Genomic DNA, 186,181 nt, shown 5'->3' on the forward strand with positions numbered 1-186,181 from the left:
AATCCCAATCTTCGTAAACACCCACTGCATACTGACTCCAACGATGACCCATAGAAGGATATAGAAAATGAACGTCTTTTTATGGATGTTAAACATGTCATAAAAGTAAATGAAGAAATAACTGAAAGGAGCAAAAATTAAGTAATAGCAAAAGTCGAACAACTCATAATGATTGGTATCATTCAACGTGAAAAAATCTATAAGGCCTCCACCAATGGTGAAGTCGAAGAAAACGCCGATCGTAAATCCGAGCAGCATCAATAGCCAGGTGATCTCCCGTTTGAATTTAAAAGGCAAAATGAAAAAAAGGGAGTAGGCAATAGTCAAAAGAATCAAAATGGAAATTTCATTTTTATCGAAGGATTCCCAAAGGAAGTTCACAAGTGTTTCACCTCATTACGCGTTGATTTCCTGAGTATTTTACATACACCGATGCTGAAAAAATGGAGGATTACATAGTAAACGACATCAAAACCCAGATTCCAATCTTTGTACGTAGAAACCTCGAGTGCTCTGGACAAAATGGTAAGCAAAAGTAAGCAAATCACAGAAGCGGTAAAAACCAAGCCTTTTTTCATCACTGATGTTGACGCGTTGTATAAATTCACTTGAACCATTAAAAGAGTAGGGATGATGAGGCTTCGAAAAATCAAAAAGCCAGCATAATTTGTAGGATCCTCCGTTATCTTCACATACTTTAATTCTTCGTTAATGATCCATGTCCAGTTGATACTGATGACGCTTGTGGTTAAGAATATGAATGTATTCTCTATGAGGGTTAAACGCTTGGGCATTATGATGAAGATACTGATGATCAACCAAGCGCTTACGAAAAATACGGTGAAAGCCATACGAATCCTCCTTATCATCTCCCCCTATTGTTTGTGTTCAGCACTGAAAATATTCCAATAGAGAATCAGACGGTATTCAACTAAATGGCAGGATTGTTGAAGACTCGGTTTCGATACTTTTATTGAATGGATGGGGCTACGGGGAATAGCTCGCTTTCCGCGGGAGCGCGGTGAGCCTCCTCGGACTGCGTCCTGTGGGGTCTCACCAAGCACTTTTTTCCCGCAGGAGTCTCGCCATTTCCCTCCGCCCCTTTGCCATGGAAGATTCTCCAAACCACTTCTCGGCAACTCCTTTAGTATGCTTAAGTGAGGGGAATAATATAAAGTCCTCTCCAGTGTTGATTCTCAGCGCGAAAGGCCTGACAGAGCACTTTATGTTTGTTTTTTGGTTGGGGTGGAAGACGTTCCCCATCTTGGTATAGGGGTTCGTTTCTCACATACATCGAATGGGTTGGTTGGGAAGCCACTCCCCCACAGGAAAGCGAGTGGCTTCCCAACCAACCCTAACGCTCAACCAGGCAACGAACCCCGGAAACATCTCGAAACAGAATAGGGAGCTATTCTGGGAAATGGAAAACTCAGAGCGGCGCTCTGAGTTTTTTTACGTGAAATATTCGAGACTTGCTTCAGGAAAGTATTGATTGATGTACCCACCTAATACGATCTTCATTTCTTCTTGTTCGTCTTTTTGATAAACGTACTTACCTATTCCATATTTGCCCCACTTGTATTTGCGTTTTTCTTCATCCATTTCAAGCTTTGTCATCGGATAATTCTTCTGAATGACACGCTTAGCTGGTTTGGTAAAGCGATGCTGGATTAACTCAAAGGTTAAATCCTTCGTTGCATAGTCCGGCAATTTGTCTTGAAGTTTTTCAAAAAGGATGCGATAACCTTCTTTCCAATCTTCATATAAATAGATTGGTGCAATGATAAATCCAAGTGGATAACCTGCCTTCGCAACTTTCGCGGCAGCCTCGATCCGTTCGTCTAAACGCGACGTGCCGGGTTCTAAGTATTTGATGACATAATCCGCATTCATGCTGAAGCGAAACCTTGTCCTACCGTTGTGTTTAGCATCCAGCAGGTGATCGACATGTGCGAATTTCGTTACGAAACGAAGTCTTCCGTGCTCCGATTCTCCAAAGTACTCAATGGCTCGCTTCAACGAGTGGGTCAAGTGGTCGACCCCAACGATATCTGATGTACAGGACGCTTCAAAGCGGGTCTCTTCCGGGGCACGCTCTTTCATGTATTGTTCAGCCGCATCGAACACTTCATCGATATTGACATAGGTACGGATATAAGGTTTGCTTCCCATTGTTGTCTGCAAATAACAATAATGGCAGTGCCCCATACACCCTGTTGCAAGGGGAATGGCATATTCCGCTGAAGGTTTCGATGTGTCGAACTTGAGCGTTTTTCTGACACCGACGACAAGTGTGGATTTCGCCATCCGGTATTTTTGAAAATCATTTTCCCCTGGAAGGTTACGAACCTGGTTGTGAGAGGTGGTTTCCCGAATTTCAATTCCCAAACCTTCGAACTTCTCCTTCAATTCACGTCCCAACGGGTATTCAAGAGCTCTTGGTTCTATATAGACAAGTTCTGGCATGAATGGTTTTACCACAGCTCACCCTCCGATTCTACTCCCCCACCAAAAGCATCATGATACGCACGTTCCGCTTCCCCTTCAGATGCATAAATCGCGATATTTTCATCCAGTGGAAAATAGGTTTCATATAAAAATAAGGCTAATTCCCCTGGTTGTTCGGGATTGTTCACCACAGCAGCTTCTTGCACATTGGCAACGTCATACGTGTGTGGATTCCTGTAAATCACGTAAACGATGTCCCCTGCTTTGTAGTTTTGTTGTAGATCCATCCAATCACCTGCTTCTCATATTTTTGGTTTCCACCTGTCAGTCCTATCTTTTATCTAATCGTGCTCATTTTTCCACAAATGTCGACTTTTATTACGACTTCGCTTGTAAAAAAGGATTATCCAGTATGGAACTAGAAGTAAAATCTATATCACAGGAGGAGGGTGGAACATGGAGCTGCATACAGAGCGACTTTGTTTGAGACCGTACACGAATGACTTAGCGGAACAGGTGGTTGAATTAGCAGGAGATGAAGCAGTGGCAGCAACCACATTTGTTCCCCATCCATATACGCTTGAAGTGGCTGAGGGTTGGATTGCCCTTCATAAGGATTGGATAGAAAAAGGGACTGCTTACCCATTAGCGATGATATTAAAAGAGTCCAATGAGCTTGTCGGCACAATGACTTTAAGGGTGGATGAAAAACACCACAAAGGGGAATTGGCTTACTGGGTAGGGAAACCTTATTGGAACCATGGATATGCAACAGAAGCGGCAATCCGGATGGTGGACTTTGGCTTTGGAGAATTACAGTTGAACAGGATCTGGTCTGCGGCGATCACTTCCAATCCAGGGTCGACAAAAGTTATGCAAAAAGCCGGTTTGAGCTATGAGGGAACATTAAAGCAGGACATCTATCATCGGGGTGAATACAAAGATATTGATGTCTATGGAAGAATTAAAAATGTTGGATAGGTTTCATGTGAAACAAAGCCCGCCCGATCGAATCGGACGGGCTTTGTTATTTTTCCAATCGTTATGTTGAAGTTTGACGAATAGGAATCAATGTTCCTATCAAAGCAATCCCTGCACAAACAACGAACATCGGCATAAAACCGAAGGGTGCGATTCCGCTTACGGTCGTAAAAATCACCAAATCAAAGACAGAATCCAGGATAGAAAGTAAAGAAATGGTCGTTGCTCTCACATGTGAAGGAATGATATCGTTGGCTAGCTGTGAATACACGGGATAGCGAATGGCACTCACAAGTTTCAAAAGGATCATCGCTAAAAGAACCGTCCAGAGATGAGTGTGTAGTATAGCGGCCCCTACAAGTGATAGGACGGCAAGGATCCCTGTAATGAACAGAAGCTGTACTCGTGTCACCCATTGTGTCATCCAACCAATCGATTGTGCTGCAACAAACCCGATGAAAGCGGTCACCGCGTAGACAACCCCGATTCCGTAAACCGGCAGTCCGGCATCTACCAACAATTTTTGGTCGAATTTTTCAAAAATAGCGACGGCTGGAATGAACACAAGGGAGATGTTAATGAACATCCATAACACTTGCGGCGTTTTGCGGATGGCCTGATAACCTTCCATCACCTGTTTCACCATTGGCGTCCGTACCCCACCTTGATTCGGAGGATTCTTAACGAACAAGAGAAAGATGAATTGAATTAACATAAAGAAAACACCGAACATAAGTAGAAGTCGGAATTGGCTTTCATTCAGATCTTTAGCTAAGAATGCCCCGATAACTACAACAAATATAGAAACGATAAAACGAGCGGATCCAATCTTCCCCATCGCCCGGTCCATGAGATTCTCTTCATTACTCTCTTTTAATGATTCATAGATGAGCGCTTCATCTGCCCCACTGAAAAACGTTGCAGCAAAGCCTGTCAGAAAGCTGCTTGCGAAAAACACCCATGGATCAAAGGCGAAAATTAATAGGCCGTGGGCAAGGATGCTGAGAACGGAACCGATAAGAAAGGCATGTTTGGCCCCAAACCGGTCGGCGATGACCCCAGTAGGAATTTCCCCGAAGAGCACTCCTATACTGAAGAAGGTCATGACGAGAAGGATCATCGTTTCATCAAGGCCCCTCGCAAAATAAAATAGCGTAAGGACAGGCTGGATGAAGCGGAAGTTGCCGAAAATTTCTGACCAGAATAAAAGTCGTATGTTATAGGATGCTAACGTATTCTTTTTCAAGATGTTTCCTCCTGCAATGTAAAATCAGATGCAAGCAGGAGATCAAGCGTAGGTGAAAATTAAGTAGCTCTCCCCCCTGCTGATTGAGTGAAACGTTCTGTGGAATTTTTTTGCATGTGTAGATCCTCCTAAAAATTAGTCCAATTCTATATATTATTCATCCCTGCCCTATATTCCTCCCTAACTTCTCACACTAAAGCTCCCTATTCTTGAAGACTCAGTTTCGAGACTTTTAATCCTGGTATGTTATTTAGAAAGTTTTAGGACTTAGAAAATCTATCGACTTGATTTGTCAGGAAAAGTCATGAAACAGAGACGGTCAAATGGCGGAAAAATACGTTTCTTAGTAGGATAATTCGCGTTTTCGACAAAGCTGACGAGCAATTATTCAATCTTGGAGATACTTTTCATAGATTAAATGTGATAAAATGAATAGAGAAATGAAAAACGGCATACGTACGCGCAGCAGCTCAGTAGCCTGCGGCGCTTTTTATGTTTCAAAATATAGGGTATATACAAATAAAACAGCGTATGCTCGATCGTATAAAGGTGGTGTCTGATCGTGTTACATCCTTTTGGTCGTTTGTTCGGGCTAGGGGACAAACCGGATTCGGATAATGACAACAATGAAGAAGAAGGCTACAACCCCGACGAGGTTGTACAAGTTCCAGTCGAACGCGTGCAGCCCAACCGTTACCAACCTCGAGCGATTTTCAACAACGAGAAGATTAGCGAACTCGCCCAGACGATACATACGCATGGGATGATTCAGCCGATCGTTCTCCGTCGGTTAAATGAAGAAGAATATGAGTTGATCGCCGGTGAACGTAGGTGGCGTGCCGTCCAGTCTCTGGGTTGGGAAACGGTCCCTGCGATTATCCGCGAGATGAATGATTCACAAACGGCCTCTGTCGCTCTTATTGAAAACTTACAGCGGGAAGAATTGACCGTTATTGAAGAAGCTGTCGCGTATGCGAAGCTTTTGGAACTGCATCAGATTACGCAGGAAGCCTTGGCGCAACGGCTGGGGAAAAGTCAATCGACCATTGCGAATAAATTGCGTCTTTTGAAATTACCGGAGTCTGTCCAACAGGCGGTTATGGATAAGAAGATTACGGAACGTCATGCAAGGGCTTTGATTGCTTTAAAAGATGAGGAGCAACAGGAAAAGATTTTAGCTGAAATCATTGAAAAGCAGTTGAACGTGAAACAGACAGAAGAGCGGATTGCTAAATTGAATGACCCGGCACCAAAGAAAAAGAAACCGAAGATGAAAGGCGTCAATAAGGATATGCGTATTGCGATGAATACGATACGCCAATCTTTGACAATGGTGACGGATACGGGAATCGATTTAGAAACGGACGAAGAAGATCACGACGATTATTACCAGATCACAATAAAGATTCCAAAAGGGAAGAAAAAATAGTAGCCTGAACGACCCATCTTGACTTATGTGGAGATGGGGCTTTTTTTAAGTCATTTTACCTAATGCTTTCAATAAAATGGTAGAATGATAAAAAAGATAGTGAGGCAGGTGACATCATGGGGAAAGTGATTTCAATCGCCAATCAAAAAGGCGGCGTCGGAAAGACAACGACGGCCGTCAATTTAAGTGCATGTCTTGCGCATTTGAATAATAAAGTCCTTTTGGTGGATATTGATCCTCAGGGGAATGCGACTAGTGGAATTGGTGTGGAAAAAGGAGATATGGATCGGTGTGTCTATGACGTACTCGTCGATGATGTGAAAGCGGATGATGTCAAGACGAATACGATTGTAACTAACCTTGATACCATCCCGGCAACTATTCAATTGGCTGGAGCGGAAATAGAATTGGTCCCGATTATTTCCCGGGAAGTAAAGTTGAAAAAAGCACTGGATGAAATTAAAAATGATTATGATTATATTATTATCGACTGCCCCCCTTCTCTCGGCCTTTTAACATTGAATGCTTTAACCGCCTCTGATTCCGTTTTAATCCCTGTACAATGTGAATATTACGCCCTTGAAGGCTTGAGCCAGCTTTTGAATACGGTACGCCTCGTTCAGAAGCATATGAACTATAATTTGATGATTGAAGGTGTACTTATGACGATGCTTGATGCCCGCACGAACCTCGGCATCCAAGTTGTAGATGAAGTGAAGAAATACTTTCGGGACCGTGTGTATCGATCGATTATCCCTCGGAATGTTCGTCTAAGCGAAGCGCCCAGTCACGGGAGACCAGCGATTCTTTATGATGCCAAATCACGTGGCGCAGAAGTATATTTAGATTTAGCAAAGGAAGTGATTGTGAATGCCGAAAGGGTTAGGTAGTAAAGGCCATGAGGCTTTAGGCGCTTTTTTCAACAACCAGACATCAACAGAAGAAATTCAACACGTAGCGATAAAAGACTGTCGTCCGAACCCTTATCAACCTCGCAAGCAGTTTGAACAAGAAGCTTTGGAAGAATTAAAACAATCCATTGCAGAACACGGCATCCTCCAACCTTTGATTGTCAGGAAGAGCATCAAAGGTTATGAAATTGTGGTCGGCGAGCGTCGTTTTCGCGCAGCGCAAAAAGCCGGTCTCACTCATGTACCTGCTATTGCCAGGGAAATGTCGGATGAACAAATGATGGAGATCGCTTTGCTTGAGAACTTACAGAGGGAAGATCTTTCTCCTATTGAAGAGGCAAAGTCGTACGAACAACTGATTGAAGAACTCGGTGTCACCCAGGATGAGCTATCTAAACGCTTGGGTAAAAGCCGCTCTCATATCGCCAACCTTATCCGTCTCTTGGCTTTGCCTAAAGCGGTGACAGATAAAATTAATAAAGGCACTCTATCCATGGGACATGGGCGTGCTCTATTGGGTGTGAAGGATCATGTTCTACAATTGGAGTTGGTGAAGAAAATTGAGGCCGAAGCTTTAAATGTGCGACAGGTGGAACGGTTGATCCATGACATGGCGAACCAGCCTTCGAAAAAGAAAGAGAAGAAACCTCGAGATATCTTTTTGCAGGAACGTGAGAAGAATTTGAAAGAACGCCTGGGGACAGGAGTGAAAATCCATAAAGGAAAACGTAAAGGGAAAATCGAAATCGAGTTCAAGAACAATGAAGATTTAGAACGAATTATCGATTTGTTTGCAGATAAAGAGTAAAAGCTGGAGATTTTAGAGATCTCTGGTTCTTTCTTTTTTATGGAACAATTCCTCTTTGCTCTCCTTGGAGAAATCAAGAAAAAGAAAAAGATAATGGAGAGATTGCAATGGTTTTATTTGGAGCGTTAGTTAACGGTTTGTGTATATTCGTCGGTACATTGCTAGGGCTTTTCTTCACAAAGATTCCGGAGCGGTACAAAGAAACGGTTATGAGCGGTGTGGGGCTTGTCGTCCTTTTAATTGGCCTGCAAATGGCGTTTGAAACAGAAAACATCGTCATCGTCCTGCTCAGCTTGCTTTCTGGTGCAATCATCGGTGAGGCGATCCATCTGGAAGATAAGCTTGAATACATCGGTCGCTGGATTGAAAGAAAATTTACAAAGCCCAATCAAACCTCAAGTGTTGCTCAAGGTTTTATTACCGCTTCGCTCATTTTTGTCATCGGTGCTCTCGCCGTGATCGGTGCGCTTGACAGTGGACTCCGTAATGATCATGAAGTGTTGATCACAAAAGCAATCATTGATGGTTTTGTCTCTCTTGTGCTGACGTCCACCCTTGGCATCGGCGTGATTTTTTCCATTATTCCCGTCGTCCTTTATGAAGGATCCATTGCCCTTTTAGCCACACAAATCAATAACTGGATCCCCCAGCATATGCTCGACCTGTTTATTATTGAAATGACGGCAACCGGTGGTTTGATGATTGTAGCCATCGGCCTGAATTTGTTGAAATTGACCAAAATCCGTGTGGCGAATTTATTACCAGCTTTACTTACGGTCGGCATCATTTTGACGATTGCCGAATGGTTTTAAGCGTCATTGAATGCTTTTTTTGAAGTTTGTGGAAGATGTTGTGAACGTGTGGAAAGGCTTCGTTTCCATATGAACCTGCTTCCTTTTCGCTTCAGTTAATTGGATAGCGGCCGCTACTTTTGCTGCCATCTGCATCACGACATGCAGTCTTGTATTCTGCAAGACCACATGCTCCATAAATCCACTGACATTGACCATTCCGCTAATGTGTAGTTGACCTACAGGCGGAAGGTCTTTTTTTAATGCCGATCCCGGGTTTAACGAACCTTTCCCAAGCACAACAGATCCGACTGATGATGATTTACCAAGGCATGCGTCAATCGCAAGAATATAAGGGCTCGGATGGTTTCTCCTGATTTCAGCTAATCGTTCCTTCAGATTCAATGCATGCAAAGGTTCCTCAAGTGTGCCATATATATGGAACGTTTCTAGTGCATGATCGTGGAGCATCGAACCCACCAAAGGCCCGAAGGAATCTCCTGTTGATCTGTCCGTGCCGATACAGGCGATTACGATATCTTTGGAAGGTGGAAGCCATTCTTGCAAGTAAGTGCTCAACAAATCGCTCATGGTTGGATCGTCGGTGTTTACGCGTTTCTCTTCTTTTGAAAACTTGTCCTTGAAATTCATAGCTTCTCCTCCAGACACATAGTAGTAACAGTATATAAGGTTGTCCGCGGTTCTATACGTGACAAATACATAGATGTGGAGGAACGGTCATGTTAAAAGCAGGGTTCAAGTGGATGTTCTTAATCATAGGGACAATGATTGGTGCCGGGTATGCTTCTGGAAGAGAGCTTTGGCAGTTTTTTGGACATGATAGCAGCTTGGCGATTCTCTTGTTCTCTCTCATGTTCATCTTTTCATGTAAAGCTATACTGGATATCAGTTTCAAGAAACAAACCGGGCACTATTTACCCGTTCTCCGGGCAGTTGTCGGTAAACACTTGACCGGTGTCTATGACTGGATGATCATCATTTATCTTTTTACAACGACCGTCATCATGCTGGCAGGAAGCGGCGCCACGTGGCAGGCTTTCAACTTTTCCTATCGAATTGGCGTTCTTGCTATTGTTATTCCTCTGATTCTTTTGTTCGTCTGGGATGTGAAAGGGATTGTCATCGTGAACAGCTTTGTGCTTCCCCTGCTCATATCAGGGCTTCTGTTCGTTTTGATTTTGTTTATCAGGGATCAACAGCTGTCTCTTTTTGGACATGTCCATGAGATGAGCAACTGGATGTCGGCTTTTCCGTTTACAGCGTTGAACATCCTTCCACTTATCGCTGTTCTAGGTGCCATCGGTAACCAAGTTCGAAACAAAGGGGAAATTTGGATTGCAAGTGTCGGCAGTGGGGTTATTCTTGGAGCGGTTTCTTATCTTTACAACAACAGCCTGATCCAAATATCGGAAGACATCATTTTGTATGAAATCCCCCTTTTCGCGATTTTAAAACATTACCCGTATGAAATGATGCTTTTCATGTCGCTCATGCTTTGGATCGCGATCTTTACAACGGCTGCCTCAGGGACGCTCGGACTTGTAACGAGATTCAGAGAATACGTGAGACAACCCCTTTGGATTCTGGCGATGGCGGTCATCGCTCTCATGCTTCCTTTTACATCATTCGGATTCTCGACACTCATTGAATATTTGTATCCGTTATACGGCATCCTGAACCTTTATGTTTTAGTTTCCCTTCTTTTATACCCCCTTCTTTCCCGATTCAAAATTCGCTAGAAACCTGTTAGAATAGATGTCATATTCATAGACGGAAACAGGGGGGAAAGCGGTGGCCGGGGCTACAAATGTAGTAGATGATGCGAAAACGGCGGTAGAGGATGCAAAAACGAAATGGGAGCAGGTGGTGGACTACGTTACGGGACCTGAGTTATGGTTTTCCGTAGCTTTCGGGGCGATTCGTATTGCTCTAATTTTATTGGTCTCCTTTTTAATCATTCGAATTGGAAGGAGAGTCATCACCCAGTTTTTTGCCAACAAAAGGCGCGGGCCTTTTCGGATTACTGAACGAAGAGAAGCCACGCTCAATAAATTGGTTTTGAACACAATGTCTTATGTTGTGTACTTTATGGCCTTCATCATGATTCTTGAAACGTTCAACTTTGAAGTCGGTGCTTTACTTGCCGGAGCTGGTGTGGCAGGTCTTGCCATCGGTTTCGGGGCGCAGAACCTTGTCCGTGATATTATTTCTGGTTTCTTCATCATTTTTGAAGATCAGTTCTCTGTCGGGGATTATATCCAGACTTCTGGCGTAGAGGGTTTTGTTGAGGAAGTCGGTCTCCGAACAACGAAAGTAAAGGCGTGGACAGGGGAAGTTCATATCCTTCCTAATGGGAATGTCACACAGGTGACGAACTTTTCTGTGCATAACAGCATTGCCGTCGTTGATGTAAGCATCGCTTACGAGGAGGACATTGAAGCCGCTGAAAAAGTGATTCAGGAATTATTGAAAGAAATGCCGCAACGATATGAATCGATGCTGAATGTCCCTGAACTGCTTGGCGTCCAAACACTTGGGGCATCGGATGTCGTCATGCGTATCATATGTGAAGTGAATCCAATGGAGCACTGGGCAATGGCCCGGGTGATCCGCAAAGAAGTGAAGAACAGACTCGATGCGGAAGGAATCGAGATTCCATTCCCTCGTATGGTGATGTATTCACGTGACGAAGAGCCGAACGAGCCTTTGGATCAAGGAGAAAAAGGAGGAGTTTCCTGATGGCTGATAAATCCTATGAGTTGAATGATATTGTTCAGATGAAAAAACCTCACCCCTGCGGCGAGAACCGTTGGAAGATCATCCGTATGGGTGCAGACATCCGAATTAAATGTGAGGGATGCGGCCACAGCGTGCTCGTACCTCGCAAGAAATTCGAAACGAAGATGAAAAAAGTTCTTGAGACAAGTGAGTGATCCCCTCCCCCTTCTGTAACTCGGAGGGGGATTTTCTTATGGGGATTTTTCATGTGAATTTATGAACAGAAAGTCTGGTCCATGTAGCTTGATTGTCGGTGCCTGGCACCCATACCCATACACCAATGTACCACACTCGGACGCCACTAACGTGCATTTGTGAGTATTTGAACAGGAAACCTGGTACTCATGGAACACTTGTGGGTACCAGGTACAGAACGAGAAAAATGCGTACCCGGTACCCTTCACCGGTTTTTCATACCGATACCAAAAAAGTTATTTGCAAACCAAATAAAAAGATCGTTCTTCTTCTCTTTCTCTATAAATATTGAATTGTTACTGTAGAAAAAGGAGTTATTTAGGAGAATTATCCGAAGCTTTCCCGTTTTTGCATAGGTTGTTATTTTCAAGTACAGAATCTATAATTAAGTGGACTAACATGCATGTATGTAAATCCTTAAGGAGTGAAAGTCTCATATGGCACTAACAGCAGGAATCGTAGGTTTACCGAACGTAGGGAAATCTACGTTATTTAACGCAATTACACAAGCAGGCGCTTTGTCTGCCAACTATCCGTTCGCCACAATTGATCCGAACGTCGGGATCGTGGAAGTCCCGGATAGTCGTCTGGATAAGTTGACCGAGCTTGTGAACCCTAAGAAAACTGTACCGACAGCTTTTGAATTCACAGATATCGCGGGAATCGTCAAAGGCGCGAGTAAAGGGGAAGGTCTAGGAAACCAGTTCTTATCCCATATTCGCCAGGTGGATGCGATTTGTCACGTGGTACGTGCATTTGAAGATGAAAACATCACCCACGTATCCGGTCAGGTCGACCCGATTACCGATATCGAAACCATCAACCTTGAGCTGATTTTGGCCGACCTTGAAACCGTGTCGAAGCGCATGGATCGTGTTGCTAAAATGGCACGTCAAAAGGATAAAGAAGCAGTTGCAGAGTATGCAGTGCTTGAAAAATTGAAAGAAGCATTGGAGGAGGAAACCCCTGCCCGTGCAGTCGAATTCAGCAGCGATCAAGAAAAGATCGTCAAAGGCCTTCATCTATTGACTTCAAAGCCTATCCTCTATGTGGCGAATGTAAGTGAAGATGAAATCGGTGAAGCAGATAACGATCGAGTGAAACAAATTCGCGAATTTGCAGCAAAAGAAAATGCAGAAGTCATCGTGGTTTGTGCCAAAATCGAATCTGAAATCGCTGAGCTTGATAGCGAAGAAAAAGAAGAGTTCCTTGAGGATCTTGGGATTGAAGAATCCGGCCTTGATCAACTGATCAAAGCTACTTACAACTTACTTGGGCTGGCCACGTACTTTACGGCTGGTGAGCAGGAAGTCCGTGCGTGGACATTTAAAGAAGGCATGACAGCCCCACAGGCAGCCGGTATCATTCACACAGACTTCGAACGTGGGTTCATCCGTGCAGAGACGGTCTCTTATGATGATCTCGTTGATGCAGGATCCATGGCTGTTGCCCGCGATCGTGGTCGTGTCCGTTTAGAAGGTAAAGAGTATTTAGTGAAAGATGGCGACGTTATCCATTTCCGTTTCAACGTATAAGCGAGGATCCTTCCGTTAAAAGGTTGTAAATCTTGGACAACTTTGATACAATACTAAATTGTGAGTAATTCAATGAAGATTACTCCTTGCTCCTTTGATAGAAAAGGAGCCGTCAAGTCCATAAGGAGGTGAAAACGGATGAGTAGAAAATACGAAATCATGTATATCATCCGCCCAGATATCGAGGAGGAAGCGAAAACATCTGTCAAAGATCGTTTCAGCAAAATCCTAACAGATAACGGAGCGGAGATTGAAGAAGTTAAAGAAGTTGGCAAGCGTCGTCTTGCTTACGAAATTAACGACTACCGTGATGGGATCTATGTAACAGTTGATTTCACAGGTACACGTGATGCAATCAACGAATTCGACCGTCAAGCGAAGTTCACGGATGATATTATCCGCCACATCGCTGTACGTGAAGATGACAAATAAGGAGTGGTTCTGATGTTAAATCGTGTCGTATTAGCCGGCAGATTGACGAAGGATCCTGATTTACGCTATACGCCAAACGGAGTAGCTGTCGCCAACTTTACTATCGCCGTAAACCGTCCATTTTCCAACAACTCAGGAGATCGCGATGCCGATTTCATTAACTGTGTCGTTTGGAGACGAGCGGCTGAGAACTTGGCTAACTTTATGAGTAAAGGTAGTCTTGTCGGTGTTGACGGACGCTTACAGTCCCGCAGCTTCGATAACCAAGAAGGTAAGCGTGTATTTGTAACAGAAGTTGTTGCAGATAGCGTGCAGTTCCTAGAATCCAAAGGTGCTTCCCAAGGTGGCGGTAACCGTGGAGGTTCAGGATTCCAACCAAATCAGAATCAACAACCATCAGGAAACAACTTCGGTTCTAATAACAACAATAATAACCAACGAAATGACGACCCATTCGCAGATAATGGGGAGCCAATCGATATATCAGATGATGATCTACCATTCTAAATAGAAAGGAGTGAATGCTACATGGCACGTCGTGGACGCGGAAAACGTAAAAAGGTGTGTTTCTTCACAGCTAACGGAATTACACACATCGACTTTAAAGATGTGGATTTGCTAAAACGTTTCGTCTCTGACCGTGGAAAAATTCTTCCTCGTCGAGTAACTGGAACGTCTGCAAAATATCAGCGTAAATTGACGAAAGCGATCAAACGCGCTCGTACAATGGCCCTACTTCCTTACACTACAGAGTAAGAGTAGCGTCGCAAACCCCTTGATAGCTCTCATGAGCCCTCAAGGGGTTTTTTATATGTTTATTTCTTATTAATGAATATGCAGGATTGTGGAAGATTTGATTTCGAGACTTTTGTTGGAGTTAAGGGCGGAGGGAAACAGTTCGCTTTCCGTGGGCGAGTGATGAGCCTCCTCGAGCTATTCCCCGCAGCCCCATCCACTCAAAAACATCTCGAAACTGAGTCTTCAAGAATAGGGAGCTATTACGCAACAAATAATTTTCCCCTGTTGAAAAAACACGGCTGCTTCTCCAAATTTGGAAAAGCAGCCGTGTTTTTTATATTATTTGAGTCCCATTAAGGCTCTCAGCTCTTGTCTGTTCGTCAGCAAGTCTTCCAGTGTATATTTATCTAGTACGCTTAGAAAAGCCCGTAAGGCTTCGTGAAGGACGCCTTTCAGCTTACATGCCGGGGTGATGACGCAATAGTTGGTGGCACAGTCAAAGCATTCGAGCAAGTGAAAATCGTCTTCCATAGCACGGACAACGCTTCCTATGTTGATGTCTGCTGGGTCTTTCGCCAGGCGGATGCCACCGGAGCGTCCCCGGAGGGTTTCAATCAACTCTAGTTTATTCAACTCGTGGATGATCTTCCCTAAATGATTTTCGGATATGTGAAATACCTCGGAAATCTCTTTTTTATTCGCAAGCTCGCCATCTCGTTTCGATGCAGTAAAAATCAGAACTCTCAGAGCATAATCGGTGTATTTCTTGAGACGCATCTATTCTAACCCTCATTTTTGTTTTTTTATTATCTTATCATAATCCGTCCTGGCTGTCTTACATGGGAATGTTTTGTATTCTGTCACAAAAGATGTATTTTAAATATTGCTTTTGCATGGGGGAACTTCTTATAATAAAGATGTATATAAAATACATCAATTAATAAAAGGGGTTTTTAAGTATGTCTACGAAGGCGACTGAAATTCTCGATCAACAGACGATAAAAACGATTAAATCAACCGTTCCTGTACTAGCAGAACATGGAGAAGCGATTACGAGTCACTTTTACAAGCGGATGTTTGAAGATCACCCAGAGTTGAAAAATATTTTTAACCAGACACACCAGCGTGCGGGGGATCAGCCAAAGGCGCTTGCCAATACGGTTTATGCAGCTGCTCAATACATTGATCAACTCGAGGTCATTTTGCCGCGTGTTAAACAGATTGCCGAAAAGCACCGTAGTCTAAACGTAAAACCGGAACATTACCCGATTGTAGGAGAATACTTATTAAAAGCCATTAAAGAGGTCCTTGGGGATGCGGCTAACGATGACATTATCGAAGCGTGGGGAAAAGCTTATGGTGTCATTGCGGATGCTTTTATTGGGGTGGAAAAAGAGTTGTACGAGGAAGCAGAACAGCAAAAAGGTGGCTGGACCGGCTACCGCTTATTCGATGTGGTAGATAAGGTTAAAGAGAGTGAGGAGATCACCTCTTTCTATTTGGAACCAAAAGACGGAAAAGCATTACCTACGTACAAACCTGGTCAGTATTTAACCATCAAGGCAGAAATCCCAGGGGAAACCTATACGCACCTTAGACAGTACAGCCTTTCTGATGCCCCGGGAAAATCATACTACAGAATTAGTGTTAAAAAAGAAAAAGGGCTCTTGAATCACCCTGATGGCATGGTTTCTTCCTGGTTACATGATCAAGTGAACCCTGGGGATTCGATCCCTGTTAGTGCCCCAGCAGGCGACTTTTATTTGGATAACCATAAGCGGCCACTTGTTTTAATTAGTGGTGGTGTAGGTCTCACTCCTTTGATGAGCATGTGGAAATATGCGGAGAAGGCCCAGCCGGATCGACCGGTTCATTTCATTCACGCTGCTAGAAACGGCCGTGTTCATGCGTTTAAAGAGGAAATTGAAAATTCGAAACCGGGGACGGCTCATCTCATTTACGAAAAGCCTGAGGAGAGAGATGTGTTGAAAGGACTGCACAAATCAGAAGGCTATATTACGCTTGATTGGCTGAAGACGGTTGTTCCTGAGGATGCGGAATTTTACTTCTGCGGACCAGAAGGGTTCATGAAGGCTGTTTATGGCATGCTGAATCGTTGGGGTGTTCCTGAAGATCGTGTTCATTATGAGTTTTTTGGACCTCAAGGAGAGTTATAAAAAAGAGGCGGAATCACATTGTGATTCCGCCTCTTTTTTTATCAGGACAAATTCCCATAAGCCCCTTAGTCTTTGTCTTTTATGAACAGGAAGGGGCCACGGGCTGCAGGCGCTGATCGAATTTGTTGATTTGCCCCATGAACCCTTGAATGACTGGACCACTGAACAGCGTAATCATTACAGTCCCTATGCCGATTGCCCCGCTGAAGATGAAAGCAAGAATTACAAGAAGGATACTGATGAGTGCCCTCGAGATAGATACGTTCCAACCTGTGAGTTTACTGACAACGAGCATCATCCGGTCGAATGGGTTCGGGGCGAAGTCTGCTTGAAGGTTAAGCGCAATACCGAAGCCTGCAATGATCATTCCAGCAACAAGGCAGATCATTTGCGTCCAGAATACATCCGGATGAATTGTATCGCGGATCGTGAAGACCCAAAAATCGATACCGATTCCTGTTAAAAGAGATGTGGCTAAAGCAAGGAGCTCTGGTCGTCTCTTTTCTGCAATGGCATTAAATACGATCATGCTGAAACCGACGACGATCTCCCAACTCCCGATCGTCAATCCGAACGTCCGGTGCAGACCGACGAGAAGAGCATCAAAAGGAGACGTACCTTGTGCAGACTGGATGGTCAACGCGATGCCAAGGGTCATAATCATAATGCCTACCGTATAATACATCGTCCTCATATAGATGCGCTTCATGTCCATCCACTCCTTTCTTTTTTTCATACCTTAGGAGACTATATCGTGAATAGACGGGAAATTTCAAGGCTATGAATGTAAAAAAACGGCAGGGAATATCCCTGCCGTTTGTGTGATTCGTTTATTCTTCTACATAAGCCCACTTAAATTCAAATTCTGGACCTGTGGCTGTTGTGAAGACACCTTTGATGGTTGGACGGAACAGTTGAGCTTTTGCATCCTGATAGATTGGAGCTACCGCTTGATCTTCTTCTAGAAGTAGTTTTTCAGCTTCCAAGAATGTTTCATAACGTTTTTCAGGCTCTTGAGCATACTCGCCGTTCGCCTTTTCGATCAACGCGTCATATTCTTCGCTGGAGTAGCCCATGTTGTTGTTCTGACCATCTGTAAGGTACATGTTCAAGTAAGTGTTCGGATCAACATAGTCTGGACCCCATGTAGCAGCTTCCATTTCGAATTCGCCTTCGTTGTCACGACGGACACGTTCTTTAAATGGTACTTCCATCAAGTTGATGGTCACGCCTTCAAGGTTTTCTTCCAATTGGTTCTTGTAGTAGGCAAGAACGTCTTTGGAAGTTCCTGTATCATCACCAAGAAGTTCGATTTCAACAGAATCGGTACCTAGAGCTTCCAGGCCTTTCTGCCAATGTTCTTTTGCTTTTTCAACGTTATATTCTACCAACGGACCTTGAGCTTCACGGAAGTCTTGGTCACTGTTCGGCATAGATACAAAGTTTGATGGAACATAGCCTTCTGCTGGTACAGATCCATCATTTAAAATGACGTCAACGAGAGACTGACGGTCGATTGCGTATGAAATTGCTTTACGAATGTCTGCATTCGCAAGAGCTTCATTATTCTCCTGGTTGAACTTGAAGAAGTATAAGTATGGTTTTTCCGCAACGTTGAAAGCGTCGCTCGTGCGGTACTGGTCGACGAATTCAGCGTTCAGTTCTGTCTGATCAATCTCACCAGTGTCATAAAGGTTGACCCCTGTAGAAACTTCTTTAATTACTTTTGCATTGATCGTCTCTAATTGAACAGTGTCTGCATCCCAGTACGTATCACTTTTCTCAACAGTCCAGCCTTCGCCGTGGTTCCACTCCGTCATTTGGAATGGGCCGTTGGAAATCGTGTATTCAGCTTCTGTAGCGAACTTGTCGCCCTGCTCTTCTACAAACTTCTGGTTCAAAGGCATGAACGTAATGAATACCGTCATGGATTTGAAGTATGGGACAGGTTTTTCAAGTTCGACAACAAGAGTTTTATCATCTTTTGCTGTAGCGCCAAGGTCTTCAAGTTCTGCTTCGCCATCACTGATCGCTTGGGCATTTTTAATGATGCCTCCAAGGAAGTAAGGACCGTACTCAGAGCCAACCTCTGGGTCGACAGCTCTTCTCCATGCATATACGAAGTCTTGTGCGGTAACAGGGTCGCCGTTGGACCATTCCGCATCACGCAATTTAAATGTCCATGTTAGTCCATCTTCACTCACTTCAGAGCTTTCTGCCATTCCGTCTACAAGCTGGCTGTTCTCATCCAGGCGATAGAGCCCTTCATAAGTCTCCCCAGCCCACTGGAATCCGACAGAATCTGTGATAAGAGATGGATCCATGCTAGGGATCTCACTTTTCGCTGTTACGGTAATTTCCTGATCTCCTGAAGCTTCTCCCTCGTCTGACTGTTCAGTTGTTTCTTCAGATGTTTCATCCGTGTTTTCTTCACCTGTGTCTGTTGATGTTTCGCTGTCTCCCCCGCTACAAGCTGCAAGGAACAGTGCGAACATCAGTGCCATTAACACCAATAGATGCTTTCTCAAAGTGAATTCCCCCTATTTTTAATTTTCTAAAAATAATTACTTTTTGAATTATACAGATAAAAAAGAAAAAAATCAAAGTCCTTTATTCGATAAAAATAAGAAAAAAACGTCGATAAACGGAATTTTCTAATTTAATTGACAATGGTTCTTTCTTTGATAGGATTAGAGAATATCATTGCTTTTCTAAAGCATAAAAGGATCTATGGAGAAAAGTGAATCACTGAATATAGAGGAGGTTGAAGGAAGTATGAAACGTGAATGGGATTTGTTGCACACCCCTGGTCCGACGCCGATTCCACCGAGTGTAGAGCGGAGCATGAATCAACCGATGATTGGTCACCGTGGAGGGAAGGCCAAAGATTTAATCGATGCTATTGCTCCTAAGTTGAAGCCGGTGTTCGGGACATCGGGTGAGGTGCTTGTCGTTACAGGGAGTGGTACATCTTCTTTGGAGGCATCTGTTGTAAACACGACCAAGCCCGGGGAAAAAGTGATCGTGGTGGTCGCTGGAGCATTCGGAGATCGTTTTGCCCAAATATGTGAGACGTATGAATTGGATGTGGTACGCGTTGAGGTTCCATGGGGGAAAGCAGTCGAGGTTGCCCAAGTGGAAGAAGCTCTTCAAGAACATCGCGATACGAAGGCCGTATTCCTTACCCACTGTGAAACATCGACAGGTGTCATGCATCCGGTGGAAAAAGTCGCTGAACGTGTGAAATCTATGAGTTCCGCACTTGTGATCGTCGATGGGGTTTCTTCTATCGGGGGCGCTGAAGTGAAAATGGATCAGTCTGGAATCGATATCTTAGTTTCAGGTTCACAAAAAGCGATGATGCTTCCTGCGGGACTTGCGTTTTTGGCTGTCGGAGCACAGGCCTGGTCTGTCATTGATGAAAATCCGCGTCCTCGTTTTTATTTAGATTTACGGAAATACCGTCAACAGCTTGAAGGAGGCCAGACCCCTTTCACACCTGCTCTTTCCCTTCTTTTCGGTCTCCAGCAGGTCCTTGAATTGTTGGAAGAGGAAGGCTTAGATCGGGTTTTTGAACGGCACCAAACAATGAAGGAAATGACACGGGACGCTTGTCGTGCTCTGAACCTGCCTTTGTTGGTCTCTGACGAAGATGCTTCAGCGACCGTAACATCGATCCGACCAGAATCCTTTGAGGCAGAACAACTCCGAAAAGTGGCGAATGAAGAGTTCGGGCTCATTTTAGCTGGCGGACAGAAGCATATGAAGGGTGAAATATTCAGGATTGGACACATGGGATTCTGCCGTCCTGCCAATGTTCTTCAATATATAGGAATTCTTGAAATCGTCTTGAAACGCTTAGGTCATGAATTCGAACCGGGAGCGGGTGTGGCAGCTGCACAAGCCGCTTATTTGGAACGTACAAGGGAGGAATAGAGATGCACCGCGTATTAATTAGTGATCCACTGAGTGAAGATGGAATCAGACCTCTATTAGAGGCGGAAGATATCGAAACCGTCATGAATCCGAACCTATCTCATGAGCAATTGTTGGAGGAAATCGGATCGGCAGAAGCGCTGATCGTAAGAAGCCAGACGCAAGTGACAAGAGAAGTCATTGAACATGCCCCTCATTTGAAGATTATCGGTCGTGCAGGGGTAGGGGTCGATAATATCGATCTTGATGCGGCAACGGAAAACGGCGTCATCGTCGTGAATGCTCCAGATGGGAATACGATCTCGACAGCCGAACACACGATGGCGATGCTCATGTCATTAGCTCGGAACATCCCGCAAGCTTATCATCAACTCCAGCAAAAGCGCTGGGAACGTAAAAAATTCGTCGGTGTTGAGTTGAAAGATAAAGTGCTCGGCATTGTCGGGTTCGGTCGGATCGGTCGAGAAGTCGCCCAGCGTGCTAAAGGTCACCGCATGAAAGTGATCGCGTTCGATCCGTTCCTAAATGAAGAAAAAGCTGAAAAAGCAGGAGTCACGCATGGGTCATTAGAGGAAGTCCTCAAACAGGCAGACTTCCTGACTGTTCATACCCCTCTGATTGAAAAGACGAAGCATCTGATCAATGAAGAGGCCATTGCCATGATGAAGACGGGAGCGCGTATATTGAATTGTGCCCGTGGAGGTATTGTTGAAGAAAATGCGCTTTATGAAGCAATCCAATCAGGGAAGATCGCTGGGGCTGCGCTTGATGTCTTTGAAGAGGAGCCTGCGACAGAGCATCCGCTGCTATCCTTGTCGGAAGTGATTGCCACCCCTCACCTCGGAGCAAGTACGATTGAAGCACAGGAAAACGTCGCGACGGACGTCAGCTTTGATGTGTTGGAACTATTGCGTGGAGGTACAGTGAAGAACCCGGTTAACCTGCCTTCCGTATCATCAGAAATGATGGAGAGGCTCTCTCCTTACTTTAAGCTCTCTGAACGTTTGGGCGCTTTTTTATCAAAAGTGGTTGAAGGCACACTTGAGCGTGTGAATGTCTACTATAGTGGCGATTTACTTGAAGTTGATACGATGCCACTCACACGAATCGCCGTCAAAGGGATATTGAAACGCCATATCGGTGAACGTGTGAATGATGTCAATGCGTTCAAAACAGCTTCTGATAAAGGGATCACGGTAAATGAGCAGAAGTCGACCCAAACGAAAGGTTTCACGAACTTGATTACCGTTGAAATCGAGACAGATCAGGAAAAACGCAGCCTTGCCGGTACGCTGTTGAACGGTTTAGGTGCACGTATCGTCCAGTTTGATCAGTATTCCATTGATGTTGTTCCAGAGGGTCATCTCGTCGTTATTCGCCACACCGACCAGCCAGGTGCGATCGGTCGCGTGGGGAGTTTACTTGCCGAACATGAAATCAATATTGCAACCATGCAGGTTGGCCGTACGAATGAAGGTGGAGAAGCTGTCATGGTGCTGACAGTAGACAAACCGGTTGAAGGGAATTGTAACGATAAGCTTGCTCAGATTGCAGATATCAAAAAAGTACAGTGTTTGACCATTTAATGATATCCAGACTTGAGTTGCTCATCCGAAAATCCGTGATTACTTAATAGATGGAAAAGACAAACCTCGACAGGTTTGTCTTTTTATTATGGAAAAAAGCGATGGCATTTTATTATTTTGTAATACCTAGAACAGAAGCTTTGACTTTGAGACTTTCTCTTGTTAAATTTAATCCCGACTAAACACATAGACTTTATGGGGAGGGTATATAATGAAGGAAAACAGAACAGAGATTTCATCTGGTCGTAGGTTTTTATTCCGTATTTTAGATGGCATCGAATGGCTGGGGAACAAGCTTCCGTCTCCATTGTTGCTGTTTGCTATATTAGCATTTATCGTAGTTATTATTTCGGGAATCTTTGCCGGTGTATCTGTCACGAATCCGACGACAGGAGAAGCCGTAGAGGTGAAAAACCTTTTCAGTTTGAGTGGACTGAATTATATATTCAACAGTGCGGTCGATAACTTTATCGGGTTTCCACCGCTTGGCGCTGTCCTTGTGACCATGCTCGGCATTGGTCTTGCTGAACAAACAGGTTTGATTAATGCTTCCTTGAAGGGAATTGTGTTTTCCTTTCCTCAAAAATTGTTGACAGCCGCTCTAGTTTTTGCCGGAGTCATGTCCAGTGTGGCGGTCAACGCCGGTTATGTGGTACTTCCACCACTTGGAGCTGTCCTTTTCTTAGGACTTGGGCGGCACCCACTTGCTGGATTAGCTGCCGCCTTTGCGGGTGTGTCTGGTGGGTTTGGTGCCAATTTAGCTCTCACGTCAACTGATGCCATCCTACAGGAGTTGACTGCTGAAGCGACACGTACGATTGACCCTGCTTATGCAGAAACGATTACGGTCACAATGAACTACTTCTTCGCAGCTGTTTCTGTCGTTCTAATTACGTTTATTGGTACGCTCGTAACTGAAAAAATCGTAGAACCGAGACTTGGTAAATATGAAGGTGAAGAGGAAGGGGAAATCGACGAACTGACCTCTCTTGAGAAGAAAGGGATGCGTTTAGCTGGAATAGGCTTTATCATTACATTTGCTCTCATGGCCTACTTATCTTTCGGTCCGTTGCGTGGAGACGGGGCTTATATTGAATCCCCGTTTTTTAGTGCCTTGGTATTCGTCATTTTCCTATTATTCCTGGTCCCAGGTTTGATCTATGGAATCGTTACAAAAGAGATTTCCAATGATAAGGACCTGACCAAGCTTCTTGGGAAAACAATGGCAAGTATGAGTGGCTATATCGCTCTTGCCTTTACGGCAGGTCAGTTTATCGCGTATTTCCGTGAAACGAATTTAGGGACTGTCATCGCATTTCGGGGTGCAGACTTTTTGAACTCCACAGGGTTTGATGGCATCGGGCTCATCTTAACGTTTATTGGACTGACGATGGTCGTCAACTTCTTTATTGGAAGTTCTTCAGCCAAATGGACGATTTTAGCTCCGGTATTCGTTCCCATCATGATGAATCTCGGCTATTCTCCTGAGTTTACGACATTGCTCTATCGAATCGCAGACTCTGTGACGAACATGATAACACCGTTGCTTCTCTATTTCCCGGTCATCATCGCGTTCGCTCAGCGCTACGATAAAAAGCTTGGGATTGGAACACTCATTTCCATGATGATTCCATATTCCGTTGCCTTCTTATTTGGCTGGTTGCTGCTGTTACTCGTTTGGGTTCTCCTAGGAATCCCTGTAGGACCTGGCGCGCCTATTCAATACTAATGGAAAAAGCTCAACGTCGGTGTGACGTTGAGCTTTTTTCTGTTTGTTTTGAACCCATCTTTTTTTCGGGGCCGAACCGTTTTTTGAAAACGAGGTCAGCCAATGGGGTGCAACTGACGCTTGCGGTTGGAGAAAGTATGAACTTCTGTATAACCGACGGATTTTGCAAGATCGATCGCTTCTTCATAGCGGTACCCGATGTGGTCCGGTTTGTGGGCATCCGAGCAGAGAACGATTCCAACACTTTCATCTTTACACATTTGCAGAAGCGTAGGATCTGGGTAGAGTTCTCCAACGGGCTTTCGCAAGCCTGCCGTACTGATTTCAATGCACGTGTCTGTTTTCGCGAGGGCTTTCGCTGCACGTTTGTATTGTTCCTGCAAGAACTCTTCATCACCTGGACGGTAGCCGAACACTTTGATGACATCGATATGTCCGACAAAATCAAAAAGGCCTGACTCTGCAAGGGTGACGACACGGTCAAAGTATTGTTGATAGACATGTTTTAAATCCCGTTTTTCATATTCATCCCGATAAATGGCAAGGTCAATGCCCCATTCATCGATCCAGTGGACGGAACCAATTACATAATCGAAAGGACGGGAAGAAATAAAGGCTTCCATCTCTTTTTCTTTTCCTGGCATGTAATCCATTTCAATGCCCATCTTGATCGGAAGTTCTGCTTTGGCTGCTTCATCAAACATCTTTTGATAGATTTCAAAGTCAAGCGTACGACGGTTCTCCACCCATGGGTTGGAGAGTATGTCGCGTGTTTCCTGAAAGAAATACGCATGTTCAGATATACCTAATTCTTCGATTCCTTCTTCTTTCGCCTTTGTTATGTAGGTTCGTAGGTAGTCGACATCAAGGTTTCCTGTCTCCGCCATATGGACATGGTAATCAGTTCGCATGTGCGCCCCTCCTCTATCGAATTTTATTCATCATAACAAACATCAGAAAAAATCACCAAGAAGAAGCGGATGGAAGCATTTGATACGAGAAGTATGAGGGGGTGATATGTTAAAATAGGGAGGTTAAGACAAGCGCGATAGAAATAGAGGTGCTTTATCAATCATGAATGACACAAAGAGGTTGACGGAAGGGGCTTTAATGACCGGCCTATATCTGCTATTGTTATTGGTAATCATTTTTGTGCCGGTTATGGGACCACTACTATTAATGATCCTGCCTGTTCCATTTGTTTATTATAGTTTTCGTTATGGTGGAAAAGCAGGGGGCCTCATGTTTGTGGCCGCCACCATTTTCACACTCTTATTTGCGACCTTATTTACAGTTTTTACCTTGCTGGCCGGAATTGGCGGGCTTTTCTTAGGAATCGCTTTGCATCACAAACGTTCTTCCTATGAAGCTCTTGCCATTGGGTCTGTTGGGTTTGTCATCGGTCTTCTAGGAATTCTCTTAATCACGCAACTCTTTCTTGGCGTCAATTTAATGGAAGAACTGCAAAGCGGGATGAACCAGGGGTACGGTACTTTTGAAAGGATTTTCTCCGGTCTTCTCGATGGAGAAGAAGTAGAAACGGACTTGGCTGAGATCGGGCAATTGATCGATTTCATCCCGGATATTGTCCCGAGTATATTGGCGATGAGTGCTATGATGATGGCTTTTGTCAGCCAATGGACGACCTATAAACTGATCAATCGCATCGAAAATCAGTCCATGGGATTCGCGGATTTTAAGAACTTCAAGCTGCCGACATCGATATTATGGTATTACTTTATTGCGATGATCTTGAATTATGTCACGATGGATGGCAATGATCTGATTTATTTAGCTGCCGTGAATGTATTTATTTTGACGGGAGCACTGATCGTCCTGCAGGGATTCTCTTTCGTCTTTTTCTATGCTTGGAAGAAAAAGTGGTCGAAAGCTATACCGATTCTTGTGGTTGTATTTTCCATACTTCTTCCACAAATCGTCATGTATCTTGTAAGAATAATCGGTATAATTGATATAGGATTTCCGATGAGGGACCGTGTGGAAGAAAAGAAAGAATGATCGCTCTCAAGAAGATGGTAGGAGCTGAATGCAATGCCGAATTTTTTTAAAAAACCAACGATGAGCGGACACTTGTGGATCATTTATTTGATCTCTCTCATTCTGCTTGGCTTCATCTGGTACTATCAATGGATGCTGGGACTGATGATGACGCTGTTTTTAGCTGCGTCCATTTTTTACAGTGTCCGTACCGAGCAGAACATGATCAATGAGACAGAAGAATATATATCGACCTTATCTTACAGGGTGAAAAAGGTCGGCGAAGAAGCTTTGTTAGAAATGCCCATCGGTATCGTTCTTTATAGTGAAAACTATACGATCGAGTGGGCCAATCCTTACATGAACAAATTCACGGAAGAGGATACGATTGTCGGAGAATCATTAAAACGACTCTCTGATCACCTGATCCCATGTGTAAAAGATGATGAAGAAGAAGTCTGGATCACGATTGCCGGTTATAAATTCCAGACAATCATCAAAAGGGACGAACGTCTGCTTTATTTATTTGACCGGACACAGCAGACAGAGATTCACAACCGTTATGAAAATGAACAGACGGTCCTTTCGATCATTTTCCTTGATAACTATGAAGAAATCACCCAAGGGATGGATGACACCGCCAAAAGTCATATCAACTCACAAGTGACATCGATTTTGAACAAGTGGGCTGGAGACTATGGCATTTACTTGAAGCGGACGTCACAAGAGCGATTCATAGCAGTCATGAACCAGAAAATTCTTTATACGCTGGAAAAAGCGAAATTCGAGATTCTCGATGATGTCCGTGAATTGATTACAGATCAAAACGTTCCGTTGACGTTAAGCTTCGGAATCGGTGTCGGTCCAGTCAGCCTTCCAGAACTCGGTGAACTGGCTCAATCGAGTCTCGATCTTGCCCTTGGTCGGGGCGGAGACCAGGTCGCCATCAAGGATGATTCAGGAAAAGTCCGTTTCTATGGCGGAAAGACGAACCCGATGGAAAAACGGACACGGGTACGCGCCCGGGTGATCTCCCATGCCATGAAAGAACTTGTACAGGCAAGTGAGAAGGTCTTGATCATGGGACATAAATCCCCGGATATGGACTCGGTCGGCGCGTCGATCGGTATCTTGAAAATAGCCCAGGCAAACGACAAGAAAGCCGCCATCGTCCTTGATCCCGATGATATTGATACCGGCGTTCAACGGATGGTCGAAGAAATCGAGAAAGACGAAGATCTCTGGCATTATTTCATCCCACCAGAAGATGCGTTAGAGATGGTGACAAATGAGACGTTGCTTGTCGTTGTAGATACACACAAGCCTTCCATGGTTATTGAAGAGAAGCTTCTTTCTAAAACAGAGCATGTCGTCGTGATCGACCACCACAGGCGTGCAGAAGAATTCATCGCTGATCCTACACTTGTTTATATGGAACCATACGCGTCATCGACAGCAGAACTTGTCACCGAGCTGCTTGAATACCAACCGAAAAAACTGAAATTGTCGATGCTTGAATCGACGGCCCTGCTCGCAGGGATTATCGTCGATACGAAAAGCTTTACGCTCCGTACAGGATCACGGACATTCGATGCTGCCTCATACTTGAGGTCTAAGGGAGCAGATACCGTACAAGTCCAGAAGTTCATGAAAGAAGATTTAGATGTCTATATTCGCAGAAGTAAGCTGATTGAACGGGCTTCCGTTTACCGTGATGGTATTGCAATTTCCACCGGGGACCGTGGTGAAACTTACGGCCCTGTCATCATTGCGCAGGCTGCGGATACGCTACTGACCATGAGTGGCATTGTTTCTTCCTTTGTCATATCTGAACGGAGTGATGGACGGATCGGCATCAGTGCCCGTTCACTCGGGGATATTAACGTTCAGGTTATCATGGAGAAGATGAACGGTGGCGGGCATTTGACGAACGCAGCCACACAGCTTGAAGATACAACGATTGAAGATGCGAAAGCATTGTTGCAAGATATTATTGATGAATATTTTGAAGGGGGAGACACAGAATGAAAGTAATTTTCAAAGCGGATGTCAAAGGGAAAGGCAAAAAAGGCGAAATCAAAGAAGTGAACGATGGATACGCGCGCAACTACCTCCTGAAAAACAATTTGGCGGTAGAAGCGACAAAGGGGAACGTCCAAGCACAAAAAGCCAAAGATGCCAAAGTGGAGCAGCAAGCACAGGAAGAAGTCGAGGAAGCGAAACGTTTGAAAGAAACGCTTGCAGACCTCGAAGTGAAGCTTGTAGCGAAATCCGGAGATAACGGCCGCCTGTTCGGTTCGATTACAAGTAAGCAAATCGCCGAGCAACTGAAGAAATCTCATAATATTAAAATCGATAAACGTAAAATCGAGCTTGATGATCCGATCCGGACGTTAGGCTACACAAACGTTCCTGTGAAACTTCACCCAGAAGTTACAGGTACGATCAAAGTCCACGTCGAGGAAAAGTAAGTCTTGAACGATCAAGCGCCCAATCCATTCTTTGGAGCTATTGGGCGCTTCTGTTTTGTATTTCTGGCCCACACCTCTTTTTCATAATGAAAAGGAAGGATGTATAAAATAACCGTACAACGTGTGGTTGTTTGCGACGGACGGGCCATCCGTGCTTTAGATTCAGAGGAGGAACAACAGTGAGTGAAATGTGGAATGACCGTACCCCACCCCATAATATAGAAGCAGAACAGGCGGTACTCGGTGCGGTCTTTTTAGAACCTGAAGCGATGTCGACAGCTGCTGAGTATCTTCTTCCTGAAGATTTCTACCGGGCGAGCCACCAGCGAATTTTCGAAGTGATGCTCTCACTCTCGGATAAAGGGGAACCGATCGATCTCGTGACGGTAACGGCAGCTCTTTCCAACAACCAGGTACTTGAAGAAGTTGGAGGAGTTTCTTATTTGACGGACATTGCAAACTCCGTGCCGACAGCTGCGAATATCCAGTATTACACGAGCATTGTCAGTGAAAAATCGACCCTTAGAAGTTTGATCCGTACAGCGACGAATATCGTAACGACGGGCTATTCAGAAGAAGAGGACTTAGAGGATGTATTGAACGCCGCAGAAAAAGACATTCTCGAGGTCTCCCAAAGGAAAAATTCCAGTGCTTTCAAAAGCATCAAAGACGTACTGATTGATGTTTATGACAACATTGAACAGTTGCACCACAGCGACGGAAGTACGACTGGAATTCCGACAGGGTACCGCGATCTTGATCACATCACCTCTGGTTTCCAGCGGAATGACTTGATTATCATCGCCGCCCGTCCGTCTATGGGTAAGACCGCATTTGCTTTGAACATTGCACAGAACGTAGCGGTCCATACCGATGAAAATGTCGCGATCTTCAGTTTGGAGATGGGGGCTGATCAGCTCGTCTCCCGTATGATTTGTGCGGAAGGAAACATTGATGCTCAGCGTCTTCGTACAGGACAGATGGAAACAGAGGATTGGAACAAACTGACGATGGCGATGGGAAGTCTGTCCAACGCCGGCATTTATATTGACGATACACCAGGAATCCGGGTCAGCGAAATCCGTTCCAAGTGCCGTCGTCTCAAACAGGAACACGGACTTGGTATGATTCTGATCGACTATTTGCAGTTGATTCAAGGGAGCGCCAACTCCAAGGAAAACCGTCAGCAGGAAGTATCAGAAATTTCCCGTTCCTTAAAAGGATTGGCTCGTGAGCTTAATGTTCCGTTGATCGCTCTGTCCCAGCTCTCCCGTGGAGTCGAATCAAGACAGGACAAGCGCCCAATGATGTCTGACTTGCGTGAATCCGGTTCGATTGAGCAGGATGCCGATATCGTAGGGTTCCTTTACCGAGATGATTACTACGATCAGGAATCGGAAAACCAGAACATTATTGAAATCATTCTTGCCAAACAACGTAATGGCCCGGTGGGGACGGTTTCCCTTGCCTTTGTAAAAGAATACAACAAATTCGTCGACCTGGACCACCGGTATTCCGATGCCGATGTACCACCGGCGTAAAAAGGAAGCCGCCCGAGACTTAAAGTCTCGGGCGGCTTTTTTTGAGTAGCTTCAAAGAAGCCATCTATATCATCATCCCCATCACGCCTCCCGAAAAGTCACGCTGGGAAATGGATGATCCTAAAGAGACAGGAAGTGATTGATGGCATGGGCTACGCCATCTTCGTCATTCGTTTTTGTAAGGAAGTGGCAGGCCTCTTTCACTTCAGCCTTGCCATTTCCCATGGCAGCGCTGTATCCTGCCACATTCATCATAGATAGATCATTTAAACTGTCTCCGATAACTGCCGTTCTTTCTATCGATCGGTTCAGTTGTCGAGCTAAGTGCATAACGGCATTTCCTTTAGAAGCCAGCCTGTGTTCCAATTCGAAGTTATGGTCGGCAGAGCTTACAAGGGTCAAGTCAGGATGGTTCTTGAACCTCTCCCAACCTTTTTGGAGTTTTTCCTCTTCAAAGGAGAAGGCAAGAATGTTGTACACGTTTCTTTCCCTATCGACGATTTCTTTGTAGGAGTCTACATGTGAAAAACCGGTTTGACTGAACTGTTTCTCGGCTGCTCTTTCAAGTCTGGTCACATCCGTCTTCAGATTGGCGCTACGAATCCGGTCGAGCTCAATGTTCATAAGCTCCCGCCCATTTTGCGGGGTTAAGATGGCTTCATCATCAATCGCTTCATAGTAGAATCCTTCTTTTTCAAACCATCCTAAAATTTCAGTGACATCTTCTTTTCCCATCGGTATGGATGAAAAAAGTGCCCCGTCTGGGCGATGGATGGTCGCCCCATTAGCGGAGATGACCCACGTGTTAAGTTCCAGATTGGAGAACAGGTTTTGGACATCGAAGGATGCCCTTCCTGTTGCAATGATCACCTCAACGCCTTCCGACTGTGCACGCTGAATCGCACGAATATTATTTTTGCTGATTTCATTCGCCGAATTTAACAGTGTACCGTCCAAATCAATGGCAATCATGTCCATAAATCAGATCCCTCCTCTTCCGTAACAATCAAGTCCACATGATGTTCCAGTAATTTTTGTTGGAATTCTTCATCAGGAAGTCGGTCCGTAATGATAACATCCACGTCTTTAAGTTCTGCGAAGGTAAAGAACTCGGTCACACCAAATTTCGTATGATCAGCTAGGACAATGACTTGTTCCGCCTGTTTGATCATGTTTCGTTTGACCATTCCATCTTCTTCGTGAGCAATCGAAAGCCCCGACTCAGAGATTCCTACCACTCCGATAAACGCCCGGTCCACATGATAACTTTTTAACCGTTCAATGACCGAAGCCCCGAAAAGGAACTGATGCTCCTTTTCGAGGAAACCGCCGAGCAATTGGATGGACACGCTTTCAACATTTGATAAAATTTCTGCCTGATGAATGGAATTCGTAATGACCGTGATGTCCATAGGTCGAATTTGATTGGCGCATGCCTGGACCGTCGTTGAAGTATCCATAATAAGTTTATCTCCTGCTTGGATAAACGAAGCCGCTTTATGACCGATTTGCTGTTTTTCAAAGGAAACCGTTTTTAAGCGATGAGAATAATTTTGAATGGCTGCATGTGTGCGTGGCAGGATGGCACCCCCGCGTGTTCGTACGATCGCTTTTCGCTCTTCTAACTTCACTAAATCTCGCCGTGCAGTGTCCCTTGATATATCAAACATCTCGCACATTTGATCAATGGAAATCCGGCGATTTTCTTTTAAAAATTGTAAGATTCCAATCAGACGTTCTTCCTGATACATCGAATCCTCCTTTCGTTTTTTACTCTTATAAGTAATTATAAGTAATTATTTAATTGAAATCAATCAAAAATAAGTTATTTTAAGTTTATTTGTAAATATTAGTTAATTATCTGCATTTGTGATAAAAATAAGGTAATCAATAGCATCACATGGTTGGAAAGAATGTTGAGATGTTTCATCTACTTTGTAATCTTTTCAAGAATAGCGATTTAATTCCTGTTGGTTTATATTCGGGAATTTCTTACACATGTATTTATTATCGAACAATATTTATGTAATGTTATTTTAATGTTCGGTTTTAGCGTTGACTTACAAGGTGTGAATTGGTAAACTGACGGTAGATCACATATTTAACAAATTTTTGGCGGAGGTGCCTTATGTCTTCTGTAGTTGTAGTCGGAACCCAGTGGGGGGACGAAGGAAAAGGCAAGATTACTGATTTTCTATCACAAAATGCCGAAGTTGTCGCTCGTTATCAGGGCGGAAATAATGCTGGCCATACAATCAAATTTGATGGAGTCACATATAAGCTTCACTTGATTCCTTCAGGGATCTTTTTTGAAGATAAAACGTGCGTGCTTGGAAATGGAATGGTCATTGATCCAAAAGCGCTACTTGAAGAATTGAAATACTTACATGACAAAGGGGTATCCACGGACAATCTGCGCATAAGCAACCGTGCTCATGTCATTCTTCCATATCATTTGAAATTAGATGCACTGCAAGAGGAAGAAAAGGGTGCGAATAAGATCGGAACGACCAAAAAGGGAATCGGCCCTGCCTATATGGACAAAGCCGCTCGTACAGGGATCCGTATCGCTGATTTACTTGATAAGGAGAGTTTCCGCGAAAAGCTCGAGCAGAACCTTGCCGAGAAAAACCGCCTTTTTGAAAAAGTATATGAGACAGCGCCGTTTGCCGTGGATGATATTCTTGATGAATACTATGACTATGGTCAACAGATTGCATCCTACGTATGCGACACGTCTGTCGTATTGAACGATGGGCTGGATGAAGGACGTCGTGTCCTTTTTGAAGGGGCTCAGGGTGTTATGCTCGACATCGACCAAGGGACGTATCCTTTCGTTACCTCTTCTAACCCAATCGCGGGTGGAGTAACCATTGGGTCTGGTGTGGGACCGTCAAAAATCAAGCACGTCGTTGGCGTTTCAAAAGCTTATACGACGCGTGTCGGAGACGGACCTTTCCCGACAGAGCTTGAGAATGAAGTCGGAGATCAAATCCGTGAAGTGGGCCGTGAATACGGTACAACAACGGGGCGTCCACGCCGTGTCGGTTGGTTTGACAGTGTCGTCGTCCGTCATGCCCGCCGGGTAAGTGGAATTACCGACCTTTCCTTGAATTCCATTGATGTCCTGACAGGTATCGAAACATTGAAAATATGTACCGCTTACAAGTACAAAGGGGAAATCATGCAAGAGTTCCCGGCAAGTTTGAAAGTTCTTGCCGAATGTGAGCCTGTTTACGAAGAAATGCCAGGCTGGACGGAAGATATCACAGACGCTAAAACGCTGAGTGATCTCCCGGAGAATGCCCGTCATTACATTGAGCGCGTTTCTCAGCTGACAGGAATTCCGTTGTCTATTTTCTCTGTTGGTCCTGACCGTGCACAAACGAACGTTGTCCGCAGCGTATATAGTGAATAATAGGAAAGCCTGGCTTACTCAGCCGGGCTTTTTTTTACAAAGCGTGAGGGAAAAGTATCGAACATGCGTAAGTCAGGGTAAACTCTACATAGATGAATAAGAGGAGGAGTGTTTCACGTGAAACGCATTTGTGTTTTCGCTGGGTCTAGTGCAGGGAATGACCCGGTTTTCATAGAGAGAACGAAGGCTTTAGGAAAGAGACTGGCCGAAATGAACATGGAGCTGGTCTATGGTGGGGCTAAAAGTGGTTTGATGGGAGTTTTGGCTGACCAGGTGTTAGACAGCGGTGGAAAAGTGACGGGCATTATGCCGAGCCACCTTTTTGAAAAAGAGGTCGTTCATCCGAACCTAACAGAAATGATCGAGGTAGAAACCATGCATGAAAGAAAAGCGAAGATGAGCGAGCTGGCTGACGGTTTCATCGCCCTCCCGGGAGGATTTGGAACGTTTGAAGAGCTTTTCGAAACGGTCAGCTGGGCTCAGATCGGCCTTCATACGAAACCACTCGCACTATACAACATCGCGGAATACTACACGCCGCTCGTTCAACTCATTGAACACGCAATTAAAGCAGGGTTTGTACCTGAAGATAACCGTAAACTTTTTATAGATGCCAAAGACCCAACATGTTTATTGAATGGAATGCAGCAGAAACAATAAAAAGACGTGCCTATAAAGGCGCGTCTTTTATACTTGGATCGTCTTAAAGAAAATGAGTCCAAAAAAACGATACGTCAATTTAATACTTTCAATCGAGGACTCTTCGGTGATGCTTAATCCGTAGATCGTCGTTGGTGAGGTATCCGGTGACGCAGCCATTGCTTTGGAGGCAAGCGGCGAAGTGTCCGGGGCGAGAGGAATGGTTTCATATTTATTGATGGCATACGCATCTTCCACAAGCGCGTATGTATCGGTAATCATGAATCCTTTCTCAGAATCACTGATTTGCATCTTGATATTTGTAGGCTGTTGGTTGTTATTGATGGACACATCCGTGATTTGGATGCTTCCAAGCAAACTTTTATTTCCGAGGGCGACAATGACGGTTTGCTTATCTTCTGTGGTACCGATCGATCCATGGGTGAGCGGCGGATTTAGCTTCAAGAATCCAATAAAAGAGACAAATAAAAGGATAAGGACGAAAACAACGTAGCGGAAAATTTTTTTCAAACAAATCCTCCTTTCTTTTTAATAAACAGAATCAAGGGGAGAAATCTATATTTCTAGTAAAATTACTATTGCTTACGTTTATCCTGTATGGTACGATAGTTATCGTTGCAGTGAACAAGTCATTTGGTCCGGTAGTTCAGTTGGTTAGAATGCCTGCCTGTCACGCAGGAGGTCGCGGGTTCGAGTCCCGTCCGGACCGCCACTTACATTATACCATTCGAGGTAGTCGAATACACACGTAACGTGCTGTGCTCATTAAGTTATATCGTCGAATGATCATGAATAAAATACCCATGGCTCGGTTGCTCAGGCGGTAGAGAAGCCGTAAACATCAGCGAATCACATCTTATGTAGGCTTTGCGAGGAGCGTATGCTTCACCGAAATCACTAGCAACGTGACGAGCACATACAACTTCGAATAGACTTCGAAACAAGATGTGGAGCGAAAGCAAGATTTGAATTTAATATTATAATGGCTCGGTAGCTCAGTCGGTAGAGCAACGGACTGAAAATCCGTGTGTCGGCGGTTCGATTCCGTCCCGAGCCACTCCTTAAAAAAGCTTACGGAAGTATTTCCGTAAGCTTTTTTGTGTGTGAAAAATTATGTAAATTATTATAACCTTATTTAACTATTTACCAAGATTGTGGAAGACTTAGTTTCGAGATGTGTCGGGGGTCGTTTGCCGAGTTGAGCGTTAGGTGTGGTTAGGAAGCAGCTCGCTTTCCCGTGGGAGTCTCCTAGCTTCCCCGCAGCCCTCATCCACTCAACAAAAGTCTTGAAACTGAGCTTCAAGAATAGGGAGCTTACATGGAAGAGAGAAAATGGAAGTTATGGTATATTATTATGAATATTTTATATGAAAATATGGCTATCATTTCGTAATTTTGGTAAGAATATTATATCTTTTTTACATATTTAAATATCTATTTCTTATAAAATACCCATGTGATAGATTAATCTAGGAATAGTTTAGACAGGTGCATCAGGAGGATCAATATCATGTGGAAGAAACTAGCTGTCACAGCAATTTCCGTCGTAAGTGTCGGGGTAGGAACGGCCTACGCCGAGAGCTCATTGCCGACGGTCTATCACGTTTATATAGATGAACACCATGTAGGTATGGTAGAAAATCAAGCAGAGGTCAAATCAGAATTACGCGAGCGTTTGGAAGAGGCGGAAGCAAACCATGAAGGCATGGAACTTTCTTATATGGAGGAAGTCTCGTTCGAGGAGCAGAAAGTTTTGTCTGTGAAAGACGAATCATCAAATGTTATGGATTCGCTTCAGAATGAATTAACCTTTGCTGCGGACGTTGTTCGACTTTACGTCAACGGGGAGCCTGTTGCTCATCTTCCAAGTGAAGAGAAGGCCGAACAAGTCATAGAATCTGTGAAAAAGGAATATGTGGAAGAAGATGAACTTGAAGAAATAGAAGAAGGAACGCCTGAGCTGCCGGACGTCGGCGAAACGAAGGTGATGGATGTCGGCTTATCGGCGCCCGTCACAATGGAAGAAGATCAGGTCATGCTCTCGCAGGTGCATACGGTCGAAGAAGCAGTGTCCAGGGTGGAAGAAGGTCGTCCTTTTCCAAGCCCCCACTCTGAAACGACGTCATTTATAGGGATGATGGCTAAATCACAGAAGCCGCTTGTAGATGTGGTACTTACTGAGAAAGAACGTAAGGAAGAAACGATTCCTCACAAAGTCCAAATGAAAAAGACGGATGAACTTTTCAAAGGTGAATCTGAAGTGAAGCAAGAAGGAGAAGGTGGAAGAAGAGAGCTGTTAGTTGAACGAACGTATCGAAATGGTGAAGAAATAAAAGAAGAGACGATTGAAAAAGAAGTCGTCAAAGAACCGGTGAAAGAAATTGTCCTACAAGGAACAAAGAAAGTTCCTTCTGAAGGCACCGGTGATTTTATTTGGCCGGCTGTCGGTGGTGAAATCACCAGTAAGCAGGGAAAGCGCTGGGGACGCTACCATAAAGGAATCGACATTGCCGGTGTATCCGACAAAACGATTAAAGCCGCTGATCATGGAAAAGTGGTCGAAGCTGGATATCGAAATAGCTTCGGAAATAAAGTCGTGGTCGATCACGGGAATGGATATGAGACGATTTATGCTCATCTGTCTTCCATCGATGTCAAAAAAGGACAAACCGTTAAAAAAGGGGAAAAACTCGGAGTTATGGGAACGACAGGCCGTTCCACGGGGGTACATCTTCATTTTGAAATTCACAAAAAAGGTTCCCTCGAAAACCCTCTTTCTCACGTCAGTCCCTGACCCTAACCGCTATGATTGAATCATAGCGGTTTTTTCTTTTTTGACTATCCCAGGCAAAGCTCATAGGTTCCTTTTTCCCTATGAGCAAAGGATAGAAACTGGATATTGTTGGAGTGAGATTTAGTAAGAGGGTTAAGAAATAGGCATCATTAAAGTATAGGTGAAACGGCTGATTTCAAGAGAGGTTTATGGTGAAATAAGACATTTACCATTAAATAAGTTAAAATAAGAGTAGAAAAGATGACGAGGAAAAGGATGTGACGCAACATGGCACAGAAAATTTTAGTGGTCGATGATGAGAAACCCATTGCGGATATATTGAAATTCAACTTAGAAAAAGAAGGTTATGAAGTCGTATGTGCATATGACGGAGATGAGGCAATCGCGAAAGCAGATGAAGAAGAGCCGGAATTGATTCTCCTCGATATTATGCTGCCGAATAAAGACGGTAATGAAGTTTGCCGTGAGGTAAGAAAGCGTCATAATATGCCGATTATCATGTTGACGGCGAAAGACGCAGAGATTGATAAAGTACTCGGACTGGAAATGGGCGCGGATGATTATGTAACCAAGCCTTTCAGCAACCGAGAATTAATTGCTCGTGTAAAGGCGAACCTGCGACGTCAACAGCAGGAGCCTGAAGACAGTGCCCAGCAGACGAAGGATATTGAAATTGGCCGTTTGGCGATTCATCCGGATGCTTATACGGTGACTCGTGACGGGAAGCATATTGAATTGACTCACCGTGAGTTTGAACTTCTTCATTATCTTGCTCGTCATATCGGACAAGTCATGACTCGTGAACATTTGCTTGAGACGGTTTGGGGCTATGACTATTATGGTGACGTCCGTACCGTCGACGTAACGGTAAGACGCTTGCGTGAAAAAATAGAAGAGAACCCTAGTAACCCAATGTGGATTGTTACCCGTCGCGGGGTTGGGTATTATTTGAGAAACCCAGAGCAGGATTAAGCCTTTATGAAAGAAGTGGGTTTCTTTCAGTCTGTTAGGCTGAAGCTGATTCTTGTATACATTCTGTTATTGTTATTGGGCATCCAAGTCATTGGTGTCTATTTTGTCGATCGATTGGAAGAGCAGTTGGAAACTAACTTTACAAATTCCATTGAAGGGCAGCTGAATTCTTTAACCTACAGTTTGCAAAATGCGTTCAATACAGAGCGGGGAGAAGATTCGCTGCCTTTGAACTATGATCTACAAAGTCTTTTAAATGATTTTAGTGATGATAACACCGACATTGGGAAACTCTGGGTTGTAGACAATAACCAAAAGGTGATTGCAGCTACGACGACGAGTGACCAGTCTCCCATCGGTAAAAAAGTGACGGACTCCGCCATTACGAAGGTGTTCTTGTTTGGTGAGGCCACAGAACCTAAACCTTGGCGGGAAGAAGGGACCAACAACCGACTGTTCCGTGGTACAAATCCGATTACGGATGAGTCCGGAGAAGAGATTGTCGGGGCTCTTTATTATGAAGTTTACATGAACGATATCTATGAACAACTTGGGGAAATCATCAGTATTTTCGCCAAAGGGACGGTCTTAGCCATTACCGTCACGGCTTTGCTCGGGATTTTGGTGGCAAGAACCATCACGAAACCTCTGACAGAAATGAAACGACAGGCACAAGTTATGGCGACAGGGGATTTCTCCCAGAAGGTCGATGTAAAAGGGAATGACGAAATCGGAGAGTTGGGCCATACCTTTAATGATTTGAATGATAAATTGAAGCTGGCTACTGCGACGACAGAAGGGGAACGGAGGAAGTTGAGCTCCGTGCTTTCGAATATGTCGGATGGTGTCATTGCGACAGACCGTCTCGGTGCCATCACACTGATGAATGCACCGGCCTCAAAGTTAATTGGTCAGACGTTCGAGGAAGTCCAGGGACAATCCCTTGTGGATGTTCTTGACTTGAATGATCAGGTTGAAAATATATCCGAGGTGGAAGAAGCTGGGTCTATGATCATTGATTTAAGCAGTGACGATAACCACCTTCTGCTTAAAGCCAACTTTTCTGTAGTTGAAGATGAAAACCATGACATGAATGGTTTTATTACGGTCATTAGTGATGTGACCGAACAGCAGCGTGTGGAAAAAGAAAGAAGAGAGTTTGTTTCAAATGTCTCACACGAACTACGTACCCCGTTGACGACGATGCGGAGTTATATAGAAGCATTGAATGATGGGGCATGGCAGGATCCGGATATTGCGCCAAGATTCCTTGATGTGACCCAAAATGAGACAGACCGTATGATTCGTTTGGTGAATGATCTTTTGCAGTTAACGAAAATGGATCACAAAGAAACAAGCCTGATGAAAGATCGTGTGGAGTTCGTCAGCTTTTTCGACCATGTGATCGATCGTTTTGAAATGAATAAGAGTGAAAAAGTGGAGTTTGTCCGCAACATGTCCAACAAAAATATGTATGTGTGGATAGATAAAGATAAAATTACACAAGTGCTGGATAACATCATATCCAATGCCATTAAATACTCTCCAGAAGGTGGGAGCATTCGGTTTAGCGCCCATTCTACGAAGAAACAGCTGCGGGTAAGCATTACCGACGAAGGGATTGGAATGCCTCCAGACACCGTTGATAAAATCTTTGATCGCTTTTATCGTGTCGATAAATCCCGAGCGAGAGAAATGGGAGGAACCGGACTGGGTCTTGCTATTGCCCGGGAAATGATTGAAGCTCATCACGGAAAAATATGGGCGGAAAGCCGTGAAGGTAAGGGAACAACTGTCCACTTTACTTTACCGCTCATGAGTCAGAAGCGGAGGGGACAGTCATGAAGAAAGAAACCATGAAGTCCGTCATTTTGGTGATTCTCATCGCCTTCAGCTTAGTGTTGACGGTAGCTCTTTGGACGTATCAGCCAGTAAATGAGACATTGGAAGAGGATGTTTTCATTGAAGATACGAAATTAGAAGAGATAGGATCAGAGCGGGCAATTCCAAGCCTGGTGCCCCCTGATGAAGTCGTTTTTCATGAGCAAAATTCCTATTTCACCTTCAAAGATAATATTGATCGAACAGCTTTCTACCAACAACAGATGCAGCAGTGGAATCTATCCAACCTTGATACGAGCCCAAGAGCGATCAATGTCGCTAACCATAATGAAATTGTGGAAATTATTTTTCCTGCGCACCTGCCGATCCAGGTGATCAGTGATATCTTTCAAGTGAACGAGAGTATTCCAATGGAGGGAATGCAAGCCAACTTCAATCGGATATTCTTATTGCGCCATTCCCAAGAGGGAAGTGCTGCTTCAAGTTCTTCCTATGATTTGTGGTTCGTAAATAGTGATGCTGAAGGAAGCGAAATCACCCTTCAGGCAGATATCAGTGCAGCATCTGGAGAACGTGCCATACAGGAAGTCGACAATAAAGATGAATTGGTGGAAATGTCGCGTGTAGCCGATGTCCTGCAGATCGACTCCGAAGACGGAACGAACGCTTCTCACATTTACGTACCTAAAAACCCTGTAAGTATATCGGAATATGTTTTGGAAACTGGTGCTGTAAACTTAAAACCGATCCAAAATGACATTTTCCCGTCTAATACACGAGTCTTCAAATCCCGGACGAATAGTGGAGAAAATATCACTAAAACATTCCAGAGAAGGTTGACACAGTATGATAAGAGAATGGAATATGACTTGACGATTCCTAACTCCGCAAACCAGAAAAACTTGTCCGAATATGAATTGTTTGTCCAAAGTATGGAGGATATCAATAGTCACTTGGGTTGGACGGATGACTATCGTCTGAACTCCATTTTGAGTGGGCGGGATGAAGTTCGCTACCGTCTCTACTTTAATGACCGGCCTGTGCTTGAGAACGTCGATACTTATAAATTGGCGAGTATCCAGTTAAGTTATCAGCAAGGACAGATCCAAGAATATGACCGACCGCTTGTCCAGTACAGCAGCATCAATGAAAGCCAAACGAACCTATTGTCCGGTGAGGAAGTCCTTTTGGATCTCCAACAAGAAGGGGAATTGGAAACGTCCAGAATCAAAGATTTAGAGATTATGTACACGCTTGAAGAACAAAGGAGCGAGTTGGTGTACAGCTTGATTCCTGAGTGGTATATGTTGACAAACAGCGGTTGGACGAAAGTATATCCAGAGGAAAGGTCCCAAAATGCAGAGGTTTCGTGACGAGGAGGTAAAACATGCAGTGGGGTCAAATTAAAACATTATTTATCATCAGTTTCTTAATCCTCGACCTTTTCCTGCTGCAGCAATTGTTAAGCAAGCAAGCGGAGGATGAAGTAGGGCAGATTTCCACCGTTGCTGAAAGCATTGAAACCGAACTGGAAGCAAACGACATTTCCATTGCGGAGGATGCGATCCCGGAGGAATTGCCAGAAGCTACACCGATTGAATCGGAGAGTATGCATACGTTTCCTGATGATGTGATGAGTCAGATTGAAGATATGGGTGAGAGTGATAAAAAGATCGAGCTCAAAGAAGACGGTCAAGTATTGCAAGTCACTTTTGATGAGCCGATAGAAGTGACGGAAGATACAATCCAAAGCGTTGTCACTGATGTCGTCCCTTTCGCTTCCCGTTATTCGTACTGGGGATGGAATGAAGAGGCGGGTGCGGCTCTTTTTTTCCAGGCTAAAAACAATAAAACGGTTTATTTTAACAATAACGGCTATTTGCTGGTGAATATCGTTGATGGTGAAATGACGGGATATGTCGCAACCTTGTTATCTTTTGAAGATGGGGAATACTCAGGTCCTTCCGGTGACACGGAAATCACCATTGAACCTTTAAGTGCCATTCGTATCCTGTTGAATAACGGTCTTATTGAGCCGGGAGATGAAATCACATCGATGGATATTGGCTATCATACGAGTTACAGTCTGCCTGCCGGGGAAGAAAATGAGACGCAAGTGTTTGCATCAACTTGGAAAGTGACGGTCAACGGAGATCGCAATCATTTTCTCTACACCTTGGACGGGACAATTATTGAATATATCAACGAAGAATCATTTATATCAGATGTTAAAAGTGAGTACGGTTTAAAAAGTGCGGAAGAAGAGCAAACGGCAGCCAATGAAAATAGAGAAACCAATTAAATGGAGTGTATGGAATGAGCATGAGATTTAGTGTACTTGCTTCAGGCAGTACGGGGAACGCATTCTATATTGAATCGGGAGATGAGAGAATATTAGTGGATGCGGGCTTGAGTGGTAAGAAAATGGAAGGGTTGCTTGATCAAGTGAATATTGATCCTCAATCCTTATCTCGCATCCTTGTCACTCATGAGCATAGTGATCACATCAAAGGTCTTGGCATCATGGCAAGGCGCTACAACCTTCCCATCTATGCCAACGAAAAAACGTGGAATGCGATGGAAGGACAAATCGGCAAACTTTCCATCGATCAGAAATTCCACTTTTCCATGGAAGAGACGAAGACATTCGGAGGGTTGGATGTAGAATCCTTTGCTGTTTCTCATGACGCGGCAGACCCTATGTTTTATACGTTCCATAAGGACGGGAAGAAAATCGCTCTCGTCACCGATCTGGGCTATGTATCGGAACGGATTAAAAAGACAGTAGAAGGTGCCGATGCCTACATTTTTGAATCGAATCATGATGTGAGCATGCTTCGGATGGGACGCTACCCATGGAATGTGAAACGACGTATATTAGGGGATTCCGGCCACGTTTCCAATGAAGACTGTGCCCTTGCCCTCACCGATATCATTTCGGACCAGACGAAAAGAATCTACCTTGCGCATTTGAGTCTGGATAATAATATGAAAGACCTTGCCCATATGTCTGTAAAAAATGTTTTGGAAGAGCGCGGAATTAAAGTGGGCAGCCACATCGAACTACATGATACGGATCCACAGGAAGCCACACCAATCTTTGAGGTTTAAAAGGTTTTAAATAGTAAAGAATAAGGAAACAGTACCTTAGAAATCTGAGAGCGTGAGAAAGGTAAGGTGAAAGAGGCGTGGGTTATTATGATGATCATTCCCCAACCCGTCAGCAGAAACAGCAGCGCAGGCGGTGGGTGATGCCGACGATTGTCGGAGGTATTTTAGGAGCTGTTCTTGTCTTGCTGGCTTTGCCTGCTTTGGTTCAGACAGAGTTGCTTCCTTATGATATGACGATCCCTGAGGATGAGAGTGGACTTGTTGAAGATGATCAGGAGCTAACAGGTGGCACGACTAAAAACGTCCAGCTAGATGTGAATACCCAAATCACCGATGTGGTTGAAAAAGTGACTCCCTCCGTGGTAGGTGTCGTCAACTTGCAGACCCGTCAAGACTTTTGGCAGCAGGAAGGTGACTCCGCCCAACAGGCAGGAGTAGGATCTGGTGTCATTTACAAAAAGGAAGACGGCACTGCTTATGTCGTGACGAATAACCACGTTATTGAAGGGGCAAGTGAAATTGAAGTCGTCCTTGCCGATGAAACAAGGGTCAAAGCCCAGTTGATCGGAGGAGATTTATTTACCGATTTGGCCGTTTTGAAAATGCCGGCCGAACAAGTCGAACAAGTCGCTGAATTAGGGACTTCAGAAAACTTGAAAGTCGGAGAACCGGCTATCGCTATCGGTAATCCGCTTGGTCTCAGTTTCGCAGGCTCGGTCACTCAAGGAATCATCAGTGGTAAGGAACGAGCCATTCCTCAAGACTTTAATGGAGATGGGATGGAAGACTGGCAGGCAGAGGTCATTCAAACGGATGCAGCCATAAACCCTGGAAACAGTGGTGGTGCACTTATTAATATTGATGGTCAATTGATTGGGATTAACTCGATGAAAATTGCTCAGTCTTCCGTCGAAGGCATCGGTTTTGCCATACCGATTGATTCAGCCAAGCCGATCATTGATGAATTGGAACAATTCGGCCAAGTGAATCGTCCGTACATTGGTATTGAAGCCTATGGACTGAATGAGGTACCGACGTCTGAATGGAGCGATACATTGAACCTTCCTCAAGATGTAGACGGTGGGTTGTACATCCGTAGCATTCGTCAGATGTCTCCAGCTGCTAAAGCAGGTCTTGAGCCATTGGATGTCATTACGGCCTTGGATGGTGAACCTGTACGGGACATCATCGATTTGCGTAAGTACTTGTACAATGAAAAAGATCCAGGGGATGAGATGGAAATCACGTATTATCGAGACGGTGAGCAAGACGCAACCACTCTGACGCTGGGATCCCAAGAGTAATTCATACAAAAGAGTATCCGCAATTGGATACTCTTTTTCATGGTCAAAATTTGATATAATACTACAAGTTTCACTCTAATGTTATCCACAGGGTGTGAATAGTATTCTGGATAAGTGTCATATATGGTAGTAGAAAATATGTTCGCCACCATATAGATTTGGCGTTTGTGTATATGTGGATAATTTCTGTGGATAACCTGTTTATATTCAGGGGAAAGCTGTGAATATCAGAAAATTTACAAGGTTTGTGCATAAGTCTGTGGACAATTGTGGGTAACTATTTTCGTTAGTCTGTTTTTTCCACATGTGTATAAATGTAAACAGGTTTTCCTCATCATTTCTTGTTGTTTATCTATAGACAATCCCATCAAAAATTGTCTAATGGTAACGATAATCGAGAATTCTTTTAAGCACTCTGTTTCTTCACTTTCTGAATCTTGGATTTCTTGCGGTAGTGCCAGTTCAACACATAGATCAGTGGAGTCAAAACCGCGGTGGGCAGCAACCATAGCCAAATGCTTATACTGGATATATTCAACAGACGTGGAGCACCAAAGACGGTGAACGCTGTAAGGGTCGCAATCGAACAGCCGATTAAATTTCCGAAATGCTCAAAATACCAGTGCATTTTATTTTGGGGTGGGGTCAGCCAGTAATACAATTGCCCTCCGCCAAGAATAATCCCTAAAATAGGGAAGTATTGAAGCAATGGAAATTCGTACAACCATCCGAACACCATGGTGATGGTCGACATTAGGATGAGCAAGCCTGAAATGCCTAAATCATAAACATTGCGGTGCTTTTCTGTCCGTTGTTTAAAGCGCAGCACGCGGATACCCATCCATGCCGTTGCCGCACTTAAAGTGGCGATGAAAAGCAGGAAAAAAGAAAAAGCTTGAGCTTCTGGTACCGTATTATCGAAAAAGATGCGATAAATGCCCATATACAAAGCTGTTGCTGCTACGGTGTACATGGCTGTGACGTAAACCCATCCGACTTTTCTGTGGATGTTTCCTCCTTTTTTCGTTGCAAGGGGAACCCAAAAGACGATGAGAGCACTGAATCCAGCGATGATATGGATGGTAAGCATGATTGGAAATAATAACATAGCAATCGCTCCTTTCATGACCTCCTCCTATATATACGCTTTCCTGAAGCTACTCCCCTCCTTTTTTACTAGATGTTTACAAAAAAACCGGCTGGCGCCGGTCTTTTTAGTATAGTTGATCTTGTTGCCATGTTTTCTTGATGATTTTAGTTAATGCAAGAATCGCAATCAAGTTCGGCAGCACCATAAGCGCATTAAACGTGTCGGCCATTTGCCAGACGAAATCCACTTGCACAAGCGAACCTGCCACAATGAAGATCAATACAACCCCTCGGTAAAAAGGAACGCCTTTTTCACCGAACAGAAACTTCACGTTCACTTCTCCAAAATAAGCCCATCCGAGAATCGTTGTGAAGGCAAAGAATAAGAGGCAGATTGCGATGAAAGGAATTCCGAATTCTCCCAGTCCGCGTGCAAATCCTTCCTGTGTGATCGCACTTCCCTGCAGGTCTGTTTGATGGGCATCTGTAATCAAAATGACCATCGCTGTCAGGGTACAAATGATGGCGGTATCGATGAATACACCGACCATGGCGACGAGCCCTTGATGGGAAGGACGCTTGACGTTTGCAATGGCGTGCGCATGAGGGGTCGAACCCATACCAGCTTCATTTGAAAAGAGCCCGCGTGCAATACCGTAGCGAATCGCTTCTTTGATCGTGGCACCGAGAACCCCGCCGCCAGCTGCTTCGGGGCTGATTGCAGCCTGGACGATAAGCTGTAGTGTCGGAAGAACCTGGTCCCAGTAATTCACCATAATGATGAGACTTCCAATGATATAGAGCAAGGCCATGACCGGGACGACATTTCCAGCAAAAGATGAAATTCTGGTGATGCCACCGAATAGAATGAGTCCGATGAAAAAGGCGACGGCGACTCCGAGTCCAAGATTAAGCGCTGTGGAACTCGAGCCAACAGCTTCGTTCATCGCGGTCGTAATCGCGTTGGATTGTACCATATTTCCGACAAACCCAAGGGCGATGATGATGGCAATGGCGAAAAATCCCGCGAGCCACTTGCTGCCAAGCCCGTCACGGATGTAATAAGCAGGACCACCGTGGACCTGGTCGCCTTTTTTCACTTTATAAAGTTGAGCGAGAACGGCTTCTGCGAAAATCGTTGCCATGCCGAAGAAGGAGCTGATCCACATCCAGAAAATCGCCCCGGGACCGCCGGCTGCAATAGCGGTCGCGACACCAGCGAGGTTCCCTGTTCCGACCTGTGCTGAAATCGAAGTCGCAAGCGCTTTGAAGGAGTGGATGCCTTCTGTTTTTTCTTTTTTGAAAAGGGGAGCAAACGTCTGCTTGAATCCTTGTCCAAGGGAGCGAACCTGGATGAAGCGCAGTTGGAATGTCAGCCATACGCCCGTTCCAAGCAGGAAAATCAGCATGACTGGTCCCCATAAAAAGCTATTGATCTCTATGAATACGTTGGTTAGTTGTTCCATGGGTAAGATCCTTTCTTTCTTTAACATATGACCATGAAAAAGAGTATCTCACTTGCAAGCGTTTTAGGACAAGAGGAAATGTTATTAAGGAATTCGACAGCGTAAATTTAGTATTCGACACAGCTATTTAAGAATTCGACAGTGTTATTTTAGTATACGACTAAGCTACTTAAGAATTCGACAACGATATTTATGTATCCGCCGTCACTACTAATGCTTTCCAAACGCTGAGGAAGTTACGTACAATAGAAAAAAAGGAGGGTTACTCATGATTGATTTGCGTAGTGATACCGTAACCAAACCGACGATGGCGATGCGTCAGGCAGCGTTTGAAGCAGAGGTCGGGGATGATGTGTACGAAGAAGATCCAACAGTGAAAAAACTGGAAGACAAGGCGGCGGAAATGCTCGGGAAAGAAGCGGCTTTGTTTGTAACTAGTGGAACACAGGGGAACCAGATTGCTGTATTGACTCACTGCAACCCCGGGGATGAAGTGCTTCTGGAGGCGAACGCCCACCTTTTTCTATATGAAGGGGCATCGATGTCGGCCCTTGCTGGCGTTCAACCGCGGACGATTCAAGGAAGACGTGGAGTGATGGACCCTGAACATGTAAAGGCCGCGATTCGGCCGGACGATATTCATTTTCCGGAAACGAGCTTGATTTGCCTTGAGAACACCCATAATAAAGCGGGTGGCGTTGTCGTGCCGCTTGAAAATATGCAGGCGATCTATGAATTGGCTAGAGAAGAAGGGATACCCGTCCATCTCGATGGTGCCCGCTTGTTCAATGCGTCTGTCGCCACAGGAATCTCTTTGCACCGATATGCTGATCAAACCGATACGGTACAGGCGTGTTTATCGAAGGGATTAGGTGCACCGGTTGGATCGATTATTGCGGGTTCCTATGACTTTATTCAAAAGGCGAGAAAATGGAGAAAGCGTCTCGGCGGCGGATTGCGCCAGGTCGGGATGGTTGCTGCACCTGCGTATGTGGCCTTGACCGAGATGGTCGACCGGTTAGCGGAGAATCACGCGCATGCAAGGCAGTTGGCGAACGGCCTTCAGCATGTGGAAGGTCTGACGATTGAAAAAGTGGAAACCAATATCGTGCTCGTTCATGTGAATGGACTGGGTGAAACAGCCGAATCCTTTTTACATAAGTTGAAAGAGGACGGTATTCTAGCCGTGCCCTTCGGTCCGACTACAGTCCGGTTCGTCACGAATTATGGTGTGGGTGGAAGAGAGATTGACCAAGTCATTGATAGGATCATCTCCAGTTATCTGTACTAGGATTATCTTTTCATGAATAGGGTATAGATAGGCAATAACCCATGGAGGTGGCTTTCATAGCGGACATCCGAGCAAACCAGGTCAGACGAGGTTCATCAGTCAATCACGAAAAATTTGCTGAGATGTTTTACAAAGATTCGTTTGTTGATGGTATTCCGCTGGATGAGCTAGGCAAGGATTTGAGAAGGATGAAACGATATAGAAAAGAATTAGATAAGCGAAAATAGTCAAACCCCCATGGATGCATCCATGGGGGTCATTTATTATACAAGTTCAGGCATTCGTTTCGGCTCCTGGGACTGTGCTTCAAGGCCAGCTTTGTTCAGGAAGTTCCACGGCTGGTTGAAGTGTGGCTGGAAAAAGAAATCGGTGTAAGCCAGTTCGTCAATGGTCATCCCTGTTTGGATACATACGCTCATCGTGTTGATGGATTGGGTCACGTCCGCTTTGGAAATGACTTGCGCTCCAAGGATACGGCGGGTATCCGGGTTAATCGTCACTTTCAGCATGACTTCTTCTGCTGTTGGCATAAATCCTGGGCGGTGCTTGTCCTTAGTTGTGAAACTTTTCACATGAATGTCTAAAAGTTGAGCAGATGTTTCTGTAAGTCCAGTAGAAGCCATATTGAAATCGAAAATGTGAAGACCTGATGTGCCTTGTGTTCCGACATGTTTCATTGTCGGCTCAATTAAGTTGCGGGCGGCCAACGTTCCCATACGGACGGCATTTGTCGCAAGTGGAATATACATGTGTCCGCGTGTCGGGTTGTAAGAAACGGCACAACAGTCGCCGGCAGCGAAAATATCAGGGTCACTCGTTTGCATATACTCATTGACTTTGATGGCGCCGTTATCAAGCATGTTGACTTTTCCTTTTAAAAGATCTGTGTTCGGACGGAAGCCGACGCAAAGGATGACGAGGTCTGTTTCGTATTTCCCATTGTTTGTTGTGACGGTAGAAACGGTTCCGTTGGTTCCCTCAAAACGTTGCACCGTTTCGTTCATTGCAAGCTCAATCCCGCGTGATTCGAAATCATCTTCGACCATAGTTGTGAATTCTTCATCTAAATACTTGTTCAAGATTCGATCTGCACCATCGATGAGTCTCACGTCTTTGCCTGCCTTTTCAAAAGCTTCGACCAGTTCAACACCAATATAGCCAGCGCCGACGACGGTCACCTTCTGGGCGTCTTTCGCACGTTCGATGATTGTATTTGCCTGGTGGTAGTTTTTCGCAAGCAAGATGTTATCAAGGCCGATGCCTTCGATGGGAGGGGTAACCGGCCATGAACCTGTCGTCATCACGAGCTTATCATACGTGTCGTAGATTTTTTCACCTGTGACAAGGTTTGTAGCTTCAATCGTTCTTCTGACTGTATCAATGTTTTCCACGTCATGCTGCATTTTCATTGTCACGCCAAGGTTTTGCAGCTCTTCAGGGGAAGAGTAAAACAACCCTTGCGGATCATGGACAACTCCACCGACGTATAACGCTAAACCACAAGATAGGAAAGATACGTTGTCATTTCGTTCATAAACCGTAATGTCTGCTTCAGGATAAAGTTTCGCCATATTAGTAACCGCAGCGGTACCTGCGTGAGTGCTTCCAATAACAGCAATTTTCATGGTTACATCCTCCTTGAATATTCATGTGAAACAATTCACATGATGAATATGGTTCTATTATAAAACGCTCTTTTTTGAAAAGCAACCCCTTTGCTCAATGTTTCACATAATAACTTTCCTTTTATTGTTTGACCAGGTCATACATATTTTGGAAAGTTTATATATGCTGTGTTAATCGTCTGTGAGGTTTGTATTAATTTTGTGATTAGCTGAAGGAAATTATGATCCCGCATGGAAGAGATAGGCGAAGGTCTAATTTCTAATATCAAGGGAGTGCTTCATTTGAAGAGAATGTTCGGTTTCGTTTTTAGTCTAGTCTTTCTTTTGTCTGCTTATGGTGTCGCTGCAGCTAGTACCATAACTGTACAAGAAGCTCTGTACACATCGAATGGTTCAGACATAACGGTAGAAGGGTACATCGTAGGGGTTCCTGTAAGTATTGATACGGTCGAGCAGAGCAACTTTACGAGTAATTATGCTTTAGCGGTAGCCGATGATGCTTATGAAACCCAGGTGGACGACATGATTTTTGTGAAGTTAGATTCAGAATATCGTAGTGAATATGGACTGCAAAATAACCCTGGGTTGATGGGTACGAAAATCAGAGTGAATGGTACAAGGGATGATTATTTCGCTCACCAAGGAATTGAATATGTGACATCGATATCTAAAGTTTCATCCAATGATGGGGGAGAGGACGACGGTGGTACATACACGGGAAGCTACTATCAAGGTGCGGAAGGTCTGTCCGGTTATGCATTGAAACAGTCGTTGCATGACATCATTGACGACCACACCGAGCTTTCTTATTCCAACGTCTGGGATGCGCTGCGACATACAGATGAAGATCCATCCAACTCGAACAATGTGTTGCTTTTGTACTCTGGAAAATCCTACAGTAAGTATGATAACGGTGGTTATGTCGATGACTGGAACCGTGAGCATGTCTGGGCGAAGTCTCATGGAGATTTCGGAACGTCGATGGGGGCGGGGACAGATATCCATCACCTCCGTCCGACGGATGTAACCGTCAATTCGGCTCGCGGAAATCTGGATTTTGATGAAGGGGGATCCGCTTTTTATGAAGCGCCAGGCACTTATTATGACGGGGATTCCTGGGAACCTCGCGACGCGGTCAAAGGGGACGTCGCACGAATGATTTTTTATATGGATGTCCGTTATGAAGGGGACCAGGGGGAATTGGATTTAGAAATTGCTGATTATGTAGGGACGAGCGGTCCATACTTAGGGAAGCTTTCCGTATTGAAGCAATGGCATGCACAGGATCCTGTCGACGACTTTGAACGAAACCGAAATGAAGTCATATTCAATGATTACCAGGGAAATCGAAATCCATTCATTGACCACCCAGAATACGTTGAACAGATATGGTAAAAGAATCAAGACAAGAACCGGACCACGATTATGGTCCGGTTTTATTACGGATTCAAATTCCAATATCTGTATGACCTGGTACAACAATAGGTACAACAATATCTGGTAGTGTTATTCCATCGTTGCAGGAATTTGGTTTTGGGGTGGAGTAGTTTATAAGATATGAGATTTTTAGGAGGGGATTGGATGGCAAGGGATGTTCGGTTTAAGGTGGAGGGGCAACGGTTCAACTATAGAGCGGCAGGTATATTAATGGAAAACGATCATGTGCTTTTACATAAACAGGTGGATGATTCCTATTGGGCGCTTCCTGGCGGAGGCATTGAACTTGGAGAAGCTTCTGAAGATACAATTGTCAGAGAAATGAAAGAAGAGCTTGGGTTTGACGTCGAGGTGGAGCGAACCGTATGGATGGCGGAGACGTTTTTTGAACATCGTGGGGATGACATGCATGAGGTGGCTTTCTACTATTTATTAAACACAAAGGAGCCGAAATTTAGAGAAGGATCGTTCCATGGCCTTGAAGAGGAGCGGCTGATCTATCAATGGATTCCGATAGAGGATATAGAAAATATTGAAGTCCGACCGCCTTTTCTCGGAAAGGCATTAACGAATGTTCCATGTGAAACATCGCATCTCGTTGTGAAAGGGTAAGAGAGTTCTAGTTGCTCACATAAGCTCGTACAATGGTACGAGTCCTATTTTTTCGGAGGTGGGGAAGTGAAGAAAAAGTTCGTCACATGGACGATCGTGTTGTATGCCATTTATGGTCTTTTGCTAGGCCTTTATTTTTTCCAGTGGACAGATGTCGGTGTGCCGCCAGCCTATGAAGGAACGGCTGCGGATCCCACAACGTTCATGACGGAAAAAGAGCTGGAGCTGAGCCAGGAGTATTCGCGGTATAAGAACTTCTTATCTTTTCTCGGGGAGCCGCTCGAGTGGATCATCTACCTTGGTGTAATGATCTTCGGTGCCTCCGTAGTTTTTAAAAATTTCGGCAAGCAAATTTCCCGTTTCCGTATCATTCAAATTCCACTTTTCGTTTTACTGCTACAAACGTTGACGACGATTCTTTTATTTCCTTTGGATTATGCGAGACGGTGGCTGTCTGTGAAATATGGTATTTCCACACAAAGCTTTTCCAGCTGGATGCGTGATGAGCTGATTGGATTTTGGATTGGGTTCATCATCATGGCGCTTCTCATCACCGTCCTTTATTTTCTTATAAAAAAGTTCGAAAAGCGCTGGTGGCTGATTGCCTGGGTGCTCATGATTCCGTTTTTATTTTTTATGATGTACTTACAGCCGGTCGTCATCGATCCACTTTACAACGACTTCACTGAGCTGCAAGATAAACAGTTGGAAGAGAAAATCCTCGCGCTTGCGGATGAAGCAGACGTTCCTGCAGACCGGGTGTATGAAGTGAATATGTCTGAGAAGACGAACAGCATGAATGCCTATGTGAACGGCATTGGATCGAATTTGCGCATCGTACTGTGGGATACCACACTGAACCGTCTTGAGGAAAATGAAGTGCTGTTCATTATGGCGCATGAAATCGGCCACTATGTCATGAACCACTTGTATTGGAATTTAGCCGGGGTCATTGTCGCGACGTTCTTTGGACTTTATTTCACCTACCATTTATTACGATACGCAACGCGCAGATGGGGAGAAAGGCTGGGGTTTACGAACGTATCCGATATCGCCAGTTTACCGATGTTCTTTCTTATCCTGACGATGCTTTCGTTCTTATCCAGTCCAGTGGAGCTTGCCATATCAAGGAATGCCGAAACAGATGCTGACCAGTACGCGATTGAAATGACCCAGGATCCGGATGCGGCAATAGGTTCGTTCCAGGAGCTTACCGTGAACGGTTTGAGCGACGTTCACCCACCTGCGCTCGTTAAATATTTACGCTACGGACACCCGACGATGATGGAGCGCATCCATATGCTTGAATCCTATCAAGGCATTGATGTAAAAGAAGAATAATAGACTTACAATATCTGCCACACCAGGTCATCCATATTCTGGATGACCTGGTGTGGCATTTTTTAGGTTGTATCTAGTATGTGAGGGGGTATTCTGATAAACTCTTAATAAATGATTTTGTAAACGTTATCATATTAAATAGGAAGAAAGAGGAGGGTATGGGATGCTTTCTATGCTTGAGGATTACCGGAATCAAGTGCTTGAGACGTTGTTTGGGAATGTGGAACATTGTATTGTCGTCGTCGATCGGGAGGGCTGCATTTCTTACATGAATGAAAGTTACTGCCGTTTCATTGATGTGGATCAAACGACCGTGAAAGGGAAGCATGTGACGGACGTCATTGAAAATACGCGTATGCATATCGTTGCGGATACGGGAGAAGAAGAAATGGCCGACCTTCAGCAAATCCGTGGCGATTATATGATCGCCCATCGCATTCCACTCTGGGAAAACGGCAAGGTGATCGGTGCGCTCGGTATGGTTCTTTTCCGTGACACGGATGAATGGAAAATCATGAACACCCATATCAAGGATCTGCTTCTTGAGCTTGAAACCTACCGCAATCAAATGCAGCAGCAGAACGGAGCCAAGTATTCTCTGCATGACATCATTACGAGTTCGCCGGATGTCCTGCAGTTAAAGGAAAAAATACGCAAAACCGCACACAGCGATGTCTCTGTTCTTTTGCGCGGAGAGAGCGGCACAGGGAAAGAGCTGTTCGCTCACAGTATCCATCACCTCAGTGAGCGGAGCACAAAGCCTTTTGTGAAGGTGAATTGTGCAGCAATCCCTGAAGACCTTATTGAAGCCGAGCTGTTCGGCTATCAGGAAGGGGCGTTTACGGGTGCGAAAAAAGGCGGCAAGCCCGGGAAGTTCCAACTTGCCCATGGCGGAACGCTTTTCCTTGATGAAATTGGAGACATGCCGCTAAGAGCGCAGGTGAAAATCTTGCGTGCTCTCCAGGAAGGGGAAATCGAAGCGGTTGGAGCGGTTCACCCGCAGGAGGTGGACGTCCGCATCATCGCTGCGACCAACCAGTCGCTGGAGGAAATGATTCAGGAACAGCGTTTCCGTGAGGACCTTTTTTACCGGATCAATGTCGTCCAGATTGATATTCCCCCTCTCAGAACGAGACGTGGGGACATCAAAATTCTCTCCAAATATTTATTACAGAAAATCTCCGACCGTACAGGTAAACGTGTGGAAGAGTTTTCGAAAGCGGTCGAGGATGTCTTTTACAAATACCGCTGGCCGGGGAATGTCCGTGAGCTTGAAAATGTCATCGAATCAGCGGTGCATATGACCGACGGGGAAACGGTTCATTATGAGGACCTTCCTTCTCATCTTCAAAAGGAATCCGCCCCTGTACAGGAGGCAGAAACCTTGAAACAAATTGTCGAGCAAACCGAAAAACAAGCCATCCAAAAAGTGCTGAGAGAAACCGATGGTGATAAAAGTGTGGCGGCGAAGCGGCTTGGCATCGGAAAAACAAGCCTCTATGATAAATTGAAAAAGTACAATCTCTAACCATTCCAGAATTCAGGAAACCATTCCGAAATTCCGGAATGGTTTTTTTTCGTGCGTTTATGTAAGGGTTTTCATAAAACGAACGCGCTGTATTCCGGAAATCCGAAAAAGATATTTCACAAAAGATTCAAAATCCTTGATGCTACAATACCGTGAAGTTGGCATGAAACTTGCATGTAAAAGGGTGAAGGGAGTGTGAAGACTCATGAAACAAATTTATTCATCATTTCATGAAGCTGTGAAAGATATAAAGGATCATTCAACGATTATGGTAGGAGGATTCGGGCTCGTCGGGATTCCGGAGAATTTGATTCTCGCCCTTGTCGAATCGAACGTAAAGCATTTGACGGTTATTTCTAACAACTGTGGTGTCGACGATTGGGGTCTTGGACTACTTTTGAAAAATAAACAGATTGATAAAATGATTGGCTCGTATGTCGGGGAAAACAAAGAATTCGAGCGTCAGGTACTTGCAGGTGAGCTTGAAGTTGAGCTGACACCACAAGGAACGCTTGCTGAGAAAATCCGTGCAGGCGGAGCTGGCATCCCGGCCTTCTACACACCAGCAGGAGTCGGTACGCCAATAGCAGAAGGCAAAGAGGTACGCACCTTCGACGGTAAGGAATACCTTTTACAAGAAGGATTGACGGCAGACTTCAGTCTCGTCCGTGCGTTTAGAGGAGACCGTCACGGTAATCTTGTGTACAACAAAACAGCACGCAACTTCAACCCGATGATGGCAGCAGCAGGTGCCGTGACGATTGCAGAAGTCGAAGAACTCGTCGAGCCGGGTGAACTCGAAGCAGACGCGATCCATACGCCGGGCATTTACGTGCAAGGGCTCATCGAAGGGCAGCAGGAGAAGCGCATTGAACGTTATACGGTAAAAGCAGAAGCATAAATAGGAGGTAGATGAACAATGGCAGTACAAAAAGACAAAGCGGCAATCCGTGAAATGATTGCCAGACGAGCTGAGCAGGAAATTGAAAGCGGTTACTACGTAAACCTCGGAATCGGCATGCCGACAATGGTCGCGAATTACATCCAGCCGGATAAAGAAGTCGTGCTTCAGTCAGAAAATGGACTCTTGGGCATCGGACGCTCCCCTTATGAGCATGAAGTCGATCCGGATTTGATTAATGCAGGTAAAGAAACGGTAACGGCGTCTGTTGGTGCCGCCTACTGCGACAGTGCAGAATCGTTTGCCATGATCCGTGGGGAGCATCTTGATTTAGCGATTTTAGGCGGCATGGAAGTGGCAGAAAACGGTGACCTTGCAAACTGGATGATACCAGGAAAAATGATCAAAGGTATGGGCGGGGCGATGGACATCGTCCACGGTTCGAAAAAGGTCGTTATCATTATGGATCACGTCAACAAACACGGGGACCCGAAAATTTTGAAGGAATGTAAACTGCCGCTGACAGGAAAAGGCGTCGTCGACCGTATCATCACGGACCGTGCTGTCATGGACGTGACGGATGAAGGTTTGAAGCTTGTCGAGATTGCAGAAGGATGGACAGTGGACGAAATCAAAGCACAGACAGAAGCGGATCTCATCATCAGTGACGAACTTTTAAAAATGCCGTCCAGCAAATAAGGAGGAAGACCAATGGTTGAAAATAAAGTGGTATTCATTACAGGTGGAGCAAGCGGAATCGGCTACGAAATCGGAACCGAATTTGCTCGTAACGGCGCGAAAGTAGCGCTCAGCGATATTAACGAAGAAAAAGTGAATGAAGCGGCGGATCGTCTGAACCAAGAAGGTCTGCAGGCGATCGGACTCGTCTGTGACGTGACGAAAGAAGAACAGATCCAAAGTGCGATCGACGAAACGGTAGAACAATTCGGCCGTTTGGATGTGCTCGTCAACAACGCCGGTCTGCAGCACGTCGCATCCATTGAAGATTTCCCGACCGAGAAATTCGAATTAATCACAAAGATCATGCTGGTTGCCCCGTTCATGGCGACGAAACACGCTTTCCCAATTATGAAAAAACAAGGCTTCGGCCGCATCATCAACATGGCGTCCATCAACGGCCTGATCGGATTCGCCGGCAAGTCTGCTTATAACAGTGCCAAACACGGCGTCATCGGTCTGACGAAAGTGACGGCTCTTGAAGGTGCGGAAGACGGAATCACCGTCAATGCGGTCTGTCCGGGTTACGTCGACACACCACTTGTAAGGAATCAGCTGGAGGATCTGGCTAAAAACCGTGGCGTTTCTTTAGAAAAGGCACTGGAAGAAGTCATCTACCCGCTTGTTCCGCAAAAACGTCTTTTGTCTGTTCAGGAAATCGCGGATTATACGCTGTTCCTTGCAAGCAACAAAGCCAACGGAGTCACGGGTCAAGCAGTCGTCATCGATGGCGGTTATACGGCTCAATAAACGAAAGGGGATTTTTACATGAAACCAGTGTATATCATAGAAGGGGCACGCACTCCGTTCGGTACGTTTGGCGGCGCCTTGAAGGACGTCGATCCGACCGATTTAGGAGTGACAGCAAGTAAAGAAGCCCTCAAGCGAAGCGGCATTTCTGCAGAACATATTGATCTCACCATCATGGGTAATGTCATTCATTCTTCCCAAAACGCACCTTACTTAGCGCGCCACATTTCCTTAAAAACAGGTGTCCCGCACACAAGTCCGGCTCTTGCGGTCAACCGTTTGTGCGGATCTGGCATGCAATCCGTTATATCGGCTGCCCAGTCGATTCAGCTTGGTGAAGGGGAAACGGCTTTAGCTGGTGGTGTGGAAAGCATGAGTCTTGCACCGCATGCCATGCGCGGCAGCCGTTTTGGCACGAAGCTCGGTACACCGAAAATCGATGACATGTTGTGGGCGGCTTTGACGGATGAGTACATCGGCGCAGGAATGGGTGTGACCGGTGAAAATCTTGCGCAGAAATACGAAATTTCAAGAGAACAGCAGGATGAGTATGCCACACGTAGTCACAAGCGTGCAGCGGAAGCCCGTTCCACTGGAAAGTTTGCGGATGAAATCGTTCCTGTTGAGATTAAGACACGGAAAGGTACAAAAGTAGTCGATCAAGATGAGCATATCCGTGAAGATACCAACCCTGAATCCTTATCCAAGCTCAAGCCTGCCTTCAAAAAGGACGGTACAGTAACTGGTGGAAACGCAAGTGGCATCAATGACGGCGCAGGTGCCGTTGTTTTGGCAAGTGAGAATTACGTGAGTGATCACAATGTTCAGCCGATTGCCAAAATCCTTTCCTGGTCCGTTGCAGGCGTGGAGCCTGAATACATGGGTATTGGTCCTGCACCAGCGATTCGTCAGGCATTGGAAAAAGCAGAGCTTTCGCTTGATGATATGGATCTTGTAGAAGTGAACGAAGCGTTCGCATCGCAATATCTTGCCGTTGAAAAAGAACTGGGACTCGACCGTGATAAAGTGAACGTCAACGGTGGAGCCATCGCCCTCGGTCATCCAATCGGCGTAAGCGGCACACGTGTCCTGTACACGATGATCAAGGAACTCAAACGCAGAGGTGGACGTTACGGCGTCGCATCGCTATGCATCGGCGGCGGTCAAGGCATCGCCATGGTCGTCGAGACTCAATAAACCTAAGGAGGAAAAACCATGCTCGGAATTTTTCTCGGACTTGCCGTATTGATGGCCCTCGCCTACTTAGGCTGGTCGATCATCTGGGTGGCGCCCATCGCAGCTGGTGTCGTCGCCCTCACCGGCGGTCTCGATTTACTCGAAGCCTACAAAGATACATACATGGGTGGATTCGTCGCCTTCGCCAAAGACTGGTTCCCGGTCTTCATGCTCGGAGCCATCTTCGGGAAATTGATGGAAGACACGGGGATGGCCCGGTCTGTCGCAGTCGCCCTTACAAAATTGATTGGTACCCAGCGGGCCATTCTAGGGGTGCTCGTATCTGCTGCCGTTCTGACATACGGCGGAGTCAGTCTGTTTGTTGTTGTTTTCGCGGTCTATCCATTGGCCCTATCCCTTTTCCGTGAAGCGAACATCAGCCGAAAGCTGATTCCCGCAACGGTCGCTTTAGGTGCGTTTACATTTACAATGACAGCCTTGCCAGGTTCCCCGCAAATCCAGAACTTGATCCCGATGGAATACTTTCAGACGGATGCAATGGCAGCCCCTGTCATGGGTATCATCGCAGCCATCATCATGGGCGGCGGAGGTTACTTTTACCTGAGGTGGCGTGAGAAAAAACTCGTCGCTCAAGGAGAGGTATTCACCGAACCAAAAGAAAAGAAAGAGAAGAAAGAAGACGAACAACCGGACAAAACGCCGAACTTCTTCCTGTCCCTTTTGCCATTATTAACGGTTCTTCTTACATTGAATCTATTAGAATGGGACGTCGTCACTGCTTTGATTTCAGGAATCGTGCTCATCATGCTTCTGAACGTGACGATGTACAAGAAGTTCATCCCATCCATGAACAGTGGAGCGGGAGGTTCCGTCATCGCCATCATCAACACGAGTGCCGCAGTCGGCTTTGGTACAGTCGTACGAGAAGTCCCAGGCTTCGCCAATCTGACACAATTGCTGATGGGCATCAAAGGAAATCCATTGATCTCAGAAGCGATCGCTGTTAACGTGCTCGCTGGTGCAACCGGTTCCGCATCCGGCGGTATGGGAATAGCACTTGAAGCGCTCGGATCCAAATACTATGAAATCGCTATGAATACAGGCATCAGCCCGGAAGCTTTCCACCGTGTTGCTTCTCTATCCTCAGGCGGACTTGATGCGCTTCCGCATAACGGAGCGGTTTTGACGCTGTTTGCCATTACAGGAATGACGCACAAAGACAGCTATAAGGATATCTTTGTTGTTGCTGTTCTTATTCCAGTGATCTCTGTAGCATTCGTTATTTTGTTGAACACAATTGGCATTCTTTAAGAGTTGAATAACATTTATTTAACAGACCAGGTCATCCATATATTGGATGAACTGGTCTGTTTATGATAAAAAAAGGAACCCGGTAAAAACGGATTCCTTGGGGTGCGATCTATTTCTTTCTGTTGAACGTCTTGTCTTTGATTGATTTAAAAGCTTTGGAGGAATTGTCCACGGTCTTTCCGATGACATCTGACCCTTTCTCAGAAGCTTTCTTAACAATATTGCCGGAAGAATCCAGCGTTTTCCCAATCAGACCGCCTTCACCCGTAATCGACTTGATAATCTTACCCGAAGTGTCGACCGTATTATGAATGAAGTCATTGGCTTCTTTGGAGACCCCTTTTACAAAACCATCATCTTTCTTGTCTGCCTGCTCATTTTCCCTAGAGTCGTTGTTCTTTTTGAAATCACTCATGCCGTCATCTCCTCTTTAGGAATTAATGGCTTACCATCTCAGTCTATGTCTGGGGTGGCAGGTTATGAATAAATTCCAAAATATGTATGACCTGGTACACCTAATTATGGAAATCCACTTCGTGGTACACTAGAGACAAATGAAGCGATACGGAGGAATACAGGATGAAGATTACGATAGTCAGTGTTGGGAAGTTGAAGGAAAAGTATTTGAAGCAGGGGATAGCGGAGTACGTGAAGCGTTTGGGTCCTTATGCGAAAGTAGATGTTGTTGAAGTCCCCGATGAAAAAGCGCCGGAAAATTTGAGTGAAGCACAAATGGTTGAAGTGAAGCAAAAAGAAGGCGAACGCATCCTTTCGAAAATATCCCAAGATACATACGTCATCACACTGGAAATCGAAGGAAAGCAGTTGACGTCTGAGAAGCTTGCGAAGAAAATGGACGAGCTTGCGACGTACGGGAAGAGTAAAGTGGCGTTTGTGATCGGTGGTTCGCTTGGCTTAAGTGATGAGGTGCTCAATCGGAGTGATTTTGGGTTGTCGTTTTCGAATTTGACGTTCCCTCACCAATTGATGCGTTTGATGTTGGTGGAGCAGGTGTACAGGGCTTTCAAGATCATACGGAATGAACCGTACCATAAATAATGGTAATTCAAGAAATGCAATAAATAGTTTAGGACAGATGAGACATAATGTGAAACAGAATTCTGGGTTTCCTTACGGGCGAAGGTGTTGTAGGGGAAGGTGATTTTAATTTCTCTACACTCTTAATAAATACCTATACCCATTGGGGAATGCCGAATTTGAATAAAAATAATATTAGAAAAGAATGTCCTTTTTTATGTAAATAGGGTTGTAAAACGCTTTCATCATGTGTAAACTAAACTCAAGTTAAAATCCAAAACGTTTTGGAAAGGATCTTAGGAGACAAATAATGGCTACAATAAAAGACATTGCAAAACTAGCAGGAGTATCCGTTACTACCGTTTCAAGAGCATTGAATGGTTATTCGGATGTAAATGCAGATACTAGAAAACGGATTGAACAAATTGCTAAAGAAATTGAATACAGCCCGAATGCCTTGGCAAGAAGTCTTGTGATGAAACATACGAAAACGATTGGACTTTTAGTCTCGGGATTATCGAGAGATGGTGCGAAAGATAATATCGTCTTTGATGTGTTAACTGGAATCAATGAATACTGTGGATCGATGGGGTATGACTTGGTTTTATTCAATACCACGACATCGAAACAGAAGGAAAAAACATATGCCCAATTGTGTCGTGAACGGCGAGTGGATGGAGTTATTGTACAAGGAATTAAGAAAGATGACCCATACTTAATTGAAATCTTTGATAGTAACATTCCTTGTGTCTTGATCGATGTCCCCGTGGAAAATGAACATACAGGTTATGTCTCGACGGACAACGTAGACGGTTCTATGAAAGCAATCCGGCATTTAGCTGAATTAGGACATATCAATATTGCTATGATTAATGGTCATGATCAGGCTTATGTAAGTAAAGAACGAAGAAAAGGGTTCGAACTTGGCATGGTGGAAGAAGGTTTGGATATCCACTCCGAATGGATAGTGAATGGTGAGTTCACGGAGTTAAAGGCAGAAGAGGTAGCCTATCATCTGCTCGTAGATAGCCCTGAAATTACCGCCATCTTTTGTGCTAGTGATTTAATGGCTTTAGGTGTCATGAGAGCGGCATTTGAACTTGGTAAGAGAGTTCCTGATGACTTATCCATTGTCGGCTATGATGATATTACTCTGGCTTCATATGTAACTCCAGCCTTAACAACGATTGCTCAGGATACTTTCCGCATGGGTTATGAAGCTGCTGATTTGCTTTTGAAAATCCTTCACCAGACAGATGAAAAAAGGGTTCAGTTGATTGATAATGAATTAAAGGTGAGAAAAACAACAAAAAGATGTAAATAGTAAATTTTTTTCGAGAAATTCCGAAACGTTTCGGATATATTTTTTATTTAAAACCCAAAACGTTTCGGTTAGGAGGATGAGATGATGGAATATCGTGTTTTGAAGGATAATGAATTATTTTTGTTGACGGATCAGAAGGGGGACATCCCACTCAATCATAAGTATGGACTGGGGCTGTACAAGAAAGATACCCGCTTTCTCAGTGAAATGAAGCTAACGATAAATGGAGAAGAGCCTATCCTCTTAAAATCAGAACCAGGTGAAACCTATGAGTCTACAATGTTACTGACAAACCCTCACATAGAAAAAGACGAGGAAATAGAATTGTGGCGGGAATCCATAGAAATAAAGAGACATCGTTTCATTCATAGTGATGTTCTATACGACAGGATTACTTTAAGGAACTATAATCCCAAAAAGGTGAAATTCACGGTCGAACTTTCCCTGGATGTTGATTTCTCTGACATGTTTATTGTTCGAGGTTTTCAGAATGGGACGACTGGCAAGAAATTAGGAGTTACCCAAACGGCTAATGATTTAGTTTTTTCATACATTGGGGCGGATGACATTAAGAGAAATACTAGAATTGCCTGGAATGAACAAGTGAATGCAAACGTAAACGACCAAACGATCCAAGTACCGATTGAGTTGGACCATGACGAGGTAAAAGATCTTACTTTTTCTATCCTTCCTACATTGGCAGAAGAGAAAGTGGAAGTGCACGATTGGGCCCAAGCTTATAAGGGGCTTAAAGAGAATTATAAAAATTGGAATGAAAGCGTTACCAAGATATCTACAGAATATAAACCACTGCAAAACCTCCTGGACAGGGGAATTCAGGATTTGCAGGCCTTATCGACCGATGTAGGTCATGGACCTTTCTTTGTAGCTGGTTTGCCATGGTTTGGAGTTCCTTTTGGGAGAGATAGTTTAATTGCTGCCTTACAAATGCTTCCTTTCCAACCGGAAATCGTACGAGGGACGCTTAGGACGATGGCTCACTATCAAGGTACAAAGAAAGATTCCTGGAGAGATGAAGAACCAGGGAAAATCATGCATGAAGTACGTTACGGTGAGCTTGCAAACACAAACCAAGTTCCATTTACTCCATATTATGGATCCATCGATTCGACGCCTCTGTTCCTCATTCTAGTTGCTGAATATGTCCATTGGTACAAGGACATGCAGCTCTTTGAAGAATTAGAACCAACCATTGAAGCTGCCCTTGATTGGATTGATTTATATGGGGACAGGGATGGAGATGGTTTTATAGAGTACCACCAGGAATCATCAAAAGGAATTGCTAACCAAGGTTGGAAGGATTCTGCTGATTCGGTCGTTCATAGAAACGGAGACTTTGCAGAATCCCCAATTGCTCTTGCAGAGGTACAAGGATATGTGTATCAAGCAAAAGCAGGCTTGGCACAGGTCTATGAAGCAAATAATCAAGAAGAAAAAGCAAAAGCATTGTGTAAACAAGCGGAATCACTTAGGGAAAACTTTGAAAATGCTTTTTGGATGGAAGATAAAGAGTTCTATGCCATTGCTTTAGATAAAAATAAAGATCAAGTGGGGACACTTACATCTAATCCCGGACATGTCTTATTTTCCGGTATGTTGAAGGAAGAAAGAGCGCAAAAGGTAATGGACATGCTCGTTTCCCCTGCAATGTTCTCTGGATATGGCATTCGTACCATGGGGGAAGGGGAAGCGGCCTACAACCCGATTAGCTATCATGACGGAAGCGTCTGGCCTCATGATAACAGTATGATTTTGTTGGGAATGGGGCTGTTGAAAGGTAATGAACAAGCGAACAAGGTGATTTCAGGCCTGATTGAATCTTCCCAATCTTTTGAAAATCAAAGACTCCCTGAACTTTTTTGTGGATACAGCAGGGAAGAAGGTACGCCGGTCCCTTATCCAGTAGCCTGTTCTCCACAAGCATGGGCGGCTGGCACAGCACTTACTTTCGTTAGAACGATGCTTGGTTTGTATCCAAATATTGAAAATAACCAATTAGCTATTCATCCAAAATTATTACCTGAAATGAGTGACCTGAGCCTGGAGAATCTACCACTCGGGGATGGATATCTATCTTTGGAAGTGAGACAAGATTCAAGTGGACATCAAGTCGACATTCATAAGAATACAACGGGTTTCCTTATTGAAAAAGCAGAACATGTGAGTGTTAATGCTTAAAAAAACGGAGGGATTGATGGATATGAAAATCAATAAAATGTTGGCGGCTGTAGGGGTTTCAAGCATGCTGTTAGGAACAGCTCTCGTTGGATGCAGCAGTGAATCTTCTGGAGGAGGAGAAAATGAGGATGGAAAAACGGTTGTTGAACTAGCCGGTTGGGGTTCTACACCTGAAGAGGAAAAATTATTGAAAGAAACCATCGCCTCCTTTGAAGAAAAACACCCTGATATTGAAGTGAAGCACGAAGTGATTGCTGATCAGTATATGGACGTTACTAAAACAAGATTGGTAGGCGGGGAGGCCGCTGATGTCTTTTATCTGGATGCATTAGAAGCCCCATCACTCATTGATACAGGAGTCCTAGAGCCTTTGGACGACTACGTAAGTGAAGATTTCGATATAGAGGACTTTGAAGAGCCGCTTCTGAATGCGTTCAAAGTAGATGGAACCCAATACGGTTTTCCAAAGGATTTCTCAACATTGTCTTTATTTTATAATGAAACAGCACTTGAAGAAGCTGGTCTCGAAGGTCCTCCAGAAACATGGGAAGAACTTGGAGAGTATGCAGAAAAGTTAACGGTGGATGAAGACGGAGATGGGCAGCCTGAGCGATTCGGTCTTGGTTTGTCTAAAGAACTGGCACGACAATTTTATAAGTTCCAACCTTATGGCGGACAAGTTGTTGATGACAATGGGAAAGCAGCTTTCGCAAGTGAAGAGGCAATTGCTTCCCTAAAACCTGTCATTGAAATGTACCAAGAGGATCAGAGTGCCGGCTTACCTTCTGACGTAGGTACAGATTGGGGAGGCGACATGTTTGGCCAAGGAAAAGCGGCCATGGTTATTGAAGGGAATTGGACGATCCCGTTCTTAGAGGATAATTTCAGTGACTTAAACTTTACTACGGCGGAATTGCCGACCATCAATGGAGAGAAAGCAACAGCCGCTTTTACTGTTGCTTACGTAATGAACAAACAATCCGAAGTGAAAGAAGCATCGTGGGAATTAATCTCTTACCTAACAGGTAAAGAAGGTATGGAAACATGGACAAGCAAAGGGTTTGCACTGCCTACGCGTAAATCTGTAGCAGAAAAGCTTGGTTATGATGAAGATCCCCTTCGCCAGTCATTTGTAGAAGGAGCATCTTACGCACAACCATGGCAAGCAGGTAAGAACCTGCCTACGATTATGACAAACTTTGATAACCAATTTATTAGTGCACTCCTTGGCGAACAAACATTAGAGGAAGCGATGCAAAAAGCTCAAGACACGGCCAATAAAGAAATTGAGTCTTCTAATTAATGGGGAAGAGGGGACTGCTCAAGTTCCCTCTTACATTTATATCAGGAAAGAGGTGTCAACATGGATCCGATGAAAAAAGAGGATCATTCTCAAGTTTTTCAGAAAAGAGGTTCCAAACAAAAGAAACAACCAAGAAGGCCGAAAAAAGTGAGGTCGAAGGCATTTAAAGAAGGGTTTTCGGGATACTTGTTTATGAGCCCTACGATCTTCACGATCGGTATTTTTGTTGTCATCCCTATTTTATATGCTTTGTATTTATCCTTTAATGATGTTCAATTGCTCGGAGGCATAGGGTACGAATTTATCGGACTCGATAATTATACAAGGTCGTTTGATGATGACCGGGCCATGATTGCACTCAAGAACACCGCGGAATATGTCTTTATTGTGGTACCTGTTCAAACTTGTTTAGCCTTACTATTAGCTGCTGCACTTAATTCTAATATCCGTGGGAAAAACGCATTCCGAATTATTTTCTTTTTACCGACGGTAACATCATCCGCTGTTCTCACCATTATTTTCATGTGGATGTATAATCCTGACGGGCTTATCAATACCATTTTAGCTTTTTTACAAATGCCTACTTATAATTGGCTAGCCGACCCAAGCATTGCTCTAAAGTCTATTATGATTATGAATATTTGGGCCACGGCTCCTTTCTTTATGGTCATTTACTTAGCGGCTATGCAGGATATCTCTGATTCTGTTTATGAAGCAGCGACCATCGACGGTGCGAACTGGTGGCAAAAATTCATCTACATCACTATCCCAATATTGAAACCTGTCACTTTTTTTGTTGTCGTCATGGGGGTCATAGGTACATTCCAGCTCTTTGATCAGTCCTATATCTTCTCCGGAGGATCCGGCGGACCGAATAACTCGACATTGACGATTGTGCTGCTCATTTATCAGTATGCCTTTAAGTCTCTCGATATGGGATATGCATCAGCGCTCGCAGTTATCCTGGCAATTATCATCATGGTGGTTACATTGATTCAGAAGAAATTCTTTGGTGAAGAGAAGCTTCATGACTAAGGGGGTTCAGAGATGAAGAAACGTCTATTTTCCAAGCCTTTTATTTACACCATTTTAATCTTATACGCGGTCATTACATTCATTCCATTTTTGTGGGCGATTCTTTCTTCCTTCAAATCCTTGGAAGAGATCGTATCAGGCATTACATTTTTACCAGAAACTTTCACTCTTGATAACTATATTCAAATCTTTTCCCAAGAGCCTTTATTTCTAAGGTGGATGTTCAACTCCATTTTTATCACGGCTTGTATGGTTTTCTTGAACATTATTTTTAACTCCATGGCCGGATACGCATTGGCAAGAATTAAATTTGCAGGCCGTAAATTTTGGTTTTTCCTAATCCTTGTGGTTCTCATGATTCCATTCCAAGTAACCTTGATTCCTAGTTACCTAATTTTAAAGATGTTCGGTTGGCTAAATACCTATCAAGGATTGATCATCCCAGGTATGGTTAATGCCACTTTCATATTTATGATGAGGCAGTTCTTCTTGAACTTCCCGAAAGAACTTGAGGAAGCGGCTCAAATGGATGGACTTAGTCGGATTGGTACGTTTTTCAAAATTGTCATGCCATTAGCAAAACCCGCGCTCGCTGCGCAGGCGGTTTTCATTTTCATGTCTTCTTGGAATGACTTTATGAGACCGCTAATCATCATGTCAGATGAAGAGATGTTTACACTAACTTTAGGGTTGAATACTTTCAAAGGTCAGTACATTAGTTTTTGGAATTTAATTATGGCAGCATCGACGCTTATGACGATTCCCTCCTTACTGATTTATGCGTTCTTTAACCGTTACTTCATTAAAGGTGTCACGTTTACAGGTGGAAAATAACTCCAAATCTTTTAATCCCCATCACACGGGGAATATTTACAAAGTGAAAGTAAGAGTTTCGTTTCTGAACTCTGTTAGTTTCTCTAGCAACACAGAAAAAAAGTGCCTTGTTCTCTTAATGAGTAACAGGCACTTTTTATTATTGATAATTTACTATCGCAGGACTCGGATCTAGCTTCACCACTTCTTCCGGTGTCATCACTGGCTGATCCTTATCATAGAAAACTTTAAAACCTCCATACTGGGAAGGAGTGTCGCGTACATATTTTTTATAAAGCGCCATTTTATCAATCGAAGAACCCCAACCGTCGAAGTTCAAAGCCACTTCAACATTGTCTGTCGGTTGAATTGCTTCTTTATTAGTCAGCACATGTTCCGTGAACTGGTGGACAAGGACAAATTTATCAGGTAGATTATTTTTCTCCGTCAGCTTGGAAAGGTATTCAACGGCTTTTTGAATTTCTTCTCCATCGACCTGGCCGAGATTCTCACCTGGTACTTCGCCTTCATCGACTTGGAATTCGGTGTCGATCGCTAAATGAACGTTCGGGTGTTTCAACCATTTCTCAATGCTTTTCACCTGGTTCATCACCGTATCCGTGCCGAGCTGGATATCTAGAATAACAAGCGCATCGTGTTTTTCTGCAAGTTTTACATACTCCTCAATCATTTCATCTGGGAGCTTACTTACGTATGTACCCTCAGGGCCCGGGTCGCGTTGGGCCATAGTCGTAATTAGCTCAATGGTGGGAATCGCCGGCCGGTCAGGGTCAGCATCCGAGTAGGCCTGCGCCTGTTCCTTAAGTTCTTTCATAAATTTCTCCGGCTCCATCGTGCCCAGAATCCCCATGTTTTCCGATTGAGGGGTACCGTAATAAGCAACGAGCCTGTAATCCTTCAGCGGACCGTTCGATTTATCTTCCATACCCTTGGCAAGCGTTTCACCGACAGGGACAGAACGTTTAGGGTTACCGCCGAGGGCAAGCTCTTGTTTTGGCATATTGGTAAGTTCTTCTTTGGACAAGCGTTCCTTGAGAGGGACGGCGTCTTCAGAGGGCTCTAACGCTTGATAAGGCGGCTCCGGGTCCTTTTTTAGTTCTGGTGTCGTTTCTTTTTTAGGGGCTTCTTCTGCCTCTTCTGAAGTCTGCTCCGCACAGGCTCCAAGAAGAGCAATTAGTAGGGCTGCGAGCAGCAGTTGGATGATTTTTTTCATGATGTCATACACTTCCTTTTAACAGAAAAGATTGGTTTTTAAGGTACAATATAGAAGAATACTAACATAGTGTTCCTGATCCATGGCACATGTCATAAGAATGAAAAAGAAATATAAAGAAGTGTTTTTATGTTTTGGTGACAGGAGTATTAAGATGAGTTCGGATGTTTGAGATGAGGAGTTTTTGGAGCGTATGATTTAAAGATTGTACATCATGTTAAAGTGATTCAGTACCTGATGCACGGGACAGTATTTTTATAGTAAAATGATTTCCTGTGCACATCCCAACTAGGGAGCAGTATTTTTGTATGCTGTTCACATTCCTATATAATAAAGGAAGAAATCTTCCATCTCACAACTAGAAAGAAGGATCACACGTGTCAAAAGCAGTCACTATCATTCTGCAAATCACCGGATTATATATCATCTATCTATTCGGAACACTCATACAAAATACATTCAACCTATTCATCCCAGGCAGCGTCATCGGCCTGGTTATCTTGTTTGCACTCCTGTCTCTCAAACTCGTCCCCGAATTTTGGTTCAAACAGGGCGTGGGGTTCATGATCAAACATCTTCCGTTCTTTTTCATACCGGCAACGGTTGGGGTCATGAGCTATGCGTATGTTTTTGAAGGAAAAGGAGTTTTGTTAGTTCTCATCGGCTTATTGAGTACGGCATTGGTGATGGGTATCTCAGGCTTCGTCGCCCAATGGATGGCAAGAAGGAGGGAGGCTGCCCATGAATAGTTTTCTTATGGCTTCGGTCATCATCATCTTGACGATTTTTATCTATCAAGGGGCCTTGTTCGTTTATCGCAGATTTCGCCGCATCTACACGGCCCCGATTATCGTGTCGACCGTAACCATCATTATTCTATTACTGTGGTTCGGCCTTACCTATGATACGTATATGCTTGGCGGCAAGTGGATCGATCATTTGCTTGGTCCGGCGGTCGTCGCGCTTGCTTTCCCGCTTTACCAGTATCGTGACCTTTTGAAAAGAATGCTCCTACCAATCTTAGTAGGAACTTCGGTAGGTGCCTTTATCGGAGTGACCTCTGGACTTTTACTCAGTAAGTGGGCGGGCTTCAGTGAGTTGATCATCCACTCGATCGTTCCGAAATCGGTCACGACGCCTGTCGCGATGTCAATTGCGGAATCAAGCGGTGGTGTTATGCCGCTTGCTGCTGTTTTTGTCATGATTGCAGGCATCGGTGGGGTACTGATCCATCCTATGGTGATGCGCTATGCCCGTTTAACCCACCCGCTTGGAAAAGGGGTGGGGATGGGGAGTGCTTCGCATGCGATTGGGACGGCAACGTCTATGGAGCGGGATCCGCTTGAAGGATCTGTCAGTACAATTGCGATGGTATTGAGTGCTGTCATCGTTTCGGTCCTCGCTCCGGGGTTAACGTTACTATTCATGTGAAAAAAGTGTCTGCCTCTATTCCTCAGAGCGCAGACACTTTTTCATTTTTTCGGCCATATGAAATGACTGATGGCAATGAGAAGGTCGACACCGAGGACAACCGTCCAAAGCTTCCATGCATTGGAGAGTGCTTCAGTGCGTGAAGGATCGCCGATGAGAAAGATCAGGCTTACTAGAAATATGGCTCCAATTAAATAGGCGAGCACATGCTGCAGCCAGCTTTTAAAGTAGTGCTTCGCATGGGGGATCCCGGAAAATTTCTTAGGTCGGGGCCCTTCTTTTGTGATGTAATATTGGAAACGGACATCCGCCCATTCAATCATGCTTTTACCGAAGGCGACCGATACACCAATATAGACGGCGGCAACCGCATGGGCAATTGTGGCCTCAGCCCCGTTCCACAGGTGCACACTTGTTGTTACAAGTAAGATCAAATCAATGAGTGGGGTTAAAGCGAGTAACAACAGGCCTGTTTTTTTCTTTTTGAAAATGTAACGCGTCCCCAATCCTGCGATGATCACAACCCAAAAGCCGATTTCACTTGCAACAATCATCCAGGCGATCAAGTCCAATGGATTTCCTCCTGCCCTGTTTCTTCAAGAATAATCGTCATCTATTCCTTATAAGTTTTACTCCTCAAGAACTTATTTTCTTTCTAAACTCCTGGTTGGTTAAAACGTTAAGCAAAAAGGAGTTAAAGTTCCTTTGCAGTTTTCTAGAACTTAAGACGTTCAAGTTGTTGGCTAAGAACACCACCTCCGTCTGATTTCCTTCTTTATCTGTTGTATAGGAAGCATGTGTGAAAACAAATAAGGTCGATCCTCCTTTCATCCCGCCGTGGTCGATCCACTTCCTGTTTGCTTTATGTATGTACAAAGCATAACCTAGGATCTCTTCGATACAACGCTGCATCTGATCATCAAAAGATTTTCTACGATTGATCATCTGCATGAGGGACAAATAGTCTTGCGCTGATGCTGCGGGTAATCGGTCGGACCATATTTTTTGGAACTCCACATCCAGCTTCACTTTGTCCATATATCCTCTTTTTTCGTTCGCAGCTAAATGCTCGTGAATCTCCAGAGAACAGTCGATATATTCCTTTCTGGACATGCCCTTTAATCTTGTTAGAAGATCATTTTTATCTGTAATCTCCTCCGTGGATTCAATATAGGACGGGATGTACAGGGATGAGACAATAGGGAAAATGGGTGTATGACTATCCAAATGAAGAGACGTCGGTAAAAGGTTGATAGCCTCTAAGCCCAGATAATTCATAAGGAATTCTGTGTTGGCGTTTGAGCTGTAGGCAATCATCCCAATCGCAATTTCTTTTAAGGTGTACTGGTCTTTGTCGGAATTGGCCCGAACCCATTGCTTGTGGGCACCGCCATCTGTCCCTTCCATATAGAATTTCACAAGTTCTTCTTTGGGAACCCAAGCATTTTCATCAATTTTGTTATCGCTCACTTGTTTTGCAAATGCAATTGCAATGATAATTTTCACGGTACTTGCTAAAGGTAGAACTGTATGGGGGTTGATGGAAATGATCGGTTCATCGTTGCGTTTAATGATCAGTGAGACGTCTTTTTTCTCTTTTCTTTTCTCAGCATACTTCATGACCATTTCTGTATTGTTATAAAGAAATTTCCATAAGACAATGGCAGTTAAGGAAATCGCTACCCCTACTGGAATGAATAGATCGGTCATAGGCAAGTCTCCTCTCCAAATTATATGCGGTTCGTACTTGTACTCCTTTTTGTATCTACGTTTATTTTTGATATTTGTTTCATTTTTCCATTTGGGAGGCGGACCTTGCTGTCACTTTGAAAAAGAATTTGAGGCAGCGTAGTGCCGAACACCACGGCCTTTCTTTGAATAGGCTGAAGGTGCGATGTTTTTCTTTCCTGGATGGAAAAAGACCCTCGGAATTCCTGTCCGGAAGGGCTTCCAAATATTTTAATTTTTTGATAATAGTGATACACTGAACATAGATAAAAATAACTGATAATAGGGAGAATGAAAGGGAATGAGCAAAACATACTCGAAGACAGATGTGATTTTAATTGGTGCAGGGATCATGAGTGCGACATTAGGATCTTTGCTTAAAGAATTGGTGCCGGACTGGAACATTCGCGTGTTTGAAAGGCTTGGAAGTGCAGGGGAAGAGAGTTCGAACGTTTGGAACAATGCAGGCACAGGCCATGCAGCCCTTTGTGAGCTGAACTACACGAATGAAAAGCCTGATGGTTCCATCGATATGACAAAAGCCATTAAAGTAAATGAACAGTTTCAAGTCTCCAAGCAATTTTGGTCTTATCTCGTAAAAAACAATCGGATCAGTAACCCGAATGATTTCATTATGCCATTGCCCCACATGAGTTTTGTTCAGGGAGAGAAAAATGTTGAATTCCTGAGAAAGCGCTTTAATACCATGGTTGCGAACCCGTTGTTCAAGGACATGGAATTTTCTGATGATCCAGACAAACTGGAAGAGTGGATTCCGCTGATCATGAAGAACCGGACGATCACAGAACCCATCGCGGCAACGAAGATCGATACGGGGACGGATGTGAACTTCGGTTCATTGACGCGTAAGATGTTCGATCACTTGGAAAAAGAAGACCTTGAAATCAACTACAAGCACAGCGTAGAGGATATCAAGCGTGCAGAAGACGAATCTTGGGAAGTGAAAGTACGCGACCTTCAAAACGATAAGATTGAATTCCACAAGTCCAACTTCGTCTTTATCGGCGGAGGAGGAGGAAGTCTGCACTTGCTTCAAAAAACGGGAATTCCTGAATCGAAACAGATTGGTGGTTTCCCTGTCAGCGGTCTATTTATGGTGTGCAACAACCCGGAAGTGATCGCCGAACACCGTGCCAAAGTGTATGGAAAAGCGAAAGTCGGTGCACCACCGATGTCTGTGCCACACCTGGATACACGCTTCATCGACGGCAAGGAAAGTTTACTTTTCGGGCCATTCGCAGGCTTCTCACCGAAATTTTTGAAAACAGGATCGTTGCTTGATTTGATTACGTCCGTTCAAAAGGATAACCTAACTACAATGGTCGCAGCAGGCGTGAAAAATGTTTCGTTGACGAAGTATCTCATTGAGCAGGTGATCCAATCGAAAGAAAAGCGCCTGGAAGAGCTACGAGAATTTATCCCGACCGCAAAAGCAGAAGATTGGGATCTCGTCACCGCAGGGCAGCGCGTGCAGGTCATTAAGGATACTGAGGGCGGAGGAAAAGGAACGCTTCAATTCGGAACAGAAGTCGTCAGCTCCTCCGACGGATCCATTGCAGCTTTGCTTGGTGCCTCGCCAGGAGCATCAACAGCGGTTTCGGTCATGCTAGAGCTGATGGGAAGATGTTTCCCAGAGCAGCTGAAGGAATGGGAGCCTAAGATTAAAGAAATGATACCTTCTTATGGGAAATCATTGGTTGAAAATCCAGAATTGATCCGTGACATTCATGCGACCACAGAAGAGACACTTGGGTTGACGGAGGAGCAGGAAGAGAGTCCTGTGAATATCTAAATGCAATGAAAAGTGCCTTATTCCACACAGGTGGGAGGGCACTTTTTTTATTTTCTTTTTGGTTAATCCTCTAAATGAGTTCAATGTCCTGTAAATCCCATTCAATGCCTCTAAAGCTTCCTTGACGTCCCCTAACATGGAGTTAACGTCCTTTTTCTTATTCAGCCCAAAGTTGTACACGGATTTCATTCTTTCCGCTAATGGGTTTTCTTTATGAATCAGTTACGATTGGTTTTAAAAGAAGACTTTCACTCATTGCTGGTTCCCTAGAGAGAAGATAGGAGGAGGAGAAAAAGAATGAAGTTTCCAAAATTTGAAGCATTACAAATAAGAATAGCTAGACCAACCGATCAATTCGAAAAAGTGATTGAATTTTATGAGACAGGATTAGGTTTAGAGAGACTGACAGACTTTACAGGGCACAGAGGGTATGAGGGAGTGGTTTATGGATTACCCGGTCTTCCCTACCATCTCGAGTTTACTAGGCATGAAGCGGGCAGCCCTTGCCCTGCACCGACGAAAGATAATTTGCTCGTTTTTTACATAGAAAAACAGGGCGAAGTGATGGATGTATTGGATAGGCTCCATGTAATGGGTTATAAGGAAGTGGAATCTGAAAATCCATATTGGGAGGAGAAGGGTGTGACGATAGAAGATCCGGATGGTTGGAGAGTCGTTTTGATGAATACAAAAGGGATCTGAAGGGAGGAGGACCCTAGACTTGAAGAAAGAAAAAGCATGGAGGTGATATTCTTGCCTCCATGTTTTTTCATGGGCGTTTCCATTGTTTTTCAAAAAACAGTTGTAAAACGACATTAGTGTCGATATAATAAAACTAACAAAACGACAACGGTGTCGTTTAACTGAGAGGGGCCCAACCTATGGAACGCTTATGGAAAAACAAAGGGTATATGACCTTGATGTCCGCGCAAGCCATCTCTAGCATCGGTGATTGGCTTAGCATTGTCGCGATTATTACGCTAGTTGGATTAAAATGGGATGCATCACCGCTTGAAGTTTCGTTCGTCTTTTTATGTTTGGCTGTGCCGATGGCTCTGTTCGGTCCGGTTGCTGGGATGGTGGCTGATCGGTTCAGCCGCAAAACGCTTATGATCGTCTCTGATGTTGTAAGAGCAGCTTTGATCCTGATTTTGACGGTTGCAACATCGCTTTGGATGGTTTATGCAACGCTACTTACGATCGGAATTTTCTCCGCGGTCTTCATCCCTGCAAAGAACGGGAAACTGAAGGAAGTCGTGCCGGAGGAGGATATGAAAGGGGCGATGTCGATTACCTCGATGATTGACTCGTCGACGAAAATTCTCGGCCCGCTGGTCAGTGGATTGCTTGTGACGGTTTTCGGTGCGCAACAAGTGTTTATCATCGACTCGGCAACGTTTCTCGTATCTGCGGTCATCCTTTTGTTTGTTCCAAATGCGGTTCCTCTGGAAACGATCGAAGAAGAAAAAGAGGAGGGCTCATTCAAAAAAGAGTTCGCACTCGGCTTTTCTTTTCTTAAATCAAACCGTTTTATGATGACGGGATTGATTCTTGTCGGTCTCAGCCTGCTGATTCTTCAATCGGCTGACTCCCAGCTGATTGTCCTCATCCGTGAGTTGACGAATGCTTCTCCGGATTTGTTCGGTTATCTTGTGACAGGCTCTGGCCTCGGCATGTTTTTGGCAGGATTTTTGTTAGCGAAGAAAACGGATTATAAAGCTTACCCGCTTATGCTTCTTGGGGTATGCGGGATCGGAGCGAGCTTTGGGATTATGGGGATGCTTACCCATTATGACCTCAACTATTCCATCTTGTGGGGACCAGGGCTTGGATTCACGGCAGGTTTCTCGGCAAGCTTGATTTTTGTTCCATTTCAGGCCACCGTCCAGGTGAACACGCCTGTTCATATGACCGGGCGCGTGTTCGGGGTCATCAATAGTGTCATGACGACTGCGACGATCATCGGGCCCCTCGTCGGAGGATGGATGGCGACAATGATCGGCGTCATTCCGACGTTTACGATTACGGCAAGTCTCCTCGTCTTCGTATCTGTCTTAGGATTTATTACGAAGCGAAAAGTAGAGGGAGGGAAGAGAAATGTCTCCACGAGTGAGCAAGGAACACCTGAAGCAACGACGAGCTGATATCATGGAAGCTGCAAGAAACGTATTCATTAAGCATGGTTATGAGCACACGACGATGAAACACGTCATGGAGGCTGCTGGCGTAAGCCGTGGTGGTCTCTATCAATATTTTTCAAATAAAGAAGATCTGTTTGAAGCTTTACTTGAAGAAGGGCTCACGGACGAAGCGGAAGCGACAGAGGATTCTCTTGAAAAAGTAGAATCCTACTGGGACCTGCTTATGCAGCTTTTGTTCGGAGAAGACGGAAATCCTGATACAGAGATGGACCCACTCGCGCCGAGTAAGTTGGAGTTTTTCATCACAGGACGAAACGATGAACGCAGACGTGCGTATGGGGAAAAACGATATGAGACGGGGCTGCGTATTTACGATGAACTTATCAAAAAGGGTCAGGAATCCGGTGAGTTCAATGACCACTATGACAGCGAGCTTGTGGCCCGGTCAATCATCACTTTCATTGATGGTCTGGCTCTCGATCATGCCATTTTGCCGGAAGAGAAAGTGAAGTTGAAGGAGCAGTCGGCTTTATTCGTAGACTATCTGAAAATGGCGTTAGGCGTATCCTCCTCATGATGAGGGGGATTTTTTGTGCTTGTGCGCATGTTTGATTATTAGAATAGTTGGATATACAACTATATGATTCGACCAAAGGAGGAATCACATATGAAATCATTGGAGAATGCATTGAAACATAGAGTAGGACTTGGCACAGCACCTTTAGGAAATATGTTCAGGGACGTTCCTAAAGAAGAAGCACGTGAAACGATTCAGACTGCGTGGGACCAGGGTGTACGCTATTTTGATACCGCTCCTTTTTATGGTGCTGGATTAGCGGAAATGCGTGTCGGTGACGTCTTATCGAAGTACAACCGTGATGACTATGTGTTAAGCACAAAAGTAGGTCGTTATATGACAGATGAGACAGGAAAAAACGAAGAAGGACTTTTCGAACACGGACGTAACAATACAGTCATTACCGATTATACGGAAGACGCAACAATGAGGTCGATTGAGCAGAGCCTCGAACGACTGCAAACCGATCGATTAGACATGGTCTTCGTCCACGACGTTTCTCCTGATTTCCACGGTGATGAATGGGTAGCCAAATTTGAAGAAGCTAGAACCGGAGCTTTTCGTGTCCTATCCCGTCTTCGGGAAGAAGGAGTTATCCGCTCCTGGGGCCTTGGCGTCAACACGACAGAACCGATTGAACTCGCGATGGAGCTTGAGGAAACGAGGCCGGATGTCTGCTTATCTGCAACGCAATATACGCTCCTGCAGCACGATCGCGCGCTGCAGCGCATGATGACAATGGCGGAAGAGAAGGATGTAGACATCGTTGTCGGCAGTCCTTATAACTCCGGTGTCTTGTTTGGTGGAGATCACTACAACTATGAAAAGGCCGGCGCCGATATCATTGGAAGAGTAAATCAATTGAAAGAGATTGGGGATAAGTACGATGTGCCGTTAAAAGCAGCTGCACTTCAATTTTCAACAGCCCATCCGGCTGTGAAATCAGTCATTCCTGGATCGACGCGTCCAGACCGGATTAAGGAAGATTTAGAGATGATTCAGCGGGATATCCCGAAAGCGTTTTGGGATGAACTTGTGGAGAGAGGGTTTGTTTCGACGCTTGCTCCTCTGCCCATTTAATCAGGAAAAAGGAGGTAGCTCTTAGTGGCTTCCTCCTTTTTTGTTTTTGCTTTGAAATACTTTTTTTATTCCCTATAACACCTTGTAGCTTCCTTCCAGCTCACGTTGACAAAAAAGGAGAGCGACCACAGTCGCTCTCCTTGTTATATATATCATTAGTTACGAATCAAGTAATCAAAAGCACCAAGCGCCGCATTCGCACCATCACCCATAGAGATGATGATCTGGTTGTGCGGGCTGTCGGTTACGTCACCAGCAGCAAACAATCCCGGCACGTTTGTTGCGCCATGTTTATCTGTGATGATTTCGCCGATACGGTTCTTTTCAACAGATTCATCCATCCATTCGGTGTTCGGTACAAGTCCGATTTGAACGAAGACACCTTCAAGGTCAATGTGCTGTTCTTCACCAGATTCACGGTCGATGTATGTGATTCCATTCACATTGTCATCGCCAGTGATTTCTTTGGTTTGGGCATTCGTTTTCACTTCGGCATTCGGAAGGCTGTTCAAGCGTTCTTGTAAGACTTCATCTGCCTTTAGTGTGTCTGCGAATTCAAGTACGGTTACGTTCTGAACGATACCGGCAAGGTCGATCGCTGCTTCGACACCAGAGTTTCCACCGCCGATGACGGCTACGTCTTTGCCTTCGAACAATGGTCCGTCACAGTGTGGGCAGTAGGCGACACCTTTGTTTTTGTACTCGTCTTCACCAGGTACGCCAAGTTGACGCCAGCGGGCACCTGTGGAGATGATGACGGTTTTACTTTTCAGCACTCCGCCGTTTTCGAGTTCAAGTTCGAATAGGTTGTCGTCGTTCTTCTGCAAGTTTTTCGCACGTTGAAGGTTCATGATATCGATCTCATAATCTTTGACGTGTTCTTCTAAGCTTGCAGCGAACTTCGGCCCTTCTGTGCTCTTCACACTGATGAAGTTTTCAATCGTCATCGTATCAAGTACTTGTCCACCGAATCGTTCAGCAACGATGCCGGTACGGATGCCTTTACGTGCAGAGTAGATCGCTGCACTTGCGCCTGCAGGGCCACCACCGATGACAAGGACCTCATATGGTTCACGGTTTGTGAATTCTTCTGGAGATGGGCCTTCACTGATCTTCGCAACGATTTCTTCAAGCGTCGTGCGTCCCCCACTGAAGAATTCTCCGTTAAGGTGTACAGAAGGAACGGCCATGATGTTTTTCTCTTCCGCTTCTTCTTTAAACGCCGCACCGTCGATCATCGTGTGCGTAATGTTCGGGTTCAGCACGCTCATGATATTCAGGGCCTGAACAACATCCGGGCAGTTGTGGCAGCTTAAGCTGACAAAGGTTTCGAAGTGAAACTCACCGGAGATGTTTTTGATTTGGTCGATCATCGTATCATCGATTTTCGGAGCTCTACCGCTCACTTGCAGCAAAGCAAGAACCAAGGACGTGAATTCATGACCAAGCGGAACACCGGCAAACGTGACGCCTGTTTCTTCTTGCGGACGGTTCACGCTGAAGCTTGGTGTGCGTTTCAATTCTGTGTTTTGTGCTGTAATTTTCGGTGACATGGATGCAAGCTCATCCGTGAGAGCCAGCATATCACGGGAGACTTTATCGTCTCCCGCGCTGACTTTCAGTTCGATGTCACCTTCTAAAAGCTTTAGATACTCTTCTAATTGTGCTTTTATTTGTGCATCGAGAACCATTTATTTTCCACTCCTTAAATTTTGCCGACTAGGTCAAGGCTTGGTGTTAGTGTATCTTCGCCTTCTTCCCATTTTGCTGGGCAAACTTCGCCAGGATTGTTACGTACATATTGAGCAGCTTTGATTTTACCGATAAGGCTGCTTGCATCACGGCCGATTCCGCCCGCGTTGATTTCTACTGTTTGGATAACGCCGTCTGGATCGATGATGAATGTTCCGCGCTCAGCAAGGCCATCTTCTTCGTTCAGTACGTCGAATTGACGGGAGATCTGCTGAGATGGATCACCGATCATGGAGTAAGTGATTTTGTTGATTTTTTCAGAAGCATCGTGCCAGCCTTTGTGTACGAAGTGAGTATCTGTAGAAACAGAGTAAACTTCTGCACCTAGTTCTTTCAGTGCGTCGTAGTTGTTTTGTAGATCTTCAAGTTCTGTAGGGCAAACGAAAGAGAAGTCTGCTGGGTAGAAGCAAACAACGCTCCATTGTCCTTTGAAGTTTTGTTCTGAAACGTCAACGAAATCACCGTTTTTGAATGCTTTCGCCTGGAATGGTTGTACTTCTTTACCGATTAGAGCCATAGTAGAATTCCTCCTGTAAAGTATGTTTGATTAGCTGCTGTGATGTTGCAGCTTTTTATAATAATTCTAATTCAGTAGCTATTATTATATAAAATCGAATATTTGTCAACAAAGACAAAAATCTGTCGAAATTTATTATCAGCTAGCTGAATTAGAATGATTATACAAAAATTTCTCACGTTTTCTAGTGTAACAAGAAATAGAGAAAGGGTTTAGTAATTAGCCTTCCCGATTTTCATTTAATATAGAATCATATTGAGGAAATAATTTCATGTGGAATTCCTTTTTCTTTTGTTCGGGTTTTGTAAAGGATGGAAGGGAAGTACAGGAGATTGGCAGATGGTGTCGAATAGTACATAAGCATTTAAAAAATGAGGAGGATGAAAATGACCGATGATAAGAAAAACGTAGTGGCTTTTGCACAGCCTTCCAAACAGACGACCCCTTTTCGTCACGGCCAACCGTTGTCGGAAGAAGTCATGGACATGTTTTTACCTGAGCTTTACAATGAATTCGTTTCTTTTATCGTAGAAAGAGTCGGGGGAGTGTACCGGCCGCTGCTGAAGGAGTTCGTGGAGGATCACCATCCCCCGGAAGATAAACGCCTCGTACTTGAGTTGAATTTGTTTTGGTGGCGAGTCCTATATGATGTTTCTGAGAATGAAAACGTAAGCTTCGTCGAAGATTTTTGTCTTGAACACCACCTAGACCTTAAGGAAACCCCTTTAATGAAAGCGTGGCTTGAAGAATGGGAGAAAGCCGTACCCAAAATCTATTATATTGGACACAAGTTCGGGGCCAACGCTTTCGTTGCTGTGGATATGGAGACAGAAGAATCGGTTGAAGTAATCATGATTGATGGAAAGATGAAGGAACCTGAAAAAGGCAGCATAGCCATGGGGACACTCATTCCAATGGGTAATGCTCTATATTTTCCTGTGACCAGTTTCTATTGCTTTGACCCAGAAGTGAGTAAAGAAATGGCCCGCCCGCTCATGTACCATTATGAAAAACATATAGAACAATCACCCGGTCTCGAGGGATTTGTCCATGTCCTCTCCATTGCCCTGCAAATCGAATGTATGATTTTGGAAAAGGACACCCCTTCTTCCCCATCATAATGGCCTCTATTTTCTCCAATCGCCCATTCCATTGTCATAGAAGGCGCTCTTCGTGGTAATATTGAAGGAGTAACCATTCGAGCGGAGGAGCTAACTATGCGCATTTTTAGAATCCTGAATAACAATGCGGTCGTTGTTTATGATGGTCCCCATGAAAAGATCGTCATGGGAAAGGGCATCGCTTTTCAAAAGAAGCGGAACGACATTGTGCCGAAACATAAAGTCGAGAAGATTTTCCTCTTACGTGATCAGTCCTCAGAAAAATTCCAGCAGCTATTATCCACATTACCTGAAAAGCATATCGAAGTGGCCGAGCGAATCATCAGTCATGCGGAAGGGTATTTGGAAGCACCGCTGAACGACCATATCCATATCGCGCTCACCGATCACTTATCGTTTGCTTTGGAACGGCTGGAGCAAGGGTTCCCGATCCAAAATAAGTTGACGAATGAAATTAAGTTCCTATATAAGAAGGAGTTCGAAGTCGGGATGTGGGCGAAAGAAGAGATCAAGCGCGAGCTTGGTGTCGAGGTCCCGATGGATGAGGTCGCCCACATCGCGCTTCACGTTCATACCGCTAAAATGGACACGCCGTCGATGAGTGAATCGTTGCAGACGGCGACCATTTTGCGTGATTTCGTAGAGCAGGTCGAAATGATTGTCGGGCTAACCATCGAAGAAACGAGCATCAACTATCAACGCTTGATCACCCACCTTCGCTTTGCATTGAATCGTGTGGAAGAGGGAAGTAACTTCGAACCGATCGATGAAGATATGTTGGAGCTGATTCAAACGAAATATAAGGAAGCTTATGAGACATCAGAGAAGGTAGCCCGCTATTTAAAGGAAGAGTATGGCATTGATTTTCCAAATTCTGAAATCGCCTACATCGCTTTGCATATCCAGCGGCTCTTACATGTAAATTAATTTTATAAAGGGATTGACGATAGCGTTTTCATTGGTTAGAATAAAATTGTTCAAAGTTGAATAGTGCAGGATTGTTACTGGTAAAGCAGGCAAGACCTAAAATGTGTAGAGTTGGCTAGGTGACTCGTGTATGCGAATGACCTACCCACACTGTGCGCGTTTTAGGTCTTTTTTATTTTCTAAAAAATAACAAGGAGGAAATATCATGAACCATAAAGAAGTAGCTGAACAATTGGTTTCCTTGCTCGGCGGCAAGGATAATGTTGTCAGTGCCACTCACTGTGCCACTCGTTTACGTCTCGTCATTGATGATGAGAGTCAAATTGATAAAGCAGCCATTGAAGAACTCGATGGTGTCAAAGGAGCGTTCTCAAGCTCTGGTCAGTTCCAAATCATTTTCGGTACAGGGACTGTTAACAAAGTATTCACCCATTTTGGCCCAATGGTTGGGGCTTCTGTGGAAGAAGAGGAAAATGACAAATCCGTCTCCCACAAGGATGCGGCGAAAAGTAAAATGAACCCACTGGCGCGTTTTGCCCGTACGTTATCGAACATTTTCGTACCAATCATCCCCGCGATCGTTGCTGCGGGTATGCTGATGGGTCTTCTAGGCCTGATGAACACATACAACTGGGTCGATCCTGAAAGTGGAATGTTCGTCATGCTTGATATGTTCTCATCTGCATCCTTCATCATTCTACCGATATTAATTGGATTTAGTGCCGCGAAGGAATTTGGAGGAAACACGTATTTAGGTGCTGTTATCGGTGGAATTATGACCCACCCGAACCTTTTGAACCCGTGGGGACTTTCTGATGCTCAGCCGGAAACACTTGATTTCCTTGGCTTTGGTGTTGAAATGCTTGGGTATCAGGGAACCGTTATCCCTGTTCTATTGACGGTTTATGTCATGGCAAAAATGGAACAAGGCTTCCGTAAGATTGTTCCGAATGCCATTGATCTATTGCTTACACCTTTCTTAACGGTTATTTTCACAGGTTTTGTGGCCTTGCTTGTCGTCGGTCCACTTGGTCGTACGCTTGGTAATGGCTTGACTTCCGTACTTGGCGTTGTGTATGACACGGCTGGCCCGATTGCTGGCCTGATTTTCGGTGGCTTGTACTCAACCATTGTACTGACAGGTGTGCATCACAGTTTCCACGCCATTGAAGCGGAACTGTTGAACGTCGGTGGTAACTACTTGCTACCTATTTGGGCGATGGCGAACGTTGCTCAAGGCGGAGCGACAATTGCGGTCTTCTTCAAGACGAAAAACAAGAAAACAAAAGAAATCGCTCTTCCAGCAGGAATTTCTGCTTTCCTTGGAATTACGGAACCTGCGATTTTCGGTGTTAACTTGAAGTACCGTCGTCCGTTCATCGGAGCGGCGATCGGTGGTGCGCTAGGTGGCGCATATGTTGTGTTCACAAAAGTGATGGCGAATGGAATCGGTCTGACTGGTTTACCGATGTTCGCCATTGCCCAGGATCCGATCAACTACGGAATCGGGTGCTTGATCGCGATTGGTGGTTCCATCATTGCGACGCTTCTACTCGGATGGAATGAAGATACGAAATAATAGTGACGAATCCTTACTAGTCTTTCGGCTGGTAGGGATTTGTTTTGTATAGGTGAATGGAAGATAATAAAGCTAAAGATCATTATTTGAGGAGGATGAACGATGAAAAAAGGTGTCATTTCGCTTGGGGAAGCATTGATCGATTTTATCCCGTTAGATCAAGACAATTTGAACTATCAAAAGAGTCCAGGAGGAGCGCCGGCAAACGTTTCCGTTGGCGTCGCAAGACTTGGAGCAACGTCTACATTTTTAGGAAAGGTCGGCGATGACGTGCTCGGCCGCTTTATGAAAAAAACGCTCACGGACTACGGGGTGCAGACCCATAGCATGTTCTTGACGCCGGATGTGAGGACGGGCGTTGTTTTTGTAACCAATGCTGAGGACGGAGAACGGAGCTTTGACTTTTACATTAACCCGAGTGCCGATCAGTTCCTTGAAGCAGGGGAGATTGACGTCGCAGATTTCGATACTCATAAAGTTCTTCACTTCGGTTCAATTTCAATGATTGGTGAGAAGGTCAAAGAGGCGACGCATCATGCGGTTGCTTTGGCGAAGGAAAAAGGGATGATTGTCTCGTATGATCCGAACCTACGTCTGCCGCTTTGGGACTCAGAGGAGCAAGCGAGGGAGACGATTCAGTCGATGCTTTCAGAAGCCGATCTTTTGAAAATATCGGAGGAAGAATTGGAATTCATCACAGGCGAAACGGACATTGAACGCGGGCTTGAAAAGCTTGCGGGTTACGACATTCCTTTGACACTGATTACGATGGGTGGAGAAGGCAACTATGTGTGCACGTCTGATGGAATCCAACATGTGCCTGCGATGAAAGTAAAAGCCGTTGATACGACAGGGGCAGGCGATGCTTTTGTGTCGGGTATGTTGTATTCCTTAAATGAGTACGAAGGCGATGTCACGAGCATTACCCTTCCGGAAGCGGTGAAGATGGCGAAGTTTGCAAGTGTATCCGGGGCCCTAGCGGCATCAACGAAAGGTGCAATGACAGCCCTTCCGACGCGGGATGAAGTGATCAAGCACCTTGAAGAGGCAGGCGAGTAATCGATGAGCAAAGATCAGGAATTACGCCGGGCCGCATTTGAGGAAGTGGAAAAGTATCAGGACATTGTAAAGGCGGATCCAAATCGTCTTCACTATCACATCATGCCACCCGTCGGACTTTTGAATGACCCGAACGGATGGATCCAGTGGAACGGGACCTATCATCTGTTTTATCAATGGATGCCGTTCAAAACAGGGCATGGAGCAAAGTTCTGGGGCCATTATTCGTCCGAGGATCTCGTCAACTGGACGCATGAAGATATTGCCCTTACGCCGTCTGAATGGTTCGAGAAAAATGGCTGCTACTCAGGATCTGCGATTGAGCATAACGGCAAGCTTCATGCTTTTTACACAGGGAACGTGAAGGATGAGTATGGCAATCGCGAGTCTTATCAATGCCTTGCTGTTTCTCAAGACGGCATTCATTTTGATAAAAAAGGACCGGTCGTACACCTGCCTGAAGGGTACACCGCTCATTTCCGCGATCCGAAAGTTTGGGAGCAGGATGGTTCTTACTTTATGGTGGTCGGTGCTCAGACGGAAGACTTGAAAGGGGCCGTCGCGCTGCTTCGAAGTGAGGATTTACATGAGTGGACCCATGTCGGCGTCTTAGCCGGCGGAGGGGAAGGTCGTCTTAAGGAGTTCGGCTATATGTTCGAATGTCCGGACTTGTTTGAGCTAGGCGGCGAGGATGTCCTTGTTTTTTCACCCCAAGGGCTTGATCCTGAAGGGATGAAATATCAGAACGTCTATCAGGCAGGGTATGTCGTCGGGGCGTTTGATTCTCAGAATGGGTCTTATGAGCATGGCGACTTTTATGAGCTGGATCACGGCTTTGACTTTTATGCACCACAGACGACAGAAGATGAGCATGGCCGCCGTATTCTGTTCGGTTGGATGAGCGTGCCGGATCAGGATGAACAAGACCACCCGACCGTGAAGCATCAATGGTTGCACAATATGACGTTGCCGCGTGAACTGAAGCTTGTGGATGGACGAGTCTATCAAACACCTGTGGCGGAGCTTGAAGGCTTACGTGACGGGGGTGTGGTGGAGCGGCAAGTTGCGCTTGATTGTGCCACACTTGAAGTGGATGGTGTGGAAGGCAAAGCGGTAGAGCTGAAGCTTGAAGATATAGCAGTTTCTGAAGGCTGGTTCGGACTTGAGATCGGGGGAGCTGCCCGTCTCGTTTATTCCAGTGAGCAAAGAACTTTCACATTGGAACGCGAAAGCTATGTGGATGGAGTCGTCGAAAAGCGTCAGACCGAAGTTGCTGACTTGAAGGACGTTCACATCTTTATTGATACGTCGTCCGTAGAAGTGTTCATCAACGAAGGTGCACACGTGTTCACCACCCGCTTCTACCCAGCGCCCAATGACGAAAGTATCCAATTTACAGCATCCAAAAAAACGACACTCAATCTAAAAAAATGGGATTTGCGTAAGGTGTTTTAATTCCAATATTTGTATGACCTGGTACGCCAGGATGTGGAAGGGAGGATCGCCCAAAAAGGGTGGTCCTCTTTTTTTATTGGAAATTTGACATTTTCATTCCTTTTTACTGGTTAGCATCGAAATTAAGTCAGGATACTTATCTCGAATGTAGGGATTCGTAGGGATTTGACGAACGAAAAATAAAGGACACGGGCAGGTTTTAGCCAATAAACTACTGTGCGGCAAATTTTTCATACATAGGAGGACGTGATGGGGAGAAGGTATGTCGTTGTTGGTTGATGGCAGGCGAATATAGCGGGGATTTTAAAAAAGAAAGGAAGAAAATGAATGAATCATCATTTATCCAGAGCACTTATTAGTTTGATGGCATTGATCATGGTCATGAGTCCATTCGGTTTTTCGGCTTCAGCCAATGATTCTCAAGTGGAAGTGAAGGAACTGAACACGGCTGAAATTTTTGGGGACCTGGAACTATCGTCTGAACGTCCGACATCAGTGATTGTAGAATTAGAAGCCAAGTCAATCATCGAAGCGAAACAAAAGGGGCAGAAGCAGACGAAAGCGAACCTGAAGGCCGAACGGGGGAAAGTCGTCAGTGAAATGAAAAAAGCGGTCAAAGAAGCGGATGTGAACAGGGAATACGATTATGTATTTTCCGGTTTCTCTGTAGAACTCCCGGCCAATGAAATTATGAAACTGACAACGGTGGAAGGGATTAAAGCCGTTTATCCAAACGTGCACTACGAAGCTGAAGTGATATCAAAGGAAGAAATTTCAGAAGAAGCATTCAGCCCAGCGATGATGGACAGTGCACCATTCATTGGATCGGATGAAGCATGGGATGCTGGATTTACAGGGGAAGGGGTCACCGTTGCGGTCATCGACACGGGCGTTGATTACACCCACCCAGATCTAAAACATGCTTTTGGAGATTACAAAGGCTATGATTTTGTTGATGATGATAAAGATCCGCAAGAAGGATCTGGGCAATACCACGGAACGCATGTGTCGGGGACGGTTGCTGCAAACGGAAAAATTAAAGGAGTTGCTCCTGAGGTGGATTTGCTTGGGTATCGCGTGTTGGGACCTAACGGTGGAACGACTGAAGACGTCGTTGCAGGAATAGAGCTTGCTGTTCAGGACGGGGCAGATGTGATGAACCTGTCGCTCGGTAATTCATTGAATACGCCTGACTGGGCGACTTCAATTGCACTGGATTGGGCGATGGCCGAAGGTGTGGTCGCCGTCACTTCGAACGGAAACGCTGGACCAAACAACTGGACGGTTGGATCGCCGGGAACTTCCCGTGAAGCGATATCTGTGGGAGCGACACAACTTCCTTATAACAAGTATGACGTGGAGATGGCTACTTCCGAAGGAGTAGAATATCCATCCGCAAAAGTGATGGGATTCCCGAGTGATGAGGAGCTCCTTGCTTTGAACGATGGAGATTATGAATTTGTTTACGCAGGACTCGGGTCTCCGGAAGATTTTGAAGGTAAAGATTTGGAAGGGAAAATAGCATTGATCTCCCGCGGGGGATTTGCTTTTGTAGATAAAGTGGAAAATGCGAAAGCAGCAGGAGCGGTTGGGGCAATCATTTTTAATAATGTTGAAGGTGAACACGCCGATGTTCCAGGGCTTGCCCTCCCTACCGTGAAAACAGAACTTGTCGATGGACAAAAATTATTAGCCGAGCTTGAAAATGGTAACAACACAATCTCTTTTAATATAGAATTTGCACAGGCAGTCGGAGAAACGATGGCGGACTTCTCCTCCCGCGGACCTGTGACATCAACATGGATGATTAAACCGGACGTTTCCGCTCCAGGAGTGAACATTGTCAGCACATTCCCTGGTGAAGGATATGCCGCACTACAAGGAACGAGCATGTCGGCTCCTCACGTTGCCGGAGCAGCCGCACTCCTTTTACAAAAGAATGGAGACTGGGAAACAGGGGATGTGAAAGCAGCCCTAATGAACACAGCTGTCGATGTCATTGACCCTGATACAGGAGAGGCATATGCTCACAATACTCAGGGCGCGGGAAGTATCCGTGTCGTTGAGGCACTGAATACAGAAACGCTTGTGGCGACGGGGAGCCACTCGTTTGGAAAGTTTGTAAAAGATCAAGGCAAGCAGGTAGAAAAACAAAGCTTTCAAATTCAGAACCTATCAGATGAACGAGTGAACTACAGCTTTGATGTTGAATTTGATGGAAACCCTGAAGGCATCAAAGTCATGACAAGTAAAAACTTGAAAGTCCAGCCAGGGAAATCCCAACAAGTTAACTTCAATGTCCAGGTCGATACATCAAAGCTTGATCCTGGCTATTATGAAGGTACCGTCCACGTCAGTGATGGTATCCAGGTGATCAAAGTTCCAACCATTTTATTCGTAGGTGAGCCGGATTACCCTCGCGTAACCGGGGCTTATATGGAGAATACGGGAAATGGGGATTATGCGGTTGGATCATATCTTCCAGGTGGAGCTGAGGTGCTGGGATATGACATGTATGTCTTTAATCCAGATGGGACGATTGGAGGGTTTGTAGATACTCTAGGAACATTTGAAAATGCATCCGCACCAATCCATGAATTCAGCTGGGATGGAACGGTTCAAAATGGAATAGACCTCCCTAATGGAGATTGGGTGTTAGCAGTTTACGTTGAAAATAAAGGGGTGACGGAGTATAAAGCATACTTGGTAACGAAAGAATAGTTTATCATTACCAAATAATGTATGACCTTGTACTCTAATATATGGATAAAATGAAAAGAAACCAAACCGAAAGATTTGGTTTCTTTTTTTTTGATCAATTCATACAAAGAACGCTTGGTCTGATTCCAAGCGTTCTTCTCTAGTGTTTTATTTCCTTTATGGTGCGTGAAGGTTACCTTTGTCATCGATGTAAACGGATTTGATGAGTGTCCGTTCAAGCGGGGTACCTTCGTAGGTGCCTTTCACGTCAACCGTCATATTGTAGACCCCTTCACCCAGGCTCGGAATCTTAAAGTCGTTTCCATTCTTCTTCGCCTTCCATTTCTTCTCTTTCAACTTTCCGTTTTTATCATAGTACTGGATCGTCATATCGGTTTTGACGTTCAGCTTTTTGTTTCCTTTCACCTTCATTTGATTTCCTTCCACTTCTCCACTCAGCATGGCATCGACTGGGCTTTCGAAGGTCGTGTTCAGGAGGTAGCGTTCTTTTTGGTCAGCTTCCGTTTCGAGCGTCCATTTCCCAGCTTCCGGTTTTTCCAGGGTGATGGTGTGGTGATAGGCGCCATCGAAAAATTCAGTATCGTCAGCCGTCACGGTGAAATCGGCATACGTTTTTTTACTCGGTGATGTAAGGGCTAAGGAGGTCTCTTTTTGGTCACTGATCCAGTCGAAGGTGACAGCATCCACGCCCTTTTCAACCGCTACACTTTCCTTATGTGTGCCCACATATTCTCCGCCAGTGACATAGTGACCTGCGGTGGTCTCCGATTCTTCCGTAATAGCAGCCATCTCAAAGCTTGCCGCAGAAGCGGAATAGACCATACTTTCATTCAAGTAATTTTTAAATAGGTTGAAAGTAGAGGAACCTTCTTTGATTGTGGTGTGGTTCCACCTACCGACTTGAATTTCTGTCGCGTAAGGAAGCCGCGAGCTTTGGACAGTAACTGCGCCGTCATTGCTTCCATAGCTGCTCAAATAAAGGCCACCCCAATAGAGAGCGCTTCCAAAACTGCCCCATTTCGTTCCTCCTAATGTGTAAATAGGGGTATTGTACACATTGGCATGGCTGTCGGTAACCGAGCGGTAATAATCCATATATCCGGTTTGGAGCGAGTATGTGCCATCATTTTTACTGCCTATGATGCCGGCAAGCCATCCAGCCCAGCTGCTGTAGGCGAGGTCTGCAAGCTGTGAGCCGCGATGAGGGGAGGACAAGGTGATGACGCGTTCGATATAGGGATCGGCCCCGTAATGAACGAGGGCGGATTGGGTATCTACCCCTCCTTTACTATGAGCGACAACGACGACTTTTTCACCGAAGTGGTTGTAGATCTCCTGCACCTTTTGAGCTAAAAGTGCTCCATTGTCCCACATGCTTTTTCCAGCATTGAGGTCGATGAAAGCTGTTTCGTAACCACTTTGAAAGGCGGTTGCATACATATCGTTATTCTCATACCAAGTGTTTGAAGAGCTGTTCAATCCGTGTACAAAAAGAATGGGGTGTGAGTTAGCGGCGATTGCAGAGGGTGTTTCTCCAACATACCATTCACCGGGGTTGCCCGAAGCACCATCTTTGATCGATCCGGCCCAGCTGACGGATGGTACAGTGAGGAAGAAGGCAGTAAAAACGACGAACCACTTCTTGAAATTAAGCATGACTTGTCTCCTTTTAAAAGTTTTTTTGGGATTCGTGAAAGTTGTCCATGAGGCGTCCCCTTTTATACCATTCGTTACCAGGGTGCCTTTTCCTTCATTTGGAAAATGGGAAGTTTTGTTGAAATATGTTTCTTAGACCTTCCGCATCCAGGGTGGCTCACATAGGATAAATTATGAGTAAATGGGGGAGGAATGAGGATGTCCCACAGAATCACTTCAGGTAATCGTCTTCTTTTCGTCACAGAACCAGGCGGGCAAGTCATCGAGGAAGGACAAACGGTCGATTTGACGGAAGAATATCCGGCGGGCATCGATGTCAGCCCTTTTTATACGATTCGGGTGGCTGGAGGAAACCGGGTGGTCTCAGAAGGAGCCGTCACGTTCAAGTTACTTATGAAAGTCAATCAGGTCAGTTTTTTAACCCTCGATCAGATTACGGTGTATCCGGGAGAGAGGTTTAACCGTACCTATAATGTGCCGGGTCTTGGCCTTGGGATAAAAGCGGAAGCAGAAAACGGTTCGGGCGTGGATGCCGTCGATTTAGTTGTAATTGGGTTTAAGTTTTAGAACACAAATCACAACATAAAAAAGGACGCCTCCGCTAATAGACGTCCTTTTTGCTTTATTCTTTTTCAATCGTGTAGGTCCCGCGCGCGGTTTCCAATGTGAAGCGGTCATTCAAGTACTGGTATCGCGTTGAATCTTCCAGTGGAATTTCATAATAGGCTGAGGGTAGCGGCTGGGCGCTTTGTGCATCGGTTTCTGTCTGTCCCTGACCATGTAAGTAAAGCGCGTGCATCGGTGTGTAATCGTCGAGCCGGCGCGTGTGTGTCTCATAAGATATGTGGTCAAGGTTCATCGTAATGGTATCTTCATCGCGTAGTTCGTGTTTCTGGATGCGGATGTTTTCTCCCTGCCACTGCTGTAAGTGCTGGTTGAATTCTTCAATGGTTAAATCGTTCATGCTAATCCCTCCTGCATTTATCTTTTCCACAAGGCTCTTAAACATGCAGGTGATCCTTCCCATATCATGGTAAAATGATGGCATAACCTTTTTCTAGGTGTGGTATCGGCCATTGTGGATATATCAGAATCGATAAGTTAAATGTAGGATGTATCGGTTAAATTCAGGATTTATCAATGAAAGGACGATTTCTTACATATAAATCAGACAAGGGAGGCGACCACCTCATGAGAAAAACCGGACAAGTTTTTACACTGCTCCTTTTGCTCACTCTTTTAACCGCCTGCGTGGAAGGGGACCTCAAGCTGAAGATCAATAAGGACGGAAGCGGCGAACATACGGTTACGGCAGGCGTCGAAAAAGAGGCCCTGAACCGCTTCGGGGACCGAGCTGAAAATATGATGAACTCCGTTTCTGGAGAGCTTGAGTCAAAAGGTTACGAAGTAGAGTTCTACGAGGAAAATGGATTCACTGGTTTTCGGGCCAAGAAGAACTTCGAGAATGTACAGGAGATGGAGATTCTTCCTGTATCCGACGGGATGACGGAAGCAGGGGTGGCGCCTGCGATTGGCAATGTTCCTGTAGAAATGACGACAGAAGGTGGGATTTTTACAACGACGTACAAAGTCGAGGCCGAACTCAATCTCTCAAATTCAGGTGTCATCGGGGGGATGCAGACCCTTGTCGCGGATCAGTTGGATCTTACGTTTACTCTTGATCTTCCTTTAAAACCAAAGTCACATAACGCGGATCGTGTGGATGACGACGTTTTGCAATGGGATATCCGGACAGCGGGCAAAACGAACGTGATGGTAGAGATGGTTGTGCCGAACGTGAAGAATATCATCATAGCAGGGGTTGCTGGGATTGTAGTCCTTCTCCTTTTCATTTTCCTATTGAAGAAAAGAAAAAAACAGCATGATTATGAATCTCCGTTATAAGACACGGGGGTTCTTTTTTTATTGCACACAGGTGAAATCCATTCGGAATATGGTAATGAAAAAGGGGTACGTTATATGGATGAATTCTTATTGGGAAAGTTGCAAAAAGGAGGATACACTCTATATGTCCGCCATGGAGATGCGACTGTCGGAGCGGATCAGCCTGATTTTTCGTTCGATGATTGTTCCACCCAACGGAATCTATCGGAAAAAGGACGAAGGCAGGCAGAGCGATATGGAAACGCAATCCGCAGGTTGAACATTCCTTTTGCAACGCCCGTGTTTACAAGCCCTTTTTGCCGCGCGAAAGAATCCGCCATGCTTGCGTTCGGAGCAGAAATTATGCACATCGACACCTTCTGGTCCAACGTTTATCAGCTGAACACCCCACTGTCCCCCTATGAGCAGTCCGCCATCCTTACACGCCTTTCTTCTTTTCTCGAACAGCCGCCAGCTGAAGGAGCAAACCAATTCATTATCGCCCATAGCTTTCCGAGAGATGTTGCGTTTGGTGCCATTCCTAGTATGGGGACGATTGTCGTTAACCCTCATGGAAAGAATCATGGATTTTCCGTTGCCAGTCACTTTACCCTTGAAGAACTTGAAGAGTTTGTAAAAGCTTAAGTTATCGCTTTCCTTTATTCGACAAGAACAGTTATAGTAATGATAGAGATGAGCAACGGTAGACGGAGCCTTCAGAGAATCCTGCCACATCCCGGCGTCTACATTGAGAGCCCGCAGCAAAACATTCATGGAGGGTACACAATGTTTCATTGGTTTAAGAAAAACAAGAAGGGATCGATGACCATCATCATCACAGTATTGTCTCTTGCCATTATCGGAGCTTGTACTGTTGGACCTGACAAAGCGGAAGCAAAAAGTTGGAAGAGTGAGATGAATCAGACGAAGGATTTAAAGTATTCCGTAGAGGCAACCGTACGCCTTTACATTCAACTGTGTAAAGAGGAGAAAGAATGGCTTGCCTTCTCAGATGCCTTAGAAAAGATTGATGCCTTAAGCAAAGTCGAAGCGATGGATCTTTACTTGGAGAGCTATTACAAAAAAGTGAAGCCGAGAGATATTATTGAAATCGTTAACGGGGTGTATGGCATTGACCTTAAGGCGGTTTCTGACCTTGGTGTCGGCAAGCAGACAAGCACCTATTCTGACGAAGTGCTTGGCCTGGTGAGACAAGCATTGGATGAAGAAGATAGTGATGAGGACATCTCCAATATGGAAAAAGTAGAAGTCATGGACTTATACTGGAAGGCCTTCGATGGAAAAATGTCTGGCGATGAAATAAGGAAGATGATCAACTCGATCTTCGGTATCAATTTAGCAGGCATTTCCGGGCTTGAAGGGACAGGCGTTGCACTTTTTTCCAAAGAACAGTGGATTTCTCAATATGAAAATGATCTGTTTGTTGTCCATACAGGAGCGGATGATGTAGATGTGTGGGTTTATCCGACGGATCACTTCAAGGAGCAGACGGGATTGGAAGAGAACCCTCGTGCATTGAAAGTAGCCCTGAGCGCTTTGGGCTTTGAATATAGTGAAGAGAAAGAAGCGCTCTACTACGCTAATCCTACAGGGAAGTCTGTGCCTGACAACTTCAAAGGGCAGACGCTTGGGACGATCATCGGTGTCATCAAGGAAAACTATAAGGATTTGAACTGAAGAAATCCCATGGGTTAAAAAAGACGGTGGCCTCTCATGCTTGAATAAAGCAGAGACAGCCACCATTTTTATTTTTTCAGGATATCCACAAAATGAGAGATGATTCTTGCCGTCATCCCCCAGATCACTTTATCCCCATAAATATAAAAGTATTCTTCCAGCTGACGTGTCCGCCAGTTGTATTCTTCTCCGCCTGGAATCAAATCAAAGGGGAAATTCGCCTCCGGCTGGGCTTCGAAGTGGACGTAATGGATGCGCGGTCCATTTTCCATGAAAAAGGAAAGCGGCACCGTAAACACTTCACGTACCTCATCGGGGTTCCGGACGAGTTCGTCTTCGGTCACATTAAGATATCCTGCAAATGTGTAGACGATCATTCCGAACGGGGAAATCAAGTAATCCAGCGGGTGAACTTCTGTGAACTGACCTGACTCGACGCCTAATTCCTCTTCCGTCTCCCGGATTGCGGCCTGTTTGGCAGAAGGATCCTCAGGGTCGATTTTCCCACCTGGAAAACAAATCTCTCCCGGTTGTCTTCTCAGCTGATGGGAACGCACTTCGAAGACCACATGAAGCTCACCGTTTTTCTCGATGATCGGTAAAAGGACAGCGAACTTGCGGAACTGTTCGTGTCCAAGAACAGAGGGGTCATGTTTTTTCACTGTCTCAAAAATGGTTTTTGCGTCCATAGTTTTCACCTCGTCCTTTTACTATACCAGAACATCCTTTGGAATAGAAAAGAGGCACTCATCAGAGCGCCTCTTTAATGATTTTTCTGTAATAAAGAACAGACAGCAGTCCAAAAATGGAGTAGAAAGCCGTGTATAGCCCCATGACGATCAGCATCGGTGCCCATAGTTCGGTTCCGAAGAAGAACCACCCCGACTTGACCGCAAAGTAGCTGTGCAGGAGTCCGATCAGTAATGGTATACCGAAGTTGAACAACTGCTTCCCTTGGATTCCACGCAAAAGATCACCACGGGTAAAGCCGAGTTTTCTTAGAATCGTATAGCTTCCTTTTTCATCTTCCCCTTCATCCATCTGCTTAAAGTAAAGCACACATCCAGACGTTATTAGGAAGGTGAGGCCGAGGAAGCCGACGATGAACATGACGAGACCCATGTTTTGCTTCTGAGACATCGCGCTGTACCATTGGGAGCCGTTCTCTCTCCCTTCATCCAATCCCATATCAGCGAAAATGTCATAAGCCTCTTCCTGTTTTCCTGAATCTTCAAGGTTCACGCCTGTATAAAGGTTGGATTTCGTCTGGATCTCAGGGTTATAGTTTTGGCTTAGCTCTTCGAATAACGCTTCATCAACAACGCCGATTGGAAGTCCCCCTGCGACGTAGTAGGAGGAGAGCAGGTAATCTTCTTCCAGCCCTTGATAATCCAGTTCACGCCAGTTTCCATCCAATAAAATTTGTGCCTTCCCTCCATCATGAAGGGAGATGAAGGACTGCATCAGATCCGTATAGCCGGTGAGCTTCATTTCTCCTTCATCGAGTTCGATCTCGTCTGTGTGAACTTCACTGATGACGGGGAAGGTCGTCTGTTCGGTGTTGAAGTTCAACTCTTCTAAATTTGCATCGAGGATGTCCTTGACGTTAAATTCCGCTTCATAAACAGGGATACGCTTTTCTGTATAGGCGATCCCTTCCTCTTCCAGACGTTCCATAAACCCAGCTGCCTTCTCTGGGTCGATGATCGAAAAATCATCAGGAACCGTCGTTTCTGCCAGTTTTTCGGCTGAATAATAGGAAATATACGTAAGCGAAAGCAATCCGATCGCAAGCGCCGACACCGTCGTAATCACCGTCAGCAAAAAAGCATTCGACTTCATCCGAAACATGACGGACGACAAGGATAACACTTCATTGATGTTCAAATAGCCGTTTTTATTTTTGCGGATCAAGTTGGATACAAAGCGTACCGATCCTTTATACAAAAAGTACGTTCCGATGATGACGGACCCTAAAATATAAAGCATAGCCAGATAAAAGCCGTTGATCGTTGTAATGCTGCCTTCAAACAGCTGGGAGGACAAATAATATCCGGAGGCAATTAACCCAATGCCGAGGATGCCCATCAGATGTTCCCACACGGATAACTTCTTCACTTTCCCTTGAGCGCTTGAAGTAACACGGAAAAGGGATAGAATCGACTGTCTGTGAATGAACAGATAGTTCGTCGCCATGATGACGAGATAGATTCCAGCGAAAACGATCAGTGTCTGGAAAAAGGCCTGGGTGGAAAAGTTTAGCTCAGCGATTTCATCTACGCCGACGACACGGAAGAAGCTCATAAGGATCAACTTGGATATCGCAAAGCCGATGAATATTCCGATGGCAAGAGATCCAAAATAGATGATTAAATTTTCGATACCTAAAATTCGTGCGATGCGGTTTTTCGTCATCCCAATCAGTTGGAACAAACCGATTTCCTTACTTCTCCGTTTAATGAACAACGCATTGGCATAAAACAGGAAAATGGCCACGATCGCAATCAGGAGAATGGAGGCAACCCTGACCGCTGCTTCGCCTTTGATCGAGCCTTCCTGACTCATCGACGGGTCATACTGCAAGGTGACGAACGAAAAGTACAACGCGACACTGAAAATGAGTGCAAATACATAGAGGTAGTAGTTTTTCAGGTTCTTTTTCAAGTTGCGTAAGATGAGCTGATTAATGTTCATACTGCACACCGCCAAGCACACCTTGGGTTTTCATGATGTCCTTCAAAAACGTCTGTCTCGCCTGGTCGCCTTTATTGAGCTGGGTGTAAATCTGACCATCACGGATGAAAATGACGCGGCTGCTGTAGCTGGCGGCGACAGGGTCGTGGGTGACCATCGCAATCGTCGCCTCGCGCTTTTTGTTCATGTCACTCAGCTTATCTAAAAGGTCGGAAGCCGATTTCGAATCGAGCGCTCCCGTCGGTTCATCGGCGAAGATGATGCTTGGTTCGTGGATGAATGCTCGTGCGGCTGAGGTGCGCTGTTTCTGACCCCCGGAAATCTCATTCGGATATTTATGATGGATGTCATCAATACCGAGTTCCTTCGCTACCGATTCAAATTTTGCCTGTGCCTCTTTTTTTGACACTTTGGAAATCGATAGTGGAAGGAGGATATTCTCTTTAACTGTCAATGTGTCTAACAGATTATACTCCTGAAAAATAAAGCCGAGGTGATGCTTGCGGAACTCAGCAAGCTTCTTGTCTTTTTGCCCCGTAATCTCCTGACCGTCAATCGTTATCGTCCCGTGACTTACGCGGTCGATGGAGGATAAGACGTTTAAGAGCGTCGTTTTCCCTGACCCTGATGCGCCCATGATCGTGACGAACTCTCCGCGCTGGATGGAAAGGTCAATGCCTTCCAAGACGTGCTGTTTCATAAACTTGTTGCCGTAACTTTTATGGATCTTTCGTGCGACTAGTAAACTCATTTCGTTACCCCCTTCATTCTATGACTTTATTGTAGAACCACTCGAAGTCTTTTTCCTTCGATTCATCTAACAAAATGACGGAAGCATGTGACAGTTTCGTCACATGCTCCGAAGCTTCGTAAATTCATTCGGTTCCGGGAACAGGAGGATGAAGGTTGTACCTTTTCCAAGTTCGGATTGCACTTCGATGTCGATCTTCAAAGCTTCCCGGATCCGGTCCGTCAAATAGAGGCCCATGCCAGTCGCAGCTTGATCCTGATGAGCCGTCGTAGAAGTGAATCCTTTTTCAAAAATGCGTGGAAGGTCCCTTGGATCGATGCCGCGCCCCTCATCCTGGAACATAAGCTTTATACGACCGGCTTCTTCCATACTTGTGATGGTAATTTCCGATTCCTCACTGTATTTAATCGCGTTCGTCATCAGCTGTCTGCAGATGAAGGCGAGCCATTTCGCATCGGTCAGCACGCTTTCAGCTTGAAGGTCAATATCAAAGCCGATCCCTTTTTGCATGCACCATGACTGGAGCGATTTGATTTCATTGAATAGCAGTGGCTCAAGCTCCACTTCTTCGATATAAAGGTCGTTTTCGATAAAAGGAATCCGCTTCTGATGCAGCTGCTGATCAAGAAGCAGGTGGATACGCATCCACTCGAACGTCAGCTGGGACCTCAACTTATAATCGTCGATACGATCGATGATCAACCGCATCGCAGTCATTGGTGTCTTCACATCGTGGATCCATGATAAAAGTTCGTCTTTTTCCTGTTCGAGAAGACTTTGGTTATAAGAAGCTTCCTGCTTCAACCGTTCCATCTGATCGCGTACATTTGTCTCTATCACCGACTCAAAAGGACTGTCTGCTTCAGGGAACGTCGTCAAATCGAGGTCGTTGTCCCGGTCTTCCAGTTCCATATAGAAGCGGGTTTCTTTGCGATAACGGATGAAAAGGAAAAAAACCACGAGAAGACCTGATAAAAATATGTAGTAGATGATGGACGAAAGCGGTACGGTCTGGTCAACGAATGCAACGAACAGGGCGAGCAGCTGGAGGATGACAATCAGCAAAATCCAGCTGATGCGTTCAGCCAGGAATTTCCGAATCATGACTCATCCCTCGCGACATACCCTTGCCCAACTTTCGTTTCAATGGATTCACCAAGCCCGAGGTCTGCAAGCTTTTTGCGTAGCCGATTGACGTTGACGGTGAGCGTGTTGTCACTGACGAATCGTTCGTCTTCCCACAAACGATGGATGATTTCCTCTCGGCTGACAATTTTGCTTTTTTTTTCGATCAGCTGCTTTAAGATGAGCATTTCATTTTTTGTAAGATCGACGGTTCCATCGTCATTCGAGACCCGGTTCCGTTCATAGTCGATGGTCGCACCAAGCCATGTTTTCAATTCATTCTGGTCGTTATTGTAGTTATAAACCCGCCGAAGGATCGCCTGGATTTTCGCAATCAGCACATCAAAGTGGAACGGTTTTTGTACAAAATCGTCCGCACCAAGGTTCATCGACATCACCATGTCTGTCGGATGGTCCCTGGATGACAGGAAGATGATCGGCACATTGGAATGCTCACGGATCATCCGGCACCAGTGGAAGCCGTCAAACTTCGGAAGCTGAATATCGATGATGACGAGATGGGGATCGACATTCGTGAATACATCCATTACCCGGCTGAAGTCATGGATGCCATGGACTTCATACGACCACTGAGATAGACGATCGACCATCTCGTGAAAAAGCGTGCGGTCATCTTCAATTAAGAGCAGTTTGAACAAAAGGGACACCACCTTTCCGTATTTTACCTTTTCTCAGTATAGCAAAAGTGCAGGTGTCTACGCATTTTATTACGAAAAAGCGGTAGTGTAGTAAAAATATTTTGACCATTCCGTCAAATCCTCTTTAAAAAAGGTGGGGATGGGCGTACAATGGATACTAATATTCAAAGACCATTATAAAAGAAACCATAGAAGAGGAGTCATGAAAATGTCATTGAACATCGTTGAAGCATCCCATAAAAAAGCCAAACCAGAAAGTGAAAAGATTCCTTTTGGACGTACCTTCACGGATCACATGTTTGTGATGGATTACGAAGAAAATAAAGGCTGGCACGAACCGCGGATTGTCCCTTATGAACCGCTGACACTCGATCCTGCCGCGATGATTTTCCATTATGGACAAACCGTTTTTGAAGGATTGAAAGCATACCGCACCGATGATGATCGTGTCCTTCTTTTCCGTCCCGAGAAAAACTTCGAACGACTGAACTTGTCGAGTGACCGCTTGAGCATTCCGCCGGTCGATGAACAAGAGGTGCTCGGTTACTTGAAAGAATTGGTCCAGCTCGAAAAGGATTGGGTCCCTTCTTTTGAAGGAACATCGCTATACATACGACCATTTATTATTGCGACAGAACCGAGCCTTGCGGTGGCTCCGTCTAAATCATATAAACTGATGATCATCTTATCGCCAGTCGGGCCGTATTTCTCAGGTGGCATCAAGCCGGTAACCATAAACGTAGAAGACAAATTCACCCGTGCTGTCAAAGGCGGTACAGGCATGGCGAAAACTGCCGGCAACTACTCTTCCGGCTATCAGGCTCAAGCGAAAGCCGTAGAAGAAGGGAACAATGACGTCCTATGGCTTGATGGGGTAGAAAAGCGCTACATCGAAGAAGTTGGCAGTATGAATATCTTTTTCAAAATCGATGGAGAAATTGTGACCCCATCATTGAGTGGAAGCATTCTGCAGGGGATTACGCGTACGTCGATTCTTGAACTTCTGCGTAAGTGGGAGGTTCCTGTGAACGAGCGCCGTATATCGATTGATGAACTGTACCAGGCCTACGAAGACGGCAAGCTTGAGGAAGCCTTCGGAACAGGTACCGCCGCCGTCATATCGCCGGTCGGTGAACTGAACTGGCTCGGTAAGAAGATGGTCATCAATGACCACGAAATCGGTGCCTTGTCGCAAGAACTCTATGATACGATTACTGGGATTCAACGGGGAAGAAAAGACGATCGCTATGGTTGGACAGTGGAAGTATAGAAGGAAAGCCTCAGGTGTTGGTGCCTGAGGCCTTTTTAATGCTCGTTTGTTTTTCGATTGAAGAGTTCCATCAGCAACATCAGGACAAAATAAAGGACAAAAACGATGGCAAGGCTCACAAACCAATCGAATTTCTTATGGAGAAAAGGACTACTTATAATGACAAGTAGAAGAAAAATAAATCGGGCGATGTCTTTGTTCTTTTTCCGTCGCGTGGACATCGTATCCCTCCTTTTTCTTTCCTCTAACCCAATATCTCTATCCTTAACCTTTTTAAACCAAAGGGGTTTAGACGAACAAAAGAGAATAAAAATAGAAACACCCATATCTTTTTTACGGAGTTTTCCGTTATAGCTGTGAGAGGTCGAAAGGAGTGTGAAAGGTGGAACTGAATACAAGTCATTCCGATGGGAAGTGTGGTCTTGAGGAGGTCGAGAAGGACTATGATAAACTTTTACGCTATTGTCTTTTCTTAACACGTGATGAATGGGACGGAAAAGACCTTGCCCAGGAGTCGGTTGCAAGGGCGTTTGAGCACTATGATGCCGATGAAATCAGACCAGCTCTGCTTAAGAAAATCGCCTACCATGTTTGGGTGGATCAAAAACGCATGGAGAAAAAGAACATGTGATGGAGAGAACGGCTGATGACTTTGTGAAAAAAGAAAAGACTGTCAATGAAACATTGGTTCAGCTTATATTAGAAAAGTTGACGGTGAAGCAGATGCTTACATTTGTTTTAAAAGAAGCTTTTCATTATAAAATTGCAGAAATTGCAGACCTGCTCCAAATGAAAGAAACAGGAGTCAAGGCTTTATTGAAACGTTCACGGGACAATTTGCATAGGTGTCCAGAAACAGAAAGGCTTCATGTGATGCGTACCCGCTCAGAAGACGACCTTCTCTACCAAACATTGTTCAGAACGCTCACCATTCAGGACCCAACCGTACTGATTGAAAAAATTCCGATTCTCCTCAAACCTGCTTCCAGAAATCAGCGCCCAAATTCACCTTTAAACGACCTCTCTTTAGCAGCATAAAGGAGGAAAAAATCCGATGAATACGATACCTTATGTCATTGAACAGACAAGTAGAGGAGAGAGGTCCTACGACATTTACTCCCGGCTTTTAAAAGACCGGATCGTGATGGTAAGTGAAGAAATCAACGATCACATGGCCAACAGCATCGTCGCTCAGCTCCTATATCTTGCAGCCGATGATCCGGAAAAGGATATATCTTTGTATATCAACAGTCCAGGAGGATCGACGACTGCTGGATTTTCAATTTTGGATACGATGCAGTATATCCAGCCTGACGTGCGCACGATCTGTACTGGAATGGCGGCGTCTTTTGGAGCCATGCTTTTATTGGCAGGTACAAAAGGGAAGCGGTATGCTCTGCCGAATAGTGAAATTATGATTCACCAGCCGCTCGGGGGAGCTCGCGGGCAGGCAGCTGACATTGAAATTTCAGCCAAACGAATCATCAAATTGAGGCAGCATATCAATGAAATCATCGCTGAACGCACCGGGCAGCCGGTGGAAAAGGTGGCAGAAGATACAGATCGGGATTATTTTATGAGTGCAGAAGAGGCGAAGGAATACGGAATCGTCGATGCGATTGTTCATAAAAAATAGAAAAACCGCCCACGCCGGGCGGTTTTTTTATGAAGCTGTTACAGCTTCTTTCGGTTGTACTCTTTCAAGATTGTCGAGTACATGCTTTTCTTCTTTTTCTGAAAGAGGCAGGAGGGGAAGACGGACACCACCAACCTCCACACCCTTGGCATTAAGCGCCGCTTTGACCGGGGACGGGCTTGGTGCCGAGAAGATGGCATGCATCACAGGAACAAGCTTTTGGTGAAGGCGGGCGGCATAAGCAAAATCGCCCTCTCGGAAACTCTGGATCATCTGCTGCATTTCATTTCCGATCACATGGGAGGAAACGGAAACGATTCCTGTACCTCCGATGGATACGAATGGAAGTGTATTGGAGTCCTCACCACTGTACACAGAAAAATCATCGGATGTTTCACGGATGATCTCCGTCGCCGCATCAAGATCGCCGCTTGCTTCCTTGATCGAAACGATATTTTTGATTTGAGATAAGCGAATGACGGTCGCCGGCTCCATGTTGATGACGCTTCTGCCTGGGATGTTGTAAAGCATCACGGGAAGCGATGTAGATTTGGCAATTGTAGAGAAGTGCTGGTAAAGACCTTCTTGGGTTGGTTTATTGTAATAAGGAGTTACGAGCATGACGGCGTCAACACCGATTTCCTCAGCTTTTTCAGTCAAACGGATGGACGCTCTCGTATTGTTGGATCCGGTACCTGCAATAACAGGAACTCTTCCGTCCACGACTTCAACAACGAATTTGAAAAGGCTCACTTTCTCTTCTGTTGTCAATGTTGGTGATTCACCTGTGGTTCCTGCAATGACAAGGCCATCCGAACCATTCTCGATCAAGTGGTTGACTAACGCTCGTGTTGCATCAAAATCAATGTTTTCTTCGCTGTCAAAAGGGGTCACCATCGCTGTTAATACTTGGCCGAAATTCATAACCTCACACACCTTTGTTTAGAATTTTGAATACGTTCGAGGCTGTGAGGGCTACGGCAGTCAAAATAAAAACGGCAACAACGAGGGCTTCGCTGCTGCCGTAGAAACTTTTAACCGTTCCTGCGTAAGATAGCCCTCCATATAGTTTCCTATATGACAGTCCTGTACTTGTTCAGCAGCAGAACCAGCATCAGGGAGATGAGATCCCTTTCGCTTCGGCAATTTCCCCTTTCCACTTTCATCTCAGGAGCTCATTCTCCTCCGACAAGTGTACTCATGTCATTGCACCTCTATCCTTACTTCAAAATCATTTGAAATAAGAAAATATTTAGTTAGTTAAAGATTATCAAAAAAGTTTTAATCTTACAAGTGGAAAGACAAGGGAACTAACAATTCGACAAAATCTCTGATATTCATATCTTAAGCAAACTGGCAGGATTGTGTAAGACTCAGTTTCGAGACTTTTGTGGGGGTTTAGGGGCTCCGGGAAAAGGTTCGCTTTCCGTGGGCGAGTGATGAGCCTCCTCGAGCTAACGCTCTGCGGGGTCTCACCTACCACGCACTTCCTCTTGGATATCCAGTTCCGGCGCCTAGCGGCTAGTGAGACTTCCCTCGCTTCTGTACGATAAGTCAACATCGAATCGCTCCGCTCTTCGTGTTTCCTTTATCTCCGCCAGCTCAGTCCAGTCCATACCCCGCTGACCAAGGCGCCTGCACACTTAAGGTAGGAGTCTCACCGTTTCCCTCCGTCCCTTTACCAAATGAGGTTCTCGAAATCCCACTTATAGTAACCTGCCTAGTTGTGTTGTGAAATCCTGCTTAATCTGCGTCGATATAGGATTCTTAACCATAAAAGCTCTTATTACTGGAAGGTAGTTTCGAGAATCTCTTCCGGCAAGTGGGCGGAGGGGGATGGCGAGACTCCTGCGGGAAAAAAGTGCAGGGTGAGACCCCACAGGACGCAGTCCGAGGAGGCTCACCGCGCTCCCGCGGAAAGCGAGCTATTCCCCGCAGCCCCCATCCACTCAACAAAAGTCTCGAAACTGGGTCTTCCACAACCGGGAGCTTTTGTGGAAGAGTAGATATCAGCCTCGAGGCGGATGAAGATTCATTCTCCGGCACATCGATGATGACGTCGACCTTTTATACAATGGAATTAACCAATAATAACCGAAGGTGTGATTCAAATGGCAGTCAATGAAATGGCGTTGCAACAGTCAGAAACGGAACCGAAAGAGCTTCCCTCCATATTCAAGAATCGAAACTTTTTGCTGCTTTGGGGAGCAGCGCTCTTATCAAGTTTTGGCATTTCTTTTTTTCTTTTCTCGCAAAGCTGGTATGTCGTCAATGTTTTAGGTTTAGAGGCTTCACTTGGCATTCTGTATATCGCTGTCAGTATCCCGCGTGTGCTTTTTATGATTATCAGTGGCACGGTGGCGGATCGCTTTGATAAAACGAAAATTATGTTCATGTCTGATTTTATCCGTGGATTGCTTCTCGTCGGTCTCGTCGTCTGGTTTATTTTCGGAGGCATTACTTTATGGACGTTCGTGACGTTCGCCTTTTTCTTCGGTATTCTGGATGCTTTTTTCTGGGCAGCCGAAAGTGCCGTTATTCCTTCGATCATTCATAAAGACAATCTGACAAGAGGGAATTCGATTATCCAGATGACCAACCAGACGTCTTTCATTCTCGCTCCTATGCTTGCCGGGGTCATCATTGCTTTTGGAAACTATGAAATTGTGTTTGCGACAACGGCGGTTATGCTCATTGTGGCAAGTGTTCTCATTTTCTTCATGCGTGTACCCAGGGTGAAAGAAGAATCGGAGGATCAGAAGAGGTTTTGGGATGATTTTAAGGAAGGGCTGCTTTACGTGAAGAATTCCCGTGTCATATCCCTTGTCGTTCTGACGACGATCTTCATGAATCTCTTTTTGGTCGGACCTTTGACGATGGGACTTCCGTTGTTTGTGAAGACCATTTTAGAAGGGACGGCCATGGATTTCAGCTTTCTTGAAGCCGGTTTGGCTGTGGGGATGCTGCTGGGTTCGACCGTGGTGGGTGTGTTGAATGTGAAAAAGAACCGAGGGAAAATTGGTATTCTGGCTCTAGTCATTGCAGGGATGGCATTTACAGGACTCAGCTTCACAACTGAACTTTGGATGAGTATTCTATGTCTCGGAATCTTTGGATTCGCCTTATCGGGTTCCAACATACCATTCATTGCAGCGATCCAGAGTTTAATTGAAGAGAAGATGTTGGGGCGGGTCATGGGGCTTATTTCGCTCGCCTCCATGGGACTGATCCCTGTCAGCTATGCCATAACATCAGGGGTTTTAGCTTTCGGCGTTTCCATCCATCACATTATGGCAGTCGGTGCGATTTTAGTAACCTTGTACTCTGCGTTCATTTTCTTCAGATTTAAAGAGTTAAGAGAAATTGAATGAGCATAAAAATCTAGGACTTACGAAAGGAACAGCTTTAGGGAACGCTCCTTACTTCCGATAAAAGAATAAAGGAAAAATACGGTAGAGGAGCGTTTTTCATGAAAAGTCTTAAAAAAAGGATCTTATTATCTTTTTCAGTGGTCATCATGTTGACGGTCATTTTAAGCACCTTCAACTTTCTTGCCACAAAATACACAAATGATCGTACCCAGGATATGGTGGACCATCAGCTTCCATTGCTTATTGCTGATGAAAAATTAGCCTTGAACCTATCTCAGCGAATCGCACTGACAAGAGCCTACGTACTTTTTGAAGATGAAAGTTATCGCGAACAGTTTAACGAATATACACGAGAAAGTGTGGAGATTCAGGAAGAACTGTTGAGCATGTCTAATTCCGATGAAGCAGAACGCCTCGTGGAAGAAAGCAATCAATGGAGACAAATGGTTCAAAATGAAGTTTTCAACCGTTTTGACAGTGGGAACGAGGACGCAGCTCTTCAAGCAATGAAGGATAAAGTGACCCCTCTTGGTCAGGGAGTCATGGAAGGGTTTGAAAACATGGCGTTGCAGCGTGAACAAATGATGGAGGAGGAAGGACAAAACATCCTTCAAGCCGGAAATACGATGATGATCATCGGTAGCATGGTTTCACTCGCTTCCATCATTATTGGTATTGCATTTGCGCTTGTTATTGCGAACCGCATAACGAATCCGATAAAAAAAGTAGTGGAGCGCATGAAACAGATTTCAAAGGGAGACATCAGTCAAGAACCGGTTCATGTGAAGTCAAAAGACGAAATCGGACAGCTAGCGGATGCGACGAACGACATGCAGCGTTCACTGAATGAAGTGATCCAGTCTGTTTCTTTCACTTCAGATCGAGTATCCGGGCAAAGTGAAGCATTGACTCAGTCAGCCTATGAAGTGAGAGAAGGCAGTGAACAAATCGCGTCGACAATGCAAGAGTTGTCTTCAGGGGCAGAGTCACAGGCGAATGGAGCGACCCACCTTTCTGATCAAATGCGCACGTTCGGTGAAAAAATCCAAGAAGCGGACGCAAGTGGCGAGGCGATATCAGAAACATCGAATGAAGTTCTGGCAATGACGGATAAAGGACGCGAATCGATGCAGCGTGCGGTTGCGCAAATGCATGCGATTGACAGCATCGTGAAGGAATCCACCGAAAAAGTAAAAGGATTGGATCTTCAATCCAAAGAAATTTCCAAGCTTGTGCGGGTCATTGAAGACATTGCCGATCAGACGAACCTCTTATCTTTGAATGCCGCTATTGAAGCTGCGCGTGCAGGGGAACATGGAAAAGGGTTTGCCGTCGTGGCTGACGAAGTAAGGAAGCTTGCTGAACAAGTCACAAGCTCTGTGGGTGATATTACAGGAATTGTTGAAGGGATTCAAAAAGAAACAGGAAGTGTCGTCACTTCTCTCGAAACGGGAAACATGGAAGTAGATCAAGGTTCGAAGCAGATGAAAGAGACAGGCGCAGCGTTTGATGGAATCAATCGTTCCGTTTCAGAAATGGTCGCTAAAATTCAGAACATCTCTGCGCATTTGAAAGAGGTTGCTGAAAACAGCATGCAGATGAACCATTCCATTGAGGAAATTGCTTCAATTACAGAAGAATCGGCCGCAGGTGTTGAACAGGCGGCTGCCTCTGCCCAGCAGTCCAACAGTTCCATGGAAGAAGTGTCTCAGACGGCTGAAGACTTATCAAACCTTGCTGAGCAATTAAATGAACAAGTGCGGCGTTTCAAGCTGTAAATAAGAAACCTCGCTAAAAGGGCGAGGTTTTTTCACGTCATATAATAAAAGATTAGCATATAAATTTTTTAATGTGTGAGTGTCGGTTAGTCTGGGAACGACCCGCCTGTAGAAAGGGAAAATTCCACCCGACGCACCTCATTCTAGTGATTGTTCCAGAGAGGGATCAACGGGATTTTTTATACCAGCCTTTTTCTTTGAATCTGGATATGGCTTCGATGCGGTTGCTGACTTCTAATTTTTCTAAAATGACGGAAACGTAGTTGCGGACGGTTCCCGGGGTGATGAATAGCTCTTGAGAGATGTCTTTGGTGTTTTTCCCGTCTGCCATCAGTTGAATTACCTCGCGCTCACGTTCTGTTAAAGGGTTTTGTTGAGTGAACGCCAGGTCGACGAGTTCTGGGTCAAAGATGCGCTGTCCTGCGGTGATTTTTCGAATGGCTGTGGCGAGTTCCTCACTAGGACTGTCTTTTAGTAAATATCCACTGACGCCGGCCCGGCGAGCGCGGTCGAAGTAGCCGGGGCGGGCGAACGTTGTCAAAATGATCACCTTGCAAGGCTCTTCATATAATTCTTCAGCGGCATCCAGTCCATCCTTTACAGGCATCTCAATATCCATGATGCACACATCCGGTTTTAATTTTTTTACAAGCTCACAGGCTTCTTCGCCGTTTTGAGCCTGGCCTACAACTTCCATGCCGTCCTCTAAATCGAGAAGAGCTCCAAGTGCGCCTAGAAGCATGCGCTGGTCTTCGGCAATGACGATCCGGATCATGCTTATCCCTCCTTTTCTTTGTTTTTAATGACGTTCGGAACGTGGAATTGCAGTGTCGTTCCGTTATTTGATTCAATTTCAAGTTTTCCGTTTACAAATTCGAGGCGCTCGCGCATGCCTTGTAATCCATTGCCGCGAAAGGGATCCAGCGTTGCGGGGAGACCTTTTCCATCATCTTCAATACCGATAAGAATTTCAGTCGGGGATTGTTCAATGGTCACGCGGCAGGTCGTGGCTCCGCTGTGTTTCACAATATTTGTCGCTGCTTCTTTTAAGCACATGCTGAGCACATTTTCCACGAGCAGGGGGGTGTTGGTGACATGTGGATCTCCTTCGAATTGAAAGTGCATTTCTGCTGCTTCGATAATCTGCTGGACGCGGACGATTTCATCTTCGAGCTTCGTCCCTTTCATATTCGATACCATCTCCCTGACTTCCTTCAAAGCCGTCCGGGCTGTGTTACGGATATCCTCCACTTCTTTATTGGCCTTTTCCGGATGAGCCGTCATTAATTTGCGGGCGAGGTCACTTTTTAAACCGATCATTGAAAGCTTTTGCCCAAGCGTATCATGGAGATCACGTGCAATCCTTTCGCGCTCTTCAATGACCATGAGTTGCGAAATTCGTTCATTCGCATCTTCCAATTCCCCTTCGAGTTTTTGTTGTTGGTTCCGGTAGCGGACGGTAAATGGAAGGAGAATGACTCCAATCACCGTAATGATAATGAAAGGAAGGTTCGGAAACAGAGAATCAATTTGGTAAATGAATGTCGTCGTGACTGCAATCAACGTCGTCGTCAAATGGACAATATATAAAGATAAAAAGCCGCCGAGGTGTCTGATGTTTCCAATGAAATAGGCGATGAAAAGGGCGAAATAAATGTATCCGAATAAAGCCGTCATGACAATGCTGATGACGATCTCAACGCTGACCCATAAATAGACGAATCGGCTGTTGGATATGAATGACAACCGGTAAGCGAGGAAGAAGATCAGTGTCATCAGAATGCCGAAAAGCATTTCGTACATGGATGAAGAACGGAAAATAAAGAAAAAGGGCAACAGACAAAAAATGATCCAAACGTAAATGCTGAGCCCTGTATTTTTGGGAATGATTTGATACCAGTTCTGCACGTGGGTGCACCTCCTTTTTCTTAGCATAAAGGAAAAGCCCATTCGAGGGAATGGACTTTCAACTTCTTTATTCATCCAGGAAGCTTGGCTGCCTTTGGTCGAGCATGGCTACGCGCTTCTTTTTCAGGAGTGGTTTCACTTCCTTGAAGGATACGAATGTTTTATTTTCTGTATCATAGAGGCGGAATCGGATCGATTCAAGGCTTGTGGCCAGTGTAATCGTCGTTGCGTGTTTCAAAGGTGGTGTCTTTTCGTGCGCTTCTTCCAACGCATAGTTAGGCACCCTCGGGGCTAAATGGTGCACGTGGTGGAAGCCGATATTACCGGATACCCACTGAAGCACTTTAGGAAGCTTGTAATACGAGCTGCCATCGACGGCTGCTTTTACAAAATCCCATTCTGACTCGTCTTCGAAGTATGAATCTTCGAATTGGTGCTGTACATAGAACAACCAGATGCCCAGGATTCCTGAAACGTACAGAACTGGAATTTGAATGATTAAGAAGGCTTCCCAGCCGATCGCCCAGATGAGCAAGCTGTAAAGGGAGACAACAGCCACGTTTGTCACATACGTATTCATGCGTTCTTTCTTTTTTGCGCCTTTTCGATTGAAACGGTTGGAGACAAGGAACAAGTAAAGTGGTCCAAAGCCAAACATGACAATTGGGTTACGATAAATGCGGTAGGCGAGTCTTTCTTTCCACGATGCTTTTATATACTCGTCCACGGTCATGACCCAAATGTCGCCCGTGCCGCGTTTATCTAAGTTTCCACTTGTTGCATGGTGGATCGAATGGCTTCGTTTCCACTTATCAAAAGGAAACAACGTCAGGATGCCTGTGATCGTTCCTATGATGCGGTTAGCCTTTTGGCTTTTCAGGAACGACTGATGCGTACAATCATGGAAGATGATGAAAAGACGGATGACGAATCCACCAGCAATCATAGCGACTGGAACAGCAAGCCATACAGATACGGACAGACTTGCATAGGCCAATACCCACAATAAAACAAACGGGATGACTGTATTGATCAACTGGCGGATGCCTGCTTTTGTATCAGGTTTCGCAAAGGCTGAAACGCTTTTCTTCAGCTCTCGTTGTTTATCCTTGTTCATAATAACGACTCCTTCATATTTCTTCATGTTACTTATGATAGGAAAAAACCCATCATTTTATAAGACATAAACGTCAGGACATTTATATGACACTTATCATGGGTGTTTGTCTATTCTTAGGAGATGGAGATGAAAATCACCGTTAAGATAACGCTTACAATGTGATATAATGGAAGTATAAATCGATACTCTATTATTGGAGGGTTCCCTTATGACCAAGCGAATTCTAGTTGCGTACGATGGGAGTGACTTGAGTAGAGAAGCGGTATGGGAGGCAAGGAATCAGGCGTGTGAAACGTCTAATAGGGAAATTCATATCGTTTCGGTCGTTAAACCCACAGGTCCAGCAACAAATGCTGCGGTCTCCCATAGTATCGGCGACGAAATGGCAGAGAAGCTGTCTTCTGAAATGGATGAGCTGAAAGAGCAGGTGGCTTCATCTGACGTGGGTGTTATTACAGAAGTCATCATTAATAAAGTACAAGAAAACCCTGGTATTGGTATTTGTAAATATGCGGAGGAGCAAGCCGTGGACTTGATCATCGTCGGGAACCGTGGACTTGGGAAAGTGAAAAAAATGTTATTGGGAAGTGTGAGCAATAACGTCGTCCAGCATGCCACCTGTCCCGTACTAGTCATGAAATAAAGGAAAACGAAGCGAAAGCCTGAAGCAACCCCTTCAGGCTTTCGTTTTTTATGGTCATTGAATATAGATTTTATGGATGTACTCTCGATTCCCTCATATTTTAGCTGACTTCCTTTTTCTGGGTGACCAGGTCATACATATATTTCCATATGTGGTCTTTTAATTACTTATCGACGCCAGGGAGGTGTAAACGCCTGAGCCCTCCGACGTCGAGAAGACTGAATCCAATTTTGGATAGGATCGGAAGGATGATGAAGGCTGTGATTTCTGTTGCTTGCTGTGTCCATCCGACTCCAGAAGGTCCGATAATCCAGGCTGTCGGGTAGCAGACCCAAAAGACAGTCAAGTAAGCGGCGGTTCGCTGATAGTGTTTCTTCAGCTCAGCACCACCTTTGATTGCAATTTTTCTTAGCGGATACCAAATGATATAAAGGATGATTACTAGAGCAACGACACCGAGAACATACCAAATGTATTTAATGGCTTCGGATGAGAAGTCGGCAATCAAACCTGTCAGAATCATAAATACGTCGGCTGCAATTAAAGCAGCGATCAACGCTTTGTCTTTCTTTTTCTCATAAAACATGGCGGTCAAAGCGAGTGCGAGCAATAGAAGGGGTGTCGTTACTACCCAGTCCAAGTAACGGGCGAAGTATACGGTTTTATCAGGTTGTTCAAGCAACCCTTGACCTAAGGCAATCGATAAGTAAGCGGCTCCCGACCATGATGGAATAATGATCGCAATCACATACTCATATTTTGGAACACCGCGAGGGTTACGGCTTAAATATAGGAACGTCAAGGCTCCACCCAACATGACAAACGTATAAATCCAATGCAGAGAAACAATATAACCACTCATCGTGCCACCTCAATCTTCAATCTAATTACCTCTCATTCTAGTCAAAAGAGTGAAGAACTAGACGTTTACAAATTCTGGCGTACCAGGTCTTACATAAATTCCCACCTAAGCCACAGCAAAATCACCTTGTGTTCCCGCTGAGGTTCTTTCATAAACGGGGTTTGGCCGCTTTTGTGTTTAAACTATAAAACTGGGGCCTTATCTTTGTGTTTGCTACACGTTGTCGAATGTAAGCGCTATTCGTTACAATTTTCTTAACAGTTCAAACATTATTACTTCCATTCCACCTAACGAGCCCACTTGGTGAATCAATAGGAGAATGATGAAAGGGTGTGGTGATCTTGGAAGCCATCAGTAAGAACTTTTTCTTATACCTTTCCAACAATAAGTTGTTAGATCGCTTTGCTAAGCGCTTTGGCAGTAAATTTGGGGCTGACAAGATAGTAGGGGGAGAAACGTTCTCCCAGGCAATTCCATTAATACAGCAATTGAACCATGAGGGTTTGGTCGTTACGGTTGACCATTTAGGAGAGTTTGTAGACTGTGAGGAAGAATCCAGAGACCGCGCAGGTGAATGTATCCGTTGTATCCAACAGATTGCGAGTAACCAGCTGCAGTCGGAAGTATCTCTTAAACTGACATCGCTTGGACTGGACATCAGTCGTGAGTTGGTTATGGAGAACATGGAACTTATTTTGAAAGAAGCCCAAAAGCATGACATTACGGTCACCATTGACATGGAAGACTCGTCACGGTGCGGGGCAACCCTTGATATTTATCAGGAATTGAAAAAAGACTACCCGAATCTGGGTACGGTCGTACAGTCGTATCTATATCGAACCGATGAGGATCTTGACCGACTGAATGAGTGCCAACCTTATCTGCGCCTTGTAAAAGGAGCCTATAAGGAGTCTGGCAAAGTCGCTTTTCCAGAAAAACATCTCGTCGACGATAATTTGAAGCATCTGATTAAGAAAAACTTGTTGAATGGCAACTATACAGCTATTGCAAGTCACGATGACGCCATCGTCGATTACACGAAAAAGCTTGTGGAAGAGCATGACATTCCGAAAGACCGCTTTGAATTCCAAATGCTTTACGGCATGAGGAATCAAATGCAGAAAGACCTCCTTGAAGAAGGATATAAAGTGAGAGTGTATCTTCCTTATGGAGAAGATTGGTACGGGTACTTCATGAGAAGGCTCGCCGAAAGACCAGCGAACATCGCCTTTGCATTAAAAGGTGTTTTCAGTAAATAAAACTTCTACACATTAGAAAGGGGTATTTTATCATGGTCCAGCCTTATAAACACGAACCATTCACAGACTTTACAATTGAAGAAAATAAGAAAGCTTTCGAGGAAGCATTGAAGCAAGTGAAAGAAGAATTAGGGCAGCATCATGATCTTCTCATCGATGGCGATCGCATTCGCACAGACAATACGATTACCTCCACAAACCCTGCGGACACGAAGCAGGTCGTAGGTACCGTATCCAAAGCGAACGAAGACTTAGCAGAAAAAGCCGTCCAGTCAGCAGCAACTGCTTTTGAAGACTGGAGAAAATGGGATCCACGTGCTCGCGCTGAGCTATTATTCCGTGCGGCTCACATCATCCGTCGTCGTAAGCATGAATTTTCCGCCTATCTCGTGTATGAAGTAGGGAAGCCTTGGAAAGAAGCGGATGCAGATACGGCAGAAGCGATTGATTTCCTTGAGTATTATGGACGTCAAATGATCGAACTGAAAGAAGGAAAGCCAGTTGAAAGCCGTCCGGGTGAGCAAAACCGCTACATCTATACATCTACAGGCGTTGCGGTCGTTATTCCACCTTGGAACCTTGCATTTGCCATCATGGCAGGTACAACGGTCGCTCCACTTGTCACAGGAAGCACGGTCGTCATGAAACCGGCAAGTAACAGCCCGGTTATTGCCGCGAAATTCGTAGAAGTGCTGGAAGAAGCAGGTCTACCGAAAGGTGTCTTGAACTTTGTACCAGGAAGCGGCGGAGAAGTTGGCGACTATCTTGTCGATCACCCGAAAACGGCCTTGATTTCCTTTACAGGTTCCCGTGATGTCGGAACACGTATTATCAAGCGTGCGGCAGAAATTCAAGAAGGGCAGAATCACCTGAAGCAAGTCATCGCTGAAATGGGTGGTAAAGACACCGTCGTCGTCGATAAGGAAGCAAATATTGAAACAGCGGTCGATGCCATCATCGTCTCTGCATTCGGATTCTCCGGTCAAAAGTGCTCTTCCGGGTCCCGCGCCGTCGTTCACGAGGATGTGTATGACGAAGTGTTGGAAAAAGTAAAAGAACGAGCGGAACAGCTGACCGTCGGAAATGCATCGGAAGAGAACGTCTACATGGGACCAGTTGTCGATCAAGGCGCTTATGATAAGATCATGAGCTACATCGAAATCGGTAAAGAAGAAGGACGTCTCGTCACAGGAGGGAAAGGTGACGATTCGAAAGGGTACTTCATTAAGCCGACGGTCTTTGCGGATCTTGCTCCAGATTCCCGTATGCAGCAGGAAGAAATCTTCGGACCGGTTGTCTGCTTCACAAAAGCGAAGAACTTTGATGAAGCGATCGACATTGCCAACAACACAGAATACGGACTGACAGGTGCGGTCATCTCTGACAACCGTGAACATCTGGAAAAAGCGAAATACGATTTCCACGTCGGAAACTTGTACTTCAACCGTAACTGTACAGGAGCCATTGTCGGTTATCAGCCATTCGGCGGCTTCAAGATGAGTGGAACAGACTCTAAAGCTGGCGGACCTGACTACCTAGCTCTTCACATGCAAGCGAAGACAATCTCTGAAATGTTTTAAAAAAGCCTAAGGCTCTCCCAAACTTGGGAGAGCTTTTTTCATAGAAAAGCATCGTTCTGCTTACCGTATGATACTCGGCGGGAGCAGGAAGACGATTCGATCACCTATTACTTAATTGAACGAAAGAACAACATGAGAGTTATTCAAGATGCCTTAGATATATTTCTTTTTCTTTCCATCCACAACCGATATAATGGAGGGTAACGATACATGACATTCAACCTACTCGGAAAGGTCAGGATTCCTATGGAAGTCAAAGAATTGATCCTTCAGGCAGAAGATATTCATAAGGCGACAGAGCTGATCAGTTCGAAGTTGAAGAAGCCTGTCATTATTGAAAATAAAAATTTCGAATTGATCTCTTATAGTTCAACGTTCGATGATTTCGATCAGACCCAGCAGAAAACGATCCTTTCGAAAAAATGCCCGATCTTCATCATTGATCGTTTAAAGAAAGAAGGCATTGTTACTCGTCTGGAAAAACAATCGGATCCTATCCGCATCCATCCCATGGAGGACCTTGGCTTTCAACAGCGTGTCGTCATTGCGGCCAAGCACCTTGGGCATACACTTGGGTACGTATGGGTTCAGGAGTCGGAACAATCCTTGAACGCAGAGGATATGGAATTTTTAGGGGAGATCACGAGTCATCTCGGGAAGTTGATCTATGATCAATTTATGAAAGAGAACGCCAAAGAAGGACGTAAAGAGGAGCTTCTCTGGCAGCTGCTTCATCATGAATATGCAAGCGAAAGTCAGTTTCGTCATGATGCTTCTCTCGCTCAACTTAAGATCCCGGATCGATTTTCACTCGTTGTTTTTTCAGTGACTGCTCCTCAGTACAAGTCGATGCTGGATGATTTGGAAAACACGGTTAACCGTTTCCGTACGAACCGCCACCTGTATTATTTGAAAACCGAATTTCAGTTGATTCTGTTCATTGAAGGAAGAGAATCTGACCGCTTTTCATCAAGGGATATCGCCCGTGACCTCATTGATGTCGTCAAAGTGGAAACAGGCGAGGAAGATTTTTATCATTTCCTTATTGGTGTCGGGAAAGAATACACGAAGATCTATTATATGCGAAAAAGTTTCCTCGAAGCTTTGGAAGTCATCGAAACTGCAAACTTCATCAGCCCGCGTCCTGAAACGATGCCGCGCGAGTTTTCCAAACTTGGTCTGTACCGATACTTAGCGGCGTTGTACGAAAAAAACAGTTCGGAAGATTACTACAGTGAAGATTTGCTGACGTTGATCAACAATGACACGACAAAGCAGACGGATCTCCTTTTCACACTGGAAGCGTACCTTGCGAATAATGGAAAAGGGAAACAGACAGCGAATGAATTATTCATTCATCCTAATACGTTGAATTACAGGATTAAGCAAATCCAGGAACTAACGAACATCGATTTCTCTGACTTCAATATGAAAGCCTACTTATATACCGAGCTATTGTTACTGAATAATGTAGACAGCTACTATCAACGCTACAAAGCCGCGTTGCAAAAATAAAAGGAGGAGGCATCATCATGCCTCCTCCTTTTTCTTATGCCTGTACGGCACTTTCGTACGTTTTGTAACCACCGCTCAAGTTCTTGGCTTGATAACCGTTGTGTGTAAGGATTCTTGTTGCCAAATAGCCTCTTAAACCAACTTGGCAGTGTACATAAACAGGGCGGTCCTTCGGCAGTTCATTCAATCGGTCCCGTAATTCTCCTAAAGGAAGATTGATGGACCCATCAATGGCTCCGTTTTCCCTCTCCTTCGGTTCTCTGACATCCACAATGATTTCCCCTTTTGCAAGGAGGTCCGCTACTTCGTGGTAGTGAAAAACGGATACCTCACCATCCATGACATTGGAGGCTACGTAACCAGCCATGTTGACAGGGTCTTTGGCAGAGGAATACGGAGGGGCGTAGGCCAACTCCAAATCTGCCAGATCCGTTACTTTCAACTCTCCTTTGATGGCGGTCGCGATCACATCGATTCTTTTCTCTACCCCTTTTATTCCGACACCTTGGGCCCCTAGTATTTTTCCTGTGTTCGGATCGAACAGCAACTTTAAGGATAACGGGCTTCCGCCAGGATAATAGGAAGCGTTTGAGGACGGATGAATATGGATGGCTTCATATTCTTTTTGAAGACCCTTCAAAAGTTTTTCGTTATTTCCGGTAGTCGCGACGGTAAGGTCGAAAATTTTTGCTACAGATGTTCCCAGTGTACCTGAATAGGCGACGGGTTGACCGTGGATGTGGTCGGCAACCAAACGCCCTTGCCGATTGGCCGGCCAGGCAAGGGGAATCATCGCAGGGGTTTTCTGGATATAATCTTTGACTTCAATCGCATCTCCGATTGCATAAATGTTCTCATCCTTCGTTTGAAGGTGTTCATTAACGAGGATGCCGCCACGGGCTCCGATATCGAGGTCCGCCTTTTTAGCAAGGTCGTTTTCGGGTTGGACACCAATGGATAAGATCGTTAAATCACTCGCAATGGAACGGCCGCTCCGTAAAAGGATCTTTTTTCCCTGGTCTTTAAATGCCTGGACGCCGTCATTGAAGATCAAGTTCACCCCATGAGTTTTCAACTCCTTATTTACCATCGTCGCCATTTCATAATCAAGCGGGGCCATCACCTGGCTGCCAAGTTCCACAATCGTTACTTGTACGCCCCGATGGACAAGGTTTTCAGCCATTTCCAAACCGATAAAACCGCCACCTATAATGACGGCATGTTCAGGTGCTTTTTCGTCCACCCACGTTTTAATCTTATCCGTATCAGGGACTGTACGTAGAGTGAACAGATTTTCAGCTTCTTGTAATCCTTCAAAAGGTGGAACAATAGGCTTTGCACCAGGAGATAAAATGAGCGTATCGTACGTTTCCTCATACGTTTCTCCTGTATCCACTTTGCGAATGGTGAGCGATTGCTTCTCCCGGTCGATCGTTGTGGCTTCACTAAGGGTGCGGATATCGAGATTGAATTTTTTTGACATGCCTTCCACTGTTTGAACAAGGAGTCGGTCTCGGTCGGTGATTACTTCTCCTATATAATAGGGTAACCCGCAGTTCGCAAAAGAAATGTAAGGTCCTTTTTCAATCATGATGATTTCGTTTTCTTCACTCAGGCGTCTTAACCTGGCTGCAGCAGTTGCACCGCCGGCTACACCGCCTGCAATGATAATCTTTTTTGACATCATAATCCTCTCCTCCCCACTTTTGTGAAGGTGTTCACAAAAGGTCTTACCCATAGTTTACTCTGAGTTCTGTTAAAATACAATATACCCCTGTGTGTATATTTTGTGACAGGATGATCCCAACAAAAAATGAGGATTCGTGCATGAGGGGGTTTTGACGTTGTAAGATAAAGATAGTGGAAAAAGGAGATGGTGATCGATGGTAGATGAAAGAAAGCTCATACAGCAGCATTTAGCCAATGAACGCACCTATTTAGCTTGGATTCGGACAAGTATCGCCCTTGTCGGAATTGGGTTTTTAGCTACGACGGTCCACATTTCAGCCCTTCCGACGGCAGGGGATATGGCGAATAGTCTGGCTATGCTCGTCAGTATTTCCTCGTTGTTTCTTGGCGTGATGACGATTATCGGTGCGACGGTGAATTATTACCATACACGGAAGAATATCAATGAGAACCGCTTTGTATCTTCACACCGAATTATTGTCTATATGACATCTGTGGCCTTTTTACTGTTTTTACTGGTGACCACGTATTTATTTTTCGTATAATTCCCTCTACAAGAAAAAAGCCTCGCTGTCCTTTCAGCGAGGCTTTCCTTGTGTAGAATTTTTATGCGTTACTGAACTCTCCTTCATCCGGACGGGATTTTTTAATGAAAAAGGCCATGATGAAACCGGCAACGGCAAAGATTCCAGCCACGACAAAGGAGACATTCACTCCATGAATCAGACCTGTCACCCCTTCAGAAGGAATGGTCTGGCTCGTCATCACAGAAACGAGCATGGCCGTTCCAACGGCTCCGGATACTTGGCGCATCGTATTGTTCATGGCTGTTCCGTGTGGCATCAAATGTTGTGGCAGTTGGTTAAGTCCTGCTGTTGTCACAGGCATCATCACCATAGCAATTCCGAACATACGTACACAATTGACGAGAGCCAGATATAGAAATGTCGTCGATGGATCCAGGTTCGTAAACAGGAATGTAGAAACCGTGAGCAGTCCGAGCCCGATAATGGCAAGCCAACGCGCACCGAACTTATCAAAAAGACGGCCGGTGATCGGGTTCATAATTCCCATTAACAATGCGCCAGGCAACAGCATCAACCCTGACTCGAAGGCTGTGAATCCTAGCATGTCCTGCATGAGAATCGGCAAAATGACGGCTCCGCCGATCATTGAAATAAAAACAATCATTCCGAGTGCGGTCGTGAGGGTGAAGATTTTATATTTGAAAATACGGAATTCCAAAATCGGTTTTTCCAATTTCATCTGGCGGGTGATGAAAAGCGTCAACGTGACCGCTCCGACAGCTAAAGAAAGGAGTACCTCTTGACTTAAAAAGCTGGCACTACCGGCAACACTGAATCCATATAAAATTCCGCCGAAACCGAACGTAGACAGGATGATGGAGATCGGATCGACTTTCGGGAACGTTTGCTTCGTTACATTTTTCAATATGAAGTAAGCCACAATCAAGTCTGCAATCGCAATCGGCAAAATAACGAAGAACAAGCTTCTCCATGGGAACTGTTCGACAAGCCAGCCGGACAATGTCGGTCCGATGGCTGGTGCAAAAGCGATGACAAGCCCGAACATACCCATCGCTGATCCTCTTTTTTCAATAGGGAAAACGAGAAACATAATCGTCTGCATTAAAGGGAGAATAATACCTGCCCCAGAGGCCTGCAAAACTCTTCCTGTTAATAGAATTGAAAAGTTAGGGGCTATACCGCAAACAAGTGTACCGAAAGCAAATAATCCTACGGCTGTCATGAAGAGACCTCTCGTAGAAAAACGTTCAATTAAAAAAGCTGTTATAGGGATCATGATTCCGTTCACTAACATAAAGATCGACTGCAACCATTGCGCTGTATTCGCATCCAAATTCAAATCGGCCATAATGTGAGGGAGGGCTGTAGCTAACAGGGTTTGATTCAATATGGCTACAAAAGCGCCCGATATGAGTACGATCATTAAGGGGACGCGGTTAATTTCTTGAGATGACATATTTTAACCTTCTTTCTAAAATACTTAGGGAACTAATAAAATATCATACCATATGAAAGGTTATTTGTTCAGTATCCTGCATATAATTACTGTTGGAAAATTAGGTGGCTAAGATTAAATTGCGAAAAAACAACGCCTGCTTATGCGCAGACGTTGTTTTGCTTAAGCTGTTTTCTGTTTTCCGAAGTAAAAGAGTCCGAAAAAGATACCGATTGCCGTCATGGCAACCGCTACGATCAGCGTAGGCCATGGTCCGAATTGGGCTATGAACGGAACGGATAAGGCTGTCACAAATCCTCCACCCAAGAAAGGTTCATAAAAGAGTTGTTTGTATCCGAATGCTTCAAAAGCTGGAGACTCATTGTCAGGATCGACGACGCGCATCAATAGTAACCCTGTTGCGGTGACCCCCATGGATTGTCCGAAGTCCCCAATTCCACGCTCAAACCAATACTGCGGAATCATTCGAGGAGCAAGTACTAGGAACCCGAATAAATTCCAAGCGATTCCTGCAGCGGCTAGTATGACAAAGGGAACGAGGTATTCACCAATGACATCTAAGGAAACGGTCGATATTGCTGTTAGTATAAGAACATCAAGTGCAAGACCTTGAATTCTGTTGATCATTCTGCGATCAACAAGGTTGTATTTATCCCTTTTACTGAAAAAGATTTGAAGAGCAATTCCGCCGATCATCGCCAGCGGGAACAATGGAATATAGCTCATAAAATCAGAACCGATGGTGATAGACTCAAGACCAATTAATCCTTGCAACAATAACCAGCCGAGTAAAATAGCGATGAATACGATAGATAAATGGAAAGATAACGGTTCGATCGATTCCGGGCGTAAGGTCATTTTTCCCGCTGGTTCACGATTTTGATATTCCATAACCCCGCGCTTTCTCAAATCAGAAAAGTCTTCTACATCTTGAATGACTTTCGTCTTCTTATTACGAACACCCCAGTTGATGAGGATGATTCCAAAAATGACCCCGGATAATACACCGATCGTCGCTAGGCCGATAGCTAAATCGAAAGCTTCTGCAAAACCAAGCTCTTCGAATGTGCTCGCCATACCGGCAGCCGTTCCGTGTCCACCTTCAAAGGCGACCTCAATCAAAGCCCCGGACATGGCAGGGAGGTCAAAGAAGGGAACTAAGATAAGAACAGCAAGTGTAATACCAACCACATACTGGCCCCAGCCGACAGACCAGCCAAGTGCGAGTTGAGGACCAGCGTAATACCAAATATCTTTTAATTTCGGAATGGTAGCTCCAAGGAATAGAGCAGCAAATACCACATTGATCATGAGGCCAGGAAGGGCGGACCATACTTCCATAATGGATTCCGTCATGATCCCGTTTGAGAAGAAGCTCTCTTCCGGCATAAACTTTCCGAGTACTTGAGGGCCAAGGAAAAGCGCAATAAACCCTCCGATAATGGATGAGGGTAAGAATAAATTTTGTAATAACGTCCATTTGACGCGGATGATTTTACCGATCAAAAGGAAGACACCGATATAAAGAAGTGCGAAGCCTATTTCATTCGGAGTCATTTGATCACCTCTTTCTTAAAGGTGGGATGTTTTCCCATTTGTGTAGTTTTAACAGTTACTCATTTTCCCTTGTAATTGTCTTATTGAAACTACATTTTTCATAAAATCTTTGTCGATTTATAAACTTCTTCTATCCTCCATTTCTTCAACTAGAGATCCCTGTTCCCGTACCTTACGTGCAGTACCTTTGATGACTAATACCCCGTGGTTAATCAGGACTTCATTACCGAACTCGGCGGGTTACCGTTAAAGGGATTTCGAAAGCCTCATGTGGAAAAAGCGGGAGGGGGAAACGGCGAGACTACGCATAGCGTTAGTTCTAGGAGACTCGTCACACGCACACAGAAAGCGAACCTTTTCCCGCAGCCCCCTAGACTTTCACAAAAGTCTCGAAATTGATTCTTAAATCTTCCTGTCATATAGCAAAAAATCCTCCGTCGGTATTAGACGGAGGATTTCGGGTTTAGGATTGGTTTTTTTCTGTTTTGTTAATGAGTGAAGTTCCGACAAGATCTCCGGTGACGTTTAGGGCTGTTGCCCCCATACCAATCAGAACATCCACGGATGCAAGAAGCGCGACAGCTTCCATAGGCAATCCGACTTGAGAAAACACAGTCGCAATCATGATGATTCCGGCTCCTGGGACTCCTGCTGTTCCGACAGAAGCAAGTGTTCCCACAAGGACAATTTGTAGGATGGAGACAAAGCTTAATGGATCACCAATAATGTTGGCAGCGAATACGGCAGATACCGCAATTCGAATAGCTGCACCATCCATGTTGATTGTCGCTCCTAATGGAAGGCTGAAGCCATACAAGCTTTTATTCAACCCCAAGTTCTTCGCAGCATTTAGTGTGACTGGAAGTGTACCAGAACTGCTCTGTGTAACAAAGGCTGTTAGCATAGCCGTTCGTGCCTCTTTAAAGAAAGAAGTCGGCTTTCGTTTGCTTACAAATAGGAAAACAATATAAATAGCTAACTGTACAAATAAACCTATATAAAGGACGCCGACGAAGCTGCCTAATTCCAACAGCGTGTTCGCGCCTTGTGTACCAACGACTTCAGCGATGATCGCAAAAATACCCACGGGGACATATTGAAGGATCCCCTTCATAACAATTAACGTCGCCTCATTCAAACCATCTATGACTTTGTAAAGGTGACCTCCCAAACTTTGATAAGCGTTGGTAGAACGCATGTAAGAAAGTGCTAAACCAAAGACAATCGCAGTAAAAATGATTCCAAGCAAGTTCATTTCTGTTAACGCTGTAAGAATATTTTCAGGAACAATGTTCAAAAGAACGCTGGTGAAGCCGGGGTTTTCGGGAACCTCAACGGTTTCATCACCAAGACTCATCCCTGTACCTGGATTAAACAAAGTAGCAACAGACACGCCAACTAAGATAGCAAGGGCAGAAGTACCCAGGTAATAAAGGAAGACCTTTCCTCCCATGCGTCCCAATGAACCAATGTTCGTCTGGTTAATCCCCACAATCAGGGTGAACAAAATTAACGGTACAATGATAAATTTCAAAAGACGGAGCAGTAGGTCACCAAAAGGGGCCAGGACAGCAGCGTCTTCTCCGAACAGGAGACCGACAGATACACCGAGCACTAAGGCTACGGTGATTTTTTTAATCAATGATGTTTGTGTGTAGATTCTCCACAACTTACTCATGGTGAACCCCTCCTTTTAAAAATATTTAAACAGTATAATGCTGATTGGTTTACTAAGGTTTACTAGGGTAAGATAAGGCATGTGAACAAGGATGTCAACGGTATTGCTTACCATTGACAATTTCTTAATTAAAGTCTTCCTCAAATCCCATGTTTTATCTTCTATATAAGCTCTTCTAGAAGGAGGAGTTATGATGAATGCTGTGAGCACCATCAGAGTGGCAGCGGGCTTTCATGTGCCTCTAAACTCACCCAAACATCTCGAAATCGAGCCATCTTCAATCCTGCCATATCGTTAAGGTTTGCTCAAAGGATAAGTGTTACATGTGAAGAGAGTGAGGGTACTAGGTTTAAAAAGCGAAAAGGAAGTGAAGTTTGTGGAGAAGAATACTGTCGTCGCTCTTGCTGGGGCGAGTGGGTATATAGGCCAAAACTTGATGGAAAAGCTGAAAGATCGTTCTGAAATTATTGCCCTATCCCGAAATGGGGATGCAAAGGAAGACAGTGACCAAGTGACCTGGCGATCGTGCGATTTATATTCGATGGCAGATGCAGAAAAAGGGTTGGATGGAGCGGATGTGGCTGTATATCTTGTGCACTCGATGATGCCTTCAGCTAAGTTAACCCAGGGCTCATTTGAAGATATGGATGTCATCCTTGCTGATAATTTCGCCCAGGCGGCAAAAAAAGTAGGGGTGAAGCAAATTGTTTATTTGAGCGGCATCATCCCTGAAGATCAATCAAGACTTTCCCGTCATTTGAAGAGTCGTCTTGAAGTGGAAAAGATTCTAGGTTCATACGGAGTCCCTGTGACGACGATCCGGGCAGGACTGATTGTCGGCCCTAGAGGATCTTCGTTTCCTATATTGAAAAAGTTAGTCAAACGTCTTCCTTTTATGGTTCTCCCCCAATGGACGAAGACGAAAACCCAGCCAATTGCCTTACCAGACGTAATCGGATCCCTGCACCAAAGTATCGGCGAAGAGAGCTTAAAAGGTCGTTCGATAGACGTCGGGGGTCCAGATGTGATGACTTACGACAAGATGATGGAGCAAGTGGCAGGCGTCATGGACAGGAAACCGGTTATGGTCAATGTCCCGTTTTTGACCATTGATTTATCCAAGTTATGGGTAAGGCTCGTGACAGGAGCGCCTAAAGAAATGGTATACCCGCTCATTGAAAGTCTTATTCATCCAATGGTCACCCGGTCCGAAAATGAAGTGGATGGAATCAGTGAAGGAAAAACGCCTTTCGTTGAAGCGGCCGAGTGGGCTCTAAAAGAGGAAAAGAAGCAACCTAAAAGAAAGTCGAACCTTCCTAATCTCCCTGCCATGCAGGATGATGTCCGCTCTGTCCAGCGGATCCCGCTTCCTCAAGGTCACTCTGCAGACTGGATTGGGAAATACTATGTCAAGTGGTTGGAAAAGGTATTGAATCCATGGGTGAAAACGACCGTAGATGAAACCCATTGTTGTCAAATCGGTGTGATTTTTAATGATATCCCACTACTGGAATTCACATACTCAGCAGACAGAAGCACAAAGGACCGTGCTTTATATTATATATCCGGAGGCCGGTTGACAAACAAAGAGAAAAACGTCAGAGGGAGACTTGAATTCAGAAAAATTCCGGGAAAAGATGAAGCGATTGTAGCCATTCATGACTATATGCCGTCCTTGCCATGGTTCTTATACAAATATACCCAGGCAAAGGCTCATTTGATCGTGATGGCCTTATTCCGCAGGCACTTGGAGAAATGGGGGACACATGAACCATCGTTTCAAGTTCTTGAATAATTTCGGGTGATTGAAACATAATAACCGTGTAAGACATTATGTTTTACACGAGGTGATTAGGATGGGCAACAAGGAAAAAAAGCCGGATCGCCAGTTCAAGGAAAGAAAGAGCCATGGCGAGCACCGGAATGGCCGGAAAGCTCAATTCAAAAACCACAGTACACATTTCGGAGAAGATCCGAATGAGTACATCGACCGTGAGCGGTTAGGATACAACGCTGACGCGTAACCAAATCCCCCATACGGCATTATGCCGTATGGGGGATTTTCTTCTTACTAAAACTATATGGCAGTATTCGGGAAGAATCGATTTCGAGATGTATCGAGGTTCGTTGCTTGGGATGAGCGTCAGGGTTGGCTGGGAAGCTACTCGTCCAGCTCCATCGCCCAGACACTCGCGTCATAAGCCGAACAGCAACGGAATGAAAAGGCCCATTCCGTTGCTGTTTGGCTTATGCCAGTCGTGTCTACCAGGGCGATTCCGCATTTGAACACTTTCCTGTGGGGGAGTGGTGAGCTTCCTCGGGCTACATCCTGCGGGGTCTCACCTATCTCCTTTCTCCCACGGGAGTCTCGCAGCTTCCCAGCCACCCCATTTGTCGTAAGCGGGTAACGAACCCCTACACCGGGTGAGACTGTCTTCCGCTATCCTGGTATTATATGCATGGAAATCTCTATATCAAGCTTTACACACCCACCGTGGGAGTTAGTTTTTCTTCTATTTTCACTGGTATAAAAGCTACTTATTTCGGATGTGGTTTCGAGACACTTATATGGTAAAGGGGCGGAGGGAAACGGTGAGACTCCTATGGGACGTGTGGGACAGGTGAGACCCCGGAGGGCTTAGCCTGAGGAGGCTCACCGCCCGCCCCATGGAAAGCGAACTGTTTCCTGAAACCCCTAAAATCCAACAAACATCTCGAAACTGAATATTCCACAATAGGGAGCGTTTGTGGAAGAAGGGGAATCTTACTTAACTGTGCGCTCATTTAAGTCGATATTACTAAAAGAAAGAGTCAACTTAAGGGGGATGAACATGGGGTTATTCATGACAAAGAAAAAAGAGGAAGTTGGACCGCTCGGGGAAGGATTTGCAGGAGTCATTGATTTACCGAGGGATTCGGGTCTACATACACAGTTCGAAATGATTCATCTTAAGGAACAGGATTTAGCGATTCTGCAATCATTGAAGCCAGTGATCAGCAATCACATCGATCGTATCGTGACCCAATTTTATAATAATTTGGAAAATGAACCATCCTTAGAACGGATCATCAATGCCCACAGTTCTATCGATCGTTTAAAACAGACATTGACGGTTCATGTTCAGGAAATGTTCAACGGTACGATTGATACCACTTTTATTGAAAAAAGAAAAAAGATTGCGACCGTGCATTTGAAAATTGGACTGGAACCAAAATGGTACATGTGTGCTTTCCAGGACCTATTATTATCATTCATGGATATTTATAAACAGGATCTTCCACCTGAGCATTTCAGTCAAGCGACTCGTGCAACGACCAAAATCCTAAATATTGAACAGCAGCTCGTTCTTGAGATGTTCCAGGAAGAAGCCGAGGAGCTCCGGCAGATTGAAGTGGAGAAACGGGAAGAGGCTTACCGGCGAGTAGATCAAATGTCTGAAGAGGTAGCGGCGGTGTCTCAACAGGCGAGTGCGTCTACAGAGCAATTGACGGAACAGACAGACAAAATTGTCGGAGATTCTAAAAAAGGTTCCAAAGTTGCTCAACAAGTGGAGCAGCAATCGATGGATGGGAAGCAGCGTTTGGAAATTCAGCAAAAACAAATGAACCAGATTCAAGAAAACATCAACGAAATCTCTGGTGATATGGAAAAATTGAAGCATGTTGCTGAAGAAATCAGCAAAATCGTAACCATCGTTTCTTCCATCGCGGAACAAACGAATTTACTCTCTCTGAATGCGTCGATTGAAGCCGCAAGAGCTGGTGAGCACGGCGCAGGTTTTACCGTGGTCGCGAATGAGGTGCGGAAGTTGTCTGAGCAGACGCAGAACTCAGTGGCAGAGGTGTCCGATTTAATCTCTACTACTAGTGGCCAGATCCACAATGTTTCAAGTAATGTCGGGAACATCAACACCATGATTTCTGAAGGGGCAGAGAGCATGGATCAAATCAATCAGTTTTTCACAGAAATCGTATCTGCGATGGGCCAGAATAAAACCTATAATGCCGGGATTGAAGCAGAACTTGAACAATTCGCTCAGGTCATCGAGGAAATCAATGGGGCGGTTTATAAGGTGGCGGCTTCTTCTCAACAGTTGACGGAGCTTACAGATTAAAGGGGAAGAGGAGAACCCTATTCCGATGGCAGCTTCTCGCCAATGTTTTCATTCCTGATTCTCAAGCCAATCTTTCAATACGACAGCATGGTTGTATTGTTCATCTTTCGCTCCATATAAAAGAACCAACCGATGATTTTGAGCGATATCCTGTAATTCTTTTTTCTTTGCTTTTGCCTCATCAGAATGATGCAGTTCCTTTTTGTACCTGGCTGTAAATTCCTGAAATCTTTCAGGAGTATGATTGAACCATTTCCGAAGGGAAGAGGTTGGGGTGAGTTCTTTCGCCCATTCATCCAGCTGTGCCTTTTCTTTTGATATACCACGCGGCCATACACCGTCAATGAGGACCCGGTATCCTCCGATTTGTTTTTCATCTTCATAAATACGTTTCAAAACGATGGACACGGGAGATATCCTCCTTTACTGTGATAAAAAAATAAGAAGCCCGGCACGTTTGGATGCCGGACTTCCTCCATGTAACAAGGAATTAGTGTCGAGGGTTGACCTCTACAACTTTTTCTTGAGGTACCGTTGCATTTTCCTCTTGTGTATCTTCTGTAAGCTCGTCCTTCGCTTCCTTGGCTTTATCGCCAACTTCCTGCAAGTCTTCACCGGCATCTTTCGCTGTGTTTATAATTTCTTCAGACTCTTCTTTAATATCTCTCGCTTTATCAGCGATCTCTTTTCCTTGGTTGTTAAATACATCTTGAACGGTTGCGGCTGCTTCACTTACAATGTTCACCACACTGCGAACCCGTGTAACAAGGTCATCTTTTTTTGCAGATGGATCTTCTTTCACCTCAGAAGCATAGTCAGAAACCGCGTCTTTCGTTGAGCGAGTGCCTTCTTTCAGACGCTTTCTTTCTTTAGGATCTTTAATAAGAATGAAAGCTCCGCCGATTAATGCGCCTGTCAAAATAGCAACCGGCAGTTTTTTGTTGCCTCTTTTCTTAGGTGTTTGTGTTTGTGGTTGTTGGTTTACACTTTGATTTACATTTTGGTTTTCCATTAGGAAATACCCCTTTCGGTTTTTAAATTTTTTTGAGCTTCGATACGCATTTTTTCTTTCGTTGCCTGGATGTCTTCGTATTGACTTCTACCCGTATCATAAAATTCCTCTTTTTTGCGGTCGTACTTCATTTTTGAAACGGATGGTTCCTTGATCCATATCCTCAAAGTTAATCCACTGACGAAACCGGCGATGATGCCGATGATCCATTCGAGTGCCTTCATGATGAAGTGGTCTCCAACTGAGCGGCCTTCAATGCTTTTCGTTTTTGTGAAAAGTAATACGTCAAAGCAAGTGCTCCGTATACGCCACGCCAGCCTTCTTCGTTGATTTTTTGTTCACCTTCATGCGTTGTTTGCTTCAATGAATAGGTCATATCAACAAGAGAGGACGTAAGTTTCCTGGAAGACTCACCGATATCCCCAACGATATAGAAAAGAGGACTGAGAGCCCGGATCTTTTCATTAACGTCTGCTAATGTGTCGTTACTGTGGTGCAGGACACCTGTCGTTTCCTTCATGACAGAATCCAGTTGCTCTGGCAGTTGATCAACGGTCTTTTTGACACCGCCGAGGACACCTGCCAAGTTATTCAATGCTTTAATAAGGAAAATCGAGACAATTGCAAAGGCGATCCCGATAATTAAAACACCAATTCCTAAAAAGTCCATCTAAAAACCCTCTCTTCTTTATTGTACTTTTTTTCTTTTCCATTTCAGATACAGTTCAATCGCTGCATCTCCCCAGCGGAGTGCCTTTGTGACTTTTTCATCTCTTTCATGAGAAGCATGTGCGACACTTTCAGAAACGCCTTGAATGGATTGATTGACATGACCGACCGTGGTACCAACATTGCCGAGCGCGTCCATCAGTCCGTCAAGCGTCTTCGTTTTGGTTTCAATATCTGAAGCGATGTGATTCGTTTTCTTAAGTAAGCTCTCTGACTCTGTCGTGATGCCCTGCATTTGTCCTTCGACTTTTTCTAACGTTTGAGAAACACTCGTCATCGTACTCGATGCAGCTTTCAGTGTTTTCACAACGAAGATGGCTATGAATGCAAAGGCAATGGCGATGATGAGTAAACTGATTCCCGCTAATGACATGACTCTTCACCTCTTTTATGTTTTAGGGATTTCTCTACCTGGTTTTTGGCCAATTAGAGAAAAAAGCCCCCGGAGCATCTTGCCTCCAGCTGACCCTTTAATTCTTGTAAAGCTATACCACTAATCTTTTTCAATGAAACACTCTCCTAGTTAGAAGTTTATGTAAATCTAAAAAATAGTCCATTTTCCATATTATCAAGGAGGGAGCGGTTTCTTTCCTTTAGTTTGTGATGATGGATGCTGACATCTTCATCACAAATGTTAGAAGCCTTAGATAGCTCAGACCGTATCCCTTTAGCTAAAAACGTATCCATACATGGGTAGAACTCGATCGTTTTTCTTTGAATCTCCTATGGTAATCTGCACTTTATCCGTTGAAGGAAGAAACCAAAAACAGTATATAATTCTTCCAAACGACCAACACCCATTGATCTATTACTCTAAAAGTCCTATATTTGGAATCTTTTGTCTAAGTAAGGTTTTTCCATAAAAGGAAGAGGGAAGTACATATTTATGCAAGCGCTTACTTATAAACTTTGTTATAAAAGTAAGCAAGAATAATGAGTTTGTATAAAAATTCGTCACGATTCGACAAAACTTTTCAGAAAATTTTTATTAATAGCAATTGTAAAAGAGGTTTTCTGATTTTATGATGAATATAGGCAAAAATAAAACACGTAAATTTTTTGCATGTTCATCAACAGAAACTAAAAATCTACTAGTTTAAAGAGGAGTGATGGTGTGGTCCAAGATACAACTTTAGAGCATGATATCTATTTATTCCATGAAGGAAACCTCCGTTACAGTCACAGGCTGCTCGGGGCGCATCCGGAGACGAGAAATGGGGAGAAAGGTGTCCGTTTTGCCGTTTGGGCTCCGAATGCTGTTCAGGTGAGCGTCGTTGGGATGTTCAATGATTGGGACGGCCGGGAGAATCCGATGGAAAAAATCAATGATAACGGAATTTGGATCGCCTTCATTCCGGGTCTTGAAAAAGGCACGATATATAAGTATGAGATATTAACGACTCACGGACATCTACAGTTGAAAGCGGATCCATATGCAATCTCCAGCGAGCTTCGACCTGATACGGCTTCTGTCGTCTACCCTCTGGAAAATTACTCTTGGGGCGATGAGGAGTGGATGAAGCAGAGAAAGGCGAAGAACCCCTATGAATCTCCAATGTCCATCTACGAGCTTCATCTAGGATCATGGAAAAACATCGAACCTGAGGTCTTTTATAATTACCGGGACTACGCTGACACAGTGATCCCTTACGTCAAAGAACTAGGGTATACCCATATCGAACTCCTTCCATTGACAGAGCACCCTTTCGATCGTTCATGGGGTTATCAGGCGACAGGGTACTATTCTGTCACCTCTCGTTATGGAACCCCCGATGATTTCAAATATTTTGTCGATCAGTGTCATAAATATGGAATCGGTGTCATATTGGATTGGGTTCCGGGGCATTTCTGTAAGGATGCTCACGGGTTACGCCGGTTTGATGGAGAAGCTCTCTATGAATATGCCAATCCTAGTAAGGCGGAGAAAACACAGTGGGGGACGCTTACGTTCGATTTTGCTAGAAACGAAGTCCAAAGCTTCCTTATTTCGAACGCGATCTACTGGCTGAAGGAGTACCACCTCGATGGTTTGCGGGTCGATGCCGTGGCGAGCATGCTTTATTTGGATTTCGGCAAGGAAGATGGCGAATGGGAGCTGAATGAGTACGGCGGTCGTGAAAATTTGGAAGCTGTATCGTTTATCAAAAAAATGAACGAAGCCATCTTTGAGGAAACTCCGGATGTATTAATGATGGCCGAAGAGTCCACCTCGTGGCCGCTTGTCAGTGCGCCAACCTATATAGGCGGTCTTGGCTTCAATTATAAATGGAACATGGGCTGGATGAACGACATGCTCAAGTATATGGAGATGGATCCGATTCACCGAAAATACCACCATAACTTGATCACCTTTTCATTGTTCTATGCTTTTTCCGAAAACTTTGTACTACCGATTTCTCATGATGAGGTCGTTCATGGCAAGAAATCGTTACTAAATAAAATGCCGGGTGATTACTGGCAGAAGTTCGCGAACCTGCGAGCCTTTCTTGCCTATATGTATGCCCACCCAGGGAAGAAACTCATGTTCATGGGAGGTGAATTCGGACAGTTCGATGAGTGGAAAGATTTAGAAGATCTGGATTGGGAGCTATTGGACTATGATTCTCACGCCTCCATATTGGATTATACGAAACAATTGCACCAATTGTATCAAGATATGCCTGCCTTATGGGAACTTGATCATAAGGAAGAAGGCTTCATGTGGATCGATGCCAACAACTATGAGCAGAGTATCATCTCATTTGCCCGCAACAGTCGTACATCCAATGACCAGTTGGTAGTCGTCTGCAACTTCACTCCAGAAGTCTATCACGATTACAGAATAGGAGTACCGAAACATGGCTCATATAAAGAAATTTTCTCGAGCGACGCGGAACATTTCGGAGGTTCTGGGCAGACGAACGGTCTGCCTTTAGAAAGCGTACCTTCCCCATGGCAAGGACAGGATCAGCATATTACCATGACGATTCCCCCGCTCGGTGTGAGCTTCTTGAAAAGAACTTCAGTATCCAAGGAGGAAAATCATGAAAAATAAAGAATGTGTAGCAATGCTTCTGGCTGGCGGACAAGGGACCAGGCTGAAGTCATTAACCAAACAAATCGCAAAACCAGCCGTCTACTTTGGCGGAAAATATAGAATCATCGACTTTCCATTGAGCAATTGTACGAATTCAGGGATCGACACAGTTGGTGTCCTTACTCAATACGAACCGTTGATTTTGAATGACTATATCGGAATTGGCGACACATGGGATCTTGACCGTAAGTATGGGGGCGTTTCCGTTCTGCCTCCATTCATGCAGGCGGAAGGCGGAGGTTGGTACACAGGAACAGCCAACGCCATTTATCGTAACTTGAAGTTTCTGAATCAATACGACCCGGAACATGTTCTTGTGCTGTCTGGTGACCACATTTATCGAATGGATTACGGTGCGATGCTTGATTATCACAAAGGTTCCGGTGCTGACGCAACAATTTCGGTTATTGAAGTGCCGTGGGACGATGCCAGTCGTTTTGGCATTATGAACACGGATGGAGATGGAAGAATTACTGAGTTCGATGAAAAACCAGAGAATCCGAAGAGCAATTTGGCGTCCATGGGTGTCTACATTTTCCGTTGGGATGTTTTGAAACAGTACCTGATTGAAGATGCCGAGAAGGAAAATTCTTCCCATGATTTCGGGAAGGACATCATTCCAGCTCTTCTTTATGATTATAAAAAATTGATGGCTTACACATTCGAAGGTTACTGGAAGGATGTCGGTACGGTCGACAGCCTTTGGGAAGCGAACATGGACCTTCTGAAGAGGGAGCCTGAGTTGGATTTGAGTGACCAAAAGTGGCGCATCTATTCAAAAAACCCGAACCAGCCGCCGCAATATATTGCGCCGACGGCTCACGTGAGAAATGCATTAATCAATGAAGGTTGCCGAATAAAAGGAACCGTAGATACATCGATTATTTTCTATGGTGTCCACGTGGATGAAACTTCTGTTGTCAAAGACAGTGTCATCATGCCTGATGTGAAAATCGGCAAAAATGTGAAGATTCACCGTGCCATCATTTCTAAAGGCAGCGTCATTGAAGATGGAGCGGTCATCGGTGACCCATCACCAGACAGTGAAATCACACTCGTGGCAGATGAGGGAAGTGTCCTTGCCACAAGTTATGCTACCAATAGTTAAAGGGAGGATTTTATGGATCGTATAGCAGGAATCATAAACTTAGATCACGAACAAGACATGTTGGATGAGTTGACCTATTTCCGTTGCGGCGCAGCCGTACCATTTGCGGGGCGTTACCGGATGATCGACTTTGCCATTTCAAATATGACGAATTCCCGGATTGAATCCGTGGCGGTATTCGCTCGCAGAAAGTACCGCTCCCTGATGGACCATTTGGAGCAAGGGAAAGCGTGGGACTTGGACCGCAAGCGTGGCGGGTTGTTCATTCTTCCTCCAGACTGGAATGATCCAACAGACATTTCACGTGGGGACTTGCAGCATTTTCACAACAATATTGATTTCATCAATCGAACGTTAGCGAACTATATTGTCGTCTCAGGTTCGCAGCACATCTGCAATATCAATTATCAAGATGTCCTTCAAGAGCATAAGAGCTCTGGTGCCGATGTTACGGTTATCTACAAAAAAGTGGATGAACTTTACCCCGAGCATCAAAGAGCCCACAAGCTTGACGTTGATGAAAATAACCGGGTGACAGCGATCCACAATGATCATAGCAATAACAATGTGTACATGGATATGTACATCATTGAAAAAGACCTCTTATACAACTTGATTGAAAAATGCATTGCCCATGGCTGCTCCCACTTTTTCCTGGACGGGATCAAAGCCAAATTGCCTGACATCAATATCCATGCGTATGAATACCATGGAGGTCATGCTTTAGTGAACTCTGTTGAAAGCTACTATCGCAATAATGCGAAGCTCTTGAATCCAGAAGACCACGATGAATTGTTCAAAGATGATGCTCCCGTGTTCACGAAAATTAAAAATGAAGCACCTTCCAACTATACCGCTACATCCAACGTTTCCAATACGATGGTCGCCAATGGATGTGTCATTGAAGGTCATGTGGAGGACAGCATTCTCTTCCGCGGTGTGAAAGTCGCTGAAGGAGCGGTCATCAAAAATTCAATCATTATGCAACGCTGTGAAATTGATAGCAATGCCGTTTTAGAAAACGTCATTCTTGATAAAGACTGCAACATTTCAAACGGAAAGACATTGATTGGCGCTCCAGAGAAGCCGTATGTCGTAGCGAAAAGAAGAACCATGTAAAATACCCCAATGGAAGGGACTGTCCGGATCTCATCACTCTGACAGTCCTTTTCATGTAATCAGCTTATTCGTGATGTTTTGAACATGTTTCCAACTATTAATTAAAGGAGTGGGTCAAACGTGAATGTATTGATGATTGGTTCTGAGTGTACCCCTTTTATAAAAACAGGTGGGCTTGCTGATGTCCTCGGTTCTCTCCCTCATGCCTTAAAAAAGCAAGGCGCGGACGTGCGTGTCATCCTTCCTAAATATGAGAATATGGATGACCACTGGAAAGAACAGCTGGAGCATCTGGATGAATTGAATGTAGAGCTGGGTTGGCGCAACCAGTATGCGGGGATTGAATATATTAAATATGAAGGAATTCCTGTTTATTTCATAGATAACGAGTATTATTTCAAGCGATCCAACCTTTACGGATACGATGATGAAGCAGAACGGTTCGTTTTCTTTAACCGTGCCGTGATGGAGTGGGTCTGTGAAATGGATTGGACTCCTGATGTTTTGCATTGCCATGATTGGCAGACAGGGTTGATTCCGGTTTACTTACATACCCACTACAAAGAAGTTGAGAAACTTCAAGGTATGAAAACCGTGTTTACCATCCATAATTTGAAGTATCAAGGTGTATTTGCCCAATCCGTGCTTCATGATTTGATGGGCTTTGATGAGAGCATGATGACGGAAGACGCGTTTGAATTTTTCGGGGACATCAATTTCATGAAAGGGGCCTTGAATTACGCGGATTTCATTACGACGGTCAGTGAAACTTACGCAAAAGAGATTCAAACACCTTATTATGGGGAAAACCTAGATGGAGTGTTAAGAAAGCGTACAGATGAATTGATCGGGATCGTCAACGGCATCGACGATCAAAACTATAACCCTATGAAAGATGATGCCCTGGCGTTTCCTTATCGCAGTTCTTTAGTCAAGAAAGGCCAAAACAAAATGTGGCTGCAGGCGGAGCTTGGTCTGCCGGTCAGAAAAGATGTTCCAATGATTGGCATCGTTTCCAGGCTGGTGGAGCAAAAAGGATTCGATTTGATCGGACGGGTCATCGATGAGTTGTTATATCACGAGGACGTCCAGATCGTCTTGCTTGGTACAGGTGAATACCAATATGAACAGATGCTCCAGTGGGCCCAGCACCGACATCCAGAAAAAATGTCTACGAATATCCGATTTTCAGAACCTTTTTCCAGACAGATTTATGCGGCGAGTGATTTATTCCTCATGCCATCCCGTTTTGAACCGTGCGGCATCGGCCAGTTGATTGCTTTGCGATATTTGGCTGCCCCAATTGTAAGGGAAACGGGAGGACTTGCGGACACGGTTCAGCCATATAATGAGGAGACAGGAGAAGGGAACGGATTTTCGTTTACCAACTACAACGCCCATGACATGCTGTACACCATTCGCAGAGCGATTGAATTCTATCAGGAACCTGCTGCTTGGCAGAATCTTGTGAAGAACATTTGCAAGAGTAAGTTCACATGGAAAAACTCTGCTGATCAATATATGGATCTTTATCAATCCATGTTTCGTTAGCAGGGGTGATAGGAGGAACCTTCATGGTGATGTTCAGTGACAAAGAAGAATTCAAGTCAGAGTTCAAAGCACAGTTGGAAAGTAAGTTTGGTAAGACCATAGACACAGCATCTGAGTTCGATACGTACCGGGCGCTCGGGGCGTTGATTCGCGAGAAGATCAATAAAGATTGGTTGAAGACGAATCGGGAGTACAAAACGAACAAGACAAAGCAGGTGTATTATTTCTCCATGGAATTTTTAATGGGGCGTCTGCTCGGCAATAATTTATTGAACTTGGACGTACTTTCGCTCGTTGAAGAAGGGTTAGCAGATCTCGGGCTCTCTTTATCGGAACTCGAAAAGAAGGAAAGTGATGCTGGTCTTGGTAATGGCGGCTTAGGACGATTAGCTGCTTGTTTTCTTGATTCCCTTGCTTCTTTAGAATTGGCTGGACATGGCTATGGGCTGCGGTACCGATATGGAATGTTCGATCAGCATATCATCGATGGAAAACAGGTGGAATTCCCGGATTATTGGCTTTCAAAAGAATTCATCTGGGAAGTTCGCCGCCCGGAAGATGCGATTGAAGTGCGCTTTGGCGGAAATGTATCATCGACAAGAGATAAAGATGGAAAACTCCATTTTAAATATGAAAACTATGAACCTATACAGGCCGTCCCTTACGATGTACCTGTTGTTGGTTACCACAACGATACCGTGAATACGTTAAGACTCTGGTCTGCTGAACCAACGGTGGAGGATACGATGACAAAAGCAGAAAGGGAAGGGGTTTTCGGTCACTTCTTAGATCATAAGCGATCCCTCGAATCTATTTCAGATTTCCTTTACCCAGATGACTCAACAGAGGAAGGGAAGAGTCTTCGTTTGAAGCAGGAATACTTCTTGGTATCCTCTGGCGTGCAATCGGTTGTGCGATCGTTTGAAAGACTTGGACTTCCATGGTCTTCGTTCCCTGATAAGGTCGCGCTTCATATCAACGACACGCATCCGGCTCTTGTCATTCCTGAGCTGATGAGAATTCTTATGGATGAAAAAGGGATTGGCTGGGAGGAAGCCTGGGAGATTACGCAGTCCTCTGTTTCTTATACGAACCACACGACATTAAGTGAAGCTCTCGAGTCGTGGCCGGTGGGGCTTGTCCGGACACTGCTTCCGAGGATTTTCATGATTATCGACGAAATCAATGAACGGTTTTGTCAGGGCTTATGGAAAACCTATCCTGGTGAATTCGACCGGATTGCGGATTTAGCCATCGTGGCGGATGGCCAGGTGAAAATGGCCCACTTGAGTATTGTCGGCAGTCACAGCATCAATGGAGTGGCTAAGCTTCACACGGATATCCTGAAGGAACGTGAAATGAAACGTTTTTATAACACATTTCCTGAGCGCTTTAACAATAAAACGAACGGCATTACCCACCGTCGCTGGCTGATGCATGCCAACAGCCCGTTGACCTCTGTCATTACCGAGGCTATTGGTGAAGAGTGGATGAAAGAGCCGAAACAATTGACTCGGTTGCTTAACTTTAAAGATGACCTGGCTTTTCTTGACAAGCTTCATGAAATCAAGCAGGAGAATAAAGTGAATTTCGCCAAATGGGTTAAAAATACGCAAGGGATCACAGTCGACCCGAATTCCATCTTTGATGTTCATATCAAGCGACTGCACGGGTACAAACGCCAATTGCTTAATGCCCTTCATATTATCCATTTATATAATGAATTGAAGTCGGACCCGACGCTAGATATTGTTCCGAGAACCTTCTTCTTCGGAGCAAAAGCAGCGCCAAGCTATCATTTTGCAAAAAAAGTGATCCAACTCATCAACCGCATCGCATCTGTGGTCAATAACGACCCTGATGTGAAGGATTATATAAAAGTGGTCTTCCTGCCGAACTACTCGGTTTCCATCGCAGAGAAGATTATTCCGGCGAGCAATGTCAGTGAACAAATTTCGATGGCCACAAAAGAAGCTTCAGGAACAGGCAACATGAAGTTCATGATGAATGGAGCGCTCACCCTTGGAACCATGGATGGAGCGAACGTGGAAATCCATGACCTTGTTGGAGATGATAATATTTATATTTTCGGTTTAACGTCTGATGAAGTGTGGGACTATTACCGAAACGGATCTTATTCTTCCCGAACGGTTTATGAGAATGATGAGCGTGTCCGTCACATCATGGATGAACTCATTCATTACAGCCCGTTTTCCAAAGGAGAGACCGATTTTCAGGAGATTTATGATGCTCTTCTGACCTATAACGATGAATATTTTGTGCTTAAAGATTTCGCAAGCTACGTATTAGCTCAGAAAAAGGTGAGTCAGGATTATCAACGCAAACGTCAGTGGAACTTAAAGAGTCTTGTCAATATCTCTCAATCCGGAGATTTCTCAAGCGACCGGACCATTCAGGAATATGCCCGCGAGATATGGGACATTCAACGTGTGAAGACATTGAAGTGAGGTACTATTTAGGGGGACGGATGTGTGAGACAAAAGGATATGTATCACAATAGTTTTGAAGAATCTTATCGAGAGCCTTTCGGTGCAGCGCCGAAGGGTTCTCCTGTTACGCTCAAAATTGACATCAGTGACCGGTACAGGGTTTCCCACGTCATCCTTCACTACATCTTAGACCGCACAGACGATGAGAAGACGAAGGAGATGGACCTCTGTAGTCAGGAACATCAGCAAGTGTCTTATGAAGCCACAATACGCATGCCTGAAAGGCCACAGCTCATCTGGTATTTTTTCGAAATCATTTTAGAGGACCAGACCCTCTTTTATGGCCGTGAAAAAAGCTATGAAAGCGGGGAGGGGAAGGTGTATAATCATATCCCTCCTTCGTGGCAGATTACGGTGTACGACCCTTCTTATAAAACCCCGGATTGGTGGAAAAACGCAACGATGTATCAAATCTTCCCGGACCGTTTTTATACTGCAGGAGAGCTCGAAATGGAGAAAGCACCGGAGACGAGTCTGGTGCACGCCCATTGGGAAAATGATCCGGTCTACATTCGAAATGAACGAGGAGAAGTCATTCGTTGGGACTTCTTTGGCGGAAACCTGAAAGGAATCACTGAAAAACTCGATTATATTGAAGGTTTAGGGGTATCCGTTATTTATTTGAATCCGATTTTCGAAGCGGAAAGCAACCACCGTTATGATACAGGCGATTACCACAAAATCGATCCTCTCCTGGGTACGAAAGAAGACTTGGAAACATTGATCAAGGAAGCGGCTGAAAAAGGAATTGAAATCATGCTGGATGGAGTTTTCAGTCATACTGGAAGCAACAGTATTTACTTTAATCGAGAAGGAAAATATGATTCTCTCGGCGCGTATCAATCTAAAAATTCCCCGTACTACAGCTGGTACACCTTTCACCATTACCCAGATGAATACGATGCCTGGTGGGGCGTTGGGACGCTTCCGACATTGAATAAAGAAAATGAAGACTATCAGGACTTCCTCGTCCATGATGAAGAGAGTGTCATCAAGACATGGCAGCAATCAGGGATGAAGAACTGGCGCTTGGACGTGGCTGATGAACTGACCGATGACTTGATCAGTCAAATTTATCGTCAGTTGAAGAAGAAGGATGAATCGAGTGTCCTCCTCGGGGAAGTTTGGGAGGATGCTTCCAACAAAACGGCTTACGGAAAACGACGGGACTACTTCTTGGGTGGTGTCCTGGATTCCGTGATGAACTATCCTATGCGTCGCTTGATGCTTGACTTCATGAAGGGTGAGATGGATGCTTATACCGTTCACCGCCGATTAATGACGTTAAGTGAACATTATCCGAAAGAGTACTTCTATGCTGTCATGAACATGCTTTCCAGTCATGATGTAGAGAGAATCCAAACGATGTTGGAAGACTATCTTCCAGATGATTTTAGCCAGGATGAAGCAGAGAAACTCATCCTCAAGCAAATCAAATCTCTCAGTCTTTGGCTCTATGCATTTCCAGGCGTGCCTTCTTTGTATTATGGGGACGAAGCTGGTGTGACAGGAGGGGCTGACCCTGATAATCGCAAACCATACCCTTGGGGGCGAGAGAATAAAGAATTGTTGGATTGGTATCAAAAGATCGGACAGTGGAGGAAAGAACATACCGCGCTCCGCACCGGTCATTGGAAGTCTTTCACCCTCGACAAAGATGTCATCGGCTTTGAACGCTGGACAGAAAACGGTGTAGACCATTTCAATGAGGAAACCAGTGATGAACGAATGCTTTATTTATTCAACCGGAATACAAGAAAGAAGATTGAAATCAACCTTCCAATTCAAAAAGGGAAGTGGCAGCATTTAGAAAACAAAAAAAGGATTTTTAGTTCGAAAAACAATGTGTTAACCATTGAACTCGAACCTTGTGAAGCCATGTTATTACGTTTAATGAAATAGGAGGGAATACTTATGGGGTTTTTAGATGGACTGATGGGCAATGCCAGTCAGGTGGATGTCGATAAGCTTGAAAGAGAGCTCGAAGGCATCCTTATCGAAGAGGAAAACATTCAAAGCGGGTACAAAGTTTTGAGAGATTCTTTCATTTTCACAGACCGCCGCCTCCTTCTCATCGATAAGCAAGGCATGACAGGGAAAAAGGTCGAGTATCACTCTATTTCGTACAAGAGCATCACTCACTTTAGTGTCGAGACAGCAGGGAGCTTTGACCTTGATTCCGAATTGAAAATCTGGCTCTCCGGAACGAATGAACCGATTGGTAAGCTCTTTAAGAAAGACAGTCCGATTGAAGAAGTTCAACAAACCCTCGCTACCTATGTATTATAAATGTTTCACGTGAAACAATTCTGAAAATAAGCCTGGATGTAAGCTTCCAGGCTTATTTTTTATGCTGATTTTTCAACTGTAAAGCATTATTTATGAATACTTGTGTTCGAAAAAATTAGCCGTACTTTATTACTTAAGGCGTTAGGTTTATTTCGGAAGGAATTGGAATTTTGTGTGTGGGAGTAGTAATATAGTCGGGTGTCATTTTTTGCATAAGAGTTTAGTAGGTAAGGGAAGTTTTCACTTTACACTTTCTATGTGCTGAAAACCACCATATCCTGGTGGTTTCGAGGAACTTATAAGATAAAGGGACGGAGGGAAACGGTGAGACTCCTATGGGGGGTGCGGGAGAGCTGAGACCCCGGGAGGCGAGACTGAGGAGGCTCAGCGCCCGCCCAATGGAAAGCGAACTGTACCCCGAAGCCCCTAAATTACACAAGCGTCTCGAAACTGAGCCTTCAAGAAAAGGGAACTTAGTGGTAAAACTACAATAGGAATCTATAAATTCCATATAAATTTGAATTTTTGGTCTGATTAGCCCATCATAAGTAATAGATATATACTGTTAAACAACAATGAAAGCGTTATCAAAACGAGGTGTGGAAATGAAGCTTGAATTGACTCATAAGCAAACGACAGGCTTAGTAATGACAACACAAATGCGTCAAGCGATCACGATGCTTCAATGGAGCTCTGCTGAATTATGGGAACATATCCAGCAGGAAATCCATGAGAACCCCATTTTAACGTTAGATACCCCAAGTATGATCCCTTCCAATCGTCATCATCGAGAAGCCTATCACGATCCGATCGATCAAATCGTACCCGATGAAAAAAACTGGCGTGATAGCTTAGTGGAACAAGCAGGCTGGTTGAAGGTTGATCAGTCATTAAAAGAAGCGCTCCTTTTTTTAATTGGAAATTTAGATGAACGTGGGTTTTGTACAATTTCTGAAGAGGAAGCGGCTCTGCAAACCGGCCCATCGTTGGATACGATCAAGCGAGCGAGACGTCTTTTACTACAGTTTGAACCGATGGGTGTTGGGTGCTTGGATTTTAAAGAATTTCTACTCTTACAAGTAGAAAAAAAGCATCCGGATTCTTCTGTTTTGTCTGTGTTGATAGAAAATCATTTAGAAGACCTAGCCACTCAGAACTTCAAAAAGGTAGCTGGTGAACTGGACATAGAGGAAGCGTGTGTCGTCGACGCCTTGGAAGTCATCCAGTCTTTAGAACCGCGTCCGCTGCTTCCGGATTACGGAACGAACAATATGCCGGCGTTGCCTGAGTTGATACTGGAAAAAAAAGATGGAGGCTATGTACTCCATGACCCTTTTTCTGTCAGCGGTCAAATCCAGTGGGATGAGCAGTTGGTTCGTATGTACAAAGAGGGGAAGGAAGCCCATGAATATTTGGACGAATGCTATAAAAAAGCGCGCTGGCTTCTCCAAAGCATAGAACAAAGACAAAATACGATTCTAAAAGTGGCAGAAATGATCATCAAGCACCAGCGAGGCTTTTTGAATGGAGGTTCATTGAGGCCGCTCACTTTAAAAAAGGTGGCTAAAAAACTGGGTGTCCATGAGTCGACAATCAGCCGGACTGTTGCCAACAAAGTCTTGCAGACGCCGAAAGGATTATACGAATTGAAAAGCTTTTTTGTGACGGGTTATCAATCCGCGGATGGAGCAGAAATCTCTTCTCAGCACATTAAAGCTTTAATAGGAGAGATGATTCAAAAAGAAAATCCTCTGAAAGCTTTATCTGATCAAAAAATGGCGACAGAGTTAAAGGAAAAGCATAACGTCAAAGTGTCGCGTCGAACCGTTGCTAAATATCGAGAGTCTCTAAATCTCCCATCCTCATCCAAACGAAGAGCTTCGGCACGTGAAGGGGTTTCTCCTATTCTTCTACATTCCTAGGTTAATTCCCTGAAAAAAAGGGGATAGTCTAGTAGAAGATGGATGAGGAGGATTCCCTGGTGAAAAATTTTATATCCTATGTGAAAGATGTAATTGCCGAATTTCAGAAAGATAACATCCCCCTGCTTGGCGCAGCACAGGCGTACTATTACTTATTGGCGATCGTTCCGCTTTTAATATTGGTTTTATCGATTCTCCCCTATTTAAATATAGACGCTGAAACAGCCATTCAGGCGATGAGCAATGTGATCCCCAGCGATACAGCCCAAGTATTCAGAGAGAACATCGTCGCAGTCGTAGAGCAACCGAACGGTGGACTTCTGACTGTTGGTATTTTAGGAACCCTTTGGTCTGCTTCAAACGGTATCAATGCGTTCATTCAGTCCTCGAACTTGGCTTACAACGTGGAAGAGACAAGGTCGTTCATTAAAGTACGCCTCCTTTCCATCGTGTTGACGATCGGAATGATATTGGCGATTATCGTTGCGCTCGTCCTGCCTGTATTCGGCCAGGTCTTGATTGATATGATTAACCTGCCGTCTCAAACAGCCATTCTATTGCAAGTACTGCGCTGGTCGTTGAGTATCGTCGTCATTGGAGCTGTTCTTATGGCCCTTTATCACTTCGCGCCAAATAAGAACATCCCCTTTAAACATATCCTTCCTGGTGCGGTGATCACGGCTGTTCTTTGGCAATTGATTTCTCTTGCGTTCTCTTTTTATGTCAGTAATTTTGGGAATTACTCCGCCACCTATGGAAGTCTTGGAGGAATTATTATTTTAATGTTATGGTTCTTCCTTACAGGGATTATCTTAATGGTGGGTGCTGAAATTAATGTCATTTATCACCGTCGTCATGGCGGGGGCAAAAAGAAAGCCGCGTAACCCTTTTAACAATTCTTAGCTCTATGAAGAAAGGTTCCGTGCCCCAAAGGAGGGGGACGGAACCTTTTTCTATTTTACTTAACCCTGTGGATTTAAAAATTTTATTGGATAGCTTTCGAGCAGTTCCGTTAATGTAGGTCTTTGTTGGTTGTCTCTCCCGTTCACTGTTGTCGCTTGGAAAAGGGACTCAAGAATGGCTTCTTCGGTAGCTTCTCCAACAGCACGGAAGGATTCGTCCATATCTTCTTCATGAATAGATGAACGAATCATCGTTTCCTCTGGTTTCTCATGAGCGATCGTTGTGGCTGTAGAAAATCCGAGAACAACATCGCCACTGCCATTTCCAATCATCGACCCGGTTCGCGATAATCCAGTCACCGTTCGCTTGCAAATCCTTTTTAATTGCCGATCTGACACTGGGAGGTCTGTGGCGACCACAATCATGATCGACCCTTTATCTTTCTCCTCTTCTGCCTGAATACGCTCCTTCAATTTTTGTCCAACCGCTTGACCATTAATCCTAAGGTCACTCAGTTTACCGAAATTTGTAAGGGTCAGTACACCTATCGTATACGCTCCATGTGCAAGCTTTACCTTCCGTGAAGAAGAGCCAATTCCACCTTTCAATGAATAACAAAGCATGCCCCGTCCTGCCCCGACGCACCCTTCCATGAAGTCCTCTTCGGCATCTGCAATAGCTTGTAAAACATGTTCCTTCGTCACCGCTTGTTCTCTAATATCATTGATCACCATATCGTTGCATTCACCAATGACAGGGTTGACTGTACCCGTTGTACGGCCGACCTCCGGGTTTCGATCAAGCGTGTAAGAAACGAGAGCATCATAAGCGGCTCCCACACCGAACGTGTTGGTCAATACAATGGGGGTTTCCAGCGTTCCCAGTTCTTCAAGCTGAATCGTTCCTGCCGTCTTGCCGAACCCATTAATGACATGCGCAGACGCCACCGTTTTATTTTGAAAAAGGTTTCCCTGATGCGGAAGAACGGCGGTCACTCCTGTCTGGACTCTATTTTTGTTTAATGTATAATGGCCGACGGTCACTCCAGGAACGTCGGTGATTTGATTTCGAGCACCTATAGGCATGGAACCTATGATGATGCCATGCTCTCGGGTTGTTTTGTTCATTGTTACACCTCCACCTGTCCTATTCGCAAAGGAACATGCGAATTCCTCCCTAATGTATGTTCATACAACCAAGGGATTTTATATACATCTTCCGCTAGAAAAGTAGATTTATTTTTGTATAAAACGAGTATAAGAGAAAAAAATTATTCGTTTTTATAAGTTTTTTTGTTTGCGCTTACATCCTTTTAATATTCGGGTTTCTCATGAATTTGAATTGTTGCATTATCGTGAAAATTCATGGTTTGAACGCTTCAGGAGCGTGAATCTTCAGGTTTTTCATGCTATACTAGTAAGAAACTGAAAAGACAGAATTTTTTAATTTTTGCCTGTAACCTACAAGAATATGTCCGCTAGGGGGAAAAAATATGCAAAAACACGGATATCCTGTTCCGCAGGGGCTATATCATCCGGAAAATGAGCATGAAGCTTGTGGTATCGGAGTGATCGCCAACATCGATGGAACGAAGAGTCACAGTATCGTAGAGAACGCCATCACTATTCTATGTAACCTAGAACACCGTGGTGGACAATCTGCTGATGTCAGTACAGGAGATGGGGCTGGAATACTGACGCAGATCCCTCACCATTTTTTCGAAGCGCAATGTGAGAAGGAAGATATATACTTGCCTGAAGCTGGAAAATACGGCATCGGAATGATTTTCTTTCCGGAAAATCATGAAACAAGGACCGAATGTATGCAGACATTCGAGCGTATCGTCGGAGAAGAAGGACAAGAGTTCCTAGGTTGGCGTACGGTTCCGGTGAACGATTCGTTCGTTGGGGAAGATGCGAAGAAGACTAAACCGTTTATTCGTCAGGCTTTCGTTGCTCCATCTGGGAATGTCAAAACACAAATGGATTTGGAGCGCCGCCTGTACATCATTCGTAAGCGAGCGGAAATCGAGATCGCTGGTAAAGACGGGTACGATGACTTTTATATCAGCAGTTTGTCATCGAACACGATTGTCTATAAAGGAATGTTGATCCCTGAACAGCTGGATTCCTTTTATATCGATCTGAACCACCCGGATTTCAAAACGGCCCTCGCTTTAGTACACTCCCGCTTTAGTACGAACACCTTCCCGAGCTGGAAACGTTCGCACCCGAACCGATTCACCATTCACAATGGAGAGTTCAATACATTACGAGGCAATGTCAACTGGATGAGAGCACGCCAGGAGCTTTGCAACTCGGAATACTTCAGTGAAGAAGATTTGCAAAAACTTCTTCCTGTCATCGATTCCAACGGTAGTGACTCTTCCATGTTTGATAATGCCTTTGAATTCTTATACTTGTCTGGTCGTTCACTCGCTCACACAGCCATGATGATGGTTCCTGAGCCGTGGTCAAATGATGAAACGATCCAGGAAGACAAGAAGAACTTCTATGAATATCATAGCTGCTTAATGGAGCCGTGGGACGGGCCGGCTGCCCTTGCTTACACAAATGGGAAGCAGATCGGTGCATGTCTCGACCGGAACGGGTTGCGCCCGGCGCGTTATTATGTGACGAAAGATGGAATGATCGTCCTTGGATCCGAAGTGGGGGCCCTTGATATTTTCGCTGACGATATTTTGTATAAAGATCGTCTTGCGCCAGGAAAGATGCTTCTCGTCGACCTTGAAGAAGGCAAGATCATTCCTGATGATGAAATTAAATTGCAAATTGCTCGTGAGCATCCGTATAAAGAATGGATCGAAGAGAACAAGTTTGATTTAGAAGACCTGCCAGAACCGATGACTGAACACCGTCCAGTGGAAAACTTGATCGACCAGCAGCTTGCTTTCGGTTATACGACAGAAGAATTAAACAAAATCCTCATGCCGATGGTCAATGATAAAAAAGACCCTGTCGGTTCGATGGGCTATGATTCACCGCTTGCCGTGCTTTCTAAAAAACCACAATTGCTTTATAGCTATTTCAAGCAGTTGTTCGCCCAGGTCACGAACCCGCCGATTGATGCCATTCGTGAAAAATTGATTACGATGGTGGAAACGACGATTGGAGCAGAAGGAAACCTGGTGGATCCAAAACCAGAGAGCTGCCGTCAAATCCGATTGAAAACGCCAATTTTGACCAATCGGGAACTTGAGCAAATTCGTCAGCAGGATGTAGAAGGGTTCACAGCACGTACGCTTTCTATCCTTTTCGATGCAAAAGAAGGCGGCTTGAAGCCTGCGCTTGATCGTTTATGTGAAGAAGCGGATGCAGCCGTAGAGGAAGGTACGACACTGCTTGTCCTATCTGATCGTGGAATTAGTGAAGAGTATGCAGCTCTTCCTTCTCTGTTAGCGGTATCCGGCTTGCACCATCACCTGATCCGTAAAGGGACACGGACGAAAGTGAGCCTGATCATTGAATCTGGTGAGGCGCGTGAAGTGCACCATTTCGCAACACTGCTTGGTTATGGAGCGGAGGGGATCAACCCTTACCTTGCGTATGAATCGTTGAGAGATATGATGGAGCGCGATTTGCTTGAAGCAGAATCTCATGAAGCGGCTGTGCAGATGTATATCAATTCTGCAACAGACGGAATCATCAAAGTCCTTTCTAAGATGGGGATTTCAACGATCCAAAGTTACCGTGGAGCGCAGATTTTTGAAGCCGTCGGTATTCATAAAGATGTCATTGACCAGTATTTCACACGTACAGCTTCACGACTTGGAGGGATTGGTCTCGATATCATTGAAAAAGAAGTACTCATGCGTCATGAAGTCGCGTACGGAGAAACACGCGGATCGAACCGTACACTGGAAGCGGGCGACGAATACCAGTACCGCCAGAACGGGGAAGATCACCAGTATAATCCGCAAACGATTGCGACATTGCAGCATGCCTGCCGTGCGAATGACTATGACCTTTTCAAACAATATTCCAAGATGTTGACCGATGAAAAGAACAACCTACAGTCTCTGCGTGGATTGCTTTCCTTCAAGGATCGCCCATCCATTCCAGTTGAGGAAGTAGAGTCTGTTGAAGATATTTGCAGACGTTTCAAAACGGGAGCCATGTCTTTCGGGTCCATCAGTGAAGAGGCTCACGAAGCCTTAGCTATTGCAATGAACCGTATCGGAGGAAGAAGTAACTCCGGTGAAGGTGGGGAAGATCCGAAACGATTCACCCCTGAAGAAAACGGTGACTTGAAACGTAGTGCGATCAAACAGGTAGCATCCGGACGATTCGGCGTTAACAGCCATTACCTAGTGAATGCGGATGAAATCCAAATCAAGGTCGCTCAGGGAGCGAAGCCGGGTGAAGGTGGTCACCTTCCAGGCAAAAAAGTATATCCGTGGGTAGCGGAAGTCCGTGGTTCCACACCTGGTGTTGAATTGATTTCACCTCCACCACACCACGACATCTATTCCATTGAAGATTTGGCTGAGCTCATTTATAACTTGAAAAATGCCAATCCGAAAGCTCGTGTCAGCGTGAAGCTCGTTTCCGCTGTCGGTGTTGGAACGATTGCTGCAGGGGTAGCGAAGGGACGTGCCGATCTCGTACTGATCAGTGGATACGATGGAGGAACGGGTGCGGCACCGAGAACAAGTATTAAGCATACCGGTCTGCCGTGGGAAATCGGTCTTGCTGAAACGCACCAGACGCTGGTCCTTGACCGTCTGCGTGATCGAATTGTTGTTGAAACAGACGGGAAAATGATGACAGGCCGTGACGTTGTGGTCGCCTCCTTATTAGGAGCAGAAGAATATGGATTCTCAACCGCACCGCTCGTCGTCCTTGGTTGTGTCATGATGCGTGTCTGCCACTTGAACACATGTCCGGTCGGAGTAGCGACACAGGACCCTGAACTTCGTAAGAAATTCACAGGGGAAGCCGATCACCTCGAGAACTTCATGCGTTTCATCGCACAAGAAGCGCGTGAACTCATGGCAGAGCTTGGATTCCGTACAATCAACGAAATGATCGGTCGTACGGATGTCTTGCAGACGAATGAAGCGGTCGATCACTGGAAAGCCAAAGGTGTAGATTTGTCTGCCTTGCTTTACCAGCCTGACGTTCCTGCTGACTATGGTCGTTTTGCAGTCAGAAAACAGGATCATGGCCTTGAGAAGACGTTGGATATGGAAGAATTGATCCCACTTTGCAAGAAAGCTATTGAAAGCGGTGAGCCGGTGGAAGGCACAGGATCAATCCGTAACATCCACCGTGTTACAGGTACAATCCTTGGTAGTGAAATCACACGTCGTTATGGAGCGGAAGGACTTCCGGAAGATACGATCAAGTTGACCTTCAAAGGTTCTGCTGGTCAAAGTTTCGGTGCCTTCATTCCTAAAGGGGTCTCTCTACGCCTTATCGGTGATTCCAATGATTACGTAGGGAAAGGACTATCCGGTGGTAAAATCATCGTCCACCCATCACCGAGATCGTCGTTCGTACCGGAAGAAAACACGATTATAGGAAACGTATCCTTCTACGGTGCTTCAGCTGGAGAGGCTTATATTAATGGCCTGGCAGGGGAACGCTTCTGTGTCCGAAATAGTGGAGCAGATGTCGTTGTTGAAGGTGTCGGAGACCATGGATGCGAATATATGACAGGCGGGAAAGTCGTCGTCCTTGGGGGCACAGGGCGTAACTTCGCGGCAGGAATGTCCGGAGGCGTCGCTTACGTGCTGGATGAGTCTGAACTTCCTTTTGATACAAAATGCAATAAAGAGCTCGTTCATCTGCAGCAGTTGTCAGATGCGAAGGAAATCCAAGAACTCTATGACATGATTGAAAAACATGTTTCCTATACAAACAGTCCACGTGGTCAACGGATTCTTGCGAATTGGAGCGACTACGTATCCAAATTCGTCAAAGTCATTCCTAGAGATTACTTGGCGATGCAAGAACGGATCAAGAACTTGAGAGACAGTGGTCTGGAGAAGTTTGATGCTGAAATGACCGCTTTTGAAGAACGCAACAAACCGGTAGCGACAGTCAAATAATGGAGAAGGGGGAGGATCTGATGGGTAAGTCTACTGGATTTATGGAATACACACGCCAATCCACACCAGAGCGCGATCCTGAAACAAGAATAAAAGATTGGGAAGATTATAAGCTTCCCCTGTCAGATGAAGAAGCACAAAAGCAAGGGGCACGCTGCATGGACTGCGGCGTTCCCACCTGCCATTCCGGAATGGAGATCAACGGCATCACGAGCGGGTGCCCTGTTTATCACCTTATCCCAGAATGGAACGATCTTGTGTATCAGGGGAAATGGAAGGAAGCCCTTGCTAAAGAACACGAAATGAACAACTTCCCGGAGTTCACAGGTTTCGCTTGTCCAGCTCCGTGTGAAGGGGCTTGTGTTCTTGGAATCAACGAACCACCGGTAGCCATTCGCAGTGTGGAAAGGTCCATTATTGAAAAAGGATTCGAAGAAGGGTGGGTCACGCCAGAGCCTCCTGCTTACCGCACAGGTAAAAAAGTAGCAGTCGTCGGTTCCGGCCCTGCTGGTCTGGCAGCCGCCGCACAGCTGAACAAAGCAGGCCACTGGGTCACGGTTTATGAGCGTAACGATCGTGTTGGTGGATTGCTCACTTATGGAATTCCTGAAATGAAGCTGCCTTATTCCGTGGTCGAACGTCGCGTGAACATTCTAAAAGAAGAAGGCATCCAGTTCATGACGAACACAGAAGTTGGTCGTGACTATCCCGTTTCTCGTCTCAATGAAGAGTATGACACGGTCATTCTTTGTGGCGGAGCGACAACGCCAAGGAACCTGGAAGTAGATGGACGCAACTTGAAAGGCATCCACTATGCGATGGACTTTCTACACTCCAACACAAAGAGTCTTCTCGATTCCGATCATGAAGACGGAAACTACATCAGTGCGAAAGACAAAAATGTGATTGTCATCGGTGGCGGGGACACAGGAACCGACTGTATGGCGACATCCATGCGTCACGGCTGTAAGAGCCTGACTCAATTTGATATTTATGATAAAAAAGGTTCTACACGTGACAATGAAGTCAACCCATGGCCACAATACCCGGTCATTCACCGCGTAGAGTATGGTCAAAAGGAAGCAGAAGCGAAATTCAATAAAGACCCTCGTGCCTATGCGGTCATGACGAAGAAATTCGTCGGTGATGAGAACAATCGTATCAAAGAAGTTCACACGATTGATGTTGCTCTTTCTTACGATGAAAATGGAAACAAAGTCCGTACGGAAATTCCAGGCACTGAAAAAGTATGGGAAGCAGACCTTGTGTTGCTTGCCATCGGTTTCAGCGGCCCGGAACAAGACCTTATTGAAAAGCTTGATATTGAAACGACCGTACGTTCAAACGTCGCTGCCCAGTACGGGAAGTACACGACGAACGTCGAAGGCGTATTCGCTGCCGGAGACATGCGTCGCGGGCAAAGTTTGATTGTTTGGGCCATCAACGAAGGCCGTGAAGTCGCACGCGAATGCGATCGATACATGATGGGCGCATCTCAGCTTCCATAAATAAGCGTAACCCTTTTAGCCACCTCTGAAACAGAGGTGGCCTTTTGTATTTAGCACCTTAAATATAACTACTGATCAATTAGTGGAAAGCGCTCTATATCAAGCACTCACAACTGGTATTCCTGAGATTTGATGTTTAAATTCCTGCACCTCCCTTAAGCTGAAAAGCTGCTTATTCAGGAAGGGGATTCGAGAATCTCATATGTTAAAGGGCGGAGGGGAATGAGGAGACTCCTGCGGGAAAAAAGTGCATGGTGAGACCCCACAGGACGCACTCCGAGGAGGCTCACCGCGCTCCCGCGGAAAGCGAGTCATTCCCCGCAGCCCCATGCACTCAACAAAAATATCGAAACCGAGTCTTCAAGAAAAGGGAGCATTTACGAAATTATCACTATAAAGACTTATGTTTAAGAATTAGAGCTTCTTCGCTGTTTACGAACACCTTCCGACAAACTACTTTTTCAGAAAAGTAATTGTGTGTTTATTCTGTCGAATCGGCGGGTACGTAGATTGTAATGTTTATTTATTACTTACCATTCTAAGGAGTGGTTTCTTAAGGAGGAGCTCAATGAGTAATAAAAGATCAAGAAAAGATGAACAGTTGGATCAGTTCCGGGTGGATGACTCTGGCAAACATATGACGACCAACATGGGAGTCAAAGTGTCAGAAGATGAATTTTCACTGAAAGCCGGCGAGCGCGGTCCGACTTTAATGGAGGACTTTTATTTTCGTGAAAAAATGACGCATTTCGACCATGAGCGTATCCCAGAGCGTATCGTACACGCTAGAGGTTTTTCTGCGCATGGTGAATTTCAATTATATGAATCTCTTGAAAAATATACTAAAGCAGACTTCCTAAATGATACATCAAAAACAACGCCGACGTTTGTAAGGTTCTCAACGGTTGCAGGTTCCAAGGGCTCCGCAGAAACGGTACGTGATGCACGAGGATTTGCAACGAAATTTTACACAGAAGAAGGAAACTATGACTTAGTCGGAAATAACATACCTGTCTTCTTTATCCAGGATGCCATCAAATTCCCTGACCTTGTCCATGCCGTTAAACCTGAACCGCATAATGCGATGCCGCAAGCAGCATCCGCCCATGATACGTTCTGGGATTTCGTAGGACAAAACCAGGAATCAGCTCATATGGTGATGTGGACGATGTCCGATCGTGCGATTCCTAGAAGCCTGCGTATGATGGAAGGTTTCGGAGTTCACACGTTCCGTTTAGTCAACAAAGAAGGAAAGGCCCACTTTGTTAAATTCCACTGGAAGCCTGTCCTAGGCACACACTCGCTTGTATGGGATGAAGCGCAAAAGATCAACGGGAAAGATCCGGACTTCCATCGCGGTGACCTTTATAACTCGATTGAAGATGGAGATTACCCAGAGTACGAGCTCGGAATCCAGGTCATTCCTGAGGAAGATGAATTCAAGTTTGATTTTGATATCCTTGACCCTACAAAACTATGGCCGGAGGAGGATGTCCCTGTTCAGATTGTCGGTAAAATGACACTGAACCGTAACGTCGATAATGTGTTTGCTGAGAATGAGCAGGTAGCTTATCACCCTGGTAACGTCGTTCCGGGCATTGATTTTACCAATGACCCATTGTTGCAGGGGCGTCTGCATTCCTACACAGATACCCAGTTGATCCGCCTTGGAGGCCCGAACTTCCATGAGCTTCCGATCAACCGCCCTGTCTGTCCGTTCTTCAACAACCAGCGTGATGGTTACGGACGTCAGACCATCAATAAAGGCCAAGTGAGCTATCATAAGAATTCTCTCGCGAAAAACACTCCAGCACCTGCGAGCGAAGAAGATGGTGGTTATGCTCATTATCAAGAGAGGGTAGAAGGGCATAAGATCCGTGCACGGAGCAATAGTTTCAAAGATCACTTCTCTCAAGCTACCCTGTTTTGGAACAGCATGAGTGACCATGAAAAAGAGCATCTCATCAATGCGTTCAGCTTTGAACTCGGAAAAGTGGAAAGCGAAGCCGTGCGTGAAGAAGCCGTGAAAATGTTTGCTAACGTAAGCCTTGAGCTTGCACAAGGATTTGCTAAGAATATTGGTGTCACTCCTCCAGAGAGCGGCGGATCAGATGTGAAGAAATCTTCTCCTGCACTCAGCCAGGCGAATACCGTTCACAAGCCATCCACTCGTAAAGTGGGCGTTATTTTAGCCAACGGATTCAACGGGAAAGATGTCACTCAAGCACTGAAGGAGCTTTCCTCAGAAGGAATCATGACAGAAATCATTAGTGACAAGCAGGGAATGGTCAAAGGAGATGACGGTTCAGAACTTAAAGTCGATCACACCTTCCTTACTACTGATTCTGTTTTGTATGATGCGATGTACGCGGTCGGTGGAAGCAATGAGGAAGAGGCGTTCAAGAAGCATGCCTCCCATTTCCTTAACGAAGCATTCTCTCACTACAAACCGCTTGGGGCTACCCACAATGCTGTTCAGTGGTTGAGCGATAACAAGCTCGCTGATCACAGTGGTGTCGTAGCTGGTGATGATGTCAAAGGCTTCACAGAAGATTTTGTACAGGCAGTCGCTGCCCATCGTCACTGGGATCGTCAATTAATTTAACAACAAACCCCGCCGCCCTTCTTTCACCCTGGGGCCGGCGGGGTTTTTATTTGACTCACATAAACGCTAACCCTAAAGGGTTGTCCTCATTCCACTATCTAGATCCAACGAAAAACATTTATCAAATAATAAATAAACCATAGCCCAAAAGCCATTGGTTCTTCAAAATTGGTAGCGACCTGAAAGGGAAAAAGGGACGATTTTTCGTATAGTTTGTTTAAATCTCGTGATGATAAGGGAAAGGATGAATAAATACAAAAAGACGAAGAGGTGATTCCATGATTCGTACAATTTTAATGATCATCGGTTTAATTGTTGTGATTAGCTTCATTATTTCCCTGCTATAATACTTAACTTAATAAGATTAAAAGTAAGTGGCCGGTTTCTATACTTGGCCACTTTTTCATTCTTCAGGCTTTGATAGTCTCTGAATTTTCTGGATTTGGAAGCTTATACAATCGGGAGCATTTATGGGGTAGAGTTCAGCCGTTGAGGAAAATCCGGTATAATGAGATCACATGATTATAAGGAGGACAATAAGGTGAAGGAAGCCATTGAGTTACATAAAGATCAGTTTATTGAAGAATTAAAACAGTATTTAAGTATTCCGAGCATTTCTTCCTTGTCTAAACATAAAGAAGACGTTAAAAAGGCGGCGGATTGGACGGCTGATGCTCTGCAAGAAGCCGGATTGGAGAATGTGGAGATCATCCCTACAGAGGGGCATCCGATCGTTTATGCGGATTGGCTTCATGCAGAAGGAAAGCCGACGATTCTTGTGTACGGCCATTATGACGTACAGCCGGAAGATCCGCTCGACTTATGGGAAACCCCGCCATTTGAACCGGTCATCAGAGACGGGAAAATTTTCGCACGGGGGGCTACGGATGATAAAGGTCAGCTGTTTATCCATATCAAAGCCGTCGATCTTCTTATGAAAGAAATGGGCGAGCTTCCCGTCAATGTGAAGTTTGTCATTGAGGGAGAAGAGGAAATCGCAAGCCCGAATCTTGGCCCTTTCATTCAGGAGAATGAGGAAAAGCTTGCTTGTGATGCGGTGGTCATTAGCGATACGTCCTTTAGCAAGAAAGGGCAACCGGCTATCTGTACATCTTTACGCGGTGCTTTAGCCATGGAGATGACCGTTACAACCGCCAACTCGGATTTACATTCCGGCACCTATGGCGGTGGCGTACCAAATTCGATTCATGCCCTTGTCCAACTGGTGGATTCCCTGCATGAAGAAAATGGCCGTATTGCCGTTGACGGATTTTACGAGGGTGTTCCAGAACCTACAGAAGCTTTAAGAAAAGAAGTAGCGGAAGTCCCCTTCAATGAAGAACGTACAAGACAAGAACTTGAGCTTGATGAACTTTTCGGAGAGGCAGGGTTCACTTTCCAAGAGCGTGTCGGCATCCGACCAACGCTTGAAATTAACGGAATTACAGGAGGCTTTCAAGGCGAAGGGTTGAAAACGATCGTCCCTAAAGAAGCGAGTGCGAAAATTAGCTGTCGTCTCGTTGGCAAGCAGGATCCCCAGGCGATTTTTGAGGCGATCCAACGGCATGTAGCTGACCACCGACCAGTGGGTGCGAAGGTTGACCTTCATCAGTACATTAAAGCTGACCCTGTGGCAATTGATTCAAAAAATCCTTATATCCAAAAAGCGGCAGATGCTTTTGAGAGTGTGTATGACGTGCGTCCTCTCTTTCCGAAAGAGGGCGGGTCGATCCCGATTGTTGAAGTTTTCGGTCGAGTGTTAAATGCCCCGGTCGTTTTGATGGGCTTCGGACTTCCAACGGAAAATTTGCATGCACCAAATGAACATTTTCATCTTGAGAATTTCACGAAAGGGATGGAAACGGTTTGTAAATACCTTCAAGAGTTATAAAGGAAAAAGGCTGAGAATGAAGTTCTCAGCCTTTTTTATATGCATGATTAAGTATGGATTGGATGAAGGGCCCTTTTTTCTCTGTGTAAACCGATCGTTCTTCTCTATAGGATTCAGCCAACTGCTTTTTTAAAGATTCATAGGCAAGGACGGATCCCGGGTTCGCTCGTAAATGATCTCGAAATGTAATTTTTTCTTCCCACTCTGAGCCTTTCCATTCACAGATGTGCAAGTGGAAGGTGTCGTTCGTATCGGTCTCTTTTTTGAAAAAACGTCTTGCCCTTAATTCGGGCTTAGGGACATATTCATACCCTGCTTGTGAAAGGGGTTGGATGTAGCGTGTGAACTCATCAAGGCTTTCCACCCCTAATAGAATATCAATAATAGGCTTTGCGGAAAGGTTTGGAACAGAAGTACTTCCGATATGCTCGATGGGAATAGTCGGATCACCAAGTTGTTGCAGAATGACGTTTTTTTCACTAGCGAATGTTTCGGGCCAATTGGATTGATAAGGGGAAAGCTGTACACGATTGTTGACCTTCCGTTCGTCACAAGAGAAACATTTTAGTGTTTTGTTAGCTGACAAAACACCATTCAAGAACCCATTTTCACAATAGATGGTAGTGCCGCATTCAGCACACGTGCCCACTTTTTCATGCAAGACGGTCACTCCCTTACCTCTTAGATTTTGGATAAGTCTGTCTTTTTTTGTCAAAACGAAACGTTAAAATGTTAGAATAGTAGAAAGATACTAGTTAGGAGGATGATCATGGAACAACTACAGACAAAGCCGAAGACGTTTGGCGAGATACTTGATCATACATTCAGTATATCAAAGAAAAACTTCGGTCCTTTATTTCTCACCTTACTCATTATATTTGCGCCCCTCTACATATTTGATTACTTATTCATGGTGCTGAGCGGGATCAGCTTATTCCGCGGAACGTCAGGAGGAGGATTCACAGAAGGGGTCCTAAACAACCTTGATACGGCAGCGGCTACCCAGGAGCTTGTGGCGACGAATCTTGGAATCGGTATGGAAATGTTGTATTTATTTGTTTCTACTGTTCTTGCCATTATCATCTATCCGATTGCCCAGGCATCGGTTATTGTCGCGACGAGTAAAGCACTTAAGAATGAAACCTGGTCCAAAGGTCAGGCGATTAAAGGGGCGTTCTCAAGGTTTTGGCCGCTCATCGGAAGCACAGCCTTGATGGGAGTCATATTCGGAGTCGCCGTCTTCATCGGGTTTCTCCTTTTCGGTATTTTAGGAGGCATCAGCTTTGCCAGGGATGGCTTTGGAGTAGGATTCATCATGTCGATCATCTTCGGTCTGTTGTTTTTCGCAGCGGTCGCTTTTTTTGTGACTAAACTGAGCATGTTTTTTGGAGCGATTGTTTTTCAAAAGGTCGCCCCAGGCTTTTCAAAAAGCTGGCAGCTGACGAAAGGACGCTTCTGGTTCACATTCGGATTGTTCATCGTCTTCTTCATCATCACCATTTTGCTTACTTCCGTAATGGAGGGGGTCTCTGCGCTTCTTTTAGGTGGCAGTCTTCTCGGTCGTGTGCTGACGGACCTTGCTTCGATCATTACGACACTGTTTATGATGGTCGGTTATACGGTTCTGTTTTTTGACTTGAAAACAAGGAACGAAGCGGATGATTTGAAAGATATGATTGCTTCTTACAAAGAATCATGAACGTAGGTGAATCGTGTGAGTCGATCAAATGATGGAAAAGAACAACTGAAGGAAATTCTCGATCGTCCAGAGTATCAAGCGTATGAGCAGGAATCTCAGACGGCGAGTCAACGTCTTTTGGATGTCGTTGCCCAGTGGGTGAAAGAGTTGCTTGAGACATGGTTTCCTAATTTCCAAGTCTCTGATTCTGCCATCAACGGGTGGATCTATTTTTTTGGTTTCATCGGAATTGGCATCCTCTTATTTCTTTTCATCAAAGTTATGGGGCGCCTCTCAAGTGAGAAGAAGTTGTCTCAAAAGCGTACATTCAGCGTAACTTCAGACTTGGCATGGTCATCAGAAAAGCATGTAGAGGAAGCGGATGCGCGTGCGGCAGATGGTCAATTTTCTGAAGCGGCCCGTCATGTATTCCTCGGTATGTTGTTGGATTTTGATGCTCGGGGTCTTGTTGAGGTGAAAACATGGAAGACGAACGGCGACTATGAAAAGGAACTGCAGGACTCAGATCATACGCTCGTTGCTGATTTTTCTTTTCTTGCGAAGATCTTTGATCAAATCACCTATGGAAACCGTACCCTTCAGAAAGAGGAGTTTGCTGAATTCCGCTTCCGAGCATTTCAGTGGATGGATCAAGAAGGGAGGAAAGATGCGTGAACACTACAAAGAAAACGTGGCTTTGGGTCGCCGTCACCTTTACCCTTCTTGCAGGCGTTCTCTATTGGCTCTCCAGTGGACGTCCAGAACCGTACCCTCCTTATTTATCTGAGTCCCCTTCACAGACGGGAACCAAAGCTTTTTACACGCTTCTTGAAGAACAAGGCGAGGAACCTGCACGCTGGAATAGCGAACCGGGCCGGTTACCAGAAGCAAGTGGCCGACAAACGCTTTTAATGATTGAACCTTATTCCACTGTCAGCGGAGATGAGATGCGTCAGTATGAAAAGTGGATGGAAGAGGGGAATACCATCTGGCTGATGAAAAACAACCCTGTCGGTTATTTTGATACCCAAGTAGACTATGGGGTTTTACCTGCAGGGGAAACGAGGGTGGAGGATGAGAAAGGTCGTACATATACCGTAGAGGTTCAACAGGAGCACCGGCTGCAGACGAAAGAGTCGGATAATGTGCTTTTGAGTGATCGTCAAGGGGTGCTGGCCTATGAGCGCTCTTATGGGGAGGGTGGGCTGATTGTTGGCATGAATCCGAATTGGTTCACAAATGGATGGGTCTCGGACCGTGAACATTATGAAGTGATCACTTCCATATTAGAATCAGAAGCCGGATCCAGCAGGATTTGGTTTGATGAATATATCCATGGACAGGACGGTTTATTTGCCGATTTGGACGTCTACCCGAAGTGGTTGCTCGTCTTTACCCTTCAGCTTGCTTTGTTCATGCTTTTCTTTTTGTGGATGCAGGGGAAAAGGTTCGGTCCTTCCTTCATGCCGCGAGAAGCGGTCGTACGGTTTGGTGATGAACGCCTGCAGGCTCTTGCTGCCTGGTACCGGAAAGGTGAGTTTTACAGAGTGTCGCTGGCCGTCCAGGAATCCTACCTGCGAAAACTGTTACAGGAGCGATTTGGTATATCATCCCATGCTTCCTGGCAGGAAATTCGTCACACGCTATCGTATCGGTTGAATGAGCAGGACTATCAGGATTGGGAGAAATGGACGAAAACGGTGGAGCCGTTGGAAAACGTAACTGATGTAGATAAAAAGGCATTTTTAGATTGGTCGCATACGTTCGATCAGATGAGGAAAGAGGTGCAAGGGTCATGAACGAAAAATTAACAGAGTTGATACAGGCCTATGAACAAAGAGTGTACGGGCAGTCCGAGAATGTCCGTTTAATGCTCGCGTCCGTCCTTGTTGGCGGACATGTGTTGTTAGAAGGTGTGCCTGGTACCGGAAAAACAAAAATGGTCCGAACGTTAGCGAACCTCCTTGGAGGCGACTTCAAGCGCATTCAGTTCACGCCGGATCTCTTACCGAGCGATATTACGGGAAGCATGATCTACAATATGAAAACCGGTGAATTTGAGACGATGAAAGGACCTGTGTTTACGAATGTCCTGCTTGCTGATGAAATCAACCGGACACCAGCGAAAACACAAGCTGCTTTGCTTGAAGCGATGGAAGAAAAGCAAATGACCATTCAGGGAGAGACGTACACACTTCCGGCTCCTTTCTTCGTTGTCGCGACCCAGAACCCGGTGGAGTTTGAAGGGACGTACCCACTACCGGAAGCGCAGCAAGATCGCTTTTTGTTCAAATTACATATCGATTTTCCCTCCATGGAAGAAGAAGTGGCCGTGCTTAAACAACAGATGATTCTATCTAAACGAGAGGAATCGGTTCAGCCACTAGTGACAGTAGAAGAGTTCAACAGGATTAGTGAAGAGATATCAGGTGTCACGATGACCGACGAAATGTACGGTTACATCATGTCGATCGTTCGCAAGACTCGTGAAACGGAATCCATCCGCCATGGAGCAAGTACACGTGCAGCTATTGCCATTGCGAAGGCAGCAAAAGCGTGGGCGTACCTGGAGTCTCGGGACTACGTCACCCCGGACGATGTCAAAAAAGTCACGCTCGCCTCCTTGAGACACCGGGTGATTTTAGCACCGCATATGGAACTGGAGGGAGTGACCCATGACCAAATCATTCAAGAACTTGTGGGATCAGTTCCTGTTCCGCGATAAAGGGATTGTTCCAACGAAACGTCTGCTCGTGCTTATAATCACCTTATCATTCGTATTGATTTTACTAACATGGACAGGTCTTTCCTGGCCTCTTATCATCGCTGTAAATGGGGCGATTCTATTATTGAGCTTGGTTGATCTTACTTTTTCCCCTAAACGGAAAGAGCTTCAAATTCGCAGGGTGATGGATGAAGAAATGGAGCGGGGAATCGAAAATGAGGGCGCTGTGGTGGTCAGGAATGCTTCCGCCAAAGGAATGACGATGAAAGTCATCGATCATTTTCCGCAATCGTTCAGCCAACCGTTTCCTTTGCAAAAAGAGATTCAGGGACATGAGAAAGTACACATCACCTATCCATTTCACGCCGAACAGCGCGGAGAATACATGCTTCCTCACCTACATATTCGATATCATTCTCGCTTTGGTTTATGGGAAAAACAGATGAGGGTGGAGCAAACCGAGAGGGTGCGGATCATCCCAGATCTCACGGAGAGTAGGAACTTCCTGGAGGACGCGCAGCGTTTCCTACTCTACGAAGGAACACGATTGAAGAGACATCAGCTGGGAACAGGAGAGTTCAGTAAAATCCGGTCCTACGTCGTGGGAGATGATATCCGGAAAATCAATTGGAGACAAACCGCCAAAGTGCAGAGCCTGATGACCAACGAATATGAACCAGAACACGGAAAGTTTGTCACTTTAATGATTGACTGTGGTCGGATGATGGGTGTGGAGCTTGAGGAGAACAACCGATTAGAGAAGTCTCTTGAGGCTGCGATGACGGTGGCGACCGCTGCCTTGAAGCGCGGCGATTACGTGGCGGTTCTCGCTTTTTCGAAAGACGTTCATGTGTATGTTCCGCCAGCAAAAGGGATGGCGCATATGCAAACCATCCTGAAAGAAATTTATAACTTGAAAGTCGAAGGGTACGAATCCAACTATACGGCTGTATTCCAACACCTGCAGAAGGTGCAAAGCAGGAGAAGCCTTCTTTTATTGTTCAGTGATGTGAGCACTTTTTTATATGAAGAAGCAGCTTTGCACTATTTACAACGGTTAAGGCACTCGCATTTGTTCTTAATGATCGGAATCGAAGACAGAGTCATTGATTCCCAGACGAAGCGAGAGCCGGAGGATGTACAGACCACATTAGTGAAGACGATGGCTCAAAAGCATGTGTTGGATAAAAAGCAGGAGTTGAAAAAATGGGAACGACAGGGTCTCCAAATGATTGAAGCCCCGGAAGAGGACCTGGCGGCAGCAGCCGTTTCACACTATATCAACATTATGAACCGTGGACTTCTCTAGTTTTTCCAGCATTGATTCTCCCGAGGATTATGTATGCCAAAAGCCCGAGGACAGTAATGAATGCAAAGGCATATTTCGCTTCAAGGGATAAGTTAGAAGGGGTGATGTAACCTTCTACAATTCCTGCGATGATAAAAAGCGGAAGTGTTCCAATCAATAGAAGAACCGATCGGTAGGCATAGGTTTTTAATTGGTAGCTGCGCGTTCGTTTGCCGGGCACCCAGAGCTTATAACCCATTAATAGACCTGCACCACCCGCGATGAAAATGGCTGTCAGTTCAATGATTCCATGGGGGACGATATAGGCCCAGAAGTCATAGGCTTTGCCATGAACCATGAACAAAGCGGCCAGAGCCCCGACAATGATTCCGTTGTAGATGAGGAGATAAACGGTCAGTAACCCGAAGGTCACGCCTCCGGCAAAAGCAAGAAAAGCAACTTGGATGTTGTTGGTCATAATTTCCGCTGACATGACAGGAGAATTCACCCCACCGTCCTGGCTGCCGAGCCGGCTCGGATCTACAGCTTGAGCGATGGAATCAGGCAAAATCGTGTAAAGGCTCATCGGGTCCTGGTAGACAGCAAGAAAAGCAGCTAAACCACCTAAAAAGAACAACATCATGCTGATGACAACGAACCTCCATTGCTCACCGATGAGGGTAATGAATGAACTTCCGAACATTCGTTTCAATTGTTTCCAGTTCGATGTGCTTTCCTGGTAAAGCATGTTATGCGCTTTTGTCACGAGGTCGTTCAAGTAATCGGTCGTTTCTTCTTCTGCAAAGTACGTTTGACTATAAGCAAGATGCTGCGTGACTTTTTGGTACAGGCGCTGGAACTCTTCCAAATGTTTCGGAGTCCACTGGCGTCTGTTCTTATGTAACATCTGAATCAGTTCTTCTAAACGTTTCCACTCTTCACGGTGGCGTTGGACGAAAGATCGATAGTTCATGGTTTCACCTGCAATACGGGAATTTTTTACATTCTATTTCTATTATAGAAAAACGAAAGACATATGGGAACCCATAAGGGAGGAGGAAGAAGATGGAGGAAAGGTGGAAAGTGAAAACCCCGGAACATGTGACTTTGAATTTCCAGCTGGCAGGCTTAGGTAGCAGAGGAGCAGCTCAAATCGTCGACTCCGTTCTCTTAGGCTTATTATATAGCGGAATGATTGCGCTTCTCATTTTTACGGAAAACCATTTGGACTTTATGTTGGAAGGGCGCGGGTGGGTGATCGCTTTTGTTATCCTTGTCTTATTTGGCATCCAGTGGGGCTATTTCTTCTTATTCGAATGGTTCAGCGGCGGGAAAACCCTGGGGAAAATGCTGCTCGGTCTACGAGTAGTCAAAGAAGATGGAGGAAAAGCAACCGCTCTTTCACTATTGATTAGAAATCTACTTCGTATCATAGATATGCTTCCCTTCTATTATTTGATTGGTATGCTAATGGTATTTTTCCATCCTCAGCATAAAAGATTGGGAGACCTTGTCGGTGGAACAATCGTCATCCATGAACGAAAAAAGCAACGTTCGAAAAAGAAACAGTCGCTCGTAGAAAAAGAGATCGAAAACCGCGACCTGAAATCAGATCAGCAAATCGTTGGAGGCTGGGAGAGACAAAACGTTACGAAAAAAGATTGGAATCTATTGAAAACCTATGTCCATCGTTACCCGACACTGAAACCTGCGGAAAAAGACACCATGACCAGAGAAGTTGCAGAGATCCTTCTTCCCAAACTCGGGTTAGAGGATGGAACGAAGAATGAAGATGAGTTAGCTACTCGACTTTATGCTGCTTATATAGAGTTGAAAGAAGAGTGGGAATTCCAGTTATAACAGAGTAATAAAACAGCCGTCTTTCTGTCCGGAAAGCGGTTGTTTTTTTATATATAAAAGAAAGATTTTACATTGCTCTTCTTTGTGTATGCGCTTGTATATCTATGGATTTTAGTGAATATACAAGAATTTATAAATATATATTTACTTCAGTTTGGAATTTGGTATTATATACTAGGATTTAATAAAATACAGGCGAATAAACGGGCTGAACCATGGGGGAAGGTTATGTTTGTTCCTACCTGAAAATATAAAAAGGAAAGAGGATTCTAGCTCATGCTTACATCTCTTTATGTGTTGTCTTTAACCGTTCTACTTACGTTCCTTGTCTTATATGCCGTGGATAAATTTGCCCGTCGCTTTAAGAAAATCCAAAACCCTACAATCCAACAAGAACAAGTCCCAGCTGAAGTCGACTTCAGCCACCAGACATTCAAATAAATGTTCAACAAAAAGTGGCCCTGCATAAAAAGGCGCCACTTTCTTTATTAGACAAAATTTAATCTCATTACAGATAAACTCCCGATTGTGGAAGACTCAGTTTCGAGATGTTTGTTGAGTGTATGGGGGCTGCGGGGAATAGCTCGCTTTCCGCGGGAGCTCACCACTCCCCCACAGGAAAGTGTTCAAATGCGGAATCGCCCTGGTAGACACGACTGGCATAAGCCGAACAGCAAAGGAATGAAAAGGCACATTCCGTTGCTGTTCGGCTTATGACGCGAGTGTCTGGGCGATGGAGCTGGACGAGTAGCTTCCCAGCCACCCCTGACGCTCATCCCAAGCCACGAACCCCGAAACATCTCGAAACCAAGTCTTACACAATCCTGCCATATACTTTTAACAACAAAGAGGATTACTGGAATTAAGGTTGTCTGTGGTAGAGGGGTTTACGTTTTGTTAGGTACCTGTTTGTGGTAAAATAGATATGTTTACATATAGAAAGAAAACAACCAAAATAATTACGAGTTCTATATATGTTTTTAAGTACAATTCAACAGATGGAAAAGGGGATATCTCATGGCGAATAAAGCGGTTGTTCTAGGAGCGAACTATTATATTGGACTGAGTACGATCAGGTGTCTGGGCATTCATGATGTTCACGTTGCTGCAGTGGACTATAACTGGGAAGGTGCCTATGGGCTTGAGTCCAAATATTGTTCAGAAGCATTGATCGGACCTCACTACAAAGAAGATCCAGAAGGTTTGAAGGCTTTCTTGATCGACTATGCCAAAAAGCAGGACCATGCCCCTGTACTTATTCCGACAGCCGATCCGTATGTGGAATTCGTGGATGAATATCTGCCGGAATTAAGGGAACATTTCCTTATTCCTCAAACGGAACAAGGGTTATATACTAAGATAATGGACAAAGGCACCCTCCATACACTGGCATCCCAGCATGGAGTAGCTGTTCCGGAAACGGTTCAAGTGGATGATGAGAACCTTGTAGAGAGAGTAGAAAAGGAAATCCAATACCCTTGTCTCGTAAAACCGGTGGATTCACCAGCTTTTGTATCCAAGTTCAGAAGGAAGCTTTTCAAAGTACAAAATAAAGAAGAGTTACTAGAAAAAGTGGAACAAGCGAAAGAGGCGGATATAGAAGTCATCGTCCAGCGAATTATCCCTGGTTTTGATGACCATATGTACACGTTTGATGCGTATTTGGATCAAAACTCCAAAGTGACGCATTGGGTGACTTGCCAAAAGCTTCGTCAATTCCCTGTGAATTACGGGGCATCTGTTTATACCCAGCAAAAATACGTGCCGGAGCTTTATGAACTCGGTGCGAAATTTTTAGAAGGCATCGGATATAAAGGTTTCGCTGAAATTGAATTCAAGAAAGATGCTGAAACCGGCCAATACTACTTGATTGAAATCAATGTACGTATCACGAACTTGAACCACTTATTACAAAAAACAGGGATCAACATCCCTTATATCACTTATAAAGAGTTGGTTGGGGACCCGGTCGAGCCAAAAGCGGTGGAAGAGGATCAGAACCTTGTTTTCTGGTACGCTTACGAGGATCTTCTGGCAGTCAGAGAATATATCAAAACAGGACAACTCTCTGCTCCGAAGGTCTTGAAGTCTTATTTCAGGCCGAAAGCTCATGCAATCTGGGATCCGAAAGATCCTAAACCAGCGTTCTCCTTTGGGAAGAAATTGGCGAACCTTGTAGTAAACAAAGTAACGAAGAAAAACAGGTAAGCCTTCTTTCGTCATGCTGTTGAGAATATAGATGGCGGACCGAAGGAAATGCTAACCAATAATCGAATGATATGGACGGAACGAAGTTGAATTCCATTGAACAGGCTAAAACAATGCAGGGAAGGTAGATAAGAATGGCTAAGTTGAAAGAATTATTATCATTCATTAATATATTGGAGTCATGGAATGATAGGGACCTTGACGTCCGAGGACTTGCATACAATTCAAGAGATGTAGGACAAGGAGATGTGTTTGTCTGTATTAAAGGCTTCAAGACGGATGGACACCGTTATGTAGCGGAAGCGGTGAAAAATGGAGCGGCTGCCATTGTGGTCGAAGATTATCAGTCCGGATGGGAAGACCTTCCACAATATCAGGTCAAAGACAGCCGACGTGCTCTGGCCGCACTAAGTGATGCTTTTTATAATCACCCTTCAAACGCTATGAAAACAATCGGAATCACAGCGACAAACGGGAAAACGTCCACTTCATTTATGACGGATGCCATTCTTGAAGAGCATGGCCTTAAGACAGGCTTGATTGGTACGGTTGTAGTTAAATTTGGTGACTATTCCGAGCCCACAAAGCTGACGACACCGGAATCGCTCGACCTGCATCACTATTTTGCTCAAATGAGAGACCAGGATGTATCTCATGTCACGATGGAAGTTTCCTCCTCAGCTTTAGATTTAAGCAGAGTAGGGAGTGTAGACTTTGATATCGTTACACTAAATAATATTAGCCGCGAGCATATCGACCTGCATGGTTCTTTTGAGGAGTATTTTAACAGTAAAGCGAGTCTAATCCGTAATGCGGGTGAAGATAAATGGGCGATATTGAACCTTGATGATTCTTATTCCGCATCCTTGATCGAAGAAACGAAAGCCAATGTACTCACTTTCAGTGTAGAAACAGGAGATGGAGATCTGGTATGTAAAGATTTGGACCTTTCCACAGGCCGAGCGAAATTCAACGTTGAAATCCGCAAGCCATTTACTGTGGAGGGGAAAACATATGAGCCTCAGGAATTCCCTATTGAGCTCTCCACACCAGGGTATCACTCTGTTTACAATTCCATGGTCGCTATTACTGTAGGGTTGTTAAATGAGGTACCGATTCCAACTATCCAAGCCGGACTGAAAGGCTTCGGTGGTGTAGAGCGACGTTTTGAAATGGTGTTTGAGGATGATATTAAAATTTTGGACGACCATTTCGCCAACTATGGAAATATCAACGTCACCTTGAATACTTTGCAGCAAATGGAATATTCAAACCTTAAGCTCGTCTATGCAATTCGCGGAAGTCGTGGGATTACAGTCAACAGAGAAAATGCAAAAGCTATTGTAGAATGGGCGCCGAAATTAGGTCTGACGGAAGTAATTGCAACTCTCAGCCATTCCCATGTGGATGAAAAAGACCGGGTGACAGAAGAAGAGCTGCGTGTTTTCCAGGAAATGATGGAGGAAGCAGGCATCCATGTAGACTTGTATAAAGAGTTGGATGATGCCATCCATCATGCGCTCTCAGAAGCAGAAAAAGACGATGTGGTCTTGTTAGCAGGGTGCCAAGGGATGGACCCTGGAGCGAAAATCGCTCTGGAACAGTTGAACAAGACACGTCCGGAAATGGATGAAGAGAAATTGTACAAGCCATTGAAAAACAGAGTGGCAGGAATCCTCTGACTCTTTCGTTACAGCAAGGTCCCGGTCTTTCGTTAGGAGGCATAACAGTGAATGATAAAATTATCGGCATACTCGGGGGAATGGGACCTGAGGCAACCGCCGAATGTTATATGAAAATTATACGAGCGACAAATGCGAGCAAAGATCAAGAACATTACCGAGTAATCATAGACAGCAATGCGAAAATACCTGACCGTACAGAAGCCATTTCAGGAAAAGGGGAGAACCCTGTTCCTGAAATGGTTCATGCGGCTAAGAATTTAGAAAAGCTGGACGTGGATGTGGCGTGTATTCCATGTATGACCGCCCATTATTTCATTGAAGAAGTCCAAAAGTCTGTGTCCTTTCCATTACTGAATGCTTTCTTGGAACTGAAGAAGTTCATCCAGAATCATTATCCCACCGTTCAAAAAATCGGGGTGCTCGCTACTACCGGCACCTTGGAAACCGGACTTTTCCAAAAGTATTTTGATCATTTGGAAGTGATCGCTCCCACACCTTATACACAAAATGAAAAAGTGATGCAAGCGATCTATGGTGAAAACGGGATTAAAAGTGGCAACACGGATGGAGAACCTCTTCAACTATTAAAAGACGCTTCCCAGGAGTTGTTGGACAATGGCGCAGAATTGATTATTTCAGGCTGTACGGAGATTGGTCTCGTGCTGAAACCTTATCACCTGCCCGTTCCTCTGATCGATCCTATGGAAGTCGTCGCAAACGTCGTCGTAAAAGAAACTGTTTATCAAAAGTCATGAATGGCGTATCCCCTTCTTATATTTGTAACAAGGACCATTCTTAAGGAGGGGGACATATCATGGCCAAAAGTGAGTTTGAGCAGTTTTTGTCTGAGTCTTTCAAAGAGGGGATTTCCTTCAGAGAATTGAGACTTTCTGAAAAAGAAGTATCACATCTGAAGTCCCAATACCCTTCAGCCATCATTAGAAGGACGAGTGAAGTCAATGACGCGTTAAAAAAATCATGGTATGAAGTCCATTTATCACCAGGCCAAAGAAAACCGGAAAGTCTGGACTCCATACGTCAAGAAAATATCCGGCTCAAGCGCGAGTTGGAGACATTGAAGAAAATGAAAAATTAAGCTCATGAAGACAATTCCAAAAGGATTGTCTTATTTTTTTGTCTATTTTTGATCTTATGTTCACCATAGGTGCACTAGGGAATGTTGAGATTTCTACGGGAACTCAACAGGACCTTTATCTAGCAGGAGTCTGCTCAAGCACACGCCTTCCCTCAAAAAAATATCCTTGTAACTCATTTAAATATAAGTAGCTCTTACTTGCACCCTCTACATCTTCACAAACACCTCGAAATGTAGTTTTGAAATATTCTGCCTTAATGGTGGGGGTTGGAGTTGGGAAAATAATAATCCTATTAACCTATGACTTTGTACCTTGATAGCTTTAGTTATTCAGAGCGTATTTTGTCGACGGAAAAGGCAAACATACGTGTGTTTTGTTATGGTTTGAAACATAAATGTAATAATAATTTGTCTTTATTTAGCGAATATCTTTGATATAATGAGATAGGAAAATGCAACAGACGACTTAAAGTACATACAACAGACAACATAGATTCACAAAATGAGAGTTTAGTAGGAAGTGATATAAATTGTTCGATCTGCATCACCGCAGTCTAGCACCTTATGTTCTGAGGGATTCCGTTCTATACAATGGAGAGATTGAACGGATTACACGGGGTGACCAGCACTATGAAATTTAAGACATTTGGTCGCCACGGAAAAGAGGGCGTAAAAAGCTTAGCTAGAAACAGGTGGATGTCCATAGCTTCTATTTCAGCTGTGACCGTAACCCTGTTGCTGGTTGGAGTTTTTGCCACATTACTATTGAATCTAAACGACTTTGCATCACAGATTGAAGAAGATGTAGAAGTTCGCGTCTTTATAGATAGAACGGCTGAAGATGAGAGCCGTGAAGCCTTAAAAAACAAAATTGAAGAAGTATCGGCAGTTTCTTCTGTAGAGTTCCAGTCCAAAGAAGAAGGATTGGATCGACTGATTGATAGTTTAGGCGATGATGGCGAAGTGTTTGAATCACTAAAAGATGAGAACCCATTGAATGATGTCTACATCGTTAAAACAGATGAACCGGAAGATACGATTACAGTCGCCCAGACGATTGAAGATTTTAATAGCGTAGCAAAAGTTGAATATGCGAAAGAAACCGTTCAACGTCTTTTCAGTGTTATGGATGTGGCTCGTAATGTAGGTCTTGCGATTATCGCCGGGCTCCTATTCACAGCCATGTTTCTGATTGCAAACACAATCCGAATTACCATCGTTGCTCGTAAGAAAGAAATCGAAATTATGAAAATGGTTGGAGCCACAAACTGGTTTATCCGTTGGCCATTTCTTTTTGAGGGATTGATGATCGGTATTCTTGGTTCACTTTTACCGATCGCTGTTGTCGTGTTCGGGTATGATTATCTTTATACAGAAGTGACTACAAGATATCCTACATTGTTCATTGAATTGCTGCCCGTGTACCCATTCGTGCTGAAAGTATCCGCACTGCTGATCCTGATGGGGGTCGTCATTGGTTTATGGGGAAGTTTTACGTCCATTCGAAAGTATTTAAGAGTTTAAACTATTGATCTACCAAAAATAAACAGGTAAGGATTCGGGGGAGGAAGAAAGTTTGAAGTTGAGAGTCTTAGTAGCCGCTCTGACCGTCAGTCTTATTCTATCCGGTTTTCCACTCTATTCTAATACAGTCACCGCAGAAACGAATCAGGATAAATTAGAGGATAACCGCGCCAAGCAGTCTGAAATCGAAAAAGAGAAACAAGAAAAGCAAGAAGAAATTGAAAAGCTTCAACAACAACAAGAAGAAGTAAACGCAGAAATCGCACAGTTGGACAAACAAGTGATGGAAGCGATGGACAAGATTGAAACGAAAGAAAATGAAATTGCGCAAACAAGAGAAAACATCGAGCAATTAAAAGCAGACATTGCTGAACTCGAAAAAAGAATTGCCGAACGAGATGAACTTTTAAAGGACCGTGTGAAATCGATGCACCAAAACGGTGGAGCGATTGATTACCTTGATGTCCTTATGGGCGCTGAAAGCTTCGGGAACTTCTTGGAGCGTGTTATGAGTCTGAACACGATTGCCACACAAGATAAAGAAATTCTAGAGCAGCATAAAGCGGATAAAGAAGAAGTAGAAAAGAAAAAAGCTCAGGTTGAAGAAGAATTAGCATCCCTCGAGCAAAAGCTAGAAGAATTAGAAGCTTTGAAACAAGAACTCGATCAGAAGAAACAAGAGAAGAACGAATTGATGGAGAGTCTTGAACGAGATGAAGAGCTTGCACATAACCATGTGATGGACATTGAAGAAGAACAGGAAACCCTTGCTGCGCAGGAAGCTGCGATCCAGAAGGAAATTGAACGTGAACGTGAAAGAAAGCGTAAAGCGGAAGAAGAAGCTAGAAAGAGAGCAGCGGAAAAAGCTGCGGCCGAAAAAGCAGCTGCTGAAAAGAAAGCAAGTGCTTCGAACACAAGCAGCAATAACACAAGCTCTAGTTCTAGCTCAAGCTCAAGCCCGAGTTCCTCAAGTGATTCTTCCTCTTCGAATAGTGGAGCGCTATTCAGTTGGCCTGCAAATGCAGGAGTCACTTCTGAGTTTGATCGCAACCGTATCCATCCGATTACAGGAGTACCAAAGTTGCACTCAGGAATTGACTTAGCTGGTGGAGGAACCATTCCGATTCGTGCTGCAGCAGAAGGAACAGTCATTCGTGCCAATTACTCATCTAGCTACGGGAATGTAGTGATGATATCCCACCGTATGAATGGACAAACGTTCACGACGGTATATGCTCATATGAGAAGCACACCTGCCGTATCTGCAGGTCAATCTGTGTCTAGAGGTCAGTTCCTTGGAAATATGGGAAGCACAGGAGATTCTACAGGCCAGCACCTTCACTTTGAAATCCATGAAGGAAGCTGGAACGGAGCCCGTTCTAATTCTGTAAACCCACGTAAATACTTGCCATAAGTTGAAAGAAACCGATGGGAAATCGAAAAGATTTCCCATCGGTTTTTTTGTTTATTTGCTGTTCTCCTTGAATGTAGCTTACCACCTACGCGTGTAAGTATGGAAAGGGTGTTTATCCAGATATCACTTAAGTACAGCTTGAACAATCAGTCGATGAGTCGGATTTGGGATAGGATTATAAGTAATTAATGTAACGGAGGATCGATTTTTATCCTTCTTTAACACACTTATATCATTGGGAGTAACAAGGAATTTTTCCGGACCTCATATTCATAAGAATCACTAGGACTCATGAGGACAATGTTTGATCCTTTTTGGACTTCATCAAGGCTTTTGAACAACTTACCTTCTCTGTAGCCCCTGTGTGCCACAAAAGCTATTCTCCTTTGCTCTCAGGGTCTAATGAATTGATTCATCATTCCTACTCCGTAAGATAAGGTTTCTGTCGTCACTTCTACAAACACAGGAAGTCTCAATTCGAACTCATGAATATCAAGAGTAGCTATACTCAGTAATTCCTGTGTAGATTTTGTTAATGGGGGAGGAATTTTCTAATAAGTTATTCACATGTGAATAACTTTACGTGATTTTATTAGGTGAAATTGCAGCTTCCACAATTCCTTTATTAAAGTTTTCTATCATCTTATTTTGTTGGTGAGCGATGTACAGGTCTCCCATTTGAGGGTTCAGAAGCAAAGCAATACCGGTGAGAATGAAAAAGCAGGCGAACCACTTTAAAAAACCGCCTTATTATCAATATAAGTTTGAATAACTTTCTTTTTAAGTGGGTTAGTAACATGAGAATGTACGGGAAGAGGTGCTGAATGGGTGAGATCTTCGTTGCAAATAGGACAATCCCAGGGCCCTTTATTACTACTACTGTAAGATGCTCTATGACAACGTGTACACAACTTCTTTATCACGATATATCCTCCTCTAATAGGCATTTTTTGTTCTATATAGAGAATAATTATTAACTATTATACCTCAGTCCACGCACATAACAAGCATTATTAAGAACATTCGTTCATTATGTCTTACAGTATGTCGTATATAAGTCCTCTTTTTCCTAATATTGTGAACGTAACATACGTTCGGTGTTATAATTAAGGAAGATCGTTCTACATGACCAGTCTTCCAGCTAGTAGTTCACAAATGAAGGAGGAAGATGATGAATCGAATGAAACTGATTCCTTACAGAATGGATGCTATTTTGGATACGACGAATGAAGTCCCTAAAGGTGTGCATATGGTGGAGGCTCAAAGTCTATGGGACGAGACGCGTCAAGGGGAGAGCAGTGTTATAGCTGTCATTGATACCGGGTGTCAATGTGATCATCCAGATTTACAAGGGCAGATCGTAGGCGGACGAAACTTTACAGATGATTATGATGGAGATCCTGAAAATTATCAAGATAATAACGGACACGGGACCCACGTAGCAGGGACCATTGCAGCTAAAGAAGATGGAAAAGGCGTCGTTGGAGTTGCGCCTCAAGCGAAGCTTCTTATTCTTAAGGTGCTCTCTGAAGAGGGGAGTGGTCAATATCAGTGGATTACTGATGCTATTGATTATGCGGTTCAATGGAGAGGGGAGAACAACGAGCGTGTTCGAGTGATCTCTATGTCCCTTGGAGGACCGGATGATTCGCCAGATCTAAAAAAATCGATACTGAATGCCATTTCTGAAGGAGTTTCTGTGGTGTGTGCTGCAGGGAATGAAGGAGATGGACGGGAAGATACGATGGAATATGCTTATCCTGGCGCTTATAATGAAGTCATTCAAGTAGGGGCAGTGGATGAGAGTCGACGGCTGGCCACATTTACAAATACGAATGACCAAATTGATCTTGTTGCTCCTGGTGTGAATATCCTCTCCACCTATCTTGAAGGTAAATATGCTCGCTTATCAGGTACTTCTATGGCGACTCCACATGTTTCGGGTGGTCTTGCCTTAATCATTCCTTTAGTAGAGGCTCAATTCCAAAGGAGAATGTCCGAATCTGAAGTGTTTTCACAATTGATCAAACGCACAACTCCACTAGGTCATTCTAAAACAGCTGAAGGAAACGGACTAATGACCTTAGCACTGACAAAAAAATTAGAAGAATTATTTAGCACCTACATCACATAACTATATATTTTAAAAAGAGAGGTCTTGTACCTCTCTTTTTTTGTGCAAACCAAGCCCATCTTTTAGAAACCGAGCAAAAAGCTAAGTCCGTGATTTTGTGTCGATAATAGCAAAATATTGGCATTATGTGGTTTGTGTACATTTTTGAATACAAGTGTACAAAAATGATTACTTGCACACAATATTGTATTCAAGACGTTTGCGATTATGTTTACATGTTTACAATCATGCACACATCTCTTTATATAGGGTTGTGTGCACTTTTGTATGCATGTACACGATATTATGTACAAGTACACAATTATGAACACGTAAAAAGGCGCATTGACTATTTTCTGATTGTTTAATAGATTTAGAGTAAGGTGAGGTCAAATCTAGTAAAAGAAAAGGAGAGCTGTGTAATGACGAAATCTAGAATTGCAGCTGTTGATGTTGGTAACGATGCCGTGAAGGCGAACTTTGGAAAATTGGAATCTTCTTTATATATTCCTAACGTGGTCGCTAGGGACCTTGAGGACCGTCCGGTTATCGGAATTGAAGATCTAGATGATAAGGATCCACTCGATAATCTACATATTCGAGTGCATTCCCCTGCTTTACGTGAGAACAATGCCATTTATCGTGTGGGGAATTTAGCTACGAAGACGACAAACTCTGCGGAGTTGGATCCTGGAAGTTATAAATCAGAGGAAGATCAAACATTAATCATGCTGTTTGCATCTCTAGCTATGGACGCTGTCACTGGAAAGGATGCGCAATCAGCTAAAAACAATGTGATTGAAGCGAACTATACACTTGGCACAGGATTGCCATTACGTGAAGTAAAAGAAGGAAAAGATGTGGGTTACCGCTCCCAACTTCTTGGCTCTGTACACCAGGTAGAGTTCTTAGTCACTCCTAAATATCAAGGAATGAAAGTGAACATCAAGTTTGATGAGGTCAAAGTTTATCCAGAAGGATTTGCTGCTTATGTAAACCTTGTCATGGATAATGATCTGAACATTATTAATAAAGAATTGGTAGATAAACAGATCCTGATCCAAGACATCGGTGGTCTTTCTACGGATATCGCCGTTATTAGAAACCGTAACGTGGATGATGACAAGGCTCAGGGATTTAACTTGGGAGTGTCTGAATCATTGGAGATGATCCGAGACGAGATCCTTACGAAGCATGGAGTTGAATTAGACAGCCGTCGTGACGTCGTTGATATCATCACGCGTAAAAATGATCGCCATCACATTATGGTTCGAGGAAGCCGTACAAATGTGCATGACATTACGGATCGCATTTTACTGGAACTGGCGAAGAAACAATATCGTTATTTGAGAAATGTATGGCAGAAGAACTCCCAGTCTGAAATCTGCTACTTCGTAGGTGGCGGTTCAGCTGTATTGAAAGACTATATTAAGACTTTGAACAATAAACTGGATGGCTTTAACATTGAATTCTTTGAAGATGAGAATGAGAGCATTTGGATGATGGCCAATGCTTATTATAAGCTCATTTCTGACTATATCCGCAAGAATTCGAAGTTAGAAGACAAGTCCAATAAAAAAGTAGAACAAAAAGCCGGATCTTCTAAGTAAGGTGATTGGATGAGTTCTTCTAGAAAAAGTGTGGAGAGGGGCCAATCGATTACGTTCCGGGTCCCCTCGGACACACCGGATCATTTATTAAAACAGCTGTCCCAGTTAAAAGAGAAGGAACGTAGAAACTTTTCAAGTAAAATTGCTCAGTTCGTCCTTGAGGGAGTCAATCAGTCCTTTACGAAAGAAAAGGAAACCGTGACCATTCCGCTTCCGAAAGCTCTTACGAAAGAGCAAAAAAGTTGGATTAAACATGAACATTCAGAAGCTCTTATCGGCAGCATCCTTTATCAGCTCATGATGGATCCTGTCAGGGCAACAACTTTACTTGCATCGTTAAATAGCAATGCGTATAACATTGATGATGCGCTGTATCTTCAGGAAGAGGCGGCTACAGAGGAAGAAGCTCCAATTCCGACAATAATCGAATCGGAGAAGGAGAAAGCTGTGATGCCAGAAACCCCTCTCGATGTAGACGGGGATGATGATTTGGATGATTTGGACCTAGACAATCTCCAAGCTGATTTTCAGGAACAACGAGAAGAAGATGTTCAGGAAGAAGATGACGATGACTTGCTCGGTGACTTTTTATCAAGAATGAATAAATGATCATAAGCCCCTCGTATAAGCGGAGAGGGCTTATTTTTATTGAGAAATTTCACATACCAACAATTTGATTTGGATAAAAATTGAAACGATCCACTGCCTATACTCGTATATAAATCAAATAAATGGAGGTGTTGGAATGGAAGTGGTATTGGAGGTCAAGAATTGCAATGTCGATATCCAAAAAGAAAGAATCTTGAGGGATATTAGTTTTCATGTGAAAAGAAATGAAATCATGGCATTGGTTGGTCATAATGGGGCTGGAAAGTCCACGCTGATGAAAACAATGATCGGCTCAAGGGAAAAAATCACTGGAACTTTATCTATTGCTGGAAATGATCAGGACGCGCAATATAAATCGTATAAAAGGAATTTTACATATATACCGGAAGAGCCACTTTTGTTCAACGAATTAACGGTCTACCACCACTTTAAACTTTATCAGAAGAGTTATTCTGTTCCTGAGGATGTTTTTGAAAGCCGAGTACAAACCTATACCCAAGGGTTTGAATTGAAGGATAAGCTGGACGAATATCCGGAAGCTTTATCTAAAGGGATGCGGCAGAAAGTCCAGACGATTTGTGCTCTCATTCCTGATGTCCCTGTTTTATTCATTGATGAACCGTTCATGGGACTGGATGTGTATGCAGGACGTTTCCTTGAGGAAGAGTTAATAAGGAAAAAAGTGCAGGGGGCATGTATCGTATTGACCACCCATCAACTCGAGAAGGTTTCAGAACTTGCGAATCGCTACGTCATGCTCGTCGAGGGTGAAGTCGCTTCCTCAGGGGATGTGTCAGAATTTCACGAATTGGAAAGAAGGTCGACATGATGGAGCCTATGACGACATATTCGGTATATAAATGGCTGAGAAAGAAAAGAAGGAAGAAAAAGTTCGACCTTTATAAACAGACTTACCATATGGTTGTTGATCCCGTCATGGTTTTTTATAGCGGATTGTTCGTCATCTTTTGCTTGTTCATCGGTTATGACTGGCTGCAACAGTTAATCACTCTTTTAGATGGAAGGGGGACGTTCATAGCTCCTTACGCTTTTTTTCTTCCTTTATTGGCAATCATAAGTGCGTCTGTTGCTTCTTTTACAGACCCCGGTCTCCGTTTTACATCTTCAGAACTCCAGCTTAGTTTTTTGCCTCACTCAAGAAAATGGCTGCTCACCTATTTGTTTTTAGAAAAGTACATCGTTCAACTCCTGATTATCATGGTTGTCCCTCTTCCATTTGCACTTGTCTTAATGTCGTGGGAGTCAGCCGTTACATGGGTATCGCTTCTCCTTATAAGTTATCCATTGTCTTTATGGATGCAGTGGAAACTGTTTTCCATGTCTTCTGTTTATAAAATGAGTGTTTTTTTATTCAGCGCAGCTTTTTCAGTATTATTTTTCCTTGGTTTTCCTGTCCTGCTCCTCTACTTAGGCTTATCCGTGATCGTTTTAGTTTGTTTTATTCGTAAAGAAGAGGTGGACTGGGGGAGGGTTATCGATATCAATGATGCCCGTGTGTGGAACATGTGGTTAGTCGGCTATTTCACCGAGGTGAATATTAAGCCGCCAAAAAGGTTCGGGATTACCAAGTCGATTTGGAAAAAGAAGAGAGGGCGTCATTATTCTGCCCAACACCTGTATGGACGGATATGGACCGGTTATCTTCAAAAGTCCGCAGATGTAGTCTGGAAAACGATCCCGACGGTTTGTTTAATTATTCTTGTCATTCCGATGAGGGTCGATTGGATGTTAATGTTCACGCTGCCCATTGCTATTGTTGTTTATCATGAAGTAGCAGGAGGGCTCTTTTCAGATGTGGAAGGTGTTTTCCATCCCCTCCCGATCGAAGAGGAAAGCTGTAAAAACAGCTATTTAAAATGGGCGTATATCGGGTTACTACCGGTTTTCATATCATTTATCAGTATCCAAACCGTTCTTGGGGAATCATTAGTAGCTATTGGGATGCAATTGATCGCAATCATCTTACTCGTTTATGTAGATCTTGCCCGGGTCATTGACGAACGATTGATGATGGTCCAAAAGGAAAATTTCTACCGTGAGGAGTGGAGAAGGGTGGCAGGTTTAATTCTTCTTGGGGCGGGAGTATATCACCCTTTGTTCTTACTTGGGGTTCCACTTGTTGTTTTCAAGATTGGGCGTTCGACTCTGAAAGAATTGATTTCATAAAAAAGACCCTCTGGTTCATCACAGAGGATCAGTCTAAGCGATTATGCTCAGCGAAAGCGATAAAAGATTTTTCATCTTCAATTAAACCACATGCTCCGCACTGTACTTTTACTTGCGGCCCTTTGTAGGCCATGTGAAAAGGATCCATATTTTCTGAAGAGTAACTCTCATCGGGTTCACCTGTTCTTGGATTCATTTTTACAGCTTTCGCTTCCTGTTCGATTAGATTAAATCGAGAGCGGTTGGTTTTACAGTTGGGACATAAATAAGGTTGCATGTCTGTCCACCTCCATTCTTACGTTCCCCATGTTCCGAAAAATTATGAACAGGACTGTGAAAATCAGGGAATGCCCTAATATCCGTTCTGTCCTTTTGAAGGTATGATGATAGTAAGATTACGTGTGGTCGAGGTGAAGAAGAATGAAAGAGACAATGAAAACTCCAGCGGGTGAAATCATCCATATGTATGAAACCATGTTACATGATTTATCTTATGATCTTCATGAAAGGTACAGTCACCTTTTGACAGGACTGCTTCATCAATTGGAGCAGGAGGGAGGTTCATCCAAATCTGCTCTTTTGTTAACTCATATTATTGATGATATGAGAAGTAAATCGAATGAGTCTACCCCCCTGTCCCTTGCTGAAAGGGGAGCGATACCTGCCATAAAACAATTTAGTAAAGAAATAGAAAACCGGTTTGGCGTAACAGTAAGGCTTTTAACTGAAAGAGGAACATTTTATATGGATTCACGGATTTTATTCCGGATGGTTCAACAAACCATTCTCTTAATCGTTGAGAAGGCGGATACCAATGCCATCGACATCCATATAAAAGAAGAGTCGGTATCGTTCCAATTCCTTTCCCCACATGAACAGATGGATGTGGATGAAAAAGGTTTTCTTCGTTTTATACAGAAAAGAACAGGTATGGAATTAAAAATTGAATCTAGATCAGGGCAGTGGTTCTGGATCTATTTAAAGAAGAGGGGGTATGAGGGTGATTTCCATCGTGATCGTTGATGACCATGCTGTCGTCCGTTCTGGATTGAAGATGCTCCTGAATGCAGTGGGTGATTTTGAAGTTGCAGGTGAAGCCTCAGAGGGGGATGAAGCTTTTGCTCAAGTAGAGGAAAAGCGTCCCAACGTCGTTTTGATGGATTTGTCCATGCCGCACGGAAAAGATGGGTTATCGGCAACATCAGAAATAAAGAAACAATTTCCTGATACGCACATCCTTATTCTAACGATGCATGATGATGAAGAGTACTTGTTTCGGGCGATAGAACTTGGGGCATCCGGCTGCATATTAAAGAATGCTCCTCATGAAGAACTATTAAAAGCCATCCGCCAAGTAGCTGAAGGGGATGCATATTTGTATCCATCAGCGACGAAACGGTTGATGGAAGACTATATGAAAAAATTGAAAAACGGAAAGACATCGGATTCTTATCGTTTGTTGACGGACAGGGAACGGGAAGTGTTAGCCTTGGTCGCGAAAGGATTTGCTAACAAAGATATTGCCGAAAAACTAGTCATCAGTGTCAAAACGGTCGAAGCTCATAAAGCGCATGTAATGGAAAAGTTACAGCTTAAAACCCGGCCGGAATTGGTGGAGTATGCGTGGAAGAAAGGGTTACTTGGATATTCTTTATAAAGGGGTTGAACGCGTGAGGCGATCGTTAGAAGAGTTATGTGCAAATGTTGCTGCAGATACAGATGCATCCTTAGTTGCCATTGCGGAGTTTCATCCCCCATCCAAGGGGGTCAGGTGGACATATGCCGATCGCCCGCTGAATGACCGGTATAAGCGAATGAATGTCATGTACGGAAAAGGGGTAGCAGGCAGGGTTTTACAAACAGGGACAGCTTTCAGGTGCGAAAATGTTGCCGAATTACCATTGCCGCTCAGAGAGTATCCTATTGTATTATCTGAAAAAATAAGTGCCTTTGTAGCGCTTCCGGTCGCCACTTCTTCTCTATTCGGTGCTGTTCTTTTCATCGCTTATCGTTCATCTCATGCTTTACCGGACAAGGGAATGTGTGACCGGTTGGCATCTTATATTCAAACTTATTTTCAAGAAAGGGAGGCGGTGGAATGAATAAAGGAACGCTCTCACCTATCCTTCCCGGCCGCAGGGAAGGGTTTTTGATAGTAAGAGAAGATGGCGTTGTTACGTGCTTCAATGGTCGAGCTGAGGATTTATTTCAACGGAGGGGGGAGAAAGCAAGGCTGGAAGATTTGTTTCTTCACCTGTCCCTCGACGATTTACATAGCTGTGAAAAAGGCGTTCTTTTGGAGCATTATATTACGCCGGATGGGGAGAATCCTTCACCGGTTTTCTTAGTTGTTCACGATTCGATGGTCACAGATACGCGCTACTTTTATATTACGATTCAAAACCTTGCAGAAAGAAGCACCATTGATCGCGAAAGTTACGAACCATTCAAAGAGTTACTTGATATCAAGTATGCGTTAGATGAGTCTTCCATTGTCGCTCTTACGGACAAGAGGGGAAGAATAAGATATGTAAACAAAAAATTCTCAGAAATATCGAAGTACGACGTGGAAGAATTAATTGGTAAGGATCACCGAATCTTAAACTCCGGGTACCATTCAAAAGAATTTTTCAAGGAGCTGTGGCGTACGATTGGCACAGGCCACGTATGGAAAGGAGAAATCCGGAATAAAGCAAAAGACGGCTCTTTTTATTGGGTAGATACAACGATTGTCCCTTTTCTAGATGAAAACGGAAAGCCCTATCAATATTTAGCCATCCGAAATGAAATCACGGAACGAAAGCGTGTGGAACAAGAGCTCCAACATATGATGACAAAGATCATCGATGTACAGGAAAATGAACGGAAGCATGTATCGAGAGAACTGCATGACGGCATTGGCCAGGAGTTATACAGCCTGCTTATAACCGTTCAAAGGTTGGATAAAGAATATACGCACCCATTGATTGACCAGATGACCACAGATATCAGCCACTTGATTCAAAGTGTAAGGGATATGTCCTGGGAACTCAGACCGTCCGCGTTAGATGAACTCGGACTGATGCCTGCCGTACGCTCGTTTATCAATCGTCTAGAGAAGTCTTATGGATTGAATGTAACGTTTCAATCAGAGATCCGCTGCCGCTTGTCTCCTGATGTAGAAACAAGCATTTACCGAATCATCCAGGAAGCGTTGACTAATGTAAGGAAATACGCAGATGTAGAGGCAGCGAATGTTCTGATAAAAGAGGGAGAAAGCGGTCTTTTTATTGAGATATCCGATAAAGGAAACGGGTTCTCCGTTGGTCGCAACAATAAAGGTGTAGGATTGTTCAGCATGGAAGAAAGGGCCCGTGCCGTTGGTGGTTCACTCTCCATCACATCAGCCGAAAACAAAGGCACCACAATCAAAGTGAAGATCCCCCTAGAAGTCTGATTCTGATCAGGCTTCTTTTTTTATGAAAATTCATTCACCAATATGGCAGGATTGTTGAAAACTCAGTTTCGAGGTGTTTCCGGGGTTCGTTGCTGTGTTGGGGGTCAGGGGTTGCTGGGAAGCTACTCGCTTTCCTGCGGGGATGACGACAACCATTCCCGCGGGAGTCTCGCAGCTTCCCAACTACCCCATTCAAAAGATATATAAACGACCTCCTATACTTAGGAGAAGCGTCTTCCATCTTCCTTTTGTGCAGTAGTCACATAGCGAGCTGTAACAGCACTTCAATGGGGATTCCACAGACTTCTGCATTTTGACAGAACTTGGAAACTCCGCTGTTTGTGGGAATGGTTTCGAGAGACTGATATGGCAAAGGGGCGGAGGGGAATGGCGAGACTCCTGTGGGAAAAAAGTGCATGGTGAGACCCCGCAGAGCGGAGCTCGAGGAGTCTCACCGCGCTCCCGCGGAAAGTGAGCTATTCCTCGCAGCCCCATCCACTCAACAAATGTCTCGAAACTAAGTCTTCCACAATCGGGAGCGTTTGTGCAATGAGGTGGTTGTGCGATTTTATTGTGCTGATTAATGGAATAGGGGATTTCACTTTTTAAGATGAGGGGATTCCCCAATATTTTAATTTCACTGTGCTCGATACAATAAAAGTAGATCAAATGAAGGGGATAGGGGGCGGAATGGTTATGAAAAAACACGAAGATCAAACAGACCTTAAGGGGACGCTTGTGAGTGTTCTGGCCGTTGGGGCCATCATAATATTCATGTGGGTGAGCGTTTACTTTTTATATATCCAGAGGTTATAGGAGGGGAAGGGCATGCATTTACACAAATACGAAAAAATTTGGCTTATTTTTGGAATCATGGCATTGATTATCTTTTTATCTGTGGTTGGCGTCAGTGCCTTCCATCAGGGACATACACCTTCGGGAGGACATATGAAGATCGATCCCGATAAGGTTTCTGAAACGGCACCCTTCGATCAACCGGGAGTACATGAAAAAGAGGATGGCACCTATGAAGTAGTTATGGTGGGAAAAGCTTTTGGGTACGATCCTGGAAAGGTTCAAGTACCTGCTGGTAAAGAGATCATGTTTACGGTTACAAGTTCAGATGTCGTTCACAGCTTTTCCGTCGTAGGAACAAACGTGAACATGATGGTCGTGCCAGGGGAGATCAACCATAAAAAGCATACATTCCAAGAACCTGGTACGTACCTTGTCATTTGTAATGAATATTGTGGGTCCGGCCACCATTTTATGAGTACAGAAATCGAGGTGATTGAACAATGATAATCGGACAAATAGCAAAGGGAGAAAGGAAACTTGCTCTCGCGAACTTAGGTTTTGCTTATGCAGCATTTTTAATAGGGACCCTTTGTGGTCTGCTTCAGGTCTTCATAAGGAATGATGCTCTTACATTACCCGGATGGTTGGATTATTACCAAGTGTTAACGGCTCACGGGCTTTTGCTCGCTATCGTCTTCACGACATTTTTCATTTTTGCCTTTTTCCAGGCGGGGATGAGTCGCGCGCTTGGGTCGTTCGGTCCTAAAGTCCTTCTATGGAATTGGATCGGTTTTATTGTTACCTCTTTAGGAACCCTTTTGGTCGTCATCATGGTGATCGGAGGCCAGGCTTCTGTCCTTTATACCTTTTATGCTCCTTTACAGGCTCACGGCCTGTTTTATGTAGGCCTCGCCTTATTTGTGATCGGTACATGGATTCAGGGATTTGCTTTAATCGGTCACTACCGGGTGTGGAGAAAACAGAATAAAGGACAGCTCAGTCCGTTATTTGCTTTCATGACGGTGGCTACGATTATCTTGTGGGTCATCGCCTGTCTTGGGGTTGTGGCAGCTGTTCTGTTTCAATTCATTCCGTGGGCATTCGGCATGGTAGACGGAATTAACGTAGAATTGAGCCGTTCTTTGTTCTGGTATTTCGGTCACCCGCTTGTGTACTTCTGGTTATTGCCGGCATATATGGCCTGGTATGTAATCGTACCGAAAATTCTTGGAACAAAAGTTTTCAGTGATTCACTTGTCAGGTTGTCTTTCGTCCTATTTATTCTTTTCTCGATCCCTGTCGGTTTTCACCATCAGTTGACAGAGCCGGGGATTGCAAGCTTCTGGAAGTTTCTACAAACCGTGTTGACGTTTATGGTCATCATTCCATCTCTGATGACAGCCTTCTCTATGTTTGCAACATTCGAGTTGCGGGGCAGGGAACTTGGAGGGAAAGGTTTGTTTGGTTGGTTCCGTAAGCTGCCATGGAAGGATGTTCGATTTACTTCTATCTTTATCGCCATGGCTTTCTTCATCCCTGGAGGAGCCGGTGGAATCATCAATGCAAGCTTCCAAATGAATGAAGTGATCCACAACACACTGTGGGTCGTAGGGCACTTTCATATTACGGTGGGGACACCAGTAGCGATGACTTTCTTCGGTTTAACGTTTTGGTTGATCCCTTACTTGACCGGAAGAAGGTTTACAAAGGCTCTACAAAAGCTCGCCTTTATTCAAATCATTTCATGGTCGGTGGGAATGCTTCTCATGAGTACGGCCCAGCATGTATTGGGGTTGATGGGAGCACCTAGACGTACCGCCTATACAGGTTATGCGCATGATGATGCACTTGCGTGGTTTGATGGTATTTTGTCCAATCATGTGACGATGGCTGTCGGTGGCTCTATTCTCTTTCTGTCGGCCTCATTACTGATATTCATTGTCATTCAACTGTGGTGGATAGCGCCTAAGGCCGACGTTCATCAAGTAGAATCTTTTCCGATCGCATCTAGTGATGCTTCTGCTACCCCGAAATTTCTAGAAAATTGGAAGATTTGGATCGGCATCGCTTTTGTACTCATCGCTGTTGCCTACACGATTCCTTTAGCAGATCTCATCCAACACGCGCCGCCGGGTTCAGGAAGGTTCCAAACCTGGTAAGAGAGGAGGGAAAACCATGTCATTCGCATTTGCGTTTACAGTCGCTTGCATTCCTCTATTCATTATTGTTAGTACCATTATCGTAGACTTACAAACGGAAGAATGAAAAAAGAACGTCGTGATCAATCACGGCGTTCTTCTCATTTCCCAGGAAATATGAGATTACGAGGCCACTGGTTGGGGATCTTCTTTAATATATCTTGCCTGAATCAGTCGTTTTCTGACGATGATGCCAATCCAGCTCGCAAGAAATGCTTTAATGAGTCCGACAGCGATAAACGGGTAGACGCCGGCGGCAAGGGCCTGCCCCCATGTCATATCGAGGACAAACTTCAACTGAATTGTTCCACATATTAAAGTAATGATCATACCTGTTACATTTGCAACAATCGCCATGGGTAAGTTGAAAGACGTCTTCTCTAAGATATAACCGGTGATGAAAGCTGTTAAAATGAAACCGAATATGTACCCCCCGGTCGGCCCTGCCAAAACTTGAGCTCCGCCACTGAATCCTGCGAATACAGGAAGTCCAACAGCCCCTAAAGCTGCATAGCCAACCATCGCAACAGCTCCTTGTCTGCTTCCTAGAATAGTAGCTGTGAGCCCAACGGCTAAGGTTTGTCCACTAATTGGCACAATAGGAAGTGGGATTTCAATTTGGGCCATAATTGCGGTCAGTGCGGCAAACAAAGCCCCGTTTACAATGAATCTCAATTTTTTACTTTATGGTGTCATTCTCAACACTCCTTTTTGTTAACCTATTATACATATAAGTTAACATAAAACCTGCGACCTGCGTTAGGAGATTTATATTATTTTTCCTTATATAGGAAAATGGGTGCAAGTATAGGTATTGAGCTTCATTTTTTTCTAACCAATCATTGATATAAACGGTGCAAATGTGTCAGAGTTTTTAAACTATCTATAAGATGGTACAAAAAAGATTTGAGATGAGGTAGAATAGGGTAATGTAAAATTAACGGAGGTTTTACAATGTTTACAAACAATAAATATATCAATAAAAAAACTGGTTTAAAACTACTAGTCTACCTATTTGTTATCGGACTTTTCTGGTTGAAAATGAACTATATACAGACAAGCATTTTTTCACTGAATGTGGAAAATTCGAATGAAGCAAACATTCTGGCATTTAATCCACTCAGCAGTATTTTTCTCATCTTCGGCTTGGGGATCTTGCTTGCCGGACGTCGGGGAATGTTCGTTTCCTATATCTTAGGTTCTATTCTTTTATACGTAAATGTTCTCTTTTATAGAGAATACAATGATTTTATTACGATCCCGATGTTAAACCAGGTGGCGAACCTCGCTGACCTCGGAGGCAGTATCACGACGATTATGAGTCCTGTTGATGCTTTGCTGTTTGTAGATGTTCTCATTGCGGCTTTTCTATTATTCTATTTGAAACCTTCACGCTTCCAGGTCTTCAAGCCGAAGCGCAGAGAAGGAATCGTTCTTGCCATCGTGGCTATTCCTTTGTTCATGATCAACTTACAGTGGGCAGAACAGGAGCGTACGGATCTTCTAGAGCGTACGTTCGACCGTAACATGCTCGTTAAATATATCGGGGTTATCAATTACCATGTCTATGATGTGGTGTTGCAAGGGAAGACCGAGATGAAGAAAACACTCGCGGACAGTAACGAACTTGTACCGGTCATCAACTACTTAAATGAAAATAAATCCGAAGACAGTGACCGTTTAGAAGGTGTCGCAGAAGGTAAAAATGTGATTATGCTTTCTCTTGAAAGTACACAGACATTCGTTGTCGACAATACTTTGCACGGCGAAGAATTGACTCCTTATTTCAATGACCTGAAAGAAGAAGGCATCTACTTTGATAATTTCTATCATCAAGTGAAACAGGGACGTACGTCAGACTCTGAATTTTTGCTTGCAAACTCCATGTATCCATTGAACCGTGGCGCTGTATTCTTCACTCATTCATCGAATGAGTATGAAGGACTTCCAAGTTTACTCGGAGAGAATGGCTATTTTACCAACTCCATGCACGCGAATGATAAAACATTCTGGAACCGTAATGTGATGTATGATTCTCTTGGCTATGACGAATATTTTTCCAAAGAAGATTACACAGTAACTCCAGAAAAATCTCATGGTTGGGGTTACTTGGATGAATATTTCTTTGAGGATTCATTGAACATGATGAAAGAAATGGATAAACCATTCTACTCGAAGATGATTACGTTGACGAACCACTATCCATTCACACTTCCTGAAGAACAAAAGTTCATTGAAGAAGGTGAGACGGGCAGTGGTACATTGAACCGTTATTTCCAAACCATTCGTTATCAGGATGAAGCCTTGAAGAAATTTGTTGAAGACTTCAAGAACTCAGAGCTTTATGATGATACCATTCTCGTCATTTATGGTGATCACTTCGGAATATCTGAAAACCACCAAAAAGCAATGGGCGAGTATTTAGATAAAGAAATCAATGAGTTTGAGCAGTTCCAATTGCAACGTGTTCCAATGTTGATTTACGGAAAAGGAATTGACGCTGAGAAAAACCATACCGTTGGTGGTCAAGTCGATCTTCGTCCAACATTGACGAACTTGTTGGGAATTCAAGATGATAATCCGATTCAATTCGGACACGATCTTCTTGATAAAGATCGTCGTCAATTGATGATCACACGTGATGGTAACTTTGCCAGCGAAGAATATGTTGGTATTCAAGGCACTTGTTATGATCGTGAGACAGGGGAAGAGCTAGAAGCTGACCTTTGTAATGAAGGATTCGAGAAGGCTCAAGAGGAATTGGAGATGTCTGATTCAATCATCTATGGTGACTTACTACGCTACCTGGATGAAACCGAGATGGTCCAAAACGAGAGCAATGAACCGAATCAAAATAAACAAGAACAATAACAAAAAACCCTCTCTCCCTTATTGGAGTGACACAGTTAAATAAGACTCAATAAAACACCTAGGCTGCCATTACTCTGAATTCAATTGGAGTTTGGCAGTTTAGTTTTTTAAATGGTCGACAATAATTATAATAATACATGTACGTTTC

Annotated in this window: 165 protein-coding genes, 2 tRNA genes, 1 pseudogene and 1 riboswitch (1 of these 169 running past the window's edge); of the genes and pseudogenes, 118 read left to right on the top strand and 50 right to left on the bottom strand. The window is 44.6% G+C overall.

Annotated elements, in window-relative coordinates; translation table 11 throughout:
- From GLV98_RS14460 to GLV98_RS14475, 4 genes are all read right to left on the bottom strand, one after another.
- Window positions 1–381, bottom strand: the 5' portion of a protein-coding gene (locus tag GLV98_RS14460) for a hypothetical protein (protein ID WP_160916475.1). Its footprint begins 123 nt before the window's first position; only the first 381 of its 504 coding nucleotides appear in the window; its start codon is at window positions 379–381; its stop codon lies off the left edge, out of view.
- Window positions 378–851 carry a hypothetical protein gene (locus GLV98_RS14465; RefSeq protein WP_160916477.1) on the bottom strand — a complete coding sequence of 158 codons (474 nt, stop codon included), beginning with the start codon at window positions 849–851 and terminating at the stop codon, window positions 378–380. The genes GLV98_RS14460 and GLV98_RS14465 overlap by 4 nt, the downstream gene beginning before the upstream one ends.
- A gap of 601 nt (window positions 852–1,452) precedes the next feature.
- Complete coding sequence (gene splB / locus GLV98_RS14470; RefSeq protein WP_160916479.1) at window positions 1,453–2,481, bottom strand: spore photoproduct lyase; 1,029 nt, start codon at window positions 2,479–2,481, stop codon at window positions 1,453–1,455.
- On the bottom strand, window positions 2,475–2,735 hold the full coding sequence (locus tag GLV98_RS14475) for a transcriptional regulator SplA domain-containing protein (protein WP_160916481.1): 261 nt from the start codon (window positions 2,733–2,735) through the stop codon (window positions 2,475–2,477). Before GLV98_RS14475 ends, splB begins: the two co-directional genes overlap by 7 nt.
- A gap of 169 nt (window positions 2,736–2,904) precedes the next feature.
- On the opposite strand from GLV98_RS14475, the gene GLV98_RS14480 reads away from it, so the two are divergent.
- Entirely contained in the window at window positions 2,905–3,429 is a 525-nt protein-coding gene (locus GLV98_RS14480) for a GNAT family N-acetyltransferase (RefSeq protein WP_160916483.1), read from the top strand.
- A 61-nt stretch (window positions 3,430–3,490) separates the two neighbouring features.
- On the opposite strand, the gene GLV98_RS14485 is transcribed toward GLV98_RS14480, so the two are convergent.
- Entirely contained in the window at window positions 3,491–4,675 is a 1,185-nt protein-coding gene (locus GLV98_RS14485) for an MFS transporter (RefSeq protein ID WP_160916486.1), read from the bottom strand.
- 562 nt (window positions 4,676–5,237) lie between these two features.
- Between GLV98_RS14485 and noc the strand changes: the two genes are divergently transcribed.
- The 4 genes from noc to GLV98_RS14505 all read left to right on the top strand — a co-directional run bounded on the left by noc (window position 5,238) and on the right by GLV98_RS14505 (window position 8,635).
- Window positions 5,238–6,104, top strand: a complete 867-nt coding sequence (gene noc / locus GLV98_RS14490; RefSeq protein ID WP_160916488.1) for a nucleoid occlusion protein — start codon at window positions 5,238–5,240, stop codon at window positions 6,102–6,104.
- 116 nt (window positions 6,105–6,220) lie between these two features.
- Complete coding sequence (locus GLV98_RS14495) at window positions 6,221–6,994, top strand: ParA family protein (RefSeq protein ID WP_160916490.1); 774 nt, start codon at window positions 6,221–6,223, stop codon at window positions 6,992–6,994.
- Window positions 6,975–7,823: a ParB/RepB/Spo0J family partition protein gene (locus GLV98_RS14500; protein ID WP_160916492.1), complete on the top strand. Its 849-nt coding sequence runs from the start codon at window positions 6,975–6,977 to the stop codon at window positions 7,821–7,823. The genes GLV98_RS14495 and GLV98_RS14500 overlap by 20 nt, the downstream gene beginning before the upstream one ends.
- 107 nt (window positions 7,824–7,930) lie before the next feature.
- Window positions 7,931–8,635 (top strand): DUF554 domain-containing protein, encoded by a 705-nt coding sequence (locus tag GLV98_RS14505; protein ID WP_160916495.1) that lies wholly within the window; start codon window positions 7,931–7,933, stop codon window positions 8,633–8,635.
- 3 nt (window positions 8,636–8,638) lie between these two features.
- Here the strand turns inward: GLV98_RS14505 and yyaC are convergent, their stop codons facing one another.
- Complete coding sequence (gene yyaC / locus GLV98_RS14510; RefSeq protein ID WP_160916497.1) at window positions 8,639–9,265, bottom strand: spore protease YyaC; 627 nt, start codon at window positions 9,263–9,265, stop codon at window positions 8,639–8,641.
- An 89-nt stretch (window positions 9,266–9,354) separates the two neighbouring features.
- On the opposite strand from yyaC, the gene GLV98_RS14515 reads away from it, so the two are divergent.
- From GLV98_RS14515 to rpsR, 7 genes are all read left to right on the top strand, one after another.
- Entirely contained in the window at window positions 9,355–10,374 is a 1,020-nt protein-coding gene (locus tag GLV98_RS14515) for a YkvI family membrane protein (protein ID WP_160916499.1), read from the top strand.
- A 52-nt stretch (window positions 10,375–10,426) separates the two neighbouring features.
- On the top strand, window positions 10,427–11,374 hold the full coding sequence (locus GLV98_RS14520) for a mechanosensitive ion channel family protein (protein ID WP_160916501.1): 948 nt from the start codon (window positions 10,427–10,429) through the stop codon (window positions 11,372–11,374).
- Entirely contained in the window at window positions 11,374–11,568 is a 195-nt protein-coding gene (locus GLV98_RS14525) for a DUF951 domain-containing protein (protein ID WP_089650710.1), read from the top strand. The genes GLV98_RS14520 and GLV98_RS14525 overlap by 1 nt, the downstream gene beginning before the upstream one ends.
- A 477-nt stretch (window positions 11,569–12,045) precedes the next feature.
- Window positions 12,046–13,143, top strand: a complete 1,098-nt coding sequence (ychF, locus tag GLV98_RS14530; protein ID WP_160916503.1) for a redox-regulated ATPase YchF — start codon at window positions 12,046–12,048, stop codon at window positions 13,141–13,143.
- Between the two features lie 138 nt (window positions 13,144–13,281).
- Complete coding sequence (gene rpsF, locus GLV98_RS14535; RefSeq protein ID WP_089650708.1) at window positions 13,282–13,575, top strand: 30S ribosomal protein S6; 294 nt, start codon at window positions 13,282–13,284, stop codon at window positions 13,573–13,575.
- Between the two features lie 12 nt (window positions 13,576–13,587).
- Window positions 13,588–14,082: a single-stranded DNA-binding protein gene (gene ssb, locus GLV98_RS14540; protein ID WP_160916505.1), complete on the top strand. Its 495-nt coding sequence runs from the start codon at window positions 13,588–13,590 to the stop codon at window positions 14,080–14,082.
- Between the two features lie 21 nt (window positions 14,083–14,103).
- Window positions 14,104–14,331 carry a 30S ribosomal protein S18 gene (gene rpsR / locus GLV98_RS14545; protein WP_115822996.1) on the top strand — a complete coding sequence of 76 codons (228 nt, stop codon included), beginning with the start codon at window positions 14,104–14,106 and terminating at the stop codon, window positions 14,329–14,331.
- 321 nt (window positions 14,332–14,652) lie between these two features.
- Here rpsR and GLV98_RS14550 read toward each other — a convergent pair whose 3' ends face one another.
- A complete protein-coding gene (locus tag GLV98_RS14550; RefSeq protein ID WP_160916507.1) occupies window positions 14,653–15,090 on the bottom strand; it encodes an Rrf2 family transcriptional regulator in 438 nt (145 codons plus the stop codon).
- Between the two features lie 182 nt (window positions 15,091–15,272).
- Between GLV98_RS14550 and hmpA the strand changes: the two genes are divergently transcribed.
- A complete protein-coding gene (gene hmpA, locus GLV98_RS14555) occupies window positions 15,273–16,490 on the top strand; it encodes an NO-inducible flavohemoprotein (protein WP_202410069.1) in 1,218 nt (405 codons plus the stop codon).
- 79 nt (window positions 16,491–16,569) lie between these two features.
- On the opposite strand, the gene GLV98_RS14560 is transcribed toward hmpA, so the two are convergent.
- Both GLV98_RS14560 and GLV98_RS14565 read right to left on the bottom strand, forming a co-directional pair.
- Window positions 16,570–17,199 (bottom strand): YczE/YyaS/YitT family protein, encoded by a 630-nt coding sequence (locus GLV98_RS14560; protein WP_160916509.1) that lies wholly within the window; start codon window positions 17,197–17,199, stop codon window positions 16,570–16,572.
- 121 nt (window positions 17,200–17,320) lie between these two features.
- Window positions 17,321–18,994 (bottom strand): peptide ABC transporter substrate-binding protein, encoded by a 1,674-nt coding sequence (locus tag GLV98_RS14565; RefSeq protein ID WP_394219350.1) that lies wholly within the window; start codon window positions 18,992–18,994, stop codon window positions 17,321–17,323.
- Window positions 18,995–19,265: 271 nt separating this feature from the next.
- Between GLV98_RS14565 and GLV98_RS14570 the strand changes: the two genes are divergently transcribed.
- The 3 genes from GLV98_RS14570 to GLV98_RS14580 all read left to right on the top strand — a co-directional run bounded on the left by GLV98_RS14570 (window position 19,266) and on the right by GLV98_RS14580 (window position 23,741).
- Window positions 19,266–20,426, top strand: coding sequence for a pyridoxal-phosphate-dependent aminotransferase family protein (locus GLV98_RS14570; RefSeq protein WP_160916513.1), 1,161 nt, complete (start codon window positions 19,266–19,268; stop codon window positions 20,424–20,426).
- A 2-nt stretch (window positions 20,427–20,428) separates the two neighbouring features.
- Window positions 20,429–22,012 carry a phosphoglycerate dehydrogenase gene (gene serA, locus GLV98_RS14575; RefSeq protein WP_160916515.1) on the top strand — a complete coding sequence of 528 codons (1,584 nt, stop codon included), beginning with the start codon at window positions 20,429–20,431 and terminating at the stop codon, window positions 22,010–22,012.
- 211 nt (window positions 22,013–22,223) lie between these two features.
- The gene (locus tag GLV98_RS14580) at window positions 22,224–23,741 is read left to right on the top strand and encodes an AbgT family transporter (RefSeq protein ID WP_160916517.1); all 1,518 of its coding nucleotides are present in this window, start codon (window positions 22,224–22,226) and stop codon (window positions 23,739–23,741) included.
- A gap of 95 nt (window positions 23,742–23,836) precedes the next feature.
- On the opposite strand, the gene GLV98_RS14585 is transcribed toward GLV98_RS14580, so the two are convergent.
- Window positions 23,837–24,652 (bottom strand): histidinol-phosphatase HisJ family protein, encoded by an 816-nt coding sequence (locus GLV98_RS14585; protein ID WP_160916520.1) that lies wholly within the window; start codon window positions 24,650–24,652, stop codon window positions 23,837–23,839.
- A 163-nt stretch (window positions 24,653–24,815) separates the two neighbouring features.
- Between GLV98_RS14585 and GLV98_RS14590 the strand changes: the two genes are divergently transcribed.
- The 4 genes from GLV98_RS14590 (at window position 24,816) to dnaB (ending at window position 29,751) form a co-directional block, all read left to right on the top strand.
- Window positions 24,816–25,760: a YybS family protein gene (locus GLV98_RS14590; RefSeq protein ID WP_160916522.1), complete on the top strand. Its 945-nt coding sequence runs from the start codon at window positions 24,816–24,818 to the stop codon at window positions 25,758–25,760.
- A 33-nt stretch (window positions 25,761–25,793) separates the two neighbouring features.
- The gene (locus GLV98_RS14595) at window positions 25,794–27,767 is read left to right on the top strand and encodes a DHH family phosphoesterase (protein WP_160916524.1); all 1,974 of its coding nucleotides are present in this window, start codon (window positions 25,794–25,796) and stop codon (window positions 27,765–27,767) included.
- Window positions 27,764–28,210, top strand: coding sequence for a 50S ribosomal protein L9 (gene rplI / locus GLV98_RS14600; RefSeq protein ID WP_160910521.1), 447 nt, complete (start codon window positions 27,764–27,766; stop codon window positions 28,208–28,210). Before GLV98_RS14595 ends, rplI begins: the two co-directional genes overlap by 4 nt.
- A 179-nt stretch (window positions 28,211–28,389) precedes the next feature.
- Window positions 28,390–29,751, top strand: coding sequence for a replicative DNA helicase (dnaB, locus tag GLV98_RS14605; protein ID WP_160916526.1), 1,362 nt, complete (start codon window positions 28,390–28,392; stop codon window positions 29,749–29,751).
- Window positions 29,752–29,871: 120 nt separating this feature from the next.
- On the opposite strand, the gene GLV98_RS14610 is transcribed toward dnaB, so the two are convergent.
- Together GLV98_RS14610 and GLV98_RS14615 are read right to left on the bottom strand one after the other, a co-directional pair.
- Entirely contained in the window at window positions 29,872–30,729 is an 858-nt protein-coding gene (locus tag GLV98_RS14610; RefSeq protein ID WP_160916528.1) for a Cof-type HAD-IIB family hydrolase, read from the bottom strand.
- The gene (locus GLV98_RS14615) at window positions 30,720–31,502 is read right to left on the bottom strand and encodes a DeoR/GlpR family DNA-binding transcription regulator (protein WP_160916530.1); all 783 of its coding nucleotides are present in this window, start codon (window positions 31,500–31,502) and stop codon (window positions 30,720–30,722) included. Before GLV98_RS14615 ends, GLV98_RS14610 begins: the two co-directional genes overlap by 10 nt.
- A gap of 377 nt (window positions 31,503–31,879) precedes the next feature.
- Between GLV98_RS14615 and GLV98_RS14620 the strand changes: the two genes are divergently transcribed.
- Together GLV98_RS14620 and GLV98_RS14625 are read left to right on the top strand one after the other, a co-directional pair.
- Window positions 31,880–33,169: an adenylosuccinate synthase gene (locus GLV98_RS14620; RefSeq protein ID WP_160916532.1), complete on the top strand. Its 1,290-nt coding sequence runs from the start codon at window positions 31,880–31,882 to the stop codon at window positions 33,167–33,169.
- A 117-nt stretch (window positions 33,170–33,286) separates the two neighbouring features.
- Window positions 33,287–33,829: a TIGR00730 family Rossman fold protein gene (locus tag GLV98_RS14625; protein ID WP_160916534.1), complete on the top strand. Its 543-nt coding sequence runs from the start codon at window positions 33,287–33,289 to the stop codon at window positions 33,827–33,829.
- A gap of 27 nt (window positions 33,830–33,856) precedes the next feature.
- On the opposite strand, the gene GLV98_RS14630 is transcribed toward GLV98_RS14625, so the two are convergent.
- Window positions 33,857–34,339 (bottom strand): hypothetical protein, encoded by a 483-nt coding sequence (locus GLV98_RS14630; protein WP_160916536.1) that lies wholly within the window; start codon window positions 34,337–34,339, stop codon window positions 33,857–33,859.
- Window positions 34,340–34,464: 125 nt separating this feature from the next.
- Here GLV98_RS14630 and GLV98_RS14635 point away from each other — a divergent pair.
- From GLV98_RS14635 to GLV98_RS14675, 9 genes are all read left to right on the top strand, one after another.
- A tRNA-Asp gene (locus GLV98_RS14635) sits at window positions 34,465–34,541 on the top strand.
- Window positions 34,542–34,813: 272 nt separating this feature from the next.
- Window positions 34,814–34,886, top strand: a tRNA-Phe gene (locus GLV98_RS14640).
- Between the two features lie 453 nt (window positions 34,887–35,339).
- On the top strand, window positions 35,340–36,623 hold the full coding sequence (locus GLV98_RS14645) for a peptidoglycan DD-metalloendopeptidase family protein (protein ID WP_160916538.1): 1,284 nt from the start codon (window positions 35,340–35,342) through the stop codon (window positions 36,621–36,623).
- Window positions 36,624–36,890: 267 nt separating this feature from the next.
- Window positions 36,891–37,595, top strand: a complete 705-nt coding sequence (gene yycF, locus GLV98_RS14650; protein ID WP_160916540.1) for a response regulator YycF — start codon at window positions 36,891–36,893, stop codon at window positions 37,593–37,595.
- A 6-nt stretch (window positions 37,596–37,601) separates the two neighbouring features.
- Window positions 37,602–39,440: a cell wall metabolism sensor histidine kinase WalK gene (gene walK, locus GLV98_RS14655; RefSeq protein WP_160916542.1), complete on the top strand. Its 1,839-nt coding sequence runs from the start codon at window positions 37,602–37,604 to the stop codon at window positions 39,438–39,440.
- The gene (locus GLV98_RS14660) at window positions 39,437–40,810 is read left to right on the top strand and encodes a YycH family regulatory protein (RefSeq protein ID WP_160916544.1); all 1,374 of its coding nucleotides are present in this window, start codon (window positions 39,437–39,439) and stop codon (window positions 40,808–40,810) included. The genes walK and GLV98_RS14660 overlap by 4 nt, the downstream gene beginning before the upstream one ends.
- 14 nt (window positions 40,811–40,824) lie before the next feature.
- Entirely contained in the window at window positions 40,825–41,739 is a 915-nt protein-coding gene (gene yycI, locus GLV98_RS14665; RefSeq protein WP_160916546.1) for a two-component system regulatory protein YycI, read from the top strand.
- A 14-nt stretch (window positions 41,740–41,753) separates the two neighbouring features.
- A complete protein-coding gene (locus GLV98_RS14670) occupies window positions 41,754–42,548 on the top strand; it encodes an MBL fold metallo-hydrolase (RefSeq protein WP_160916548.1) in 795 nt (264 codons plus the stop codon).
- 77 nt (window positions 42,549–42,625) lie between these two features.
- On the top strand, window positions 42,626–43,852 hold the full coding sequence (locus GLV98_RS14675) for a trypsin-like peptidase domain-containing protein (protein WP_160916550.1): 1,227 nt from the start codon (window positions 42,626–42,628) through the stop codon (window positions 43,850–43,852).
- Window positions 43,853–44,258: 406 nt separating this feature from the next.
- On the opposite strand, the gene GLV98_RS14680 is transcribed toward GLV98_RS14675, so the two are convergent.
- Window positions 44,259–44,978 carry a DUF2306 domain-containing protein gene (locus GLV98_RS14680; RefSeq protein WP_237417149.1) on the bottom strand — a complete coding sequence of 240 codons (720 nt, stop codon included), beginning with the start codon at window positions 44,976–44,978 and terminating at the stop codon, window positions 44,259–44,261.
- Window positions 44,979–45,066: 88 nt separating this feature from the next.
- Window positions 45,067–46,407: an alanine/glycine:cation symporter family protein gene (locus GLV98_RS14685; RefSeq protein WP_160916553.1), complete on the bottom strand. Its 1,341-nt coding sequence runs from the start codon at window positions 46,405–46,407 to the stop codon at window positions 45,067–45,069.
- 268 nt (window positions 46,408–46,675) lie between these two features.
- On the opposite strand from GLV98_RS14685, the gene ltaE reads away from it, so the two are divergent.
- Window positions 46,676–47,698, top strand: a complete 1,023-nt coding sequence (ltaE, locus tag GLV98_RS14690; protein ID WP_160916555.1) for a low-specificity L-threonine aldolase — start codon at window positions 46,676–46,678, stop codon at window positions 47,696–47,698.
- Between the two features lie 263 nt (window positions 47,699–47,961).
- Here the strand turns inward: ltaE and GLV98_RS14695 are convergent, their stop codons facing one another.
- Window positions 47,962–49,323, bottom strand: coding sequence for an FAD-dependent oxidoreductase (locus GLV98_RS14695; RefSeq protein WP_160916557.1), 1,362 nt, complete (start codon window positions 49,321–49,323; stop codon window positions 47,962–47,964).
- 291 nt (window positions 49,324–49,614) lie between these two features.
- Here GLV98_RS14695 and GLV98_RS20400 point away from each other — a divergent pair.
- From GLV98_RS20400 to GLV98_RS14740, 10 genes and pseudogenes are all read left to right on the top strand, one after another.
- Window positions 49,615–49,932 (top strand): annotated as a pseudogene (locus GLV98_RS20400) (DUF6359 domain-containing protein); the annotation flags it as partial.
- Window positions 49,912–50,718, top strand: coding sequence for an endonuclease I family protein (locus GLV98_RS14700; protein ID WP_423785016.1), 807 nt, complete (start codon window positions 49,912–49,914; stop codon window positions 50,716–50,718). The pseudogene GLV98_RS20400 and the gene GLV98_RS14700, both read left to right, overlap by 21 nt.
- Before the next feature lie 186 nt (window positions 50,719–50,904).
- On the top strand, window positions 50,905–51,372 hold the full coding sequence (locus GLV98_RS14705) for an NUDIX hydrolase (RefSeq protein ID WP_160916561.1): 468 nt from the start codon (window positions 50,905–50,907) through the stop codon (window positions 51,370–51,372).
- Window positions 51,373–51,438: 66 nt separating this feature from the next.
- The gene (locus GLV98_RS14710) at window positions 51,439–52,713 is read left to right on the top strand and encodes a M48 family metalloprotease (RefSeq protein ID WP_160916563.1); all 1,275 of its coding nucleotides are present in this window, start codon (window positions 51,439–51,441) and stop codon (window positions 52,711–52,713) included.
- 163 nt (window positions 52,714–52,876) lie between these two features.
- Window positions 52,877–54,241 carry a sigma-54 interaction domain-containing protein gene (locus GLV98_RS14715; protein WP_202410070.1) on the top strand — a complete coding sequence of 455 codons (1,365 nt, stop codon included), beginning with the start codon at window positions 52,877–52,879 and terminating at the stop codon, window positions 54,239–54,241.
- A 205-nt stretch (window positions 54,242–54,446) separates the two neighbouring features.
- Window positions 54,447–55,142 (top strand): CoA transferase subunit A, encoded by a 696-nt coding sequence (locus tag GLV98_RS14720; protein ID WP_160916565.1) that lies wholly within the window; start codon window positions 54,447–54,449, stop codon window positions 55,140–55,142.
- A gap of 18 nt (window positions 55,143–55,160) precedes the next feature.
- Entirely contained in the window at window positions 55,161–55,841 is a 681-nt protein-coding gene (locus tag GLV98_RS14725; RefSeq protein WP_160916567.1) for a 3-oxoacid CoA-transferase subunit B, read from the top strand.
- A gap of 12 nt (window positions 55,842–55,853) precedes the next feature.
- Window positions 55,854–56,630, top strand: a complete 777-nt coding sequence (locus tag GLV98_RS14730; RefSeq protein WP_160916569.1) for a 3-hydroxybutyrate dehydrogenase — start codon at window positions 55,854–55,856, stop codon at window positions 56,628–56,630.
- Between the two features lie 18 nt (window positions 56,631–56,648).
- Entirely contained in the window at window positions 56,649–57,827 is a 1,179-nt protein-coding gene (locus GLV98_RS14735) for a thiolase family protein (protein ID WP_160916571.1), read from the top strand.
- A gap of 18 nt (window positions 57,828–57,845) precedes the next feature.
- Entirely contained in the window at window positions 57,846–59,138 is a 1,293-nt protein-coding gene (locus GLV98_RS14740; protein ID WP_160916573.1) for a GntP family permease, read from the top strand.
- A gap of 109 nt (window positions 59,139–59,247) precedes the next feature.
- On the opposite strand, the gene GLV98_RS14745 is transcribed toward GLV98_RS14740, so the two are convergent.
- On the bottom strand, window positions 59,248–59,553 hold the full coding sequence (locus GLV98_RS14745; RefSeq protein ID WP_160916575.1) for a hypothetical protein: 306 nt from the start codon (window positions 59,551–59,553) through the stop codon (window positions 59,248–59,250).
- 164 nt (window positions 59,554–59,717) lie between these two features.
- Here GLV98_RS14745 and rlmH point away from each other — a divergent pair, with 164 nt between their 5' ends.
- From rlmH to GLV98_RS14775, 6 genes are all read left to right on the top strand, one after another.
- Window positions 59,718–60,197 carry a 23S rRNA (pseudouridine(1915)-N(3))-methyltransferase RlmH gene (gene rlmH / locus GLV98_RS14750; RefSeq protein ID WP_160916577.1) on the top strand — a complete coding sequence of 160 codons (480 nt, stop codon included), beginning with the start codon at window positions 59,718–59,720 and terminating at the stop codon, window positions 60,195–60,197.
- Between the two features lie 289 nt (window positions 60,198–60,486).
- Entirely contained in the window at window positions 60,487–61,500 is a 1,014-nt protein-coding gene (locus GLV98_RS14755) for a LacI family DNA-binding transcriptional regulator (RefSeq protein WP_160916579.1), read from the top strand.
- An 84-nt stretch (window positions 61,501–61,584) separates the two neighbouring features.
- Window positions 61,585–63,699, top strand: a complete 2,115-nt coding sequence (locus tag GLV98_RS14760) for an amylo-alpha-1,6-glucosidase (protein WP_160916582.1) — start codon at window positions 61,585–61,587, stop codon at window positions 63,697–63,699.
- 22 nt (window positions 63,700–63,721) lie between these two features.
- On the top strand, window positions 63,722–65,002 hold the full coding sequence (locus tag GLV98_RS14765; protein ID WP_160916584.1) for an ABC transporter substrate-binding protein: 1,281 nt from the start codon (window positions 63,722–63,724) through the stop codon (window positions 65,000–65,002).
- Between the two features lie 192 nt (window positions 65,003–65,194).
- Complete coding sequence (locus GLV98_RS14770) at window positions 65,195–66,037, top strand: carbohydrate ABC transporter permease (RefSeq protein ID WP_237417154.1); 843 nt, start codon at window positions 65,195–65,197, stop codon at window positions 66,035–66,037.
- 12 nt (window positions 66,038–66,049) lie between these two features.
- A complete protein-coding gene (locus GLV98_RS14775; protein ID WP_160916586.1) occupies window positions 66,050–66,871 on the top strand; it encodes a carbohydrate ABC transporter permease in 822 nt (273 codons plus the stop codon).
- Window positions 66,872–67,010: 139 nt separating this feature from the next.
- Here GLV98_RS14775 and GLV98_RS14780 read toward each other — a convergent pair whose 3' ends face one another.
- On the bottom strand, window positions 67,011–68,084 hold the full coding sequence (locus tag GLV98_RS14780) for a hypothetical protein (protein WP_160916588.1): 1,074 nt from the start codon (window positions 68,082–68,084) through the stop codon (window positions 67,011–67,013).
- Window positions 68,085–68,461: 377 nt separating this feature from the next.
- Here GLV98_RS14780 and GLV98_RS14785 point away from each other — a divergent pair, with 377 nt between their 5' ends.
- Both GLV98_RS14785 and GLV98_RS14790 read left to right on the top strand, forming a co-directional pair.
- Window positions 68,462–68,833: a CidA/LrgA family holin-like protein gene (locus tag GLV98_RS14785; RefSeq protein ID WP_160916590.1), complete on the top strand. Its 372-nt coding sequence runs from the start codon at window positions 68,462–68,464 to the stop codon at window positions 68,831–68,833.
- Window positions 68,826–69,515 (top strand): LrgB family protein, encoded by a 690-nt coding sequence (locus GLV98_RS14790; RefSeq protein WP_160916592.1) that lies wholly within the window; start codon window positions 68,826–68,828, stop codon window positions 69,513–69,515. Before GLV98_RS14785 ends, GLV98_RS14790 begins: the two co-directional genes overlap by 8 nt.
- Before the next feature lie 41 nt (window positions 69,516–69,556).
- Here GLV98_RS14790 and GLV98_RS14795 read toward each other — a convergent pair whose 3' ends face one another.
- Together GLV98_RS14795 and GLV98_RS14800 are read right to left on the bottom strand one after the other, a co-directional pair.
- Complete coding sequence (locus GLV98_RS14795) at window positions 69,557–70,087, bottom strand: hypothetical protein (protein WP_160916594.1); 531 nt, start codon at window positions 70,085–70,087, stop codon at window positions 69,557–69,559.
- A gap of 64 nt (window positions 70,088–70,151) precedes the next feature.
- Window positions 70,152–71,225: a serine hydrolase gene (locus tag GLV98_RS14800; protein WP_160916596.1), complete on the bottom strand. Its 1,074-nt coding sequence runs from the start codon at window positions 71,223–71,225 to the stop codon at window positions 70,152–70,154.
- Window positions 71,226–71,544: 319 nt separating this feature from the next.
- Between GLV98_RS14800 and GLV98_RS14805 the strand changes: the two genes are divergently transcribed.
- From GLV98_RS14805 to GLV98_RS14825, 5 genes are all read left to right on the top strand, one after another.
- On the top strand, window positions 71,545–73,056 hold the full coding sequence (locus GLV98_RS14805; RefSeq protein ID WP_160916598.1) for a malate:quinone oxidoreductase: 1,512 nt from the start codon (window positions 71,545–71,547) through the stop codon (window positions 73,054–73,056).
- 297 nt (window positions 73,057–73,353) lie between these two features.
- Entirely contained in the window at window positions 73,354–73,758 is a 405-nt protein-coding gene (locus GLV98_RS14810) for a VOC family protein (protein WP_160916600.1), read from the top strand.
- Between the two features lie 179 nt (window positions 73,759–73,937).
- On the top strand, window positions 73,938–75,200 hold the full coding sequence (locus GLV98_RS14815) for an MFS transporter (protein WP_160916602.1): 1,263 nt from the start codon (window positions 73,938–73,940) through the stop codon (window positions 75,198–75,200).
- Window positions 75,154–75,774 (top strand): TetR/AcrR family transcriptional regulator, encoded by a 621-nt coding sequence (locus GLV98_RS14820; protein ID WP_160916604.1) that lies wholly within the window; start codon window positions 75,154–75,156, stop codon window positions 75,772–75,774. The genes GLV98_RS14815 and GLV98_RS14820 overlap by 47 nt, the downstream gene beginning before the upstream one ends.
- 90 nt (window positions 75,775–75,864) lie before the next feature.
- Window positions 75,865–76,854, top strand: coding sequence for an aldo/keto reductase (locus GLV98_RS14825; RefSeq protein WP_160916606.1), 990 nt, complete (start codon window positions 75,865–75,867; stop codon window positions 76,852–76,854).
- A gap of 155 nt (window positions 76,855–77,009) precedes the next feature.
- Here the strand turns inward: GLV98_RS14825 and ahpF are convergent, their stop codons facing one another.
- Complete coding sequence (gene ahpF, locus GLV98_RS14830) at window positions 77,010–78,545, bottom strand: alkyl hydroperoxide reductase subunit F (protein ID WP_160916609.1); 1,536 nt, start codon at window positions 78,543–78,545, stop codon at window positions 77,010–77,012.
- Window positions 78,546–78,559: 14 nt separating this feature from the next.
- Window positions 78,560–79,123 carry an alkyl hydroperoxide reductase subunit C gene (gene ahpC / locus GLV98_RS14835; protein ID WP_160916611.1) on the bottom strand — a complete coding sequence of 188 codons (564 nt, stop codon included), beginning with the start codon at window positions 79,121–79,123 and terminating at the stop codon, window positions 78,560–78,562.
- Between the two features lie 386 nt (window positions 79,124–79,509).
- On the opposite strand from ahpC, the gene GLV98_RS14840 reads away from it, so the two are divergent.
- The 6 genes from GLV98_RS14840 to GLV98_RS14865 all read left to right on the top strand — a co-directional run bounded on the left by GLV98_RS14840 (window position 79,510) and on the right by GLV98_RS14865 (window position 87,985).
- Window positions 79,510–80,244, top strand: coding sequence for a hypothetical protein (locus GLV98_RS14840; protein WP_160916613.1), 735 nt, complete (start codon window positions 79,510–79,512; stop codon window positions 80,242–80,244).
- Between the two features lie 96 nt (window positions 80,245–80,340).
- The gene (locus GLV98_RS14845; protein ID WP_160916615.1) at window positions 80,341–81,171 is read left to right on the top strand and encodes a PRD domain-containing protein; all 831 of its coding nucleotides are present in this window, start codon (window positions 80,341–80,343) and stop codon (window positions 81,169–81,171) included.
- A gap of 205 nt (window positions 81,172–81,376) precedes the next feature.
- Window positions 81,377–82,750 (top strand): sucrose-specific PTS transporter subunit IIBC, encoded by a 1,374-nt coding sequence (locus GLV98_RS14850; RefSeq protein ID WP_160916617.1) that lies wholly within the window; start codon window positions 81,377–81,379, stop codon window positions 82,748–82,750.
- A 102-nt stretch (window positions 82,751–82,852) separates the two neighbouring features.
- On the top strand, window positions 82,853–83,809 hold the full coding sequence (locus tag GLV98_RS14855) for an aminoimidazole riboside kinase (protein ID WP_160916620.1): 957 nt from the start codon (window positions 82,853–82,855) through the stop codon (window positions 83,807–83,809).
- A gap of 3 nt (window positions 83,810–83,812) precedes the next feature.
- Window positions 83,813–85,264 (top strand): glycoside hydrolase family 32 protein, encoded by a 1,452-nt coding sequence (locus GLV98_RS14860; protein WP_160916622.1) that lies wholly within the window; start codon window positions 83,813–83,815, stop codon window positions 85,262–85,264.
- Between the two features lie 327 nt (window positions 85,265–85,591).
- Window positions 85,592–87,985 (top strand): S8 family serine peptidase, encoded by a 2,394-nt coding sequence (locus GLV98_RS14865; RefSeq protein ID WP_160916624.1) that lies wholly within the window; start codon window positions 85,592–85,594, stop codon window positions 87,983–87,985.
- 156 nt (window positions 87,986–88,141) lie between these two features.
- On the opposite strand, the gene GLV98_RS14870 is transcribed toward GLV98_RS14865, so the two are convergent.
- Window positions 88,142–89,641, bottom strand: a complete 1,500-nt coding sequence (locus GLV98_RS14870) for an esterase/lipase family protein (protein ID WP_160916626.1) — start codon at window positions 89,639–89,641, stop codon at window positions 88,142–88,144.
- Window positions 89,642–89,839: 198 nt separating this feature from the next.
- On the opposite strand from GLV98_RS14870, the gene GLV98_RS14875 reads away from it, so the two are divergent.
- A complete protein-coding gene (locus tag GLV98_RS14875; protein ID WP_089650642.1) occupies window positions 89,840–90,208 on the top strand; it encodes a hypothetical protein in 369 nt (122 codons plus the stop codon).
- A gap of 55 nt (window positions 90,209–90,263) precedes the next feature.
- Here the strand turns inward: GLV98_RS14875 and GLV98_RS14880 are convergent, their stop codons facing one another.
- Window positions 90,264–90,605 (bottom strand): hypothetical protein, encoded by a 342-nt coding sequence (locus GLV98_RS14880; protein ID WP_202410071.1) that lies wholly within the window; start codon window positions 90,603–90,605, stop codon window positions 90,264–90,266.
- 227 nt (window positions 90,606–90,832) lie between these two features.
- On the opposite strand from GLV98_RS14880, the gene GLV98_RS14885 reads away from it, so the two are divergent.
- The 3 genes from GLV98_RS14885 (at window position 90,833) to GLV98_RS14895 (ending at window position 93,223) form a co-directional block, all read left to right on the top strand.
- Window positions 90,833–91,546 (top strand): LppM family (lipo)protein, encoded by a 714-nt coding sequence (locus GLV98_RS14885; protein WP_160916628.1) that lies wholly within the window; start codon window positions 90,833–90,835, stop codon window positions 91,544–91,546.
- A 75-nt stretch (window positions 91,547–91,621) separates the two neighbouring features.
- Complete coding sequence (locus GLV98_RS14890) at window positions 91,622–92,170, top strand: histidine phosphatase family protein (RefSeq protein WP_160916630.1); 549 nt, start codon at window positions 91,622–91,624, stop codon at window positions 92,168–92,170.
- A gap of 141 nt (window positions 92,171–92,311) precedes the next feature.
- Window positions 92,312–93,223: a hypothetical protein gene (locus GLV98_RS14895; RefSeq protein ID WP_160916632.1), complete on the top strand. Its 912-nt coding sequence runs from the start codon at window positions 92,312–92,314 to the stop codon at window positions 93,221–93,223.
- 68 nt (window positions 93,224–93,291) lie between these two features.
- Here GLV98_RS14895 and GLV98_RS14900 read toward each other — a convergent pair whose 3' ends face one another.
- The 5 genes from GLV98_RS14900 to GLV98_RS14920 all read right to left on the bottom strand — a co-directional run bounded on the left by GLV98_RS14900 (window position 93,292) and on the right by GLV98_RS14920 (window position 98,452).
- A complete protein-coding gene (locus GLV98_RS14900) occupies window positions 93,292–93,912 on the bottom strand; it encodes an NUDIX hydrolase (RefSeq protein WP_160916633.1) in 621 nt (206 codons plus the stop codon).
- A gap of 61 nt (window positions 93,913–93,973) precedes the next feature.
- The gene (locus tag GLV98_RS14905; protein ID WP_160916634.1) at window positions 93,974–95,917 is read right to left on the bottom strand and encodes an ABC transporter permease; all 1,944 of its coding nucleotides are present in this window, start codon (window positions 95,915–95,917) and stop codon (window positions 93,974–93,976) included.
- A complete protein-coding gene (locus tag GLV98_RS14910) occupies window positions 95,907–96,668 on the bottom strand; it encodes an ABC transporter ATP-binding protein (RefSeq protein WP_160916635.1) in 762 nt (253 codons plus the stop codon). Before GLV98_RS14910 ends, GLV98_RS14905 begins: the two co-directional genes overlap by 11 nt.
- Before the next feature lie 99 nt (window positions 96,669–96,767).
- On the bottom strand, window positions 96,768–97,772 hold the full coding sequence (locus GLV98_RS14915; protein ID WP_160916636.1) for a sensor histidine kinase: 1,005 nt from the start codon (window positions 97,770–97,772) through the stop codon (window positions 96,768–96,770).
- A complete protein-coding gene (locus GLV98_RS14920) occupies window positions 97,769–98,452 on the bottom strand; it encodes a response regulator transcription factor (protein WP_160916637.1) in 684 nt (227 codons plus the stop codon). The genes GLV98_RS14915 and GLV98_RS14920 overlap by 4 nt, the downstream gene beginning before the upstream one ends.
- A 202-nt stretch (window positions 98,453–98,654) precedes the next feature.
- On the opposite strand from GLV98_RS14920, the gene GLV98_RS14925 reads away from it, so the two are divergent.
- Window positions 98,655–99,722 carry a branched-chain amino acid aminotransferase gene (locus tag GLV98_RS14925; RefSeq protein WP_423785014.1) on the top strand — a complete coding sequence of 356 codons (1,068 nt, stop codon included), beginning with the start codon at window positions 98,655–98,657 and terminating at the stop codon, window positions 99,720–99,722.
- 35 nt (window positions 99,723–99,757) lie between these two features.
- On the opposite strand, the gene GLV98_RS14930 is transcribed toward GLV98_RS14925, so the two are convergent.
- Window positions 99,758–99,943, bottom strand: a complete 186-nt coding sequence (locus tag GLV98_RS14930; RefSeq protein ID WP_160916639.1) for a hypothetical protein — start codon at window positions 99,941–99,943, stop codon at window positions 99,758–99,760.
- A gap of 161 nt (window positions 99,944–100,104) precedes the next feature.
- Between GLV98_RS14930 and GLV98_RS14935 the strand changes: the two genes are divergently transcribed.
- From GLV98_RS14935 to clpP, 3 genes are read left to right on the top strand one after another with little or no spacing between them, the layout of a single operon-like run.
- Window positions 100,105–100,353 carry a hypothetical protein gene (locus GLV98_RS14935; protein ID WP_160916640.1) on the top strand — a complete coding sequence of 83 codons (249 nt, stop codon included), beginning with the start codon at window positions 100,105–100,107 and terminating at the stop codon, window positions 100,351–100,353.
- The gene (locus GLV98_RS14940; RefSeq protein WP_237417156.1) at window positions 100,353–100,760 is read left to right on the top strand and encodes a sigma factor-like helix-turn-helix DNA-binding protein; all 408 of its coding nucleotides are present in this window, start codon (window positions 100,353–100,355) and stop codon (window positions 100,758–100,760) included. The genes GLV98_RS14935 and GLV98_RS14940 overlap by 1 nt, the downstream gene beginning before the upstream one ends.
- Before the next feature lie 16 nt (window positions 100,761–100,776).
- Complete coding sequence (gene clpP, locus GLV98_RS14945) at window positions 100,777–101,358, top strand: ATP-dependent Clp endopeptidase proteolytic subunit ClpP (RefSeq protein ID WP_160916642.1); 582 nt, start codon at window positions 100,777–100,779, stop codon at window positions 101,356–101,358.
- 27 nt (window positions 101,359–101,385) lie between these two features.
- On the opposite strand, the gene dapA is transcribed toward clpP, so the two are convergent.
- Complete coding sequence (dapA, locus tag GLV98_RS14950; RefSeq protein WP_160916643.1) at window positions 101,386–102,282, bottom strand: 4-hydroxy-tetrahydrodipicolinate synthase; 897 nt, start codon at window positions 102,280–102,282, stop codon at window positions 101,386–101,388.
- 122 nt (window positions 102,283–102,404) lie between these two features.
- A riboswitch (Lysine riboswitch) is annotated at window positions 102,405–102,583 on the bottom strand.
- A gap of 886 nt (window positions 102,584–103,469) precedes the next feature.
- On the opposite strand from dapA, the gene GLV98_RS14960 reads away from it, so the two are divergent.
- Window positions 103,470–104,729, top strand: a complete 1,260-nt coding sequence (locus GLV98_RS14960) for an MFS transporter (protein WP_160916645.1) — start codon at window positions 103,470–103,472, stop codon at window positions 104,727–104,729.
- 98 nt (window positions 104,730–104,827) lie between these two features.
- Window positions 104,828–106,507, top strand: a complete 1,680-nt coding sequence (locus GLV98_RS14965; RefSeq protein WP_160916646.1) for a methyl-accepting chemotaxis protein — start codon at window positions 104,828–104,830, stop codon at window positions 106,505–106,507.
- 166 nt (window positions 106,508–106,673) lie between these two features.
- Here the strand turns inward: GLV98_RS14965 and GLV98_RS14970 are convergent, their stop codons facing one another.
- The 3 genes from GLV98_RS14970 to GLV98_RS14980 form a co-directional block, all read right to left on the bottom strand.
- Window positions 106,674–107,282: a response regulator transcription factor gene (locus tag GLV98_RS14970; protein ID WP_160916648.1), complete on the bottom strand. Its 609-nt coding sequence runs from the start codon at window positions 107,280–107,282 to the stop codon at window positions 106,674–106,676.
- Window positions 107,283–107,284: 2 nt separating this feature from the next.
- Window positions 107,285–108,415, bottom strand: coding sequence for a histidine kinase (locus GLV98_RS14975; protein ID WP_160916650.1), 1,131 nt, complete (start codon window positions 108,413–108,415; stop codon window positions 107,285–107,287).
- 67 nt (window positions 108,416–108,482) lie between these two features.
- Window positions 108,483–109,532: a fatty acid desaturase gene (locus tag GLV98_RS14980; protein WP_160916652.1), complete on the bottom strand. Its 1,050-nt coding sequence runs from the start codon at window positions 109,530–109,532 to the stop codon at window positions 108,483–108,485.
- Window positions 109,533–109,743: 211 nt separating this feature from the next.
- Here GLV98_RS14980 and GLV98_RS14985 point away from each other — a divergent pair, with 211 nt between their 5' ends.
- Entirely contained in the window at window positions 109,744–110,178 is a 435-nt protein-coding gene (locus GLV98_RS14985) for a universal stress protein (RefSeq protein WP_160916654.1), read from the top strand.
- 163 nt (window positions 110,179–110,341) lie between these two features.
- Here the strand turns inward: GLV98_RS14985 and GLV98_RS14990 are convergent, their stop codons facing one another.
- On the bottom strand, window positions 110,342–111,040 hold the full coding sequence (locus tag GLV98_RS14990; RefSeq protein WP_160916656.1) for a bacteriorhodopsin: 699 nt from the start codon (window positions 111,038–111,040) through the stop codon (window positions 110,342–110,344).
- Between the two features lie 341 nt (window positions 111,041–111,381).
- On the opposite strand from GLV98_RS14990, the gene GLV98_RS14995 reads away from it, so the two are divergent.
- The 3 genes from GLV98_RS14995 (at window position 111,382) to GLV98_RS15005 (ending at window position 115,394) form a co-directional block, all read left to right on the top strand.
- Window positions 111,382–112,299, top strand: coding sequence for a proline dehydrogenase family protein (locus tag GLV98_RS14995; RefSeq protein ID WP_160916658.1), 918 nt, complete (start codon window positions 111,382–111,384; stop codon window positions 112,297–112,299).
- A 32-nt stretch (window positions 112,300–112,331) separates the two neighbouring features.
- Window positions 112,332–113,879 (top strand): L-glutamate gamma-semialdehyde dehydrogenase, encoded by a 1,548-nt coding sequence (gene pruA, locus GLV98_RS15000; RefSeq protein WP_160916661.1) that lies wholly within the window; start codon window positions 112,332–112,334, stop codon window positions 113,877–113,879.
- A gap of 210 nt (window positions 113,880–114,089) precedes the next feature.
- Window positions 114,090–115,394, top strand: a complete 1,305-nt coding sequence (locus GLV98_RS15005) for a PucR family transcriptional regulator (protein ID WP_160916663.1) — start codon at window positions 114,090–114,092, stop codon at window positions 115,392–115,394.
- A 34-nt stretch (window positions 115,395–115,428) separates the two neighbouring features.
- Here the strand turns inward: GLV98_RS15005 and GLV98_RS15010 are convergent, their stop codons facing one another.
- Window positions 115,429–117,081, bottom strand: a complete 1,653-nt coding sequence (locus tag GLV98_RS15010) for an FAD-dependent oxidoreductase (protein ID WP_160916665.1) — start codon at window positions 117,079–117,081, stop codon at window positions 115,429–115,431.
- 196 nt (window positions 117,082–117,277) lie between these two features.
- Between GLV98_RS15010 and GLV98_RS15015 the strand changes: the two genes are divergently transcribed.
- Complete coding sequence (locus GLV98_RS15015) at window positions 117,278–117,628, top strand: YidH family protein (protein WP_160916667.1); 351 nt, start codon at window positions 117,278–117,280, stop codon at window positions 117,626–117,628.
- Window positions 117,629–117,689: 61 nt separating this feature from the next.
- Here the strand turns inward: GLV98_RS15015 and GLV98_RS15020 are convergent, their stop codons facing one another.
- The 3 genes from GLV98_RS15020 to GLV98_RS15030 all read right to left on the bottom strand — a co-directional run bounded on the left by GLV98_RS15020 (window position 117,690) and on the right by GLV98_RS15030 (window position 122,322).
- Entirely contained in the window at window positions 117,690–119,087 is a 1,398-nt protein-coding gene (locus GLV98_RS15020) for a DHA2 family efflux MFS transporter permease subunit (RefSeq protein ID WP_160916669.1), read from the bottom strand.
- A gap of 162 nt (window positions 119,088–119,249) precedes the next feature.
- Entirely contained in the window at window positions 119,250–120,644 is a 1,395-nt protein-coding gene (locus tag GLV98_RS15025) for a sodium/glutamate symporter (protein WP_160916671.1), read from the bottom strand.
- A 463-nt stretch (window positions 120,645–121,107) separates the two neighbouring features.
- Window positions 121,108–122,322 (bottom strand): dicarboxylate/amino acid:cation symporter, encoded by a 1,215-nt coding sequence (locus GLV98_RS15030; protein WP_160916673.1) that lies wholly within the window; start codon window positions 122,320–122,322, stop codon window positions 121,108–121,110.
- Window positions 122,323–122,698: 376 nt separating this feature from the next.
- Here GLV98_RS15030 and GLV98_RS15035 point away from each other — a divergent pair, with 376 nt between their 5' ends.
- The 3 genes from GLV98_RS15035 (at window position 122,699) to GLV98_RS15040 (ending at window position 126,437) form a co-directional block, all read left to right on the top strand.
- Window positions 122,699–124,117, top strand: coding sequence for an NAD(P)H-binding protein (locus GLV98_RS15035; RefSeq protein WP_160916675.1), 1,419 nt, complete (start codon window positions 122,699–122,701; stop codon window positions 124,115–124,117).
- Window positions 124,118–124,178: 61 nt separating this feature from the next.
- Window positions 124,179–124,346, top strand: coding sequence for a hypothetical protein (locus GLV98_RS20035; protein ID WP_202410073.1), 168 nt, complete (start codon window positions 124,179–124,181; stop codon window positions 124,344–124,346).
- A gap of 807 nt (window positions 124,347–125,153) precedes the next feature.
- On the top strand, window positions 125,154–126,437 hold the full coding sequence (locus tag GLV98_RS15040; RefSeq protein WP_160916677.1) for a globin-coupled sensor protein: 1,284 nt from the start codon (window positions 125,154–125,156) through the stop codon (window positions 126,435–126,437).
- 48 nt (window positions 126,438–126,485) lie between these two features.
- Here the strand turns inward: GLV98_RS15040 and GLV98_RS15045 are convergent, their stop codons facing one another.
- The 5 genes from GLV98_RS15045 to GLV98_RS15060 all read right to left on the bottom strand — a co-directional run bounded on the left by GLV98_RS15045 (window position 126,486) and on the right by GLV98_RS15060 (window position 128,551).
- Window positions 126,486–126,845 carry a DUF488 family protein gene (locus tag GLV98_RS15045; protein ID WP_160916679.1) on the bottom strand — a complete coding sequence of 120 codons (360 nt, stop codon included), beginning with the start codon at window positions 126,843–126,845 and terminating at the stop codon, window positions 126,486–126,488.
- A gap of 82 nt (window positions 126,846–126,927) precedes the next feature.
- Window positions 126,928–127,449, bottom strand: a complete 522-nt coding sequence (locus GLV98_RS15050) for a hypothetical protein (protein ID WP_237417150.1) — start codon at window positions 127,447–127,449, stop codon at window positions 126,928–126,930.
- Window positions 127,449–127,673: a hypothetical protein gene (locus GLV98_RS20185; protein WP_237417151.1), complete on the bottom strand. Its 225-nt coding sequence runs from the start codon at window positions 127,671–127,673 to the stop codon at window positions 127,449–127,451. The genes GLV98_RS15050 and GLV98_RS20185 overlap by 1 nt, the downstream gene beginning before the upstream one ends.
- On the bottom strand, window positions 127,670–128,119 hold the full coding sequence (locus GLV98_RS15055; RefSeq protein WP_089650611.1) for a DUF948 domain-containing protein: 450 nt from the start codon (window positions 128,117–128,119) through the stop codon (window positions 127,670–127,672). Before GLV98_RS15055 ends, GLV98_RS20185 begins: the two co-directional genes overlap by 4 nt.
- A gap of 18 nt (window positions 128,120–128,137) precedes the next feature.
- Entirely contained in the window at window positions 128,138–128,551 is a 414-nt protein-coding gene (locus GLV98_RS15060; RefSeq protein WP_160910603.1) for a DUF948 domain-containing protein, read from the bottom strand.
- Between the two features lie 741 nt (window positions 128,552–129,292).
- Between GLV98_RS15060 and glgB the strand changes: the two genes are divergently transcribed.
- The 9 genes from glgB to GLV98_RS15105 all read left to right on the top strand — a co-directional run bounded on the left by glgB (window position 129,293) and on the right by GLV98_RS15105 (window position 142,637).
- Window positions 129,293–131,212: a 1,4-alpha-glucan branching protein GlgB gene (glgB, locus tag GLV98_RS15065; protein ID WP_160916682.1), complete on the top strand. Its 1,920-nt coding sequence runs from the start codon at window positions 129,293–129,295 to the stop codon at window positions 131,210–131,212.
- The gene (locus GLV98_RS15070) at window positions 131,202–132,362 is read left to right on the top strand and encodes a glucose-1-phosphate adenylyltransferase (RefSeq protein ID WP_160916684.1); all 1,161 of its coding nucleotides are present in this window, start codon (window positions 131,202–131,204) and stop codon (window positions 132,360–132,362) included. Before glgB ends, GLV98_RS15070 begins: the two co-directional genes overlap by 11 nt.
- Before the next feature lie 12 nt (window positions 132,363–132,374).
- Window positions 132,375–133,481, top strand: a complete 1,107-nt coding sequence (gene glgD / locus GLV98_RS15075; protein ID WP_160916686.1) for a glucose-1-phosphate adenylyltransferase subunit GlgD — start codon at window positions 132,375–132,377, stop codon at window positions 133,479–133,481.
- Window positions 133,482–133,601: 120 nt separating this feature from the next.
- The gene (gene glgA / locus GLV98_RS15080; protein ID WP_160916688.1) at window positions 133,602–135,032 is read left to right on the top strand and encodes a glycogen synthase GlgA; all 1,431 of its coding nucleotides are present in this window, start codon (window positions 133,602–133,604) and stop codon (window positions 135,030–135,032) included.
- Window positions 135,033–135,061: 29 nt separating this feature from the next.
- Window positions 135,062–137,500, top strand: coding sequence for a glycogen/starch/alpha-glucan phosphorylase (locus GLV98_RS15085; RefSeq protein ID WP_160916776.1), 2,439 nt, complete (start codon window positions 135,062–135,064; stop codon window positions 137,498–137,500).
- A gap of 24 nt (window positions 137,501–137,524) precedes the next feature.
- The gene (locus GLV98_RS15090; RefSeq protein WP_160916690.1) at window positions 137,525–139,444 is read left to right on the top strand and encodes an alpha-amylase family glycosyl hydrolase; all 1,920 of its coding nucleotides are present in this window, start codon (window positions 137,525–137,527) and stop codon (window positions 139,442–139,444) included.
- Between the two features lie 12 nt (window positions 139,445–139,456).
- Entirely contained in the window at window positions 139,457–139,831 is a 375-nt protein-coding gene (locus tag GLV98_RS15095; protein WP_160916692.1) for a PH domain-containing protein, read from the top strand.
- Between the two features lie 605 nt (window positions 139,832–140,436).
- Complete coding sequence (gene rpoN / locus GLV98_RS15100; RefSeq protein WP_160916694.1) at window positions 140,437–141,753, top strand: RNA polymerase factor sigma-54; 1,317 nt, start codon at window positions 140,437–140,439, stop codon at window positions 141,751–141,753.
- Between the two features lie 59 nt (window positions 141,754–141,812).
- Entirely contained in the window at window positions 141,813–142,637 is an 825-nt protein-coding gene (locus GLV98_RS15105) for a YhjD/YihY/BrkB family envelope integrity protein (RefSeq protein WP_160916696.1), read from the top strand.
- Window positions 142,638–142,715: 78 nt separating this feature from the next.
- Here GLV98_RS15105 and GLV98_RS15110 read toward each other — a convergent pair whose 3' ends face one another.
- On the bottom strand, window positions 142,716–143,783 hold the full coding sequence (locus GLV98_RS15110; RefSeq protein WP_160916698.1) for a P1 family peptidase: 1,068 nt from the start codon (window positions 143,781–143,783) through the stop codon (window positions 142,716–142,718).
- 365 nt (window positions 143,784–144,148) lie between these two features.
- On the opposite strand from GLV98_RS15110, the gene gltB reads away from it, so the two are divergent.
- The 4 genes from gltB to GLV98_RS15130 all read left to right on the top strand — a co-directional run bounded on the left by gltB (window position 144,149) and on the right by GLV98_RS15130 (window position 154,733).
- Window positions 144,149–148,729 (top strand): glutamate synthase large subunit, encoded by a 4,581-nt coding sequence (gltB, locus tag GLV98_RS15115; RefSeq protein ID WP_160916700.1) that lies wholly within the window; start codon window positions 144,149–144,151, stop codon window positions 148,727–148,729.
- 20 nt (window positions 148,730–148,749) lie between these two features.
- Window positions 148,750–150,237, top strand: coding sequence for a glutamate synthase subunit beta (locus GLV98_RS15120; RefSeq protein WP_160916701.1), 1,488 nt, complete (start codon window positions 148,750–148,752; stop codon window positions 150,235–150,237).
- A 568-nt stretch (window positions 150,238–150,805) separates the two neighbouring features.
- Window positions 150,806–152,842 (top strand): catalase, encoded by a 2,037-nt coding sequence (locus tag GLV98_RS15125; protein ID WP_160916704.1) that lies wholly within the window; start codon window positions 150,806–150,808, stop codon window positions 152,840–152,842.
- Between the two features lie 508 nt (window positions 152,843–153,350).
- Window positions 153,351–154,733: a dipeptidase gene (locus GLV98_RS15130; RefSeq protein WP_160916706.1), complete on the top strand. Its 1,383-nt coding sequence runs from the start codon at window positions 153,351–153,353 to the stop codon at window positions 154,731–154,733.
- A gap of 25 nt (window positions 154,734–154,758) precedes the next feature.
- On the opposite strand, the gene GLV98_RS15135 is transcribed toward GLV98_RS15130, so the two are convergent.
- Window positions 154,759–155,403 carry a GrpB family protein gene (locus GLV98_RS15135; RefSeq protein ID WP_160916708.1) on the bottom strand — a complete coding sequence of 215 codons (645 nt, stop codon included), beginning with the start codon at window positions 155,401–155,403 and terminating at the stop codon, window positions 154,759–154,761.
- Between the two features lie 99 nt (window positions 155,404–155,502).
- Between GLV98_RS15135 and GLV98_RS15140 the strand changes: the two genes are divergently transcribed.
- The 5 genes from GLV98_RS15140 to GLV98_RS15160 are packed head-to-tail and all read left to right on the top strand — an operon-like array spanning window position 155,503 to window position 160,445.
- The gene (locus tag GLV98_RS15140) at window positions 155,503–156,432 is read left to right on the top strand and encodes a hypothetical protein (RefSeq protein ID WP_160916710.1); all 930 of its coding nucleotides are present in this window, start codon (window positions 155,503–155,505) and stop codon (window positions 156,430–156,432) included.
- 15 nt (window positions 156,433–156,447) lie between these two features.
- The gene (locus tag GLV98_RS15145; RefSeq protein WP_160916712.1) at window positions 156,448–157,086 is read left to right on the top strand and encodes a DUF4129 domain-containing protein; all 639 of its coding nucleotides are present in this window, start codon (window positions 156,448–156,450) and stop codon (window positions 157,084–157,086) included.
- Window positions 157,083–158,210: a DUF4350 domain-containing protein gene (locus tag GLV98_RS15150; RefSeq protein ID WP_160916714.1), complete on the top strand. Its 1,128-nt coding sequence runs from the start codon at window positions 157,083–157,085 to the stop codon at window positions 158,208–158,210. The genes GLV98_RS15145 and GLV98_RS15150 overlap by 4 nt, the downstream gene beginning before the upstream one ends.
- Window positions 158,207–159,136 carry an AAA family ATPase gene (locus GLV98_RS15155; protein ID WP_160916716.1) on the top strand — a complete coding sequence of 310 codons (930 nt, stop codon included), beginning with the start codon at window positions 158,207–158,209 and terminating at the stop codon, window positions 159,134–159,136. Before GLV98_RS15150 ends, GLV98_RS15155 begins: the two co-directional genes overlap by 4 nt.
- Window positions 159,087–160,445, top strand: a complete 1,359-nt coding sequence (locus GLV98_RS15160) for a DUF58 domain-containing protein (protein WP_160916718.1) — start codon at window positions 159,087–159,089, stop codon at window positions 160,443–160,445. The genes GLV98_RS15155 and GLV98_RS15160 overlap by 50 nt, the downstream gene beginning before the upstream one ends.
- Here GLV98_RS15160 and GLV98_RS15165 read toward each other — a convergent pair.
- Window positions 160,423–161,397, bottom strand: coding sequence for a stage II sporulation protein M (locus tag GLV98_RS15165; RefSeq protein WP_160916720.1), 975 nt, complete (start codon window positions 161,395–161,397; stop codon window positions 160,423–160,425). The two genes, GLV98_RS15160 and GLV98_RS15165, sit on opposite strands and share 23 nt — an antisense overlap.
- Before the next feature lie 92 nt (window positions 161,398–161,489).
- On the opposite strand from GLV98_RS15165, the gene GLV98_RS15170 reads away from it, so the two are divergent.
- From GLV98_RS15170 to GLV98_RS15205, 8 genes are all read left to right on the top strand, one after another.
- The gene (locus GLV98_RS15170; protein ID WP_160916722.1) at window positions 161,490–162,284 is read left to right on the top strand and encodes an RDD family protein; all 795 of its coding nucleotides are present in this window, start codon (window positions 161,490–161,492) and stop codon (window positions 162,282–162,284) included.
- Between the two features lie 276 nt (window positions 162,285–162,560).
- The gene (locus tag GLV98_RS15175; RefSeq protein ID WP_160916725.1) at window positions 162,561–162,725 is read left to right on the top strand and encodes a hypothetical protein; all 165 of its coding nucleotides are present in this window, start codon (window positions 162,561–162,563) and stop codon (window positions 162,723–162,725) included.
- 576 nt (window positions 162,726–163,301) lie between these two features.
- Window positions 163,302–164,492 carry an ATP-grasp domain-containing protein gene (locus GLV98_RS15180; protein ID WP_160916727.1) on the top strand — a complete coding sequence of 397 codons (1,191 nt, stop codon included), beginning with the start codon at window positions 163,302–163,304 and terminating at the stop codon, window positions 164,490–164,492.
- Between the two features lie 134 nt (window positions 164,493–164,626).
- Window positions 164,627–166,174, top strand: a complete 1,548-nt coding sequence (locus GLV98_RS15185; RefSeq protein ID WP_160916729.1) for a Mur ligase family protein — start codon at window positions 164,627–164,629, stop codon at window positions 166,172–166,174.
- Between the two features lie 47 nt (window positions 166,175–166,221).
- Window positions 166,222–166,932 (top strand): amino acid racemase, encoded by a 711-nt coding sequence (locus tag GLV98_RS15190; RefSeq protein WP_160916731.1) that lies wholly within the window; start codon window positions 166,222–166,224, stop codon window positions 166,930–166,932.
- A gap of 59 nt (window positions 166,933–166,991) precedes the next feature.
- On the top strand, window positions 166,992–167,273 hold the full coding sequence (locus GLV98_RS15195; protein ID WP_160916733.1) for a hypothetical protein: 282 nt from the start codon (window positions 166,992–166,994) through the stop codon (window positions 167,271–167,273).
- Between the two features lie 630 nt (window positions 167,274–167,903).
- Window positions 167,904–168,797, top strand: coding sequence for a permease-like cell division protein FtsX (ftsX, locus tag GLV98_RS15200; protein ID WP_160916735.1), 894 nt, complete (start codon window positions 167,904–167,906; stop codon window positions 168,795–168,797).
- A 52-nt stretch (window positions 168,798–168,849) separates the two neighbouring features.
- Window positions 168,850–170,211 carry a murein hydrolase activator EnvC family protein gene (locus tag GLV98_RS15205; protein ID WP_160916737.1) on the top strand — a complete coding sequence of 454 codons (1,362 nt, stop codon included), beginning with the start codon at window positions 168,850–168,852 and terminating at the stop codon, window positions 170,209–170,211.
- A 227-nt stretch (window positions 170,212–170,438) separates the two neighbouring features.
- Here GLV98_RS15205 and GLV98_RS20405 read toward each other — a convergent pair whose 3' ends face one another.
- Complete coding sequence (locus GLV98_RS20405; RefSeq protein ID WP_423785015.1) at window positions 170,439–170,582, bottom strand: hypothetical protein; 144 nt, start codon at window positions 170,580–170,582, stop codon at window positions 170,439–170,441.
- An 800-nt stretch (window positions 170,583–171,382) separates the two neighbouring features.
- Here GLV98_RS20405 and GLV98_RS15210 point away from each other — a divergent pair.
- The 5 genes from GLV98_RS15210 (at window position 171,383) to GLV98_RS15230 (ending at window position 176,730) form a co-directional block, all read left to right on the top strand.
- On the top strand, window positions 171,383–172,345 hold the full coding sequence (locus GLV98_RS15210; RefSeq protein ID WP_272917306.1) for a S8 family peptidase: 963 nt from the start codon (window positions 171,383–171,385) through the stop codon (window positions 172,343–172,345).
- Window positions 172,346–172,746: 401 nt separating this feature from the next.
- Window positions 172,747–173,934, top strand: coding sequence for a ParM/StbA family protein (locus tag GLV98_RS15215; RefSeq protein ID WP_146814793.1), 1,188 nt, complete (start codon window positions 172,747–172,749; stop codon window positions 173,932–173,934).
- A gap of 9 nt (window positions 173,935–173,943) precedes the next feature.
- Window positions 173,944–174,543: a hypothetical protein gene (locus GLV98_RS15220; RefSeq protein WP_160916741.1), complete on the top strand. Its 600-nt coding sequence runs from the start codon at window positions 173,944–173,946 to the stop codon at window positions 174,541–174,543.
- 136 nt (window positions 174,544–174,679) lie between these two features.
- Window positions 174,680–175,372, top strand: a complete 693-nt coding sequence (locus GLV98_RS15225) for an ABC transporter ATP-binding protein (RefSeq protein ID WP_160916743.1) — start codon at window positions 174,680–174,682, stop codon at window positions 175,370–175,372.
- Window positions 175,369–176,730: a hypothetical protein gene (locus tag GLV98_RS15230; RefSeq protein ID WP_160916746.1), complete on the top strand. Its 1,362-nt coding sequence runs from the start codon at window positions 175,369–175,371 to the stop codon at window positions 176,728–176,730. The genes GLV98_RS15225 and GLV98_RS15230 overlap by 4 nt, the downstream gene beginning before the upstream one ends.
- A 28-nt stretch (window positions 176,731–176,758) precedes the next feature.
- On the opposite strand, the gene GLV98_RS15235 is transcribed toward GLV98_RS15230, so the two are convergent.
- Window positions 176,759–177,007 (bottom strand): DNA alkylation repair protein, encoded by a 249-nt coding sequence (locus GLV98_RS15235; protein WP_089654664.1) that lies wholly within the window; start codon window positions 177,005–177,007, stop codon window positions 176,759–176,761.
- Window positions 177,008–177,150: 143 nt separating this feature from the next.
- Here GLV98_RS15235 and GLV98_RS15240 point away from each other — a divergent pair, with 143 nt between their 5' ends.
- The 7 genes from GLV98_RS15240 to GLV98_RS15270 all read left to right on the top strand — a co-directional run bounded on the left by GLV98_RS15240 (window position 177,151) and on the right by GLV98_RS15270 (window position 183,123).
- A complete protein-coding gene (locus tag GLV98_RS15240) occupies window positions 177,151–177,753 on the top strand; it encodes a hypothetical protein (protein WP_160916748.1) in 603 nt (200 codons plus the stop codon).
- Window positions 177,731–178,387 carry a response regulator gene (locus GLV98_RS15245; protein ID WP_160916750.1) on the top strand — a complete coding sequence of 219 codons (657 nt, stop codon included), beginning with the start codon at window positions 177,731–177,733 and terminating at the stop codon, window positions 178,385–178,387. The genes GLV98_RS15240 and GLV98_RS15245 overlap by 23 nt, the downstream gene beginning before the upstream one ends.
- A gap of 13 nt (window positions 178,388–178,400) precedes the next feature.
- The gene (locus GLV98_RS15250) at window positions 178,401–178,832 is read left to right on the top strand and encodes a hypothetical protein (protein ID WP_160916752.1); all 432 of its coding nucleotides are present in this window, start codon (window positions 178,401–178,403) and stop codon (window positions 178,830–178,832) included.
- Entirely contained in the window at window positions 178,829–180,166 is a 1,338-nt protein-coding gene (locus GLV98_RS15255; protein WP_160916754.1) for a PAS domain-containing sensor histidine kinase, read from the top strand. Before GLV98_RS15250 ends, GLV98_RS15255 begins: the two co-directional genes overlap by 4 nt.
- Window positions 180,167–180,862: 696 nt before the next feature.
- Complete coding sequence (locus GLV98_RS15260; RefSeq protein WP_202410076.1) at window positions 180,863–180,982, top strand: cytochrome C oxidase subunit II; 120 nt, start codon at window positions 180,863–180,865, stop codon at window positions 180,980–180,982.
- Between the two features lie 12 nt (window positions 180,983–180,994).
- Window positions 180,995–181,468, top strand: coding sequence for a cytochrome c oxidase subunit II (locus GLV98_RS15265; RefSeq protein WP_160916758.1), 474 nt, complete (start codon window positions 180,995–180,997; stop codon window positions 181,466–181,468).
- Entirely contained in the window at window positions 181,465–183,123 is a 1,659-nt protein-coding gene (locus GLV98_RS15270; RefSeq protein ID WP_160916760.1) for a b(o/a)3-type cytochrome-c oxidase subunit 1, read from the top strand. The genes GLV98_RS15265 and GLV98_RS15270 overlap by 4 nt, the downstream gene beginning before the upstream one ends.
- Window positions 183,124–183,285: 162 nt before the next feature.
- On the opposite strand, the gene GLV98_RS15275 is transcribed toward GLV98_RS15270, so the two are convergent.
- Window positions 183,286–183,789, bottom strand: coding sequence for a biotin transporter BioY (locus tag GLV98_RS15275; protein WP_160916778.1), 504 nt, complete (start codon window positions 183,787–183,789; stop codon window positions 183,286–183,288).
- Between the two features lie 327 nt (window positions 183,790–184,116).
- Between GLV98_RS15275 and GLV98_RS15280 the strand changes: the two genes are divergently transcribed.
- Window positions 184,117–186,033 carry an LTA synthase family protein gene (locus GLV98_RS15280; protein WP_160916762.1) on the top strand — a complete coding sequence of 639 codons (1,917 nt, stop codon included), beginning with the start codon at window positions 184,117–184,119 and terminating at the stop codon, window positions 186,031–186,033.
- The last annotated feature ends 148 nt before the right edge of the window (window positions 186,034–186,181 follow it).

This window comes from Halobacillus litoralis, from assembly GCF_009856415.1.
Taxonomy (GTDB): domain Bacteria; phylum Bacillota; class Bacilli; order Bacillales; family Halobacillaceae; genus Halobacillus; species Halobacillus litoralis_C.

What these genes read in the sequence shown, in the direction of transcription:
- GLV98_RS14465 (WP_160916477.1), bottom strand. Translation starts at nt 851, where the DNA reads ATGGCTTTCACCGTATTTTTCGTAAGCGCTTGGTTGATCATCAGTATC.
- GLV98_RS14475 (WP_160916481.1), bottom strand. Translation starts at nt 2,735, where the DNA reads ATGGATCTACAACAAAACTACAAAGCAGGGGACATCGTTTACGTGATT.
- GLV98_RS14480 (WP_160916483.1), top strand. Translation starts at nt 2,905, where the DNA reads ATGGAGCTGCATACAGAGCGACTTTGTTTGAGACCGTACACGAATGAC.
- GLV98_RS14495 (WP_160916490.1), top strand. Translation starts at nt 6,221, where the DNA reads ATGGGGAAAGTGATTTCAATCGCCAATCAAAAAGGCGGCGTCGGAAAG.
- GLV98_RS14500 (WP_160916492.1), top strand. Translation starts at nt 6,975, where the DNA reads ATGCCGAAAGGGTTAGGTAGTAAAGGCCATGAGGCTTTAGGCGCTTTT.
- GLV98_RS14505 (WP_160916495.1), top strand. Translation starts at nt 7,931, where the DNA reads ATGGTTTTATTTGGAGCGTTAGTTAACGGTTTGTGTATATTCGTCGGT.
- yyaC (WP_160916497.1), bottom strand. Translation starts at nt 9,265, where the DNA reads ATGAATTTCAAGGACAAGTTTTCAAAAGAAGAGAAACGCGTAAACACC.
- GLV98_RS14515 (WP_160916499.1), top strand. Translation starts at nt 9,355, where the DNA reads ATGTTAAAAGCAGGGTTCAAGTGGATGTTCTTAATCATAGGGACAATG.
- GLV98_RS14525 (WP_089650710.1), top strand. Translation starts at nt 11,374, where the DNA reads ATGGCTGATAAATCCTATGAGTTGAATGATATTGTTCAGATGAAAAAA.
- ychF (WP_160916503.1), top strand. Translation starts at nt 12,046, where the DNA reads ATGGCACTAACAGCAGGAATCGTAGGTTTACCGAACGTAGGGAAATCT.
- rpsF (WP_089650708.1), top strand. Translation starts at nt 13,282, where the DNA reads ATGAGTAGAAAATACGAAATCATGTATATCATCCGCCCAGATATCGAG.
- ssb (WP_160916505.1), top strand. Translation starts at nt 13,588, where the DNA reads ATGTTAAATCGTGTCGTATTAGCCGGCAGATTGACGAAGGATCCTGAT.
- rpsR (WP_115822996.1), top strand. Translation starts at nt 14,104, where the DNA reads ATGGCACGTCGTGGACGCGGAAAACGTAAAAAGGTGTGTTTCTTCACA.
- GLV98_RS14550 (WP_160916507.1), bottom strand. Translation starts at nt 15,090, where the DNA reads ATGCGTCTCAAGAAATACACCGATTATGCTCTGAGAGTTCTGATTTTT.
- hmpA (WP_202410069.1), top strand. Translation starts at nt 15,273, where the DNA reads ATGTCTACGAAGGCGACTGAAATTCTCGATCAACAGACGATAAAAACG.
- GLV98_RS14560 (WP_160916509.1), bottom strand. Translation starts at nt 17,199, where the DNA reads ATGAAGCGCATCTATATGAGGACGATGTATTATACGGTAGGCATTATG.
- GLV98_RS14565 (WP_394219350.1), bottom strand. Translation starts at nt 18,994, where the DNA reads ATGGCACTGATGTTCGCACTGTTCCTTGCAGCTTGTAGCGGGGGAGAC.
- GLV98_RS14570 (WP_160916513.1), top strand. Translation starts at nt 19,266, where the DNA reads ATGAAACGTGAATGGGATTTGTTGCACACCCCTGGTCCGACGCCGATT.
- serA (WP_160916515.1), top strand. Translation starts at nt 20,429, where the DNA reads ATGCACCGCGTATTAATTAGTGATCCACTGAGTGAAGATGGAATCAGA.
- GLV98_RS14580 (WP_160916517.1), top strand. Translation starts at nt 22,224, where the DNA reads ATGAAGGAAAACAGAACAGAGATTTCATCTGGTCGTAGGTTTTTATTC.
- GLV98_RS14585 (WP_160916520.1), bottom strand. Translation starts at nt 24,652, where the DNA reads ATGCGAACTGATTACCATGTCCATATGGCGGAGACAGGAAACCTTGAT.
- GLV98_RS14590 (WP_160916522.1), top strand. Translation starts at nt 24,816, where the DNA reads ATGAATGACACAAAGAGGTTGACGGAAGGGGCTTTAATGACCGGCCTA.
- GLV98_RS14595 (WP_160916524.1), top strand. Translation starts at nt 25,794, where the DNA reads ATGCCGAATTTTTTTAAAAAACCAACGATGAGCGGACACTTGTGGATC.
- rplI (WP_160910521.1), top strand. Translation starts at nt 27,764, where the DNA reads ATGAAAGTAATTTTCAAAGCGGATGTCAAAGGGAAAGGCAAAAAAGGC.
- GLV98_RS14610 (WP_160916528.1), bottom strand. Translation starts at nt 30,729, where the DNA reads ATGGACATGATTGCCATTGATTTGGACGGTACACTGTTAAATTCGGCG.
- GLV98_RS14615 (WP_160916530.1), bottom strand. Translation starts at nt 31,502, where the DNA reads ATGTATCAGGAAGAACGTCTGATTGGAATCTTACAATTTTTAAAAGAA.
- GLV98_RS14620 (WP_160916532.1), top strand. Translation starts at nt 31,880, where the DNA reads ATGTCTTCTGTAGTTGTAGTCGGAACCCAGTGGGGGGACGAAGGAAAA.
- GLV98_RS14645 (WP_160916538.1), top strand. Translation starts at nt 35,340, where the DNA reads ATGTGGAAGAAACTAGCTGTCACAGCAATTTCCGTCGTAAGTGTCGGG.
- yycF (WP_160916540.1), top strand. Translation starts at nt 36,891, where the DNA reads ATGGCACAGAAAATTTTAGTGGTCGATGATGAGAAACCCATTGCGGAT.
- walK (WP_160916542.1), top strand. Translation starts at nt 37,602, where the DNA reads ATGAAAGAAGTGGGTTTCTTTCAGTCTGTTAGGCTGAAGCTGATTCTT.
- GLV98_RS14660 (WP_160916544.1), top strand. Translation starts at nt 39,437, where the DNA reads ATGAAGAAAGAAACCATGAAGTCCGTCATTTTGGTGATTCTCATCGCC.
- yycI (WP_160916546.1), top strand. Translation starts at nt 40,825, where the DNA reads ATGCAGTGGGGTCAAATTAAAACATTATTTATCATCAGTTTCTTAATC.
- GLV98_RS14670 (WP_160916548.1), top strand. Translation starts at nt 41,754, where the DNA reads ATGAGCATGAGATTTAGTGTACTTGCTTCAGGCAGTACGGGGAACGCA.
- GLV98_RS14680 (WP_237417149.1), bottom strand. Translation starts at nt 44,978, where the DNA reads ATGAAAGGAGCGATTGCTATGTTATTATTTCCAATCATGCTTACCATC.
- GLV98_RS14685 (WP_160916553.1), bottom strand. Translation starts at nt 46,407, where the DNA reads ATGGAACAACTAACCAACGTATTCATAGAGATCAATAGCTTTTTATGG.
- ltaE (WP_160916555.1), top strand. Translation starts at nt 46,676, where the DNA reads ATGATTGATTTGCGTAGTGATACCGTAACCAAACCGACGATGGCGATG.
- GLV98_RS14695 (WP_160916557.1), bottom strand. Translation starts at nt 49,323, where the DNA reads ATGAAAATTGCTGTTATTGGAAGCACTCACGCAGGTACCGCTGCGGTT.
- GLV98_RS14700 (WP_423785016.1), top strand. Translation starts at nt 49,912, where the DNA reads ATGGGTACGAAAATCAGAGTGAATGGTACAAGGGATGATTATTTCGCT.
- GLV98_RS14705 (WP_160916561.1), top strand. Translation starts at nt 50,905, where the DNA reads ATGGCAAGGGATGTTCGGTTTAAGGTGGAGGGGCAACGGTTCAACTAT.
- GLV98_RS14715 (WP_202410070.1), top strand. Translation starts at nt 52,877, where the DNA reads ATGCTTTCTATGCTTGAGGATTACCGGAATCAAGTGCTTGAGACGTTG.
- GLV98_RS14720 (WP_160916565.1), top strand. Translation starts at nt 54,447, where the DNA reads ATGAAACAAATTTATTCATCATTTCATGAAGCTGTGAAAGATATAAAG.
- GLV98_RS14725 (WP_160916567.1), top strand. Translation starts at nt 55,161, where the DNA reads ATGGCAGTACAAAAAGACAAAGCGGCAATCCGTGAAATGATTGCCAGA.
- GLV98_RS14730 (WP_160916569.1), top strand. Translation starts at nt 55,854, where the DNA reads ATGGTTGAAAATAAAGTGGTATTCATTACAGGTGGAGCAAGCGGAATC.
- GLV98_RS14735 (WP_160916571.1), top strand. Translation starts at nt 56,649, where the DNA reads ATGAAACCAGTGTATATCATAGAAGGGGCACGCACTCCGTTCGGTACG.
- GLV98_RS14740 (WP_160916573.1), top strand. Translation starts at nt 57,846, where the DNA reads ATGCTCGGAATTTTTCTCGGACTTGCCGTATTGATGGCCCTCGCCTAC.
- GLV98_RS14745 (WP_160916575.1), bottom strand. Translation starts at nt 59,553, where the DNA reads ATGAGTGATTTCAAAAAGAACAACGACTCTAGGGAAAATGAGCAGGCA.
- rlmH (WP_160916577.1), top strand. Translation starts at nt 59,718, where the DNA reads ATGAAGATTACGATAGTCAGTGTTGGGAAGTTGAAGGAAAAGTATTTG.
- GLV98_RS14755 (WP_160916579.1), top strand. Translation starts at nt 60,487, where the DNA reads ATGGCTACAATAAAAGACATTGCAAAACTAGCAGGAGTATCCGTTACT.
- GLV98_RS14760 (WP_160916582.1), top strand. Translation starts at nt 61,585, where the DNA reads ATGGAATATCGTGTTTTGAAGGATAATGAATTATTTTTGTTGACGGAT.
- GLV98_RS14765 (WP_160916584.1), top strand. Translation starts at nt 63,722, where the DNA reads ATGAAAATCAATAAAATGTTGGCGGCTGTAGGGGTTTCAAGCATGCTG.
- GLV98_RS14770 (WP_237417154.1), top strand. Translation starts at nt 65,195, where the DNA reads ATGAGCCCTACGATCTTCACGATCGGTATTTTTGTTGTCATCCCTATT.
- GLV98_RS14775 (WP_160916586.1), top strand. Translation starts at nt 66,050, where the DNA reads ATGAAGAAACGTCTATTTTCCAAGCCTTTTATTTACACCATTTTAATC.
- GLV98_RS14780 (WP_160916588.1), bottom strand. Translation starts at nt 68,084, where the DNA reads ATGAAAAAAATCATCCAACTGCTGCTCGCAGCCCTACTAATTGCTCTT.
- GLV98_RS14790 (WP_160916592.1), top strand. Translation starts at nt 68,826, where the DNA reads ATGAATAGTTTTCTTATGGCTTCGGTCATCATCATCTTGACGATTTTT.
- GLV98_RS14800 (WP_160916596.1), bottom strand. Translation starts at nt 71,225, where the DNA reads ATGACCGATCTATTCATTCCAGTAGGGGTAGCGATTTCCTTAACTGCC.
- GLV98_RS14805 (WP_160916598.1), top strand. Translation starts at nt 71,545, where the DNA reads ATGAGCAAAACATACTCGAAGACAGATGTGATTTTAATTGGTGCAGGG.
- GLV98_RS14810 (WP_160916600.1), top strand. Translation starts at nt 73,354, where the DNA reads ATGAAGTTTCCAAAATTTGAAGCATTACAAATAAGAATAGCTAGACCA.
- GLV98_RS14815 (WP_160916602.1), top strand. Translation starts at nt 73,938, where the DNA reads ATGGAACGCTTATGGAAAAACAAAGGGTATATGACCTTGATGTCCGCG.
- GLV98_RS14820 (WP_160916604.1), top strand. Translation starts at nt 75,154, where the DNA reads ATGTCTCCACGAGTGAGCAAGGAACACCTGAAGCAACGACGAGCTGAT.
- GLV98_RS14825 (WP_160916606.1), top strand. Translation starts at nt 75,865, where the DNA reads ATGAAATCATTGGAGAATGCATTGAAACATAGAGTAGGACTTGGCACA.
- ahpF (WP_160916609.1), bottom strand. Translation starts at nt 78,545, where the DNA reads ATGGTTCTCGATGCACAAATAAAAGCACAATTAGAAGAGTATCTAAAG.
- ahpC (WP_160916611.1), bottom strand. Translation starts at nt 79,123, where the DNA reads ATGGCTCTAATCGGTAAAGAAGTACAACCATTCCAGGCGAAAGCATTC.
- GLV98_RS14840 (WP_160916613.1), top strand. Translation starts at nt 79,510, where the DNA reads ATGACCGATGATAAGAAAAACGTAGTGGCTTTTGCACAGCCTTCCAAA.
- GLV98_RS14845 (WP_160916615.1), top strand. Translation starts at nt 80,341, where the DNA reads ATGCGCATTTTTAGAATCCTGAATAACAATGCGGTCGTTGTTTATGAT.
- GLV98_RS14850 (WP_160916617.1), top strand. Translation starts at nt 81,377, where the DNA reads ATGAACCATAAAGAAGTAGCTGAACAATTGGTTTCCTTGCTCGGCGGC.
- GLV98_RS14855 (WP_160916620.1), top strand. Translation starts at nt 82,853, where the DNA reads ATGAAAAAAGGTGTCATTTCGCTTGGGGAAGCATTGATCGATTTTATC.
- GLV98_RS14860 (WP_160916622.1), top strand. Translation starts at nt 83,813, where the DNA reads ATGAGCAAAGATCAGGAATTACGCCGGGCCGCATTTGAGGAAGTGGAA.
- GLV98_RS14865 (WP_160916624.1), top strand. Translation starts at nt 85,592, where the DNA reads ATGAATCATCATTTATCCAGAGCACTTATTAGTTTGATGGCATTGATC.
- GLV98_RS14870 (WP_160916626.1), bottom strand. Translation starts at nt 89,641, where the DNA reads ATGCTTAATTTCAAGAAGTGGTTCGTCGTTTTTACTGCCTTCTTCCTC.
- GLV98_RS14875 (WP_089650642.1), top strand. Translation starts at nt 89,840, where the DNA reads ATGTCCCACAGAATCACTTCAGGTAATCGTCTTCTTTTCGTCACAGAA.
- GLV98_RS14880 (WP_202410071.1), bottom strand. Translation starts at nt 90,605, where the DNA reads ATGAACGATTTAACCATTGAAGAATTCAACCAGCACTTACAGCAGTGG.
- GLV98_RS14885 (WP_160916628.1), top strand. Translation starts at nt 90,833, where the DNA reads ATGAGAAAAACCGGACAAGTTTTTACACTGCTCCTTTTGCTCACTCTT.
- GLV98_RS14890 (WP_160916630.1), top strand. Translation starts at nt 91,622, where the DNA reads ATGGATGAATTCTTATTGGGAAAGTTGCAAAAAGGAGGATACACTCTA.
- GLV98_RS14895 (WP_160916632.1), top strand. Translation starts at nt 92,312, where the DNA reads ATGTTTCATTGGTTTAAGAAAAACAAGAAGGGATCGATGACCATCATC.
- GLV98_RS14900 (WP_160916633.1), bottom strand. Translation starts at nt 93,912, where the DNA reads ATGGACGCAAAAACCATTTTTGAGACAGTGAAAAAACATGACCCCTCT.
- GLV98_RS14905 (WP_160916634.1), bottom strand. Translation starts at nt 95,917, where the DNA reads ATGAACATTAATCAGCTCATCTTACGCAACTTGAAAAAGAACCTGAAA.
- GLV98_RS14910 (WP_160916635.1), bottom strand. Translation starts at nt 96,668, where the DNA reads ATGAGTTTACTAGTCGCACGAAAGATCCATAAAAGTTACGGCAACAAG.
- GLV98_RS14915 (WP_160916636.1), bottom strand. Translation starts at nt 97,772, where the DNA reads ATGATTCGGAAATTCCTGGCTGAACGCATCAGCTGGATTTTGCTGATT.
- GLV98_RS14925 (WP_423785014.1), top strand. Translation starts at nt 98,655, where the DNA reads ATGAAAATGTCATTGAACATCGTTGAAGCATCCCATAAAAAAGCCAAA.
- GLV98_RS14930 (WP_160916639.1), bottom strand. Translation starts at nt 99,943, where the DNA reads ATGTCCACGCGACGGAAAAAGAACAAAGACATCGCCCGATTTATTTTT.
- GLV98_RS14940 (WP_237417156.1), top strand. Translation starts at nt 100,353, where the DNA reads ATGGAGAGAACGGCTGATGACTTTGTGAAAAAAGAAAAGACTGTCAAT.
- clpP (WP_160916642.1), top strand. Translation starts at nt 100,777, where the DNA reads ATGAATACGATACCTTATGTCATTGAACAGACAAGTAGAGGAGAGAGG.
- dapA (WP_160916643.1), bottom strand. Translation starts at nt 102,282, where the DNA reads ATGAATTTCGGCCAAGTATTAACAGCGATGGTGACCCCTTTTGACAGC.
- GLV98_RS14960 (WP_160916645.1), top strand. Translation starts at nt 103,470, where the DNA reads ATGGCAGTCAATGAAATGGCGTTGCAACAGTCAGAAACGGAACCGAAA.
- GLV98_RS14965 (WP_160916646.1), top strand. Translation starts at nt 104,828, where the DNA reads ATGAAAAGTCTTAAAAAAAGGATCTTATTATCTTTTTCAGTGGTCATC.
- GLV98_RS14970 (WP_160916648.1), bottom strand. Translation starts at nt 107,282, where the DNA reads ATGATCCGGATCGTCATTGCCGAAGACCAGCGCATGCTTCTAGGCGCA.
- GLV98_RS14980 (WP_160916652.1), bottom strand. Translation starts at nt 109,532, where the DNA reads ATGAACAAGGATAAACAACGAGAGCTGAAGAAAAGCGTTTCAGCCTTT.
- GLV98_RS14985 (WP_160916654.1), top strand. Translation starts at nt 109,744, where the DNA reads ATGACCAAGCGAATTCTAGTTGCGTACGATGGGAGTGACTTGAGTAGA.
- GLV98_RS14990 (WP_160916656.1), bottom strand. Translation starts at nt 111,040, where the DNA reads ATGAGTGGTTATATTGTTTCTCTGCATTGGATTTATACGTTTGTCATG.
- pruA (WP_160916661.1), top strand. Translation starts at nt 112,332, where the DNA reads ATGGTCCAGCCTTATAAACACGAACCATTCACAGACTTTACAATTGAA.
- GLV98_RS15005 (WP_160916663.1), top strand. Translation starts at nt 114,090, where the DNA reads ATGACATTCAACCTACTCGGAAAGGTCAGGATTCCTATGGAAGTCAAA.
- GLV98_RS15010 (WP_160916665.1), bottom strand. Translation starts at nt 117,081, where the DNA reads ATGATGTCAAAAAAGATTATCATTGCAGGCGGTGTAGCCGGCGGTGCA.
- GLV98_RS15015 (WP_160916667.1), top strand. Translation starts at nt 117,278, where the DNA reads ATGGTAGATGAAAGAAAGCTCATACAGCAGCATTTAGCCAATGAACGC.
- GLV98_RS15020 (WP_160916669.1), bottom strand. Translation starts at nt 119,087, where the DNA reads ATGTCATCTCAAGAAATTAACCGCGTCCCCTTAATGATCGTACTCATA.
- GLV98_RS15025 (WP_160916671.1), bottom strand. Translation starts at nt 120,644, where the DNA reads ATGACTCCGAATGAAATAGGCTTCGCACTTCTTTATATCGGTGTCTTC.
- GLV98_RS15030 (WP_160916673.1), bottom strand. Translation starts at nt 122,322, where the DNA reads ATGAGTAAGTTGTGGAGAATCTACACACAAACATCATTGATTAAAAAA.
- GLV98_RS20035 (WP_202410073.1), top strand. Translation starts at nt 124,179, where the DNA reads ATGGGCAACAAGGAAAAAAAGCCGGATCGCCAGTTCAAGGAAAGAAAG.
- GLV98_RS15040 (WP_160916677.1), top strand. Translation starts at nt 125,154, where the DNA reads ATGGGGTTATTCATGACAAAGAAAAAAGAGGAAGTTGGACCGCTCGGG.
- GLV98_RS15050 (WP_237417150.1), bottom strand. Translation starts at nt 127,449, where the DNA reads ATGGAAAACCAAAATGTAAATCAAAGTGTAAACCAACAACCACAAACA.
- GLV98_RS20185 (WP_237417151.1), bottom strand. Translation starts at nt 127,673, where the DNA reads ATGAAGGCACTCGAATGGATCATCGGCATCATCGCCGGTTTCGTCAGT.
- GLV98_RS15055 (WP_089650611.1), bottom strand. Translation starts at nt 128,119, where the DNA reads ATGGACTTTTTAGGAATTGGTGTTTTAATTATCGGGATCGCCTTTGCA.
- GLV98_RS15060 (WP_160910603.1), bottom strand. Translation starts at nt 128,551, where the DNA reads ATGTCATTAGCGGGAATCAGTTTACTCATCATCGCCATTGCCTTTGCA.
- GLV98_RS15070 (WP_160916684.1), top strand. Translation starts at nt 131,202, where the DNA reads ATGAAAAATAAAGAATGTGTAGCAATGCTTCTGGCTGGCGGACAAGGG.
- glgD (WP_160916686.1), top strand. Translation starts at nt 132,375, where the DNA reads ATGGATCGTATAGCAGGAATCATAAACTTAGATCACGAACAAGACATG.
- GLV98_RS15085 (WP_160916776.1), top strand. Translation starts at nt 135,062, where the DNA reads ATGTTCAGTGACAAAGAAGAATTCAAGTCAGAGTTCAAAGCACAGTTG.
- GLV98_RS15095 (WP_160916692.1), top strand. Translation starts at nt 139,457, where the DNA reads ATGGGGTTTTTAGATGGACTGATGGGCAATGCCAGTCAGGTGGATGTC.
- rpoN (WP_160916694.1), top strand. Translation starts at nt 140,437, where the DNA reads ATGAAGCTTGAATTGACTCATAAGCAAACGACAGGCTTAGTAATGACA.
- GLV98_RS15110 (WP_160916698.1), bottom strand. Translation starts at nt 143,783, where the DNA reads ATGAACAAAACAACCCGAGAGCATGGCATCATCATAGGTTCCATGCCT.
- gltB (WP_160916700.1), top strand. Translation starts at nt 144,149, where the DNA reads ATGCAAAAACACGGATATCCTGTTCCGCAGGGGCTATATCATCCGGAA.
- GLV98_RS15120 (WP_160916701.1), top strand. Translation starts at nt 148,750, where the DNA reads ATGGGTAAGTCTACTGGATTTATGGAATACACACGCCAATCCACACCA.
- GLV98_RS15125 (WP_160916704.1), top strand. Translation starts at nt 150,806, where the DNA reads ATGAGTAATAAAAGATCAAGAAAAGATGAACAGTTGGATCAGTTCCGG.
- GLV98_RS15130 (WP_160916706.1), top strand. Translation starts at nt 153,351, where the DNA reads ATGAGATCACATGATTATAAGGAGGACAATAAGGTGAAGGAAGCCATT.
- GLV98_RS15140 (WP_160916710.1), top strand. Translation starts at nt 155,503, where the DNA reads ATGGAACAACTACAGACAAAGCCGAAGACGTTTGGCGAGATACTTGAT.
- GLV98_RS15155 (WP_160916716.1), top strand. Translation starts at nt 158,207, where the DNA reads ATGAACGAAAAATTAACAGAGTTGATACAGGCCTATGAACAAAGAGTG.
- GLV98_RS15160 (WP_160916718.1), top strand. Translation starts at nt 159,087, where the DNA reads ATGACCAAATCATTCAAGAACTTGTGGGATCAGTTCCTGTTCCGCGAT.
- GLV98_RS15165 (WP_160916720.1), bottom strand. Translation starts at nt 161,397, where the DNA reads ATGAACTATCGATCTTTCGTCCAACGCCACCGTGAAGAGTGGAAACGT.
- GLV98_RS15170 (WP_160916722.1), top strand. Translation starts at nt 161,490, where the DNA reads ATGGAGGAAAGGTGGAAAGTGAAAACCCCGGAACATGTGACTTTGAAT.
- GLV98_RS15175 (WP_160916725.1), top strand. Translation starts at nt 162,561, where the DNA reads ATGCTTACATCTCTTTATGTGTTGTCTTTAACCGTTCTACTTACGTTC.
- GLV98_RS15180 (WP_160916727.1), top strand. Translation starts at nt 163,302, where the DNA reads ATGGCGAATAAAGCGGTTGTTCTAGGAGCGAACTATTATATTGGACTG.
- GLV98_RS15185 (WP_160916729.1), top strand. Translation starts at nt 164,627, where the DNA reads ATGGCTAAGTTGAAAGAATTATTATCATTCATTAATATATTGGAGTCA.
- GLV98_RS15195 (WP_160916733.1), top strand. Translation starts at nt 166,992, where the DNA reads ATGGCCAAAAGTGAGTTTGAGCAGTTTTTGTCTGAGTCTTTCAAAGAG.
- ftsX (WP_160916735.1), top strand. Translation starts at nt 167,904, where the DNA reads ATGAAATTTAAGACATTTGGTCGCCACGGAAAAGAGGGCGTAAAAAGC.
- GLV98_RS15210 (WP_272917306.1), top strand. Translation starts at nt 171,383, where the DNA reads ATGAATCGAATGAAACTGATTCCTTACAGAATGGATGCTATTTTGGAT.
- GLV98_RS15215 (WP_146814793.1), top strand. Translation starts at nt 172,747, where the DNA reads ATGACGAAATCTAGAATTGCAGCTGTTGATGTTGGTAACGATGCCGTG.
- GLV98_RS15220 (WP_160916741.1), top strand. Translation starts at nt 173,944, where the DNA reads ATGAGTTCTTCTAGAAAAAGTGTGGAGAGGGGCCAATCGATTACGTTC.
- GLV98_RS15225 (WP_160916743.1), top strand. Translation starts at nt 174,680, where the DNA reads ATGGAAGTGGTATTGGAGGTCAAGAATTGCAATGTCGATATCCAAAAA.
- GLV98_RS15230 (WP_160916746.1), top strand. Translation starts at nt 175,369, where the DNA reads ATGATGGAGCCTATGACGACATATTCGGTATATAAATGGCTGAGAAAG.
- GLV98_RS15235 (WP_089654664.1), bottom strand. Translation starts at nt 177,007, where the DNA reads ATGCAACCTTATTTATGTCCCAACTGTAAAACCAACCGCTCTCGATTT.
- GLV98_RS15240 (WP_160916748.1), top strand. Translation starts at nt 177,151, where the DNA reads ATGAAAGAGACAATGAAAACTCCAGCGGGTGAAATCATCCATATGTAT.
- GLV98_RS15255 (WP_160916754.1), top strand. Translation starts at nt 178,829, where the DNA reads ATGAATAAAGGAACGCTCTCACCTATCCTTCCCGGCCGCAGGGAAGGG.
- GLV98_RS15260 (WP_202410076.1), top strand. Translation starts at nt 180,863, where the DNA reads ATGAAAAAACACGAAGATCAAACAGACCTTAAGGGGACGCTTGTGAGT.
- GLV98_RS15265 (WP_160916758.1), top strand. Translation starts at nt 180,995, where the DNA reads ATGCATTTACACAAATACGAAAAAATTTGGCTTATTTTTGGAATCATG.
- GLV98_RS15270 (WP_160916760.1), top strand. Translation starts at nt 181,465, where the DNA reads ATGATAATCGGACAAATAGCAAAGGGAGAAAGGAAACTTGCTCTCGCG.
- GLV98_RS15275 (WP_160916778.1), bottom strand. Translation starts at nt 183,789, where the DNA reads ATGGCCCAAATTGAAATCCCACTTCCTATTGTGCCAATTAGTGGACAA.
- GLV98_RS15280 (WP_160916762.1), top strand. Translation starts at nt 184,117, where the DNA reads ATGTTTACAAACAATAAATATATCAATAAAAAAACTGGTTTAAAACTA.